This is a genomic window from Kitasatospora aureofaciens (genome assembly GCF_001188955.3).
GTDB classification, from domain to species: Bacteria; Actinomycetota; Actinomycetes; order Streptomycetales; family Streptomycetaceae; genus Kitasatospora; species Kitasatospora aureofaciens.
The window spans coordinates 224565-455250 of record NZ_JPRF03000001.1 but is presented as its reverse complement, the minus strand read 5'-3'; the positions used below and the strand labels follow the sequence as shown (position 1 = coordinate 455250).

At 72.4% G+C, this 230686-nt stretch carries 195 protein-coding genes, 11 pseudogenes and 1 riboswitch (2 of these 207 only partly in view); of the genes and pseudogenes, 116 read left to right on the top strand and 90 right to left on the bottom strand.

Features of this window, described 5'->3' with window-relative positions:
- The 4 genes from HS99_RS01990 to HS99_RS01975 form a co-directional block, all read right to left on the bottom strand.
- Positions 1-20433, bottom strand: the 5' portion of a protein-coding gene (locus HS99_RS01990) for a non-ribosomal peptide synthase/polyketide synthase (protein WP_050367038.1). Its footprint begins 3546 nt before the window's first position; only the first 20433 of its 23979 coding nucleotides appear in the window; it begins with the start codon at positions 20431-20433; its stop codon lies off the left edge, out of view.
- A gap of 104 nt (positions 20434-20537) precedes the next feature.
- Positions 20538-22790, bottom strand: a complete 2253-nt coding sequence (locus tag HS99_RS01985; RefSeq protein ID WP_232790703.1) for an ABC transporter ATP-binding protein/permease — start codon at positions 22788-22790, stop codon at positions 20538-20540.
- Positions 22791-23036: 246 nt separating this feature from the next.
- Entirely contained in the window at positions 23037-23408 is a 372-nt protein-coding gene (locus HS99_RS01980; protein ID WP_030285863.1) for a DUF5132 domain-containing protein, read from the bottom strand.
- A gap of 302 nt (positions 23409-23710) precedes the next feature.
- A complete protein-coding gene (locus tag HS99_RS01975; RefSeq protein ID WP_050367037.1) occupies positions 23711-25399 on the bottom strand; it encodes a DUF885 domain-containing protein in 1689 nt (562 codons plus the stop codon).
- Positions 25400-25610: 211 nt separating this feature from the next.
- Between HS99_RS01975 and HS99_RS01970 the strand changes: the two genes are divergently transcribed.
- Genes HS99_RS01970 through HS99_RS01950 form a run of 5 tightly spaced genes read left to right on the top strand, consistent with a single transcriptional unit; the run spans position 25611 to position 32170 of the window.
- The gene (locus HS99_RS01970; RefSeq protein ID WP_030556269.1) at positions 25611-27191 is read left to right on the top strand and encodes an ABC transporter substrate-binding protein; all 1581 of its coding nucleotides are present in this window, start codon (positions 25611-25613) and stop codon (positions 27189-27191) included.
- Between the two features lie 14 nt (positions 27192-27205).
- Positions 27206-28174, top strand: coding sequence for an ABC transporter permease (locus tag HS99_RS01965; RefSeq protein WP_030285868.1), 969 nt, complete (start codon positions 27206-27208; stop codon positions 28172-28174).
- A 2-nt stretch (positions 28175-28176) separates the two neighbouring features.
- The gene (locus HS99_RS01960; RefSeq protein WP_030556272.1) at positions 28177-30069 is read left to right on the top strand and encodes a dipeptide/oligopeptide/nickel ABC transporter permease/ATP-binding protein; all 1893 of its coding nucleotides are present in this window, start codon (positions 28177-28179) and stop codon (positions 30067-30069) included.
- The gene (locus HS99_RS01955) at positions 30066-30869 is read left to right on the top strand and encodes an ABC transporter ATP-binding protein (RefSeq protein WP_030556274.1); all 804 of its coding nucleotides are present in this window, start codon (positions 30066-30068) and stop codon (positions 30867-30869) included. Before HS99_RS01960 ends, HS99_RS01955 begins: the two co-directional genes overlap by 4 nt.
- Complete coding sequence (locus HS99_RS01950; RefSeq protein ID WP_030285875.1) at positions 30866-32170, top strand: NAD(P)/FAD-dependent oxidoreductase; 1305 nt, start codon at positions 30866-30868, stop codon at positions 32168-32170. Before HS99_RS01955 ends, HS99_RS01950 begins: the two co-directional genes overlap by 4 nt.
- Here HS99_RS01950 and HS99_RS01945 read toward each other — a convergent pair.
- Both HS99_RS01945 and HS99_RS01940 read right to left on the bottom strand, forming a co-directional pair.
- Positions 32160-33242 carry an alpha/beta fold hydrolase gene (locus HS99_RS01945; RefSeq protein ID WP_050367035.1) on the bottom strand — a complete coding sequence of 361 codons (1083 nt, stop codon included), beginning with the start codon at positions 33240-33242 and terminating at the stop codon, positions 32160-32162. The genes HS99_RS01950 and HS99_RS01945 overlap by 11 nt on opposite strands.
- A gap of 184 nt (positions 33243-33426) precedes the next feature.
- Entirely contained in the window at positions 33427-35610 is a 2184-nt protein-coding gene (locus HS99_RS01940; protein WP_050367034.1) for a pyridoxal phosphate-dependent decarboxylase family protein, read from the bottom strand.
- 277 nt (positions 35611-35887) lie between these two features.
- Here HS99_RS01940 and HS99_RS01935 point away from each other — a divergent pair, with 277 nt between their 5' ends.
- Positions 35888-37228, top strand: a complete 1341-nt coding sequence (locus HS99_RS01935) for a type I glutamate--ammonia ligase (RefSeq protein ID WP_030556278.1) — start codon at positions 35888-35890, stop codon at positions 37226-37228.
- Positions 37229-37338: 110 nt separating this feature from the next.
- Positions 37339-37584, top strand: a pseudogene (locus tag HS99_RS01930) (IS110 family transposase); the annotation flags it as partial.
- A gap of 557 nt (positions 37585-38141) precedes the next feature.
- On the opposite strand, the gene HS99_RS01925 reads toward HS99_RS01930, so the two are convergent.
- From HS99_RS01925 to HS99_RS01880, 11 genes are all read right to left on the bottom strand, one after another.
- A complete protein-coding gene (locus HS99_RS01925; protein WP_030285885.1) occupies positions 38142-38519 on the bottom strand; it encodes a hypothetical protein in 378 nt (125 codons plus the stop codon).
- A gap of 250 nt (positions 38520-38769) precedes the next feature.
- On the bottom strand, positions 38770-39219 hold the full coding sequence (locus HS99_RS01920) for an SRPBCC family protein (RefSeq protein ID WP_030285887.1): 450 nt from the start codon (positions 39217-39219) through the stop codon (positions 38770-38772).
- A 306-nt stretch (positions 39220-39525) separates the two neighbouring features.
- Positions 39526-39699, bottom strand: a complete 174-nt coding sequence (locus HS99_RS40500) for a CsbD family protein (RefSeq protein ID WP_072655938.1) — start codon at positions 39697-39699, stop codon at positions 39526-39528.
- 510 nt (positions 39700-40209) lie between these two features.
- Positions 40210-40620: a gas vesicle protein K gene (locus HS99_RS01915; RefSeq protein ID WP_030285889.1), complete on the bottom strand. Its 411-nt coding sequence runs from the start codon at positions 40618-40620 to the stop codon at positions 40210-40212.
- Entirely contained in the window at positions 40617-40865 is a 249-nt protein-coding gene (locus HS99_RS01910) for a gas vesicle protein (RefSeq protein WP_030285891.1), read from the bottom strand. The genes HS99_RS01915 and HS99_RS01910 overlap by 4 nt, the downstream gene beginning before the upstream one ends.
- Positions 40862-41680 (bottom strand): GvpL/GvpF family gas vesicle protein, encoded by an 819-nt coding sequence (locus HS99_RS01905; protein ID WP_030285893.1) that lies wholly within the window; start codon positions 41678-41680, stop codon positions 40862-40864. Before HS99_RS01905 ends, HS99_RS01910 begins: the two co-directional genes overlap by 4 nt.
- Positions 41677-42114: a gas vesicle protein gene (locus HS99_RS01900; RefSeq protein ID WP_167395850.1), complete on the bottom strand. Its 438-nt coding sequence runs from the start codon at positions 42112-42114 to the stop codon at positions 41677-41679. The genes HS99_RS01905 and HS99_RS01900 overlap by 4 nt, the downstream gene beginning before the upstream one ends.
- Positions 42115-42150: 36 nt before the next feature.
- On the bottom strand, positions 42151-42402 hold the full coding sequence (locus HS99_RS01895) for a gas vesicle protein GvpG (RefSeq protein ID WP_030285895.1): 252 nt from the start codon (positions 42400-42402) through the stop codon (positions 42151-42153).
- Between the two features lie 13 nt (positions 42403-42415).
- Positions 42416-43129: a GvpL/GvpF family gas vesicle protein gene (locus tag HS99_RS01890; protein WP_030285896.1), complete on the bottom strand. Its 714-nt coding sequence runs from the start codon at positions 43127-43129 to the stop codon at positions 42416-42418.
- A 1-nt stretch (position 43130) separates the two neighbouring features.
- Positions 43131-43574, bottom strand: a complete 444-nt coding sequence (locus tag HS99_RS01885) for a gas vesicle structural protein GvpA (protein WP_030285897.1) — start codon at positions 43572-43574, stop codon at positions 43131-43133.
- A gap of 72 nt (positions 43575-43646) precedes the next feature.
- Entirely contained in the window at positions 43647-43997 is a 351-nt protein-coding gene (locus tag HS99_RS01880) for a gas vesicle protein GvpO (protein ID WP_046386381.1), read from the bottom strand.
- Positions 43998-44438: 441 nt separating this feature from the next.
- Here HS99_RS01880 and HS99_RS44480 point away from each other — a divergent pair, with 441 nt between their 5' ends.
- Together HS99_RS44480 and HS99_RS01870 are read left to right on the top strand one after the other, a co-directional pair.
- Complete coding sequence (locus HS99_RS44480; RefSeq protein ID WP_030285899.1) at positions 44439-45272, top strand: hypothetical protein; 834 nt, start codon at positions 44439-44441, stop codon at positions 45270-45272.
- Positions 45273-45275: 3 nt separating this feature from the next.
- Entirely contained in the window at positions 45276-46310 is a 1035-nt protein-coding gene (locus tag HS99_RS01870; RefSeq protein ID WP_030556283.1) for an SRPBCC family protein, read from the top strand.
- A 479-nt stretch (positions 46311-46789) separates the two neighbouring features.
- Here the strand turns inward: HS99_RS01870 and HS99_RS01865 are convergent, their stop codons facing one another.
- A complete protein-coding gene (locus HS99_RS01865) occupies positions 46790-47788 on the bottom strand; it encodes a YihY/virulence factor BrkB family protein (RefSeq protein WP_046386379.1) in 999 nt (332 codons plus the stop codon).
- 635 nt (positions 47789-48423) lie between these two features.
- Here HS99_RS01865 and HS99_RS40490 point away from each other — a divergent pair.
- Positions 48424-48733: pseudogene (locus HS99_RS40490) on the top strand (DDE-type integrase/transposase/recombinase); the annotation flags it as partial.
- A 64-nt stretch (positions 48734-48797) separates the two neighbouring features.
- Positions 48798-49990 (top strand): annotated as a pseudogene (locus HS99_RS01860) (RICIN domain-containing protein); the annotation flags it as partial.
- Positions 49991-50216: 226 nt separating this feature from the next.
- Here the strand turns inward: HS99_RS01860 and HS99_RS01855 are convergent.
- Genes HS99_RS01855 through HS99_RS01835 form a run of 5 tightly spaced genes read right to left on the bottom strand, consistent with a single transcriptional unit; the run spans position 50217 to position 57919 of the window.
- Positions 50217-51575, bottom strand: a complete 1359-nt coding sequence (locus tag HS99_RS01855; protein ID WP_030556287.1) for a nitrate/nitrite transporter — start codon at positions 51573-51575, stop codon at positions 50217-50219.
- On the bottom strand, positions 51572-51940 hold the full coding sequence (nirD, locus tag HS99_RS01850) for a nitrite reductase small subunit NirD (protein ID WP_030285904.1): 369 nt from the start codon (positions 51938-51940) through the stop codon (positions 51572-51574). The genes HS99_RS01855 and nirD overlap by 4 nt, the downstream gene beginning before the upstream one ends.
- Positions 51941-51990: 50 nt before the next feature.
- Positions 51991-54594 carry a nitrite reductase large subunit NirB gene (gene nirB, locus HS99_RS01845; RefSeq protein WP_030556289.1) on the bottom strand — a complete coding sequence of 868 codons (2604 nt, stop codon included), beginning with the start codon at positions 54592-54594 and terminating at the stop codon, positions 51991-51993.
- Positions 54594-55802 (bottom strand): NAD(P)/FAD-dependent oxidoreductase, encoded by a 1209-nt coding sequence (locus HS99_RS01840; RefSeq protein WP_030556291.1) that lies wholly within the window; start codon positions 55800-55802, stop codon positions 54594-54596. Before HS99_RS01840 ends, nirB begins: the two co-directional genes overlap by 1 nt.
- Complete coding sequence (locus tag HS99_RS01835; RefSeq protein WP_046387100.1) at positions 55799-57919, bottom strand: molybdopterin oxidoreductase family protein; 2121 nt, start codon at positions 57917-57919, stop codon at positions 55799-55801. Before HS99_RS01835 ends, HS99_RS01840 begins: the two co-directional genes overlap by 4 nt.
- A gap of 193 nt (positions 57920-58112) precedes the next feature.
- On the opposite strand from HS99_RS01835, the gene HS99_RS01830 reads away from it, so the two are divergent.
- The 5 genes and pseudogenes from HS99_RS01830 (at position 58113) to HS99_RS01815 (ending at position 63545) form a co-directional block, all read left to right on the top strand.
- Positions 58113-59237 carry a uroporphyrinogen-III synthase gene (locus HS99_RS01830; RefSeq protein WP_030556295.1) on the top strand — a complete coding sequence of 375 codons (1125 nt, stop codon included), beginning with the start codon at positions 58113-58115 and terminating at the stop codon, positions 59235-59237.
- Between the two features lie 11 nt (positions 59238-59248).
- A complete protein-coding gene (locus tag HS99_RS01825) occupies positions 59249-59950 on the top strand; it encodes a sirohydrochlorin chelatase (protein WP_158876569.1) in 702 nt (233 codons plus the stop codon).
- A gap of 291 nt (positions 59951-60241) precedes the next feature.
- Positions 60242-60565: pseudogene (locus tag HS99_RS48285) on the top strand (thiopeptide-type bacteriocin biosynthesis protein); the annotation flags it as partial.
- 172 nt (positions 60566-60737) lie between these two features.
- Positions 60738-61166: a 6-carboxytetrahydropterin synthase gene (locus HS99_RS46110; RefSeq protein WP_305953092.1), complete on the top strand. Its 429-nt coding sequence runs from the start codon at positions 60738-60740 to the stop codon at positions 61164-61166.
- Positions 61167-61208: 42 nt separating this feature from the next.
- Complete coding sequence (locus HS99_RS01815) at positions 61209-63545, top strand: heavy metal translocating P-type ATPase (RefSeq protein WP_094743034.1); 2337 nt, start codon at positions 61209-61211, stop codon at positions 63543-63545.
- Between the two features lie 106 nt (positions 63546-63651).
- Here the strand turns inward: HS99_RS01815 and HS99_RS01810 are convergent, their stop codons facing one another.
- Both HS99_RS01810 and HS99_RS01805 read right to left on the bottom strand, forming a co-directional pair.
- A complete protein-coding gene (locus tag HS99_RS01810) occupies positions 63652-64614 on the bottom strand; it encodes a ferritin family protein (protein ID WP_191093631.1) in 963 nt (320 codons plus the stop codon).
- A gap of 309 nt (positions 64615-64923) precedes the next feature.
- A complete protein-coding gene (locus HS99_RS01805; RefSeq protein ID WP_030556306.1) occupies positions 64924-65475 on the bottom strand; it encodes a sulfocyanin-like copper-binding protein in 552 nt (183 codons plus the stop codon).
- An 11-nt stretch (positions 65476-65486) separates the two neighbouring features.
- Between HS99_RS01805 and HS99_RS01800 the strand changes: the two genes are divergently transcribed.
- Positions 65487-65699 carry a hypothetical protein gene (locus HS99_RS01800; protein ID WP_030556308.1) on the top strand — a complete coding sequence of 71 codons (213 nt, stop codon included), beginning with the start codon at positions 65487-65489 and terminating at the stop codon, positions 65697-65699.
- A 284-nt stretch (positions 65700-65983) separates the two neighbouring features.
- Here the strand turns inward: HS99_RS01800 and HS99_RS01795 are convergent, their stop codons facing one another.
- The 4 genes from HS99_RS01795 to HS99_RS42180 all read right to left on the bottom strand — a co-directional run bounded on the left by HS99_RS01795 (position 65984) and on the right by HS99_RS42180 (position 68775).
- Positions 65984-66424, bottom strand: a complete 441-nt coding sequence (locus HS99_RS01795) for a DUF7144 family membrane protein (RefSeq protein ID WP_141763638.1) — start codon at positions 66422-66424, stop codon at positions 65984-65986.
- 119 nt (positions 66425-66543) lie between these two features.
- A complete protein-coding gene (locus HS99_RS01790) occupies positions 66544-66996 on the bottom strand; it encodes a hypothetical protein (protein ID WP_141763637.1) in 453 nt (150 codons plus the stop codon).
- A gap of 772 nt (positions 66997-67768) precedes the next feature.
- Positions 67769-68332 carry an Rv1733c family protein gene (locus HS99_RS01785; RefSeq protein ID WP_043482100.1) on the bottom strand — a complete coding sequence of 188 codons (564 nt, stop codon included), beginning with the start codon at positions 68330-68332 and terminating at the stop codon, positions 67769-67771.
- 209 nt (positions 68333-68541) lie between these two features.
- Positions 68542-68775 (bottom strand): universal stress protein, encoded by a 234-nt coding sequence (locus HS99_RS42180; RefSeq protein WP_030285925.1) that lies wholly within the window; start codon positions 68773-68775, stop codon positions 68542-68544.
- A gap of 599 nt (positions 68776-69374) precedes the next feature.
- Here HS99_RS42180 and HS99_RS46105 point away from each other — a divergent pair.
- The 7 genes and pseudogenes from HS99_RS46105 to HS99_RS01740 form a co-directional block, all read left to right on the top strand.
- Positions 69375-69737 (top strand): annotated as a pseudogene (locus HS99_RS46105) (NAD(P)-dependent oxidoreductase); the annotation flags it as partial.
- Between the two features lie 107 nt (positions 69738-69844).
- Positions 69845-70078: a DUF1918 domain-containing protein gene (locus HS99_RS01765; protein ID WP_030558311.1), complete on the top strand. Its 234-nt coding sequence runs from the start codon at positions 69845-69847 to the stop codon at positions 70076-70078.
- Between the two features lie 12 nt (positions 70079-70090).
- Positions 70091-71005, top strand: a pseudogene (locus HS99_RS46100) (HAD-IC family P-type ATPase); the annotation flags it as partial.
- 299 nt (positions 71006-71304) lie between these two features.
- Positions 71305-71793: a cation transporting ATPase C-terminal domain-containing protein gene (locus tag HS99_RS46095; protein WP_305953096.1), complete on the top strand. Its 489-nt coding sequence runs from the start codon at positions 71305-71307 to the stop codon at positions 71791-71793.
- A 3-nt stretch (positions 71794-71796) separates the two neighbouring features.
- On the top strand, positions 71797-73200 hold the full coding sequence (locus tag HS99_RS01750) for a nicotinate phosphoribosyltransferase (protein WP_046386127.1): 1404 nt from the start codon (positions 71797-71799) through the stop codon (positions 73198-73200).
- Positions 73201-73427: 227 nt separating this feature from the next.
- Positions 73428-74306, top strand: a complete 879-nt coding sequence (locus HS99_RS01745; protein ID WP_030285934.1) for a universal stress protein — start codon at positions 73428-73430, stop codon at positions 74304-74306.
- A gap of 181 nt (positions 74307-74487) precedes the next feature.
- Positions 74488-75021: a flavodoxin family protein gene (locus HS99_RS01740; protein ID WP_030285936.1), complete on the top strand. Its 534-nt coding sequence runs from the start codon at positions 74488-74490 to the stop codon at positions 75019-75021.
- 153 nt (positions 75022-75174) lie between these two features.
- On the opposite strand, the gene HS99_RS01735 is transcribed toward HS99_RS01740, so the two are convergent.
- Positions 75175-76035: a universal stress protein gene (locus tag HS99_RS01735; protein ID WP_030285938.1), complete on the bottom strand. Its 861-nt coding sequence runs from the start codon at positions 76033-76035 to the stop codon at positions 75175-75177.
- A gap of 268 nt (positions 76036-76303) precedes the next feature.
- Here HS99_RS01735 and HS99_RS47575 point away from each other — a divergent pair, with 268 nt between their 5' ends.
- Positions 76304-76657, top strand: a complete 354-nt coding sequence (locus tag HS99_RS47575; RefSeq protein ID WP_267885606.1) for a hypothetical protein — start codon at positions 76304-76306, stop codon at positions 76655-76657.
- Between the two features lie 43 nt (positions 76658-76700).
- The gene (locus HS99_RS01725; protein WP_063737761.1) at positions 76701-77792 is read left to right on the top strand and encodes an IS630 family transposase; all 1092 of its coding nucleotides are present in this window, start codon (positions 76701-76703) and stop codon (positions 77790-77792) included.
- A gap of 4 nt (positions 77793-77796) precedes the next feature.
- Here the strand turns inward: HS99_RS01725 and HS99_RS01720 are convergent, their stop codons facing one another.
- From HS99_RS01720 to HS99_RS01710, 3 genes are all read right to left on the bottom strand, one after another.
- Positions 77797-78945, bottom strand: coding sequence for a chromate transporter (locus tag HS99_RS01720; RefSeq protein ID WP_234344561.1), 1149 nt, complete (start codon positions 78943-78945; stop codon positions 77797-77799).
- A 49-nt stretch (positions 78946-78994) separates the two neighbouring features.
- Positions 78995-79981 (bottom strand): Acg family FMN-binding oxidoreductase, encoded by a 987-nt coding sequence (locus HS99_RS01715; protein WP_043481573.1) that lies wholly within the window; start codon positions 79979-79981, stop codon positions 78995-78997.
- A gap of 131 nt (positions 79982-80112) precedes the next feature.
- Complete coding sequence (locus HS99_RS01710) at positions 80113-80310, bottom strand: hypothetical protein (RefSeq protein WP_030285944.1); 198 nt, start codon at positions 80308-80310, stop codon at positions 80113-80115.
- A 266-nt stretch (positions 80311-80576) separates the two neighbouring features.
- Here HS99_RS01710 and HS99_RS40460 point away from each other — a divergent pair, with 266 nt between their 5' ends.
- The 6 genes from HS99_RS40460 (at position 80577) to HS99_RS01680 (ending at position 84483) form a co-directional block, all read left to right on the top strand.
- Positions 80577-81239 (top strand): OsmC family protein, encoded by a 663-nt coding sequence (locus tag HS99_RS40460; protein WP_232790748.1) that lies wholly within the window; start codon positions 80577-80579, stop codon positions 81237-81239.
- The gene (locus tag HS99_RS01700; RefSeq protein WP_030285948.1) at positions 81236-81661 is read left to right on the top strand and encodes a CBS domain-containing protein; all 426 of its coding nucleotides are present in this window, start codon (positions 81236-81238) and stop codon (positions 81659-81661) included. The genes HS99_RS40460 and HS99_RS01700 overlap by 4 nt, the downstream gene beginning before the upstream one ends.
- A 149-nt stretch (positions 81662-81810) precedes the next feature.
- Positions 81811-82131 (top strand): Hsp20/alpha crystallin family protein, encoded by a 321-nt coding sequence (locus HS99_RS01695; protein WP_046387015.1) that lies wholly within the window; start codon positions 81811-81813, stop codon positions 82129-82131.
- A gap of 267 nt (positions 82132-82398) precedes the next feature.
- Entirely contained in the window at positions 82399-82926 is a 528-nt protein-coding gene (locus HS99_RS43885) for a hypothetical protein (RefSeq protein WP_157881899.1), read from the top strand.
- A gap of 448 nt (positions 82927-83374) precedes the next feature.
- Positions 83375-83956 (top strand): DUF4913 domain-containing protein, encoded by a 582-nt coding sequence (locus HS99_RS01685; protein WP_030557689.1) that lies wholly within the window; start codon positions 83375-83377, stop codon positions 83954-83956.
- On the top strand, positions 83953-84483 hold the full coding sequence (locus HS99_RS01680; RefSeq protein ID WP_030557688.1) for a hypothetical protein: 531 nt from the start codon (positions 83953-83955) through the stop codon (positions 84481-84483). Before HS99_RS01685 ends, HS99_RS01680 begins: the two co-directional genes overlap by 4 nt.
- Positions 84484-84828: 345 nt before the next feature.
- Here the strand turns inward: HS99_RS01680 and HS99_RS01675 are convergent, their stop codons facing one another.
- On the bottom strand, positions 84829-85797 hold the full coding sequence (locus HS99_RS01675; protein ID WP_043481575.1) for a 1-phosphofructokinase family hexose kinase: 969 nt from the start codon (positions 85795-85797) through the stop codon (positions 84829-84831).
- Positions 85798-85867: 70 nt separating this feature from the next.
- Complete coding sequence (locus tag HS99_RS44465; RefSeq protein ID WP_030557685.1) at positions 85868-86098, bottom strand: hypothetical protein; 231 nt, start codon at positions 86096-86098, stop codon at positions 85868-85870.
- A gap of 462 nt (positions 86099-86560) precedes the next feature.
- Between HS99_RS44465 and HS99_RS01665 the strand changes: the two genes are divergently transcribed.
- The 7 genes from HS99_RS01665 to HS99_RS44460 all read left to right on the top strand — a co-directional run bounded on the left by HS99_RS01665 (position 86561) and on the right by HS99_RS44460 (position 91948).
- The gene (locus HS99_RS01665; protein ID WP_030285954.1) at positions 86561-87712 is read left to right on the top strand and encodes a 4Fe-4S dicluster domain-containing protein; all 1152 of its coding nucleotides are present in this window, start codon (positions 86561-86563) and stop codon (positions 87710-87712) included.
- Positions 87709-88164: a Crp/Fnr family transcriptional regulator gene (locus HS99_RS01660; protein ID WP_030285956.1), complete on the top strand. Its 456-nt coding sequence runs from the start codon at positions 87709-87711 to the stop codon at positions 88162-88164. The genes HS99_RS01665 and HS99_RS01660 overlap by 4 nt, the downstream gene beginning before the upstream one ends.
- Entirely contained in the window at positions 88161-88967 is an 807-nt protein-coding gene (locus HS99_RS01655) for an FAD/NAD(P)-binding protein (RefSeq protein WP_030285958.1), read from the top strand. The genes HS99_RS01660 and HS99_RS01655 overlap by 4 nt, the downstream gene beginning before the upstream one ends.
- Before the next feature lies 1 nt (position 88968).
- Positions 88969-89814 (top strand): NADH-quinone oxidoreductase subunit B family protein, encoded by an 846-nt coding sequence (locus HS99_RS01650; protein ID WP_050367026.1) that lies wholly within the window; start codon positions 88969-88971, stop codon positions 89812-89814.
- 64 nt (positions 89815-89878) lie between these two features.
- Positions 89879-91240, top strand: coding sequence for a Ni/Fe hydrogenase subunit alpha (locus HS99_RS01645; protein ID WP_030557684.1), 1362 nt, complete (start codon positions 89879-89881; stop codon positions 91238-91240).
- Positions 91237-91755: a hydrogenase maturation protease gene (locus HS99_RS01640; RefSeq protein ID WP_046387080.1), complete on the top strand. Its 519-nt coding sequence runs from the start codon at positions 91237-91239 to the stop codon at positions 91753-91755. The genes HS99_RS01645 and HS99_RS01640 overlap by 4 nt, the downstream gene beginning before the upstream one ends.
- Before the next feature lie 43 nt (positions 91756-91798).
- Positions 91799-91948, top strand: a complete 150-nt coding sequence (locus tag HS99_RS44460) for a hypothetical protein (RefSeq protein ID WP_157881910.1) — start codon at positions 91799-91801, stop codon at positions 91946-91948.
- 224 nt (positions 91949-92172) lie between these two features.
- On the opposite strand, the gene HS99_RS01635 is transcribed toward HS99_RS44460, so the two are convergent.
- Positions 92173-93474 carry an MFS transporter gene (locus HS99_RS01635; RefSeq protein WP_050367025.1) on the bottom strand — a complete coding sequence of 434 codons (1302 nt, stop codon included), beginning with the start codon at positions 93472-93474 and terminating at the stop codon, positions 92173-92175.
- A 344-nt stretch (positions 93475-93818) separates the two neighbouring features.
- On the opposite strand from HS99_RS01635, the gene HS99_RS01630 reads away from it, so the two are divergent.
- The 6 genes from HS99_RS01630 (at position 93819) to HS99_RS01605 (ending at position 102822) form a co-directional block, all read left to right on the top strand.
- Positions 93819-94376, top strand: a complete 558-nt coding sequence (locus HS99_RS01630; RefSeq protein WP_050367024.1) for a TetR/AcrR family transcriptional regulator — start codon at positions 93819-93821, stop codon at positions 94374-94376.
- On the top strand, positions 94373-95266 hold the full coding sequence (locus HS99_RS01625; protein ID WP_030557682.1) for an aldo/keto reductase: 894 nt from the start codon (positions 94373-94375) through the stop codon (positions 95264-95266). Before HS99_RS01630 ends, HS99_RS01625 begins: the two co-directional genes overlap by 4 nt.
- A 106-nt stretch (positions 95267-95372) precedes the next feature.
- Positions 95373-96392 (top strand): NADPH:quinone reductase, encoded by a 1020-nt coding sequence (locus HS99_RS01620; protein WP_030557681.1) that lies wholly within the window; start codon positions 95373-95375, stop codon positions 96390-96392.
- Positions 96393-96775: 383 nt separating this feature from the next.
- Complete coding sequence (locus HS99_RS43880) at positions 96776-97708, top strand: hypothetical protein (RefSeq protein WP_141763635.1); 933 nt, start codon at positions 96776-96778, stop codon at positions 97706-97708.
- Between the two features lie 330 nt (positions 97709-98038).
- Positions 98039-98338, top strand: a complete 300-nt coding sequence (locus tag HS99_RS01610; protein WP_030285975.1) for a hypothetical protein — start codon at positions 98039-98041, stop codon at positions 98336-98338.
- The gene (locus tag HS99_RS01605; protein WP_141763634.1) at positions 98335-102822 is read left to right on the top strand and encodes a hypothetical protein; all 4488 of its coding nucleotides are present in this window, start codon (positions 98335-98337) and stop codon (positions 102820-102822) included. The genes HS99_RS01610 and HS99_RS01605 overlap by 4 nt, the downstream gene beginning before the upstream one ends.
- Before the next feature lie 688 nt (positions 102823-103510).
- Here the strand turns inward: HS99_RS01605 and HS99_RS01600 are convergent.
- The 5 genes from HS99_RS01600 to HS99_RS01580 are packed head-to-tail and all read right to left on the bottom strand — an operon-like array spanning position 103511 to position 107751.
- On the bottom strand, positions 103511-104161 hold the full coding sequence (locus HS99_RS01600; RefSeq protein ID WP_030285979.1) for a vWA domain-containing protein: 651 nt from the start codon (positions 104159-104161) through the stop codon (positions 103511-103513).
- Positions 104162-104176: 15 nt separating this feature from the next.
- Complete coding sequence (locus HS99_RS01595) at positions 104177-105367, bottom strand: protein kinase family protein (RefSeq protein ID WP_030557676.1); 1191 nt, start codon at positions 105365-105367, stop codon at positions 104177-104179.
- A complete protein-coding gene (locus tag HS99_RS01590; RefSeq protein ID WP_094743066.1) occupies positions 105364-106566 on the bottom strand; it encodes a protein phosphatase 2C domain-containing protein in 1203 nt (400 codons plus the stop codon). The genes HS99_RS01595 and HS99_RS01590 overlap by 4 nt, the downstream gene beginning before the upstream one ends.
- Entirely contained in the window at positions 106563-106979 is a 417-nt protein-coding gene (locus HS99_RS01585; RefSeq protein WP_030285985.1) for a hypothetical protein, read from the bottom strand. The genes HS99_RS01590 and HS99_RS01585 overlap by 4 nt, the downstream gene beginning before the upstream one ends.
- A 7-nt stretch (positions 106980-106986) precedes the next feature.
- Positions 106987-107751 (bottom strand): hypothetical protein, encoded by a 765-nt coding sequence (locus tag HS99_RS01580; RefSeq protein WP_030285987.1) that lies wholly within the window; start codon positions 107749-107751, stop codon positions 106987-106989.
- A 181-nt stretch (positions 107752-107932) separates the two neighbouring features.
- Between HS99_RS01580 and HS99_RS01575 the strand changes: the two genes are divergently transcribed.
- From HS99_RS01575 to HS99_RS01565, 3 genes are all read left to right on the top strand, one after another.
- Positions 107933-108694 carry a Crp/Fnr family transcriptional regulator gene (locus HS99_RS01575; RefSeq protein ID WP_030557675.1) on the top strand — a complete coding sequence of 254 codons (762 nt, stop codon included), beginning with the start codon at positions 107933-107935 and terminating at the stop codon, positions 108692-108694.
- Positions 108695-108775: 81 nt separating this feature from the next.
- On the top strand, positions 108776-111283 hold the full coding sequence (locus tag HS99_RS01570; RefSeq protein ID WP_050367022.1) for a hypothetical protein: 2508 nt from the start codon (positions 108776-108778) through the stop codon (positions 111281-111283).
- Positions 111284-111321: 38 nt separating this feature from the next.
- Entirely contained in the window at positions 111322-111561 is a 240-nt protein-coding gene (locus HS99_RS01565; RefSeq protein ID WP_030558130.1) for a hypothetical protein, read from the top strand.
- A gap of 55 nt (positions 111562-111616) precedes the next feature.
- Here HS99_RS01565 and HS99_RS01560 read toward each other — a convergent pair whose 3' ends face one another.
- Positions 111617-112411, bottom strand: coding sequence for an FHA domain-containing protein (locus HS99_RS01560; protein ID WP_030285996.1), 795 nt, complete (start codon positions 112409-112411; stop codon positions 111617-111619).
- Between the two features lie 144 nt (positions 112412-112555).
- Between HS99_RS01560 and HS99_RS40455 the strand changes: the two genes are divergently transcribed.
- Together HS99_RS40455 and HS99_RS45685 are read left to right on the top strand one after the other, a co-directional pair.
- Positions 112556-114085 carry a serine/threonine-protein kinase gene (locus HS99_RS40455; protein WP_199821474.1) on the top strand — a complete coding sequence of 510 codons (1530 nt, stop codon included), beginning with the start codon at positions 112556-112558 and terminating at the stop codon, positions 114083-114085.
- Positions 114067-114285, top strand: a complete 219-nt coding sequence (locus tag HS99_RS45685) for a hypothetical protein (RefSeq protein ID WP_030558135.1) — start codon at positions 114067-114069, stop codon at positions 114283-114285. Before HS99_RS40455 ends, HS99_RS45685 begins: the two co-directional genes overlap by 19 nt.
- Before the next feature lie 215 nt (positions 114286-114500).
- On the opposite strand, the gene HS99_RS01540 is transcribed toward HS99_RS45685, so the two are convergent.
- Complete coding sequence (locus tag HS99_RS01540) at positions 114501-114950, bottom strand: DUF1931 family protein (protein ID WP_030558136.1); 450 nt, start codon at positions 114948-114950, stop codon at positions 114501-114503.
- A gap of 431 nt (positions 114951-115381) precedes the next feature.
- On the opposite strand from HS99_RS01540, the pseudogene HS99_RS48670 reads away from it, so the two are divergent.
- Positions 115382-115894, top strand: a pseudogene (locus tag HS99_RS48670) (aldehyde dehydrogenase family protein); the annotation flags it as partial.
- Between the two features lie 208 nt (positions 115895-116102).
- Here the strand turns inward: HS99_RS48670 and HS99_RS01535 are convergent.
- A complete protein-coding gene (locus HS99_RS01535; RefSeq protein ID WP_030558138.1) occupies positions 116103-117884 on the bottom strand; it encodes a helix-turn-helix domain-containing protein in 1782 nt (593 codons plus the stop codon).
- Positions 117885-118519: 635 nt separating this feature from the next.
- Between HS99_RS01535 and dnaK the strand changes: the two genes are divergently transcribed.
- From dnaK to HS99_RS01490, 8 genes are read left to right on the top strand one after another with little or no spacing between them, the layout of a single operon-like run.
- A complete protein-coding gene (gene dnaK / locus HS99_RS01525; RefSeq protein WP_030286009.1) occupies positions 118520-120424 on the top strand; it encodes a molecular chaperone DnaK in 1905 nt (634 codons plus the stop codon).
- Positions 120425-120434: 10 nt separating this feature from the next.
- Positions 120435-121019, top strand: a complete 585-nt coding sequence (locus HS99_RS01520; RefSeq protein WP_030286012.1) for a nucleotide exchange factor GrpE — start codon at positions 120435-120437, stop codon at positions 121017-121019.
- 6 nt (positions 121020-121025) lie between these two features.
- Entirely contained in the window at positions 121026-121964 is a 939-nt protein-coding gene (locus HS99_RS01515) for a DnaJ C-terminal domain-containing protein (protein WP_030286014.1), read from the top strand.
- Complete coding sequence (locus HS99_RS01510; protein ID WP_030286016.1) at positions 121961-122335, top strand: chaperone modulator CbpM; 375 nt, start codon at positions 121961-121963, stop codon at positions 122333-122335. Before HS99_RS01515 ends, HS99_RS01510 begins: the two co-directional genes overlap by 4 nt.
- The gene (clpB, locus tag HS99_RS01505) at positions 122326-124965 is read left to right on the top strand and encodes an ATP-dependent chaperone ClpB (RefSeq protein WP_030286017.1); all 2640 of its coding nucleotides are present in this window, start codon (positions 122326-122328) and stop codon (positions 124963-124965) included. The genes HS99_RS01510 and clpB overlap by 10 nt, the downstream gene beginning before the upstream one ends.
- Positions 124962-125408, top strand: coding sequence for a thioredoxin (trxA, locus tag HS99_RS01500; RefSeq protein WP_030558140.1), 447 nt, complete (start codon positions 124962-124964; stop codon positions 125406-125408). Before clpB ends, trxA begins: the two co-directional genes overlap by 4 nt.
- Positions 125409-125413: 5 nt before the next feature.
- Positions 125414-125677 carry a UBP-type zinc finger domain-containing protein gene (locus HS99_RS01495; RefSeq protein ID WP_030286021.1) on the top strand — a complete coding sequence of 88 codons (264 nt, stop codon included), beginning with the start codon at positions 125414-125416 and terminating at the stop codon, positions 125675-125677.
- The gene (locus tag HS99_RS01490) at positions 125677-127491 is read left to right on the top strand and encodes an FAD-dependent oxidoreductase (RefSeq protein WP_030558142.1); all 1815 of its coding nucleotides are present in this window, start codon (positions 125677-125679) and stop codon (positions 127489-127491) included. Before HS99_RS01495 ends, HS99_RS01490 begins: the two co-directional genes overlap by 1 nt.
- A 432-nt stretch (positions 127492-127923) precedes the next feature.
- On the opposite strand, the gene HS99_RS01485 is transcribed toward HS99_RS01490, so the two are convergent.
- The 3 genes from HS99_RS01485 to HS99_RS01480 form a co-directional block, all read right to left on the bottom strand.
- Positions 127924-128787: a helix-turn-helix domain-containing protein gene (locus HS99_RS01485; RefSeq protein ID WP_079151509.1), complete on the bottom strand. Its 864-nt coding sequence runs from the start codon at positions 128785-128787 to the stop codon at positions 127924-127926.
- A 111-nt stretch (positions 128788-128898) separates the two neighbouring features.
- Positions 128899-129045 carry an alpha/beta fold hydrolase gene (locus HS99_RS46080; protein WP_223886176.1) on the bottom strand — a complete coding sequence of 49 codons (147 nt, stop codon included), beginning with the start codon at positions 129043-129045 and terminating at the stop codon, positions 128899-128901.
- A 337-nt stretch (positions 129046-129382) separates the two neighbouring features.
- Positions 129383-130705, bottom strand: coding sequence for a PucR family transcriptional regulator (locus tag HS99_RS01480; RefSeq protein WP_063737759.1), 1323 nt, complete (start codon positions 130703-130705; stop codon positions 129383-129385).
- Positions 130706-131200: 495 nt separating this feature from the next.
- Between HS99_RS01480 and HS99_RS01475 the strand changes: the two genes are divergently transcribed.
- Positions 131201-131659 (top strand): SsgA family sporulation/cell division regulator, encoded by a 459-nt coding sequence (locus HS99_RS01475; protein ID WP_050367019.1) that lies wholly within the window; start codon positions 131201-131203, stop codon positions 131657-131659.
- Positions 131660-131957: 298 nt separating this feature from the next.
- Here the strand turns inward: HS99_RS01475 and HS99_RS01470 are convergent, their stop codons facing one another.
- Together HS99_RS01470 and HS99_RS01465 are read right to left on the bottom strand one after the other, a co-directional pair.
- On the bottom strand, positions 131958-132938 hold the full coding sequence (locus HS99_RS01470; RefSeq protein WP_030558299.1) for a zinc-binding dehydrogenase: 981 nt from the start codon (positions 132936-132938) through the stop codon (positions 131958-131960).
- A 92-nt stretch (positions 132939-133030) separates the two neighbouring features.
- Positions 133031-133615: a TetR/AcrR family transcriptional regulator gene (locus HS99_RS01465; RefSeq protein ID WP_030286034.1), complete on the bottom strand. Its 585-nt coding sequence runs from the start codon at positions 133613-133615 to the stop codon at positions 133031-133033.
- Positions 133616-133697: 82 nt separating this feature from the next.
- Here HS99_RS01465 and HS99_RS01460 point away from each other — a divergent pair, with 82 nt between their 5' ends.
- Entirely contained in the window at positions 133698-134000 is a 303-nt protein-coding gene (locus HS99_RS01460) for an RICIN domain-containing protein (protein WP_030558301.1), read from the top strand.
- A gap of 255 nt (positions 134001-134255) precedes the next feature.
- Here HS99_RS01460 and HS99_RS01455 read toward each other — a convergent pair whose 3' ends face one another.
- The 3 genes from HS99_RS01455 to HS99_RS01445 form a co-directional block, all read right to left on the bottom strand.
- A complete protein-coding gene (locus HS99_RS01455) occupies positions 134256-135551 on the bottom strand; it encodes a sugar ABC transporter permease (protein WP_030558302.1) in 1296 nt (431 codons plus the stop codon).
- A complete protein-coding gene (locus tag HS99_RS01450) occupies positions 135548-136336 on the bottom strand; it encodes an ATP-binding cassette domain-containing protein (RefSeq protein ID WP_072655908.1) in 789 nt (262 codons plus the stop codon). The genes HS99_RS01455 and HS99_RS01450 overlap by 4 nt, the downstream gene beginning before the upstream one ends.
- Positions 136337-136472: 136 nt before the next feature.
- On the bottom strand, positions 136473-137567 hold the full coding sequence (locus tag HS99_RS01445) for a sugar ABC transporter substrate-binding protein (RefSeq protein WP_050367018.1): 1095 nt from the start codon (positions 137565-137567) through the stop codon (positions 136473-136475).
- Between the two features lie 923 nt (positions 137568-138490).
- Between HS99_RS01445 and HS99_RS01440 the strand changes: the two genes are divergently transcribed.
- The 5 genes from HS99_RS01440 to HS99_RS01420 all read left to right on the top strand — a co-directional run bounded on the left by HS99_RS01440 (position 138491) and on the right by HS99_RS01420 (position 144747).
- Positions 138491-139216, top strand: a complete 726-nt coding sequence (locus HS99_RS01440; RefSeq protein WP_030556056.1) for a YcnI family copper-binding membrane protein — start codon at positions 138491-138493, stop codon at positions 139214-139216.
- A gap of 240 nt (positions 139217-139456) precedes the next feature.
- A complete protein-coding gene (locus HS99_RS01435; RefSeq protein WP_232790745.1) occupies positions 139457-140467 on the top strand; it encodes a DUF8832 domain-containing protein in 1011 nt (336 codons plus the stop codon).
- A 234-nt stretch (positions 140468-140701) separates the two neighbouring features.
- Positions 140702-140933: riboswitch (cobalamin riboswitch) on the top strand.
- Between the two features lie 135 nt (positions 140934-141068).
- Positions 141069-143405, top strand: a complete 2337-nt coding sequence (gene metE, locus HS99_RS01430) for a 5-methyltetrahydropteroyltriglutamate--homocysteine S-methyltransferase (protein ID WP_030556055.1) — start codon at positions 141069-141071, stop codon at positions 143403-143405.
- A complete protein-coding gene (locus HS99_RS01425; RefSeq protein WP_078867580.1) occupies positions 143402-143884 on the top strand; it encodes an acyl-CoA thioesterase in 483 nt (160 codons plus the stop codon). The genes metE and HS99_RS01425 overlap by 4 nt, the downstream gene beginning before the upstream one ends.
- 509 nt (positions 143885-144393) lie before the next feature.
- Entirely contained in the window at positions 144394-144747 is a 354-nt protein-coding gene (locus HS99_RS01420; protein ID WP_170066657.1) for a hypothetical protein, read from the top strand.
- 355 nt (positions 144748-145102) lie between these two features.
- On the opposite strand, the gene HS99_RS01415 is transcribed toward HS99_RS01420, so the two are convergent.
- Positions 145103-145822, bottom strand: a complete 720-nt coding sequence (locus tag HS99_RS01415) for a hypothetical protein (protein ID WP_030556052.1) — start codon at positions 145820-145822, stop codon at positions 145103-145105.
- 452 nt (positions 145823-146274) lie between these two features.
- On the opposite strand from HS99_RS01415, the gene HS99_RS01410 reads away from it, so the two are divergent.
- Both HS99_RS01410 and HS99_RS44455 read left to right on the top strand, forming a co-directional pair.
- Positions 146275-146676: a hypothetical protein gene (locus tag HS99_RS01410; RefSeq protein ID WP_030288795.1), complete on the top strand. Its 402-nt coding sequence runs from the start codon at positions 146275-146277 to the stop codon at positions 146674-146676.
- A 65-nt stretch (positions 146677-146741) separates the two neighbouring features.
- A complete protein-coding gene (locus HS99_RS44455) occupies positions 146742-146912 on the top strand; it encodes a hypothetical protein (protein WP_157881799.1) in 171 nt (56 codons plus the stop codon).
- A gap of 84 nt (positions 146913-146996) precedes the next feature.
- Here HS99_RS44455 and HS99_RS01405 read toward each other — a convergent pair whose 3' ends face one another.
- The gene (locus HS99_RS01405) at positions 146997-147977 is read right to left on the bottom strand and encodes a LysR family transcriptional regulator (RefSeq protein ID WP_046385872.1); all 981 of its coding nucleotides are present in this window, start codon (positions 147975-147977) and stop codon (positions 146997-146999) included.
- Between the two features lie 138 nt (positions 147978-148115).
- Here HS99_RS01405 and HS99_RS01400 point away from each other — a divergent pair, with 138 nt between their 5' ends.
- The 3 genes from HS99_RS01400 to HS99_RS01390 all read left to right on the top strand — a co-directional run bounded on the left by HS99_RS01400 (position 148116) and on the right by HS99_RS01390 (position 150628).
- Positions 148116-148841 carry an SDR family oxidoreductase gene (locus tag HS99_RS01400; RefSeq protein WP_030288799.1) on the top strand — a complete coding sequence of 242 codons (726 nt, stop codon included), beginning with the start codon at positions 148116-148118 and terminating at the stop codon, positions 148839-148841.
- A gap of 74 nt (positions 148842-148915) precedes the next feature.
- On the top strand, positions 148916-149545 hold the full coding sequence (locus HS99_RS01395; protein WP_030288801.1) for an ester cyclase: 630 nt from the start codon (positions 148916-148918) through the stop codon (positions 149543-149545).
- A 114-nt stretch (positions 149546-149659) separates the two neighbouring features.
- On the top strand, positions 149660-150628 hold the full coding sequence (locus HS99_RS01390) for an NAD-dependent epimerase/dehydratase family protein (protein WP_030288803.1): 969 nt from the start codon (positions 149660-149662) through the stop codon (positions 150626-150628).
- Positions 150629-150687: 59 nt separating this feature from the next.
- On the opposite strand, the gene HS99_RS01385 is transcribed toward HS99_RS01390, so the two are convergent.
- Positions 150688-151089: an ArsR/SmtB family transcription factor gene (locus HS99_RS01385; protein ID WP_078938649.1), complete on the bottom strand. Its 402-nt coding sequence runs from the start codon at positions 151087-151089 to the stop codon at positions 150688-150690.
- Positions 151090-151187: 98 nt separating this feature from the next.
- On the opposite strand from HS99_RS01385, the gene HS99_RS01380 reads away from it, so the two are divergent.
- Positions 151188-153245 carry a heavy metal translocating P-type ATPase gene (locus HS99_RS01380; RefSeq protein WP_030556046.1) on the top strand — a complete coding sequence of 686 codons (2058 nt, stop codon included), beginning with the start codon at positions 151188-151190 and terminating at the stop codon, positions 153243-153245.
- A gap of 293 nt (positions 153246-153538) precedes the next feature.
- Here the strand turns inward: HS99_RS01380 and HS99_RS01375 are convergent, their stop codons facing one another.
- Positions 153539-154282 (bottom strand): G1 family glutamic endopeptidase, encoded by a 744-nt coding sequence (locus HS99_RS01375; protein WP_030288808.1) that lies wholly within the window; start codon positions 154280-154282, stop codon positions 153539-153541.
- Between the two features lie 413 nt (positions 154283-154695).
- Between HS99_RS01375 and HS99_RS01370 the strand changes: the two genes are divergently transcribed.
- From HS99_RS01370 to HS99_RS01355, 4 genes are all read left to right on the top strand, one after another.
- The gene (locus tag HS99_RS01370; RefSeq protein ID WP_030288810.1) at positions 154696-155394 is read left to right on the top strand and encodes an SDR family oxidoreductase; all 699 of its coding nucleotides are present in this window, start codon (positions 154696-154698) and stop codon (positions 155392-155394) included.
- A gap of 644 nt (positions 155395-156038) precedes the next feature.
- Positions 156039-156362 carry a phage holin family protein gene (locus HS99_RS01365; RefSeq protein WP_078938650.1) on the top strand — a complete coding sequence of 108 codons (324 nt, stop codon included), beginning with the start codon at positions 156039-156041 and terminating at the stop codon, positions 156360-156362.
- Positions 156359-156823: a DUF3618 domain-containing protein gene (locus tag HS99_RS01360; protein WP_046385874.1), complete on the top strand. Its 465-nt coding sequence runs from the start codon at positions 156359-156361 to the stop codon at positions 156821-156823. The genes HS99_RS01365 and HS99_RS01360 overlap by 4 nt, the downstream gene beginning before the upstream one ends.
- Positions 156824-156828: 5 nt before the next feature.
- Entirely contained in the window at positions 156829-157095 is a 267-nt protein-coding gene (locus HS99_RS01355; protein WP_030556041.1) for a DUF4235 domain-containing protein, read from the top strand.
- Positions 157096-157569: 474 nt separating this feature from the next.
- Here HS99_RS01355 and HS99_RS44450 read toward each other — a convergent pair whose 3' ends face one another.
- Positions 157570-157782 carry a hypothetical protein gene (locus HS99_RS44450; RefSeq protein ID WP_030556038.1) on the bottom strand — a complete coding sequence of 71 codons (213 nt, stop codon included), beginning with the start codon at positions 157780-157782 and terminating at the stop codon, positions 157570-157572.
- Between the two features lie 29 nt (positions 157783-157811).
- Positions 157812-158822: a hypothetical protein gene (locus tag HS99_RS48085; protein ID WP_305953091.1), complete on the bottom strand. Its 1011-nt coding sequence runs from the start codon at positions 158820-158822 to the stop codon at positions 157812-157814.
- 303 nt (positions 158823-159125) lie between these two features.
- Here HS99_RS48085 and HS99_RS01340 point away from each other — a divergent pair, with 303 nt between their 5' ends.
- Positions 159126-159767, top strand: a complete 642-nt coding sequence (locus tag HS99_RS01340) for a carbonic anhydrase (RefSeq protein WP_030288823.1) — start codon at positions 159126-159128, stop codon at positions 159765-159767.
- A gap of 145 nt (positions 159768-159912) precedes the next feature.
- Here the strand turns inward: HS99_RS01340 and HS99_RS01335 are convergent, their stop codons facing one another.
- Entirely contained in the window at positions 159913-161370 is a 1458-nt protein-coding gene (locus HS99_RS01335; protein ID WP_030556033.1) for a PTS transporter subunit EIIC, read from the bottom strand.
- A gap of 178 nt (positions 161371-161548) precedes the next feature.
- Here HS99_RS01335 and HS99_RS01330 point away from each other — a divergent pair, with 178 nt between their 5' ends.
- The 7 genes from HS99_RS01330 (at position 161549) to HS99_RS40425 (ending at position 171047) form a co-directional block, all read left to right on the top strand.
- A complete protein-coding gene (locus tag HS99_RS01330; RefSeq protein ID WP_078938652.1) occupies positions 161549-163441 on the top strand; it encodes an MFS transporter in 1893 nt (630 codons plus the stop codon).
- Entirely contained in the window at positions 163438-163908 is a 471-nt protein-coding gene (locus tag HS99_RS01325) for a MarR family winged helix-turn-helix transcriptional regulator (protein WP_030556030.1), read from the top strand. The genes HS99_RS01330 and HS99_RS01325 overlap by 4 nt, the downstream gene beginning before the upstream one ends.
- Before the next feature lie 124 nt (positions 163909-164032).
- Positions 164033-167275 carry an amidohydrolase family protein gene (locus HS99_RS01320; protein ID WP_078938653.1) on the top strand — a complete coding sequence of 1081 codons (3243 nt, stop codon included), beginning with the start codon at positions 164033-164035 and terminating at the stop codon, positions 167273-167275.
- Between the two features lie 231 nt (positions 167276-167506).
- Positions 167507-169333, top strand: coding sequence for a putative Ig domain-containing protein (locus HS99_RS48665; protein ID WP_078938909.1), 1827 nt, complete (start codon positions 167507-167509; stop codon positions 169331-169333).
- Positions 169334-169516: 183 nt separating this feature from the next.
- Positions 169517-169954 (top strand): universal stress protein, encoded by a 438-nt coding sequence (locus tag HS99_RS01310; RefSeq protein ID WP_030556024.1) that lies wholly within the window; start codon positions 169517-169519, stop codon positions 169952-169954.
- 156 nt (positions 169955-170110) lie between these two features.
- Positions 170111-170767: a HemK2/MTQ2 family protein methyltransferase gene (locus HS99_RS01305; RefSeq protein WP_030288836.1), complete on the top strand. Its 657-nt coding sequence runs from the start codon at positions 170111-170113 to the stop codon at positions 170765-170767.
- Positions 170768-170804: 37 nt separating this feature from the next.
- The gene (locus tag HS99_RS40425) at positions 170805-171047 is read left to right on the top strand and encodes a CDGSH iron-sulfur domain-containing protein (protein ID WP_078938910.1); all 243 of its coding nucleotides are present in this window, start codon (positions 170805-170807) and stop codon (positions 171045-171047) included.
- Here the strand turns inward: HS99_RS40425 and HS99_RS01300 are convergent.
- Positions 171000-172040 (bottom strand): iron-containing redox enzyme family protein, encoded by a 1041-nt coding sequence (locus tag HS99_RS01300; protein ID WP_030556022.1) that lies wholly within the window; start codon positions 172038-172040, stop codon positions 171000-171002. The two genes, HS99_RS40425 and HS99_RS01300, sit on opposite strands and share 48 nt — an antisense overlap.
- A 261-nt stretch (positions 172041-172301) precedes the next feature.
- Between HS99_RS01300 and HS99_RS01295 the strand changes: the two genes are divergently transcribed.
- From HS99_RS01295 to HS99_RS01290, 4 genes and pseudogenes are all read left to right on the top strand, one after another.
- Positions 172302-175562 carry a GDSL-type esterase/lipase family protein gene (locus tag HS99_RS01295; RefSeq protein ID WP_141763633.1) on the top strand — a complete coding sequence of 1087 codons (3261 nt, stop codon included), beginning with the start codon at positions 172302-172304 and terminating at the stop codon, positions 175560-175562.
- 172 nt (positions 175563-175734) lie between these two features.
- A complete protein-coding gene (locus HS99_RS44445; protein ID WP_157881866.1) occupies positions 175735-175911 on the top strand; it encodes a hypothetical protein in 177 nt (58 codons plus the stop codon).
- A gap of 218 nt (positions 175912-176129) precedes the next feature.
- Positions 176130-176234, top strand: a pseudogene (locus tag HS99_RS48270) (non-homologous end joining protein Ku); the annotation flags it as partial.
- An 8-nt stretch (positions 176235-176242) separates the two neighbouring features.
- Positions 176243-176590, top strand: coding sequence for a hypothetical protein (locus HS99_RS01290; protein ID WP_030556019.1), 348 nt, complete (start codon positions 176243-176245; stop codon positions 176588-176590).
- A gap of 78 nt (positions 176591-176668) precedes the next feature.
- Here the strand turns inward: HS99_RS01290 and HS99_RS01285 are convergent, their stop codons facing one another.
- Together HS99_RS01285 and HS99_RS01280 are read right to left on the bottom strand one after the other, a co-directional pair.
- Positions 176669-176929 carry a GlsB/YeaQ/YmgE family stress response membrane protein gene (locus tag HS99_RS01285; RefSeq protein WP_030288841.1) on the bottom strand — a complete coding sequence of 87 codons (261 nt, stop codon included), beginning with the start codon at positions 176927-176929 and terminating at the stop codon, positions 176669-176671.
- Between the two features lie 261 nt (positions 176930-177190).
- Positions 177191-179005, bottom strand: coding sequence for an alkaline phosphatase family protein (locus HS99_RS01280; RefSeq protein ID WP_030288842.1), 1815 nt, complete (start codon positions 179003-179005; stop codon positions 177191-177193).
- Between the two features lie 304 nt (positions 179006-179309).
- Here HS99_RS01280 and HS99_RS01275 point away from each other — a divergent pair, with 304 nt between their 5' ends.
- Positions 179310-179534, top strand: a complete 225-nt coding sequence (locus HS99_RS01275; protein WP_030556016.1) for a hypothetical protein — start codon at positions 179310-179312, stop codon at positions 179532-179534.
- Positions 179535-179586: 52 nt separating this feature from the next.
- Here the strand turns inward: HS99_RS01275 and HS99_RS01270 are convergent, their stop codons facing one another.
- Complete coding sequence (locus HS99_RS01270; RefSeq protein ID WP_030288844.1) at positions 179587-179946, bottom strand: nuclear transport factor 2 family protein; 360 nt, start codon at positions 179944-179946, stop codon at positions 179587-179589.
- A gap of 194 nt (positions 179947-180140) precedes the next feature.
- Here HS99_RS01270 and HS99_RS01265 point away from each other — a divergent pair, with 194 nt between their 5' ends.
- Positions 180141-180839 carry a DUF1444 domain-containing protein gene (locus tag HS99_RS01265; RefSeq protein WP_030556014.1) on the top strand — a complete coding sequence of 233 codons (699 nt, stop codon included), beginning with the start codon at positions 180141-180143 and terminating at the stop codon, positions 180837-180839.
- 155 nt (positions 180840-180994) lie between these two features.
- Here HS99_RS01265 and HS99_RS01260 read toward each other — a convergent pair whose 3' ends face one another.
- Complete coding sequence (locus HS99_RS01260; protein WP_030288848.1) at positions 180995-181399, bottom strand: cupin domain-containing protein; 405 nt, start codon at positions 181397-181399, stop codon at positions 180995-180997.
- Positions 181396-182847: an MFS transporter gene (locus tag HS99_RS01255; RefSeq protein WP_030556013.1), complete on the bottom strand. Its 1452-nt coding sequence runs from the start codon at positions 182845-182847 to the stop codon at positions 181396-181398. Before HS99_RS01255 ends, HS99_RS01260 begins: the two co-directional genes overlap by 4 nt.
- 98 nt (positions 182848-182945) lie before the next feature.
- On the opposite strand from HS99_RS01255, the gene HS99_RS01250 reads away from it, so the two are divergent.
- Positions 182946-183617, top strand: a complete 672-nt coding sequence (locus HS99_RS01250) for a TetR/AcrR family transcriptional regulator (RefSeq protein WP_030556012.1) — start codon at positions 182946-182948, stop codon at positions 183615-183617.
- A gap of 52 nt (positions 183618-183669) precedes the next feature.
- Here the strand turns inward: HS99_RS01250 and HS99_RS01245 are convergent, their stop codons facing one another.
- Complete coding sequence (locus HS99_RS01245; RefSeq protein WP_030288856.1) at positions 183670-183930, bottom strand: hypothetical protein; 261 nt, start codon at positions 183928-183930, stop codon at positions 183670-183672.
- Positions 183905-184571: pseudogene (locus tag HS99_RS01240) on the bottom strand (type III effector protein). Before HS99_RS01240 ends, HS99_RS01245 begins: the two are co-directional and overlap by 26 nt.
- Before the next feature lie 109 nt (positions 184572-184680).
- On the opposite strand from HS99_RS01240, the gene HS99_RS01235 reads away from it, so the two are divergent.
- The 4 genes from HS99_RS01235 to HS99_RS01220 all read left to right on the top strand — a co-directional run bounded on the left by HS99_RS01235 (position 184681) and on the right by HS99_RS01220 (position 186481).
- Complete coding sequence (locus tag HS99_RS01235; RefSeq protein WP_030288862.1) at positions 184681-185115, top strand: Hsp20/alpha crystallin family protein; 435 nt, start codon at positions 184681-184683, stop codon at positions 185113-185115.
- A 119-nt stretch (positions 185116-185234) separates the two neighbouring features.
- Positions 185235-185582: an STAS domain-containing protein gene (locus HS99_RS01230; protein ID WP_046386895.1), complete on the top strand. Its 348-nt coding sequence runs from the start codon at positions 185235-185237 to the stop codon at positions 185580-185582.
- A complete protein-coding gene (locus tag HS99_RS01225; RefSeq protein ID WP_030288866.1) occupies positions 185579-185983 on the top strand; it encodes a DUF2267 domain-containing protein in 405 nt (134 codons plus the stop codon). The genes HS99_RS01230 and HS99_RS01225 overlap by 4 nt, the downstream gene beginning before the upstream one ends.
- Positions 185984-186079: 96 nt before the next feature.
- A complete protein-coding gene (locus HS99_RS01220; RefSeq protein ID WP_030556011.1) occupies positions 186080-186481 on the top strand; it encodes a DUF2267 domain-containing protein in 402 nt (133 codons plus the stop codon).
- A 66-nt stretch (positions 186482-186547) separates the two neighbouring features.
- Here HS99_RS01220 and HS99_RS01215 read toward each other — a convergent pair.
- Positions 186548-187042, bottom strand: a pseudogene (locus tag HS99_RS01215) (alpha/beta hydrolase fold domain-containing protein); the annotation flags it as partial.
- On the opposite strand from HS99_RS01215, the pseudogene HS99_RS01210 reads away from it, so the two are divergent.
- Positions 187038-187400: pseudogene (locus tag HS99_RS01210) on the top strand (TetR/AcrR family transcriptional regulator); the annotation flags it as partial. The pseudogenes HS99_RS01215 and HS99_RS01210 sit on opposite strands and share 5 nt — an antisense overlap.
- Before the next feature lie 59 nt (positions 187401-187459).
- Here the strand turns inward: HS99_RS01210 and HS99_RS01205 are convergent.
- A complete protein-coding gene (locus tag HS99_RS01205; RefSeq protein ID WP_046386896.1) occupies positions 187460-187921 on the bottom strand; it encodes a carboxymuconolactone decarboxylase family protein in 462 nt (153 codons plus the stop codon).
- A 310-nt stretch (positions 187922-188231) separates the two neighbouring features.
- Between HS99_RS01205 and HS99_RS01200 the strand changes: the two genes are divergently transcribed.
- Complete coding sequence (locus HS99_RS01200; RefSeq protein ID WP_050367016.1) at positions 188232-189122, top strand: universal stress protein; 891 nt, start codon at positions 188232-188234, stop codon at positions 189120-189122.
- Positions 189123-189302: 180 nt separating this feature from the next.
- Positions 189303-189854, top strand: coding sequence for a hemerythrin domain-containing protein (locus HS99_RS01195; RefSeq protein ID WP_030288878.1), 552 nt, complete (start codon positions 189303-189305; stop codon positions 189852-189854).
- Between the two features lie 139 nt (positions 189855-189993).
- Here HS99_RS01195 and HS99_RS01190 read toward each other — a convergent pair whose 3' ends face one another.
- Positions 189994-190917: a hypothetical protein gene (locus HS99_RS01190; RefSeq protein WP_232790743.1), complete on the bottom strand. Its 924-nt coding sequence runs from the start codon at positions 190915-190917 to the stop codon at positions 189994-189996.
- 117 nt (positions 190918-191034) lie between these two features.
- Here HS99_RS01190 and HS99_RS01185 point away from each other — a divergent pair, with 117 nt between their 5' ends.
- A complete protein-coding gene (locus tag HS99_RS01185; protein ID WP_030288882.1) occupies positions 191035-191538 on the top strand; it encodes a hypothetical protein in 504 nt (167 codons plus the stop codon).
- A 328-nt stretch (positions 191539-191866) separates the two neighbouring features.
- Here HS99_RS01185 and HS99_RS44440 read toward each other — a convergent pair whose 3' ends face one another.
- From HS99_RS44440 to HS99_RS01175, 3 genes are all read right to left on the bottom strand, one after another.
- Positions 191867-192031, bottom strand: a complete 165-nt coding sequence (locus HS99_RS44440; RefSeq protein ID WP_167395845.1) for a hypothetical protein — start codon at positions 192029-192031, stop codon at positions 191867-191869.
- A 17-nt stretch (positions 192032-192048) separates the two neighbouring features.
- On the bottom strand, positions 192049-192252 hold the full coding sequence (locus HS99_RS01180; protein ID WP_030288884.1) for a CsbD family protein: 204 nt from the start codon (positions 192250-192252) through the stop codon (positions 192049-192051).
- A 137-nt stretch (positions 192253-192389) separates the two neighbouring features.
- Positions 192390-192683, bottom strand: coding sequence for a WhiB family transcriptional regulator (locus tag HS99_RS01175; protein ID WP_030288886.1), 294 nt, complete (start codon positions 192681-192683; stop codon positions 192390-192392).
- A 249-nt stretch (positions 192684-192932) separates the two neighbouring features.
- Between HS99_RS01175 and HS99_RS01170 the strand changes: the two genes are divergently transcribed.
- The 7 genes from HS99_RS01170 (at position 192933) to HS99_RS01140 (ending at position 198858) form a co-directional block, all read left to right on the top strand.
- Complete coding sequence (locus tag HS99_RS01170; protein WP_030288888.1) at positions 192933-193430, top strand: hypothetical protein; 498 nt, start codon at positions 192933-192935, stop codon at positions 193428-193430.
- Between the two features lie 128 nt (positions 193431-193558).
- Positions 193559-193930: a hypothetical protein gene (locus HS99_RS01165; protein ID WP_030556005.1), complete on the top strand. Its 372-nt coding sequence runs from the start codon at positions 193559-193561 to the stop codon at positions 193928-193930.
- A 275-nt stretch (positions 193931-194205) separates the two neighbouring features.
- Positions 194206-195732, top strand: coding sequence for an FMN-binding glutamate synthase family protein (locus tag HS99_RS01160; protein ID WP_030556003.1), 1527 nt, complete (start codon positions 194206-194208; stop codon positions 195730-195732).
- Positions 195733-196066: 334 nt separating this feature from the next.
- Positions 196067-196396: a type VII secretion target gene (locus HS99_RS01155; protein ID WP_030556001.1), complete on the top strand. Its 330-nt coding sequence runs from the start codon at positions 196067-196069 to the stop codon at positions 196394-196396.
- Positions 196393-197988: a peptidoglycan-binding protein gene (locus HS99_RS01150; protein WP_141763631.1), complete on the top strand. Its 1596-nt coding sequence runs from the start codon at positions 196393-196395 to the stop codon at positions 197986-197988. Before HS99_RS01155 ends, HS99_RS01150 begins: the two co-directional genes overlap by 4 nt.
- A 16-nt stretch (positions 197989-198004) precedes the next feature.
- Complete coding sequence (locus HS99_RS01145; RefSeq protein ID WP_223886172.1) at positions 198005-198409, top strand: nucleoside phosphorylase-I family protein; 405 nt, start codon at positions 198005-198007, stop codon at positions 198407-198409.
- Positions 198406-198858 carry a protease inhibitor I42 family protein gene (locus HS99_RS01140; RefSeq protein WP_030288898.1) on the top strand — a complete coding sequence of 151 codons (453 nt, stop codon included), beginning with the start codon at positions 198406-198408 and terminating at the stop codon, positions 198856-198858. The genes HS99_RS01145 and HS99_RS01140 overlap by 4 nt, the downstream gene beginning before the upstream one ends.
- Before the next feature lie 114 nt (positions 198859-198972).
- Here the strand turns inward: HS99_RS01140 and HS99_RS01135 are convergent, their stop codons facing one another.
- From HS99_RS01135 to HS99_RS01120, 4 genes are all read right to left on the bottom strand, one after another.
- A complete protein-coding gene (locus HS99_RS01135; protein ID WP_030555996.1) occupies positions 198973-200292 on the bottom strand; it encodes a cryptochrome/photolyase family protein in 1320 nt (439 codons plus the stop codon).
- The gene (locus HS99_RS01130; protein WP_046386443.1) at positions 200289-201836 is read right to left on the bottom strand and encodes an SDR family oxidoreductase; all 1548 of its coding nucleotides are present in this window, start codon (positions 201834-201836) and stop codon (positions 200289-200291) included. Before HS99_RS01130 ends, HS99_RS01135 begins: the two co-directional genes overlap by 4 nt.
- Positions 201837-201888: 52 nt before the next feature.
- Entirely contained in the window at positions 201889-202830 is a 942-nt protein-coding gene (locus tag HS99_RS01125; RefSeq protein ID WP_030555992.1) for a MerR family transcriptional regulator, read from the bottom strand.
- Positions 202831-203061: 231 nt separating this feature from the next.
- Entirely contained in the window at positions 203062-203550 is a 489-nt protein-coding gene (locus HS99_RS01120; protein ID WP_030555990.1) for a hypothetical protein, read from the bottom strand.
- A gap of 350 nt (positions 203551-203900) precedes the next feature.
- On the opposite strand from HS99_RS01120, the gene HS99_RS01115 reads away from it, so the two are divergent.
- From HS99_RS01115 to HS99_RS01105, 3 genes are all read left to right on the top strand, one after another.
- The gene (locus HS99_RS01115; RefSeq protein WP_046386444.1) at positions 203901-204374 is read left to right on the top strand and encodes a hypothetical protein; all 474 of its coding nucleotides are present in this window, start codon (positions 203901-203903) and stop codon (positions 204372-204374) included.
- 297 nt (positions 204375-204671) lie between these two features.
- On the top strand, positions 204672-206156 hold the full coding sequence (locus HS99_RS01110) for an MFS transporter (protein WP_030288905.1): 1485 nt from the start codon (positions 204672-204674) through the stop codon (positions 206154-206156).
- 3 nt (positions 206157-206159) lie between these two features.
- Complete coding sequence (locus tag HS99_RS01105) at positions 206160-206636, top strand: flavin reductase family protein (protein WP_030288906.1); 477 nt, start codon at positions 206160-206162, stop codon at positions 206634-206636.
- A 58-nt stretch (positions 206637-206694) separates the two neighbouring features.
- Here the strand turns inward: HS99_RS01105 and HS99_RS01100 are convergent, their stop codons facing one another.
- The gene (locus HS99_RS01100) at positions 206695-207171 is read right to left on the bottom strand and encodes a Dps family protein (RefSeq protein WP_030288908.1); all 477 of its coding nucleotides are present in this window, start codon (positions 207169-207171) and stop codon (positions 206695-206697) included.
- A gap of 420 nt (positions 207172-207591) precedes the next feature.
- On the opposite strand from HS99_RS01100, the gene HS99_RS01095 reads away from it, so the two are divergent.
- The 3 genes from HS99_RS01095 (at position 207592) to HS99_RS01085 (ending at position 209190) form a co-directional block, all read left to right on the top strand.
- Positions 207592-207846, top strand: a complete 255-nt coding sequence (locus HS99_RS01095) for a DUF6479 family protein (RefSeq protein ID WP_046386445.1) — start codon at positions 207592-207594, stop codon at positions 207844-207846.
- A 102-nt stretch (positions 207847-207948) separates the two neighbouring features.
- Positions 207949-208917, top strand: a complete 969-nt coding sequence (locus tag HS99_RS01090; RefSeq protein WP_030288913.1) for an LLM class F420-dependent oxidoreductase — start codon at positions 207949-207951, stop codon at positions 208915-208917.
- A gap of 102 nt (positions 208918-209019) precedes the next feature.
- A complete protein-coding gene (locus tag HS99_RS01085) occupies positions 209020-209190 on the top strand; it encodes a hypothetical protein (protein WP_030288914.1) in 171 nt (56 codons plus the stop codon).
- Positions 209191-209380: 190 nt separating this feature from the next.
- Here the strand turns inward: HS99_RS01085 and HS99_RS01080 are convergent, their stop codons facing one another.
- The 7 genes from HS99_RS01080 to HS99_RS01050 all read right to left on the bottom strand — a co-directional run bounded on the left by HS99_RS01080 (position 209381) and on the right by HS99_RS01050 (position 216122).
- Complete coding sequence (locus HS99_RS01080) at positions 209381-209827, bottom strand: MarR family winged helix-turn-helix transcriptional regulator (RefSeq protein ID WP_030288915.1); 447 nt, start codon at positions 209825-209827, stop codon at positions 209381-209383.
- Positions 209828-209965: 138 nt separating this feature from the next.
- Positions 209966-211513: an AMP-binding protein gene (locus HS99_RS01075; RefSeq protein ID WP_030555982.1), complete on the bottom strand. Its 1548-nt coding sequence runs from the start codon at positions 211511-211513 to the stop codon at positions 209966-209968.
- A 48-nt stretch (positions 211514-211561) separates the two neighbouring features.
- Entirely contained in the window at positions 211562-212848 is a 1287-nt protein-coding gene (locus HS99_RS01070; protein ID WP_050367012.1) for an acyl-CoA dehydrogenase family protein, read from the bottom strand.
- A 49-nt stretch (positions 212849-212897) separates the two neighbouring features.
- Complete coding sequence (locus HS99_RS01065) at positions 212898-213722, bottom strand: 2,3,4,5-tetrahydropyridine-2,6-dicarboxylate N-succinyltransferase (protein ID WP_198549626.1); 825 nt, start codon at positions 213720-213722, stop codon at positions 212898-212900.
- A gap of 369 nt (positions 213723-214091) precedes the next feature.
- The gene (locus HS99_RS01060; RefSeq protein WP_030288919.1) at positions 214092-214571 is read right to left on the bottom strand and encodes an ATP-binding protein; all 480 of its coding nucleotides are present in this window, start codon (positions 214569-214571) and stop codon (positions 214092-214094) included.
- 136 nt (positions 214572-214707) lie between these two features.
- Positions 214708-215106, bottom strand: coding sequence for an STAS domain-containing protein (locus HS99_RS01055; RefSeq protein ID WP_050367011.1), 399 nt, complete (start codon positions 215104-215106; stop codon positions 214708-214710).
- A 74-nt stretch (positions 215107-215180) separates the two neighbouring features.
- Positions 215181-216122: an RNA polymerase sigma factor SigF gene (locus tag HS99_RS01050; RefSeq protein WP_370863211.1), complete on the bottom strand. Its 942-nt coding sequence runs from the start codon at positions 216120-216122 to the stop codon at positions 215181-215183.
- A gap of 307 nt (positions 216123-216429) precedes the next feature.
- On the opposite strand from HS99_RS01050, the gene HS99_RS01045 reads away from it, so the two are divergent.
- Positions 216430-219885: a HAMP domain-containing hybrid sensor histidine kinase/response regulator gene (locus HS99_RS01045; RefSeq protein WP_050367010.1), complete on the top strand. Its 3456-nt coding sequence runs from the start codon at positions 216430-216432 to the stop codon at positions 219883-219885.
- Positions 219886-219927: 42 nt separating this feature from the next.
- The gene (locus tag HS99_RS01040) at positions 219928-222483 is read left to right on the top strand and encodes a SpoIIE family protein phosphatase (protein WP_094742841.1); all 2556 of its coding nucleotides are present in this window, start codon (positions 219928-219930) and stop codon (positions 222481-222483) included.
- Between the two features lie 202 nt (positions 222484-222685).
- On the opposite strand, the gene HS99_RS01035 is transcribed toward HS99_RS01040, so the two are convergent.
- The 5 genes from HS99_RS01035 to HS99_RS01015 all read right to left on the bottom strand — a co-directional run bounded on the left by HS99_RS01035 (position 222686) and on the right by HS99_RS01015 (position 228101).
- Positions 222686-222907, bottom strand: a complete 222-nt coding sequence (locus tag HS99_RS01035) for a DUF6458 family protein (protein WP_030284846.1) — start codon at positions 222905-222907, stop codon at positions 222686-222688.
- A 92-nt stretch (positions 222908-222999) separates the two neighbouring features.
- Positions 223000-224583, bottom strand: coding sequence for a PP2C family protein-serine/threonine phosphatase (locus tag HS99_RS01030; RefSeq protein WP_078867350.1), 1584 nt, complete (start codon positions 224581-224583; stop codon positions 223000-223002).
- Between the two features lie 184 nt (positions 224584-224767).
- Positions 224768-226732, bottom strand: a complete 1965-nt coding sequence (gene htpG / locus HS99_RS01025; protein ID WP_030550273.1) for a molecular chaperone HtpG — start codon at positions 226730-226732, stop codon at positions 224768-224770.
- A 14-nt stretch (positions 226733-226746) separates the two neighbouring features.
- Positions 226747-227445 carry a hypothetical protein gene (locus tag HS99_RS01020; RefSeq protein ID WP_030550271.1) on the bottom strand — a complete coding sequence of 233 codons (699 nt, stop codon included), beginning with the start codon at positions 227443-227445 and terminating at the stop codon, positions 226747-226749.
- A 98-nt stretch (positions 227446-227543) separates the two neighbouring features.
- Positions 227544-228101 carry a TetR-like C-terminal domain-containing protein gene (locus HS99_RS01015; RefSeq protein ID WP_037829811.1) on the bottom strand — a complete coding sequence of 186 codons (558 nt, stop codon included), beginning with the start codon at positions 228099-228101 and terminating at the stop codon, positions 227544-227546.
- A 191-nt stretch (positions 228102-228292) separates the two neighbouring features.
- Here HS99_RS01015 and HS99_RS01010 point away from each other — a divergent pair, with 191 nt between their 5' ends.
- Positions 228293-229507 carry an alpha/beta hydrolase family protein gene (locus HS99_RS01010; protein ID WP_030550269.1) on the top strand — a complete coding sequence of 405 codons (1215 nt, stop codon included), beginning with the start codon at positions 228293-228295 and terminating at the stop codon, positions 229505-229507.
- An 881-nt stretch (positions 229508-230388) separates the two neighbouring features.
- Positions 230389-230686 carry the 5' end (the start) of a substrate-binding domain-containing protein gene (locus HS99_RS01005; RefSeq protein ID WP_046387468.1) on the top strand. The gene runs 752 nt beyond the window's last position, so the window shows 298 of its 1050 coding nt (coding positions 1-298); it begins with the start codon at positions 230389-230391; its stop codon lies off the right edge, out of view.

Below are 230686 nucleotides of genomic sequence, written 5' to 3'. Positions count from 1 at the left end.
CAGCGCGTGCCGGCCTGGGGCGAGCGCGTACAGCTCCGCCCGGACCGGCGGTTCCACCGCCAGGTCGAAGCCGCGCTGGGCCGTCTCCGCCAGCCGCTCGGTCAGCTCGTTCTCGTCCGACTCGATCACCGGCAGCGCCGGGTACGCCTCCGAGGGGCTCAGCACGACCTGGTACGGCACGCCGTCGGTCTCTCGGAAGACCGTCCGCAGGCTCTCGTGCCGGGCCACCACGTCCGCGAGCGCGGCGTGCAGGGCCGAGCGGTCGAGCCGACCGGTCAGGCTCAGGGCAAGCGGCATGTTGTAGGTGGCGCTGGGCCCTTCCATCCGGTGCAGGAACCACAGTCGGCGCTGGGCGAAGGACAGCGGCACCTGTTCGGGCCGGGCCCGGGCCGTCAGCGCGGGACGCGCCGCTCCGGAGCCGTCCAGGCGGGCCGCCAGGGCAGCCACGGTCGGGGCCTCGAACAGCGTCCTGACCTCCAGCTCCGCGCCGAGGGCCGCCCGGGCCCGGGAGGCCAGGCGGGTCGCCAGCAGGGAGTGCCCGCCCAGATCGAAGAAACTGTCGTCGACACCGACCTGCGCCAGGCCCAGCACCTCGGCGAACAGCTCGGCGAGGAGCTGCTCCTGAGGGGTGCGCGGCGCCCGCCCCACCGCGAGCGGGCCGAGGTCGGGGGCGGGCAGAGCACGACGGTCGAGCTTGCCGTTGGCCGTCAGCGGCAGCGCCTCCAGCGCCACGAACGCCGAGGGGACGAGGTAGTCGGGCAGCCGGTGGCGTAGCCAGTCGCGGAGTTCACCGAGGAGGGCCCCGGTGCCCCGACTGCCGGTCGGACGGTTGGTCAGCGAGGACAGCGGCCTGCGGGGGGTTCCGGCCGGCCGGTACGCCTCGACCGGAGCGCCGCAGAGCGCCGACGGGTCGATGAAGACGACGTCAATGGCCTCGGCCGCGGTCGCCGACCAGGTGATGACCACCGAGCGGCCGAGTTCCGCGCCAAGGGCGTGGAAGTCCTCCGGGTCGGGGAGGTCGCCGACCTCCGGGGCGTGCAGCCGCTCCAGCAGCTCGGCGAGCGAGCCGTCGTCGTCCTGCACCGCCCGGGCCAGGGCTGCCTCCCGCGCCACGCGCCGGTTCGGCACCCCGGTGATCCGCAGCACCTCGGCGGCCGTCCGGGCGAGCAGCTCGCGCAGCTCGGCCGACCCGGCGACCTGCCGTCCCCACTCCAACTCGACGGCGCGCTCCGGAGCGGCCGGGGCGACCGGAGCCTTGTGCAGCGTCACGTCGTAGCGGTAGCGGGACAGCTCGTTGTGGTGGCGGCCGTTCTTGACCTCCACCGCCACCGCGCCGATCTCGGTGCCCTGCTCCCGCAGAGCGGTGAAGAAGTCCGGGTCGACCAGGAGCTCCTTCTCGACGCGGAGGGCCTGTTCCACGGCCCGGCGCACCGTTGCGAGGTCGGCGTCGGCCGTCCGGTGCAGTTGGACGGCGGTGGCCAGCGGGCGCAGCAGGCGCAGGTTGCGGACGTCGCCGACGAACAGGGCGCCACCGGGGGCGAGCAGCCGCGCCAGCTTCCCGATGACGTCCGCGAGGTAGTCGGCGGACGGGAAGTACTGCACCACCGAGTTGATGACGATGGTGTCGAACTCGCCGACCGGGAGCCCGTCGGTGTCGTGCGCCGGGCGGGTCTGCAGCACCACGCGCTCGGCCAGGTCCCGTTGCCCGGCCACCTGGGCGGCCAGGGCGTCGATCGCGGTGGCGGAGAAGTCGGTCGCCCAGTACGTCTCGCACTGCGGCGCGATCTGCGAGAGCAGCAGGCCGGTGCCGACGCCGACCTCCAGCACCCGGCGGGGGCGCAGGGCCAGGATGCGGTCGACGGTGGCGTCGCGCCACTCCCGCATCTGCTCGACGGGGATCGGGTCGCCGTCGTAACTGCTGTTCCAGCCCACGAAGTTATGGCCGAAGGCGGCTTCCCCGGGGGCGATGGGCAGGGCGTCGTAGATGTCCCGCCACTCGCCGACGTGGTCGGTTTCGAGGCCGTCGTCCCGGGCGATGTCCTGGCGCGGGACGACGTAGCCGATCAGCCGGTCGTCCTGGGCGAGGACGGCGGCACGGACGACGGCGGGGTGCTCGGCGAGCGCCGCCTCGACCTCACCGGGCTCGACCCGGAAGCCGCGCACCTTCACCTGGTCGTCCGCGCGGCCGACGTACTCCAACTGGCCGTCGGCGCGGAAGCGGACCACGTCGCCGGTGCGGTACATCCGGGCGCCCGAGGGGTCGAACGGGCAGGCGACGAAGCGTCCGGCGGTCAGGCCCGGCCGGTTCAGGTAGCCGCGGGCCAGGCCCGCGCCCGCGACGTACAGCTCACCCGGCACGCCGGGCGGCACCGGCCGCAGCCGCTCGTCCAGCACGTACACCCGGGCGTTGACGATCGGCCGGCCGATCGGCGGCACGCCCGAGCCGGGCGCGAGCGGGTCGCTCATGGTCGCGCACACCGTGGTCTCGGTGGGACCGTAGGCGTTGACCATCCGGCGCCCGGGCGCCCAGCGGGCCACCAGCTCCGGCGGGCACGCCTCCCCCGCCACGATCAGCTTCGGCACCGCCACCGAGCCCTCCGACAGGGCTGCGATGACGGACGGCGGCACGGTCACGTGGGTGACCGCGAGGTCCGGGTCCGTCAGCGCGGCGACCGGATCCCCGGCCGGGGGCAGCACCAGGGCCGCGCCGCGCAGCAGGGCGGTGTAGATCTCCGACACCGAGGCGTCGAAGCTCGGCGAGGCGAACTGGAGCACCCGGCTGTCGGGATCGATCGCGAACCCCTCGATCTGCCCGGCCACCAGGCTCGCCACACCGCCGTGGGCGACCACGACGCCCTTGGGGCGGCCGGTGGAGCCCGAGGTGTAGATCACATAGGCCGGGTGCCGGACGTCGAGCGTGACCTTCGGATCGGTGTCCGGCCAGTCTCCTTCGCTCACCGCCGCCGGGTCGTCGATCATCAGCGCCGGACGGGCGTCCGCCAGCATGAGGTCGATCCGCGACCGCGGATACGCCGGGTCCACCGGCAGGTACGCCGCCCCGGCCTTCAGCACGCCCAGGACGGCCACCACGGCTTCCACCGACCGCGGAAGCGCCACCGCGACCAACTGCTCCGGCCCCACGCCCCGGGCGATCAGCGCATGCGCGAACCGGTTCGCCCGCGCGTTCAGCTGGCGGTACGTCAATTCCACATCGCCACGGATGAGGGCAACCGCGTCCGGCGTCGCCGCCACCTGCCCCTCGAAGGCCTGCGGCACCGGGACGGCGCCCACCTCGCGGGCGGTCGCGTTGCCTTGTTCCAGCAGCCGGTGCCGCTCCTCGGCGTCGAGGAGGTCGATGCCGCCGATCGGCTGCTCCGGGTCGGCGGTGACGGCCTCCAGCAGGAGCGTCCAACGCCGGACCATGGCCTCGACCGTCGAGCGGTCGAACAGGTCGGTGGCGTACTCCGCCGCGCCGACGATCCCGGCCGGGCTGCCGTCCGGGCCAAACTGCTCGACCAGGCTCAGCCCGAGGTCGAACTTGGCGGTTCCGGTGGCCACCGCGTAGGTGGCGACCTCCAGGCCCGGCAGCGAGAACCGGCCCATCGGGGCGTTCTGCACGGCCAGGATGGTCTGGAAGAGCGGGTGGTGGGACAGCGACCGGGACGGGTTCAGCACCTCCACCAAGTGCTCGAACGGCACGTCCTGATGCGCGTACGCCGACAGCGCCGTCTCCCGCACCCGGCCCAACAGCTCCACGAAGCTCGGATCACCGCTCGTGTCCGTCCGCAGCACCAGCGTGTTCACGAAGAACCCGACCAGGTCGTCCAGCGCCTCGTCGGTCCGGCCCGCGATCGGCGAACCGATCGGAATGTCCGTCCCGGCACCCAGCCGGGTGTACAACGCCGCCAGCGCCGCCTGCAGCACCATGAACAGACTGGTGCCGGTGCGCCGCGCCAACTCGGCCAAGGCGGCGTGCAGCTCGGGGCCGAGTTCCAGGCCGACGTGGTCACCGTACCAGCCGGCGACGGCCGGGCGCGGCCGGTCGGCGGGCAGCTGGAGCAGCTCGGGAAGATCGGACAGCTGCCGCTTCCAGTAGTCGAGCTGCTCGGTGAACCGGCTCTTCGGGTCGGTGGCGTCGCCGAGCAGGTCGCGCTGCCAGAGCGTGTAGTCGGCGTACTGTACCGTCAGGTTCGACCAGCTGGGCGCGCTTCCCTCGCTCCGGGCGGCGTACGCCTCGGCGAGGTCGCGGGCCAGCGGGCCGGTGGACCACCCGTCACCGGCGATGTGGTGCATCACCAGCAACAGCACGTGCTCGTCCGGCGCGACCGCGAAAAGCTCCGCCCGCAGCGGCGTCTCCGCCGCTAGGTCGAAGGGCCGCCGGGCGGACTCGGCGAGCCGCTCGTGCAGGTCCGTCCGCAGCACCTCCACGAGCCGGGCCCGGGGCCGGGCCTCCGCCGGGTCCAGGACCCGCTGGCACGGCACGCCGCCCACCTCGGGGAACACCGTCCGCAGGCTCTCGTGCCGGGCCACGACATCGGCCAGCGCCTCGTCCAGCGCCGCCCGGTCGAGCGTCCCGGTCAGTTGCAGCGCCAGCGGGATGTGGTAGGTCGCCGCACTGCCGTCCATGCGGTGCAGGAACCAGAGCCGGCGCTGGGCGAAGGACAGCGGCACCGCCTCCGGCCGCTCCCGCGCGGTCAGCGCCGGGCGGGCGCTGCCGCCCGATGCCAGCACCCCGGCCAGACCCGCCACGGTGGGCGACTGGAAGAGGGCCCGCAATCCCAGCTCGACGCCGAGCACCGAGCGCACCCTGGCGGCCAGCCGGGTGGCGAGCAGGGAGTGTCCACCGAGATCGAAGAAGTCCTCGTCGACCCCGACCCGCCGGCGGCCCAGCACCTCGGCGAACAGCTCGCACAGGATCTGCTCCTGCGGCGTGCGCGGCACCCGGCCCGTCTCCGTGGCCGCGGCCTCGGGCGCGGGCAGCGCCGCCCGGTCCAGCTTCCCGTTCGGCGTCAGCGGCAACGCCTCCAGCAGCACGAACGCCGACGGCACCAGGTACTCCGGCAGGCGCCCGCGCAGGTACGCCGCCAGCTCCGCCGGGCGGACGGTCGTGTCCGGACGGGCCGTGACGTAGCCTACGAGCCGGTCGTCCCGGGTGAGAACCGCGCCCTGGGCGACGGTGGGGTGCTCGGCCAGCGCCGCCTCGATCTCACCGGGTTCGATCCGGAAGCCGCGGACCTTCACCTGCTGGTCGGCGCGGCCGAGGTACTCCAGCTCACCGTCACCGCGTCGGCGCACCAGGTCGCCGGTGCGGTACATCCGAGCGCCCTCAGGCCCGAACGGGCAGGCCAGGAACCGCCCCGCCGTCAGGCCCGGACGGTTCAGGTACCCGCGGGCCAGACCCGGACCGGCCACGTACAACTCCCCCGCAACCCCCGGAGGAACGATGCGCAGGCCCTCGTCCAGCACGTACACCCGGAAGCCCGCGACCGCGCGGCCGATCGGCGGCACTCCGGAGCCCGGGGACAGCGGGTCGCTCATGGTCGCGCACACCGTGGTCTCGGTCGGACCGTACGCGTTGATCATCCGCCGCCCCGGCGCCCACCGCTCCACCAGCTCTGACGGGCACGCCTCCCCCGCCACCACCAGGGTGGCGGCCGTGACACCGGCGCTGTCCACCGCCGCCAGGGCCGAGGGCGGCAGGGTCACGTGGGTGATGCCGAGCCGCCCGTCCGTCAGGGCGTCCAGAGGGGCGTCCGCTGGAGCCAGGACGAGGGCAGCACCGCTGAGCAGGGCGCTGCACAGGTCCCAGAAGGAGGCATCGAAGCTGGGCGAGGCGGCCTGCAGCACCCTGCTGCCCGGCACCAGGCCGAGCCGCTCGATCTGTGCCGCCGCCAGGCCCGAAACGCCGGAGTGGCTGACCACGACGCCCTTGGGGCGACCGGTCGAACCCGAGGTGTAGATCACGTAGGCCGGGTGCCGGACGTCGGGCACCGGATCGGGATCCGTGTCCGGCCGGTCCGCGTCGGTCACCGTCGCAGGATCGTCGACCACCAGCACCGGCCGGGCGTCCTCCAACATGAAGGCGATCCGCGCCGGCGGGTAGGCCGGGTCCACCGGCAGGTACGCGGCCCCGGCCTTCAGCACGCCGAGGACCGCCACCACCGACTCCACCGAGCGCGGCAATGCCACCGCCACCAGTTGCTCCGGCCCCACACCCCGCGCGATCAACGAGTGCGCGAACCGGTTCGCCCGGGCGTTCAGCTCGCGGTACGTCAACTCCGCACCGCCGCACACCAGCGCGACCGCGTCCGGCGTCGCCGCCGCCCGCGCCGCGAACAGCTCCGGCAGGCTCACCCCGGCCGTACCACCCTCGGCGTCGGGCAGCAGCTCGTGCCGCTCCTCGGCGGACAGCAGGTCGATCCCGCCGATCGGCTGGTCGGGCGCGGCGGCGACCGCGGCCAGCAGCCGGGTCCACCGGGCGACCAGGGCCTCGACCGTCGAACGGTCGAACAGCTCGGTGCTGTACTCGACCGCACCGCTGAGTCCGGCCGGCGCGCCGTCGGGCCCGTGCTCCTCCGCGAACCCGAAGGTCAGGTCGAGCCGAGCGGTCCCGGTGGGCACGGTCACCCCGGAGACCCGGAGCCCCGGCAGCTCGAAGTCACCGCCCGGCGCGTTCTGCACGACCAGCCCGGTCTGGAACAGCGGGTGGTGGGACAGCGACCGGGACGGGTTCAGCACCTCCACCAGGTGTTCGAACGGCACGTCCTGGTGCGCGTACGCCGACAGCGCCGTCTCCCGCACCCGGCCCAACAGCTCGACGAAGCTCGGATCACCGCTCGTGTCCGTCCGCAGCACCAGGGTGTTGATGAAGAAGCCGACCAGTTCGTCCAGGGCCTCGTCGGTCCGGCCCGCGATCGGCGAACCGATCGCGATGTCCGTTCCGGCACCCAGCCGGGTGTACAGCGCGGCGAGCGCCGCTTGAAGCACCATGAACAGGGTCGCACCCGAGCGACGCGCCAACGCCGCCAGTGCCGCGTGCAGTTCGGCGTCGATCCGGACTTCCAGCAGGTCGCCGCCGTACGACATGGCGGCCGGGCGGGGCCGGTCGACCGGCAGTCGCAGCTGCTCCGGCAACCCGGCCAGCTGCTCGCTCCAGTAGCCGACCTGCCGGGCGAACAGGCTGTCCCCGTCGTGCTCGTCGCCGAGGATCTCGTGCTGCCACAGCGTGTAGTCGCCGTACGTCACCGGCAACGGCGGCCAGGCGGGCGCACCGCCGCCCTGCCGAGCGGTGTAGGCGGTGGCCAGGTCGCGGGCCAGCGGGCCCATCGACCAGCCGTCCCCGACGATGTGGTGCATCACCAGCAGCAGCACGTGCTCGTCCGGTGCGACCGCCAGCAGCTCCGCCCGCAGCGGTACTTCCGAGGTCAGGTCGAAGCCGCGCACCGCGGCCTCGCGCAGCAGGGCGGGCACCTCGGCGTCGCCGGCCGCGCGGACTGTCAGCGGGACGGCGGCCTCGGTGGCGTCCAGCACCCGCTGGTACGGGATTCCGGCGGTGTGCGGGAAGACCGTGCGCAGGGTCTCGTGCCGGGCCACGACGTCCGCGAGCGCGGCGCTCAGCGCGGCCCGATCGAGGTCGCCGGACAACCGTAGGGCCAGCGGCATGTGGTAGGTGGCGCTCGGCGCCCCGAACTGCTGGAGGAACCAGAGCCGGCGCTGGGCGAACGAGAGCGGCATCGGTTCGCGGCGGGGCCTGGGCACCAGGGCCTGCCGCCCGGTGCGGGCGTCGTGCAGCCCGGCCGCCAGCGCGGCGGGCGTCAGGGCCCGGAACAGGGTGCGCAGCTCCAGCTCGACCCCGAGGGTGGCCCGGACCCGCGAGACCAGCCGGGTGGCGAGCAGGGAGTGCCCCCCGAGGTCGAAGAAGTCCTCGTCGACCCCGACCCGCGGACGGCCCAGCACCTCGGCGAACAGCTCGCACAGGATCTGCTCCTGCGGCGTGCGCGGCACCCGGCCCACCACCATGGTCGCGGCCTCGGGCGCGGGCAGCGCCGCCCGGTCCAGCTTCCCGTTCGGCGTCAGCGGCAACGCCTCCAGCAGCACGAACGCCGACGGCACCAGGTACTCCGGCAGGCGCCCGCGCAGGTACGCCGCCAGCTCCACCGCGGTCGCCCCGGAGCCGGCCACGGGAACGACGTAGGCGACGAGCCGGTCCTCGCGGGCGAGCACCGCGACCTGGGCGACGCCCGGGTGCGCGGTCAGTTCGGCCTCGATCTCGCCCGGCTCGACCCGGAACCCGCGGACCTTCACCTGGTGGTCGACCCGGCCGGCGAACTCCAGCTCGCCGTCGGCTCGCCAGCGCACGAGATCGCCGGTGCGGTACATCCGAGCGCCCGCCGCACCGTACGGGTTGGCGACGAAGCGGCCGGCGGTCAGTCCCGGCCGGTTCAGGTAGCCGCGGGCCAGCCCCTCACCGGCCAGGTAGAGCTCGCCCAGCACCCCGGGCGCGACCGGTCGCAGCGCCGCATCCAGCACGTACACCTGGCAGTTGGCGATCGGACGACCGATCGGCACCGGCACCGGGCAGTCCGCGGGGTCGACCGGCAGCGGGTAGGCGGTGATCACATGGGTCTCGGCGGGCCCGTAGTGGTTGTGCAGCACCCGGCCCGGCCCACGCGCCTGGAAGCGGCGCACCGCCGCGCCGAGGCGCATCGCCTCGCCGGCCTGGGCGACCAGCCGGAGGGCCGGCAGGTCCAGCCCGGCCTCCTCGGCGGCCTCGGCCAACGCCTCCACCACCAGGTTCGGCGCGAAGAGCTCGCCGACCCGGTGCCGGTCCAGCCAGTGGGCGAACAGCTCGGCGCTGCGGCGCTGCTCCTCGGTCGGCACCACCAGCGTCTTTCCGTACAGCAGCGCGGACAGCACCTCCTGCACCGAGACGTCGAAGCTGATCGCGGTGAACTGCGCGGTGCGCGTGCCGGGTCCGCCGCCGACGGCCCCGTGGTGCCACTCCAGCAGGTTGAGCAGTCCGGCGGCGGGCATCACCACGGCCTTGGGGCGGCCGGTGGAGCCGGAGGTGTAAATGACGTAGGCCGGGTGCCGCGCGTCCACCGGGACGGCCGGGTCGTGCACCGGCTGCTCGTCGGACGGCGTGACGGCCGCGAGGTCGTCGAGCACGAGGGCGGGCCGCGCGTCCTCCAGCATGGAGGCGATGCGGGCGGTCGGGTAGTCCGGGTCGACCGGCAGGTACGCCGCGCCGGTCTTGAGCACCGCGAGGACGGCGACCACCAGCTCGGCCGAGCGCGGCAGCCGCAGGGCGACGACCTGCTCCGGCCCGACACCGCGCGCGATCAGCGCGTGGGCCAGGCGGTTGGCCCGGCGGTTCAGCTCTCGGTAGGTCACCACGGTGTCCTCGAACACCACGGCCTCGGCCTCGGGGGTCGCCCGGACCCGCGCCTCGAACAGCGCGGGCAGCGTGGCAGCGGGCACCGGCCGGGCCGTGTCGTTGCGGGCGACCAGAAGCTCGCGCCGCTCTTCCGCGGTGAGGACGTCGATCCGGCTCAGCGGCCGGTTCGGCTCGGCGACCACCGCCGCCAGCAGCCGCAGCCACCGGCCGACCAGGTCCTCCACCGTGGCCCGGTTGAACAGATCGGTGCTGTACTCGACCCGCCCGACGATGCCCTCGGCCGGGCCGCCGGCACCGCCGCGCTCCAGCAGGTGGAAGCCGAGGTCGAACATCGCCGTGGGTGTCCGGACCAGAACGATCTCGGCGGTCACACCGTCCAGCGCGAACTCGGTGCGGGGCACGTTCTGCAGCGCCAGCAGCACCTGGAACAGCGGCTGCCGGGCGAGCGAGCGGGAGGGGTTGAGGGCCTCGACGACGTGTTCGAACGGCAGGTCCTGGTGCGCGTACGCGCCGAGCGCGCTCTCCCGAACCCGCTGCAACAGCTCGGCGAAGGTCGGGTCGCCGCTGGTGTCCGTGCGAAGCACCAGGGTGTTGACGAAGAAGCCGACGAGGTCGTCCAGGGAATGGTCGGTCCGCCCGGCGATCAGGCTGCCGACCGGGATGTCCGTGCCCGCGCCGAGCTTGTCCAACAGCGAGGCCAGGGCGGCCTGCAGCACCATGTACGGGCTGGCGCCGTGCTCCCGACCCAGCCGCACCAGCCCGGCGTGCAGCTCCGCGTCCACTTCGATAGCGAGATGGCCGCCGGCATAGGAGGGGTTGGCGGGGCGGTGGCGGTCGGCGGGGAGCCGGATCTGCTCGGGAAGGTCCGCCAGCGTCCGCGTCCAGTAGGCCGTCTGGCGGGCGAACAGGCTGTCCTGGTCGGCCGGATCGCCGAGAAGCCGGTCGTGCCACAGGGTGTAGTCGGCGTACTGCACGGGCAGCGGCGCCCACCGCGGTTCCTCGCCCTGGCGGCGTGCCGCGTACGCGGTGGCTAGGTCGGCGGCCAGCGGGGCCAGCGACCAGCCGTCACCGGCGATGTGGTGCATCACGAGGAGCAACACGTGCTCGGTCGCCGAGAGCGCGAACACCTCCGCACGCAGTGGCGGTTCGGCCGCGAGGTCGAATCCGCGCGCTGCGGCATCCGTCAGGAGTTCCGGCAAGGCCGTCTCGTCGGCCGGAGTGACCGTCAGTCCTGGGCGCGCCTCTCCGATGGCCAGCACCCTCTGGTACGGCGCCCCGTCGACCGGTGGGAAGACCGTCCGCAGGGTTTCGTGCCGGTCGACGAGGTCGCCCAGCGCCGCCTCCAGGGCAGCCAGGTCCAGCGGTCCCGAGAGCCGCCACGCGAGCGGCATGTTGTAGACGGATTCGGCACCCTCCAACTGGCGCAGGAACCACAGCCGCCGCTGAGCGGACGACAGCGGCACCAGCGCGGGCCGCTCCGCCGGCTCCAGGGCGAGCCGGGCCCGGTCCGCGCCACCCAGCCCGGCGGCCAGGCCGGCCACCGTCGGGTTGCGGAACAGGGTGTGCAGCGGCAGCTCCACGCCCAGCACCGACCGTGCCCGGGCGACCAGCCGGGTGGCCAGCAGGGAGTGCCCACCGAGGTCGAAGAAGTCGTCGTCGGCGCCGACCTCGGAGAGGCCCAGCACCTCGGCGAACAGCCCGGCCAGCACGTGCTCCTCAGGGGTGTGCGGTTCCCGGCCCGCAGGCGCAGCGGTGGAGGCCGGCTCGGGCAGGGCGCGTCGGTCCAGCTTGCCGCTGGTGTTGAGCGGAAGGGCGTCGAGGGCGACGTACGCGGTCGGCACCATGTAGTCGGGCAGCCGCTCGCGCAGGTGCGCCCGCAGGTCCTCCGGCCGAAGCTCCGCCCCGGTGACGGGCACCACGTAGGCGACCAGGCGCGGGTCCTCCGCCCGGTCCTGCCGGACGATCACGGCGGCCCGTACGACCTGCGAGTGCTCCGCCAGTGCCGCCTCGATCTCACCGAGTTCGATCCGGAATCCCCGGAGCTTGACCTGGTCGTCGGTGCGGCCGAGGAATTCCAGGTTCCCGTCCGGGTTCCAGCGCACCAGGTCTCCGGTGCGGTACATCCGCGAACCCCCCGGCCCGAACAGGTCAGCGATGAACCGTCCCGCCGTCAGCCCCGGCCGGTTCAGGTATCCGCGCGCCAGGCCGACGCCGGCGATGTACAGCTCGCCCGGCACACCGGCGGCCACCGGCTGCAGGGCGGCGTCGAGCACGTGCAGTCGGACGCCCCCGAGCGGTCGGCCGATCACCTGGTGCGGGCTCGACTCCATCGATGCGAAGACCGAGTCCACCGTGCACTCGGACGGCCCGTAGTAGTTCAGGGAGATCACTCCGTCGGCCGACCGCAAGCGCTCCCACAGCTGCTCGGGAACGCTCTCCCCGCCCATCGCGACCAGCAGCGGACGCCACTGCGGATGGTCCAACAGTCCGTGCGCCACGAGGACCTGCATGTACGACGGAGTGGCACCGACGGCATCCAGTCCGACCCGCGCGGCGTGGTCGAGGTAAGCGTCCGGGTCGGTCCAAGTCGCCTCGTCCAGAACGTGCAGCTCGTGGCCCGCGTAGAGGCACGACATCTGGTCGCAGGAGGCGTCGAACGACACGGACGTGGTCAGCCCCACCCGCAGCCGGTGCTTCGTCTGCTGGGGGTACATCAGGAGTCGCTGGTTGGCGAAGAGGTTCAACAGACCGCCGTGCGTGGACAGCACGCCCTTGGGCCGCCCGGTGGACCCTGAGGTGTAGATGACGTACGCCGGATGGCCCGGGTGGATCGCCACCGCCGGGTCCGTCGCCCGGCAGTCCGCAACCAGGGCGGCGGTCTCCGGATCGTCGACCACAAGCCACCCGGCGGAACCGGTCGTCGGCAGGCGGTCCCGGGTCCGGGCGTCGGTCACCACCAGGAGCGGTCGGGCGTCGTCGAACATGTACCCGATCCGCGCAGCCGGGTACTCCGGATCGATCGGGAGGTACGCCGCGCCGGTCTTCAGCACCGCAAGGATCGCCACCACCAGCTCGGCCGAGCGCGGCAGCGCCACCGCCACCAGACGCTCCGGCCCGGCTCCGCGCGCGATCAGCGCATTCGCCAGCCGATTCGTCCGGGCGTCCAACTCCGCGTACGTCAGCGAGGCTTCCGGTCCCACCACCGCGAGGGCGTGCGGAATCGCGCGCACCTGGGCCCGGAACAGCTCCGGCAAGCTCTCGGTGAAGGCCTGGGCCGCCGGGCCGGTGCCCAGCGCCGTCAGCTCCGCGCGCTCCTCGGCGGTGAGCAGGCCGAACCGGCTGAGCCGGCGCCGCGGATCGGCGACGGCGGCGCGGAGCAGCCGCTCCCACCGACCGATCATGGTCTCGACAGTGGCGGGGTCGTACAGGTCGCCGGTGTACTCGACGGACCCGTCGATCCCCTCCGGGGAACCGTCCTCCCCGAGCCGCTCGGACATGGTGAAGATCAGGTCGAGCTTGGCGGTCGTCGAGGTCGACGGCACGTCCTCGACGCGCAGTCCGGGCGGTGCGAAGTCGGCCCGGGGCGCGTTCTGCAACACCAGCATGACCTGGAAGAGCGGGTGGTGCGCCAGCGAGCGCACCGGGTTCAGCGCCTCGACCAGGTACTCGAACGGAAGGTCCTGGTGGGCGTACCCGGCCAGCGCGGTGTCCCGGACCCGTCCCAGCAGCTCGGCGAAGGTCGGGTCGCCCGAGGTGTCGGTACGGAACACCAGGGTGTTGACGAAGTAGCCGATCAGCTCGTCCTGTGCCTGGTCGGTCCGGCCGGCGACCGGGCTGCCGACCGGGATGTCGTCGCCCGCGCCGAGCTTGCTCAGCAGCGCCGCCAGCCCGGCCTGGAGCACCATGAACAGACTGGTGCCGTGCTGGCGGGCGAGTTCGCGCAGGCCTCGGTGCAGGTCAGCGTCGAACCCGGCGCGCACGGAACCGCCCCGGTGCGAGGCGACCACCGGGCGGGGCCGGTCGGTGGGCAGCTGGATGCGCTCCGGCAGACCGGCCAGCTGCCCGGTCCAGTAGTCCGCCTGGCGCGCGAACAGGCTGTCCGGGTCGGCGGCGTCGCCGAGCAGGTCGTGCTGCCAGAGGGTGTAGTCGGCGTACTGGACCGGCAGCTCCTCCCACTGGGGCGCCTCGCCGCGGCAGCGCGCCGCGTAGGCAGCGGTCAGGCCCTGCGCGAGTGGCCCCAGCGACCAGCCGTCGCCCGCGATGTGGTGGAGCACCAACTGGAACACGTGCTCGTCCGCTGCCAGCTCGAACAGAGCGACCCGTAGCGGCACGTCGACCGCCAGGTCGAAGCCGCGGTCCTTCGCCGCCGCCATGGCGGCGGGCAGCTCGGCCTCGGTGGTCCGGCTCACGAGCAACTGCGGACGAGCTGCCGCCGCGTCCAGCACCCGCTGGTCCGGAACCCCGTCCACCGTGGGGAAGACGGTGCGCAGGCTCTCGTGCCGGGCCACCACGTCCGCCACGGCGGCCTCCAGGGCCCGCCGGTCCAGATCCCCGGACAGCCGCCACGCCAGGGAGATGTGGTAGTTCGCAGCAGCGCCCTCCAACTGGTGCAGGAACCAGAGCCGCCGCTGCGCGAACGACAGCGGGACCCTCTCGGGGCGCTTACGCCGTGCCAGGGCGGTCTGCGCCGGCCCGGCCGCCACCAGGGCGGCCGCCAGGCCGGCCGGGGTCGGTGCCTCGAACAGGGTACGCAGCGGCATCTCCACACCGAGCGTGGCGCGGATCCGGGCGGCCAGGCGGGCGGCCAGCAGCGAGTGCCCGCCCAGGTCGAAGAAGCTGTCCTCGACACCGGCCGACGCCACGCCCAGGACCTCGGCGAACAGTTCGCAGAGGACCTGCTCCTGCGGGGTGCGGGGGGCACGGGTGGCAGCCGCCGGGGCGAGGTCGGGGGCGGGCAGGGCACGGCGGTCGAGCTTGCCGTTGGCGGTCAGCGGCAGCGCGTCCAGCGGCACGTACGCGGCCGGCACCATGTGCTCCGGCAGCAGCTCGCGCAGGTGCGCCCGAAGCGGGTCCGGCCGGAGTGCGTGCCCGGTGGCGGGCACCAGGTACGCGACCAGCCGGGTGTCGTCGGCCCGGTCCTGGCGAGCCAGGACGGCTGTCTGGGCGACGGCCGGGTGCGCGGCGAGCGCCGCCTCGATCTCGCCGAGTTCGATCCGGAAGCCGCGCACCTTCACCTGCTGGTCGGCCCGGCCGACGTAGCGCAGACCGCCTGCCGTGTCACGGCGCACCACGTCGCCGCTGCGGTACATCCGGGAGCCGGCCGGCCCGAAGGGGTCCGCCACGAACCGCCCAGCGGTCAGGCCTGGCCGGTTGAGGTAGCCGCGCGCCAGCCCGGGGCCCGCGACGTACAGCTCACCGGGCACGCCCGGAGCCACCGGCCGCAGACCGCCGTCGAGCACGTACGTTCGCAGGTCCGGCAGGGCCGTGCCGATCTGTCCGCCCGTCGTGCCGGACGCGCCGAGCGCCGCGTGGGTGACGTGCACGGTGGTCTCGGTGATGCCGTACATGTTGACCAGCCGCGGTGCGTTCTCCGGGTGCCGCCGGTACCAGTCCGCCAGTCGGGCGTGCTCCAGGGCCTCGCCGCCGAACACCACGGTCCGCAGGGCGAGTTCACGGCCCGCCCCGGCAGCCTCGGCGTCCGCCTGGATCAGCTGGTAGAAGGCGGAGGGCGTCTGGTTCAGAACGGTCACCCGCTCACGGGCGAGGAGTTCCAGGAACCGGCCGGGCGAGCGGCTGGTCTCGTGGTCCACGACGACCAGCCGGCCGCCGTGCAGCAGCGCGCCCCACAGCTCCCACACCGAGAAGTCGAAGGCGTAGGAGTGGAAGAGCGTCCAGACGTCCTCGGCGGTGAACCCGAACAGTTCCTCCGTGGTCCGGAACAGCCGCACCACGTTCCGGTGCGGGACCACGACGCCCTTCGGCTCGCCGGTGGAGCCGGAGGTGTGGATGACGTACGCCGCGTGAGCCGGGTCGACCGCGACCTGCGGGTCGGTGTCGGGCTGTCCGTCCAGGTCGGCGGTGTCCAGCAGCAGCCGGTCCACGCCGTCCACGCCGTCCGCTCCCGGCAGCTCGCCGGCCGTGCCGGTCGTGCCGGTCGTGCCGGTCGTCACCAGCAGCGCCGGCCGCCCGTCCCGGAGCAGGTAGCCGATCCGGGCGGCCGGGTACTGCGGGTCCACCGGGAGGTAGGCGCCGCCCGCCTTCAGCACGGCGAGCACCGCCACGACCAGCTCCGCCGAGCGCGGGATGGCCAGCGCCACCAGTTGCTCCGGTCCCACCCCCCGGTCGATCAGGGCGTGCGCGAGCCGGTTGGCACGTGCGTTCAACTCGCCGTAGCTCAGGGTGACTTCACCGTCGGTGAGGGCGACGGCGGCCGGATTCGCCCGAACCTGCCGCTCGAAGAGTACGGTGAGGCCAACGCCCGATGCGTCCTGCTCCCCCTCGGTGCCGGCCAGACCGGCCGGGAGAAGCGCGCGGAGTTCCTCGGCGGAGAGCACGTCCACCCGGCCGATCCGCCGGCCGGGATCGGCGGCCACGGCGCGCAGCAGCCGCAGCCACCGGTCGACGATCCCGGCCACAGTGGCCTCGTCGAACAGGTCCGTGCTGTATTCCACCACGCCCGAGAGACCGCCCCCACCGGGCTCTTCGCCCAGGATGAAGGTCAGGTCGCACTTGGCCGTCCCGGTGTGGACCAGCCCGGTCTCCACCCGCAGCCCCGGTAGGTCGAACGTGCCGAGCGGTGCGTTCTGCAGGGCGAGCATCGTCTGGAACAGGGGGTGGTGCGCCAGGGTCCGGGTCGGGTTCAGCGCTTCCACCAGGTGCTCGAACGGAACGTCCTGGTGCGCGTAGGCGGCCAGCGCGTCCGAGCGCACCCGGGCCAGCAGGTCGGTGAACGAGGGGTCGCCGGAGAGGTCGGTGCGCAGCACCAGGGTGTTGACGAAGAAGCCGACCAGGTCGTCCAGGGCCTCGTCGGTGCGTCCCGCGATCGGGGTGCCGATCGGGACGTCGGTGCCGGCGCCGAGCTTGCCCAGCAGGGCGGCCAGTCCGGCCTGGAGCACCATGAAGAGGCTGGCGCCGCCGTCGCGGGCCAGTTCGCGCAGGCTCTGGTGCAATTCGGCGTCGATCCGCACCGGCAGGTGGGCGCCCCGGTAGGACATCGCCGCCGGCCGGGGCCGGTCGAAGGGCAGCTCGATCTGCTCGGGCAGGTCCGCCAGTTGCTCGCGCCAGTATGCCAGCTGCTCGCTCAGCAGGCTGCCCGGGTCGGTGCCGTCGCCGAGCAGCGCCCGCTGCCAGAGGGCGTAGTCGGCGTACTGGACGGGCAGCGGCCTCCACTCGGGCTTCGCGCCCTCGCGACGGGCCGCGTAGGCCGCCGCCAGGTCCTGCGAGAGCGGCCGCGTCGACCAGCCGTCACCGGCGATGTGGTGCACCACCAGCAGCAGGACGTGCTCCTCCGGTCCGAGCCGGTACAGCTCGGCATGCAGTGGCGGCTCCTCCGCGAGCTCGAAGCCGTGCCGTGCCGCCTCCGCCAGCCGCTCCGGCAGGTCGTGCTCGCCGACCTCGGTCATCCGCAGCCGCGGCCTGGCCGCGTCGGGGTCCAGCACGTGCTGGCACGGCGCGCCGTCGACCACGGGGAAGGTGGTGCGCAGGCTCTCGTGCCGTTCGACCACATCGGCCAGGGCGGCCTCCAGGGCCCGCTGGTCGAGGTCGCCGGACAGCCTCAGAGTCAGCGGGATGTTGTACGTGGCGCCGGGGCCCTCCATCCGGTGCAGGAACCACAGCCGGCGCTGCGCGAAGGACAGCGGGACCGTCCCTGGCCGCTCACCCGCCGCGAGTGCGGGTCGGGCCCGGCCCGCGGTGTCCACCCTCGCCGCCAGTTCCGCCACCGTCGGCGCGTCGAACAGGTCACGCAGCCCCAGCTCCACACCCAACACGGACCGTGCCCGGGCGACCAGCCGGGTGGCCAGCAGCGAGTGGCCGCCCAGGTCGAAGAAGTCATCGTCCGCTCCGGCCTCCGGGACACCGAGCACCTCAGCGAACAACCCGGCGAGCAGGTGCTCGGTCGCGGTTCGCGGAGCGCGGCCGGTCGCCGTCGGCTGACGGTCGGGCGCCGGGAGGGCACGCCGGTCGAGTTTGCCGTTCGGTGTCAACGGCAGTGCGTCCAGCACAACGAAGTCGGCCGGCACCATGTGCTTGGGGAGCCGTTCCCGCAGGTGCTCGCGCAGCGCGGTGTCGGCCACCGCGGCGCCGGGCTCGGGGACGGCGTAGGCGACCAGCCGGGGCTCCTCCTCGGCGCGCACCACGACGGCGGCCCGGGCGACCTGCGGGTGCTCGACGAGGACGGCCTCGATCTCGCCGGGTTCCACCCGGAAGCCGCGGATCTTGACCTGGTCGTCGGTCCGGCCGAGGAACTCCAGGTTCCCGTCCGCGCCCCAGCGCACCAGGTCGCCGGTGCGGTACATCCGCGCTCCGGGCGGCCCGAACGGGTCCGCCACGAAGCGCCCGGCGGTCAGGCCCGCCCGGTTCAGGTAGCCGCGGGTGAGGCACTCTCCCGCGATGTACAGCTCACCCGGCGTTCCGGCCGGCAGTCGACGCAGGGCGCCGTCGAGCACGTACAGCCGCACGTTGGTGGCGGGCCGGCCGATGACGGGCAGCGGGGTCGATGCCACGGACGCGATCACGGGGTTGACGGTGCATTCGGACGGTCCGTAGAGGTTGAGGCAGGACACCCCCTCGGCCGCGCGCAGCTGTCCCCACAGCCGCTCCGGGACGGCCTCGCCGCCCGCCGCGACCAGCGCCGGACGCCGTCGCGGGCCGGTAAGGAGCCCGTGCTCGACCAGGAGGTGCAGGTAGGACGGGGTGGCTTCGACGTAGTCCAGCCCGCAGCGTGCGGCATGGTCGACGAAGGCGTCCGGGTCGGTCCAGGTCGCGTGGTCCAGGACGTGCAGCTCGTGGCCGGCGAACAGGGCGAGCAGTTGGTTCCACGACGCGTCGAACGACACCGATGTGCTCAGGGCCACCCGAAGCCGCTGCTGCCCCTTGAGCGCCTGTCGGAAGTGGACCTCCCTGAGGTCGGCGAGCAGGTTGAGCAGGCCGCCGTGGGTCGCTGCCACGCCCTTGGGACGTCCGGTGGAGCCGGAGGTGTAGATGACGTACGCCGGGTGGCGCGGGTCGACGGCCACCGTCGGGTCGGTCGCCGGGCGGCCGGCCATCAGGGCGGCAGCTTCCGGCGAGTCGAGCACCAGCCGCTCGAAGGAACCGGGCAGCCGACCCGCGCTGCGGGCGTCGGTCACCACCAGGGCCGGCCGGGCGTCGTCGAGCAGGTAGGAGATCCGCTCGGCGGGGTACTCGGGGTCGACCGGGACGTACGCCGCACCGGTCTTCAGCACCGCCAGGATCGCCACCACCAGCTCGGCCGAGCGCGGCAGCGCCACCGCCACCAGACGCTCCGGCCCCGCTCCCCTCGCGATCAGGGCGTGCGCCAGCCGGTTCGCCCGGGTGTCCAGCTCCGCGTACGTCAGCGAGACCTCGCCACACACCAGCGCGGTCAGGTCCGGGGTCGCCCGGACGTGTTCCCGGAACAGCTCCGGCAGGCTCGCGGCCGGGGCCGGCGCCACCGGCCCGGTGCCGAGTTCGGCCAGTTCGCGGCAGTCCTCGGCCGTGAGCAGGTCGATCCGGCCCACCGCCTCGTCCGGGTCGCAGTCCGCGACCGCGTCGAGCAGGCTGAGCAGCCTTTCCTGGTGCGCGGCGAGGTCGTCGTCGCCGTACGCCTCCGGCGCGCCGTGCAGCCGGAGGAGCGGAGGATTGCCGTCCCGGTAGTCGAACACCCAGACGGCGAGGTCGGTGGTCGACCCGGACACGAAGTGGTGCACCGAGGCGGGGTGCCCGGCGAAGGTCGGCCTGGCGTTGAAGGCCATGATGTTGACGATCAGCGGGAACGCCGTCCCGATGCTGCCGGGGGCGCCGAGGTCGCGCAGCAGGTCCTCGCTGCGGTAGCGCTCGTGTGCGACGGCCGACTCGACTTCCCGCGCCACCTGGGCGACGAGCTCGCGCCAGGGCATGTCCGGCCGCACGGTCAGCCGTAGCGGCACCACGTTGGACATCGTGCCGGGCACCGCCATCAGGTCGCGCCCGGAGCCCCTCCGGGCGGTGACGGGGAGGGCGAGCACCACGTCCTCCCCGCCGCTCAGCCGGTGGGCGTAGAGCGCAGCCGCCGCGACCACCAGGCGGGACCACCGGACCCCGGTCCTGCCCGCCGCCGCTCGCAGCGCGTCCGGGCTCCGCAGCTCCCGTTCCTCGGCCAGGCGCAGGGCGCGGTGCGGGTCGGTCGCGGCGCCGGCGGTGAGTCGGGTCGGCGCGGGAAGGTCGGCGAAGCGCGCGGTCCAGTAGGCACGGTCGGCGGTGAAGTCGTCGGACGCACGGTAGGCGGCGTCGCTGTCGACCAGGTCCCGTAGCGAGCCGAAGGGGCAGGGCGGCACGGCACCGCCCTCAACCAGCGCGGAATACACCTCGCCGACCCGCTGGCGGACCATGGAGCTGCTGATCGCGTCCAGCACCACGTGGTGGTAGTTCAGGTACCACAGGTACTCGGTCGCGGACAGCCGGACCAGAGCGTGCCCGAACAGCGGGTCCCGCGCGAGGTCCAGCGGGCGCATCAGGTCCCGCCGCATCCACTCCACGGCTGCTTCCCGGGGTACGGGCTCCCCGCTGAGGTCCAGGTGCGCCGGCGCCCAGTCCCAGGTCGCGCGGAGGATCTGGCACGGCCCGTCGCCCTCGTCCACGAAGGTGACGTGGAGAGCGTCGACCTCGTCGACCACCCGGTGCAACGCCCTCTCGAACAGCTCCGGATCGACGGGCCCGTGGATCTCCACGCACTCACCGACGCGGTAGCCGGGGATGGGCGTCCGGGAGCGCTGCTCGGCGAGCCAGATCTCGCGCTGGGCGGCTGTCAGGGGAAGGACGTCGCCGTCGCGACGAGACATGGGGGGTACCTCCGAGAGTGTGGGCGGGCGTACGCGCACGGCACGCCGGGCCGCGCCGACCGCGGGGGCGTCACGCGGTCGGCGGGCGGGGCGGCCTGCCGCGGTCAGGCGGCGAGTTCACCGGCCTGGAGCTGCCAGAGGGATGCGTAGAGTCCGTGCCGGGCGAGGAGTTCGTCGTGGGTGCCCTGTTCGGCGACGATGCCGCCCTTGTCCAGGACGTAGATCCGATCAGCGTGGCGGACCGTGGAGAGCCGGTGGGCGATGACGACCATCGTCCGGTCGGCCGCGAAGCCGCGCAGCGTGCGCTGGATGGCGGCCTCGGTCTCGTTGTCCACGGCGGAGGTGGCCTCGTCGAGGATGACGACCGGCGAGTCCTTGAGGATCGCGCGAGCCAGGGCGATCCGCTGCCGCTGGCCGCCGGAGAGCGCGGCGCCGCGTTCGCCGATCAGGGTGTCGTAGCCATCGGGCAGCGCGGCGATGAAGGTGTGCGCCTCGGCCATGGTGGCGGCCCGGACGACGGCCTGGTCGGAGGCCCCGAAGCTGCCGTAGCGGATGTTGTCGGCGATGCTGCCGTCGAAGAGGAACGGGTCCTGGGCCACGAAGCCGATGGCCTGGCGCAGGTCCCGCCGTGGCAGGTCCCGGACGTCCTGTCCGTCGAGCAGCACGCGGCCGCGCTCCGCGTCCTGGAAGCGCATCAGCAGTCTGGCGATCGTCGTCTTGCCGGAGCCGGTGGCGCCGACCAGGGCTGTGGTGCTCCCGGCCGGGATGGTCAGCGAGAGGTCCTCCAGCGCTGCCGGGCGGCCGGGGTAGGCGAAGGTGACCCCGTCGAGGACGATCTCCCCCCGCACCTCGGCGCGGTCGAGCGTCCCGTCGTTGCCGTCGGTCTCGACAGGCAGGGCGCGCAGCCGCTGGACCCGGTCGTAGGAGGCGATGGTGCGCTGGTACTGGTCGACGATGCCGCCGAGCCTGCTCATCCGCATCAACAGCATCTGGGGCAGTCCGATCAGCGGGCTGAACACCTCGAAGCGCAGGGTGCCGTTGAGCACCGAGCGGCCGCCGATCAGCAGGGTGCCGGCCATCGAGGCGGTGGTGCAGGCCCGGACGGTCTCGGCGTGGCGGATGGTGCTCCGGTCGGTCTGCCGGGTGCTCTCCTGAGCCGCCTCGCTCAATCCGTCGATGCGTTCGGCCTCGTAGTCCTCGGTGCAGAAGCTCTTGACGGTGGCGCCGGCCTCCAGCGAGTTGATCACCTGGCTGCCCAGCCTGGCCCGGCGCTCGCCGGTGACGGCGTAGTCGGCCGCGGCCCTGTCCTGGTGGCGCAGCGACAGCCAGGCGATGAGCGGGATCGGCAGGAAGGCGATCCAGGCGATCTGCGGTGCGAGCAGCAGGAACGCCGGAACCAGCAGGGCCAGGCTGGTGCCGAGTTGCAGCACGTCGTTGGCCGGGCCGGCGAAGAAGGCGCCCAGCTGGCCGACGTCGTCGGTGAGCGCGCCAGCCACCCGGGTGGTCCGCTCGCCCTCCAGCTGGCCGAGTTCGACGTGCTGGACGTGCCGGTAGGTGCGGCTTCGCCAGTCGCGCTCGATGTCCTGGCCGAGTCGGCGCCACTGGAGGTTGGAGGCGTAGGACAGGCCCGCCACGGCGGCGCAGGCGGCGGCCACCATCCCGGCCAGGCCCCACAGTTGGGCGGAGGCTGTGGTCAGGCCGAGGCTGACCAGCGGTGCCGCCTCGCCCTTGATGAGGACCAGTCCGGTCCAGCCGAGGAAAGTGGCGAGCGCCATCTCCGAGACCTGACAGGAGACCGAGAGCGCGACGGCCCGGTAGAGACGGCGGCGGTGCGGTCCGACGATCTCCAACAGGGGGTGTCGCGCGGTTCCGTCCGCGGCGGGGTCGCCGGCGGCATCGACCGTTCCGCGCCAGGCTTTCCGCATGACAGCCGCGGTCGCGGCCGCCACCCCGCCGAGGGCCACCAGTTGCCTGCTCAGCGCCGACCCCTTGATCAGCGCGATCCCGGCCGCGACGCCGCCCCCGACGGCGAGCACCGGTCGCACCACCAGGCCGTGGTCGGCCCGCTGGGCTGGTGCGGCGACGGGCTGGGCCGGTGCCGGGCGGGCCGTCCTCGTCGGACCCTCCGCGACCAGGGTGACGGCTCTGCGGACGATCCGGCCGACGTCCGTGGCGCGCACCCGCGCGTCGTGCCGGACGAGCACCCCGCCGGTGACCGGGTTGGCCCGGGCCTCGGTGATCCCGGGAACACGGCGCAACACGGCGGCGAGGACCTCTGCCGTCCGGGGCCGTCCGAGGACCAGCTTGACGTCCCAGCGCTGACGCCCCGGAATGACCGAGCGAGGGCTTGCGTCCAATTCCAGGGAGCGGAATCCGGCTGCGGCACCCAATAGCGATGGCATGTGTACGATCACCTGTTTGCGGAGGTCGCGGAGAACCGTCACGGGCACGACGGAGTACGGCGACGGAATGGGAATTCTAAGGGCGGATTTCTGCATCCGAACGGCCCGTGATGGGACGCCGCCCGGGCGCATCCGGTCGGAATCGATCGGAATTTGCGCCCGGCGGCGACCGCGGCTCCTCAGGGGCCGTCAGTGGATCTTTCAGTGGGTCTTTCCGGCGGTGGTGCCGGCTCCGGCGGTCGCGCGGATCTTGGGAGCCCTCGGGTCCCCCTCGGGGCGGGCTGCGGCTCCCTCCTCCTTGGCGCCGATCGGGGCTCCGTTCCCGGAGGTGCGCTGGCCGTCACCGGAACGGATCGCGGTGTCACTGCTGGTGGCCTGGGCGGCCACCATGTCGGCGGCCACCTCGGCGGCGAGGTCGTGGATGTTCTCCCCGGCCTCGTGGGCGGCCTTCTTCACCTCCATCGCGATGCCGACGGACGTCTTGACGACGCCGCGCACCAGTGGCTTGAGCAGACGCTTGGCCAGCGGGGCGACGATGAGGCCGACCAGGAAGGGCGGTACTACGGGCGGCATGATGCTCGATCCTCTCTACGCACACGTATGACAGGGAACCCGGGCACTGCGAACACCGGAGCAGCGCGCAGCCGGGCAGGCGGAAGCATTCCACCTCGCAATCCGGGATTCACGAACCTAACCGGATTCCCGGACACCGGGACACGCCGCCCGATCTCTTGACCACCGTAGTCGAACCATGTCCGCACTCACCAAACGGCTCCCGGCGGGTTCACTCATGCGAGTGCTCCTGAGACCTCTTCCGCAATCCGAATTGAGGAGCACCCTCAAACCCGTTAATCAGCTCATCCGATTCATATGGTTTACGAAGCGCCGAGTTCCCGCGCCACCCGCCTTCTGAGGCCGTCGAACGGCAACGCCCCGCCCCCCAGCACCGCCTCGTGGAACGCCCGAACGTCGAACCCGATCCCCAACCGCTCTTCGGCATCACCCCGCAGCCGCACGAGCTCCAGGAAGCCCGCGCGATAGGAGAGCGCCTGCCCGGGCAGATCCGTCGAGTAGCGCAGCAGGTCCGAGGCGATCTGGCCGTCCGACTCGGTGGAGTTGGCTCGCATGAAGTCCCGCGCCTGCTCCAGGTCCATCGTCCCGAGGTTGAGTCCGGTGTCGACCACCAGCCGCTGCGCGGTGAACCGCTCCTGGGCGAGCCGCCCGTAGGCGTCCCACGGGTCCTCGTAGAGGCCCGCCTCCCAGCCGAGGCCGGCCGCGTACTCGGCCCAGCCCTCGTTGAACGCGCCGAACTCGGTCACCTCGCGGCGCAGTTGGTGCAGTGTGTGGTCCTCCGCCTGGCGGGCCAGGTGGAAGTGGTGCCCCGGCGCCAGCTCGTGGTAGATCAGCGAGGCCGAACCGAGCAGGGACCTCCGCCCCAGGTCCGAACCGTTGTAGCGATAGCGCCCGACCGGATCGGCCGCGGTCGGCGCCTCGTAGTATCCGAAGGTCATCCCCGGCTCCAGCGCCGGGTCCAGCCGCGCCAACCCGTACGGCGCCCGCGGCAACACCGCGAACCAGCGCGGCAGCACCGGGACCAGCCGGTCGAGGTGGCCGCGGTAGCGGGCCTCGACCTCCTCCGGCGTCCGGGCGTACAGCCGCGGCTCGGTCCGCAGCCGCTCGTGGAACTCGGCCTCGGACCCGTGGAAGCCCAGCGTCGCGCGCACCTCCCTCATCCGCTCGGCCAGTTCGCGGCACTGCTCGCGGCCGAGCTCGTGCAGCCGCTCGGGCGCGGTGTCGCCCCCGGTCTGGGTCCGGACGAAGTCCCGGTACGCCTCCTCACCGCCCTCGTACCGCGCCCAGCCGACGTTCTGCGGCGCCGCGAGCAGGCAGGCCGGGTCGTCGAGGACGGCGAGCAGCCGGTCGAAGGCCGGTACCAACTCGTCCTCCACCAATCGCCGTACGCCGTCCAGGAGCTGCCCGTTCCCGCCCAGCCCCGGCGCGCCGAGCCGGTCCTCGGCCACCTCCACCCGACGGGGGACCGACTCCCGCAGGCCCGCGACGGCGGCACGCACTCCGGCCAGCGCCGGGGCCGGCACCCGGAAGCCTCGCACCGCCTGCCCCATCACCTTGTCGCAGATCGATCCGACCACCCCGGCCAGCTCCCGCACCAGTCCCAGGTACCGTTCGGCGTCCGCCCGTTCGGTGAAGCGGAACTGGCGCAGCACCGCGTCGGTGTACAACGACAACGGAAGCAGCCGGTACGGCGTGGCGACGGGCGTCAGCCAGTAGTGACGGTGCGCCCGCAGTTCCTGCTCGGCCAGTCCGGCCAGGAAGGCGGCGGCGTCGGCGTCGGCGCCGGGCAACTCCGAACCGTCGAGCGCCCGCACTTCGCCGAGCACCCCCTCGGCGAACCGCGCCCGCTCCTCCGCCTCGGCGAGTGAGGCCCTCGGCAGCGTCTCGACCGGGAGCCCCTGGCGGACCCTCAGCATCGGCTCGCGGGCCAGCAGGAACTGCCAGTAGCGGTCCACCAGACGGCCGATCCCTCGGCCCGGTTCGTTCGTCATGCCCCCATCCTGGCGACGACCGGGCGCTTGGCGGCCCGGTCCGGAACGCCCGGATCGTGACACCCCTCGAAAGGGTGAACCGTGATCGCCGTCCCCGGCCGCCGCCCCCGGCTCCCGGCCGGGCCGACAGGTCGGTCCCGGCGTTCGAACACGCCTATCCCACGGATGAGTTGACTCGCCGCGGCCAAAGCCCGAGTGGCACCATGACGCCATGCTCCGACGCACCCCGCCGGTCGCCCTGGCGGCCGCCCTGACTGCCTCGGCCGTCGCGCTGAGCAGCTGCGGCGGCACCGCGTCCTCGACGACCACCCCCCTGGTGGACCGCGGGACCGTCCGGATCGCGGCGGCCAGTGAGATCCCGAGCTTCGACCCGTACTCCACCTTCGGGGCCGCCCAGGCCCGCTACGCCTACGACTCGCTGGTCAATGCCGACACCGACGGCAGCCTGGTCACCGGCCTGGCCTCGTCCTGGCAGGCCACGGCCACCACAGCCACCTTCACCCTGCGCCCGGGCGTCACCTGCTCCGACGGCACCGCCCTCACCGCCTCGGCGGTGGCCAGAGCGCTCACCTACGCCGGGGACCCGGGCCACCAGCTCGCCGGCGCCCGGACCGTCCTCCCGAACGTCCCGTTCACCGCGAGCGCAGACGACGCGACCGGCACGGTGTCGGCGACCGCCGCCTCACCTTTCCCGTTCCTCATCCGCACCATCGGCCTGCTGCCGATCGTCTGCCCCGCCGGGCTCGACCGACCCCGATCGCTGGACCGCGCCACCCAGGGCACCGGCCCCTACGTGCTGACCCGCTACATCCCCGGCGGGCCCTACGAGTTCACCGTCCGCGACGGGTACTCCTGGGGCCCCGCCGGAGCCACCACCGCCGAACACGGCCTCCCCGCGCACATCGTCGTCTCGGTCGTCCCCCAGGCCTCTACTGCGGCGAACCTGCTGCTCACCGGGGGCATCGAGATCGCCGCCGTGAACGGGCCCGATCGCGCCCGGCTCACCGACCACGGCCTGGCCACCACCGACGCGGCGACCGTGGTCGGTCTGACCTTCTTCAACCAGGGCCCCGGCCGGGCCCTCGCCGACCCCGCCCTACGCCGCGCCCTGGTCGCCGCGCTGGACCGCCAGGGGCTCGCCAACGTCGCCGTGGGCGGCATCGGCAGGCCCGCCACCGACTTCAGTGCCGTGGGCGCCGTCTGCCACGCCGACCTCGCCGACGCCAACCTGCCCGGGAACGACGCCACCGAGGCCCTGCGGGCCGCCGGCTGGGTCCGCTCCGTCGGCGGCCCGCTGACCAAGGACGGCCGGCCGCTGCGGCTCCGTGTGATCACCAGCCCCGACATCGGCCCGACCCTGTCTTCCGTCGCCGAGTTGATGGCGCGGGACTGGACGGCGTTCGGCGCGCAGGTCAAGCTGGTCACCGAGAGCCTGCCCGCCCTCGTCAACGCCATGTACCAGAGCGCCGACTTCGACGTGGTGGTCGGCAGCACGCCAGGGTTCGCCCTGCCTGTCGGCTTCATCCCGTTCTTCTCCGGCCCCACCCCCGCCGAGGGCCTCAATTTCGCGGGCGTGACCAATCCTGAGTACGACGCCCTGGTCGCCCAGGCGCTCCGGGAGCCCGACACGACGGGCTGCGCCACCTGGAACCGGGCCGCCGCCGCGCTCTTCCGCTCGGCCGACGCCCTGCCGATCGCCGACGGCCGGAGCAGCGTGTACGGCTACCGCACCACCTTCGCCACCACCTTCGGCGGCCAGCTCGTCCCCACCAGCATCCGCCTCCACCAGTGACCCGGGGGCCCACCGTGTCCGTACCCCGACTGCCGCGGCACCCCTGGACGGTGTTCCTCGGCCGCCGCATCCTCCGGCTGTTCCTCTCCCTCGCGGTCGTGCTCACCGCGTCGTTCGCGATGATCCGCCTCATTCCCGGCGACCCGGTCCGGGCCGCGCTCGGCGTCGACGCCGCCCCCGACCTGGTGGCCGCCCGTCGGCACGCCCTCGGGCTCGACACACCCTTCCTCACCCAGTACCGGCACTATCTCGGCGGCCTCCTGCACGGCGACCTCGGCACCTCGCTGACCACCGGGACACCGGTCGCGGAGCTGGTCCGCACCCGGCTGCCGGCCACCCTGGAGATCGCCGGGCTGGCCTTCCTGGTCACCCTGGCCGTCGCCCTGCCCGGCGGGCTGCTCGTCGCTGTCCGCACCCGCGACGGCCGCCGCCCGCGCAGCGAGCTGGCGTTCACCGTGGTCACCGCCGGCCTGGCCGGGGTGCCGGACTTCGTCCTGGCCGCCGGGCTCACCGCGCTGCTGGCCGTCGGCCTCCAGCTCCTCCCGGTGGCCGGCGCGGCGGGCGTCGAGTCCTTCGTCCTCCCGGTCCTCGCGCTCTCCCTCGCCCCCGCCGCCGTCCTGCTGCGCATCGTCCGGATGGAGGCGCTGAGAGTACTGGGCGAGGACTACCTGCGCACGGCCCGGAGCAAACGGCTGTCCCCCGCTCGCCGATACCTGCGGCACGCGGCACCGAACACGGCGACCGCCGCGCTCACCGTGGCCGGGAGCCTGCTGCCCGCCCTGGTCGCCGGCACCGTACTGGTCGAGAAGGTTTTCGCCTGGCCCGGCATCGGGTCGGCCATGGCCCAGTCCGTGGTCGCCCAGGACTACCCGGTGGTCCAGGCGATGGTGCTGGTGCTGGGCACCACCGTGCTGCTCGCCGGCCTGTTGGTCGACGTGCTGCTGGCTGTGCTCGACCCCCGTTCGGCGATCCGGGAGATGTGAGCATGAGCCTTCCACCCGGTCTCCGGCGCACGCCCATGGCCTGGGCCGCCGCCGTCATGCTGGCCTCGCTCGTCGTGCTCGCGCTGGTCGGCCCGCTGGTCTGGGGCGCTTCGGCAGACCGTCCGGATGCCTCGGCCGTGCTCCAGGGCCCCTCCGTGGGACACCCGTTCGGCACCGACAACCTCGGCCGGGACGTGCTCGCCCGGGTCCTGACAGCCACCCGTCCCTCCCTACTGCTCGCGCTCGCGGCCGTCCTGCTCGGCGCGGGAGCGGGCATCCTCCTCGGGGCGTCCACCGCCGTGCTCGGCCGGCGCGCCCGGAGGCTGACCGCCGGGCTGATCAACCTGCTGCTCGCCTTCCCCGCGCTCCTGGTCGCGATGTTCCTCGCCGTCGTGTTCGGCGCGGGCGCCGCCGGGGCGATGCTGGCCCTCGCGGCCGCGGGCGTCCCCGGATTCGCACGGCTCACCCAAACCCTCGCCGCCGGTGTGGCGGGCACCGACCACCTGGCCGCGGCCCGGGTCCTCGGCCTGGGCCGCCTCCGCCTGCTGGGGCGGCACGTCCTGCCCAACATCGCCGAGCCGCTGCTCCTGAGCACCACCACGGCGGCGGGGACCTCCCTGGTCGCGCTCTCCGGGCTGAGCTTCCTCGGCCTGGGCGTCCAACCGCCCGGCTACGACTGGGGGCAGCTGCTCAACCAGGGGCTCGACCGCGTCTACGCCGAGCCCCTGCCCGCGCTCGCCCCCGGTCTGGCGATCCTCTACGCGGCCCTGGCCTTCCAACTGCTCGGCGAGGTGCTGGCCGGGAACGCCGCCCGGCGCGGCCCGGCGCCGCGCACGCCCGCGCCGACGCCCGCACCATGGGGGTCCCCCCGGCCGAAGGCTGGGGGAGGCCCCGCGGAGGAGGGCCTGGTGCTCCAGGTCGAGGACCTCCACGTCGAACTCCCCACCCCGGACGGACCGATCCGGCCGGTGCACGGAGTCAGCCTCGCCCTACGGCCGGGCGAGATCGTCGGGCTGGTCGGCGAGTCCGGCTCGGGCAAGTCGCTCACTGCGCTCGCCATCGCCGACCTGCTCCCGTACGGCGCCCGGGTGTCCCGGCGCACCCTGCGCCTGCTCGGCGCCGACCTGGCCGCCCTGGCGCCGAAGGAACGGGACCGGCACCTCGCGACCGGCCTGGCGATGATCTTCCAGAACCCGGCCTCCGCGCTCAACCCGGCTCTGCGGGTCGCCACCCAGCTCACCGAGGCGGTCCGGGCCCATCGCGGTGCGAGCCGTGCACAGGCCACCGCGGAGGCCGCCGAAGCCCTGCGCCGGGTCGCCCTCCCCCCGGCCGTGCTGCGCTCCCGCCCCCACCAGCTCTCCGGCGGTCAGCGCCAGCGCGTGATGATCGCCTCCGGGCTGATGGTCCGTCCGGGCCTGATCATCGCCGACGAGCCGACCACCGCGCTCGACGTCACCGTCCAGCGGGAGATCACCCGGCTGCTGTCCGAGATCCGGCGGGACACCTCCGCCGCGATCCTGTTCATCAGCCACGACGTCGCCCTCGTCGGCGAGTTCTGCGAAAGTATCCTGGTGATGTACGCGGGGACCATCGTCGAGACCCTGCCCGCCGACCGCCTCGCCGACGGCGCCCGGCACCCCTACACCCGGGCCCTGGTCGCCTCGGTACCAGACCTCACCGCGGACCGCGACCGGCCGCTACCGACGATCGACGGCGCACCGCCCGACCCGCTCACGCCCGCACCGGGGTGCCCGTTCGAACCCCGTTGCCCGCGCCGCCGGGGCCACTGCGCCGATCACACCCCGCCGTTGGAGGACCTCGCCGCCGACCACCGGGTCGCATGCTGGTACCCGGTCCCGGTGGCGGCCGACCCGGAGACGGTGGCCGCCTCATGACCGTCCTCCGGGTGACCGACCTCACCGTTCACCACCCCGGCCCACTCGGCCAGGTCACCGCCGTGGACGGCGTCTCGCTGGAGGTCCCCTCCGGCACGACGCTCGGGCTCGTGGGCGAGTCCGGCTCCGGAAAGTCCAGCCTGGCCCGCGCCATCGTCGGCCTCGTCCCCGTGCACACCGGCCGGATCATGCTCGACGGCCGGGAAATCCGTGCGCGCACCATCCGCGACCGCCGCCGGCTTGGCCGCCTCGTCCAGGTCGTCCTCCAGGACCCGGACACAGCGCTGGACCCCAGGATGACGGTGCGGCAGACCCTTGGCGAAGCGGCCACCGTCTTCCACCGGCTCGACCGGCCCGCCCGCGACAAGCGCGTCACCGAGCTGCTCGAACTCGTCGGCCTGGACCCACGGCTCGCAGGCCGCCTGCCGCGCCAGTTGTCCGGCGGGCAGCGCCAGCGGGTCGCGCTCGCCCGCGCCTTGGCCGTCGAACCCGGCCTGCTGATCGCCGACGAGGTCACCTCGGCGCTCGACGTCTCGGTGCAGGCCGCCGTCCTCAACACGATCCGCGAACTCCAGCGGCGGCTCGGCCTGTCCATGCTGTTCATCGGCCACAACCTGCCCGCCGTCTGCCACGTCTCAGACGCCGTGGCGGTCATGCGGCACGGCCGGATCGTCGAGACCGCCCCCACCGACGCCCTGCTGCGCGCCCCGCAGCACCCGTACACTCGGACACTGCTCGCCGCCGTGCCGAGCCTGCGCACGCCGCCGCCCGCGCCCGCCCCCGAGGAGCAGCCGCCATGACCGTCGGAGCACCGGACGTCGTGGTGGTCGGAGCCGGAGTGATCGGATCGGCCATCGCCCTCGAACTCGCGCGCGGCGGAAGGCAGGTGACCGTCGTGGACAAGGCGGGCGCCGTCGGCCACGGCTCAACCAGCGCCTCCAGCGCGGTCATCCGGTTCAACTACTCCACCTTCGCGGGCGTCGCCACCGCCTGGGAGGCGCAGCACCTCTGGACGTCCTGGGCCGCCCACCTGCGGCTCGCCGGCCACCGTCCCCTCGCCGCCTTCCGGCGCACCGGCGCCGTGCTGCTCGACTCCCCCACCGTCGCACCGTCCGCGACCGCCGCCCTGTTCGACCGAGCCGGCGTCCCGTACGAGCGGTGGGACGCCCCGACGCTGCGCCGCCGTCTTCCCGGCATCGACCCCGGGCGCTACTGGCCGCCGAAACCGGTGGACGACGACGCCTTCTTCGCCGACCCGTCCGGTGAGCTCGGCGCCCTGTTCACCCCGGACGCCGGGTACGTCGACGACCCGCAGTTGGCCGCCCAGAACCTCGCGGACGCGGCGGCCGAGCTGGGCGCCCGCTTCCTGTTCCACCACACCGTGGTGGCCGTCGACCGCTACGCGGACCGGGTGGCGGGCATCCGGCTCGCCGACGGGACGCGGATCGCCGCCCCAGTCGTGGTCAACGCCACCGGCCCCTGGTCGGGCGGCCTCAACCGGCTGGCGGGCGTCGGCGGCGACTTCACCATCGGCGTGCGCCCGCTGCGCGAGGAGGTCCACCAGGTCGCCGCCCCGGAGGGCCGGCCCGCCGAACCCTTCCCGCTGGTCGCCGACCTCGACCTCGGCACATACATCCGCGAGGCTCCCGGAGGCCACCTCCTGGTCGGCGGCACCGAGCCGGACTGCGACCCCCACGAGTGGATCGACGACCCGGACGGGGCCGACCCCCGCCCCACCGTCCGACGCTTCCGCACCCAGGTCACCCGGGCCGCACGCCGCTTCCCGGCCATCGGCGTCCCCAACCGGCCCCTCGGCGCAGCGGGGGTGTACGACGTCGCCGACGACTGGACCCCGATCTACGACCGCACCGGTCTCGACGGCTACTACGTCGCGATGGGCACCAGCGGCAACCAGTTCAAGAACGCCCCGCTGGTGGGCCGCTTCCTCGCGGCTCTGATCGACGCGGTCGAAGCCGGCCACGACCACGACGGCGACCCGGTCCGCCACCACGGCGAACACACCGGCAACGTCATCGACCTCGGCGCCTTCTCCCGCCGCCGCCCGATCCGTTCCGGCGCGGCCCGGACGGTCATGGGCTGACCGTCCGCAGCTCCCGCACCAGCTCCCCGACCACTCCGACCACGAACTCCGCCGCCTCGTGCGGGAAGTCGTGGCCCGTCCCCTCCGGCGTGTGCACCAGCCGGGACGCCGACGACGCCGCCAGGTACCGGACCCTGCTCCGGAGGTAGAAGCGGGCTAGCCGCTCGGCCTCGACTGCGTCCCGGGCACCGGCCAGCACCGCCTCCCCGCCGATGAGATCCCTGGGTATCACCAACACCAGCGGCAGGTCCCCGAGGTCCTCGTCATACACCACGGTCTCCCACCCCACCCTCGCCAGCCCGGACGGCGACAGCTCGGCGAAGACCGACGCGGCGGCGCAGCCCTGCCCGGTCCGGCACCCGGGGCCGCGGTGCGCGCCGAACAGTTGCCGCACCGCCGTCAGCAGAAAGCCACGACGCATCCCCGCGAGCTGCCGGTTGCGCGGCGCGAAGGCGATGACCTCCAGGGGCGTCGGATCGAGCAGTACGAGCCCGGCCACCAAGTCCGGCCGCCGCCTGGCCGCGTTGGCGACCAACAGGCCGCCGAACGAATGGCCGACGAACACGAACGGGGGCCGCTCCCCCGCCCCCTCCAGCGCTGTCAGCAGTTCCTCCGCCTCGGCCGCCGTCGTCCGCGGGAAGGGCCCGACATCGCTCCAGCCCGCCCCGAAGCGGTCAACCAGCACCGACCGCGTCCGGGCCGCCAGCATCGTGTGCAGTTCCCGGAAGTCCTCACCGGGAGCGTGCCCGCCGGGCATCCAGACCACGGTCGGTCCGCCCCCGGCCTCCCCCTCGGCGAGAACGTGCATTCGGTGGCCACCCACGTCCACCAGCCGCCCCGGCGGCGGATTCACCCGGGCCTCACGGGCGACCAGCACCAGGTGACGAACGGCTCCCGCCCCCAGCAGCACACCGACAGCCACCACGATGCCACCGAGCGCCACCGCCCATGCCGCCCCCTTCCCGACCAGGGCACCGCCCACACCCACCACCAGCACCGCGACCGGCACCCCCAGCCAGTCCCGGCTCAGCAGCGCGAGTAAGGAGTCCGCGACCCGTCCGTCCCGTCGCATCGGTCCCTCCGCAACGGCACTCGAAAGCCAATCCCTGCCAGTCTCCTTCCCGCATCCACCGGTCCTGATCCACCTGCCACGACGCCAGACCGTCCCCAGGACCGCCCGAGAACGCACCGCACGTGCTCAGAGGCTCGGAGTCACCGCATGGTCGAAGTCGAGGATGGCTTCGAGCTTCCAGTGGTCACCGGGCGGGCTCGGGGAACACCTCGCGGATCGCAGCCCGCGCTCCCTCGGCCAGCGCCTCCCGCAGGACGGGGATGAAGTCTCCCCGCTCGGTGTCGGTCAGCCAGGGGTCCAGCGTGCAGGAAACCAGATGCCTGATCGGGGTTCCGCTGGGATCTCCCTGGAGGCCCAGCCGGTCCGCCACCCGCCGCATGTACACCCCGCCGTACAGGTCCGGTTCCAGGGCCGATCCGCTGACGATCAGGTCGGGGCGCTGCGGGGACGCGGGGGTGTTCCTGGCCGCGGGGACTGTCGGCGCGACCCCGAGCTTCTCGGCGATCAGGCGGTTGATCCGGTTGGCCTTGGCCAGGTCCGGGTTCGGCTGGCCCTGGCGGACGGCGTTGAACGCGTAGGCGATGACGACCTGGTCCGAACCGAGCTCGGCGAGGAGCTCCCGGGCCTCCGGGTCGGTCCGGATCTCCTCGTTGCTCTTGCACACGATGCGGTCCAGGATGAACCGGAGCTGCTCACGAAGGGCGCGCGCGTCGCCCGGGCGTTCGCGTTCGACGGGCAGCCGCTGGAACGGGGCGACGAGCAGGTCGGGGTGGTCGAGGCCGAGGGTGACGAAGGCCGCGTACAGGCGCTTGCTGTTGAACAGCGCCTGCCCGAGGATCTTGCCGTAACCGTGCTGGTCGGTGGTGATGACGCGGTGGCTCAGGTACACGCCCGCCGCGGCGGCGCCCGGCTTGGAGCCCTCGACGCCGTACAGGCCCACACCCGAGTTGCCCAGGTCGAGGTAGGGCGCTGTGAAGGCCACCATGTTCTTCTGCGCGCCGTTGCGGTAGCAGAGTCCGCCCGCCGGGTAGGGCACGAAGCCGGCCTTGTGCGGGTCGATGGTGATCGAGTCGGCCCGGTCGAGGGAGTCGTACTGCCGGTTGACGTACTCGCTCATCACGAAGTCGGGCGTGTAGGTGACCTGGCCGTCGGCCTGCGTCGGGCGGGGACGCCTGACGGCGGCGAAGTAGCCGCCCCATGCCGCGTCCACGTGGATCGGGTAGGAGACGTTGCGCTCGTGGAACTCCTCACGCAGAGCCAGCATCTCGGCCAGCGGGTCGACCGAGCTCTGCTCGGTGCTGCCCAGCACGGCGACGTTGAGGATGACGGGGCGGCGACCTCGGATGCACTCCTCCACGCGGGTGCGCAGGCTCGCCACGGTGGCCCGCGCGTCCAGGTCCACCTCGACCGGGACCAGACCGCTCTGCCCGATGCCGAGCAGGGCCGCGGCCTTCGGCCATGAGTAGTGCATCGTTGCCGTCACCAGCACGGCCGGGTTGCCGACCTTGCCCTCCAGGAAGCGCCGACGGAACTCCTCGTAGCCGAGGTGCTGCAGCGTGTAGGCGTTGATCAGGCCGAGGTCCTCCGTCCTGACGCGGTGCTCCTCGACCATCCGGGTCGGCAGCCCCAACACCTCGTCCACCGGCAGGTTGACGCACTCCCACGCGTCCAGGTCGAGCAGCCGCAGCGCGTCCTTGCCGTTGGCCATGCGGACGGTGAGGTCCCGTGCGCCGCCGAGCGCGTGTGGGTGGCGCCGGATCGCCTCGGCCACCGCGATCGGGTAGTAGGTCAGGTTGCGCGCGGACCAGAGGGCTTCGAGGTTGGCGACCGTGCCGCCGGAGGTGATATGGCCCCACGGGGTCGGCAGGGCCAGCGGCTGGTATCCGAGCAGCCGGCACAGGTCCTTGCCGACCTCTTCCTCTAACCGGGTCGTCACCGGCGAGGACTCCAGGGCGACGTTGTTCGGGTTGTACAGCGTCGCCGCGAAGTAGCCCGCGAGCGCCGGGATCGTCTGGTCCCAGTTCATGTGGGCCTGGTAGCGGTAGCTGAAGAACGGCACCGAGCTGCCCAGGTAGTCCAGGAGCTTGGCGTGTTCCCTGCGCATGGTCGCGACGGACTGCTGGTACTCCGGCGACTGCTTGATCCCGTCGGTGACGTAGGGCGGATCGTCCCGGTAGAGGTTCCTGCGGGCCGCGCAGTGCGCCGCCAGGGCGTCGTTGATCAGATCGGCGAGCACCGTCTGGTTCTCGGCCATCGGTCCGAGGAACCAGGCGGCGAGCGAGTGGGTGCCGGGCGCATCGGCCAGCTGGAGCTCGGGGGCGACCGTCGGCGACGGCTCCCGTCGCTCACGGGCGATGTGGGGGGTCATCCAGGGCCTTTCGGCAGCGTGCCGCATCTTCGTCCGGACACGGATCTTCGAGAGTGGGAGCGTAATGGCCTGGAGACAGGTTCGGGGACGATCTTCGGCGGGCCGTCCCACCATCGGGTGACCGTTTCAGTGAGCACCCGTCCCAACCACCGGCCAGGGCAGACCGGTTCCCGCGCCTTGTCTCCTGCGTCACGTCTCAGCCCCGACCGTTCACGGACGAGTGAAATCCCGGCCGGCAATTCGCCCACCGGCTGCCGCGAACGCCAGCATGGGCAACATGACCACCACGCACCCCCGAGCCGAGCGGGCCGCCCGGGCCCGGGCGGCCGAATTCCAGCTCACCGCCGACGGAATCGACGGGGTGGTGTTCGGCTGGGTCGACAACGCCGGGCTCACCCGGGTGAAATCCGTCCCGCTCGCCCAGCTCGAACAGGCCGCCGAGTACGGTGTCGGCTCCGTACCCTGCTTCGACGTCACCCTGGTGGACGACTCCCTCACCACTGCGCCTTCGAGCACCGGCCCCGTGGGCGACCTGCGGCTCGTCCCCGACCTCGACCGGCTCACTCCGCTCGCCGCCCAGCCCGGCTGGGCCTGGGCCCCAGCCGACCGCTACACCCAGGACGGCAAGCCGCACCCCGGGTGCCAGCGCGCCTTCGCCCGTCAGGTCACCGAGGCCATCGAGCGGCGCGGGCTCTCGATCCGAGCCGGGATCGAGATCGAGTGGGTGGTGGCCGACGCCGCCGGGGCCCCCGCGACGGTCGCGCCCGCGTTCGGGATGACCCGCTTCGTCGAACACTCCGACTATCTGCGGGCCGTGCTGCGCGCCCTCACCACCCAGGGCCTGACCGTGCTCCAGCTCCACCCCGAGTACGCCGCCGGGCAGTTCGAGGTCTCGGTCGCCGCGGAGGGGCCGGTCGAGGCGGCCGACACCGCGATGCTGGTGCGCCACACCATCCGGGCCGTCTCCGCCCGGCACGGCCTGCGGGTCTCGTACGCGCCCGTCTTCTCCGAGGGCTCGATCGGCAACGGCGGCCACCTGCACCTCAGCCTCTGGCGAGAGGGCCGTAACCTCGGGCACGGCGGCCCCGGCCGCCACGGGCTGCACCCGGAGGCCGAGCAGTTCCTCGCGGGCGTCCTGGCCGAACTGCCCGCCCTGCTCGCCCTCGGCGCGCCCAGCGTCGCCTCCTACCTGCGACTGGTCCCCTCCCATTTCGCCGGTGCCTACCGCTGCTGGGGCCTGGAGAACCGTGAGGCGGCGCTGCGCCTGATCGCCGGCTCCGCCGCCGGGCAGGCCAACGCCGAGCTCAAGTGCTTCGACGCCACCGCCAACCCCTACCTGGCGATCGGCGGCGCGCTGGCCGCCGGACTCGCCGGCCTGGACGCCGGCCTTCCCCTCCCGCCCGAGACCCCGAGCGACCCCGCCACCCTCGGCGGCGCCGAACGCCTACCGGCGAGCCTGCCCGAGGCGATCGACGCGTACGAGAAGTCCGCCGTACTGCGGGAGGCACTCGGCCCCGAGCTGTTCGAGACCGTACTGGCCGTCCGGCGGGCGGAGGCGGAGCTGTTCGCGATGCACACAGGTGCGGAGGTCATCGAGGCGGTCCGCTGGCGCTACTGACGCGACACCAGTTCGCCATTCCCGGCCCGTGGGGCATATCCATCGCGATATGCAAGCCGGTGGGAAGTGCGCCCTCCGGCCAGAGGGGTGGCGAGGCGATGCGACGCGTGCCAGGACCACGGTCATCGAGGTGGATCGGCCGGACCGCAAAGCACGGCGGGACAATGGCAAATCCGACCGTCCTGGTCCGCATGAAATACGACCAGCGCACCCGGGACTACGTCGCCCGACGCACCGCCGAAGGCCTGGCCAAGAAGGACATCATCCGCTGCCTCAAACGATTCGTCGCCCGCGAGATCTACCCCCACCTACCCCACACGATCCAAACCACTGAATCGCTCCCCCAGACCGCTTGACGATCTATAGGAGCTTCCCAATGCTGGCTTTACCGACGTTCCGTCAGGCCTTTCTGGACGGTCCACATCGCGCACTCGCGGAGTTTGCGGAAGTCGCCACACGGCGCCCAGCCTGGATCGTCGATTCGGTGCCGACCGCACGGTCGCGACGGTGCCAGATCACCGGTGGGGTGCGGGCGGTATGGTGGCTGCCTCCGCCGGTATGCCCGGTCCGGGGTGGTGACCGTCCTTCGGCAACTGGCGAGGGGGCGTGCCGACCCATGGGAACCGACTACGAGCGTCTCGCCGCTCGCGACGAAGAGCTCGCCATCATGGTGCAGCGGAGGCGCCGAAGGATGGATCCCAATGCCGTTCCCGGTCGGCATCGAGGCCGTCGCGGCGCAAGCGAGAGCTTTCTAAAAGCGAAGTGGCTGTGCTGACTGGCGCCAGCGTCAAGTGGTACGGAAAGCTGGAGAACGGGGATGTTTCTCCGATCAATTCCTTGACCGCCTCGCATACGATCCCTGCCCCCAGCATGCGCTCTGCCGCTCAACGGGGCGGCTGGTTTCAGGGCTGGGTCAGACGATGCTCTCTTCGTAGAACAGTTCGAAGGTTCCTCCTCCGAAGGCCGGCAGGCCGGTGGTGGCCGCGGTGTCGAAGTGCGCCGGGCTGGGCGGGAACAGTCCGCTGTCGGGGAGGACGAGTTCGAACGGGGGTGGACCGCCGAAGGTCGGGATGTCGGTATACCGGCAGGCGTGGAAGGCGCCGTCATCCGTGACGATCCCCAACTCGATGTGAGTGGTGCCGACGATGGGTTCCGTAATGTCCATCCCCTTTACGGAGCCCTGTCCTTCCAAGGTGTCGTTGAACACCACATTGCCGTTCATCCGGACCTGAACGTGACGGTCTCCCGGACTGTTCTGGAAGATCGCGTCGAAGTGCACGGCTTGCTGCATAGTGACCACCTCGGAGGTCTACTTGGCTTCCCCCTTCCAGGAGACCACCGCGTCCGGCCGTGCGAGACTCCTACGGAGCAACTGAGAGCCCCGTCCTGTACGGCCCTGTCCCGGCTGGCCGGGACAGGGCCGGGTGCAGCGGCTGGTGAACTGCTCCCGGTCGGCCCAGCATCCCCACCCGCCCGACAAAGCCGGACGGCCCCGGCGGGCGGGATCTGCCGCCAGCCGGGGCCCTCACAATGCTGCCGGGTCAGAGCTTGCCGCGGTAACCGCCGGTCTCGCTGCCGCGCTTCTCGATGAAGTTCTTGAAGCGCTTCAGGTCGCCCCTCACCTGCCGGTCGAGCATGTTCACCATGTCGGCGGCCTTCTCCGCCAGCCCCTCGGGCTGGTAGTCCATCGTCATCACGATCCGGGTGTGGCCTGCGTCCAGAGGCTGGAAAGACACCATGCCGGACTGTTTCACCTCGCCCGTAACCGTGCGCCACGCCACGTGGTCGTCCGGGGCCTGGTCAACGATCTCGGTGTCGAACTCCCGGCTGACACCGGCGATCTTCGTCTTCCAGCGGTTGTGGCGGTCGTCGATCTGCGTGATCTCCTCGACGCCCTCCATGAACATCGGGAACTGCTCGAACTGCGTCCACTGGTTGTACGCGGTGCTGATCGGCACGTCGACGTCGATCGTCTCCTGGACCCTGCTCATAACCAACCACTCCTTACTCGTCAGTCTGCTGAACCGGACCCGCACACCAGCCCTCGGGCAGTCAGGCACGCGGGACCCTTCGGCCATCCCGCCCCACCCGCGGCGTGCCCGCAACCGGCAAAAACCCAGGACCGGCCAGCCGCAGCGGGCGGCGGACCAGTCTCCTGACGGCCACGGCCATGCGCCGCCCGGGCCGCGCCGTGTGGTCCGCACGGGTGAACGCCCGCGCACCCGCGAACACGGCCCGGATCGCTGGGCACCCCTTCTCCTGAGGTGTTCAGCCCTTCCCAGCAATGGGTGGCGCGGTCAGTCCTTGAAGGCGTCCTTGACCTTCTCGCCGGCCTGCTTCACGTCACCTTTGATTTGGTCGCCTTTGCCCTCGGCTTCCAGGCGTTCGTTGCCGACCGCCTTGCCTGCGGCCTCCTTGACCTTGCCCTTGACCTTGTCACCGAGGTTCGAGGCCTTGTCCGAGGCGCTCATTGCGATCTCCCTCCGTTTCCACAACGGCCTGTCCCCGGAGCGGCTGCCCGGATTGCCCGCAGGCATGCACCGGATGTGGTCCGGTGCGGTTGGTCGGGAGTCGCCGTGCTGACCGGTGCAGCCGGGCGGCGCCGCGATGATGCTGGACCTGCACGACGTGACCTTTCTGGCTCGGCGGGACTGAACGCGCTGCTGCTGGCCCGGAGCCAGGCCGCCCGCCAAGGCCGCCGTCGTCCAGCTCGCCCAGCCTTCCGACCAGGTGGCGCGGCTGCTGGAGATCACCGGATGCGACCGGGTCTCTCCCGTTGACCTGGACGTGCCTCGCTCGGCTCGTTGAACGTATCGGAGTCCGTCTGATCGAAGCCCGCGAGAAGGCGCCCCGCAGGCCCGAGACGCCCAGCGCGCTCAAGAAGGCTGCGGACGCGGTTCTGTCCTGACGGGACCGAGGGCACGGCCCGGTGTCCGGGCCTGCGCCGTCCACGGTCATCTGCACTGCGGCGCAGGACGGGACTACTGCGGTTCGTCCGGCGGGAGGAGGGGGCCGAGCGGTCCGAGGTCGAGGTTGAGGTCCTGCATGGTGAGCCCGTAGCGGGCACACAGGTCGTTCATGCGCTCGTGTAGCGCCATGAGGGTGGCTCCGAGGTTCTCCTCCTGCTCCTCGGTGAGGTCGCCGGCTTCGACTCGGTGCAGGGCCTGCCGTTCCATGAGCTGTCGGAGGAGTTCGACGAGGGTGAGGACGAGCTTCATCAGGTCCCGTTCGACGGTCTCGGGGCCGGTCGTGATCCTTCGGGGTGCATGGCGCGGGCGGCCCCGGCCTGTGGCTGTCTCGCTCGTAGTGGCTGGCAGGACGCGGAACGCGCGTGTGGCGGCCTGGGCGACCTCTTGGCGGCGGTCCGGACGGGGTGGCTCGTCGGTGGTCACGGCGTCCCCCGCTCCTCGGATGGGACATGTGCCGCCCAGGGGGCGGGCGTGCGCTCGCTGATCGACGTGATGAGGGCGCGCAGCGAGATCCGTACGAGGTCGATGTCGGCAACGGACAGGACGAGGTCACCGGTGATGACCACTCCGCCGCTGAGCAGGCGGTCCAGCAGGTCGATGAGGGCGACCTGCTGCTGCGACGGGGGCGCGCCGGTGGTCGCAGCCGGGGTGTTTCCTGGAGGGTTCACGGTGCACTCGCCGTGCCGGGTTCGGGAGGGGTGAGGGTGGCGAAGGAGTAGGGGGCCCACGGACCGGTGACGTCGACCCGCAGACCGGGGAGACCGTCGGTGGCGTGCATGGTCTCCTCGCGGAACGCGCGGACATGGTCCGCAGGCACGAGGTAGGCGTCGTTGACCACGTTCTGTCCGGGGCCGGTTGCCAGTTCGCCTTCCTGGACGCGGTGGCGTGCCCACTGCACCGCGTGGGCGCGGGCGATCACTGCGATCCGTTGTGCTGCCTCTTCGGCTGCCCGGTGGGCGTCGTGGCGGGCGTCCTGCTCCGTACGGCGGCGGCGCAGATAGGCGCGTCCTGGACTGAGTGCTGGATCAGGCGGGGCGTCCGTTGCGGCGGGGGGCCGCGGTTCGGCCTCGACGTAGAGCTTGACGCCCAGCTCCACATGGCCACGCAGGCGTTCCAGGCCGTCAAAGAACAGTTTCTGGTTGTCGTCGAGCATCGCGCGCACCCGGTCGTCGTCGAGGTAGACGGTGGCCAGGCGCAGTGGAAGGACGGTTGTGTGCGCTGCCAGCGCTTCGATGACGCCATGGTGGGCCCGGGCCAGGGCTTCGAGCCAGCCGAGGTCCTCCAGGTGCCGATGCAGGGCCGCTTCGTGGAAGTCCTCGGCGGGGACGTGACTGACGACGGCCACCGGGGTGGTGGTGCGGTCGGGAGTCAGGAGGCGGACGGGAGCTCCGGCGACGCCGGTGAGGGTTCCCGCCTCGGCGGCCAGGGCGGGGGTGCGGTCGCGGGCGACGGCGTAGGCGTAGGTGAGGGAGGCGTCGCTCATGTGTCACCTGGACCGGGTCGTGTGTGAGCGGTGGGCCGCTTGGCCGGGCGGCGGCGCGGCGTGGCTGCCTCCGGAGCGCTGACGGGCGGGAGGGCGGCGTCGGCGCGCAGGGCCTCGATCTGTTCGCGCAGGCGTTGGTTCTCCTCTTCGAGACGGGAAGTGGAGTGGTCCGCGCGGGAGGACAGCGAGGGGTCGTGTTCCCACCAGTCGATGCCCATCTCCTTGGCCTTGTCCACGGAGGCGATGAGCAGGCGCAGCTTGATGGTGAGCAGTTCGATGTCGAGGAGGTTGATCTGGATGTCGCCGGCGATGACGACGCCCTTGTCCAGCACCCGCTCCAGGATGTCGGCGAGACTGGCGGAGGAGGCCGGCTGGTAGGGCGGCGCGGCCCGGGAGGGCAGCGAGCCCATACGGTTGGCGAGAGAATCACTCACTGCTGTCCTCCGTCCGGCCGCGTGGCTGCTACACGGTCATGGTGCGCGGCGCTGGGTGTGGGCCCGGATTTCGTCGAGGCGGTCGAGGAGTTCGTCCTCACGCCGGTCGAAGGTCTCCTCGTCGATCTCTCCGGCCAGGAGTGCTCGCTCCAGTTCGGCAAGGTCGTTTTCGACGGGCGCAGGGTCGTAGTACTCGTCCTCGGCGGTTTCGACGACGCGTTCGAGCACCCAGACGGTGCCGCGCACCGGCGCGAGTGGGAGGGTGAGGATCTGGGTGATCAGACCCATGGCTTCACGTCCTTCAGACGAAGCTGTAGGCGGGCAGGGGGCCGTACAGCCGGACGTCGCAATCGGCGCCGAGTTCGTCGGCGAGGCCCTTTTCCGCAGTGAGGAAGAGCTCTCGGTGCTCTTGGTCAACGAGGAAGGAGATGTTCAGGAAGTCGTTCCCGGTGGGCTCGGAGGCCAGTTCCTCGCGCGTGTGGGGACGCAGTGCCTCGGTGATGCCGGCTGCCAGGGCCTGCTGGCGCGCGAGGACCTCCTGCGTGACGAGTTCCCCGAGGGCGAGCGGCAGCTCGGGGTTGCTGTTGCCCGCCTTGATGTCGTCGTTGAGCTGCCGGGCTCTGGGTGATTCCCGCAGGATCTGCCGCAGCAGGGCGTCCTCCTCGACGGCGGCCTTGATGTGGTACTCGGCGCAGCCCTCCAGGTGGCTCAGCCGCTGGAGGTACTCCTCGCGGTGCTGGTCGAGGGCGGCCCGGACGGCGTCGTCGTCGGGAGCGGTGAGGCCGAAGCGCAGCGGCAGCACCGCCCCGTCGGCGACGAGGCGTTCCTGAACGGCCTGGTGGGCCATCAGGTCTCGGCGTTTGGGCCGCAGTTCCGCAGGTGCGTCGCTGACGACGGCCGCCAGCGGCCCGGCCCGCAGGGAGCGCAGGGCTGCTGGGACGGGACCGACCGTGTCGAGGCCGGTCAGGTCGTGGGGATGACCGGCTGCGGTGATGGAGTAGACGTAGACGGCCATCTCATTCCTCCCGGCGTCTGGTGGGCCGACGGGCGGGCCGCGTGCGCCTCGGCGCGGGCTCCTCCTCCTCTTCCTCCTCCTCGTTGGCGTCTCCGAGGTGGAGGGCGTCGGTGACAGCGTCGACGGCGCCGCTCAGCGCGCCCTTGCTCTTGCCCCGGGCACCCCCTTCCGTGACCTCCCCCACGATGTCGGTGAGCTGAGCGGGCGCTTTGCGCCCGGATTCCAGGTCGAGGCGGTTGCACGCCTCGGCGAATCGAAGGTAAGTGTCGACGCTGGCGACGACGATGCGGATGTCGATCTTGAGGATCTCGATGCCGACCAGCGAGACCCGGACGAAGACGTCGATGACCAGGCCCCGGTCGAGGATCAGCTCAAGGACGTCATAGAGACTTCCGGTGTTCCCGCTGCGGGAAACGCCGGCTGCGCTTTGCGGCACCACAGTCATGGCGCCTCCCTTCGCGGCCCGCCCTCACGGTGAACGCGGGCGTTCTTGCAGGTCATCGCGCCGCGGGATTCGTCAGGTCGGGCGATCGACCTGTCCCCGGGTGTAGCGACGGATCCGCTCGTACGACTGCAGTTCGCCTTCTTCGTCGAGCCTTACCCGGTAGCTGGCCAGCACGCTGGTCGTGTCGGGGATGCGTTCCAGCTCCACCACCTCCACGTCGGCCTGCCAGCCGCCCTCGACGGGTTTCAGGGCCGACACCGACTCGGGGACACGTCCGAGGAGGTCTTGCAGTTGCTGAGCGGCGATACGCATGGCGTGTGGCGCGGATACACGCCGACGGGGCCGCGGCGTCCGGCCCGGCGACCGTGTGGGACGCGCGCCGGCCCTCCTCGGTTCCTCGTCGTGCTCGTTGCCAGTGGTCATGCCCTTCTCCGGATCGGGGAAAGCCTGCTCCAAAAGCATTCACATACCACGCATGCCCGATATGCACCAATATAGCCGTCGACTTGTGTCTCACGCCCCGGCCCCGCAGGCCTGCTCCGCGGGGGCGGGTCGGCGTGGGGCGTGGAGTACGGGGCCGTGCACTCGGCGCGACATCGGTTCCAGGTGCGGTAACACCGCGGCATGCCAGACTGGGAACTGGGTTCTTTTCTGCCGGGCTCGGCGCGGTCACGATCCCCGATTCTCCCAGCGCCGCTTCCGACGCGGGCTGCCGTGACCGACGTCGCAGCGACGGATCGTTGCCGCATGTCGGCGTCGCGCCGACCACAAGACCGGCCATCACGCGCGCGGAAAGACAAGGAACGGCCCCTTCGCTGGTGCCGATCACTCGCGAAGGGGCGATCGCCGGAAAGGGATGCCCCTATGAATGACACCACCAAGGTCGCCTTGGCGGCGGCTGTCGTGGGCGGTTACGTACTCGGGCGCGCGAAGAAGGGGCGTCTCGCGTTCGCGGCCGCCACCTACCTCGCCGGGCGCCGGTTTGGTCTGGATCCGCGCCAGCTCGCCACCGAAGGCATACGCAAGCTCGCCGAGGTCCCGCAGGTCGCCGAGCTGAACAAACAGGTCCGCGGCGAACTGCTGGAAACAGGCAAGAAAGCCGTCGCCGCAGCCGCCGACCGGCGCATCGGTGAGCTGGCCGACTCGCTCAGGGAGCGCACGCTCAACATCGGAAAACCGAAGCGGGACGAGGGGCAGGACGAGGAGGAACCGTACGAGGCCGAAGCCGGGGAGGAGGAATGGGACGAGGAGCCGGAGGAGGAGGAAGAGCCCGACCAGGCCGGAGAGGAGGACGAGTACGAGGAGGAGCCCGAGGAGGAGGAAGAGCCCGAGGAGGAGGAAGAGCCCGAGGAAACTCGTCCGGCGAAACCGGCCCGGCGACGCCGCACCGCCGAACCCGCCGGTGACCAGCCGCGCTCCTCCCGCACGGCGCCGAGCACCAGCGCGCCGAAGACCGCCGCCCGCCGGCCCGTCAGGAAGGCTGCACCGGCGGGGAAGAAGACCACGGCCAAGAGTCCGCCAGCGGCAAAGAAGTCGTCGGCCCGCGCCACGACGTCGAAGACCGCCGCATCCAAGCCCGCGCGCGAGAAAGCGCCGACGCCGGCGAAGAAGACCGCGGCGAAGAAGACCGCAGCGAAAAGGACCGCAGCGAGCAAAAGCACCGCCGCCAAGCCGTCGACGCGGACCCGGCGGAGGTGAGCCATGGCCGCCACGGGAGACAGGTCCACAGCCGGGTCGGGAGTCGACCAACTACGTGAAGAAGTCGTCAACTTCCTCGGCGCCCAGCTGGAGCACCTGGTAGAGAAGGCGGGTGAGAAGGTCTCCGACCTCACCGACACCCTTGGTGACGTCGCCCAGAACGGAGGCGTCCTGCCCAAGGTCGGTTCCCGTGTCCTGCAGGGTGACTCCCCGCTCAAGGCCTTCATAGCCGAGAAGGCTAAGAGCATCAAGGACAACGTCGTCGACAAGGCCAAGGAGACGTTCGGGGGAGGCGGCAAGCCCGGCCGCAAGGCCGGCAAGAAGACGATGAACATCGTGGAGGCGCTGGATGTCGGCGTCCCTGTGCGCACCGCCTACGACCACTGGACGCAGTACGAGGATTTCAGCGGCTTCGCGAAGGGTGTGCAGAGCGTTTCACAGGGCGATGAGGTCACCACCGATTGGAAGGTGAAAGTCGGGCCCTCCAAACGCAGCTTCAAGGCAACGGTCCAGGAGCAGATCCCGGACGAGCGCATCGTGTGGACCTCCGAAGGAGCCAAGGGCAGCACTCGGGGGGCCGTCAGCTTCCACGAGCTCACCCCGAACCTGACCCGCATCGTGCTCGTCGTCGAGTACTACCCCAGCGGCTTCTTCGAGAAGACCGGCAACATCTGGCGTGCCCAGGGCCGGCGCCTCCGCCTCGACTTCAAGAACTTCCAGCGGCACGTCTCCCTGTCCAACGACGAAGCCCAAGGCTGGCGCGGTGAGATCCGCGACGGCGAGGTGGTGCGCACGCACGAGGAGGCAATGGAAGACGAAGCCACCGAGGACGACCGGCTCGGAGAAGACGAATACGACGAAGAGGAGGGGCCTGAGGAGGAGTACGACGACGAGGAAGAAGAGCCCGAGGGCGAGTACGACGACGAGGAAGAGGAGCCCGAGGACGAGAACGACGACGAGTACGACGATCGCGACTACGGCGAAGAGGACGAACAACCGGAAGAGGAGGATGAGGAGTACCTGGAGGAAGCCCGCTGACCGGCCCCGGAGCAGCCCACCCGCACCGCGCACCGGCCCGACCCCGACTGCCGAGCTGGCGGCGGAGGCGAGCAGCCACCCGGCTTGCAGCTGGCAGCGAGGTGCCGTTGCTCCTGCCCCTGGCCATCCTCCAGCCGGGAAGCCGAAGGCGACGGCTTGCCAGGCCCACCAGGCGCAGACCGGCCGCCCGATCGCGTCAGGGACATGGCCGCCCAGGCCAGTCGCCGGCCTGGGCGCCGAAACCCAAGCATCGACCACATCCTGCACTGGCCCCAATGGCGCACCGTGAACGGGATATCGGCACGCCAGGCAACGACCGGCACCCCACCGGGGTACCGGTCGCATTCATTACCAGTTCATCCGAACTCGTCATGTGCGAAGGACCGGCCTAGATCAGGCGCCCGGAGTCTCGGACCCCGGTCAGTCAATGCTTTCGTAAGCACTTCGTTGGGGCCTACGACTCGTCCCGACCTTACGGGTCAGGTGTCGTCTTGGTGCGGCCGCCCGTCCTCGGGGGACGTGTTGTCATCGTCGAAGTCGACGTCGACGTGCTGCTCGGGGCGGCGTTCTTCCTGGTTCGCGATGGATTCCAGGACTTTCTCGTCTGCCTCGGTGAGCGGTGGCTGCAGAATGCTTCGCGGCCACAGTCGCCGGTGCAGAACCACGTTGGTCTCGGCTGCGTACACGGTGATCGTCGCGGCCAGAGCGAGCCAGGAGAGCAGGCCGATCACGGTTGCGAAGAACCCGTAGACAGCTGTGGCGTGGCGCAGCTGGTGGGCCACGAGGGCGGCACCGAAGGCCTGCAGGACGGTGAACAAAGGCCCGGCGATCGCACATCCGGGCAGCAGGGCGCGAGTGGAGATGATCTTGGGAGTCAGGATGCGAAAGCAGGCCAGGCACAGGCCCGTGTTGACCACGGCGGACAGGACGAGGGCGCCGATGTGGGCGGCCAGCCCGCCAAGAGTGGTGGCGACAAGGGTAGCGGCGGCCGTGGCGAGTAGCAGGCCCACGGCGAGGGTGCTGAACAGCAGCAGGCTGCGCGCCAGGCGCGGGAAGTAGCCGGGGCGGACCACTCCGGGCACGTTCCAGACCTCGGCCATGGCGTGCTGAAGGACCTGGGCGATGCCGAGCGCGCCGTATACCAGGCCGAGGAGGGCAACGACGAGGGCGAGGCCGCTGCCCTGGACGGAGTGGACGTTCTGGCGGAGCTGGTCGCCGATGATGGGAAAGTCGGCGAGCGCGGAGTTGACGATGGTCTTCTGGGCGCCGGGGTGTCCGTGGAGGATGAAGCTGAGAATGGTGCTGAGCAGGAGCAGCAGCGGGATCAGGGCCATGAACCCGTAGTAGGCGATCAGGGCTGTGAGCAGACTGCCGCGGTCATCTCCGTACTTCTTGATCACGCCGACGACCATTCCCGGGACCGTGTGGTGCTGTTGGGCGCGGTCGAGAGCGCGGAGGGTGCGTTCGACGGGGTTCATGCCTGGGCCTTCTTGTCATCCGGCTCCGCAACCTTTTACGGCGCGTCTACCCCGTGGGGCAGCAGGTTACCGGCCGACCCGGGCTGGGGGACAGTCGGCTGGGTATGGCGGCCGCAGCTGCCAGAGCCCCCAATGTCAGCCCAACCGTTGACCAGATCCGGAGGACGCCGCGCGGCTGGCTCCGGGACCGTGGTGCGGTCCGCGGATGCCCCCTCGCTCGACCCTCCGTGCACCGCGCGACCGAGTGGCCGGCGCGGACCAAGACGCGGGAGGTACGGCAGGCACCGTAGGTGCGGCGGAGTGTCCCACGCGGCACGTAGATGCCCCTGAACGCCTGAGAGGAGACGAACTCGAGGCCTGAGGTGGCGGGCGCGTCGCCGGTCTCCAGCAACTTCGGTCGAGACGCGACCAGGCGTTTGACACTGCTCACGCATCTCCGAACCCACTCACTCCCGCACTGGCAGCGGCACAGGAAGGGAATGGCGGTAGGTGCCGTGCCCGAATCGAACCACCGGCAGCGCCGCGAGGCCGACCAGCGCCCTGACTGGCTGCAGAGCCAGAAGACCACCCAGATATGCCCGGGGGCCGCTCAAGCGCATCAGTAGCCGCGCGCATGCCTCTACACCCACAAAGTGCGCGGCCGCGCGGGCAGCCCATCGCACTCAAGCGCGGGCTACAGCTACCTGCGCAACGCCGTCGACGACCACTCCCGCCTGGCCTACAGCGAGATCCTGCCCGACGAGCGCAAGGAGACCGCCACCGCGTTCTGGGCCCGGGCGAACGAGTTCTTCACCCGGGCCGGGATCACGGTCCAGCGGGTGCTGACCAGACAACGGCGCCTGCTACTGCTCACACATCTGGCGCGATGCCCTCGCCGCCGAGGGCATCGCCCACAAGCGCACCCGCCCCTACCGCCCGCAGACCAACGGCAAGGTCGAACGCTTCAAGTGCGCCACGAGGCGCTCTGTCGTATCCCCGGCATAGCCGGGAGGAAATCGAGCGGAGGTTCCTGGGCAAGAACGGCAACATGCTGCTCAACATCGCTCCGACGGCGGACGGGACGATCCCCCAGGGCCAGAAGGACGTCCTTCTGGGCATCGGCGACCACCTCCACCGATTCGGCGAGTCCCTGTACGCCACCCGGGCCTGGACGGTCTACGGGGAGGGGCCGACCAAGATGGGCGGCGGCTCCTTCACCACCCCCGTGGCGGGCACGAACACGGACTTCCGGTTCACTCGCAGCAAGGACAGCACCGTCCTGTACGCCACGGCCCTGGGCTGGCCCGGGAGTTCCACGACCATCAGCACCCTGGCGAGCGGCCGCATCGACCTCAGCTCCCTGACGTCGGTCCAGTTGCTGAATCCGACCGCGGGCACGTACACCAGCCTGCCCGCGCCTACCCAGGCGAGCGACGGCCTGCACATCACCCTGCCGTCGTCCTCGGCCCCGTTCAATGCCCTCGCCTACGTGCTGAAGTTCACCTTCTCCGGTCAGATCCCCGTCCTCCAGCCCGGGGGCACCGGCGTGGTCACCGCGTACAGCAACGTCTCGTACGCGGGCACGGCGGCCGGCCTGGTGCTGGGCGGCTACACGGCCGCCCAGTTGCAGAGTGCGGGTCTGGCGGCGCGGACCATCTCCTCCGTGCGGGTGCCGGCGGGCTACCAACTGGTCGGCTACTCCGGCGACAACTTCACCGGGACGGCGTGGACCTTCAGTGCGGACACCACAGACCTGCGCAACACCGGCAACAACGACGCCATCACGTCGCTGAAGGTGATCTTCAATCCGGCCACCTACTTCCGGATCAGCAACGTCACCGACGGCCTGGCCCTGGACAGCGGCGGCAACGTCGCCTCGGGCAGCAACCTCAAGCAGTGGACCTGGGACGGCAGCCCCAATCTCCAGTGGCAGGCCGTCGACCTCGGCAACGGCTACTACAAGCTGGTCAACCGCACCAACGGGATGGCAGTCGACGGCTGGGGCTCCACCTCCAACGGGGCACCCGCGCAGCAAGCTCCCTGGAACGGCGGCACCAACCAGCAGTGGCAGATCACAAACCGTGGCAACGGCCTGTGCAGCATCGCCAACCGCACCACGGGCCTGGTCCTGGACGGCGGCGGCCAGGTCGCCGCCGCTCCGTCACCAAGCAGTGGGGCTGGAACGGCAGCCCCAACCTGCAGTGGTCCTTCATCGCACAGTAGGCCGCCGACCGGGCGGTTCACGACGCACTGCCCGAACCCCTGCAATACCGTCAACGACCACAGACGGCCCTGCCAGACCGGTGAGGGCCGTCAGGATGATCCACCGCTGCACTGCCCAACCTCCCGGGGCTAGGACGAGCTGCGGCCGACGCTAATCGCCCGTCCCCGGCCCCGTGCGCCGGGCGACCCAAACGGCTCACGCCGCCCCGCGCACGGGAGACCGGCCTCACGTCGCCTGCCGCACCAGCCCCGCCCGCGCGCCCGGCCGCAGCCAGACGAGCCAGGTGAGCGCCGAGCACGCCAGGTACGCCGCCAGGAAGCCGAGGTAGGCGGCGTCCCCGTTGTGGCTGGCCTGGAAGGACTGCCGGAAGGCGAGGTTGACGATCACCCCGCCGAACGCCCCGATCGCGCCCGCGAGCCCGATCAGCGCGGCGGAGCGGCGCCGGGAGTCGGCCTCCGCCGCGTCCGTCTCGGCGCCCGCGGCGACGGCGGCGCGGGCCCGGCCCTGGTAGTGCGCGGGGATCATCTTGTACGTCGAGCCGTTGCCGATCCCGCTGAGCACGAACAGCGCGATGAACCCGGCCAGGAAGAGCGGCAGCGAGCCGGCCCGGGAGGCGACGAGCACGACGGCCGTCCCGGCGCCCATGGCCGCGAAGGTCGCGAGCGTGACCTTCGCACCGCCCCAGCGGTCGGCGAGCCGTCCGCCGACGGGCCGCAGCAGCGAGCCGAGCAGCGGCCCGAGGAAGGTGAGCGCGGCGGCCTTGACCGGGGTGTCGAAGCGGTCGTGGAACTGCACCTGGAGTACCTGTCCGAAGGCGAAGCCGAAGCCGATGAACGAGCCGAAGGTGCCGATGTACAGGGTGGACACGGCCCAGCCGTACGGGTCACGGGCCACCTCGCGCAGCGCCCGTCCCTCGCCCTTCGACGACACCGCCAGGTTGTCCATCCGCCACCAGGCCCCCGCCGCCGCCAGCACGATCAGCGGCAGGTAGAGCAGCGGCAGCAGCCGCGGGTGGGCCGCGCCCGCCGTGGCGAGGACGAGCAGCCCGAGCAGTTGCACGGCCGGCACGCCGAGGTTGCCGCCGCCCGCGTTGACGCCGAGCGCCCAGCCCTTGAGCCGGTGCGGGTAGAAGGCGTTGATGTTGGCCATGGACGAGGCGAAGTTGCCGCCACCGACGCCGGCCACGCAGGCCACCGCGAGCAGCGTCCCGTACGACACGCCGGGCCTCAGGACGAGGGCGGCGAGCGCGGTCGGCAGGAGCAGCAGGAGGGCGCTGATCACCGTCCAGTTCCGTCCGCCGAACCGGGCGACGGCGAAGGTGTACGGCAGGCGCAGCAGCGCGCCGAGCGCGGTGGGGAGCGCGGTGAGCGTGAACTTGCCGGCCGTGTCGATGTGGTACTGGGGCCCGAGGAACAGCACGAGCACCGACCACAGGCTCCACACCGAGAAGCCGATGTGTTCGGAGAGGACGGAGAAGACGAGGTTGCGCCGGGCGATGCGGGCGCCCGCGCGCTGCCAGAACTCCTCGTCCTCCGGGTCCCAGCCGCGCAGGTCGGCCGGTCTGGCGTCGACAGCTGTCGTCACTTCGCACCTCCGGCGACGGAGCCGGCGAGCCGGACCGGCCAGATCTTCAGGACGGCCGGGCTGCCGTCGGGGGCGGTTTCGTCGTCGAGGCAGCGTCCGTCGGTGAGGTCGAAGACCTGCTTGTACATCGGTGAGGCGAGCGTCGGGCGGTCGCCTCGGCTGCCGAGCAGACCGCGGGAGAGCACCTGGGCGCCGCTGAACGGGTCGAGGTTGTCGACGGCGTACAGCGTCCCGGCGCGATCGACGAAGACCGCTACCTGCCGCGCGTCCTCCAGGAGGACGGCCCTGCCGCGGCCCGGCTGCAGGTCGTCGAGGGTGCAGACGGCGTGCCAGCGGGTGCCGTCGTGGATCTGGACGTCGTGAATCCCGACGTCGCGGACGTCACGGACGTCGTGGACGTCGCGGGTCTGAACGGTCACGGAGTGAGCACCTCCAGTCGGGCTCCGGCGATCAGGACCGGGGCGTTGGGTCCGGTGAGGGCGGTGAGGGACCGCCCGGCCTCGCCCGGGCGGGCGGGGCGGATCTGGCCGCGTTCGGGGACGAAGGTCACGGCCGGGTCGGGGGTTCCGGGGGCGTTGACGAAGGAGGAGAAGCGGCGCATCCGGTCGGGGTCGGCCAGGGTCTCGGCCCATTCGTCCTGGTAGCCGCCGATGTGGCGGGCCATCAGGTCGTCGAGCTCGGCGGCGATGCCGAGCGAGTCGTCGAGGACGACGGCCCGCAGGTGGTCGAGGCCGCCCTCCAGCCGCTCCAGCCAGACCGAGGTGCGTTCGAGGCGGTCGGCGGTGCGGATGTAGAACATCAGGAAGCGGTCGATGGTGCGGATGAGCGTCTCGCGGTCGAGGTCGGCGGCGAGCAGGTCGGCGTGCCGGGGCGTCATGCCGCCGTTGCCGCCGACGTAGAGGTTCCAGCCGGCCGAGGTGGCGATGATGCCGAAGTCCTTGCTCTGCGCCTCCGCGCACTCGCGGGCGCAGCCGGAGACGGCGGACTTGAGCTTGTGCGGGGAGCGCAACCCCCGGTAGCGGAGCTCCAGTTCGATGGCGAGCGTGGTGGAGTCCTGGACGCCGTAGCGGCACCAGGTCTCGCCGACGCAGGACTTCACGGTGCGCAGCGACTTGCCGTAGGCGTGGCCGGACTCGAAGCCGGCGTCGACCAGCTTGCGCCAGATCACCGGGAGTTCGTCGACGGTGGCGCCGAACATGTCGATCCGCTGGCCGCCGGTGAGCTTGGTGTAGAGGCCGTGATCGCGGGCGATCTCGCCAATCGCGATGAGGCCCTCGGGAGTGATCTCGCCGCCGGGCACGCGCGGGACGACCGAGTAGGAGCCGTTGCGCTGAAGGTTGGCGAGGAAGTGGTCGTTGGAGTCCTGGAGGGCGCCCTGTTCGCCGTCGAGGATGTGGCCGTTGCCGAGGCTGGCCAGGATGGAGGCGACGGTGGGCTTGCAGACCTCGCAGCCCTCGCCGCTGCCGTGCCGGTCGAGCAGGTCGGAGAAGCTGTCGATCCCCGTCACCCGGACGATCTCGTACAACTCGGCGCGGGTGTGGGCGAAGTGCTCGCACAGGCCCTTGTCGGTGCTGACACCGGCCGCCTCCAGCTCCTCGGTGACGACGGTGCCGAGCATCTTGACGCAGCTCCCGCAGCCGGTCCCGGCCCGGGTGCACTTCCTGACGGCGGCGACGCTGTCGCAGCCCTGGTCGCGGACGGCGGCGCGGACGGCGCCCTGCGTCACGTTGTGGCAGGAGCAGAGCACCGCGCCGTCGGGCAGCGCGACCGGCCCGGCGTTCGCGAACCCGGCGGGCAGCACGAGCTGTTCGGCCGGGACGGTGAGCGGCTTGCCGGCCACTGCGAGCGGACGCAGCGTGCCGTAGGCGTCGGTGTCGCCGACCAGGACGCCGCCGAGCAGGGCGCCGTCCGGGCCGATGACGAGCTTGCGGTAGACGCCGCCCCGGCTGTCGCTGTAGAGCACGTCGAGCGCGCCCTCGGCGGTGCCGTGCGGGTCGCCGAAGCTGGCGACGTCGACGCCGAGGAGCTTGAGCCTGGTGGAGGTGTCGGCGCCGGTGAAGCCCTCTCCGGGCAGCTCGGCCAAGGTCCGTGCCGCCGTCTCGGCCATCTGGTAGCCGGGGGCGACGAGGCCGTAGACACGGCCGTCGGCGGCCTGGGCGCACTCGCCGATCGCGAGGACCGCCGGGTCGGCGGTGCGGCAGTGCTCGTCGACGACGACGCCGCCGTGCGCGCCGACCGGCAGGTCGCAGTCCCGGGCGAGCTGGTCGCGGGCGCGTACGCCGGCCGAGAACACCACGAGGTCGGCGGCGAGTTCGCGGCCGTCGGAGAGCGCGAGCCCGGTGACCTGGCCGTCCTCGCCGGTGACGACGCCGCTCGCGCCGGCGCTGGTGTGCACCGTCACGCCGAGGTCCTCGATCTTGCGGCGGAGCACGGCGCCGCCGCCGTCGTCGACCTGGACGGCCATCAGGCGGGGCGCGAACTCGACGACGTGGGTGGTGAGTCCGCCGGCCCGCAGCGCGCCGGCGGCCTCCAGGCCGAGCAGGCCGCCGCCGACGACGACGCCGGTGCGGGCCTCCTCCGCTCCCGCGCGGATCGCGTCGACGTCCTCGATGGTGCGGTAGACGTGGCAGCCGGGCGCGTCCTTACCGGGCACCGGCGGGACGAACGGGACCGAGCCGGTGGCCAGCACGAGGGCGTCGTAGCGGAGTTCGGCACCGGACCGAGTGGTGACGGTCCGCCCGGCCCGGTCGATCGCGGTAACAGGGTCGCCGAGGCGCAGGTCGATGCCGTGCTCGGCGAGGAAGCCGGGCGGGCACAGCGAGAGGTCCTCGGCGGTGCGGCCGTCGAACAGGGCGCTCAGGTGGACCCGGTCGTACGCGGGCCAGGGCTCCTCGGCGAGCACGGTGATCCGCCAGCCGCGGGCTGCGGGCTGCGCGGTGAAGGCCGCCAGGAAGCGCTGGCCGACCATGCCGTGGCCGACCAGGACGAGGTCGCGGAGAGCGCGGTGGTCAGGTGTCATCAGGATTCTCCTCGGGTGAGCAGGTGCAGGGGGTGGCCGCCGAGCGGTTCTTTGCTCTCGAAGGCGCCGGCCAGCGCGTCCACGGTGGCCAGGTCGCCGAGCAGGATCGCGCCGACCAGGCGGGTCCCGCGCAGGACGAGCTTCTTGTAGCTGCCGCGGGTGGCGTCGGCGATCCGCAGGACGTCGAGTCCGGGGTCGAGGGTCTCGTCCACGGCGCCGAAGGCCGCGTACTCCAGGTCGCCGGTGCTGAGCCGGGCGCGCTGGAGGCTGCCGGTGTAGCGGGCGTCCGGGTCGGCGCCGGACAGCCGCCGGGCGAGCGCGTCGGCCTGCTCCCAGGCGGGGCCGGCCAGGCCGTGGACGGTGCCGCGGTGCTCGGCGCAGTCGCCGATCGCGGACACGTGCGGGCCGGCGGTGGCGAGCCGGTCGTCGACCAGGATCCCGGTACCGACCGGCAGCCCGGCGCCGTACGCGAGGGCGGTGCGGGGGCGGGTGCCGCAGGCGAGCACGACCAGGTCGCAGTCGAGCCGATAGCCGTTGGCCAGCTCCACCGCGTCGGCCCTGTCCCCGCCGTGGACGGCGCGGGCGCGGTTGCGGGCGTACGTCTCGACGCCGAGCGCGAGCAGCCGCTCCCGCAGCACCTCGGCCGCCTCGCCGTCGAGTTGACGCTCAATCAGATGCGTGCCCTGGTGGACGATTTCGGTGCGGACGCCGAGCGCGGCGAGCGCCCGGGCGGCACTCACGCCGAGCACCCCGCCGCCGATCACCACCGCCCGCTTCGCGGTGACGGCCTCCTCGGCGAGCCGCCCGCAGTCCTCCAGCGTGCGCAGGGTGTGCACGCCCTCGGCGAGACCCGGCCCGTCCGGGCGGCGCAGCCCGCGCACCGGCGGCAGCACCGGGTTGGAGCCGGTCGCGAGGACGAGCTCGTCCCACGGCTCGACGGTGCCGTCGGCCAGGGCCAGCGTGCGGGCGGCCGGGTCTAGGGCCATCACCTCGCAGCCTGGCCTCGCCTCGGCGCCGCCGAGCGGCAGCGCGATCGACTCGGCGTCGTAGCGCCCGGTCAGGACGTCCGCGAGCAGCACGCGGTTGTAGGGCGCGCGCGGCTCGGCGCCGTAGACGGTGACTGTGCCGGGCCCGCCGAGCGCGCCGTAGCGCTCGGCGAAGCGGGCGCCGGCCATGCCGCCGCCGACGACGGCGATCCTCGGGGTCACGGGGCCACCTCCTGTTCGGCGCGCTCCACCCGGACCGCGCACACCTTGAACTCCGGCATCCGCGACACCGGGTCGAGCGCCGGATTGGTCAGGCTGTTGGCCCGGCCCGCGCCCGGCCAGTGGAAGGGCATGAACACGGTGTCCGCCCGGATCGCGCCGGTGATCCGCGCCGGGGCCACCGCCCGTCCGCGCCTGCTGGTCACCGCCACCGGCTCGCCGTCGGCCACCCCGAGCCGTTCGGCGAGCCGCGGGTGCAGCTCGACGAACGGGCCGGGCGCGGCCTCGGTGAGCTCGGCCACCCGGCGGGTCTGCGCGCCGCTCTGGTACTGGGCGAGCACCCGCCCGGTGGTCAGGTACAGCGGGTACGCCTCGTCCGGCTCCTCGCCGGCCGGGCGGTGGGTGACGGCCGCGAAGCGGGCCCGCCCGTCCGGCGTCGCGTACCGGTCCAGGAAGAGCCGCCTGGTGCCCGGGTGGTCCTCGGCCGGGCAGGGCCAGAACACGCCGTCCTCCGCCGCGATCCGCCGGTAGCTGATGCCCGCGTAGTCGGCGTCGCCGCCGGCCGAGGCGCGGCGCAGCTCGTCGAAGGCCTCCTCGGCGTCGACCGGGAAGCCCGTGGCGACACCAAGCCGGGCGGCCAGTTCGCGCAGCACCCACAGCTCGCTGCGGACGCCCTCCGGCGGGTCGAAGGCGCGGCGGCGCAGGATGACCCGGCCCTCCAGGTTGGTGGTGGTGCCGTCCTCCTCCGCCCACTGCGTCACGGGCAGGACGACGTCCGCGAGGCGGGCCGTCTCGGACAGCACCAGGTCGGCGACGACCAGAAGGTCCAGTGCGCGCAGGCGCTCGGTGACGTGGCCCGCGTTCGGCGCGGACACCGCCGGGTTGGAGCCGGCGAGCAGCAGCGCCCGGACGCCGTCCGGCCGGCCGAGGTCGTCCAGCAGTTCGTACGCCGACTTGCCCGGCCCCGGGATGCTCTCGGCCTGCACTCCCCACACCCCGGCGACGTGCGCCCGGGCGGCCGGGTCCTCGATCGAGCGGTAGCCGGGCAGCTGGTCGGCCTTCTGGCCGTGTTCGCGTCCGCCCTGCCCGTTGCCCTGGCCGGTCAGGCAGCCGTAACCGGCGTACGGGCGGCCGGAGTTGCCCGTCGCCAGGCACAGGTCGATCCACGCGCCGACGGTGTCGGTGCCCTTGCTCTGCTGCTCCGGGCCGCGTGCGGTGAGCACCATGCCGGTCGCGGCGGTGCCGAACAGCCGGGCGGCCTCGCGCAGTTGGTGGGCGGGCACGCCGGTGATCCGCTCGACGCGGTCCGGCCAGTGCGCCATCGCCGCCTCGCGGGCGGCCTCGAAGCCGGTCGTCCGCTCGGCGACGAAGTCCTTGTCCACCAAGCCGTCGGCGATCACCAGGTGCAGCAGGCCGAGCGCGAGCGCCAGGTCGCCGCCGGGGCGGGGCTGCAGGTGCAGGTCGGCCAGCTCGGCGGTGCGGGTGCGGCGCGGGTCGACGACGATCAACCTGCCGCCGTTCTCCCGCAGTTCGCGGAAGTAGCGCACGGCCGGCGGCATCGTCTCGGCCGGGTTGCCGCCCACCAGGATCAGGCAGCCGGTGCGCGGGATGTCGTCGAGCGGGAACGGTAGGCCGCGGTCCAGGCCGAAGGCCTTGCGGTGCGCGGCCGCCGCCGAGGACATGCAGAACCGGCCGTTGTAGTCGATGTTCGCAGTGCGCAGCACCACCCGGGCGAACTTGCCCAGCAGGTACGCCTTCTCGTTGGTCAGCCCGCCGCCGCCGAACACGCCGACGGCGTCCGGACCGTGCTGCTCCCGTGTCTGGGCGAGTCCGTCGGCCACACGGTCCAGCGCCTCCGGCCAGCCCGCCGCCCGCAGCGGCCCGCCGGGGCGGTCGCGCAGGAGCGGGCCGGTGAGGCGGACGTCGCGGGCGAGCAGGGCCGGCGCCGAGCGGCCCTTGCCGCACAGCGCGCCCCGGTTCACCGGGAAGTCCGGCCGCTCCAGCACCTCGGCTTTGGTGCCCTCACCGACGCCCAGCCGCATGCCGCACTGCAGCGAGCAGTACGGGCAGTGGGTGTCGGTGGGCGGGGCGGGGGCCGCCGTCGGGCTGGTCAGCGTCATGCCGAGGAATGTCGTCGTCCGCTGTTTCGCGATCGCGTCACCCGTGTTGCGGGCGAGGTACGCCTCCCTCACGGCCGCCCGGCCCCTGAGTGCGCTCCAGGAACACCGGCCGTAACCGGAGCGGCCCGCTCGCTTACCCGGGGGTGACGGCCGGGCAACGCCCCCGTAACGTGCGCACTCCACGCTGACCGGCATGGCAACCCCCACCACCTCGCCCGGACCCCTCACCGGCTTCACCGTCGGGGTCACCGCCGCGCGCCGCCGCGAGGAACTCGTCGCCCTCCTCACCCGGCGCGGTGCCCAGGTGGTCGAGGCGCCCGTGCTGCGCATCATGCCGCTCGCCGACGACCTCGCCCTGCGCCAGGCCACCGAGCGGTGCCTGACCGCCCCGCTCGACTACGTCGTCGCCACCACCGGCGTCGGCTGGCGCGGCTGGATGAGCGCCGCCGAGGGATGGGGCGGCGGTACCGCCCTCGCCGAGGCCTGCCGGGGCGCGGTCGTCCTCAGCCGCGGGCCCAAGGCCACCGGGGCCGTACGGGCCAGCGGCCTCGGCGAGGGCTTCTCCCCCGGCTCGGAGGCCACCGACGAGCTCCTCACCTGGCTGCTCGCCCGCCCCCTCGACGGCTGCCGGATCGCCATCCAGGAGCACGGCGTGCGGCTCGACGCCTTCGCGGCGGCGCTGCGCGAGCGCGGCGCCGAGGTGATCTCCGTCCCCGTCTACCAGTGGGCCCCGCCGGACGACATGGCCCCGGTGCGACGGCTCGTCGACCAGACCGTGCGGCGCCAGGTGCACGCGCTCACCTTCACCAGCGCACCCGCCGTCGCCGCCTTCCTCGCCACGGCGGAGGCCGAGGGCCTGCGCGAACCCGTCCTCGACGCCCTGCGCGGGGACGTCCTGCCCGTGTGCGTCGGCGCCCTGTGCGCCCGCCCGCTCGCGGACCTCGGCCTGCCGACGGTCCACCCGGAACGCGGCCGGCTCGGCTCGCTCGTCCGCCTGCTCGCGGAGACCCTGCCCACCCTCGGCAGACGCGAGATCCCGCTGTCCGACGCGGTGCTGACCCTTCAGGGCAACGCGGCCCTGGTCGACGGCGAGAGCCACCTCCTCAGCCCCCGCGGCGCCGCCGTCCTCCGCGCCCTCGCCGAACGCCCGGGCCGCGTGCTGAGCCGCGCCGAACTCCTGCGCGTGGCCTGGCCGGACGCGAGCGCCGACGAACACGCGGTGGAGGCGGCCGTCGGGCGGCTGCGGGCGGCGCTCGGACCACACGCGGGGATCATCCGGACAGTGCCCAAGCGGGGCTACCGGTTGGCGGCCGACTGATGCTGCTGGCCGTGGCACACGGGAGCCGGGACGCTTCGTCCTCCGTCACAATTCACACCCTGCTGCGTCGTGTTCGCTCGCTCCGCCCCGAACTACTCGTCCAATACGCCTTCCTGGATCTGAACCGTCCATCTCTCCGTGACGCCCTATACCAACTGCGCAGCGAGCGGCCGATCCTGGTCCCGCTGCTCCTGAGCACCGGCTACCACGTGCGCGTCGACATTCCGGCCGCAGTGGCCGCCGCCGGCCTCCCCACGTCCCAGGTCGCCCGCGCACTCGGCCCGCACCCGCTGCTCGCCGAAGCCCTCGCAGCGAGGCTGGCCGAGACCGGCGCCACCCCCGAAGCCCCGGTGGTCCTGGCCGGCGCGGGCTCCTCCGACCCGACCGCCATCGCCGACACGACCCGGATGGCGCACCTCCTGGCACGCCGCCTGGGCCGCCCGGTCACCCCCGCCCACCTCTCCGCCGTGGGTCCCACCCCGCACGAGGCAGTAGCCGCCCTACGCGCGGCCGGCCACCACGACGTCGCCGTAGCCACCTACCTCCTGGCCCCCGGCTTCTTCGCCCGCCGAGCCGCCACGACGGAAGCCAGGTGGACAAGCCCCCCACTGGCAGCCCACGACGCCATAGCCCGCCTGATCCTCCACCGCTACGACGAGGCCCGCACCGCGACGGCACTGCCCCTGGCGCCTGAGAAAGTGTTGGGTAAGTGATCAACTCCGGGGTGTGATGCATTTGCGGTGATCTTCGCCGTCGGGTTTCCGCGAAGATCACCGCCATGTGTGCCTGTTCGTGCAAGCCTTCGTATGACTCGTCGTTGACGGAGGCTCAGTGGGCGGTGATCGAGCCGTTGCTGCCGGAGCGGGATCCGCGCCGGGGCGGCCGTTCGCTGAAGTTCCCGCGTCGGCTGGTCGTGGACACCGTGCTGTACGTGCTGGTCATCCGCCACCACCCTGCTGCCACCCGGGAAGGGGCTGCGACTGCGCTACCGGGCCGCCGCCCCCGTGCCTGTCCTCACCTCCCTGCTGGACACCCTCGCCGAGGAGGGTCTCCTCGCGGGCTGGGCCACCGTGATCTACGAACCCGAGTCCAAGGCGTTCGGAGGCCCGCAGGCCATGGAGATCGCCCACCGCCTCTTCCATGCCGACAGCCGCCACCTGCTGGCCCGCGCCGCCGAGCCGAACCCGCCCGCCCTCGGCCGCACCGCGACCGTCGTCGTCCTCATCTCCGCCATGCTCCGCGCGGCCGGACTCGACTGGTACGAACAGGGCGACGTCTGGGCCCAGTTCGCGATGCTCCGCGACGCCCCGAAGCCCGTGGCACCCGACCGTGCTGCCACCCTGACCGCCGCGATGCGCCACCTGCTGCGCCTCGACACCTGGGCCCTCACCCGCGACACCACCCCGCTCGCGCGCTTGACCTGCTGCAGCCACGGGGTGGGCACCCAGCGCTTCCCGCTGGTCGCGAGGATCCGGCCCGCGTGCCTGCCCCTGAACGCCCGTGTCGGCCGGCTCTGCGAGCTGGCCGACACGGGAGTCCGATCGACAGCTGGCGCGAGGCCGAACCGCCGACGACCTGGTGCCGCCCGGTTTCGTCACGGACTTCGGCGATCTCGCCCCGGTGAAGAAGCTGATCGACAGCACGCTCGACCACCGGGTGCTGAACGACGTCCTACCGGTCGTGCCGACGTCGGAGAATCGGGGGCCGCCTGGCTGGCCGGCTGGTTCGTGCATGACCACAGATCCGCCCCCTGCTCCTCCTGTGCCCACCAGCGGGGCTGTGATGCTCGCAGCCGCTGCCAGCGGGCGTTCTGCTTGTGGACGTCATGCTGCCGGGGGCAACTCGCGGATCGGTATGCCCGGCCAGCACGCGCCCGGACGGCCCGTTGAGCTGGGCCTGAAGGCCCCTGGCCGGAGCGCCGGGCGGTGAGGTCTCCTGGGGGGAGGACACGCGGAACAAGCGGAGCGCACGGTGGACCAGCGGCAGGCAGGACGGCAAGGAGAGCGAGCGACACCGGCCCCTGCCCGGCAGTGGCTGGCGCCGGTGCTGCTCGGCTTTACCGCCGCCGCCCTGGTCGCGGGCGGTGCCGCGTGGCTGGCCGGCGCACGGATCCTGGCGGACGCGTGCTGGGCCGTTGGCACGGTCGCGGCGATCGTGCCGTCCGTAACCTGGGTGGTCGCTGCGCTGCGACGCGGCAAGGCCGGAGTCGACCTGATCGCGGTCCTCGCCCTGGCGGGCACGCTGGCCACAGGCGAGTATCTGGCCGGTGCGTTGATCGCGCTCATGCTCGCCACCGGCCGCTGGCTGGACGCCGCGGCCGAACGCCGCGCCTCCCACGACTTGCGCCACCTGCTGGAACACGCTCCACGCACGGCCCGCCGCCGCATCGGAGACCAGGTGAACATCATCGACCTGGCCGAGGTTCGGGTGGGTGACCTGCTGGTGGTCGGGCCGGGCGAGGTCGCCCCTGTCGACGGGCGCATCGAGGGCCGTGCCGCGGTCCTGGACGAGTCCGTTCTGACCGGCGAGTCGGCGCAGGTCGAACGTGCCGCGGGCGAGCGGGTGCGCAGTGGCGGGGTCAATGCGGGCGCCGCCTTCGAGTTGCGGGCCGAGGCGAGCGCGCGGGACAGCACCTACGCGGAGATCGTACGCCTGGCCGAGCAGGCCGGTGCCGAGGCCGCCCCGGTGGTTCGGCTGGCCGACCGGTACGCCGCGTGGTTCCTGCCCTTGTCGCTGGTGGTGGCCGGCTTGGCGTGGCTGGTCAGCGGCTCGGCGGTGCGGGCTGTGGCGGTGCTGGTGGTCGCCACCCCGTGCCCGCTGTTGCTGGCCGTGCCGGTCGCGATCGTCTCCGGTCTGTCGCGCGCCGCCCGGCAGGGCGTGGTGGTCCGCGACGGTGCCGCCCTGGAGACTCTTGGCCGGGCCCGCACCCTGGTCCTGGACAAGACCGGCACCCTCACCGCCGGCCGCCCTCGCCTCATCGACATCGCCGCCGCCCCCGGCCACAGCGTGACCGAGGTCCTCACCCTGGCCGCCTCCGTCGATCAGTTCTCTCCGCACGTCCTCGCCCAGGCCATCACCGACGAGGCCCGCGCCCGCGGCCTGACCCTCCGACCGGTCCGCGACGTCGCGGAGGTGCCCGGCCGCGGCGCCACGGGACGCCTCGACGGCACCGTTCTGAGCGTCGGCCGACGCGGGCACGACGTCACACCGCTGCCCGGCTGGGCGCGTGCGGCCGACAACCGGGCCACCCTGGACGGCGCCGCCGTCGCCTGGCTCACCGTCGACGCCGAGCTCACCGGAGCGATCCTGCTGCGCGACCCGCTGCGCCACGACGCCCCACGTACCCTGCGCCGGCTGCGCGAGGCCGGCATCACCCGCCTGCTGATGCTCACTGGCGACCGCGCCGAGCCGGCCCGGGAGATCGCCGCCGTCCTCGGTCTCGACGACGTCCACGCCCAGCAGACCCCGGCCGACAAGGTCGCGGCGGTGCGCGTCGAACGTGGGCGCGCGGTTACCGTCATGGTCGGCGACGGCGTCAACGACGCCCCCGCCCTGGCCGCCGCCGACGTGGGCGTGGCCATGGGCGCCCGCGGCTCCAGTGCCTCCTCCGAGGCCGCCGACATCGTGCTCACCACCGACCGCGTCGACCGCCTCGCTGACGCCGCCGTCATCGCGGTGCGCGCCCGGCGTATCGCCGTGCAGAGCGCGCTCGGTGGCATGCTGCTCTCTCTCGCAGCGATGGCCGCCGCCGCCTTCGGGCTGCTGCCGCCCGCCGCCGGCGCCCTGCTTCAGGAGGCCATCGACGTCGCCGTCATCATCAACGCCCTGCGCGCTCTCCGCTTGGACCGGACCGCCCTGCCCACCATCGAACCGGCCACCGAACAGCTCATCCGGCACTTCGCCGCCGAACACGACGATCTGCGCGAGGTCATCGAAGCCGTCCGCGAAGCCGCCGACCACCTGACCGACGCCGCCGACCCGCGCGCCCTGGACACCGTCCGCCACGTCGACCGGCTTCTCACCGACCGGCTCCTGCCCCACGAACTAGCCGAGGAGCACCAGCTCTACCCGGCCCTCGCTCCCGCCCTCGGCGGGCCGGAGGCCACCGCCACCATGAGCCGCGCCCACACCGAGATCCACCGCCTCGCCCGCCGGATCGCCGCCCACCTGCAACTCGCCGACGCCAACCACGGCCGCCTGCGCGACGAACAGCTCGACGACCTGAGGGCCTGCCTCTACGGCCTCCACAGCGTGCTGCGCCTGCACTTCGCCCAGGAGGAGGAGAACTACTTCTCCCTCGCACGCTGACCGAACGGAGAAGTCGGGGGCGGTCGACTCGACCACCCCCGACTTCTCCGAACCGTCCGGGTGGGCTCCGGTGGGGAGCCGTCCGAAAACGGCGGGTCACCGTTGGTCAGCCGAGGCTCTTGCGGGCGGTCTGGAACGCCTGGGCGTGGTCGGCCTCGTCGGTGGCGTTGTGCTGGAAGAGGGTGGCGGCGGCGGTGTCGCCGGCCGTCTTGGCCTGCTGGGCGAAGGTCGGGTACATGGTCTTGGACTCGTAGGTCTCGCCGGCGATGGCCGTGGCCAGGTTGTGGCTCGTGGTACCGACCGATCCGGCCAGCGCCGCCTCGCCGGAAAAGTGCTCCTGCAGCTCCACGTCGGAGACGGCGGTGAACAGGCGCGCCAGGGCGGCGTTGCCGCTCTGCTGGGCACGCTGGGCGTAGAGGGTGTACTTGGCGTGCGCCAGGGCCTCTCCGTGCATGGCGGTGTCGAGGTTGGCCCTGGTCTGCGCCGAGGTGACCTTGGGCTGCCCGGCTGTCACCGTGACGGGGGTGATGGCCGGGGGTGCCGGGATGGCGCCCTTGCCGCTGCGGAGCGCGGTGAGTGCGGCCTTGTACGCGGCCTGGTGAGCTGCCTCGTCCTTGGCGATCTCGGTGAAGAGGTCGGCGGCGGCGGTGTCGCCGGCCGCCCTGGCCTGGCGGGCGAAGGTCGGGTACATGGTGGTGGACTCGTACCCCTCGCCGCTGATGGCGTCGGTGAGATTGGCCTCGTTGCCGCCCACGAGGCCGCTCGGCGCGGCTTCCTGGGTGAAGTGCTCACCGAGCTCCACGGCGGCCGCCTTCCGGAAGAGGTCGGCAACGGCCGGCCGGCCCTCGCGTTGCGCCTGGGCCGCGAAGAGGGTGTAGGAGACGTTGGCGAACGCCTCGCCCCGCATGGCCTGCGCGAGGTTGGTGCGTGTCTGCTGCTGCAGAGCCGGGATCGCGGTCCCGGTGACGGCCGGGCTTGCGGCAGCCGGTGCGGCGGTGACGCCGGCGCACAGCGCGACGCTCACGGCCAACGTACTGGTGACGAGAGCACGTATCGGGTAGGCGGTCATCTCAACCTCCTTGACGGGTGCCTCGTCGGGCACCCTCGCCCATCACAGCAAGACGCTCCGGACGCGGCCATCCGGGATTACCCATTCAGGTGATTACACGAAATGACGGACGCGCTGACGCCCCCTGGCTTTGTTCACCAGAACCGAGAATCGACAGCACCCCGCTTCCGGCTTCCGGACTGACGTCGTCTCTCCGTCAGCAGGCACTTCATCGCCGCACCAGGCTCCGCGGCCCTCTTGGACTGCGAGACAGACGACGAGGAGCCCGACGATGGAGTCGGCTCGGTGAGATCGATCTTGGGCCTGTGGCTACGGCGTGACGTCCAGCTCGGTGTACATCCCAGCCGTGTAGTGGCCGGGGAAGTTGCACACCAACTCGTAGCGGCCAGGCTGCAGCGTCACCGTGGTCCATCCCGTCGCGCCGGAAGTGATGCCGTCCCCGGCACCGGCGGCGCAGCTGCGCGAGACCTCGCCCAGGCTGCCGGCCTCATCGACCCGCCCACTGGGACCGGCAGGACGCTCTCCTGCGCTCTGGCCCGCCGACAAGGGCAGCACGACGACCTCGTGTGTGAGAGCTCCCGTGTTGAACACCCGCAGCGACACCACCCCGGCCGCGACCGTATCCGGGTGGCCCGCCAGACGCATCAGGCGCATGCCGTACCAACCAGGGCCGCCGCTCATCGGGGTGCGTGCGTTGGGGCCAGCCATCACGCCAGGCCCCATGTCGACCGTGGTCACATCGACCACCTGGCCCGGCAGTGCCGGCGCACCACACCGCGCACCCGGTGCCCGCCACGTCGCTGGTGCTGTACTGCGGAAGGCGCCGGTGGCGAGCAGCACTGTCGTGGCGATGCCGAGCACAAGTGCCCCTTATGAGGCCGTCCGACACGGGCTGGCAGCACCTCGCCTCCGCCGGTCACCCCGTACCCGCCGCACCGGAGGAAGCACCGTACTGCGCCGACCTGGCAGACGGGACCGTCCTGGCCCTCACCGGCAGCCGCCTCACCGAGCCGGACGCGCACCTCCTGCGGCGTTCGTCACGGAACTGCGCCAGGAGAACGAGCGAGGCCACCTGCGCCGGCTGACAGCCTGACGCGAGCCGAGCCCGGCGCCTGTGAGGACCTGACCAGATCTACATCTCAGCGCTGACGTCAGCCCGGGCGTCGAGCAATGAAGATCACCAAGCTGAGCTGACGGATCGTCGGAAACTAACCAGTCGGCAGGATGGGCCAGAGGGCGGCCAGCACGAGGTGGTGCGGGACGAGGGCAGCCACTTGACCAGCCGCAGCCGGCGCGGCAGCGGCTCGTCGAGCACCGCCTCGACCCGCTTCGCCCCGTTCTCCGCCGTGGTCGTCGCCCTTGGGGCCGATTACCGCGTCGCCTCCTCGTGCTCATGCGTGCCCCAGTGCACACAGAGCGCGTAGATCGCCAGGATGTCCAGCACGATGATCAGCACCGACCAGAGCGGGTAGCTGGCCACCACCCACATGTGCGAGAAGGCGTTGAGCGACAGCACGGCCACGCCGACCCAGCGCGCCAGCTGGCTGCCGGCCAGGATGCCGGCCGCGATCAGGGCCAGCAGGATCCCGAGGATCAGCAGGGTCCAGCCCCAGGCCCGCAGATCGCCCACCACGATGTGGGCGCCCGCGACGAAGACGTGCGACCGGCTGATCGCGGCGATGCCGTTCAGGCCGTTGAAGAGCGCCAGGATGAACACCAGTACACCGGCGAAGGTCACCATGCCGCTCGGGCAGCAGTGGTGCGTTGCGGGCTTCCCGCCCGCGCCGGTCGCCGAGGAAGAGGAAGCCATGAGACACCTCCAGCGCGGTCTCGCCCGTCCCTCGGTTGTTGGGCGACGGGTACTTCCGCCGAGTGGCTCCTACCGACCAGCCTAGGGCCGCACCACGCGGGGGGCGCGGCGTACCCAGCTCAGCCGGCTGCCATCGCCTGCGGGGCGCCGAAGGAGGAGCGGAGGATCTGGCCGCTCACCGCCAACACCCAGGCGGGGAAGGCCGGCTCCGACCAGGGAAGGCTGGTGACCACGAAGAGCGGCACCAGCGCCACCAAGCAGCCGAGCCGGCCGAGCGAACGCGGAAAGAGGGCGAGGCCGCACCTGACCGTCGTAGCGGAACGGGTGAAGACCAACGCCATCCGCATCGCCTGGCTCACCACCAGGACGGTGAGGGCGAGGTGCCGGTCGAACCCCCACAGCTGCGGCTGTGTCCCACCGGGTGCGCCCACCAGGCGCTCGGCCATGGCCGCGAGGACGAACGGCATCGCGGCGGACAGCAGCCCGCCGCCCAGGAAGAGCGTGGCGAAGAGCCTGTCCGCCCGGTGGCCGACGTAGTCCCGTACCGCGCCCATGAACCACAGGAGGAACAAGCACCGGCGATCGGCGTCAGGGCCAGCGCCATCCATAGCGCGTCCCGGCTGGTGGGATCGACACCGGCGGTCCCGACGGAGGATGGTGGGCGCGGCGGCGTCCGCCGGACAGCAACCCGTCACCGAACACCGGTTGCTGCGCGGCGGAGTGGTCCCCGGTGGCACTGTCCTGCGTAGTCTGCCCGACCATGCCGCTCTTCAACTCGCCCGCCCTGCCCGACACGATCGTTCCGGACTTCCGGCTCACAACATGCGCTTCAACCTCTCCTGCTCGGACAACGACCTCTGACCGCCAACGTCCTAGGGTGGTGATGCCGGGCCTGCGTGCCGGACGGGAGCCACGGTCATGGGCGAGTCGGCCGAGAGCCCCGTGTGCCCCGGGCGACCCCTGGGTGACCGTGGCCGCGGCGGTGGGGCTGGTCGCATCCGTTGCTTACAGTTCGTTCCCGCTGCAATGGGTGGTGGGCTCGCGGCTGAGCGTGATCCGGTCGTACGTCAGCGAGCTGTCCGTGGCGGGCCAGCCCGGGGCGTGGTGTTCCGCGTGGGCGACACGATCGGCGGGGCGGGCCTGGTCGTCCCTCGCAGCGGACCTCACGGCCTCGTGCGGGGCCCGCTCGTCCGCCCGCCTCACGCTGTCGGAAGGTGCTCTGGCCTGTCGCAGTCGGACACGTTGTCCCCCAAGCGGGCAGTGGCTGAACGCCCCGCCTCCGCGGGCCGGTCGGCCCGATCCGACCGGAAAGCGACGGTCCGATCCTCGGCCACGCCGCCTCGCTCAGCTGGGAAGCCGCTTGGACCAGCGCGGCTCGACCTGGCTCCACTCCGCGTCCCACTGGGCGTAGCGGTGGTGGTCCAGCACGCAGACCGAGCCCTTCCAGGCGGCCAGGCACAGGAGTGAGAGGGTTCCGGCGGTCATGGCGGCGGTCGTCCAGGCGGCCGCGGCGGCCTGGCCGCGGGTGAGGGGCGCGGAGGTGACCGTGTCCTGGTGGTTGACCCACAGCGGGACGGGGGTACCGGCCCGTTCTCCGGGCCACATCCGGACGGTGGCGGTATGAGTAGTGCCGTCGGCTGCCGTCCAGGCGGCGGTTGCCGGGACCCGGCTGTAGTCGTTGTTCGACGGGACGGGCGCGGCGGCGGTCAGGTGCGCGGTGACGGTGTGCCGGGCCGAGGACTCGACGTGCCCGGTGTGCATCTGGGCTCGGTAGGTCAGAAGGCCGGCACTGACCGCGGCGGCGGGAAGGCCGATGACCATGACGGCGAGCAGGACGCGGGCGAGCCACCACTGGATGCGGTCCGAGGTCCGCCGTACCGGGTTGCGCCGGCTCGGATGCGTGGACATGGCGTCCGCCTCCCACCGTTCCTGAGGCATCGGCTGAGCTGTCTTCCATCCTTGAACCCCGGACCCGTGCCGGTCATGGTCCAGGTGGCCCATATCGGCCCGAAGACCGGCCCTGAACGGACAGGGCCGACTATGCGAACAAGACCTTGTCACGCGCTGACAGGGCCGGTGGTCCCTATCAGCGTGGCAGTCCGTCTGACGACGGGGGCTTAAACGTCCGGGTAGTGCCCGCGCAGCTCGCTCTCCGCGCCCCGGAGAATGCGCTGCCCCACGGCTGTCCGAACCTCCCCGCTCGGGAGGTGCGGCGCCGCGACAGGGCTGAGCAGCCACAAGTGCACCAGCCGTACGGGCAGTCCCCGCAGTTGGGCCTCCCGCGCTGGCCACCGGGCGGCCGACAGGCTTTCGGCCGAGCCGTCAAGGCCCACGGTGATCTCCAACCGCATGCGAATTCGCCTCCTACGAGTTGCCCGAGCCGACGAGGCAGTTGCGACGGGCGGCCGGACCGACCACCTCTTCGTACCGACCGAGACGTCAGCCGGCCTGCTTCTCATCGTGGCCCCGCGGATCCCCCTCGGCATGGGCCGGTGAGCCCATACCCGGACGATGATGGACCTTGCCCGGGTCGGGTCCGAGCCGGCGAGCTCGCCCGGCCCGGGTGGCCCGCCCCATGGTCACCGACACACCGGTTCAAGCTGGCGGCTCGCCCGGCACGACGACGGGCAGGTGGGCGTGATGGACGATCTCCGTGCTCGTCGAGCCGAGCGCGAGACGGCCCCAGAGGCCGGTTGCCACGGGATCCGACCACGAGCAGGCTCGCGTCCAGCAGAACCTGCGCAGGGCGGCCGCGCTCGCGGTGGACCTCGACCGTCCCCGGCGCCCGGGGTCCTTCCTGGAGTCGGCGGACGGCGGAGCGTCGACTCGGTCGCTCGCGCGCGTCCGGTGGCAGCGGCGCCAGACGGCCTCGTCGGCGGTCCAGCGGGCGGCGGCGAGGCGCTCCGGCGAGCCGTCCACAGCAGCGAGAACGACCACGTTGAAGCGCCCCGTCCTTCGCGCACTCGCAGACGGCGGAACCCTGATGATCTCCCAGCGTTCCACCTGCTGCAACGACATCGACCTGCACACGGCCGTGGAGCTGGCCCTGACGGTGGCCCGGGTGTCGTCGTACCCCCCGTATTCCGTCGCCGAGTTCGCGTGGGCGCTCGCCCTCGCCGTGAACCGCCGCATCGTTCGCGCCACCGTCCGAGCCCACGAGTTCGACTTCCGTCTCAACGGGTTGCTGGGCCGCGACTTCCACGGACGCACGGTCGGCGTGCTCGGCACCGGCAAGATCGGTACCGTCTTCGCACGCATCGCCACCGTACTCCCCAGCACACCGCCCGGCGGGCACCTGGCGAAGGGGCCGGCAGGCCCGAAGCCCGGGACCGTCCGGCCCGTGCCCCGCCCGGCCTTCGGTGGTCCCATGGGGATACGGCCGGGCGTGCCGCGGCCCGGCACCGACCCAGGGAGGACGGCATGAAAGCCGCCGTGGGAGACCGCATCATCGTCCAGGGCACCCGGCCGGGTGCGGCCCGCAGGGACGGCGAGATCGTCGGCCTGCACCACCCGGACGGCAGCCCGCCGTACGACGTGCGCTGGTCGGACGACAACCGGGTGACCGAGTACTTCCCCGGCCCGGACGCCCGGATCCACCACTTCGACCACGAGCACGCGGCGGACCCGCCCCATCCGCACCTCTTCGCCGACTGACCGGCCGCCGCCATGACCGTCGCCGCCTGCGCCCCCGCGCACGGGCTGACCGCCACCGAGGCCGCCCGGCGGCTCGCCGAGCACGGCCCGAACGAGGTCACCGCCGACCACCGGGTGCCGCTGTGGGCCCGGATCGCCGCCCAGCTGCGCGACCCCCTGATCACCGTGCTGCTCTCAGCCGTCGCCCTGACGCTGGCCATCGGCGACCACCCGGACGCGGTGGTCATCGCACTGGTGATCGTGGTCAACACGACCGTGGGCGTGGTCCAGGAGGTCCGGGCGGAAAGCGCCGTCGCCGCCCTGTCCCGGCTCTCCGCCCCCGCCGCGCGGGTACTGCGCGACGGCGAGCATCGGAAGGTCCCCTCGGCCGGGATCGTCCCCGGTGACGTGGTGGCCCTCGCCGAGGGCGACATCGTCCCGGCCGACGCCCGGCTGGTCGAGTCGGCCGCCCTGCTGGTCGACGAATCGATGCTGACCGGCGAGTCCCTGCCGGTGACCAAGGCCGTCGAAGCCGCGGCGCCGGGAGACGAAACGGTCCGGGCGGGGACGATCGTGCTACGGGGCAGGGCGCTCGCTGTGGTCACCGCCACCGGGGCGGAGAGCGCGCTCGGCCGGATTGCCGCGCTGCTGCGGCCCTGGCCCGAACCCACCCCGCTCCAGCGGAGGTTGGCCGGGCTCGGGCGGGTGCTGGCCGCCGTGGCGGTGGGGCTGTGCGCGGTGGTCTTCGTCCTCGGACTGCTGCGGCACCAGCCGCCGGGCGAAATGGGTGTCACGGTGATCAGCCTGGCGGTCGCCGCCGTGCCGGAGTCGCTGCCCGCGGTCGTCACGCTCGCGCTGGCGATGGGCGCGCGCCGGATGGCGGCCCGGCATGCCGTCGTCCGGCGGCTGCCGGCCGTGGAGACGCTCGGCTCGGTCTCCGTGCTGGCGACGGACAAGACCGGCACGCTCACCGAGGGCCGGATGGTGGTCGAGCGGCTCTGGACGCCGCACTCGACGGCCGTCGTGACCGGCCTCGGGTACGGACCGGCAGGCGGGATCAGGCTCGACGGAACGGCCGACGACGAGGTGAAAGGTCTGCTCACCACCGCCGCGCTGTGCAACGACGCGGCACTGCGGCCGCCGACGGGCGGGGACGGCGAGTGGGGAGCGCTCGCCGATCCCACCGAAGCCGCCCTGCTGACGGCCGCCGGTAAGGCGGGCCTGGACCACGAACGGCTCCGGGGCCGCTGCGGGCGGGCCAGATCCTTTGGATCAACCTGCTCACCCACGGCCTCACCGGCGTCGCCATGGGCGCCGAGCCGCTCTCCCCCGGCGCAATGGCCCGGCCCCCGCGACCGCCGCGCCAGCACATCCTGGGCGCCGGGGTCTGGCAGCGGGTGCTGCTGCTCGGCCTCGTCGTCGCGTCCGCCTCGCTCGGCGCTGCTCTCTGGGCCCGCGGCGGCGAAGGCCGTTGGCAGAGCGTGCTGTTCGTCGCCCTGCTGGCCGCCCAGCTCGGTGTCGTGCTGGGCCTGCGCGAACGTCTGCTGACCCGCGCGAACCCGTTCCTGCCGGTGGCCGTGCTCGCCTCGGCCGCGCTCGGGGCCGCCGCCCTCTATCTGCCGTTCCTGCGCGACGTGCTGGAGACCGTTCCACTGTCCTGGGGCGACCACGCCGCGCCCGCCGTCGCCGGGCTCCTCGGGTTCACGACGGCCCGGCTGCGCAAGCAAGGGATCTGACGCATGTCGAACGCCCTGATCACTGATCTGTACGAGGTGACGATGGCCCTGTCCTACCTGCGGGAGGGCATGACGGCCCCGGCCACGTTCAGCCTCTTCGTACGGAAGCCGCCGCCCGAGCGCGGCTTCCTCGTCGCGGCCGGGCTGGAGCCCGCGCTCGACCACCTCGCCGGGCTGCGGGTGGACGAGTCGGACGTCGCCGCCTTCGCCGAGGCGCTCGACCGCCCGTACGCCGACCTGGAGCCGCTGCTGGGGCTGCGGTTCACCGGGGAACTGCGGGCCGTACCGGAGGGGCGAATCGTGCTGCCCGGGGAGCCGCTGCTGGAGGTCACCGCTCCGTTGCCGGAGGCGCAGTTCGTGGAGTCGTACCTGCTCAATCAGGTCTGCCATCAGAGCGCGGTCGCATCGAAGGCCGCCCGCTGCATGCTGGCCGCGGACGGACGGCCAGTGGTGGACTTCTCGCTGCGGCGCACCCACGGTGTCCCGGCGGCCGCGCAGGCGGCACGGCTGGGCGCGCTGGTCGGGTTCGCCGGGACGAGCAACGTGGTGGCGGCCCACGCGTACGGGCTGCGGGCAGTCGGCACGATGGCGCACTCGTACATCGAGGCCTTCGACGACGAGGCGGCGGCGTTCCGCGCCTTCGCCCGGGCCCACCCCGGGCCGGTGACGTTCCTGGTCGACACGTACGACACCGCTGCCGGAGTCGCCGTAGCCGCCGACGTGCTGCGGGAGTCGGGACTGCACGAGGGCTGCGCGGTGCGGCTCGACAGCGGGGATCTGGGCGCGCTGGCGGCCACCGCGCGGCGGATCCTGGACGGGGCCGGGCTGCCCGGTGTCCGGATCACCGCCAGTGGCGGGCTGGACGAGTACGGGATCGACCAGTTGGTTCGGTCGGGGGCGCCGATCGACGTGTTCGCCGTCGGAACGCTGGTCGGAGTCTCGGCGGACGCGCCGTACCTGGACGCCGCGTACAAGCTGGTCGAGTACGACGGGCGGCCGATGATGAAGCTCTCGACGGGGAAGGTCACCGCGCCGGGCGCCAAGCAGGTGCACCGGGGGCCGGGGCTCACCGACACCATCGCGCTCCGGGACGAGCCCGCCCCGCCGGGGACCGAGCCCCTGCTGCGGACGGTCGTGGTGGGCGGCAAGCGCACGAGCCCGCCGAGCACCCTCGCGGACGCCCGTGCCGCGTTCGAGGCCGATCTCGCCCAGCTCCCGTCCGCCGCACGGCGGATCCGCTCCCCGCAGCTGCCGTCTGCCGCCGTGTCCGAGCGGCTGTCCCGCCTGACCGCCGACGTCCGTCAGCGGATCGAGGACCGGGTAGCGGCCCTCAGTAGGGCAACGGGCGGCCGGACGGAGTCCGCAGGTCCTGTGGCGGGGGCTCGTGGGGGCGGGTCGGCCGGGTGACGACCCTGATCCGGGTCATCGTGGCCACCTCCTCGTTCCGATCCCCTCCACTCTGCCGTCGCCTGCCTCGGGGCCCCAGGGCCCCGAGGGCCGACCCGGGCCGCCGGTCGGGAGCGTCCGGGGTGGGACCGCCGGACTCGGGCCCCGGGGCCGGTCGGCCCTCGTGCCGACCGCTGGGCCCCGGCCAGCATGGAAACAGGGTCCGGAGCCGGACCGGAGGAGGAGCCATGACATCCGCGAGTCCCGACGGCCCCCGCCGTCCCGTCGTCCTCGGCGTCGACGCGCTCGACACTGGCCTGATGACCGCCACCTGGGCCGCCGACGAGGCCGACCACCGCGGGCTGCCGCTGCGGCTGGTGCACGCCGTGCCGTCCCTGTTCAGCGAGTTCCGCGCGTTCGACCACGGCCGCTACCACAAGGCCCTGCGCGAGCGCGGCGACCAGGCACTGGACCGGGCGGCCGCCGCAGCCCGCGAGCGGCACCCCGGTCTGGAGCTCGTCACCGCCGTCGATGAGGACCTTCCGGCGCTGGTGCTGTACCGGGAGTCCGCGCACGCCGAGCTGATCGTGCTCGGCTCCCGCCGCCTGAGCCGCGCGCAGGAGGTGCTGAACGCCTTCTCGGTGACAGTCCCGGTGGGCGCCCAGTCCCACTGCCCGGTCGTCGTCGTGCGCGGCCCCGAGCACGTCACCCAGGCCCCGCCCTACGTCGTGGTCGGCGTGGACGGCAGCCCGTCCTCGGCCGCCGCCGTCGACTTCGCCTTCCGGCTCGCGGACGAACGCCGGGCCGCGCTGCGCGTCCTCTGGGTGTGGCAGCGCCCACCGATCGGCAACCTCGACGAGGCGACCGCCGAACAGACCTTCCGCGAGCTGCTGTTCGAGTCCACCGCCGGCCGGCACGAGCGCTACCCCGACGTGGCCGTGACCCACGAACTGGTGCACGGCCATCCCGTCGAGGAGTTGGGAGCCGCCGCCGAGCACGCCCTCGCCGTGGTCGTCGGCCGCCGCGGCCAGGGCGGTTTCACCGGTATGCGGCTCGGCTCCGTCCCGCACGGCCTGCTGCACCACGCGTACTGCCCGGTCGTGATCGTGCCCGCTCCCCGGCACTGAGCCGGACCGATGCCGGGAGACGCCGCACAAGCCGACTGCCGCCCGGCGCCTCCCGGCCCGGTGTCCCGTGCCACGCCCCCACGACCGACCCGGGACCGTCCGGCGGCCCTATCCAGGCCGAACGGCCCGTATCCGGACGGCGCTCCCGGCGCGAGCCTGGGGGCGACGAAAGGTGGAGACCATGCACACCGTGATCGTGTACGAAAGCATGTACGGGAACACTCGCGAGGTCGCCGAGGCCATCGCCGACGGCGTCCACCGGGCCGACCCCTCCGGAACCATCGACTGTCTCGCGCTCAACGAGGCCGGAAGCGACGTGACCCGCACGGCCGATCTCCTGGTGGTCGGCGGCCCGACCCACATGCACGGTATGTCCTCCGGGCTCAGCCGCCATCTGGCCGCCTACACCGAGTCCCGGAAGGAAGGCCACGAGACCGCCGCGAAGGAGGCCCGGGAGACCGCCGAGAGCCAGGGCCTGCGTTCCTGGTTCCAGGACCTCCCGAGGACCGAACCGGGCACCTACGCCGCCGCCTTCGACACCCGGGTCGACACGCCCCGGGCCGGCGGCGCCGCCAGGGGCATCGCCAGTCGCCTGTCCCGCCACTCCTACGACCTGGTCGCCGAACCCGAGGGCTTCATCGTCGAAGGCACCGACGGCCCGCTGCGCGCCGGCGAGCTCGACCGCGCCCGCGACTGGGGCGCCCAGCTGGTCTGAGCAACCCGGCTCCGCCCGGGAGGAACGACCATGCAGCACCGCACCGTCCGCGACGTGATGACCCTGGACGTGGTCTTCGCCCACCGCGAGACCATCTGAACAGCATCGAGCCGGGCCGGACCCTGCGGGACCGGCCCGGCTCGATGCTGTGGCTCAGGCCTTGCCAGGAGACTTCGACCGAATCACTGCCACCGGGCACGACGCGTCCTGCAGCAGGGCGTGGCTGACGGACCCGACGGCGAGTCCGTGGAAGCCGCCCTTGCCCCGCGACCCGACCACCGCGAGGTCGGCGCGTCCCGAGGCGCGGATCAGCGCGTCGCTCGGCCGTGAACGGACCAGCTCCACCTGCACGTTGATGTCCGGGTACCGGGCCCGCAGCACGGCCAGCCCCCGTTCGCACTCCTGCCGGTAGTCCTCGGCGATCTGCTCGGGGTCAGGGACGGTGCTGTCGTCGGGCGGCGTCGGCAGCCCCCAGGCTCGCAGGACGTGCAGCGCGGCCCTGCGCAGAGAGGCTTCCTCGAAAGCGTAGGCGAGCGCCGCCGAGGAGGACTCGGAGCCGTCGGTGCCGACGAGGATGCGGTCGTTCCCGCCACTGACGTACCCGACCACGACGACCGGTGCCTCCGCGTGACCGGAGACCTGCAGGCTCACCGAGCCCAGCAGGACGTTGCTCAGCCCGCCCTCGCCCCGGGCACCGAGCACGACCGCGCTCGCCTGCTTGGACAAGTCGACAAAGACGGCCGCCGGATGCCCGACCATCAGCTCGGCCGACACGTCGAGGCCAGGCCGGCTCTCCTTCGCGATCGTCGCGGCCTCGGTCAGGATGTCGACACCGTGGTCCCGGACGCTGAGCCACATGCCGGGCGGGTGGAACGGGATGTCGTGCTCCCAGGTGGGCAGCACGTGGACGACGCGCAGCGCTGCGTTGTGCAGGGCCGCCTCGTGGGTGGCCCACATCAGGGCGCGCAGGCTCCGCCCGGAGCCGTCCACACCGACGATGACTGGTTCGGTCATGACTGGGCCTCCAAAGGTCAGGCGGTAGCTGTGTTCGCGACACGCTCGTGCCGCCTGCCGTGCCCGCCAGGTCTCACCACGCACTCCGCGTGCCTCCCCTCACGGCCAGGCTCGCTCGCCCACGGGGCCGCCCATAGGGCCGGGTGGCCCCGCTCAGTGGAGGCGACCGGACCTTGGACGGCTCGACTCCGGACGGGCACGGTGGTGTGGTGGGAACGGGAGCAGGATCGGTCGCCGTGGTCCGCTCAACGCCCTCGGGCAGCCGTTCGTGTTCTACGCCGACGAGTTCACCGGCCGGGGCAGCGTCCTCTACCACCGCTACGACGGCCACTACGGCCCGATCACCCCGCCGGATAGCCAGACCCCCTTCAAAAGGAGCTCCACCGTGAAAACCGACAGGTCCGCCAAGCCACCGGACGTAGCGCTCCACCCAGCCGGCCGGGACGTCGAGAGCGCCGTCGAGCGTGTCGAACTGCTGGAAGCCCAGGTCCAGGCCCTCGGTCAGGCCATCCGCGCCCTCATCCAGGGCATGGAGGAGATCCCCGACCAGGAGCCCGACGCCGAACGCCCCGCCCGCGCCGCCCGCCTCGCCCACGAACTCCTGCTCTCCCAGGGTCTCTAGTGTCCTGAGTCTGGAATTTCATTCATAAATATAGACTGGGGCTGTGGCGCGGACGGGTCGGCCGAAGGTCGAGTTGGTGTTGTCGGAGGATGAGCGGGCTGCCCTGGAGGGGTGGGTGCGTCGCCGGTCGACGCCGCAGGCCTGGGCTTTGCGGTGCCGGATCATCCTGGAGTGCGCGAGCGGCGCGTCCAACAAGGACGTCGCGGAGCGGCTGGGATCGACGCCGCATGCGGTCGGCCGGTGGCGGGCCAGGTTCGTCGAGCACCGGATCGCCGGTCTGGGCGACATGCCCAGGCCGGGAGGTCCCCGCACGGTGACCGACGAGCAGGTGGCCGAGCTGGTCGCCAAGACCCTGGAGCGCACCCCGAAGGACGCTACGCACTGGTCGACCCGGTCGATGGCCAGGGAGACCGGTCTGTCCCAGTCCACCGTGTCACGGGTCTGGCGCGCGTTCGGACTGCAGCCGCATCGCGCTGAGACCTTCAAGCTGTCCACCGACCCGTACTTCGTGGACAAGGTCCATGACGTGGTCGGCCTCTACCTCGACCCGCCCGAGCGTGCCCTGGTGTTCTGCGTGGACGAGAAATCCCAGATTCAGGCGCTCGACCGGTCCCAGCCGGTGCTGCCGATGATGCCGGGCGTGCCGCAGCGGATGACCGCCGATTACGTCCGCCACGGCACCACCACCCTGTTCGCCGCACTCGAGGTCGCCACTGGCAAGGTCATCGGCTCGCTTCACCGCCGCCACCGGGCCGAGGAGTTCAAGAAGTTCCTGCTCCGGCTGGACAAGGAGGTCCCCGAGGGGCTGGATGTTCACCTCGTGCTGGACAACTACGCCACCCACAAGACGCCGGCGATCAAGACCTGGCTGCTCTCCCACCCTCGCTTCCACCTGCACTTCACCCCGACCGGCTCGTCATGGCTCAACCTGGTCGAGCGCTGGTTCGCCGAACTGACGAACAAGCAGATACGGCGAGGCGTCCACAAGTCCGTCCAGGCCCTCGAAGCCGATATCCGTGACTGGATCGCCACCTGGAACACCGACCCGAAGCCCTACGTCTGGACCAAGACCGCCGACGAGATCCTCAACCGCCTAGCCGGATATCTGAAGCGAATTCCTGACTCAGAACACTAGGCACTCAGGGATAGATCACGATGGCACACCAGCTCTTCGAGCGCCTGCTGCTCGCCGCAGGAGGCGCAGGCACATGTTCCTGCGTGAACGGCACGACCCGCCCTCCCTTCCCAGGCAATACCGACCGGTCCCGCACGCGCCTCGGCCGGAGGGCGCGACCTCCACGGCTGAACGGCCCCCCTTGCGGTGGGTGAACGATGTGGGGAACGGTCGTGCCGAGGCCCCGGAAGATGCGCTGTGGCTGCTCAGCCCGCCGGCCAGCCGACGGCCGTCGAGAGGACACCGAGCGCGCCGGCACCGAGGAGGGCGCCGACGACGCCGCGCCGCGCGGCAAGCAGTCAGAGGGCAGCCACCGCGGGACCCCGTACTTCCAGGCGTGCTGCAGTGCCACGGCCAGCGGGACCGCGGAACCGGCGACCGCGCCGATGACCGCAGGGCTGGCGCCACCGAAGAACGCCTGGACCCGCGGGTCGGCGCGCAGCGCGTCGAAGTGCCGGCCGCCGAAGATCACGAACAGGAACGACGGGGCGAGGCCACCGCGGCGGCGAGCAGTCCGCCGGGAATGCCGGCCGCCGCGTAGCCGACGACGGCGACGGTCTGGACCGACCGGGCCGGGGGTGATCTGGCCGAGGGCGACGGCGTTGAGGAACTGGCCGTCGGTCATCCAGTGGTACTGGTGGACGGCGTCGGTCTGCATCAAGGGGATGATGACGAATCCGCGGCCGTAGGACAGTGCGCCGACCTTGAACGCCACCCACGCGAGGGCGAGCAACCCGCCGCCGGCCGGGGCCGCGAGGGCCAGCGGGAGAGGCCGCGCGCTCCGCCGTCGCGGCCTCGGGGCGGCCTCGCGGCGGGTGTGCACGGCGACCTCCGGCAGAGGGGCGGCGACGAGCACCAGGACCATCCATGGGCCGATCAGCAAGGCCGCCGCACCGCCGGCCAGCACGTAGCCGGTCCAGCGGGCCTGCGCGGGCCTCTGCCCGCCGACCCGCTTCCAGCTCGCCGGCACGAGTGAGGTGGCGGCCTGCACGGCGACCGCCGCCACGGCCGCCCCCGCCCCGGCCGCGGCTCCGCTCACCCACAGCGGCGGGCTACACCACCGATTACGGGACAGAGCCGGATCACTGACACCACCCTGCGTGTGCTCCAGCACGACCTGGACCTGGAGGAAGCCGCCCGCGGCGACACGTGAAACCCTGCCGCTACCCCTCCGGCAGGTCCAGGACCTCCGTCAGCGGGCAGCGCGGGCTGGCAACGCCGGGCGGGCCGTATCCGAGGCGCAGCACCAGCTGGACGTGGGCGGGGCCCTCGGCCGGGTCGCGCAGGCGCCAGCGGGTGTCGGGGATCTCGATGGCCTGGTGCAGGACGGAGGCGCGCAGGCCGTGGACGGTGGCGAGCAGCCAGACCCGTTCCATCGCCTGACCGGTGCGCAGCCAGTCCGCCTGCTTGTCGAAGTGAGTGCTGAGGATGGCGATTTGGGGCAGGGCCTCGAAGCGTGCGGCTGGGGTGGCATGGCGCGGCGGGTGGCCGGTGAAGCCGCGCATCGGGATGCGGGCGTCGCGGTCGTGTGAGCCGAGGGCGGCGAGCGGGATGCCGTCGCAGGAGGGTTCGAGGCGCAGCCAGGAGTGAGTCTCGGCCTCGCGGGTGGCGTCGGCGGCGATCCGGGCCTCGGCCTCGGAGGTGAGGGCGAGCACCCGGCGTACGCCATCCTCCTCCAGCATGGTGAGGGTGACGCCTTCCTCCCGGGCGGCTGTGATGAGGTCGGCGACGAGCGCTTCGGGGACGTCCCGATTGGCGAACGGGTGGCGGCTGGAGTGGCGCCCCGCGATGGCCGGGTAGAGGTCGGCGCCGAAGGGCTGCGATGAGCGGGCCCGCGCAGAGAGATCGAGCACGGCGCACGGCTGCGCCCCCTCGCCCTCGGGCAGCAACCGGAGGGAGGCCTCGCGGCCTAGGCGGGCGGCGGCCACGCGCAGGTTGAAGACCGCAGCCCCGATCGAGATGTGCATCGCCCTGCCGTCCGGGTCGGTGACCGGGACCGCCCGGGCCAGGTCGGCGTGGACTTCCAGGCCGCTGCGGTCGGGGGTAGGACGGAAGTGCCAGGGCTGGCTGTTGTGCAGCGACGGGGCCAGGCCGCCGGCTTCGGCGAGCAGACGCAGGTCGGCGGCGGTGAGGGCGGTTCGAGTGGTCATGGCGGGTTCACTCCCTGCTGCCGGCGGGGAGCGCCGGTGATTCGATGGTCCGCCGCGCCGGGGTGTCCGGTGAGGGCCCAACGGCCCTGGTCTCACCGGCCGAGCGGCCTGATGTGACGCCTGCACGGGTGTCATCGGCCGGCCGGGGCCAGGAGTTCGATGTGGCCGTTGCGCAGGTGGTTGCGGTGACCGTCCGGAAACTCCAGCCTCAGGCTGTGGTCCGCCGGGGCGTCCACGACGACGGCGCTCTCGACCGTGCCGTAAAACGATTCGCGGTAGATGCAGACGCGGTCGCCGACGTGGAATAGCACCGTCTCCGAGATGATCATCGGGCTCACCTTCCGGTCCCCGTTGGGATGCCCCCACCATGACGTACGGGCGCGAGGGCCGCCGAGAGTCAGACGGCCCCGGCTGCGGCCCTCCCCCGCCCTGCTTCGCCTGGGCCGTCAGCCCTCCCCCGCCGGCCCGGCCTCCATCCACGGCAAGGGCCCAGTGGCGGGCCGAACGGCCCTGCCGACCCGCCCCCGGCAGCACGTCTCCTGGGTGGTGGAGGCCCAGCCCACCCAGCCGGGCCCTGAGCACCGGAGGCACGGCCGTGCTGACCGACGACTCTCGCACCACCACCCAGCTGCTGCTGCACACCGCCACTGGGCGAACCATCGCGGTCTCCCACTACATCCCAGCGGTCCTGTCCGACACCGGCCGCATCATCCTCGACACAACCCTCGACCCGTACGACCCCGACCAGGTCTGGATCTCGCTCACCCGGGGCGAGGCCCGGCAGCTCGCCGGGATGCTGCTGCGCCAAGCCGCCGCCGTCGACCGGCCCCTGGCCCCGCGGGCCGGACGGATCGAGATCGACCCGGTGGCCGGAGACCTGTACGCGGTCGGCGTCCGCTCGCACGCCCTGGCCGTCGGCCAGCCGCTCGACGCGGGCGGCGCCGACACCGCGCCGACGCCCGTCGAGCTGTGCGCCTCCACCCTGGCCTCCTGCACCGCTCACTACACCGGCGGCTACCTCGACCGGCACGGCTTCAGCCGCGACGGCCTACACGTCACCGCCGGCTTCACCGTGTCCCAGGACCGACCGGCCCGGATCGCCTCGGTGTCCGTCGAGATCACCGCCCTCGGTCTGCCGCCGGACCGGGAGGCGGGCTTGCTCGCCGTCGTCCGCCACTGCACCGTGAAGAACACCCTCGACCACCCGCCGGCCGTCAGGGTCTCACTGAACGGCAGCCCGAAGGCGAGCGCGTCATGAAGGCCGAAGACTTGATGACCGCGCCACCGGTCACCGTTCGCCCCGCCACGACGGCCTTCGAGGCCGCGCTGGTCATGGAGCGGGAGGCGGTCGGCTGCGTGCTCGTCACCGACCACGGCCGATTGTGCGGCATCCTCACGGACCGCGACCTCACCGTCCGCGTGCTCGCCCACGGCCCGCACCCCGCGCAGCCGGTCGCGGAGCTGATGACCACCCCGGTCGTCACCGTGGCCGGCGATGCCGACCTCGACACCGCGTACCGATCCTTCCGCAACACCGGCGTGCGCCGCCTGCCCGTCCTCGACGGCGACCGTCCGGTCGGCATGCTGACCGTCGACGACCTGCTGCGCGACGTCGTCGAGCGGCTCCTCGACCTCCTGATCCCGGTCTCCCGCAGCGCTCTGCGCGAGAGCGCGGCCTGACCACACCACGAAATACCGCCCCCTTTCGCACTGGAGCACACCATGACCGGCGACCTGCTCAGAAGGTTCCCCTTCACCTACCAGTGGCCGTCCTTGCCGGACCTCTTCGAGGACTTCCCCCCGACCTACGGATGCCGGCCGGCGAGCACATGATCCGCATCGAGGAGTCCGAGGCGGACGGCGTCTACCAGCTCAAGGCCGAACTACCGGGCGTCGACCCCGACAAGGACGTCACCATCAGCCTCGACGACGGCGTCCTGACCGTCCGCGCCGAGCGCAGCGAGGAGAAGAAGGACAAGCAGCGCTCCGAGTTCCGCTACGGCTCCTTCACCCGCAGCGTCCGGCTCCCTGCCGGCGTCCGCGAGGAGGACGTCACCGCCGCCTACGCCCAGGGTGTCCTGACCGTCCGCGCGCCGATCGGTGAAACCGAGAAGCCCGCCCGCAAGATCGAGATCACCCACGGCAGTTGACCCGACCGGTCGGGCGGCCCACACCCGCCCGACCCCGGGAGGAGCGAATCATGACCACCTGCACCGCGACCCCGTTGCGCACCAAGCCCTGGACCCTGCGCCTGGACTTCTTCGAGGAGGGCGACACCACCAAGGTCCACGCCGTCCTCGACACCGGCGACACCGCCCTGGAGACCCGAGCTCCCGGGCGGTGCCAAGTTCCAGTACCGCAAGCTGGAGGAGCGTCTGGAGGCCGCCGAAGAGCGGGCCCAGGAGGTGCGGCAGGCCGTGAACGGCGCGGGCCGCCAGGCACGAGTCGCGCTGGTGGCCTCCGGTACAGAAAGTCTCCGCGGGGAGAGCGCGGAGGAGGTGGTCAGACGGCTCCAGGACGAGTTCACCGACCTGCGACGCAGGATGCCTTCTGGCCCGGAACGGACCTATCGTCAGGAGTTGATCCTCGCCGCGCTGGTCAGGCTCACGCCGCAGCTGGAGGAGTTCGACATCGCTGCCGCGCTCGTCTCGGCCGACGGCGGTACTCGGCTGACCGCCTACGCCCGCCTGTACGCATGCCCGGAGGGTGAGTTCCTGCCCGCTCTGGTGGAGGCGGCAGCCGAGGAGGTTCTCCCGTTCGCCCAGTTCTGGGCATTGCACGCGATCGCTGCGGTGATCGACGCTGTCGGTCCGGACAGCGTCCAGCTGGCGACGGTGCGCCGCTTGCGCGCGTGCCTCGCACGGATCCCGCAGACTGCGGTGGACCGGATCCAATCGCTCCGTGCAATCCTCGGACGCTTGGAGGACGCGGTTGGCGGCCTTTGACCAAGCAGCATCGGATCAGCGAGGGAGCGAAGGCGTCGACTCTTGAGGACCCTCCCCGACACGCGCGCTGAGGTAGGGGCTCCAGTCGCGTTGGGCATGGCGGGCCCACTTCAGCGCCGTGTGGATGTGAAGGTCGAGGAGGTCCGCCAGGACTGGTGCGGGCAGTTCGGTGGCGAGGGCGATGAGGGCTGCGGTGCGGGTTCACAACCGGCTGGCCGCCGCCGGCCACCCGCTCACCGACACCCTCACCGACGCCGTCGTCCTCGGCCTGCGCCTCGCTGCCTCCCGGCGTGCTCACCCCGCCTTCGTCTAGCACGAGTTGGCGGCCGCACCAAACCGCCGTTCCAGCGGATCCTCTCCCTCACCCGCACCACCGGAGACCAGCCGTGCCCTGCCGAAGAAGACCCACCGCCCCGTCCCCTGCCCGTCCGAACCCCCTGAATGTGCCATGTCCGACCCGCTGCCGGGCGCCTCCGAGCCCGGGCCGATCCGCATCCCCGACGAGGACCTCGACGACCTCGTCAGCGCGCTCAACCGCACCATGGCCGAGGTCCGCCAGCACGGCGTGCTCCTGGACCGCCTCGGCTCCGAAGCCGACACCGAGCCCGACGCCGGGCCCGGCTCCGAGCAACCGAGCCCCGCCACCGAGGGCGAACCCGAGGCAGCCCCGCCCCTGTTCATCCTGGCGATGGGCGGCGCGCAGTACGCCGCCGAGCTGGCCGGGCTGGCGAACTGGGTCACCCACCTCCTGCTGCCCGCCTACGGCCGGGAGATCAGCTCCAACCGCCCCTGGTGCGCGCGCTGGTACGAGCACCCCGAGGCCGTTGCCCGCCTGCACGCCCTGTGGCTCGCGTGGCAGCAACTGACCGCCACCGAGGCCGGCCACACCGGGCCCTCCACGTGGCACAGCGACCACGCCCTCCTCCAACTCCGTTCCCCCGACGGACCGTTCGCCGCGTGCACCACCAGCCCGGCCCGGCCCGCCCATCGCCTCCTGTCCACCCCCGACCAGCTGGGACTCGCCGCATGAACACCGATCTCGACTTCGACGTCGACGGCCTGTCCCCCGCCGACGACCACTCCGACCACCTGTGGCGGTACACCTGGGAGAGCGACTACGACCTCCTGGCCCGGCACGACGTCGGCGAGCGCAGCTTCTTCCTCACCTTCGACACCGCCGCCACGTGGGACGTCAAGCGAGACCTGCCGAACATCGCCACGTTCGATGTCCAACGCGAACGGTCCCCGGGCACATTCGCGTTGGACAGCTTCACGCACGCCAACGTCGCGTTCGCGCGCAAGCGGCTCGCCGACCGCGGCTGCCCGCCCGAGGCGATGGAGCTGCGCACGCCCTACGGCCCGACCGACGAACTCACCACCCGGATCGAGGACCAGATCCACCGTTCCGGCGAGCGCTACGACCTCATCGAGGTCAAAGCGGCCGATGAGGACCCGGCCCGGTCACGTCCCCGCCCTTCTACGACCTCGACCGGATCACCGAATCGGCGAGCGCCCTGCGCACCGCCTACGCAGAGGGCAACACCGCCCTCCAGATGATCCGCCACGTCGTCGATGCCCGCGAACTCGCTGTCAAGGCCAAAGACGGACCCGACGCCGAGCGAGTACGGGCCGCCACCGCCCACACCTCGCAGGCACCCCGCCCCCTGGGGCTGCCCCGCAGACCAGCCCGCCCCACCGGCCGCCGCCTCTGCGGCCCAGCACGTGGCGAACCGGCGCTAGCCGCCGGTCAGTTCGCCTCCCGGTCGTGGTGGGCGCCCGGGTCGGACGGCGCCCACCACGCGGGCCAGTTCCTCCAGGGTCGGCTCCATCCGCTGACCGACCGCCAGTCGCGCTTCGACCACCTCGCCCTGCTCGGAACGGGTCCTGGCAGGCAGGGGGTCTTCAGCTTGCAAGCCGGCTGATCCGAACGGCGGGACAGAGGGACTCGGCTACCTCCCGATCGAACGGTTCGGTGCCGGGGGTGAGCATCGATGCGGCAGCTGCGGCTACCCCGAGCGCGCAGGCGTCGACCGGGTCGTCGCCTTCGGCCAGCCGGGTGACGATTGCGGCGATCATGCCGTCCCCGGCGCCGGCGTCGCTGAGCGGCTCTCCGGGTAGTGGCGGCGCGTGCAGTTCCATGTGCCCCTGACCGGTCGAGCACAGCGCGCCGAGTTCCCCGAGGGTGGTGATGGCGACCTCGGCTGCTCCGGCGGCGAGCAGCTGCTCGTTGACGGCGCGGGCGTCGTCGAAGCTCTGCACGGCCCGGCCGACGAGGTAGCTGGCTTCGCTGCGGTTGCATCTGCGCAGGTACACGGCCTCGTGCAGTGACTCGGGCAGAGCCGGTCCTGAGGTGTCCAGCAGCAGTCTGGACCCGGTTCCCCTGATCCGGCGGGCGACGGCCGTGTAGAAGTCGTCGAGCAGACCCTCGGGCAGGCTGCCGCTGGCCACAACGTACGGGTGAGTGCCGGCTGCCCGCTCGATCAGGTCCAGACAGCGCCGCCCCTCGTCGTCGTCGAGTCGCGGGCCGCGCGGCACGATGTGATAGCTGCGGTGTGACTCGGTTTCGAACAGCACGAACGCTTCGCGGGTTTCACCCGCGATCCCGAGGGCGAGGTGGTCGATGCCCTCCTCGTCCAGCAGCCGGTTCAGGCGCTGGCCGATCTCCTGGCCGGCGGTGTGGACGGCAGTCGCCCGTCCCCCGAACCGCGCCACGCCGCGGGCGACGTTGATCCCTCCGCCGCCGGCGGCCACATACCTGACCCGCGCGCGGGTCTTGCCGATGTCCACCAGGTGGTCGACGTCGCAGCAGATGTCAACCGTAGGGTTCATCGTGAGGGTGAGGACCGGGGGTGTGGTACTCAGGCCGGACATGCTGTCCATACTGGCGTGCGAGCCGGGATCGCGCGATCCGGAGTGCGCTCCCGTCGGCGGCGTGCTCTATTCACAGATCGCGTCCGCCCATGCCGCCGGTGTCCCGGTCGGGCTGTGCGGTCAACGCCCGAGCGATGATCCGGACCTCGCCCGCTTTCCGGTCGAGGCCGGAGATCGACTCGATCCCGGTGGCCCCGGACAGCTTCGCCGCCGTGAAACAGAACGTGGCCGTGGCCGAGCAGACCCGCACCACTCCATCGACACCGGTCTCCAGGCCCTCGCCCGGCTCGCCTTGGACCACGCCGACCTGTCGCTCGACGAGTTCGTTCGGAGGCGGCCGACCACCATCCCAGCGACGGCCACGACGACATGCCCGTCCTCGCCCTCCGCACCCCGTTCCACGAGCCGCCGAACCGGGAAGGGAACGCATCTCGAGCACCGGCTCCGCCAAGGCCGTACACGGTGGGCCGCCGGCGCCGCGTCCACCACGCGCCCTGTCCGGTGGTCCTCGTGCGTGGTGAGAGCGGCTGACAGTGAAGGTGGTCGAAAGACCCGCCCCCGATGCCCCAACCGGCCCTGTCGGCGCCGTGTCGGGGCGGAAATCCTGCTCTTATGGGACGTGTGTGACAGATGGGCCTGCGGGTGTGGGCGGAGTGCTGGACGTGGCCGGTCGGGCGAGGAGGTGCGGCAGGATGGTGCGGGTCGACACCCGCTCCGGCAGCCAGGGCCGTCCGTCCCTGGTCGGTGACGGAGGTGTGGTGCTGTGAGTACGACGACGACTCCCGCGGCCGAAGGCGCCGTGATCGGCAAGGACGGCCTGGCCACCCTGGTCGATCTGCTGCGGGCGCGCGGGTTCACGGTGGTCGGCCCGACCGTACGGGACGGCGCGATCGTGCTGGCCGAGTTGGAGTCCGCCGACCAGCTGCCCTACGGGTGGGGCGTCGAGCTCGAAGCCGGGCACTACCGGCTGCGCGAGCGGGAGGACGGCGCGGCCTTCGCCCATGCGGCCGGTCCGCAGTCGTGGAAGACGTTCCTGCACCCCGCCCGGGTACGCCAGTGGCGGGCCGAGCGCAGCGACGGACAGCTGGTGATCGAGGAGGACGACACCCCGCCGCCGCGCTTCGCTTTCCTCGGGGTCCGCCCGTGCGATCTGCGGGCCATCGCCGTTCAGGACCGGGTGCTGACCGGCGGGCGGCACCGTGACCCGGTGTACCAGGGGCGCCGGTCCGGGGCGTTCCTGGTGGCGGTCGAGTGCACCGAACCCGGCGCCACCTGCTTCTGTGCCTCGATGGGTACCGGGCCGGCGGCCGGACCCGGGTACGACCTGGCACTGACCGAGCTGGTCGACGCCGACGGCCACCGGTTCTGGATCCGCAGCGGCAGCCCGGAGGGCGCCGACATCCTCGCCGCACTCCCCACCAGCGCGGCCTCCGAAGCCGTCTGCGAGACCGCGCGCCAGGCTGTCGCCTCCGCCGCGGACCGAATGGGGCGCACCATGCCCGACACCGACCTGCGCCGGCTGATGGCCGGGACGCTGGACGCCCCCCGCTGGGACGACGTCGCCTCCCGCTGCCTGACCTGCGGCAACTGCACCATGGTGTGCCCCACCTGCTACTGCACCACCACCGAGGACGTCACCGACCTGACCGGGGACCACGCCGAGCGCTGGCGGGTCTGGGACGTCTGCTTCGACCTGGACTTCTCCCAGCTGCACGGTGGACCGGTCCGCCCTTCGGCGCGCAGCCGCTACCGGCAGTGGCTCACCCACAAACTCGGCACCTGGTACGACCAGTTCGGCTCCTCCGGGTGCGTCGGCTGCGGCCGCTGCATCGTGTGGTGCCCGGTCGCCATCGACATCACCGAGGAGGCCGCCGCTCTGCACGACTGGGCCGACCGCCCGGACGGCGAACCATGACCACCCTGCCACCGCTGCTCGACGCCCTCCCGGAGGCCCACCGGGACCGGCTGCTCGCGCTCGCCCACGACCGGGACTTCCCCGACGGCAGCAGGCTCTTCGATGAAGGCGGCCCGGCCGACCGCTTCTGGCTGGTCCGCTCCGGCGAGGTCGCCCTCGACGTCTACGTCCCGGGCCGTCCCGCGCCGGTGGTGGAGACCCTGGGAGCGGGGCAGCAGCTCGGCTGGTCGTGGATCTTCCCGCCGTACCGCTGGCACCTGGGGGCCCGGGCCGTCGGGCCGGTGCGGGCCTGGGAGCTCCCCGCCGCAGAGGTGCGCCAACTGTGCGCGGATGACCCGGAGTTCGGGTACACGCTGATGCGACACTGCGTCGAGGTGATCGCCGACCGCCTGCAGGCCACCCGGATCCGGCTGCTCGACCTCTACGCGCCGGTCGGAGGCGGCCCGCCATGACCACCACCGTGCCCGTGCCGTACCGGGTCACCGCCGCCACACCGGAGACCGCGGACACCGTCTCGCTCGAACTCGAGCCGATCGAGCGGGCCCTGCCGGCCTTCTCGCCCGGCCGGTTCGCCATGGTGTACGCCTTCGGCATCGGCGAGGTTCCGATCTCGGTCAGCGCCCTCCGGGGCCGTCTGGTGCTCACCGTCCGCGCGGTCGGCGCGGTCACCGGCGCGCTGTGCCAACTCCGGCCCGGTGACGCCGTGGGCCTGCGCGGCCCGTACGGCACCGGCTGGGACCTGGACGCGGCGGCCGACTCCGACCTGCTGGTGGTGGCCGGCGGCCTCGGCCTCGCCCCGCTGCGGCCAGTCGTGCACCAGGCGCTCGACCGCCCCGGCCGCTTCGGCTCACTGGCCGTGCTGGTCGGCGCCCGCAGCCCGGGCGAGCTGCTGTACCGCGCGGAACTGCCGCAGTGGCGGACCTCCGTCCAGGTCGAGGTGACCGTCGACCAGCCCGACCCGACCTGGCGGGGTACGGTCGGCGTCGTCACCGCGCTGCTGGACCGCATCGACCTGCGCCTCGACCGGACCCGCGCGTTGGTCTGCGGCCCCGAGGCGATGATCCGCCACACCGCGCGAGCACTACTCGCCCGAGGTCTGCCGGCGCGCCGCCTCCAGACGTCGCTGGAGCGGAACATGCGCTGCGGCACCGGCCACTGTGGCCACTGCCAGCTCGGGCCGCTGCTGCTCTGCCTGGACGGCCCGGTGATCGGCTACGAGCGCGCCGAGCCCCTGCTCGCCGTCAGGGAGTTGTGACATGCACGCCGACACCCGGCCCACCCTGGCGGTGTGGAAGTTCGCCTCCTGCGATGGCTGCCAGCTGACCCTGCTGGACTGCGAGGACGAACTGCTTGGCCTGGCCGACCAGGTGCGGATCTCACACTTCCTGGAAATGTCCGGTGCGGAGGACGGGCGTGAGCCGGCCACCCTGAACGGGATCGGGCCGTACGACCTCTCCCTGGTGGAGGGGTCGGTCACCACCGAGGAGGACGTACGGCGGATCCACCACATCCGGCGGATCTCCCGCCGCCTGGTGACCATCGGCGCCTGCGCGACCGCCGGCGGCGTCCAGGCGCTGCGCAACTTCGCGGACGTCGAGCAGTTCCGGGCCACCGTCTACGCCAGCCCCCAGTACATCGCCACCCTGGCCACCTCCACCCCGATCTCGGCCCATGTGCCGGTCGACTTCGAGCTGCGCGGCTGCCCGATCGACCGGCGCCAACTACTCGAAGTGATCACCGCGTTCCTGGCCGGACGAAAGCCGAACATCCCGGACCACAGCGTGTGCTTCGAGTGCAAGCGGCGCGGCAACACCTGCGTCACCGTCGCCCACGGGACCCCCTGCCTCGGGCCGGTCACCCACGCCGGATGCGGTGCCCTCTGCCCGACGTACGGCCGCGGCTGCTACGGCTGCTTCGGCCCGGTCGCCAACCCCAACCTGGTGGCGATGGTGCGCCAGCTGCGACAGGACGGCATGACCGGCCGGGACATCGTGAGGATCTTCCGCACCTTCAACGCGGCCTCTCCCGAGTACGCGCCGGTAGCCGAACTCGCCACCCAGGAGCCCCCAGAAGACCCCCACCCCCCGGAGACACCTCAGTGAACGAGCGAACCACCGGAAGGTGCGCGTTCGGCGAAGGCACCGGCGAGCGCGGCGAGGAGGGCGCATGAGCCATCGCGGACCGCGCGTCCTGCGGCTGGACGCGCTCGCCAGGGTGGAGGGTGAAGGCGCGCTGCGCCTGACCGTGAACGACGGTACGGTCGCCGAGGCGCGGCTGAAGATCTACGAGCCGCCGCGCTTCTTCGAAGCGTTCCTGGTCGGCCGCGGGCACTACGAACCCCCGGACATCACCTCCCGGATCTGCGGAATCTGCCCGGTCGCCTACCAGATGACCGCCTGCCAGGCGATCGAACGGGCCTGCGGGGTCACCATCGACGACCAACTGGCCGAGCTGCGCCGCCTGCTCTACTACGGCGAGTGGATCGAGAGCCAGTCCCTTCACATCCACCTCCTGCACGCCCCCGACTTCTTCGGATGCCCCAGCGCGGTCGAACTCGCCCGCGAGCAGCGGGAAGCCGTGGAGCGCGGCCTGCGGATCAAGCAGGCCGGCAACGCCGTCATGGAGCAGCTCGGCGGCCGGGCCATCCATCCGGTCAACGTCCGCATCGGCGGCTTCCACCGGGTGCCGGCCAGAGCCGAGCTCGCCCCGCTGGCCGAGCGGCTGCGCCGGATCCAGGAGGACGCCGTGGAGACCGTGCGCTGGGTGGCCGGCTTCGACTTCCCCGAAGCTTCCTGCGACTACGACCTGCTGGCGTTGCAGGACCCGGGCCGGTACGCCATCGACTCCGGCACCCCTGCCGCCATGGCCGCACCCGACTCCCCGGGTTCGGACCGAGCCGGACCGGTACGGCGCTTCGCGGTCGACGAGTTCGAGCAGCACGTGGTGGAACGCCAGGTCCCGCACTCCACCGCCCTGCAGTCCGAACTGGACGGCCGCCGCTACCTCACCGGGTCGCTGGCCCGGTACGCGATCGGCGGGCGCTGGCTGCACCCTCTGGCCGCCGAGGCCGCCCGAGCGGCGGGACTGGGCGACCCGGCCGCCGGTGCGGTCGTCCGCAACCCGTTCCGCAGCATCGTCGTCCGCGCCGTCGAGGTGGCGCACGCGGTGGCCGAGGCGCTGCGGATCATCGATGACTACGAGCCGCCGCCTCGCCCGTACGTCGAGCTGCCGCCACGCCCGGCGGCCGGCTGCGCCGCCACCGAGGCACCGCGCGGGCTGCTCTACCACCGCTACGCGATGGACGCGGACGGCGCGCTCACCCAGGCCCGGATCGTGCCGCCCACCGCCCAGAACCAGGCAGCCATCGAGGAGGACCTGCGCCGCGTGGTGCAGACCCGGCTGGACCGCCCGGGCGCGGCGGCGACCGACGAGGAGCTGACCGCGCTGTGCGAGCGGGCCATCCGCAACCACGACCCGTGCATCTCCTGCTCCGCCCACTTCCTCGACCTCACGGTGGAGCGGGCATGACCGGCCGGGTGGTGGTGATCGGCATGGGCAACCCGTTCCGCCGGGACGACGGCGTCGGCCCGGCCGTCATCGAGGCAGTGCGCACCCAGGTGCCCGCAGACACGGTGCTGACCGTCAGCGACGGCGAGCCCGTCCGGATACTCGACCTGTGGCACCGTCACGACCAAGTCGTGGTGGTCGAGGCGGTGCATGCGCACCCCGGGCAGCCCGGTCGACTGCTCACCTTGCGCGCCGATCAGGCCGAGCGGGCCGCGGTCGGCTCGGCCAGCACCCACGCGCTCGGCCTCGGCGAGACCTTCGCCCTGGCCGCCGCTCTCGACCGGATGCCCCGCGCCCTGGTGGTGCACGCGGTCGAGGGAGCCGACTTCACCCTGGGGGTCGGGCTCAGCCCCGCGGTCCGGACCGCACTGCCCGAACTGACCCGCCGGGTGGCCGACAGCATCCGCAAGGCGCATCGCACCCTCGGCCGTGCGGGCGGGGACACAGCCGACGGGGGACCGCACAAGCCGCCCTGACGACCTCGTCGACACCGTCGACGGGACGGCTCCGGGGCGCCGTATGAGCGAGTCGACGCCGGCCCGCCCGGACAGGGCTGCCGCCACGCCTCCGGCCGCCGGACCGATCGGCTACCTCGTCGCCGCGGCGTGCTTCGCGGTGGTCCTCGCCGCGATCGGGTGGGGTGTGTCCGTCATCGTCAGCCACCGCTGACCCGCGCCGGCGTCGTCCCCGAGCCGCGAAGGGCACCTCGCGCGGCCCTGACCCGCACCGCTTCGGCCGACGGTCCCCGCAGCGCGCCGACCGCCGCCCGCCCGGTCGGGCCGTCCGGTCCGTCCTCGGACGCGTGGCGGGGGCCACGCGGACCGGACGGGGTCCGCGCCGTGAGCGAGCCGCCGGGGGCCGGGGCACGTGCCGCCCGCGGTCGGAACCGGCTGCTACGGCGTGGGCCGGACCCTGCGGGGCATCAGGAAGTACGCGGCCACGGCCAGGGCGAGCGGCAGGAGGCTCGTGACCAGCATGGTGAGCCGCAGGCCGTCGGTGAAGTCCAGCCCGAGGTCCAGCCCGGCCTGCCGGAGCAGGTTCGGGTCGTACCCGACGGTGGCCGGACTCTGCGCCATCGCGCTTCGGGTCGCGTCCACGGCTTGGGCGGCCTGGGTCTCCGACAGGCCGCGCGCGTCGGCGTCGTTGAGCCACTGCCGTCGGAAGAAGAGGTTGAACAGCAGGAGGTAGACGGCGGGGCCGAGGGCGTAGCCGGTCATTCCGAACGCCGGCTGGACGGAGGCGACGGCACCGGACCGACCGGGCGGGGCGTGGGAGAGGATGGTCTCGGCCACCGAGGCCGAGGCCACCAGTGAGCCCAGGTTGGTGAGCCAGGTGGCCAGGACCAGGATCCACAGCGCCATCGTGGGCCCGGCGGTGACCGCCATCAGCAGCCCGCCCGCGACCAGCACCAGCATGCCGGTGATGAGGACCGGCCGGGGGGTGTACCTCCCGATCAGGCGCCCGGCGAGGACGACGGCGCCCGCCACCAGCAGCGCGCCGGGCAGATACAGCAGGCCGATCGTGCGTGGGGACAGCGTGAGGACCACACTGCCGAACTGCCCCAGGGCGAAGCTGAACCCCGCGGCGATGAAGTTCAGCGTCAGGCTGGCCAGCGCGGCCACGGTGAACGCGCTGCTGTGGAACAGCGACGGCTCCAGAACCGGCTCGGTGGCGCGCCGCTCGTGGAGTACGAACAGCACGCCGGCGATCGCACTGATCACCAGGGGCAGCCAGGCCTGGAGCCGGGTGATGCCGTTCTCCGCCTCGGCGATGCCGTGGACGAGGGTCAGCAGGCCCCACTGCACCGGGGGTGCGCCGGTCAGCGGGCGGTAGGCGACGTCAGGGCGGGGGTGGTAGCGGCGGGCCTGGGCACCGAGCGGGAATGCGCCCCAGCCGGCGCCTACCAGGGTCAGGATCTCGTTCAGCGTGCCGCCGGTCGGGCCGGGCGGGATCGGCATACCGGCCGGTGTCCGCGTCGGGTTGCGGTCGGTGCGGAAGGACTTCGTTACGGCGGGCGGCAGTTGGACGAGCGGCAGCTCGGCCAGGTGCTCCGCAGTGACGGCCTCGGCCTGCGCGAGCGGGTGGCCGGCGGGCAGGGTACGGCGAGATGTGGGCCAGGTCTTCGGGGCGATGAGGCGGCCTCCCTCCTGGAGCCGGCGGACGATCTTGGCTTTGCCCGGGGATTTGTGGAACATGACGGCGTTCTCTGAGTCACTGATCGACCGGCTTGCCCTCGCCGACGTGTATGGACAGCACCACGTGGCAGAAGCGGCAGTGCCCTCTCTTCAGCGGCATCCCGTCCCGGCCACACCGGGTGCAGCGCCCGGCGGGCAGCTCGTGATGACGGTCCTCGATCGAAAATTCCCGGTGCCGCTCTCGTTCCCCAATGGGTTGGGCCGTTCAACGGTCTGAGGCACCGGCGGCTTCTTCCTCGTCCAGGGCCTGGTCGCGATGGCACGCGCCTCCCCGTATACAGAACACTGGTTCTGCTAGAGTCTGCTGCAAGCAGAACGATGACTCTTTTTGTGAGGGGTGGGATGTGCCTCGGCTCACCGACGCGCGAAAAGAACTCCGGCGCACCCAGATCACCGACGCCGCCGTCCGCTGCTTCAGCCGCAACGGTCTGGAGCGGACCTCGATCGCCGACATCACCGCCGAGTCCGGCCTGTCGACCGGCTCGATCTACGCGCACTACCGCAACAAGGCCGACCTGGTCCGCGCCGCCGCCCGCGAGATGCTCCATCGACGCGCCGACACCATCGGCGAGTACGCCGCGGCCGACGTCCCGCCCGACCCCGACGAACTGCTCTCCCGGCTGACCGCCGCGATCGACCCCGTCCAGGCCCGGGTCGGCGTGCAGACCTGGAGCGAAGCGACCACCGACCCGGCCGTCCACGACATCGTCGTCGACGCGACCGACCGGATGCGCGCGATGCTGCACGACTGCGTCACGGCCTGGCTCGTCAAGGTCGAGCACCACGAACCGGACCCGGCCCGGGAGCGCGCCACCCCGATCGCCCACCGGATCATGGCGCTCTACCAGGCCGAACTGCTCTACACCGCCCTGCGAACACCGCATGAGGAGACCGCGCCGTGACCACCCCGACCGCTCCGTTAGGAGCCCGCCCCGTCTGCCGGATCGGCTACGGCGCACTACAGCTCGAGCGCCTGCACGACCGCCGCGACGAGGCCGTCGTCCTGCTGCGCCGCGCAGTCGAGCTGGGCGTCGACCACGTGGACACCGCCGAGTTCTACGGCTTCGGATTCGCCAACGACGTGATCCGCGAGGCTCTGCGCCCCGAGGACGACGTCTTGGTCGTCACGAAGGTTGGGGCCGACCCCAACCCCGGCGGGCACCTGCCGCTGCGTCTGGCGCAGCGTCCCGAGCAGCTGCGCGCCAGCGTCGAGGACAACCTGCGGAGCCTCGGCGTCGACCGGCTTGCCGTCGTCAACCTGCGCCGCCTGGACACTGGCCCCGGGCTACGCCCCGAGGGGGACCAGATCATCGACCTCGACGACCAGCTCGCGGTGATGACCGCCCTGCGCGACGAGGGCAAGATCGGCGAGATCGGCTTGAGCAGCGTCACCCTCGACGGCCTGCGCCGCGCCCTGCCCGCCGGCGTCGTCTGCGTGCAGAACGCCTACAGCCTCGTCTCCCGCGACGACGAGGACCTGTTGCGGCTGTGCGCGGCCGAGGGCATCGCCTGGGTTCCGTTCTTCCCCCTCGGCGGGGCCTTCCCCGGCCTGCCCAAAGCGACCGACGAGCCAGCGGTGCACGCCGTGGCCGAGTCCCTGGACGTCACGCCCTCCCAGGTCGGGCTCGCCTGGCTGCTGCACCACTCCCCGAACGTGCTGCTCATCCCCGGCACCGCCGACCTCGCCCACCTGGAGGCGAACGTCGCGGTCGGCGAGATCACCCTCGACGCCGCGACCCTCGCCACCCTCGACGGCATCCGGTCCCGCTCCAACGACGTCCCCATCGGCTGACCGGAACCGACGCGGCCCAGGCGGCGACTACGCCCTTCGCTGGCCGCCTTGACCAACCGACGGGCCACGACAGGAATCCCCCTCCATCAGGCACCAAGGACGGATCATGAAGGCCATCATCTATCGCGACACCGGTACCCCCGACGTCCTCCGGTTCGTCGACCGCGACCTCCCCGAGCCCGGCCCCGGCGAGGTCCGCGTACGGGTCGCCGTGTCCGGTGTCAATCCGACCGACTGGCAAGCGCGTTCCGGTGCCGGCCACCCCAAGCACTTCCCCGAGATCACCCCGCACCTCGACGGCGCCGGCACGATCGACGCCGTCGGTGCGGGTGTCGACCAGAGCCGGGTCGGTCAGCGGGTCTGGCTGTTCATGGCCGCCGCCGGGCGGCCCACCGGCACCGCCGCCGAATTCACCGTCGTGCCGGCCGAACAGGCCGTTCCGCTGCCCGACGAGGCCGGCTTCGACGTCGGCGCCTCACTCGGCGTCCCCGCGCTGACCGCGCACCGCGCGCTCACAGTCGCCGAGGACGGGCCGCGCCGGCTGCGGCCCGGGGCACTCGACGGGAAGGTGGTGCTCGCCGCGGGCGGGGCCGGAGCAGTCGGACACGCGGTGATCCAGCTCTCCCGATGGGCCGGCGCCACCGTGATCAGCACGGTCAGCAGCGCGGAGAAAGCCCGGCTGGCCGCCGCCACCGGAGCCCACCACGTGATCAACTACCGCGAGGGCGACCCGGCCGCCGAGATCCGCAGGATAGCCGCGGACGGCGTCGACATCATTGCCGAGGTCGCGCTCGGCGCGAACCTCGCACTGGACCTGGCCGTGCTGCGAACACGCGGCACGATCTCGACCTACGCCAACGACGGCGGCAAGCCGGTCGAACTGGACGTACTGCAGAACATGGTGCTCAACGCACGCTTCCAGTTCCTGGTCCTCTACTTGGCCGGTCCGGAAGCACGCGCCGCGGCCGCCCAGGACGTCGCCGCGGCAGTGCGCGACGGCGCGCTGCCGGTCGGAGAGGAGCACGGCCTGCCGCTGATCCGCTTTCCCCTCGACCGCACCGCCGACGCGCACCGCACGGTTGAGAGCCGCTCGGTCGGCAAAGTCCTGGTGGACATCGCTTCTTGACCCTCAGTGCCGGCCGGATGCAGGTCAGGGCTGCAACGCGCCTTGCGTGTTGTTGCACGTTACACCGGCCGGTCCCTGACGTTGCGTCAGCGGTTGGTGACCTGTGACAGCGAGGCGGACGGCATGCCACTCAAGTTGGACCGAACGCAAGCGTGACAGCGAAATTGGATCACGACTGGGCAGGGGGCCCAACGCCATTTGTCTCAACGAAGTTGATCGTTCTCCCTCGAAGTTGACCGGCGCTGGTGACGGCCGACTGGTGACTGCTACAGAACGGAAACAGTGGTCCGGTATGCCTGCACAGGCGAGGTGCCGTTGGGCATTCTTCAGGACGACGCTCTGACCGTTCACCGCTGCCGCACCGAGCCTCTAGGAGTTCGCCGATGCACGACCAACAGGACGGCCCGCCCGCCGAGCCGCCGCAGAGCGTGCCCCCGCCGCCGGCCTTTCCCCCGCCTTCCCCGGGTGATGTGTCGCCGCAGCCCGTTCATGCCCGGGCTGAGGGCTATCCGCAGCCGGACCCGGGGCAGTGGTATCCGCAGGAGCCCGGCCCCGGCTCACCGGCCATCCCGCGAAGCTCCCGTCGCATCAGCCTGTGGGTCGCGCTCGGCGTGGTCGGAGCACTCCTCCTGGGCGGCGGAGCCTACGCGCTGACATCTTCCGGTGACAGTGCCCGGCCCGCGGCTGTACCGGGCGCACTTGCCATGCCGGGTGGCTCGGCGGGCAGTGCCGGCACGGGTTCGTCGGCGACCGCCGGGAGTCTGGGCGGGCAGCCGCCCGTCGCTGGGAACCAGCCCTCGTCGCAGCTCCACCTACCGGACTCGTTCATGGGAATGGCCCGCAACGACCACAGCAACATGGCAAAGCTGATACGGCAAGAGAGTCAGGCGCTGGCGGCCCGATACCCGGATGTGCACTCCACCACCACGGCGTACGTGGGCGGCACGTTCGACGAGAACTACGTCACCGTGATGGCGTTTGAGAAGGACAGCGCCATCTCCGACCAGGGACGCAGCCAGATCCTGGCGGGTATCTGGCGTCCGGCCAACGCGCCGGGCATGACCGTGGTTCACGGACAGGTCAGCAACGTCGATCCCGGCTCGCTCGGTGGGACATTGCAGTGCGCCGAGACGTACACCAAGACAGCAACCACGGACGCTTTCGGCAACAGCGTGTACAGCACCACCCAGTGCGCGTGGGTAGACGTCAACACCGTTGCAGTGATCGGCATTTCGGATGCAGTTTCCGGGCAGGATGTCACCAAGGGCGCGGAGATCGCCCGGGAGTTCCGCGCCGCGGCCGAGTCCCGGCGATAGCCCGCGTTCCAGCCCTGCGGCACTGTGTCCGACGGCAGCGGTCCGTTCCTCCGCGGCCAGATCAGGCGATGTGACCAAGGCCCGAGACATCATCGGGCGGCAACCCAGCGGTCCAACATCGGCGAGACAACCGCCGGCCAGTCAAACTCCGCTGAGACCGGTGAAGCTTCGCTGCGACGGGTCCTTCACCGCCGGCACGCTGTCCAACCTCGGGCGACAGGTGCGCAACCCAAGCGCGTTGCTCCGAAACTCGGGTGATTCAACTTCGCTGTCACGCAGCACCGCCGCCCCGAGGACACGACCGACCAAGACTTCCACATCCAGGACCACGTGGACTGGCCGGTGGCGCAGCGGTGCGAGGAACTCTTCGGCCTGCTCCTCGCCGGGCGCCTGGACCAGAAGGTGCCCGCGATCGTCTACGACCCGCGGGTGCTGCTCATGCTGAGCCAGGCGTACGGGCCCGAGTGTTCAGTCGTGCTGGCGGTGGAGCACCGGCTCGCCCTGCACATCCATGCCGACCCGGACGCCGTCCGCCGCCGGGAGTCGGGTCCGAGAGCACGACGGGATGGAACGACGGCTCGTCGCAGTACTAGGCTGACCGGGTGTCGGCCAGCTCCCAGCGTGAAGTGAGACGAGCAAGCCCGTACTCCACGGGTGGTGGCGGGACCGTACTGGAACACCGTTACGGCGCCCTGCTGTTGAGCCATCTGCTGACTGGCGATCCGCTCACCGAGCTCGGAGACGACGTCACGCTGCACGAGGTCGCCTTCCAGGCGAGCGCTGTCAGCGCGGTGGACGACTTCGTGGTGACCGGCTTCGCGCCGGACGGTAGCAAGCGCACGGTGTCGATCGGCGTGCGGCGCGATCCCTCCTTCGTCCCCAGTGACACCGCCTCGGTCGAGCTGATCGGGTCCTACCTCCGTGTCCTGCGCGACCAGGCGCCCCAGGTGGCCTCGGGGCGGTGGCAACTCGGTCTGACCGTCTCCGGTTCCAACGCTCATGTGAAGGAGATCGCGGAACTGGCGACTATCGCCCGGGACGTCGCGGACGAACGGGCCTTCCGTTCGGCAGTGGCGTTCCCGGGACGGACCAACCAGGCCAATCGGCGCCGACTTGAGTACCTTGACGAGGTCGTCGCCGCCGCTGCACGCGCTGTCGGCATTGACACCGCGTCAGGGGCCGGGGCCGCCGGGCTGACCTGGCGTTTCCTCAGTGCGCTCAGAGTGCGGGAGCTCCGCATGGAAGGCGTCGACCAGAGCGACCGTACGCATGCCGTCGCTCGGCTCCGGCACGTCACGTCAGCCGGCACGGCGGAGGCAGCGGACGCCCTGTTCAGCCGCTTGGCCGAGTTGGCGGGCCGCTACGCTCCTGCGGCCGCCAGCAAGGACGCGGCTTCGCTGCGCCGTGACCTGGTCGGCGTACCCCTGGCCCGAATTCCCGGCCCGGCCGGACTTTCCAGCCCGGCCCGAAATCCCCGGCCGCGCAACGGCCGGAAGGAGATCCCGAGCGGACCGGCGCCGACAGCAGCCCCGGAACCCTCCGCCGGCGGCCCCCTCGTACACGCCGGTCCCGTCGTACGGTCGGACTATCTCGCTCAGGTCCGGCGCATCGCCCCGGCAGAGCTGCGCGGCCGCGAGCAGGAACTGGCAGACATGGTCGAGTTCTGCACGAGTCAGGACGCGGCACAGGCGGCACGGTCATACCTGTGGTGGCGGGCCGAGGCATGGGCCGGAAAGTCCGCCCTGCTGTCCTCCTTCGTCCTCGCACCTCCGGCGGGTGTCCGGGTGGTGTCGTTCTTCATCACCGCCCGCCTGGCCGGCCAGGGCGACCGGATCGCCTTCGCCGATGTCGTCCTCGAACAGCTGCTGGAAATCCTCGGTGCTCCCATGCCGACCCTGCTGACCGACGCCACTCGCGACGCGCACCTGCTGGGTGCCCTTGAACGGGCAGCCGACCTGTGTCGCGCGAGGGGCGAACGGCTCGTCCTCGTGGTGGACGGGCTGGACGAGGACCAGGGAGTGACCGCAGGCCCCGACGCGCACAGCATCGCGGCGATGCTCCCGGCCCGACCACCGGCCGGAATGCGCGTGATCGTGGCAGGACGACCCAACCCGCCGATACCCACCGACGTCCCCGACGACCACCCGCTGCGACGCAGCGACATCGCCCGGCGCCTGAGGGTGTCACCGCATGCCGCGGTGGTCCGCCAGGACGCCGAGCGCGAGCTCAAGCGGCTGCTGAGGGGGAGCCCGACGGAACAGGACCTGCTGGGCCTGCTCACCGCGAGCGGCGGCGGTCTCTCCGGGGCCGACCTGGCGGACCTTACCGGACTGGCGGCCTGGGAGGTCGAGGAGTGCCTGGGGGCGGTGTCCGGCCGGACCTTCGCGCCCCGCGCCGCGCGGTGGCAACGCGGGACCGTCGTCTACGTCCTCGGCCACGAAGAACTGCAGCAACAGGCGGCAGGGCTGCTCGGCGCCGCCAGGCTGGGCGCGTACCGGGACCGTCTGCACGCCTGGGCGGACGGGTACCGCCGTCGACGGTGGCCGGTTGACACTCCCGAGTACCTGCTGCGCGGGTACTTCCGGTTGCTGCTCAGCACCGGCGACCTCACCCGGACCCTGGCGTGTGCGACGGACCCGGGCCGCCATGACCGAATGCTCGACATCATCGGCGGTGACACGGTCGCCCTGGCCGAGATCACCGCAGCCCAGGAGGCCGTGGCCGGACACGCGGTTCCCGACCTGCTGTCACTGAGCCGACTCGCCGTCCACCGGACCGTGCTCACCGACCGCAACGTCGACATTCCCGCCAACCTCCCGGGCGTCTGGGCGCAGCTCGGTCAGCACAGCCGAGCCGAGGCCCTGGCGCGCTCAATCACCGATCCGGCCCGGCGGGTCCAGGCGCTCGCCGCCGTGGCGCGAGAGGCGGCCGGAAGCGGAGACCTCCGAGGAGCCGGCATCCTCACCGACCACGCCGAACAGCTCGTCGCAGCGATCACCGACCCCCACCGGCAGGCGGTGGCCGTCGCCGCGGTCGCACGTGCGGCCGCCGCGTCCGGCGACCGGCACCGCGCTCTCCTGCTGGCCTCCCGCGCCGAGGCGACGGCCCGGTCGACGGCCGACGAGACCCGGCACGCCCACACGCTCGTCGCGGCTGCCCGCGCATTCGCTGCCGCCGGCGACGACCGTACGGCCCAGCGGGTCGCGACATCCGTCACCACCTGGTCCGAGCGGGCCCAGGCACTCGGCGTGGTCGCCGTGGAGGTTGCCAACTCCGGGCAGTGGCAACGCGGCCGGGGGCTGGCCCGCTCCGTCGCCAGCCGATCCGAGCGGGCCCAGGTGCTCACCACCATCGCCAGGGCGGCGAGCGCCACGGGCCACCACCGGGCGGCACGGCAGCTCATCACCGAAGCCGAGGCGATCGCCCACGCGATCCGCAACCCGGCGCGGAAGGCGTGGATTCTCATCGGTGTCGCCCATGCCCTGTCCGCCTGCCGCGAGCGTGACAGGGCACTGGACCTGCTGGACCTCGCGGAACGGCTCGCCCGGCCGCTGACCCGGTCATCCGACCGGGACGCGACACTGTCGGCCCTCGCCCGGGTCCTGGCCACGGTCGGTGACCCGGACCGGGCGATGGCTCTCGCGCGCTCCGTCGCGAACCCCGCACGGCAGGCCAGGGCCCTCGCCGACGTCGCCTCCGGGCTGGTGGCCGATGGTCAGGACGGGCACGCCACGGCGGTGGCGCGCGAGGCCGAGGGCGTCGCCCGGTCGCACAGCCGCCCGGTCCGCCGCAGCAGCGACCTTTCCGCCCTGTCGAAGGCGGCAGCCACCGATGGCGGCTTCGACCAGGCAGCAGCCCTCGCGTACGCCATCCCCGAACCGCCACAGCGCGACCGTGCCCTGACGGTGATCACCCAGGCCCTGGCGACCACGGGGGACCTGGACCGGGCCGTGGCCGTTGCCGACACGATCAGTGATCCGACCCAGCAGGACAAGGCGCTGCTGCTCGTCGTGCGTGCGGCCGTCGCAGCTGCCGACCTCGCCCGAGCCGTACGGATCGCGGATGCCATCCGGGGGACCGAGGAGCGCGAGAAGGCCTTGGGCGCCATCCCGACGGTTCCGGTCGACAACCGGAGCACGGGGCACGCGACTTCGGCCACTGCCCCGGACGGCAGCACATCCCTGCCTGCGCAGGAGGCCACGCCTGCCGACCCGGTGGACGACGGCGCCGAACCGATCCGGGCCGGAACGATCCGGGCCGAACTGATCCAGGCTGAACAGAGCGCCCGGGAGATCAGCCACCCCTACCAGCAGGCCAAGGCCCTGATCGCCGTGGCGCGCAGGGCGGAGGCGGCAGCCGAACCCGAGCAGGCCGAACGCAGCATCGGCGCGATCACCCATCCACAACTGCGTGCCGGCGGCTTCGCGGCACTCGCCGTGACGGTAGCCGGCAACGGCGATGCCGCACGGAGCAGGAGGCTCCTCGGACAGGCCGAGCTGGCAGCCGACTCGATCACCAAGACCCCCTACCGGGAGCAGGCCATCAGCGAGATCGCCCGTACCTGCGCGCAGGTGGGCGACCTGCCGCGGGCCGAGGAACTCGCCCGGTCCATCACTACCGAGCCGCTGCGGGCGACCGCCCTGGCCGACGTCGCGTCGGTGATCTCCGCAGCCGGCGCGCCCGACCGAGCCGCGTCGATCATCCACACCATCGACCAACCGCGGACGAGAGCCAGGGCGCTCGCCGAGACCGTCCGGACCTGCCTCGACCTGGGCGACCCGGAGCAGGCTGAGCACCTGGCCCGGCTCATCCTCGAACCCCGCCCCCAAGCCGAGGCGCTGGCAGCCATCGCCCATCACCTCGCCAAGGCAGGCGAACCGGGTCGCGCCGAGCAGCTTGCGCGGTCGATCGCGGACCCGTCCGAGCAGGCCCGCACACTCGCCGCCATGGCCCCCGACCTCCCACCCGCCGACGGCCGCCGCGTCCTGGCCCACGCCCTGATCATCGGGCACTGGCAGCTGTGCCTGCCGACGCTGCTCCGCCTCGAACCCGGTGCGCTCGGAGTCCTCTCCGAGGAACTGCTGGACTCCACCGACCGGACCGACCCGGCGTGAACGCCCGCCGACCGGACGTCGAGGTGAGCACCGGGCCGGGGCGTTCGACCGGCGTACGAGGGCGTGGCCTGGGGGCCGGTGGCGCTGTCGGTAGGATCCCCGGAACCGGAGCTGAGTGCAGTCCGTGAGGCCCGCTCACCGAGCGGCCGGGGAATCGTGACCGACCCAGTGGAGGACGACGGCTACCCGGATCGGGTTCAAGCTCCCGACCCGGGCCGCGGGTGCGTTCCTTTCCGGGTGTTGACGGTCCGCCGGGGCGGGTGGCCGGCGCCTACCGACCGTGTTGCTCGGCACCTCGGCGAACCAGGCAGCTATTCAGCAGTGCTATCCGGTGCAGGAACCGTCGTCTTGGCGGTCTCGTGCTTGGAGCCTTTCTTCGGAGGACGCTCCGGGGAGGGCGATGGTGTGGTGGCGGTCGGCAAGGGCTCGGGCAGTTGGGTGGGTGAGGCCGAGGGCGGGCAACTCGGCGACGGCGCTGCGGGGGAAGAGGAGATGTCAGGGGTCGGCCGTACCGGCGCCGGCGCCGTCGGGTGCGAGCCGCCTCTGTCCCCGCTCGTCGACGGGCCGAGAAGATTGCCCGCTGCCTCGACCGCGCCGCCGCAGGCGAGCAGCACCGCAGCCAGTACGGACAGCCCGACAGAGGCACGCAGTGCCCGGGGCACGGGGGTACTCGGGTCGGAGGCCATGCTCAGTCGACGTATTCCTGGGCGACCTGGACGTACTCGAAGCCCTTGACATCGGTGGCGATCTGCATCTGACCTGTCTGCGACGAGGCGATCAGGGTGTTGAGCAGGCCGGAGATCGCCCCGCTCAGTGCCGACTCGGTGTCCGTGCCGTCGGCGATGAACAGCGCCTTGGTCGCCACCACCTGCAGCACACCCCGCTCGGCACCGCCGAAGCCGTATGCGATCACGTGTGGGTAGCGGGGCCGGTTCCGGTCCACCAGCTCGCGGAAGGACTTCCGCCAGTTCGCGTCGGTCGGACCGCCGTCGGTCAGGAAGAAGACCGTGGGCCGCAGCACGCTGTAGTGCTGCGCCCGCAGGCTGCTGACGTCCTGCTCGATGCACTCCCGCAACCGGTCGAAGGTCTTGCCGTAGTCCGTGCGCCCGCCGCAGATCACTTCAGGCATGTTCGGCACCTGTTCCATGTCCGACATCGGGATCACCACGTGCACGTCGGTGGAGAAGGCGATGACGCTGACCCGGGCGAACTCCGAGACACGCGGATTCGTCGCCAGGTTGTAGTGCAAGCGCGAGAGGGTCGCGTTGAGCACCGCCTCATGCGGCTTCATCGACGAGGACGCGTCGATCACCACGTAGGTGGGCAGGCAGAGTGACATGGGTGCACCTCTGAGCTAGTGGTTGGAGGCGATGCTGATGACGATGAGCAGGATCACGGCGAAGGCGAACGCCCAGATCCACCGGGCGTTCCAGGTGGTCGCAGGATCCTTCTTCTTCTCGGTGGTGCGCGTGACGACGGTGCCCTCGGCCACGGTGCCCGACTTGGCGGTGCCCGTGTCCGCGGTGCCCGTCTCCGCGGCGCCCGTGCCGGCGGGGGGCTGCGGTACCGTCTGCGACGCGGGCAGCGGGGGCAGCGGGGGCAGTGCGCTGCGGGTGGGGCGTGGCACGGTCCTGAGGTAGGGGCCGTTGTTCAGTGCCTGGTTCAACTGGACAGCTGTGGGCCGTCGTTCACGCTCGGTCGCGAACAGCATGTCCAGCAGCACCTCGGAGAGGGCAGGCTGCTCCGGCCAGGGCGAGAGGGAGACGCTGTGGAAGGCGCGCGCATCGCGCTGGCCGGTCAGGCACTTGGCGACGAGCAGGCCGAGCCGGTAGCGGTCGGTGCAGTGGTCCGCGTCGGAGCCCGGCGGCGTGAGCGGGTCGGCCCAGTTCGGCTGGTGAATGTCGGGCATCTTCTGCGGCTGACAGCCGTCCACGTCGATGAGGTAGACGGAACGCCGGTCAGGACTCCAGAAGGCGTTGGAGAACGACCAGTCCGAGTAGACCAGGCCCAGAGCCTCCAGGATCGCGGCGAGCTCGGTCAGCCGGCGGCAGGCCTCCAGTCGGTCCCCGAAGGCGGGGCGCGGCAGGCCGACGCCCCGGATCGACTCGTCGGACTTCGCCAGCCAGTCGATCTCGAGGAACCGGCGCTCGCTGAACTTTCCGCGCCGCAGCTCGGCACGGTAGTGCTCGGGCGCCATCGGGATCACGCATCCGACGGCCGGATTGCCGGGCCCGTGGATCCGGGCCGCTGGCCAGCACGTTCCGGCGTACAGGGTCGCCCGCTCCGACTCCGGCAGGGTGTCCGGGGCCGAGATCAACAGGTCGATGCGCTGGGCGTCCTCCGGGTGCGGGTCCGGCCGGTAGAGCTTGGCGAGCCAGCCCGGATGGTCCGTCAACGGCCGTACGGCGACGGCCTGACCGTTGTGCTCGGAGATCGGCTCGGCGAGCGGTCCGAGATCGCCGAGGCCCACGGCCCGCGGCAATGGCCAGCCCCGCGGATCGACCGCCGGGACGCTGCCGTCGGCGACGGGATTGAGATCGGTCATGCCCCCCTGCCGTTCCACACCACGACGGCGGTGCGATCGTCGAGGCACTGCGGTGCGTCGAAGCCGACGTCGGCGGTGAACCGGGTGGCAGGGACAGGAGAGCGCCAGGCGTTCGCGAAGTACTCGTTGACGTTGCCCGCCGGGTCCGCCCACGCGTCGCCGATCCCGTCCGTCACCAGCGCCAGGGCTGCACCGGGGGCCAGCGTGACGTAGCCGTCCAGGGCCAGGTGCGGCGTGTCCGGCAGGCGGCCGGCGACCTCGTTCGAGACCACCGGGCCCTCACGGTCCTTGGCCTGGCCCGCGGAGAACTGCCACCGCGGGACGCGCGGGTCGAGTGTCCAGGCCGAACTGTCACCGAGCCACCCGACCCACGCCCGGGCGGTGCCGCTCGCGTCCGGCTCGGCGATCACCGCGGTGATCAGCACGGTGGCCAGGTGCGCGGTGCCGACGCCGCGTCCGGCCGCCTGCCCGGCGATCGATTCCGCGACCCGCCCGTACAACTCCTTGACGTCGAGCCGGTCGAAGTCACCTGCCTCGATCTGCTCGCGCAGCAGGGTGACTGCCTGGCTCGAGGCCGTGGTGGCCCCGGTGTCGGACCACGCGGCACTGGACAGGCCGTCGGCCACGGCCACGATCGCGTACCGGCTGTCCCGGGTGCGCCCGATCCGGTAGGAATCCTGTCGTGGCCCGGCGGGCTGGTCACAGCGGTGGCCGGGCCCGACCACGGAGGCCGCGCGGATGGTGAGGGCTCCGACCGTGGCTTCGTCCGCGGCGATCCCGTTCTGCACCGTGCGCTCGGGCAGCAGCCAGGGGAAGCCCTGGGCCCGCGCACCGTCACCGAAGCGGGGAACGATCGGGTCGGTGGGCCGCTCGCGCAGGAACGGCCGGGGCTTCGCCGGCTGGGCCGTCGGCGCGGATGGTCCTGCGACGTAGCGGCAGGCCGGCACCGTTGCATCGGGCCCGGGCTCCCGGTCGAGCCGGTTCCGCTGCCCGGCCGGCACCGCGGCGAGCTCGGACCCCAGCGCGGCCGCCGCACCGACGACACCCACCGCCGCGAGCGCGAACACGTCCACCAGCCAGCCGTAGTGCCGGTGTGGCGAGCCGACCTCGACGAAGGCCCCGACGGTCACGGCGACGAGCAACCCCGCCCGCACCCAGCCGTCCATCAGGCTGTCCGGCCGACTGTCGCCCCCGCTCATCGGCCGTCCCCGGAATCGCGGGACCTCGGCCCGCCGGCGAAGTGCTGGTTGCCGTGCTGCACCGCGAACACCTCACCCGAACCGGTGGCGGAGTTGACCTGGACCGCGACATCCGGCTGTCGTGGTATCCGCAGCGACGCCAGGGCCATGACGTCCTGGGCGAGGCCCGGGTTCCGGTGGAGCAACTGGACCAGGGCGTCGGTCCAGTAGCTCACGGCCTCGCCGTCGACCACTCCCCTCGTGGTGGTCGACGGCAGCTCCAACGCGGCGGACAGTTCCCTGCGGCGGCCTCCGTGGGCCCGGGCGACGACGCCGCTCATCAGCCGTTTGGCCTCCGTCCAGAGGTCGGTGCCCATCGCGGCGACCAGAGCGGTGGCTCCGCTCGCGGCCAGCTCGGCGAGTTCCTCGTTCATCGACGCTTCAGCCCCGTTCGTTGTATCGGATGTGCTGGTCACCGCGGCCGACGGCGAACACCGTGCCGTTCCCGGTGGCCCGGACGAGTTGCTCCACGGTCCGAGGCCCGGCTTCCGTCGGCCGTTTCCCGGCTTCAGCGGGCCGCCCGCCGGAGCCGGGTTCCCGGCCGGAGCCGCCGTACGGCCCCACCGGGCTGCCCGGGTACCAGAGCCAGGCCCGCGCGGAGTACTCCTTGACCACGACCTCGGCCGCGGTGAAGGCACCGGTTTCGAGCCCCTCGTAGCCGTGCCCGACCGTCTCCTCGTAGTAGTGCTGCGAAAGAATCGCCGCCAGCGGGGCGCCGTCCGGACCGGCCACGGCCGCACGCCGCAGCGGGGTCGAATCCAGCAGCCGGGCGAGCGCCTCGAACGGAGTGCCGGAGACGGTGCCGTCCGGATCGAACCGGACCTCCCCCGCGTGCACGGCCGCCCGTACCCGCAACCGAGTGTCCGGGCCGGCCTGCCGGTTGTGCTCGCGGATCCGCGCACTCAACTCCGGCAGCAGCGGGACCAGCAGTCCGGCCTTGGGCAGCCCGGCCGGAGCGACCAGCCGGCAGCCGTCGCCGGTGTCCACGTACGAGACGTCCCGCCGGTCCAACTCCGCGAGGTCGAGGGCACCGGACAGCGCGGATCGCAGCGCACTGCGGATCTCCTGCAGCCGCTGCTGCCCGCGGCCTGCGGAACCCGCGATGTCGCACGCCAGCAGGGCTCGGTATTCGTACTTCGGATTCACGTTCCCTCCGCTTCCCTCCGCGATCACGACGGGGCCGGCACTTCGGCGATCGAGGTGCCGCCGGCACCGACTAGCGGCGCAGACAAGATGGTTGACGAGATCGTAGGGGAGGGGTCCTCGGGTAGAACGGCTACAAATACGGCTTGTCCGGCTTCGGCCGGACGAGGAGGAGGAGTGACCGATGAGCAACGCACGGGTGCGCAGGGCCGAGGCCTACTGGCCGCCGAGCGGGCTGCTCGGCCGGGTCGACGAGGCCGACCGCCGGGTCCTGCTGGGGCTCGGCCACGGCGTGGTCTACCCGGCCGGGCAGATCACCATCCACGAGGCCGACACCTCGGACTTCGCGCTGCTCCTGGTCGGCGGCACGGTGAAGGTCACCGCGCATGCGCAGGACGGCCGGGAGGCGCTGGTGGCCGTACGAATGGCCGGGGACCTGGTAGGGGAGCTCGCCGGGATCGACGGCCAGCCGCGCAGCGGCACCGTGACCACCTGCGGCCGGGTGCTGGCCCGCTACATCCTGTCCTCCGAACTGCTGGAGTGCACGAAGCAGCACCCCGCCATCGGGCTCGCGCTCAGCGCGAGCGTGGTGGCCAAGCTGCGCACGGCGACCGGCCGGATCGTCGACTTCACCGGTTGCGACGTACTCGGGCGGCTGGCCAGGATCCTGCACCACCTGGCCGTCACCTATGGGCGCCCAGGCCGGAACGAAGCCCAACTACCGCTGTCGCAGCCGGAGATGGCCACGCTGGTCGGCGCGGCGGAGTCGTCGATCCACAAGGCCCTGCGGGCACTGCGGGAGTCGGGCGCGGTCATCACGGGCTACCGCAGGATCACGATCCTCGACCTGGATCACCTCGCCCGGATCGCCGTCACGGCCGAAGAAGCCGGAGCATCTGTCGCATCCGGAGCGGCGGATTCGCGGGCGATCCCACCAAACAGCTAAAAGCGCCGGGTTCCCACGACGGCTCGGCGCCAGCATGACCGAGAGCCAGGAGCCGAGCGTTGGAGAGGATCGGGGAAGCGGATGCCAGAGAACAACGGTGCTCCGGGCGGTTCCGAGCGGATCCGGGCGGGCGACGTGTCCGGGACGATGATCGTCGGCAACCGGAACACCGTGACCAACCTGAACATCACCGCCGAGTACGGTTCAGCCGTCACCCTGCACGCCGGACCACTGCCGGATCCGGTCAGGCGCCAGCGGATCTCCCATCTGCCGCGGACCGTCGCCGATCCGCTGATCGGCCGGGAGCGGGACCTCCGGCTGGTGCAAGAGGCGCTCGGGAAACGTCAGTTGGTGCAGGTCTGGGGCGCTTCCGGCGTCGGCAAGAGTGCACTGCTGCGCCACCTCGCCCGCACCCTGCCGGGCGGGCCCGACGGCGCGGCCTACGTCGAAGCCGGTGGGCGGACGGCCGACGACCTGGCGCAGGCGATCTTCGACATCGGCTTCGAGGCGCCGAACTACAAGCCGTCGCTGGAGGTGCTCAAGGAGCACCTGAAGACCCTGCGACTGCGGATCTACCTGGACGACGCCGGACTCGACGAGAAGGACCTGCGCCGGCTCTTCGACATGGCCGAGCAGTCCGCGTTCGTCTTCACCTCGCAGCACCGGTCGGCGCTCGACGGCGTCCACCCGATCCACCTCGACGGGCTGACGGCCCCGGCAGGCGTGAACCTGGTGCAGACGGTCCTGGCCCGCGGGCTGCTACCGGACGAAGCACGGACCGTGCAGGCACTGTGCGACGCCCTGCACGGCAATCCGCTCCGGCTGCGGCGCATCGCCCTCTCGGCCGCGACCGGCAAGCGCCTGCCGAGCATCGCCGATCTCCCCGAACTGCTGCCTGCACTGCTCAATCGGCTCCGGCCACCGGAGCGCGACCTGCTGCACCTGCTCGGCTCGCTGTCCGGCGCCGAGTTGGCCGCCCCGCAGCTCAGCTCCCTGCTCGGCCGGCCGGACGCCGAAGCGCTCGCCGAAGGCCTGGTGCGACACGGTCTGCTGCTCGCCTCCGAGACCGGCTACCGGTGTCCACCGGACGTCGCCGAGTGCGTACTGAAGAGCCGGATGACGCAGTTCCCCGCCGAGCCCCTCTGCCGGGCGCTCACCGCGTGGGTCGAGTCGCGGCAGACCACCCCGGACCAGGTGGCAGCCCACTTCCAGGCCCTTGACGTCGCGGTGCTGCGGGCGGAGCGGAGCGGACAGGCGCCGCTCGGCATGGCATTGGCCCGTGCCGCCTCGCCGAAGCTGGCGCTGTCCCGGCAGTTCGACGCGTGGGGCAGCCTGCTCGGAGCCGGCTGGGCCGCCGCGAGGAGCGCGGGCGACAGCGCGGGTGAGGAGTTCTTCCTACGCGAGGCACGCGCCCGCCGCAGGGCGATCGGCCGGGCGGCGCAAACGGCGACACTGGTGCTCGAGGCGGGAGTGCTCTGGCAGGAACTCACCGCCCTGCACGCACAGTCGGCGGCCCACCAGGTAGCCACCACGGTGGCGACCAGCGCCGTCGCGCCGATCGCCCCGGCAACGCCGATAGCACCGATCACGCCGGTAGCACCGGTAACACCGGTACCCCCGGTAACCCCGGTAACCCCGGCAACCACCGTGGTCAGCCCGCCGGTGGTCACCCAACCTGTGGTCAGCCCGGCGCCCGTCACGCACCCTGTCGTCAGCCCGACACCCGTACAACCACCGACCAAACCGATCGTGATCGACCTGTCCCAATCCACCCAACAGCCTCTGCCACCGACCCACATGACCGGCGCTCATTCCACCTCACAGGCGACGTCGCCGAAGATCGACCTCTCGGGAGCGCACAGCTCTGCCGCCCAGCCGACGCAGGCCGCAGGCACCGCCGCGACCGGCCCGAGCCACACGGCCGTCGGCGCCGCCGGCGCGGCGACCGCCAAGGGCGGCACAGCCCTTGCCGTCGCCTGCGCAGTCGGCTTCACCACCGTCCTCGGCGTGGGTGCCGTGGTCTACGCCGCCAAACAGTCGGACCAGGCTCCGACAGCCCACGCCACCTACCCGTCGGCCCCGCCCCCGAAGGTCTACACCCCCCACCCGCCGGTCCCTGCCCCCGCCCCGCCGGTCTACACCCACGCCCCGCCGGCCCCATCTCCGGTCGTCACGCCGCGCCTCGTCGATCCCGTGTGCGCGACGGTGATACCGGCCGTAGAACGAGATTCCCGGCAGTTCAAAACCGACAAGGCCACCGAGTCCCGCGCTCTGGAGTCGTACAACAACGCCGTAGACGCGTACAACTCACGGCGGACCTCCACCATTCCCGACGACAGCACGCTGAAATCCGCGCTCGATACCGTCATCAAAGACCTGCGCGCTTCCGAGTCCACGTTGCGGCAAGCCATATCGCAGGCGCGGGACAGATCGGTGGCATCCGACCTCAACAGCATGCTGACCGCTCATCAGCAGGAGGAGAGCCAATACCGCTCGTTCCGGAACCATCCGTCCGGCTCCAGGGTCGACACGACGAACCAGGCTTCGGCATACAACTCGGCCTGGTTCGACCTGGTGTTCCGCTGCTGAATCCGACCACCCACAGAACCGACCGGGAAAGGCCGACCATGCCTGCAGAATCCACACCGGGCGACATCCACACCAGGGACGTCTCCGGGACCTTCATCGTGGGCGACAACAATCACGTGACGAACACGACGGACCGCCCCGAGCAGTCGCAATCCCAACCGCGCCAACAGAACTCGGCCGAGGGCCAGGCGGCCGTCTTCTCGGTGGAACGCGGCACCATGCACGTCACCTACCACGCCCAGGCCGAACCCGCGCCCGTTCCCGAGACCGAGCACTGAGAACGCTGCGCGCCCCGGTCGAACCATCGACCGAGGCGCGCATCCCGTCCTTCGCTCAACTCCGCTCGGCCAGCAACTCCAGGTCCTGGGCGTTCAGCGTCGCCGTTCTCAGCAGTTCCCTGATCAGATTGACACTGAGCATCGACCCGACCGGCTCACCGACCTCATCGCGCGTCAGCCCGCGCACGCCCCGTCGCCGCAGCCGCTCGCGCACGTCCTCGGCCGTGTTGGCGACCGACTTGTAGGTCCAGGACTTGGTCGCGTAGGGCGAGGCGTTGACCAGCCGGGCGGTGTCCTCCCAGGACAGCGGGAGCGGGAACGCGTCCTGACCCTCCAGGTACCGCCGGGCGAGCGCGGTGAGCACCAGCCGCTCCTGCGGGGAGAGCGCGTACACCGTCTCGGGGGCCGCGGTGTCGGCGCTGCTCGTGGAACGGGGGTGCAGGTCGTCCCCGTCCACGACGCGCACCTCCACCAGGTGGGAGCGCCGCTTGGACGAGTTGATCACCAGCGGGGTGTACCCGGGCCCGACGATCCGCTTGTGGCCGGTGAGCATCAGCACGCCGTCGGGCAGTTCGATCGGCAGGTTGCCGGTGTTGACCAGCCACCAGTCGCCGCCCGTGGCGGCACAGGTGAAGACGCCGTGCCGACGGCTGACGGTCGGGTCGTCGACGCCGACCGGTACGTGCACGTCCTCGCGGTCGCGCCCGAACAGCAAGGTGTACCGGCGCGGTGGCACGGCGTACCCGCCCTGCGGGCCGATCACGAAGATCGTTCCGGGTGGCGCCGGGGGCACCCGGTCGGAGGGACTGCCCGGCGGCAGCATCTGGGGCGGGAAGTTTCCGTACGACATCTCACACACCTCCGCGTCGGCTCGCGCCAGTGAGTGTACGAGCGCACCGGGGGGACCAGTCCTCCCGGCGGCATGCCTGCCTCGGACTTGCGGAACTGTCAACTCTGCTTGTCCCGAATGAACTTGCTCGGTAGCCTGCCCGCCGTGAGCACGATCAGCCGGCGAGCTGCTGCGATCGACAGCATGGTCGCCGAACCACTCGGCCCGGGCGATCCGCAGGAGATCGGCAGCTTCGGCGTCATCGGCCTGCTCGGCACCGGCGGCATGGGCGAGGTCTACCTCGGGGTCTCGGACCGGGGCTACGCCGCCGTCAAGCTCGTCCGTCCGCGGCTGGTATCCAGCGAGCGCTTCGAACGGGAGGTCGGAATCCTCTACCGCGTGCCGTTCGGGGTCGCACCGCGGGTGCTGGCGAGCGACGGCACGCCGGAGCGCCCGTGGTTCGCCACCGAGTACGTCCCCGGGCTCACGGTGGACGAGGCGGTCCGGCTGCACGGCCCGCTGCCAGCCGAGGCGCTGTGGCTGCTGCTGGCCGAGACGGCCGCCCACCTGCGAGCCGTGCACGCGTCCGGCATCGCGCACCGCGACATCAAGCCCGCCAACGTCATGCTGGTGCGCGACGGCGTGAAGCTGATCGACTTCGGCATCGCGCGCGCCGCGGACCAGGCCAGGCTCACCAGGAGCGGTGACGGTTACGGGACGCACGGCTTCGCGGCACCGGAACAGCAGGCCGGGGACGAGGACGTGGCAGCACCCGCGGACGTCTACGCGCTCGCGGCGCTCCTGCTCTACGCCGCCTCGGCTCGCACGCCCGGCGCCGTCCCCGACCTGGAGCGGCTGCGCGCCGTGGAGGCCGACCTCGCTGCCGTCCTGGCGCCCTGCCTCGACACCGACCCCGGAGCACGCCCCACCGCCGACCGACTCGTCCAGGCGACCCGCCCACACCTGCTCGCTCCTCCTCCGTCCTGGCCGTCCGAGCTCATGGCACGCATCGACTCGCGACATGCCTTCGCCGAAACGCCGGTCGGCAAGCTGGAGACCCTCCCGCCACCGGACACGAGCACAGCCCCCGACCCCGGGACCCCACCCCCCACATCACCGCGCCGCCCACACAGGCACCGTCTCCTGTTGCCGATCGCCGCGGTGATCGCCCTCGGGGCGGTCACCGTGTTCGCCCTCAGTCCGTCCACCTCCCCGGAGCACCCCACCTCGCAGGGCTCCGTCGACACGCCGGTCACCGTTCAGCCGCTCGCCGGGGCGACGCCCGGGCCTTCCACCAGCCCGAGCGCCTCGCCCTCCCCCACCGCCGGCGCCTCGCCCTCCCCCACCGCCGGCTCCCCATCCCCGCCCTCGACCACCCAGCCGGCCCTACCCGAACCCCCTCCCAGGGCCTGCGGCCCTCGACGGTCTCCACCGCCAGATCCGCCGACCAGCCCCCGACCACCCTGTCCAATGCGGCCCCCGCCACCCCGTCCAATGCGGCCCCCGCCACCACCTCGGCAGCCGCCCGCAGCCTCACATCGTCATCGATCAGCGGCATCAACGGCAGCGACGACCCCGCACAGGTCAAGGGCTCCGAGGCGGACACCAGTTGGTTCGGAAACGACGCCGCCTGCTCCGCCTGGCTGGACGACAACGGCTCCGGCTCACTCGCAGGCGTGCTCAACACCTCGCTGAACCAGACCTGCGTTGCCGAGCTCTCACGCAGCGACGGCCTCACCTACACGTTCCGCGCCTCCTGGGGCGCCGCGAAAACGACCTTCCTCCCGGACACCGGCTACACCATGTGGATCTGTGTCTGGAACGCGAACAACCGATCCGCCGAACAATGCTCCGCCCGCTTCGCCATGAACGGCACCACCCCAACCCGCCAGTGAACCGCTTGCGACAAGGGCTCCGAAAGGCCCCTACACGAGGAATGCCATGGAACTTCCTTTGGAACTACCTGCCCGAGAGCGGCACTCGCCGCATGCCAGGCCGCCGCAGTGCATCTCCAGTCACCGAGTGAGGACGATTTTCGTTGGAGACGATCCGGGGCGGCTTGCCTTCCCGGCCTGAGACGGGTCGGGTCACATGCGCCTGGGCGCGACTGCTACAGCAGCCGGTCGAACACTGCGGTCACGCCCTCCCAGTGGCTGGTCTGCGGGTTCTTGATGTCCGGATACATGATTTTGAACGTCTCGGCGAGGGCGACGCTGAGACCGCCGATGATCTCGGGGTAGCGCTCTTCGGTCTCCTGGGTGGGTGTCCTGTCGAGCGGAGGGTGCACGGCGAGCTGTTCCAGGATCGGCTTCAGCTCGACCTCCTCGTCGAGCCGCCGGAACCGGTGGACGCTCTCCTGGAGGCCCTTGGTGATCGGTAGGTCCCACGGTTCGACGGTGTCACGGCCGTTGGCCTTGGCCGATGCCTGGCCGACGACCAGGAGGTCGTAGAGCTTGGCGTCGACGAAGTCGCCGTACCGCTTCAGCTCGTTCTTGTCCACGTCGAGGCCTGCGGCGGCGCGGAAGAACCTCTCGAACTTCGACACACCCATCACGGTCATGCCTCTCGCCTCCTCACCGGGAACCGGACGGCGTCCTACGCTCCCGCCGGCGTCGCCCATCGGCTGTCACCGGTCGAGATTCGCAGAGACCGCCCGCTGAGCGCCTCCGCACCCCAGGCCGAAAAGGAACACCCCCTCCTGCCCTGGCAGGGCAGCATGAAATGCGTGGGCATTCCCCGGCCAGCCGTAAGGCGTCCCTCTGCCTCCGTGCACCGTGGCGTGCAGGGCCTCGTCAGCCGGAAGGCCGTCGTATTGCACTCATTCACAGCGCCCCCCATGATGGCGGTGAGGGGCCGGAATGATGGCGGTGAGGGGCCGGACGAGGGTTGCCGCCTCGGTGAGGTCATCAGTTCCGCCGCAGGAGACGAATCAGCAGGTGTGAGCGGGTCCCGGCGTGGAAACCCGAGGTGCCCCGACTCCAGGGAGGCGTCATGGACGCCCACGTCACTGCCCAGGGAAGCCCCATCGCCACGGTCAATCCGTACACCGGTGAAGGGGTTCGTGGGTTCCCGGCGCTGAGCGCGGAGGAGGTGGGGCGCGCGATCGACGCGGCCCACCGTAGCTTTCCGAACTGGCTTGCCCGGTCGACGGCCGACCGGGGGGCCGTCGTGCAACGCGCCGGCCGGCTCATGAGGGAGCGCAAGGAGGAACTGGCGCATCTCCTGACGCTTGAGGTCGGCAAGCTGATCAACTCGAGCCGTGCAGAGGTCGACCTCGCGTCCGACATCCTCACCTACTACGGCGAGCACGGCCTCGAGCTGCTGGAAGAGCGACCCCTGCCGGTGCCCGAGGGCACGGCTGTGCTGGTGAACGAGCCGCTCGGCGTCCTTCTCGGTGTGATGCCGTGGAACTTCCCGCTGTACCAGGTGGTCCGATTCGCGGCTCCCAACCTCGTCCTCGGCAACACGATCCTGCTCAAGCACGCGAGCTGCCCTTCGGCGGCACCAAGCGCTCCGGCTACGGACGCGAACTCGGCGACGCGGGCATCATGGAATTCGCGAACCGCAAGCTCGTGCGCTACGTGGACGCCGACGCCCCGATCGGAGAAGTGCTGGACTGCACCACGAGCCAGCCGACCGCGACCTCGCGGCGAGCTGGTGTTCGGGAGCGGGACAGGCTGGCCTTCGAGCGGCCTCGTGGCCTTCCAGGGCGTCAGCCGGTCCCGCCCAGCACGATCTTCCACACTCGGGTCGCCACCTGGAGGTTCAGCCGGTCCTCGACGTTCGCGAGGTCATTGCCGCTGATGTCGCGGATGCGCTGGAGCCGGTAGCGCAGCGTGCTGCGGTGGATGGCGAGGGAGTCGGCGGTCTCGTCGTAGTTGCCGCCGCAGTCGAAGTACCGGGACAGGGTCTCCACCAAGGTCGCGTGGTGCCGGGAGTCGTAGTCGATGAGCTGCCCGAGCCACTCCTGGACGAAGGTCTCCAGTTCCCGGTAGTCGCTGCCAGGCCCCAGGATGCGGTAGAGGCCGAGCTCGTCGAAGAACGACGTGCCGTAGTGCTCGCGGCAGTGGCGGCGCACCTCCAGGGCGCGCTGCGCCTCCTCGTAGCGGCGGGGGATGTCATTCACGGAGTCGCAAGGGGTGCTCACTCCGATCGTCCCGGACCGTGTCCCGGTCTCGTGGGCGAGCGCCTCGTACAACGCGCGGGCGTGCGGCCTGTCGTCGGCGATGAGAACGACGTGGTCGGAACGTCGGGTCAGCAGCGAGCGCATGCCCACGGCAGAGGCCGCCCGGCTCACGGTCTGCGCGAAGGGCTCGTCCGCAGCCCGGTTCGCCCACTGCACGACGACGATGTAGTGGGTGCGGTGCAGGTCGTGTCCGACTGCCTCGGACCGCGCGTAGGCGCTCGTCTCGTCCGTCCCCGCCAGGAGGTCGTCGGCCAGCACGCGGTGCAGCCTCAGCTCCACTTCGGCCAGATTGCGCAGGTGCGTCAGCTCCAGGGCGAGCGACGCGGCGGCGTGTCCAAGCGCGAGTACGGTGTGCTCGTCGGCCTCGTGCCGGCCATCGACCAGCGCCAGCACGCCCAGGATCTCGCCGTGCGGGCGGATCAGGGTGATCAGCCGGTCCCTTATCCGTACCGGCCCGGCCGCTTTGGCGACGGCATGCAGCATTTCGTCCTGGCGCACGGGGTCCGGTTCGGGATAGGGGACGGGGCGATCGGGACCGGTCCAGGACCTCAGCCGACCGAAGCGGTCCTCGAGCAGCGCGGGAAGTCCGGTGAGCCCGTGCAGTGCGCGGGTGACAGCTTCTTCGCCGCCACCCGAGGCAGCGACGCCGGCCATGAGCGAGTGAACGGCTCGCTCGTAGCCCAGCTCAGCCACCACGGAGATCAGCTGCCGCTGGAGGGCTGTGTGTTCCTCCCGCAGCCGGCGCAGCTCCAGCGCGTCCTCGCGTTGGCGGCGGTGTGCGAAGGTGACTGACAGTGCGGCAGCGGTGTGCCGGACGAGCATGGCGAGCAGGGATCGCTCGGCCTCGGTGGGCCGGGAGCGGGACGTGACCACGAGGTAGCCGTGGAGTCCCGCAGATCCGCGTAGCCCCAGGGCCCGGCCCCAGCGCCTGCCAGGTACGGCCACGTTGCCGTCCTGCCCGGCCAGCTCCCGCACCCTCCGGCCAATGGCCGAGGCATGCGTCTGTCCGGTCCTGGGGCTGGGGACCAGGTCGCCGCCCACCTCGAGGTATCCGGCCTCGGCGCTGTACGACCCCGCAGCGGTGATGTGGTCCATGGCCAGGCGCAGGATCTCTACTTCGTCCGGAGCATCGAACAGGGCTCGGGAGAGCGCGACCAGATCGTGGAGGGCATGGTCGGCCGGGGCGCGCGCGGGCGGGCGGGGCTCTCCGCGCGCGACCGTGAGGCGCCGTCCGGCGCTGCCCCGCGGGATGCTGCCCTTCCGGTGGGAGGAGTGGTGGTACAGGCTGTGCGCCCGGCTGCCGGCCATGGGATCACTCCCTCCCTCGGCGCCTTCGGAGAACCGAGCGGCATGTCGCCTACCCGCTCGCGGTACGGCTCACCCGAGATATGTGGATCCTTTCCTCTCATGGCTCGTGGGGCGACCGGTGGTGGACGCTGTCAACGAGTGTCCACACGCGACCGCTCACGCCGGGCTGCGGGACTTCCGCGGCAGGTCGGGGCCCGCGGATGCCGTAAAGCCGGCGCACTCGCGCACCGCGCTGGTGCGCGAGACCACCGGGCCGGAGCGGTGCAGCGACCGGCCCGACCACGGGGCCGTTCGCCGGCTTCCGCGGTTGCACCTCGGCCTCGGTTCCACGGTGGTGCCCCGGGTGCTGCCCGCCTCCTGAGCGTCGAAGCAAGGAGAGAGTCCCTTGCGGTCGACCATGCAATCAACCCGGTTCCCTCTGGGCTTCCAAGAACCACGTCCCTGAGGCACCCCGCCGCGAACCCGAATCGCCGTCCCGCCTCCTGTCCTCGCAGACCGACCGACGGTGTCACTTTTCGACCCGCCGGGCGCAGGCGGGGTGACCGGGCGAACAGCCACTCTGGTGGCTGTCGGGACCGCTCGGCGGTCCATGAACGGTCGCCGACGGACGTCGACCGCCGCGGAAGGAGTTCCTCATGGCCAAGGCAGTGGGCATCGACCTGGGCACCACCAACTCGGTGATCGCCGTGTGGGAGGGCGGCGAGGCGTCCGTCGTGCCCAACAGCGAGGGCAACCGCACGACACCGTCCGTGGTGGCCTTCACCGACACCGGGGAACGTCTGGTGGGGCAGCTGGCCCGGCGCCAGGCGATCCTCAACCCCAAAGGCACCATCTACTCGGCCAAGCGGTTCATCGGCCGGCACTTCGACGAGATCCCCGACGAGGCCAGGGCCGTCGCCTATGACGTCGTACCGGGAGACAACGGCGAGGCCCGCTTCAAGGTGCGTGACAAGCTGTACGCGCCCGAGGAGATCAGCGCCCTGGTGCTGCGCAAGCTCGCCGACGACGCCTCCAAGCAGCTGGGGGAACGGGTCACGGAGGCGGTCATCACGGTGCCCGCCTACTTCAACGACGCCCAGCGCACCGCGACCCGCGACGCCGGACGGATCGCGGGACTGGAAGTGCTGCGGATCATCAACGAGCCGACGGCGGCCGCCCTCGCGTACGGCATGGACAAGAAGCAGCACGAGACCGTCCTCGTCTTCGACCTGGGCGGCGGCACCTTCGACGTGAGCATCCTCGATGTCGGCGACGGCGTGGTCGAGGTGCGTTCCACAGCGGGTGACAGCCATTTGGGCGGCGACGACTTCGACCGGCGTCTGGTCGACTACCTCGCGGACGACTTCCAGAAGGAGAACGGCATCGACCTGCGCAAGGACCCGCAGGCCCTGCAACGCCTGTTCGAGGCGGCGGAGAAGGCGAAGACCGAGCTCAGCTCCGTCACCCAGACCCAGGTCAGCCTGCCGTTCATCACCGCCGACGCGTCCGGGCCCAAGCATCTCACCGGCTCGATCATGCGGTCCACGTTCGAGCAGATCACCGGAGATCTGGTGGAGCGCTGCCTCGGTCCGGTCCGGCAGGCCATGGACGACGCCAAGGTCAGCGACAACGACATCGACGAGGTCATCCTCGTCGGCGGCTCCACCCGCATCCCCGCTGTCCAGGCCCTCGTGCGTCGACTGACCGGCGGCAAGGAACCCAACATGAGCGTCAACCCCGATGAGGTGGTGGCGCTGGGCGCCGCCATCCAGGCCGGGGTGCTCAAGGGTGAGGTCAAGGACGTCCTGCTGCTCGACGTCACCCCGCTGTCGCTGGGAGTGGAGACGCGCGGCGGAGTGATGACGAAGATCATCGAGCGGAACACCACCATCCCGGTGCGCCGCAGCGAGACCTTCTCCACCGCCGAGGACAACCAGCCCGCCGTCGACATCGTCGTCCTCCAGGGCGAGCGCGAGCGGGCCGCCGACAACCGGGTCCTCGGCCGGTTCCAGCTCACCGACATCCGGCCGGCGCCGCGGGGCGGACCGCAGATCGAGGTCACCTTCGACATCGACGCCAACGGCATCCTCAACGTCAGCGCTCGCGACAAGGACACCGGCAAGGAACAGGGCATCACCATCAGCGAGAGCTCCAACCTGGACCGGAGCGAGGTCGAACGCATGGTCCAGGAGGCCGAAAGCAACCGGGGCCAGGACCAGGCACTCCGCGAGGCCGTCGACGCCCGCAACGAACTCGACGCGATCGCCTACCAGGTCGAGAAGCGTCTGAACGAACTGGCCGACGCCGCGCCCGCCCACGAAAAGGCGCGAGCCGAGATGCTGGTGGCAGAGGCCCGCGACGCGGTCAAAAACGAGGCCGGAGTGGACGAGGTCAGGCGTCTGACCTCCGAACTCCAGCAGGTCCACGCCGGGCTCGCCGCCCACCAGGCCGAAGCCGCGGCGGCGAGTGGTCCGTCGGACACCACCGGGCCGGACGGCTCCGGGCAGGGCGGTGCAGGCGCCGACGAAGACGTGATCGATGCCGAGTTCGACAAGGGCTGAGGTATCCGCCATGCCGATCCCTCCCCAGGACCGATCGTCCGACCCACCGCGCGAAGGCGCCGCACGACCGCCGCAGGGCCACCTGCCCGAGCCCGCGCCGCCGACCGCGGAGGCCGAACCGGGGCCCGACGCGGCCACCGGTCCGGCAGGGGACGAGGACGAGTACGCGGCCGCGCTGAAAGAGGTCGAGGACCGCTGGCGGCGTGCTCTCGCCGATCTGGACAACCTGCGCAAGCGACATGCCAGGGAACTGGACCGGGAGCGCGCGGTCGAACGCGCCCGCACGGCGGCGGCCTTCCTTCCGGTCATCGACAACCTCGAACTGGCCCTGAACCACGCGGGCTCCGACCCCGGGGCGATCGTCGAGGGGGTTCGCGCCGTGCGCGACCAGGCCGTGTCCATCCTCGAACGCCTCGGCTACGAGCGTCACGCCGAGACCGGCGTCCCGTTCGACCCCTCCCGGCACGAGGTCGTCGGCGTGGTCCAGGACCCCGACGCCGAACCGAACACCGTGGCGCAGGTGCTGCGCCCCGGCTACGGCGAGGCCGAGCGGCAGCTGAGGCCGGCCGCCGTGACCGTCGCCAAGCGGGAGTGAGCGGCCATGGCACGCGACTTCTACGAGGTTCTCGGGGTCCCGCGAGACGCCGACGAGGACGAGATCCAGCGGGCGTACCGCAAGCTGGCCCGCAAGTACCACCCCGACGTCAACAGGGACCCCGCGGCGGAGGAGCGGTTCAAGGAGATCAACGAGGCTTTCAGTGTCCTGTCCGACCCGAACCAGCGGGGCCGTTACGACCGCTTCGGCGAGGACTTCCGGAAGGTCCCCGAGGACTGGGAGGAGCGGGTCGGCGCCGGCGCGGGACCCGGCGGCGGCTTCCGCTGGTCCACCGGGGGCGGCCCCCGGGTCCGGTATGCCACCAGCGGCTTCGGCGCGGAGGGCGTCGACGTCGACGACCTGTTCGGCTCGATCTTCGGGGGCGCCGGACGGGTGCGTGTCCCCGGAGCCGACCAGGAGGCCGAACTGCCGCTCACCGTCGAGGAGGCCTACCGCGGTGGCCGCCGCACCGTCACCCTTGCCGGGCCCTCCGGGCAGCCGCGGCGGTACGAGGTCGACGTGCCCCCGGGTGTCACCGACGGGCAGCGTATCCGCCTGGCGGGCGAGGGCGGCCGGGGCAATGGTGACGCCCCCGCGGGGGACCTGTACCTGCGGGTGCGGATCCAGCCGCACCCCCAGTTCCGCCTCGAGGGCCGGGACGTGTACGTGCAGCTTCCGGTCACCCCCTGGGAGGCCGCGCTGGGTGCGACGGTTCCGGTGCCCACGCCGAGCGGGGCGACGGCGAAGGTCACGGTGCCCACGGGCTCGTCCAGCGGGCGGCGGCTGCGACTGCGCGGCGAGGGCATGCCGAACCCGCGGGGTGCGGACGGCAACCTCTACGCCGAGCTCCGGATCATGGTGCCGTCCAGGTTCAGCGACCGGGAGCGCGAACTGTTCGAGGAGCTCGCCGCCGTCTCCTCGTTCGACCCCAGGAGGACACGATGAGTGACCCACGCGCCGGGGCGCGCCAGGCGTCTCGGCTGGCAGCCGCCGCGCCGGCACGCGTCCGGTACGCGATCGTGCCGGTGCCCAGGCTCTCTCTGCAGACCGTGGCCCGCCTCTCCGGGGTCCATCCCGACCTCATCCGCCGGTTCGTCGCTCTCGGCCTGGTCGAGGCCGAGCGCGACGCCTCTGGAGAGCTGGCGTTCGAACCCACGGCACCGGCCGCCCTCGCCCGCGTCCAGCGGCTGCGCACCGGACTCTGCCTCAACTACGCATCCATCGGCCTGGTGCTGGACCTGCTGGACCGCATCAGCCTGCTCGAAGCCGCCCTGCGCCGCGCCGGTACGAGGAGTGGAACACCCCCATGGACATGAACCGTCTCACCCAGAAGTCCCAGGAAGCCCTGCAGGAGGCCCAGAGCGCGGCCGTCGGCATGGGGCAGACCGAGGTCGACGGGGAACACCTGCTGCTCGCGCTTCTCGATCAGGACGACGGTCTGATCCCACGGTTGCTGCAACAGGCCGGCACCGAGCCGAAGGAACTGCGCGCGGCCGTGCGCGAGGAGCTCTCCCGCCGCCCGAAGGTCACCGGTCCCGGCGCGGCACCCGGCCAGGTCTTCGTCACCCAGCGCCTGTCCCGCCTGCTCGATGCCGCCGAGCGGGAGGCCAAACGCCTCAAGGACGAGTACGTGTCCGTGGAGCACCTCCTGCTCGCCCTGGTCGAGGAAGGCTCGGCGACCGCCGCCGGACGCCTGCTCAAGGAGTACGGCGTGACCCGGGATTCGTTCCTGAGCGCGCTCACCCAGGTCCGTGGCAACCAGCGGGTCACCTCCGCCAACCCTGAAGTGGCCTACGAGGCTCTGGAGAAGTACGGCCGCGACCTCGTCGCCGAGGCCAGGGCCGGCAAACTCGACCCGGTCATCGGCCGCGACGCCGAGATCCGCCGCGTCACCCAGATCCTCAGCCGCAAGAGCAAGAACAACCCCGTCCTCATCGGCGACCCCGGCGTCGGCAAGACCGCCATCGTCGAGGGCCTCGCCCAGCGCATCGTCCGCGGCGACGTGCCCGAAGGACTCCGCGACAAGACGGTGTTCGCCCTCGACATGGGCTCCCTGGTCGCCGGCGCCAAGTACCGCGGCGAGTTCGAGGAACGCCTCAAGGCCGTGCTCGGCGAGGTCAAGGCCGCCCAAGGACGCATCCTGCTCTTCGTCGACGAACTGCACACCGTCGTCGGCGCGGGCGCCGCCGAAGGAGCCATGGACGCGGGCAACATGCTCAAGCCGATGCTCGCCCGCGGCGAACTCCACATGATCGGCGCCACCACCCTCGACGAGTACCGCAAGCACATCGAGAAGGACGCCGCTCTCGAACGCCGCTTCCAGCAGGTCCTGGTCGACGAGCCGAGCGTGGAGGACACCATCTCCATCCTGCGCGGGCTGCGCGAACGCCTGGAGGTCTTCCACGGCGTGAAGATCCAGGACACCGCGCTGGTCTCCGCGGCCACCCTCAGCCACCGCTACATCACCGACCGGTTCCTGCCCGACAAGGCCATCGACCTCGTCGACGAGGCGTGCGCCCGGCTGCGCACCGAGATCGACTCGATGCCCGCCGAACTCGACGAGATCACCCGCCGCGTCACCCGCCTGGAGATCGAGGAGGCGGCCCTCTCCAAGGAGACCGACCCCGCCAGCAAAACCCGCCTGGAGGAGCTGCGCAGGGAGTTGGCCGACCTGCGTGGCGAGGCCGACGCCAAACGCGCCCAGTGGGAGGCCGAACGGCAGGCGATCCGTCGCGTGCAGGAACTGCGCCAGGAACTGGAGCAGGTCCGCCTCGAAGCCGAGGAGGCGGAGCGCAACTACGACCTCAACCGGGCCGCCGAACTCCGCTACGGCAAACTCCGGGAACTGGAGCGCCGGCTGAAGGCCGAGGAGGAGCAACTGGCCGCCAAGCAGGGCCAGAACCGGCTGCTGCGGGAGGTCGTCACCGAGGAGGAGATCGCCGAGATCGTCGCCGCCTGGACCGGTATCCCCGTCGCCCGCCTCCAGGAGGGCGAACGTGAGAAACTGCTGCGCCTCGACGAGATCCTGCGCGAGCGGGTCATCGGCCAGGACGAGGCCGTCAAGCTCGTCGCCGACGCCATCATCCGCGCCCGCTCCGGCATCCGCGACCCACGCCGCCCCATCGGATCGTTCATCTTCCTCGGCCCCACCGGCGTCGGGAAGACCGAGCTGGCCAAGACCCTCGCCCGGGCCCTGTTCGACTCCGAGGAGAACATGGTCCGCCTCGACATGAGCGAGTACCAGGAGCGTCACACCGTCAGCCGACTCATGGGCGCACCGCCCGGATACGTCGGCTACGAGGAAGGCGGCCAGCTCACCGAGGCCGTACGCCGCAAGCCGTACTCGGTCGTGCTGTTCGACGAGATCGAGAAGGCGCACACCGACGTCTTCAACACCCTGCTGCAGATCCTCGATGACGGCCGCATCACCGATGCTCAGGGCCGCACCGTCGATTTCCGCAACACCGTGATCATCATGACGTCCAACATCGGCTCCGAGCACCTCCTCGACGGCGCCACCGCCGAGGGTGAGATCAAGCCCGACGCCCGCGCCCTGGTGATGGGCGAGCTGCGCGGGCACTTCCGCCCGGAGTTCCTCAACCGCGTCGACGACATCGTGCTGTTCAAGCCGCTCGGTGAGCGGCAGATCGAACGGATCGTGGAGCTGCAGTTCGACGAACTGCGCCGCCGCCTAGCCGAACGCCGCATCACCGTCGAACTCACCGACGCCGCAAGGGAGTTTATCGCCCACCAGGGCTACGACCCGGTCTACGGGGCCCGACCGCTGCGCCGCTACATCTCCCACGAGGTCGAAACCCTCGTCGGACGGTCCCTGTTGCGCGGAGACGTCCAGGACGGCGCGACGATCCGCGTCGACGCCGAACATGGAGAGATGGTGGTCACCTACGACCAGCCCGAGGACGTGAAGGGAGCGCGGGCGGCATGAGCACGATGCAGGCGACGACCGTCAGTTGTCCCCGCTGCGGGCGCACCAACCGGGTGCCCGTGGCCGCGGAGGGCCGTCCCAAGTGCGGCCACTGCAAGCAGCCCCTACCGTGGACGGTGGACGCGGGCGACGACGACTTCACCGAGGTCGCCGAGCGGGCCGACGTTCCCGTCGTGGTCGACCTGTGGGCCACCTGGTGCGGTCCCTGTCGCATGGTCAGCCCGGCCCTGGAACAGGTGGCCACCGACCTCGCCGGCCGAATCAAACTCGTCAAGGTCGACGTCGACAAGAACCCCCGACTGTCGCAGCGTTTCGAGGTCCAGGCCGTACCGACACTGCTGATCCTCGATCAGGGCGAGACGGTCGCCCGGCAGGCGGGGGCGGCGCCCGCCCCCGCTCTGCGCCAGTGGGTGGAACAGTCGATCGCGACCCGGAAAGGGTGATCCGGATGACCCTGCATGCAGACCCCCACCTCGCGCTCGTCCGGCCGGTCCAGCCGCTGACCCCAGAAGGGTGTCAGGAGTGCCTGATGCTCGGCTCCCCGTGGGTCCACCTGAGGCTCTGCCTGACCTGTGGGCACGTCGGCTGCTGCGACTCCTCGCCGAACAAGCACGCGCGCAGGCACGCAGCTGTCGTCGCCCATCCGATCGTGCAGTCGTTCCAGCCCGGCGAGGAATGGCGCTGGTGCTTCGTCCACGAGGCGTTCGTCTGATGTCCGGCGACCAGTCGCTGCCGGGCGAGAAGCCGGTGCTGGAGAAAGCGGACGAGGCTGCCTTCTGGGAGACCCCGGACACCTACGGCGCGTATCCGCGCCTCACGGAGGACCAGACAGCACGTCTGGCGGAGCACGGGCAACGCCGGACCATGGCTCCGAACGACGTGCTGATCCGGGAGGGGGAGCGCTGCGAGACGTTTTACGTCGTCCTCAGCGGTACCGTCGCCGTCGTCGAGGACTACGGCACTCCCGAGGAGCACGTGCTGCGCATGCACGGCCCCGGTCGCTTCATCGGCGAACTCGGCCTGCTGTACGGACAAGTGGCCTTCTACACCGCTGTCGCCAGGGGGCCGGGCGAGGTCCTTGTGGTCTCCTTGGACCAGTTGCGCCACCTGGTGGCCCAGGACTCCACCATCGGGGACATCGTGCTGCGCGCCTGTCTGTGCCGTCGCGCGCTGCTCGTCAGCCAGGGCGCCGGCTTCCGCATCATCGGCTCGCGCTACTCGCCCGACACCAGACGGCTACGCGAGTTCGCCGTCCGCAACCGGCTGCCGCACCGCTGGATCGACCTGGAGACCGACGTGGAGGCCGAGGAGCTGCTGCGCCGCTTCGGCGTCGGCCCGGCGGAGACACCACTCGTCATCTGGCGGGACACCACCCTGTTGCGCAACCCCAGCAATGCGGAACTGGCCCGGCTCATCGGCCTGCCGTCACTACCCGCCGGAAACCGGCACGGCGACGTCCTCATCGTCGGCTCCGGACCCGCCGGCCTCGCTGCCGCGGTGTACGCCGCCTCCGAGGGCCTGAGCACCACGGTGGTGGAGGCGATGGCCACCGGCGGCCAGGCCGGCACGTCGTCCCGCATCGAGAATCTGCTCGGCTTCCCATCCGGAATCTCCGGCGCCGAACTCACCGAACGCGCCGTGCTCCAGGCCGACAAGTTCGGCGCCAGGATCAGCATCCCGGCGGAGGCGACCGGTCTCCATCCCAAGGACGACGACCACTATGTCGTGGCGTTCGCCGACGGCAGCGAGCTCGCCGCCCGCGCCGTCGTCCTGGCCATGGGTGCCCGCTACCGCCGGCTCCAGGTGCCCGGTATCGAACGCCTGGAGGGAACGAGCGTGCACTACTCGGCGACCGTCTACGAGGCCCAGCAGTGCCTCACCGACCCGGTGGCCGTCGTCGGCGGAGGCAACTCGGCGGGCCAGGCGGTGCTGTTCCTCGCCGGGTACGCGCCGAAGGTGCACCTGCTGGTCCGCGGAGCCAGCCTCGAGGCCAACATGTCCCGCTACCTGGTCGACCAGGTCGCGCGCCATCCGCGGGTGGAAGTCATGCTGCACACCGAGGTCACCGAGGTCATCGGCCAGGAAGTGCTGGAGGAGCTCGACGTGGTCGACAACCGCACGGGCGGCCACCGCCGGCTCGCGGTACGGAGCCTGTTCATCTTCACCGGAGCCGACCCCCACACCGAGTGGCTCGCCGGCATCGTCGCCCTCGACTCCCGCGGCTTCGTCCTCACCGGGTCGGAGGCCCAGGAAGCCTGCGCCCACCCCGAGGTGTGGCACGGCCGCGGGCGCTCGTGCATGACCCTGGAGGCCAGCCTGCCCGGGGTCTTCGCGGTAGGGGACGTCCGTAGCGGCTCGGTGAAGCGGGTGGCCTCCGCGGCCGGTGAGGGCGCGATGGCCATCCACTTCGTGCACCGGCACCTGGGGCATTCGGCCGTACCCGGCACCACGGGCACGCCGGCTGTCGCGGGCCACTCGGACGTCTCCCCCCGCATACGTCACAAGGAGTCCGCATGGCTCGCGTGACGAACGGCACCCGTCCAACGCCACCGCGGCGGCGGCCACGGGCACGAGAGGCCGCCTGAGCTCCCACAGGGGCCGGGACGACGCCGGTGCGCGAGCTGGACGGCGGCGGCCATCCGGTTGATCAGGTCCGGTAGTGCCGCTCGGACCGGGGCGTTGAGTCCGGGGCCGAGGCACGAACCACTTCCGGCCCGCTCGGACGGGCGGCGCCCGGGAACCGCGTCCTGGACCGCGCCCGTGACGACCGTCTCGTCGTTCATCGGCTCCGGCCTCTTCGCCCGGAAGCTGCCTTCCCGGCCGGGTCCCGCCCGACCCTGGCGGTTTCGGCGATGACGCCGAACCAGCTGGTCGCGTCCGAACAGCCGTCGTGGACGAGCACGACGGTGGGCCTGGTGGGGGGCATGGCGGCCTTTCGGATGGCACCGGGTGGGGGGGTCAGGAGGCAGGGTTGTGGCCCTCGGTCCGGGTGGCGTAGGCCTGCCACTCGCGGGGCGAGACGCCGAAGGCCTCGCGGAACGCCCGGCTGAAGTGGGAGTGGCTGACGAAGCCCCAGCGGTGCGCGACGGCGGACACGCTGGCCTGCCGACGGGACGGGCGCTCCAGCTCCCGGCGGCAGGCGTCCAGCCGGCGTCGCCGCACCCACTGGCCCACGGTCGTCCCGTCCTGCTGGAAGAGCTTGTGGAGATAGCGCACCGAGATGTGCTGCGAGCGGGCGATCGATTCGGGCGAGAGGTCCGGGTCGGCGAGGTTCTCCTCGATGTGGGCGCGGATCCGGGACAGCAACTCGGCCGCGCCGGTGGGGTGTTCCGGGTCCTCCCGGTCGAGCAGCTCGGCCACCAGGACGGCGACGATGTCGGAGACGCTGCGCGCGAGGTGGTTGCCCGGCCGGGCCCGGTGGGCCCGCGCCTGGGCGGCGAGCGTGCGGAGGAACTGGGAGGCGAGCGAGCCGGTCCCCTCGTTCCCCCGCGCCACCAACCCGCCCGCGCGCCGGACATCGCTCTGCCGGACGCCCAGGTAGAAGCAGGGGACGCGGAAGAGGAGCATGCGGCACTCGGAGTCCTGCAGCAGGCCCGCCGGGTGCGGAGTGGCGCTGATCAGCAGGTCTCCGGGGGCCAGGACGGTGCTGGCCCCGCCGCGCCGGACGGAGGCCGCGCCGTGGACGTGCAGGGCGACGTGGAGGCAGTCCTCGGGATCGGTTCCGGGCGGCGGGGAGAGGATGTCGATGCATCCGTCGCCGCCCTCACGGGCGGCCTGGTCGAGCTGGTGCACTTCGGCTTCGGGCTCGGGGGTAACGGGCATGGGTGAGGGACCCGACTGGCTCACGGGAGGCTCCGACCGGTGATGAGTGGCTCTGTGCTGGTGCAGGGGCTCGCGGCGGTCAGTGGCGGCGTCGCCGCCGGCGAGGGGCGTTCAGGAGAGGAAGTCCTCCACGACGGCGTTGAACTCGCCGGGGTTCTCCAGGGCCGGGAAGTGCGAGCCGGCGATGCTCGCCGGGAACACGTGAAGGCGGGCACCGGGGATCCGCTCGGCGATGAAGCGCTGGGAGACGGGGTCCACGTGGCCGCCCTCGCAACCGAGCACCAGGGTCGGTACGTCGATGCGGTCGAGGACGTCGTGCCTCGTACTGGTGGCGGAACATGCCCTGCGTCTGCCCCCAGCCGTGGAGCAGCACCAGCGGGACTCCGTCGCCGCCGCTGTCGCGGTAGCTCAAGCGCACACCGCCGTTGGTGATCAGTTCGTGCATGGTGCTCGTCCTTGTCCGTTCGTATTGGCTCCTGGGGTCAGGAAGTCCGAAACCGGCAGGTCTTTGGCGAGTGGCAGCTCGTGGTGACGAGTCTGGCCGTGCACGGACCTCGTTGACGACCGCCCGACGTAGGGATTACCCGACGGGGCTTCATCCCTCTGTAGCAACGGGGCTTCCTCGCTCGGTAGCGCCGCGGCCCGGCCGCCCGGAGGCGGCTCGGACCGCTGGCGGGAGGGCGTCCCGGGAGGCTCGGAGCAGGTCCCACAGCCGCAGCCCCATGTGAAGGACGAGCCGGTTCGCGCCGTTGTCCAAGTCCAGGCCCGTGATCTCCTGGATCTGCCGCAGCCGGTAGTACAAGGAGGTGCGGTGGATCTCCAGGATTTCCGCAGTCCTCGGCACCGAACCGGCGTTCTCCAGGAAGCAGCGCAAGGTCTCCTCCAGCCGGGCGTTGCCGCCGCCCTTCAGCAGGCGCTTCAGCGGCTGCGGCACCAGCGAGTCGTTGAGCACGTCCTCGGGCAACTGGAGGAACACGGCGTACTCCCCGAGCCGCTCCCAGTCACCGATGCCTCCCAGCTGGGGCAGCCGGCGGGCCGCCCGGGCCGCCACCCGGGCCTGGTCGTACGAGGTCCATGCGCGGGAGAGCGCGGTCTGGCGCCCGCCCACGCCCACCACCGTGGCCGCCTCCCGCCCCAGGAAGGTCCTCAGCGAGCCGACCACGGCCCGGCACTGCTGGTCGAGCTCGTCCTCCGCGGGCTCCCGTTCGAAGACTTGCACCAGGACGGCCCGGTCCTGCTCGATCGCCAGCAGACCGCGGGCCGCCCGGGTCTGCCGGAACGGTTCCAGCGCCCCGCGCAGCGCCACGGCGACCTGGCCGGACGCCTCCCGCTGCCCCGGGACCGCCACGCTGGTGACCACGACGTAGGGGCCGGTCGGCAGCAGGTCGTCGTCCACCAGGCGCCGGTGCGCCTCGCAGCGCTGCGCGGAGTTCGTGCCGACGAGCTGGTTCACCAGCCGGCGGACCTGCTCCTCCTCGACGTTCGAGGCCAGCTGCTCCTCGTACAGTTCGGCCGCCACGGCGCTGGCCGTTACGTCGATGGCCTCGATCTCGGCCGCCGTGAGGGGCTCCCCGGCCGCCACGACCATGAGGATGCCCAGCATGTGCCCCCGCTCCCGGATCGGCACGCAGTAGCGGGGCTGCAGCCCCAGGTCGTCGCGCCCCGGAATCACCCCCGGGCGGGCCCACCCGGCGACGCCCTGCGACAGCACGTAGCGGATGGGCTCGTCGTCGGCGACGCCCTGCAGCAAGGTGCGGACGCGCACCCGGTCCTCGTCACCGAAGTGCCGGCTGGTGCAGATCATCCGCACCAGCGGGTCGTCGAGGACGACGGAACGACCCAGCACTTCCGCCAGGGCGTCCACCAACGACTGGACCGCCTCGCCTCCCGGACGAGCGCGCTGGATCCACTTCTTCATGATCAAAAGCCTCCCGGGCGCCATTCATACAAGGAGCGGAAGGAGGTGGACAAATATTCAACAAACCGTGGTTCCGATGGCTCCGTCCGGCCGGACGGTGCTCTTGCCGAGCAGGGCCCGCTCCGCGCGGGAGGCCGCGCCCGCACCCGCGGGCAAGGCGAAACGTCTTACTGTTCAAGGGAGTTCGAACCGTTGGGACGAGAACACGAGGACCGGTGTGGCACCGGGCCCACCGGCCCCCGGAGAACGGGAACGGCCTGAGCGGGCCCACCTTCCGCCCGGTGCGGCGGCCGAACGGTGCACGGACCGTCACGTCTTGGTGCACCACCGGAACATCCCCGGCGGCATCCCTTCCTAGCCTGGGTGCCGAATCCGCCTCTCCTGGTCCACGGCAGCTCCCAGGGCCCGGGGCGAGACCACCGCGCCGCGCCCACACGGCCCCGCCCTCCGTGCGCCGGCACCGACACCCGCCCCGACACCGCCCCAGGAGAGTCCATGCCCGCCCACCAGTCGCTGCCCAATTCCTCCCAGCCCCGTCCGGAGGTCACGAGCACCGAGATCCGCCTCGACGCCCGACTCGTCCTGGGGGAACACGAGTCGCTCGGCGTCCCCGTGCACCTGGGCTACCGCAGCGACGACCCGTTCGTCGTCGCGCTCGAGTTCCTCGGGCAGGCCACCGAAGGAGGTGTCTGGGAGTTCTCCCGCGACCTCCTCTGGGAGGGGCTGCAGCGGCCCGCCGGTCTCGGCGACGTCCGGATCTGGCCCCCTTGCACCTGCCACGGCCGGACGGCCCTGCGCGTCATGCTCCGCAACCGCGACGACGCCGTCCTGGTCGACCTCCCGTCGCGTCAGGTGCGCCGCTGGCTCCGCCGGGAAGTCTTCGCCCTCGTCCCCCGGGGCACCGAAGCCGACGCAATCGACTGGGACGCCGAACTGCCACGCCCCGCCGGCTGACGCCCGCCCCGCCACCACCTCCGGTGAAGCGGCCGACCACCCACGGCGTACCCTCTGGAGCCGGGAACAGTGACGCGGACGGGACCCGGCCTCGGCGTCGTCGAGTCGGCAACCGGTCGGCTGCCGACGTGCTCGTGGTGTCCCCGCACACCGTCAGCACCCATAGGAACGGAACGTGCCGGAACCGGGGAGACGAGGGCTTACGGACCCGAACGCCCTCCGTGCCGCGGGTGTGGCCTCCGCCCGGCCGGCCGGCGACCCGCGGGCCGGCCGGGAACCACGGGTCCGGCGAAGAGGGTCAGTCCAGGGTGACGACCATCTTCCCCAGGGCCCGGCCGGACTCCATCACCCGGTGGGCTTCGACGATCTCTTCGAATCGGAAGACCCTGGTGGGGCGGGCCCGAAGGTAGCCCGCCTCGACCTGGGCGTAGATCTCGTCCAGCGGGACGTCCGAGAGGGGGAAGGCCGGGGTTCCCAGCACGAACGCGCTGCCGAAGAAGCTGAGCCGGACGCCACTGGGCAGGTCGGCGATCGGGTCGAAGTCCTTCACCGGCTCGAATCCGCCGAGGAAACCGACCTGGCAGACCCGCCCGCGCGGCCCGACCGCGGCCAGGGAGTCGCGAAGCACCGTGTTGCCGACGATGTCGAGCAGCGCGTCGACGGCGAGGCTCCGGCGTTCGACCTGCTCAGCAAGGCGTCCGTCGTCGACGAGCACGTCAGAGGCCCCGAGTTCCTTGAGCAGGGGCGCGTGTGCCGAGTGGCGGGTGGTGGCGAGCACCGTCGCACCGTGGTGGGCGGCCAGGTTGACGGCGGCCTGTCCGAGGGAGGACGTCGCACCCCGGACCAGCAACGTCTCCCCGACCCCGAGGGCCAGGTTGCCGTGCAGGGCGCTGTACGCCGTGGCGTACACCTCCGGCACCGCCGCCAGGTCGGACCAGGGCAGCGGCGAGTTCACGGCCACCACGTTCGCTGCAGGGACGCTCACCAGTTCCGCGTAGCTGCCGTTGCGGGTCCTGCCCATGCCGCCGAGGATCGCCACCACCTTCGTTCCGACCGGGAGTTCGCCCGAGGGGTCGGCCTCGACGAGGCCGGCGCACTCGATCCCGGGGACGGCTGCCACCGGTCCCCAGGCGCCGCTGCGCATGTAGGCCTCGGCGTGGTTGAGGCCGAAGGCCTTGACCCTGACGAGGACCTCGCCGGTGGCGGCCACCGGGTCGGGCAATTCGGTGACCGTGAGTACCTCGGGCCCGCCGTGGGCGGATATGACGATGGCCTTCATGTCCGAACCTCATTCTTTAGTAGTCATTCAACTATCGGGCCGACGAAAGGGCCACCGCGCACGGTGGCCCGAACTCCTTCGATCCTGCGCCGTCAGGAGAGTGCGGCGAAGGCGTTGTCGACGATGGCCCGCAGAACCGCCTCGTCGGGATTGGCCTTGCCGACGACCATGAGCCCCTGGCAGGTGGCGACCAGCAGCTTGGCACTGCCACTCGCGTCAAGCGAAGCCCTGACCTCGCCCCGGCGGACGGCGTTCTCCAGGGCACGGGTCATGCAGCGCTCCAGGCGCGCCAGGTGACCCCGCACGACGGCAGCCGCCTCGTCGTCCTCGGCGGCCTTCTCGATCGCCGTGTTGACCAGCAGGCATCCCTGCCGCCCTTCGGGGCTGAGCAGGTCACGCACCAGCCCGTCGAAGTAGCCGCGGACCTCCGCCACCGACGCGCCCGGCGCCTCCAGCTCCCCGAGCTTCCGGGGCACGACCAGCTTCGAGTAGCGCTCCAGCGACTTCACGAACAGGGCGTGCTTGCCCCCGGGAAACGCGCTGTAGATGCTGCCCGGCTTCACGCCCGTGGCCTTCACCAGATCCTCGATGGACGTGGCCCGGTACCCGCGCTCCCAGAACCGCAGCATCGCCTGGTTCAGGACGGTCTCGGGGTCGAACTCGCGTGGTCTGGGCATGGGGTAAACATACATGAGCGACCATTCAAGAACAACCGGTCGCACACCCGCCGCAGCCGCCGTCCCCTCCGAGTAGAGCGCGGTGCAGCTCTGGGACTGCAACGGCGGTGCCGCGCAGACCTGGACCCGCACCAACGGCACCCTCACCCACGGCGGCAAGTGCCTCGACGTCACCGGCGGCGCCACCGCCAACGGCACCCCGGTCGAGCTCTGGGACTGCAACGGCGGTGCCAACCAGCAGTGGACGCCCCAGCCCGACGGCACCCTGAAGAGCGCCCAGTCCGGCCGCTGCCTCGACGACCCCGCCTTCGCCACCGCCAACGGCACCCGGCTGGAGATCTGGGACTGCAACGGCGGCAGCAACCAGCAGTGGCAGCTGCCGTAGGACGAACAGCCCCCGGGAGCGGCTCCCCCAGCCGCTCCCGGGGTCCCGCCCAGCGGCCCCGCTCCACCAGCCGCGGTGCCGCCGCCCGCGGCGAGCTTGCCCCCGCCGGTGTTCTTGGCCCGCGTCGCCGCCGAGGACGTCGCCGTCGTGCATCGACTCATGGGCGACGCTCCGGGCTTCCGGAAGACCAACACGCCGGCCCGGTGCCCGTGGGGACGGGTACCGGGCCGGCGGGAGACAGCAGACGACGGAACGTCAGCGCGCAGCGGTCTTGCGGGTGCGGCGGGAGACCGAGTCCAGGACGACGGCGGCGAGCAGGACGGCGCCGGTGATCATGTACTGGATGGCCTGGTTGACGTGGACCATGTCGAGGCCGGTGGTGATGCTCTGGATGACCAGGATGCCCAGCAGAGCGGACCAGGTCTTGCCGCGTCCGCCGAAGAGGCTGGTGCCGCCGATGACGGCCGCCGCGATGGAGTTCATCAGGACGTTCCCGCCGCCGAGGATCTTGTCGGCAGAGCCCTGCTGGGAGGCGTAGAAGAGGCCGCCGAGGGCGGCCATGCCGGCGGAGATCATGAAGACCGAGATCCGCACCCAGGAGACGTTGATGCCCGCACGCCGGGCCGCCTCCACACCGCCGCCGACGGCGAAGATCTGCCGGCCGTAGCTCGTGCGGCGCAGGACGAAGTCGGTGACGACCACGACGGTCAGGAAGACCAGCACGGGCAGCGGCAGGCCGCGGTCCTGGTTGAGCATGTAGGCGGCGGCCAGCGCGACGACGGCGAGCACGCCGGTGCGCAGCGCGATCTCGCTGACGGGCCGCGCGGTGAGGCCGGCGGCGGTGCGGCGGCGGGCGTCGAGGAACTGTCCGGCGGCGAAGAGCGCGACGGCGACGACGGCGAGGCCCCAGGCGTAGACGATGTCACCGTCGCCGAGGAAGTAGTTGTCCAGGTTGGCCAGGACGCCGTCGTGGACGACGTTGACGGTGCCCTTGTCGCCGAGGACGTACTCCTGCAGGCCGCTCCAGGCGAGCAGGCCGGCGAGGGTGACGACGAAGGCCGGAACGCCGATCTTGGCGAAGAAGAAGCCCTGGAGGGCGCCGATGGCGAGGGCGGCGGCGACGGCGATGAGGCAGGAGAGCCACTCGCTGTAGCCGGAGCGTGCGGACAGGACGGCGGCGATCGCGGCGGAGGCGCCGGCGACGGATCCGAGGGAGAGGTCGATCTCGCCGAGCAGGAGTACGAAGACGATGCCGACGGCGATCAGTCCGGGGCCGGCGATCCACTGGGTGATGTGGGTGAGGTTGTCGGGGTTGAGGAAGTTCCCGGTGATGCCCTGGAAGATGGCGCCGATGAGGATCAGGCCGAGGACGACGGGTACGGAGCCGAGGTCGCCGTTCTTCATCTTCTGCTTGAACTCGGCGAGGTAGCCGGCGAGGCCGGACTCGCGGACGAGCAGGCGGGGGTCGACCGCGGGCGTGGACGCAGTGGGCTCGGCCGGGGCGGGAGTGGCCGCTGCGGGCTCGTCCGGGGTGGTCTGTTCGGTGGTCACTTCGCTTCCTCCGCGAGTCGGGCCTGGCGTCGGGTGACGGCGTTCTCGGTGGCGCCGGTGATGGCGGAGATGATCTCCTCGTGCGAGGTGCCGGCCACCTCGAAGACGCCGTTGTTGCGACCCAGACGCAGGACGGCGACGGTGTCGGCGACGGCCTTGACGTCGGCCATGTTGTGGCTGATCAGGATGACGCCGAGGCCGCGGCCGCGCAGGCGCTCGACGAGGTCGAGGACCTGGGCGGTCTGCTCGACGCCGAGGGCGGCGGTGGGCTCGTCCAGGATGACGATCTTGGGATCGCCGACGAGGGCGCGGGCGATGGCGACCACCTGGCGCTGGCCGCCGGAGAGGGCGGCGATGGGGATGCGCACGCTCGGGATGCGGATGGAGAGGGTGTCGAGCAGTTCGCGCGCCCGCTTCTCCATGGCGACCTCGTCGAGCGTGCCGAAACGCTTCAGCTCGCGGCCGAGGAACAGGTTGCCGACCACGTCGAGGTTGTCGCAGAGCGCGAGGTCCTGGTACACGGTGGCGACGCCGAGGGCCTGGGCGTCGTGCGGGCGGGCGATGGAGACCGCCTCGCCCTCCCACTCGATCGTTCCCTCGTCGATGGGGTGCACACCTGCGATGGTCTTCACCAGCGTGGATTTTCCGGCGCCGTTGTCGCCCACCAGGGCCACGACCTCGCCTGCGTGTACCTCCAGATGCACGTCGGTCAGTGCCTGGACGGCGCCGAAGCGCTTGGAGACTCCGCGCAACGCCAGTACGGGTGCGCCTGTCACGTGAACCATCTCCTTCTTCCCGTACGCGCCGTGATGGTGGTCGGCGGCCGGGCTGGCCCGCGCGTCGCCGCGCGGGTGAACGTCGAAAAAGGGCGTGCGGACGGTGCTCCCTCCGGGGGAGACGGGGTGCACCGCCCGGGCGGTGTTACTTCAGGCCGGCGGCGGCGCAGGCGGCGGCGTAGTCCGCGGTGCAGATGTCGGAGACCTTGTAGAGGCCGTCGGCGATGACGGTGTCCTTGATGTTGGCCTTGGTGACGACCTTGGGGTCGAGCAGCTTGGCCGGGATGCCCTTGTCGGTGGAGCTGTCGACGGTGGTGGTGGCCACGGTCTTGACGTCCTTGCCCTGGAGCAGGTCGACGGCCAGTTCGGCGGCGCTGTCGGCGAGCGGCTTGTAGGCCTTGTAGATGGTGTAGGCCTGGTCGCCGTTGACGATGCGCTGGACGGCGTCCAGACCGGCGTCCTGACCGCCGACGGGGACCTTGATGCCAGCGCCCTGGAGCTGGGTGATGATGGCGCCGGCCATGCCGTCGTTGGCGGAGTAGACGCCCTGGAAACCGTCCTTGCCGAGCTGGGTGATCGCGGCGCCGATCTTCTGGCCGGCGACGGTGGGCTTCCACTCGCCCGACTGCTCGTAGACGACCTTCTTCACCTTGCCGTCGAGGATCTTGTGGGCACCGGCCTTGAACTGGCCGGCGTTCGGGTCCGCGTCATCGCCGTTGATCATGACGATGTTGTCGTCGGCGGCCTGGGGGCCGAGGGCGTCGAGCAGGGCCTGGCCCTGGAGTTCGCCGACCTTCTCGTTGTCGAAGGAGGCGTAGGCGGCGACCGGGCCGGTGGCCAGGCGGTCGTAGGCGACGACCTTGACGCCCTTGGCGGCGGCCTCCTTGACCCAGCTCTCGGTCGAGGTGGCGTCGAAGGCGTCCAGGACGATCACCTTGACGCCCTGGGCGATCAGGGTGTCGAACTGCTGCTTCTGCTTGGCGGCGCTGCCCTCGGCGTTGTTGTAGAGCACCTTGCAGTCCGCACACAGGGACTTGACCTTGGCCTCGATGAAGGGCTTGTCGAATGACTCGTAGCGCACCGAGGAGGCGTTCTCGGGCAGCAGCAGGCCGATGGACTTGTTGTCGCCGGAGGCGGCGGAATCCTTCTTGTCGCCGCCGGCCTTGCCACAGGCGGCCATGGAAAGGGCCATCGAGACGGCTGCGGTGGCGATGACGGCGCGACGCATCGTTGCGTTCATGTGAGGAGCCTCCCTGACGTCGCCGCAACGGTGCGGCGGAGTTGGGGGGAGTCAACCCCCCTTCGTCAGCGGACGTCAAGAAGTAAATCCAAGACGAGACCATCGCGTGCCTTTTCGTTATCTTCCTGAACGCATCCGGCCGACAGGACCGCAGATCGACGGCCCGGCCGACAGCACACCGACCCGCCCGGCAAGGCTGCCCGCGGATAAACGGTGTCGTGTACACGCGTATACGCAGGTTGAACCCTCGGTAACGGCGACCGGGCGAAAGCGGGAGCGGATCGGCCCGGACAACGGGCCACGGACCATGAACACCACCTGGCCGCTTGCGGGATCACTGACTCCAAGGCTTGATGACTGAGGGCTCCTCGCACGCCGGACACGGACACCTCGAGCTGGCTAGCGCGGCGACCCGACTCCCTTGCCGGGTCGAAGTTCTGGCTCTACGTCAGTACCCGGGCACGGTCCCGAGCCATGCTGCCCGTGCGGAGATCGTTTCTCGCCAGGCGCGCATTGCTCGTGCGAACCTCTCCGCCCGCGCCCGTGTGCTGCTCTCCGCCCCAGGAGATGCCCGCCAGGCATTGGAGGGGGTGACGACCGGTGCGCTGCTGCCGGCGTGACGGGCATCGTGTGATGTCCGGACAGGCGCCGACGGAAGCACCGACGCCCCCCACGGCATGGAGACCGGCACTGAGAAGACCGAACCGCACGAGGGCGTCCACATCCTGGTGGCGGCGCATTTCGGCGACCCGGAAGCCCGCCACCCAGTAGGCGCCGCGCCCTCCCCCAACGCAGGTGCACCCGGTGCGACAGGACGGTGCCGGGGTGCGGGACGCCGCTCGACCCGGGCGATCTGAACGAGCAGTGCCGCGCCTTCGCCGAGGCCTTGCGAAGTCTGTTCGCGGGTCGCCGCCGCCTGCACGCTGGGTGCCACGACCGTCCTCGGCGCGGCCGTACCGGCGTCCGCGCACGTCATCGTGCAGCCGTCCAGCGTGCCGAAGAACGCGACGGACCAGACCTTCGCGTTCCGCGTGCCCAACGAGGACGACAAGAACAGCAAGGTGAAGGTCGAGATCGACTTCCCCACCGACCACCCGATCCCGTCCGTCAAGGTCGCGCCGGTGCCGGGCTGGACCGACAGCATCCGGACCACCAAGCTCGCCACCCCGGTCCACACCGACGACGGCGACATCACCGACGCCGTCTCGCAGGTCGTGTGGACCGGCGGCCAGATCACCCCCGGCCACTTCCAGGACTTCACCGTCGACCTCGGCGCGCTGCCCGGCGGCACCGACAAGGTGGTCTTCAAGGCCCTGCAGACCTCCGGTGACGGCACCGTGGTGCGCTGGATCGAGGAGCCCCCGGCCGGCCAGCCGGAGCCGAAGAACCCGGCGCCGGTGCTCAAGCTGACCGCCGCCACCGCCGGTGACTCCGATGCTCCCGCCCCTGGCGCCGCGGCGGGCGCCAAGGCCGACCCGACGCCGGCGAACACGACGAGCACTGACACCGCGAAGGCGAGCGGCAGCGACTCCACCGCCCGCGCCCTGGGCGTCGCGGGCATCGTGGTCGGCGTCCTCGGCACGGCGGCCGGCTTCGTACTCGGCCGTCGCGGCCGTGGCCGTGGCACCGGCGCGGACGCCTCGGCGTGAGCACACCCCGCGCGTGAGCAGGCCGCGACCGGTGCGGGATGCTTCCCGCGCCCGCCGCGTGCCCAGCCGCTGCCCTCGCCACGGAATCCCCCGTGGCGAGGGCGGCCGCACGCACGGGCCTCGTCCGCCGCCCCGCGCGGAAACGTGCCCGCGCCCGCGTCTTTCCGTTATCGCCACCGGCCGCTCGGATCTCCTGAGTAGCACGGCCCGACCGGCCGAACCAGAGGAGAGCGGGCAAGAATGAACACCGGCACCGAACACCAGAAGTCGCCGTCCACAGAGCAGGGGGATTCCTCTGCGGCCAGCCGCTGGGCGGGGCACCGCGTCCTCCATGCCTGCTCACTCGCCCTGGCGGTCGCCGCGATCGTCCTGTTCACACTGCCCGCGCGCGGATCGTCGACGCACTCGGCACCTGCCGGCCCGCCCGGCATGGACCACGGCATGACCGCGCCGCCCAGTGCGACGACGCCCGGGATGGCGGGGATGCCGGGCATGGCGGGGATGCCCGGGATGGCGGGGATGCCGGCCACGGCGACCGGGGAGGGGCTCGCCGCCGAACGCGACGGCTACCGCCTCGACTCCGCGGCCACCAGCCTCCCCGCCGGCCGAGCAGTGACCTACCCGTTCACCGTCATCGGCCCGGACGGACGCCCGGTCACCGACTTCGCCGACGTCCAGACCAAGCGGCTGCACTTCTACGCGATCCGCTCGGACCTCACCGGCTACCAGCACCTCCACCCCACTATGGCCCCCGACGGCACCTGGACCGCCGAGCTCACCGCCCTCGAACCGGGCACCTGGCGCCTGTACGCCTCGTTCACACCGAACACCGGCCCCCGCAAGGGCAGCGAATTCGTCCTCAGCCGCACCGTGACCGTGCCCGGCCAGGCCACCGCCGCGCCGCTGCCCGCCGCGACCGACAGCACCACGGCCGACGGCTACGCCATCGCCGTCCAAGGAGAATTGACGGCAGGAACGCCCGCCCCACTCATCGTGACCATCAGCAAGGACGGTCAGCCGGTCACCGACCTCCAGCCGTACCTCGACAGCTACGCCCACCTCAGCATCGTCCACGAGGGTGACCAGGCCCTGGCCCACCTCCACCCCACCACCCCGGTCCACGCGGACCACGGCGGGCCGACGCTGGCCCTCTACGCCTTGCTCGGCGAACCCGGCAACTGGCGGGCCTACCTGCAGTTCCGGACCGCCGGCCAACTCCACACCGCGGCACTCACACTCCACGTCGCCTGACGCCGGCTGCCGCAGAACCACTCCGCCGCGGACGAACGGCCGTCCAGCGGCCGCTCGCACCTCCTCGTCAGCGGCTCCCCGGACCGGGCCGGGTCCGCCGTCAACCACTGCTCGTGCCAGACCCGCTGGCCGCGATCCGAACGGCCGACGCCGGTCTGCTCGGCCGCAGACCCGGCCACGGCTTCCACCGGTACTCCGGCTGCTGAACCGGTCGCCGCGGGGCCGCGAGTGCGGCTAGGGTGGGCGTGCAGCTGGTTCGCCCCCGTCCGCCAGGCGGGAGGCGTCGCAAGAGGGAATCCGGTGCGAATCCGGAACTGCCCCGCAGCGGTGAGTGGGAACGAAAGCCGTCAACCAAGCACTGGACAGACGCTCTTGTCCGGGAAGCGACGGCCGGTAGGAGCCGGTACGGCCACCATGGCCCGGCACGCCCGCGAGTCCGAAGACCTGCCACTGCCCGTGCGCCGCAGCGGCGCACGGTCTTCACCGGGACCTCGCGGGAAGGTCGGCGGCGGCACGGGCAGGGGCTCTCGTCCCCCATCGGCCCGCTCCTTCGCGCACCCCTGTCCGGCGGGGTCCATGCGAACTCGCGAAGGAGAGTTCCGTGAACCGCACCACCCACCGCCCCAGCGCGACCGTCCACGGCTACCCCCGCCAGGGACCGGACCGCGAACTCAAGCGTGCCGTCGAGGACTTCTGGGCCGGCCGCAGCAGCGCCGACCAGCTCCTGACCACCGCCGCCGACCTGCGCCGCAAGGTGTTCCAGCAGCTCGCGGACGCCGGGCTCGGCGAGATCCCCAGCAACCACTTCTCCCTCTACGACCACGTCCTCGACGCCGCATGGATGCTCGGAGCCGTCCCGCCGCGCCACCTCGCCGCCGCCCAGGACGCCCGCCCCGGCACGCCGGAGCACACCCTGGCCGTCTACTTCGCCATGGCGCGCGGCACCGAGCAGGCCGAACCGCTGGAGATGACCAAGTGGTTCGACACCAACTACCACTACCTGGTGCCCGAGCTCGGCCCCGACACCGCCTTCCGCGCCGACCCCGGCAAGCCGCTCACCGAGCTCGCCGAGGCCAAACTCCTCGGCCTCACCACCCGCCCGGTCCTGCTCGGCCCGATCAGCTTCCTGCTCCTCGCCAAACCTGCTCCCGACGCGCCCGCGGACTTCCAGCCGCTCACCCTCCTCGACCGGCTACTGCCCGTCTACGCCGAGATCCTGGACGCCCTGCACACGGTCGGAGCCGAATGGGTCCAGCTGGACGAGCCCGTACTCGTCCAGGACCAGCCGCCCGCCGTCCTGTCCGCCACCGCCCGCGCCTACCGCGACCTCACCTCCGCCACCCGTCGGCCGAAGCTGCTGGTCGCCTCCTACTTCGACGCCCTCGGCGACGCCCTGCCCGTCCTCGCCCGCACCCGGGTCGAGGGCCTCGCACTCGACTTCACCGGCCCCGCGGCCGCCAACCTGCCCGCTCTCGCAGCCATCGGAGGCGTCCCCGACAAGCGCCTGGTCGCCGGTGTGATCGACGGCCGCAACATCTGGACCACCGACCTCGAACAGAGCCTGGCCACCCTGGCCACCCTGCTCGGGCTGGCCGGGCAGGTGGACGTCGCCCCGTCCTGCTCCCTGCTGCACGTGCCGCTCGACACCGGCCGCGAACACGACCTCGACCCGCAGGTGCTGCGCTGGCTCGCCTTCGCCCGGCAGAAGGTCGACGAGACCGTCACCCTCGCCCGGGCCCTGTCCGACGGCCGTGACACCGTCGCCGCCCAGCTCGCCGCCAACCGGGCCGCCCGCGCCTCCCGTTCGGCCTCCGCCCTGACCTTCGACCGCGAAGTCCGCGCCCGCGCAGCCACCGTCACCGCTCAGGACACCCACCGCCCCCAGCCGTACCCCGAGCGGGCCGCCGCCCAGCAGGCCCGGCTCAACCTCCCACCGCTGCCCACCACCACCATCGGCTCCTTCCCCCAGACCGACGCCCTGCGCTCCGCCCGGGCAGGACTGCGCACCGGCCGGATCGACCACGCCGCCTACCGCACGCGCATCGAGGCCGAGATCAGCGAGGTCATCGCCTTCCAGGAGAAGGCCGGACTCGACGTCCTCGTCCACGGCGAGCCCGAACGCAACGACATGGTCCAGTACTTCGCCGAACAGCTCACCGGATACCTCGCCACCAGGCACGGCTGGGTCCAGTCCTACGGCACCCGCTACGTCCGGCCCCCGATCCTGGCCGGTGACGTCTCCCGCCCCGCATCGATGACCACCCACTGGTACCGCTACGCCGCCGATCTGACGCACCGTCCGGTGAAGGGCATGCTCACCGGGCCGGTCACCATGCTCGCCTGGTCCTTCGTCCGCGACGACCAGCCACTCGCCGACACCGCCCGCCAGGTCGCGCTCGCCCTGCGCGACGAGGTCGCCGACCTGGAGGCCGCGGGCGCCGCCGTCATCCAGGTCGACGAACCCGCCCTGCGCGAGACACTGCCCCTGCGCCGCGACGCCCACCCCGACCACCTCGCCTGGGCCACCGAAGCCTTCCGCCTCACCACCAGCGGCGTGCGCGCCGACACCCAGATCCACACCCACATGTGCTACGCCGAGTTCGGCGACATCCTCCCCGCCATCGACGACCTCGACGCCGACGTCATCTCCCTCGAAGCCACCCGCTCCCGGATGGCCGTCGCCACCGAACTCGCCGCCGCCCGCTACCCCCGCGCCGCCGGGCCCGGGGTCTACGACATCCACGCGCCCCGCGTCCCCGGCACGTCGGAGGTCACCGACCTCCTGCGCGCCGCGCTCGACCACCTCCCCGCCGACCGCCTGTGGGTCAACCCCGACTGCGGCCTCAAGACCCGCCACTGGGCCGAAGTACGGCCCGCCCTCGAACACCTCGTGACCGCCGCCCGCGACCTGCGCACCACCCTGGACGGCCGCCGATGACCGCCCCTGCCGACATCACCTCCCGCACCCCGGCCGACTCCGCCGTCACCCTCGCCCACATCATGAGCGAGCACGACACCAACCTCTACGGCACCGTCCACGGCGGCGTCGTCATGAAGCTCATCGACGACGCCGCAGCCGCAGCGGCCGGCCGACACGCCGGAGTCCCCGCCGTCACCGTCTCCGTCGAGGAGATGACCTTCCTCGCCCCGGTCCGCGCCGGCGACCTGCTCACCGTCCGCGCCCAGGTCGACCACGCCGGCCGCACCTCCATGGATGTCACCGTGGCCGTCACCGCCGAACGCTGGAACCTCACCGGCCCCGTCACCCGCGCCGCGACCGCCCACCTCGTCTTCGTCGCCGTCGACGCCGACGGCCAGCCCCACCGCGTCCCCGCCCTCCACCCGGCCACCCCGGCCGACCGCCGCCGCCAGGCCCGCGCACGGCGCCACCGCCGCACCACCGAAACCCGCAGCTAGACCGGAGTGCCGTGGGGCCGCGCCGAAAACGGCGAGCCCCACGGCACTCCGGTCGGTGGCTCGACCGACCCATGAGGCGCACAGACCAAGAAGCGGGTCCGGCCGACGCTGCGGCTCCGCCCCGGGACGGCCACCGGCGTGTCGGTGCCACGGTCTACGCTCCCCGGAACCTACGACTTCGGGAAGTGATCGAATGTCCTACGAGGACGACGAGTTCGAGTACGAGTACGAGTTCATGCCCGCGCTGAGCGCGGCCCTGGCCGATCCGTCCGAGGGTGTTCTGACCCGCGACGGCTGGCGGATCGAGCGGCTCGGTCTGATCCGGGGGGGCCGCGGGCCACGGCACGATTTACGACCCGCTGGGACCGGAGGGCGGGGGCTTCCCGATGCGGCCCGGCGGCACGCCTGTCTACCTGATCGCCCGCGAGAACGCACCCGGGGTCCCGGTGGCGGTCCTGGTACACCCTGGCGAGACCGTCCCGGTCCGGACCCAGGACTGCGGCGACCGCGTGGCGACCCCGTCCGGTCTGGCCGTGGTGCACGCGAACCCCAGCAGGACCTGGATCGAGCCGGGCACCGGGATGCTCAAGCGTGCCTGGGCCACCTTGCACGCACGCGCCGCCGAGGGCGACAGCTGGAGGCTGGAGAACCTCCGCGAGTCGCTTCAACTCGCCTCGGTGGAACCGGCCGACTGGCCGGTGGAGCCGATCGACGGCGACTTCGCGAACGACTGGCTGATGATCCCGGACGAGGACGGCACCGGCACCGTGCTGGGCGTCCTGGCCAACCCGGACGGCTCCAACACGACCGAGTGCCTGGACGCCGAGGGCAACACGGTGGCGCTCCTGCTCACCCTCGACTGAGGGCCGCCCGGCGTACTCGTCGCGGAGGGCGTAGGCCTTCCCCTGGTACAGCCACTCGTAGCGGCCCCGGGGCCGCGCGAGGACCGCCTCGAACCAGTCGGCCGCCCGGTGCGCCGCCTCCGTGGGGGCCGGCAGCGGTGAGGGCTGGCCGGCCCCGCACCACCCGGATGTCCTGGACGAAGGTGTGCACGCGGGCGAAGCGGACGTCGCTGGAGTGGGCGCGGGCGGCGCGATGGCGACAGGGCCTCCGGACGGCCGGGAGGAGTGGTGCTCCCGAGCCGCCGAGAGGCCCTGTCGTCAGGCTTCCTCGCGCCTCACCGGCCCGGGCCGCCGCGCAGTGCCGGCAGCTGGCGGGTCAGGCCTTGCGGATGGAGTAGGCGACGCCGCTGCCGTAGCAGTTGCTGCTCGGGTAGTAGCTGCTGACCACCCAGCCCGCCGGGAGGGGCGAGAAGGAGCACACGACGGCGGAGGTCTGAGTGGTGATCTTGAAGAGGGTGTAGGCGACGCCGGTGCCGACGCAGTTGCTGCTGCTGTACGAGCTGGTGACGACCCACCCCGCCGGGATCGGGGACATGGAGCACACACCGGCGCTGGTGTCGTTCGCGACGTTGTGGAGCGAGTAGGCGACGCCGGTACCCGCGCAGTTGCTGCTGCTGTACGAGCTGGTGATCACCCACCCTGCCGGGATCGGGGACATGGAGCACACACCGACGTTGGTGTCGTTGGCCACGTTGTGGAAGCCGTAGGCGACGCCGCTGCCCGCGCAGTTGCTGCTGCTGTACGAGCTGGTCACCACCCACCCGGCAGGCTTGGGCGAGAACGAGCAGATGGTGAGGTTGGTCTGCCCGGCCGTGTCGGTGATCGTGTACGAGACTCCGGTGCCGGGGCAGCCCCAGCTGCTGTACGAGCTCGTGACCACCCACCCTGCCGGTATCGGGGAGTTGGAACAGATGGTGGTGCTCGCTGCGAGCCGCTGCGGGGCCGCCTGCGCCTGCGCGGTCGCGGCGGTCGTCACGCCCAGGAGCATCAGCACGACCGTCAGTACGTGCGAGGTGCGGGTCCGTAAGGTCTTCATGGCAGGCCTCAGATCTTCTCGACGACGCTCTACGACTGCTCTTGTGCGGGTGGAGTGAACGACGGACACACGAATCGTTCACGTCGGCTGAGATGGTGTCAGAGATCGCCCAGCTGCGCCAGGGTACGGCTCGCGGCTCGCCACCACGCGTCCGCAAAGGCTCCGCTCCCGGGGCGTGTTAGGTAAAGGGCCGGCCTGTGGGGCTTCATCGAGGGGCGGTGATCGTGGGCACGCAGCACGGGAAGTCCGGTGCGGCGAGACCTCGCCACCGATCTCCTCGCCACCCCGCGGCCTATCCGACGATCACCGCCGCCACGGCCGGGGCCCGGAGGGCCCGACGCCGCGCCGCGGCGGGCCGCGCCTGACCCGACCACCCCCGCGGCCACGGATAATGACCTGACCGTCGGACGGCCGCGCCCGCGGCACCGAACGATCTGAGAGGCAGAGGACGGATGACCCTGGAGGAAGGACGACGCGTCAGGCTGACGGCGGACCTCGGGATCGGTGAGGCCTTCACCCGCGAGCCCGGCGAGCCCGGCAACCCCGGTGGGCCCGGGACCGTCGTCGGGTTCCTCTCCCTGGGCGTCGGGGCGGAGGGCACCGTCGAGCGGGTGGACGGCGAACTCCCGGAGAGCGAGGAGGTCCGCGAGTACCAGCGGCTCAAGGCGCTCTTCGACGACTACGGGCACACCATGCCGGAGGCCAGCCGGGAGCGGCTGGAGGCGCAGATCGCCGCGCTGGAACCGGAGTGGGCCACGCACCGGGCGCACGGAAGCCGGGTGACGGTCCGGATCCGCCTGGACAACGGCTTCGTCCTCGACGGTGTACACCAGGACGTTCTTGCCGCACTGTGAGAGGGCGTCAACGTGCTTTGCCGGCAACGGGTAGCACGATGCCGAATTGGACGGGAGGCAAACCGATGCCCGATTGGAGCGGAGGCAAGCCGCTGCCCGAGGTGACAGGTGGGAGCGCCGACCGCGACGCGGCGGCCCCCGGCGGGACGAGCCCCGTCGAGGCGGACACTGCGGCGTCCGAGGCTCCGGCCGCCGCCCCGCAGGAAGAGGAAGCCGGAAGCGCGCCGACCGACTGAGGCGCGGCTGACCTGCGGCGGCCGGGCCCCGGCCGCCGCGGTGTTGCGTCCGCGGCGTCCGCGCCCGCTGCCGGATCCGGGGCCTCAGCCGTGGTCGGCCGGCTGCTCGGCGGCCGCTGGGTTGATCCGGGCGCGCTCGGCGAGGAGTTCGGCGAAGGCCACGGTGAGCGGGTCGGGCCGGGTGCGGGTGTAGGCGGTGAGGGTGCGGCGGATCGGCGGGTCGGGGCGGAGCAGGAGCCCGTCGAACTGCGGCGGGATGATGTCGGCCGGCACGAGGGCCGGTCCGAGACCCGCCGCGGCGAGCAGCGGTGCGGCGGAGGTCTGTTCGGCGCGGACCGCCGCCCGGGGGTGGAAGCCCGCGCGGGCACAGGCCTGGTCGAGCAGGTCGGCGAGGCCGTTGTCGGGGGCGTAGTGGACCCAGGCGCGGTCCGCGAGGGCGCCGAGTGCGACGGATCCGGCGGTACGGCCCTCGGACCGGCCCTCGCGCAGCCCGTCGTCGGCCCGGGAGTCGTCGGCCAGGGGGTCGTCGGCCAGGGGGTCGTCGGCGGCCAGGACGACCGTGAACTCCTCGACGCCGAGCTCCCGGATCGGCCCCTCCCAGCCCTCCGGCGCAGGTCCGATGGCGAGGTCGGCCCGGCCCTCGGCCATGGCCTCCTGGAGCCGGTCGGCGTGCGCGTACTCGCGCAGCCGGATCCGCACGCCGGGGTGCTGGCGATGCCAGGCCCGGAGGACCGGCGGCAGGATGCCGAGGCTGATCGAGTAGACCGCGGCGACCTCCAACTCCCCTTCCTCCAGCCCGGTGGCCCGCCGGGCCACCGCCTGCAGCCGGTCGGCCCCGGCCAGCGCGGCGCGGGCGTGCGGCAGCACCGCCCGGCCCGTCGGGGTGAGCCGCACCGAGCGCGGCAGCCGTTCCAGCAGCGGGCCGCCGAGCGCCGTCTCCAGGGCCCTGATCTGGTGGGACAGCGCGGGCTGGGTGACGTGCAGTTGCTCTGCGGCGCGGGTGAACGAGCCGGTGTCGGCCACGGCGGCCAGGTATTCGAGCTGTCGGAGTGTCGGGGTTGCCATGAAGGAATTTTATGGCAGCTGTCGAAAAGATGCCTTGGACTCATCACCCCACGTCGGGAGAGGCTCGTGGTGCGGCCGCCGCAGGGAACAGCGGGTGGCCGGAATCCCCTGATGACCCGAACTCGAAGGAGTACTCCCATGTCCGACGGCACGCCTCTGCAGGGACAGCGACTGGTCGTGGTGGGCGCCGGTTCGCGCACCGGACGTGCCCTGGCCAGGGCCGCTTCGGCGGCCGGCGCCGCGGTGGTGCTGGCCGGTCCCGACCCGCGCAAGCTGGAGTGGACGGCCGGCGAGCTGACCGGGCCGTCCGAGGTGATCGCGCTCGACCTCACCGACGAACACTCGATCGCCGGGTTCGCCCGGCGGGCCGGCCGGTTCGACCACCTGGTCTCGACCGCCGCGATGCCCGCCAACGGCCCGCTGAAGGACCTCGAACTCGCCGACGTGCAGCGGGCGTTCGCCGCGAAGGTGATCGGCCCGATGCTGCTGGCCAAGCATCTGGCCGGGCAGGTGTCCGAGCGCGGCTCGTTCACCTTCTTCTCCGGGGTAGCGGCCTGGCGCCCGGCGCCCGCCCGCACGGTGATGGCCACCACCAACGGCGCGCTGGCCTTCCTGGTGCAGGCGCTGGCGGTGGAGATCGCCCCGGTCCGGGTCAACGCGGTCTCCCCCGGCATCGTCGACACCGGTTCCTGGGACGGCCTGGGCGCCGACAAGGAGGCGTTCCTGCGCGGGGTGGCCGAGCGCAACCCGGCCCGCCGCGTCGGCAGCCCGGAGGACCTGGTCAAGGCCGTGTTCTACGCCATCGACAACCCGTACGTCACGGGCACCGTGCTGCACGTCGACGGCGGCGGCCGGCTCGCCTGACCGTCCGTCCGGCCGTCCGGCCACGCCCGTCCGCGAAAATCCACCCCCCGATTCGATCCGAGGAGCAACTCCCCATGTCCTGGCGCACCTTGACCCGCACCGCCGCCGTCGCCGCGACCGTCGCGGCCCTGGCGGCCGGCACCGCCGCCGCTGCCCCCGTCCCCGCCCCTTCCTCCGCCCGCCACGACGGCAACCCCGAGCCCGCCTCGCACTCCTGGCCGCAGCGCCTGCTCGACCGGTCGCCCGACCTGGTGCAGCCGAAGTCGCTCACCGTGGACCGCTCGATCGGCGCCCGGCGTGCGGCCCAGGAGGTCCGACTGGCGCAGCAGTTGTACACCTTCTGGAACACCGGCCGGCAGCGGTACCTGGACGCGGCCATCAGCCCGCAGTTCCGGGACAACACCCTGCCGCCCGGCCGCCCCCAGGGCCCCGCCGGGCCGCTCGCCGCCTCGAAGACCTTCCGCGCCGCCGTGCCGGACCTGACCTGCGAGCTGTCCGACGTGCTGGTCACCGGCGACAGGATCACCGCCCGGCTGGTCTTCCGCGGCCACTTCACCGGCACCTTCAACGGCGTCCGGGGCGAGGGCCAGAGCGTCGAGTTCAACGCCATCGACATCCAGCACGTCGGCACCGACCGGATCGTGGAGGACTGGCACATCGAGGACAACCAGACGCTGCTGACCCAGCTGGGCATCCACGGCTGACGGCTCCGGAGCACGCCCCGAACACGCCCCCGAACGCGCCCCCGAACCCACGCGGGCCGGGCCAGGACCGCATCGGCCCTGGCCCGGCCCGCGCCGGGCTGCCACCATGGCCTGATGCGCATTCTGATCATGGGCGGCACCAGGTTCGTCGGTTACCACTTCGCCCGGGCGGCCCTCGCCGCCGGGCACGACGTCACGGTGCTGCACCGGGGCAGGTCCGGTGCCCATCTGCTCCCGGACGCCACCCACCTCATCGCCGACCGCGACGCCGACCTGTCCGTCCTGCGCGGCCTCGCCTGGGACGCCACCGTGGACGTCAGCGCCTACTTCCCGCGCCAGATCCGCCAGTTGGCCGCCGCACTCGACCCCGGCGCCGCCGGGCGCTATCTCCTGGTGTCCTCCATGGCCGTCTACGACACGCCCACCGCCCCGGGGTTCACCGAGCGCTCCCCACTGCTCCCCGCCGATGGGCCCGAGGCCGAGGCGATCACCGCCGCCACTTACGGCGTCCTCAAGGTCCAGTGCGAGCGGGAGGCCCGGGAGTCCTTCGGCCCGGACGTGCTGCTGGTGCGTCCGACCTATGTGATCGGTCCCGAGGACTACACCCACCGCTTCGACCACTGGGTGCAGCGGCTCGCCCGGGGCGGCGAGGTACTGGCCCCGGGCCGGCCCGAGACCCCGATCCAGGTCATCGACGCCCGCGACCTCGCGGACTGGATGCTCGGCCTGCTCGACCAGGGCGCCTCGGGCCCCTTCCACGCCGCGACGCCCCCGCCCTTCAGCATGGGCGACCTACTCGACGCGGTCGCCTCGGCGGTCGCCCCGCCCGGCACCACGCTCACCTGGGTGGACGAGGACTTCCTCGGTGCGGCCGGCGTCCAGGACCAGGCGCTGCCGCTGTGGAGCACCAACCCGCTGATCCGGGCCACCGGCACCGCCGATCCGTCCGCCGCCCTCGCCACCGGCCTCAAGGTCCGCCCGGTGGCCGACTCGGCCCGTGACATCCGGCCGTTCGACCCGCTGCCGCAGACCCTGACCCCGGACCAGGAGGCCGAGCTCCTCACCGCCTGGCACCAGCGCTGAGCAGTCGGCTCCCCGTCGGGACGGAGCCTTCGGGCCGACCCGACGGGGAGTCAACCGAGTCAGTCGAGCGCGGTGTCCGTGCCCGTGTCCGCGTCCGTGTCCGTGTCCGTGTCCGTGTCGGTGAGACCGAGGCGCAGGTGCTCGATGTGGTAGACGGCCTGGTCGAGCAGGGCGGCGACGTGGTTGTCGTAGAGGGCGTAGACGACCGAACGGCCCTGCCGCCGCCCGACCACCAAGCCGAGGTTTCGCAGTAGGCGCAGCTGGTGGGAGCAGGCGGACTGCTCCAGGCCGACCTCGGCGGCGAGTTCGGTCGCCGCGCAGGGGCCCTCGCGCAGACGGGAGAGGATCAGCAGGCGCGAGGGGGTGGCCAGGGCCTGGAGGGTGGTGGCCACCCGGGCAGCGCTGGCTTCGTCCAGGCGGGTGTGCGGGACGGCGGTTGCGGGGGCGGCTCCATGACCCATGCGGGCAATAGTACAACTCATACATGAAGAGGGGTTCATATGTTCATGTATCGTGGATGAGTCACTGGCCCCGCCCTGCCCCGAAGGGTCCCGCCCGCATGCCCACCACTCTGATCGAGCGACCCGCGCCCTCCGCCGCACCGCGTCCCGACACCGCCCCGCGCCGCCGAACCCGGGTGTTCGCCCTCCCCGAGGCCCGCTGGGCCGCCGCCGCGACCGTGCTGTTCCTGATCGCGCTCCCGCTCCAGCTCACCGGCGCCCCCGCCTGGGCCTGGGGTCCGCTGTACGCCCTCACGTACGCCACCGGCGGCTGGGAGCCCACCTGGGCCGGCCTCCGGGCACTGCGCGAGAAGACCCTCGACGTCGACCTGCTGATGATCGTCGCCGCCCTCGGCGCCGCCGCCGTCGGCCAGGTCATGGACGGCGCGCTGCTGATCGTCATCTTCGCCACCTCCGGCGCGCTGGAGGCCCTGGCCACCGCCCGTACCGCCGACTCGGTGCGCGGACTGCTCGACCTCGCCCCGACCACCGCCACCCGGCTGCTGGACGACGGCCGTGAGGAGAACGTGCCGACCGAGCGGCTGGCGGTCGGCGACACCGTCCTGGTGCGGCCCGGCGAGCGGATCGGCGCCGACGGGCGGGTGCTGGACGGCGCGAGCGAGGTCGACCAGGCCACCATCACCGGCGAGCCGCTGCCCGTGGCGAAGGAGGTCGGCGACGAGGTGTTCGCCGGCACCCTGAACGGCACCGGTGCGCTGCGGGTGAAGGTCGAGCGCGACGCCTCCGACTCGGTGATCGCCCGGATCGTCGCCATGGTCGAGGAGGCCTCCGAGACCAAGGCGCCGACCCAGCTGTTCATCGAGAAGGTCGAACAGCGCTACTCGATCGGCATGGTGATCGCCACCCTCGCGGTCTTCGCGGTGCCCCTCGCCTTCGGCGCGGCCGTCACCAGCTCGCTGCTGCGGGCGATGACCTTCATGATCGTCGCCTCCCCGTGCGCCGTGGTGCTCGCCACCATGCCGCCGCTACTGTCGGCGATCGCCAACGCCGGACGGCACGGTGTGCTGGTGAAGTCCGCCGTGGTCATGGAGCGGCTCGGCCAGGTCGACGGCGTGGCCCTCGACAAGACCGGCACCCTGACCGAGGGCACGCCCCGGGTCACCGACCTGCGCCCGCTCACCGGCTTCGGCCCGACCGACGACGGCCTCACCGGCTCCGGTATCGCCGGCTCCGGCCTCACCACCGACGGCCTCACCACCGACGGCCTCACCGCCGACGGCCTGCTCGCCCTGGCCGCAGCCGCCGAGCACCCGAGCGAGCACCCGCTCGCCCGCGCGATCGTGGACGCGGCCCGCACCCGGGGCCTGGCCCTCGCCACCGCCGAGAACTTCGCATCCGCCCCCGGCATCGGCGTCACCGCCACCGTCGACGGCCGCACCGTCGCGGTCGGCGCCCCGGCCCGGCTGCTGAACCGCACCGGGGGCGCCGTCGCCGCCCGCGCCGCCGCGGTCGCCGCCGAACTGGAGACCGGCGGCCGCACCGCCGTCCTGGTCGAGGTCGACGGCGTCCCGGTCGGCGTGCTCGGCATCGCCGACCGCCTGCGCCCGGACGCCGCCGCCACCGTCACCGCGCTCACCGCCCTCACCGGCACGGCGCCGGTGCTGCTCACCGGCGACAACCCGCGCGCCGCCGCCCGACTGGCCGCCGAGGTCGGGATCACCGACGTCCGCGCCGGGCTGCTCCCGCAGGACAAGGTCACCGCCGTCCAGGAGCAGGAGAGGGCCGGCCGCAAGGTCCTGGTGCTCGGCGACGGCGTCAACGACGCGCCCGCCCTGGCCGCCGCCCATACCGGCGTCGCCATGGGCCGGGCCGGCTCCGACCTCGCGCTGGAGACCGCCGACGCCGTCATCGTGCGCGACGAACTCGCCACGGTCCCCGTCGTGGTGGCCCTCTCCCGGCGGGCCCGCTCCTTCGTCGTGCAGAACCTGGTGATCGCCTCGGTGTTCATCTCCGCACTGGTGGTCTGGGACCTGGTCGCCACGCTCCCGCTGCCGCTGGGCGTCCTCGGCCACGAGGGCTCGACCGTCATCGTCGGCCTCAACGGCCTGCGGCTGCTGCGCGAGGCCGCCTGGGCCAGGGCCCGCGCCGAAGGCTGAGCCGTCACCACGGAAAGGCCGTCGCTCCCGGGCCGGGGGCGACGGCCTTCCGCTCGCTCGCGGCCCGGCGCTGAGCGTCACTCGCTCGATATCAGCCGGAAGTCAGGTGTGACCTTCCTCGCCCCGGTCCGGATCACCGGTCTGTGGGCGGCCTGGTGCAGATGCTGATGGGCGCGTACGCGTTCCGGCTGGGCAGGGAGAAGCTCGGGCCGCTGCGGAGCCTGCCGCTCCAGCAGTTCGTGGATGCCGGGTGGACGGGGCCGCACCCGCGGCGCGGCCCCGTCCACCGTCCGTCAGCTGTGCTTCCAGGTCACCGAGAAGGAACTGCCGCCGCTCAGCCCGGAGGTGGTGGCCTTGGTGGTACCGCCCGAGGCCATGGTGATGGCGTCCGGGCTGAAGCCGCCCAGCGCCTGGCCGTTGACGGTGGAGCCGCTGAAGGCGACCGAGCCGAAGTTCGAGAGCGGCAGCACCCCGCTGGAGCTGGAGGGCGCCTCCGCGATCACCTCGGCGGAGGCCAGGGCCGCGCTCTTGAGGGACTTGTTGACGGTGCGGCTCCAACCGGCCGTGGTGTCGGACAGGGTGAGGGTGAAGGACCCGCTGCCGCTGGTGGTGACGCTCGCGGTGAAGTGGTCGCCCGGCCGTACGGTGTTGCTGTAGTTGACCGGGTAGGCCGGGTACATCTCGTACCAGGCCGAGTACACCGGGGAGCCGCTGGAGCAGTCGGCCTCGGTGCCGGTCTGCTCGACCGAGTTGCTGCCGTCGCCGTCGAGGCCGACCCAGAAGCTGGACCAGGTGTCGGTGCCGTTGCAGGACACGGCCGGCTGGACCCAGCTGGCCTTGACGCTGGTGAACCGGCCACCGGTGGCGGCGTATCCGGCCCAGTTGCCGCTGGTGCTGTGCAACAGGCCGCCGCCGTGGTGGGCGAGCGGGGCCTGCACGAGGGTGGGGGCGGTGGCGGCGACGGCCGGTGCCGCGGTGCCCAGGAGGGTCAGCAGGGCGGTGGACACGGCGAGGGTACGCCGACGGACTTCGGGCATGGCTACTCCCTTGTGAGGGTGTGGAGTTGGCCGAGCGTCGACAAAGGTAGACCCGCCGGATCAGGTGCGGATGTTACGGGGACATAACGAAACGCCACTCTGTGAGCTGCTCCATCGGCTCGGCGTCGCCGCCGGTCCCCGGTCCGTCGTGGAGTTCGTACTGCAGCCGCAGTCACGGGGGTCGATGGCCGCGGCGTAGTAGCATCGGGGCCGACGACAGAAGTTGATCACCGGTGGTGTGGCCGAGGCGTACTCGGACCGCCCGCGTCGCCGGCTCATCGGATCGTCGACTGTCACGACATCGGGGGAGCGGCAGCGACTCGCAACGGCCGGGCATCACACGTCGGTTGGCGTTCTCCGGCGCCTGGATCCCGGCGGGTCGCCGGTACCGCCGTCAAGGAGGAGGTCATCCCATGGAACCTGTCACGTTGATCACCGGCGGTTCGAGCGGAATCGGCGCGGCCACCGCCCGCGGCCTGCTCAAGCAGGGCCACCGCGTGGCGATCACCGGCCGCGACGCCGACAGGCTGGCCGCGTTCGCCACCTCCACCGGCGCGGGGGAACGACTGCTGACCATCAGCGGGGACGCCGCCGACGAGCACCATGTCGCCGCCACCGTGCGGCAAGTCGTGGACTCCTGGGGCCGGTTGGACACGGTGATCGCCAACGCCGGGTTCTCCCTGCCCGGCACCCTGGAGAACCACGACGCCCAGGCCATGCGCACCATGGTCCTCACCAACGTCCTCGGCCCGGCCCTGCTGGTGCAGCAGACGCTGCCTCACCTGCGGCAGTCCAAGGGGCGGATCGTGGTCGTCGGTTCGGTCGCGGGCATCAGGAACACGCCCGGCAACATGTACTCGGTCACCAAGTGGGCCGCACACGCCCTGGTCGAGAACGTCCGGCTGCTGGTGGCCGAGGACGGCATCGGCGTGACCCTCGTCGCCCCGGGGATCGTGGACACCCCGTTCTGGGACGAGCGCGGCGGCTGCCCCGACGCGGCACCGGCCCTGACCGCCGAGCAGGTCGCCGAGACGATCCTGTTCGCCGTCAACCAGCCCGAAGGCGTCGACGTCAGCCACCTCGTGGTGCGGCCCGCCGGCCAGGTCAACTGACCCAGCCCGGGCTCGGGTTGAGCGGCGTCGGCACCGTGGACGTGTTCGACCAGCGCGAGGGCGAGGCCGATGCCCGCGCCGATGCCCGTGCTGGTGTGGTAGCGCCAGTCGCTGACGTGCAAGGCGTCGGGTTCGACGTGCACGCGCGGGTGGCGGCGCGTGTGCGTCCGTGTCGCCAGTGGGTGGTTTGGCGCGGCGACCGCCCGGCAGGCCGAGCGCGGCGAGGACGAAGGCGCCGCTGCACACCGAGGCGACTGGCAGCGCCCGTTCGGCGCGGCGGCGAGCGGCGGCGAGCGGCGGCGAGCGGCGGCGAGCGGCGGTCCATCCGGGCCCTCGGCGGCGAAGTGGTCGGCACCTGCGGCCATCAGGGTGGGTCGGGGAGGTCGGGAGGACAGGCGAATTCAGGCCGGGCAGACGATCCAGTCGTCTGCCCGGCCTGAATTCACCTGCTCCGGGTACTCGCGTCCTCATCGGATGGTCGGACGCGCGACGCGGTCCGGCCGGCAGGAGTTCAGAGGTACAGGAGGCGACCGTCGTGTCGAGCACCCAGCCGCACGGTGCCGGGTCCGCCCGAGCGTGGACCGTTTCGGCCATGAGCCGGTGGGCGAGCTGGTGCAGCGGGCCTCGTGCAGCTGACCTAGCCGGTGCGAGACGAACTGTGCCTGGCGCAGGCGGAGAATGAAGGAGAAGGGCAAGCGCTACGGCAAGGGCGGCGTCCTGTTCGGCGGCGCCGCGTGGTCGGATTCCTGACGGCGCAGGCGCTGGTCGCGACCGTGACCGCCGCACTGGCGGTGGCGCTGCCGGTACGGGCAGCCGGGCCGATCGTCACAGCGGCGCTGGGCGTGATCACCGCGACGCCGGTCATGAGTGAGAAACAGGTCGACCGGGCCGGGCCGCCCGCGCCCGAGCGGACCGTCGAGAACGTGAAGGCCGACATGGCCGAGATGAAGGGGAGTGCACACCGATGACCCAGCCGCCTCACGACGAACCCACCGCCTCCAGCCCCGAGGAACTCCGCGCACAGGTCGAGCGGACCCGGGCCGAGCTCGGAGAGACGGTCCAGGCACTCACGGCGAAGGCCGAGGAGAAGGCCGCCGAGGTCAAGGCGCAGACTGCGGCGAAGGCCGGCGAGCTGAAGGAACAGGCCACCCTCAAGGCCGCGGAACTGAAGGCCAGGGCCGCCGACGTGGCCCACCAGGCGCAGGACCGGCTGCCCGATCCGGTCAGGGACAAGGCCGCCCAGGCCGCCGGGCAGGCCCGGGCCAAGGCCGCCGAGGTCGGTCATCTGTGGGAGGAGAAGGCGCCCGAGCCGGTGCGGGAGAAGACCGCCCGGGGGGCGCAGCTGGCGCGGGACAACCGCAAGGTACTGGTGGCCGCAGCGTGTGTGGCTGTCGTGCTGTGGCTGGCCTGCCGCCGCCGGAAGGGGTGAACCGGGTGAAAGCATCGAAGATCGCCTACAGGCCGGTCGCCCTCGTGCTCGGCGCCGTCAGCGGCATGGCCGCGGGAGCGCTGTTCAAGCAGACGTGGAAGGCGCTCGGTCACGGCGAGGACGCTCCGGACGCCACCGACGAAGATCGTTCCTGGCGCGAGGTGCTGCTCACGGCCACGCTCCAGGGCGCGATCTTCGCCGGGGTCAAGGCGGCCGTCGACCGCGTCGGGGCCACCACCGTCCGCCGTTTGACCGGAACCTGGCCCAGCTGACCCGGAAAGGAGGCCGGAGGGCCGGTGGGACACGGACACCGGTCCTCTGCCGAGCATCCGGCCGTCCCCGGTGACCAGCGGTACTGCCGCCCCGGGCGGGCGTAGTACCCGGGTACCGCCCCGCCGACGAGGTTCCCTCCGGGGTACCGCGGTCTGCCGTTGCGCCGCCGGTAGCGTGAAAGACAGGACAACCGGTCGGCTACGGAGCCGACGGTCCCATCGAGACCGCGGCCCGTTTTCCGGAGCCCCGGACCGTCCCTGCTCGCGACCGGCATCACCGTCAACGGCATTCGGAGGGTGGCATGAACACTGCGACCTGTCTGACCACAAGCGGCCAGCGGCTTGCCCGGACCATCCGGACACCCGGCCCCGCCGTCATCCTCGCAGAGTGGGCCAGAGACGACACCCAGCCGCACCCGACGACACCGCAAACGGCGTGGCACACCCCGGGCGCGCCGGCGGCCACCTGGACCCTCAGGAGTCCGGCGTCACCACGGTACGCATGCCCGTGCTCGTGGGCGGCCGGAGCGTCGGCCCCGCGGCCGGCCCCTTCGGCCTTCTCACCGTGGTGATGACCCGCACCACGTCGTACGGCGCCTTCCCGGCGGGTCCGCCCGCCGGCGCCACGACCGCGACCACGACCACGACCACGACCACGACCACGACCACGACCACGACCACGACCACGACGCCAACTCCCCGAGCCCTCCCCGGGGTTACGGGGAGTCGGCGGTCGCCGGACCGGGCCTCTCGAAAGTCGACCGGATCCGCCGCTCCCGCCACTGCTCCAAGGTCTGCTGCTGACTCCGGGCCCGCTCCAGCAGGTCGTCGAGGAGCCGCGCGTCCAGCGCGTCGTGGTCGGGGGCCAGCCGGCGCAGGGTCTGCCACCCGGCGGCCTTGCCCTCCACCGCCATGCGCAGCATCTCCAGTTCGAAGAAGGTCGTCAGCGGGGAGCGCCGCACCAGGCGGCCGTTGGTCTTCAGTCGTCCGGCGCGCTCGGCAATCCAGGCCGCGCCGACCTTGTAGCGGCGCACCGGCACGCCCAGGTTCCGCATGATGGCGAGCAGTGTCTTGCGGTCCTCGGCGATCTCGGCCGCGAGTGGGCCGATCTCACGGCCGAGCGGCGATCCGGCGGTCGCCCGGGCCAGGTAGCGCACGCGTTCCGTGCCGCTCGTGGCTCCGGCCAGGTGATCGTTCAGGTAGATGCCCAACAGGTCCGGATCGATCGTGCGCGCGCTGTGGTCCGTCGCCGTGCCGGGGTGGGTTCTGGTCATTGTCGCGTCGTCCTTCAGTCCGCTGTCGGCCGGCGACGGCACCGCCGCTGACCGCTGTGCTGGCCGGTTTCGGTGTACCGGCACGCCGCCGGCACGTTCGTTCGCGTTCCCCGGAGTCAGCCGGCCGCACGCTGCCCGGGCGGCGAGCCATCCGGCCTGCACGGCGGCGTCCAGGAGGTAGGTGGGCCGGAGCCGGCCCAGGGGCACGTGGATCAGGTCGACGGACACCAGGGTCGCCGCCGATCCCACGCCCGCCCGGCGGCTCCGGACCGCTTCCGCGCCGCCGTCCGGCGTCCAGCCGGTGGTGGCCAGCAGGCCGCCGGAGGTGTACCGCAGCCACCGGTCGGTCCTGGGGCCGAAGACCCGCTCGAAGCTGCGCAGGTGCAGGAGGAGCCAGGCGCCGCCGACGAGGTTGAACAGGCCTTGCACGCGTGCGACGGTCCGCGGGATCATCGTTCCTCCTCTGCCCCCGCGCGCGACGGGCGCGGTCGCTCGCGCCACCCGCTGCTCCGGCTCGTACGAAGCCACGGCCCGCTTCTGCCCGACGCCCCAGGCACGAAACGGTTGCCCGCCGACACCGGCAGTCGCTCCGGCCGATCACGAGCGAGCGTGATCCGCCACTTCCCCTCCCCGCTGACCGGCAGCTGACCTTGCCCCTGCCGCGCGTGAGTCCGCGGTGACGGTCGGCCCAGGTGGTCGCACTCGGAAGGGTGCCAGTTCCGGGCGGTGACCGGGTGGGGACAGTAGCCTGCGGCCATGACTCTGACGCAGCCCCCCACGCCCCAGGAAGCCTTCGAGATACTGCTGGCCGGTAACCAGCGATTCATCACCGGCACCGTCGAGCATCCGAACCAGGACGCCGCCCGCCGCAGTGAGATCGCGCCCGCGCAGGCGCCGTTCGCGGTGCTGTTCGGCTGCTCGGACTCCCGCCTCGCCGCGGAGATCATCTTCGACCGCGGGCTGGGCGACCTGTTCGTGGTCCGCAACGCCGGTCACGTGGTCGGCCCGGAGACGCTGGGCAGCATCGAGTACGGGATCAGTGTCCTCGGCTGCCCTCTGGTGGTGGTGCTGGGCCACGATGCCTGCGGGGCGGTGGCCGCAGCCAGGGCCGCTGTCTCGGACGGCACCACGGTGCGCGGGTACGTGCGCGACGTGGTCGAGCGGGTCACGCCCAGCGTGCTGGCTGCCCGTGCGGCCGGGCGCGTCGAGGACGCGGACTTCATCGCGGAGCACGTCCGGCACACGGTCAACCTGCTGATGGAGCGCTCGCGCGCCCTGGCCCACGCCGTCGAAGCGGGCAGTGCCGCCGTGGTGGGCCTGTCCTACCAGCTGGCGGACGGAGCCGTGCACCTGGTCACCGCCCGCGGCGTGGAGATGGCGGCCGACGCCGTGGTCTGACGTCAGCGCTCCCGCAGCCCCGGGGGCCGCCCTCGCGTTGTCGCGCTGCGCCGATCACGCTGCGCCGATCACACCGGGGCACACCCGAACGACCCACTGCGCACCGGCGACGACGCCACCGGCACCGCCGGCCCGGCGCGTTGGGCTACTCGGCCGCGAGGGCGGGGGCGGGCTCCGCGGCGGCGGCGTTGTACTCCGCGAGCGTCTCCCGGGTGAAGCCGAAGAAGTAGGTGCCCAGGAAGCCCACCGCGTACCCGGTCAGCAGGCCTCCGCCGTAGACGGCGGCGCCGGCGGCCATCCCGTGCGGGCCGGCCAGCAGCGGGAACAGGGCCCAGCCGGACGGGCCGACGGCCGTCGAGCCGACGGCGCCGCCGAGTTGGCCGGCCGCCCCCACGAAGGCACCCCCGGCGGCACCGCCCACGCAGGCCGTGACGAACGGGCGGCCAAGCGGCAGGGTGACCCCGTAGACCAGCGGCTCGCCGATCCCGAGCAGTCCGGCCGGCAGTGCGGACCTGATCGTCGCCCGGACGGAGGTGTTGTGCCGCAGCCGCAGGTAGACGGCCGCGGCACAGCCGACCTGCCCGGCCCCCGCCATCGCGAGGATCGGCAGCAGGACGGTGGAGCCCTGCTGCTGGATCAGGGTGGTGTGGATCGGGATCAGCGCCTGGTGCAGTCCGAGCATGACCAGCGGCAGGAAGAGGCCACCGAGCACCAGCCCGGCGAGCAGCCCGCCGTGGGCGAGCAGCCAGGTGGCGGCGTGGCCGATCGCGGTGGAGACCTCCCCGGCGACGAACATCAGGCCGAACAGCGCGGCCAGCCCGCCGAACAGGACGGTGACGGTGGGAGTGACCAGGACGTCCAGCGCCTCGGGCACGACCCGCCGGGTCCACTGCTCCAACCGGACGGCCAGCAGCGCGGCGAGCAGCGCCCCGACCACCCCGCCCTGCCCGGGGGTGAGGTGGTGGCCGAACGCCTCCACCTTGGCGACCCCCGCGTAGACGGTCACACTGGCGACGGCCCCGCCCAGCACCGGCGTGCCGCCGAACTCCTTCGCCGTGTTGTAGCCGACGAAGACGGCGATCAGCGACATGAACCCGGAGGAGACCGGCCCGAGGGCGGTGACCAGGCCCGGGGCCCACTCGAGGTTGGCGAGCGCCCCGGCGAGGGCGGCGACGATCCCGCAGCCGATCAGGGCGGGGATCAGCGGGACGAAGACGTTGGCGATCCGGCGCAGCATCCGCTTCACCGGCGTCGCGTTGCGCACCCGGGCCTCGGCCCGGATCCGGGCGCCGCGCCCGGCGAGGTCCTCGGCGCCGGGGGCGGCCGCCGCGGGGGCGGGATCACCGCCGGAGTCCAGCAGCCGGCGCAGCTGCGCGGTGACCCCGGCTACGGCACCGGGACCGAGGACGATCTGGTAGGTGTCGTCCTCGACCGTGCCCAGGACGGCCGGCAGCGCCCCGAGCGCCTCGCGGTCGACCAGCGAACGGTCCGCCAGGCCGAGCCGGAGCCGGGTCATGCAGTGGGCGACCGAGCGGATGTTGGCGGCGCCGCCGACCAGCGGGAGGATCGCCTCGGCCACGGCGCGGTGCTTCTCGTCGGACATGCCAGGGGACGTACCCGGTTGGTCAGGGCGCTCAACCGGTGGTCCGCCGGGGCCTGTCGCCCGAACGGGTGCCGGGACTATCGTTAGTTGGCGGAAGCTATCGACATTTCCACTCCGATCCGCGGCGGGCCTCGGGAGACGCTTCCCCGGGCCCGTCCCGGGACAGCGGGAGGCAGCGGTGGCGACACGACTCTCCGGCGGCGGCAGGACCGGGCGCCGGCGACCGGCCCGTACGGGTGTGGAAGCGGACCACCCCCGGTACAAGTGGGTGGCGCTGTCCAACACCACTCTGGGCACCCTGGTCGCCACCATCAACGCCTCGATCGTGCTGATCTCGCTGCCCGCGATCTTCAACGGCATCGGCCTGGACCCGCTGCAGCCCGGCAACGTCGGCTACCTGCTGTGGATGCTGATGGGCTACATGCTGGTCACCGCCGTCCTGGTGGTGACCCTCGGCCGGCTGGGCGACATCCACGGCCGGGTGCGGATCTACAACGCGGGCTTCCTGATCTTCACCCTCACCTCGGTGGCCCTGTCCCTCGACCCGCTGCACGGCGGGCCGGGGGCGCTGTGGCTGATCGGCTGGCGGGTGGTGCAGGCGGTCGGCGGCTCGATGCTGATGGCCAACTCGGCGGCGATCATCACCGACGCCTTTCCGGCCCGGCAGCGCGGCACGGCGCTCGGGGTCAACATCGTCGCGGGCATCGCCGGGTCCTTCATCGGCCTGGTCCTGGGCGGGCTGCTGGCCGAGTGGAACTGGCGCTCGATCTTCTGGGTCAACGTGCCGATCGGCGTCCTCGGCACCGTGTGGGCCTACCGCTCACTGCGCGAGACCGGGGTGCGCAAGCCCGCCCGGATCGACTGGTGGGGCAACATCACCTTCGGGGTCGGCCTGACCGCCCTGCTCGCCGCGATCACCTACGGCATACAGCCCTACGGCGGCCACACCATGGGCTGGACCAACCCCTGGGTGCTGGCCGGGCTGTTCGGCGGGGTCGCGCTGCTGGCGGTGTTCTGCCTGGTCGAGGCCAGGACCGCCGAGCCGATGTTCCCGCTCTCGCTCTTCCGCGACCCGGTCTTCACCGGCGGGAACGCGGCGACCCTGCTGGGCTCGATCGCCCGCGGCGGGCTTCAGTTCATGCTGATCATCTGGCTCCAGGGCATCTGGCTGCCGCTGCACGGCTACGACTACGCCGACACCCCGCTGTGGGCGGGCATCTACCTCGTCCCGCTGACCGTCGGCTTCCTGGCCGCCGGGCCGATCTCGGGCTACCTGTCGGACCGCGCCGGGGCCCGGCTGTTCGCCGCGGGCGGGCTGGTGGTGATGGCCGCCTCCTTCGCCGGGCTGCTCCTGCTGCCCACCGACTTCGGCTACCCCTGGTTCGCGCTCCTGGTCTTCCTCAACGGTCTGGGCGGCGGCCTGTTCGCCGCCCCCAACACCTCGCTGATCATGTCGAGCGTGCCGGCCGCGGCCCGCGGCGCCGCCTCCGGCATGCGGGCCACCTTCCAGAACGCCGGGATGGTGCTGTCGATCGGGGTCTTCTTCTCCCTGATGGTCGCCGGGCTGGCCGGCTCGCTGCCGCACACCCTCACCGCCGGGCTGACCGCGCAGGGCGTGCCCGCCGCCGACGCGCGCACCATCGCCTCGCTGCCTCCGGTGGGCACCCTGTTCGCCGCGTTCCTCGGCTACAACCCCGTCCAGCAGTTGCTGGGTCCGCAGGTGCTCGGCGGGCTGCCGCCGGACCACGCCCGGACGCTGACCGGCCGGGAGTTCTTCCCCCAGCTGATCTCGGGGCCCTTCCACGACGGCCTGGTCGTGGTGTTCTGGCTGGCGATCGCGATGTCCCTGGTCGCCGCGGCCGCCTCAATGGTCCACGGCCGGCCCCGGACCGCCGCCGAAGCCTCCCCGACCACGGCGGCCGAGGCCGGCCCGCCGGCAGCCGACCGTCCGGCCGCCGACCGGTCCACGACCACCCACCGGTCCGCACCCACTGGCCGGTCCACGTCCACTGGCCGGTCCGCGGCCGCGGCGGACCCGGGCGCCCCGCGTGCGACGGAGCAGGGGCCGTGAGCGCGGACGGCGGCGGGCTCTCCGCCGAGGCGGTGGTCCGGCTCCGGCTGGCGATCGGCCGGCTCAACCGCCAGCTGGTCCGCGCCTCCGGCGACCAGGACCTCACCTCCGCCCAACTCTCCGCCCTGGCCCGGGTCGAGCAGCACGGTCCGCTGCGGCTCGGCGAACTCGCCGCGCGCGAGGGTGTGGCCGTCCCGTCCATGGTCCGTACGGTCGCCCCGCTCGTCGCCGACGGCCTGATCGCCAAGACCCCCGACCCGCAGGACGGCCGCTCCCAGCTGCTCGCCCCCACCGGGCACGGCCGGGACACCCTCGCCCGGATCCGCCGCGAGCGCACCGCCCTGCTGGCCAGGCGCAGCACCCGCCTCAGCCCCGAGCAGTGCCGCGCGCTGGAGGCGGCCCTGCCCTTGCTGGAACTCCTCCTCGACGAGTCCGACACACCCGCCCGGCAGCGGCCGATCGCCTGAATTCCCTTCACCAGTAGGCAGCTTGACGGCGCGAAGATTGAAATGCGCCGCTCCCCCTCCCCCTTCCCGACGACAATGGACATGTCGAGAACCACGGGTCCATGGTGACGGGAAGGGAGCGGGTGTGTCGTTTCTCCGGGACGGGCACGAGCGGGAGTCCAGCGGACAGGGATTCAGCGCAAGGGAGTTGAGCCGGCGCGGGTTCATCGGGGCGGCCGCGCTCGCGGGCGCCGGAGCGGCACTCGGACCGGCCGCCACGACGGCAACGGCAGCGGCAGCGTCCGCGGACGCCCCGGCCGCACGGCCGTCGAGGGTGCTGGAGTTCACGGCCGGCACCAACGCGGCCGTGACCCTCTCCCCCGGCGGCGAGCGGATGATCATCGAGGTCCAGGGCGTCCTGTGGGGCCTGTCGCGCCACGGCGGAACCGCGACCGCGCTGACCGCTCCCGGGCTGGAGCCGACCCGCCCGGTATGGTCGCCGGACGGGTCGACCGTGGCCTTCTGCGCCTACCAGGACGGCGGCTTCCACCTCTGGGCCATGGCGCCCGACGGGTCGAACCTGCGCCAGGTGACCAGCGGCTCGTGGGACGACCGCGGGGTGTCCTGGTCCCCGGACGGGCGCCGCCTCGCCTTCTCCTCCGAGCGCGCGGGTGACGCGGTGTCCGGCAGCTCGTACGACGTGTGGACGGTGGAGCTCGCCACCGGCCGGCTGACCCGGCTGACCGACCAACCGGGCGTCGAGGACTACGACCCCTCCTGGCACCCGGACGGCGAACGGGTCCTCTTCGTCCGCTCGGACGCCTCCGGCGCCCGGACCATCGCCTCCGTACCGGCCGCCGGCGGGCCGGTACGGGTCGAACGCACCGTGGACAGCGGCACGGTGACCTGTCCGGTGGTCGCCCGGGACGGCCGGCTGGCGTACGTGTGGATCGGCGACTCCTCCGCCGCCACCTCCTACCTGGCGGCGAGCGCCTCCCTGGCCGTCGACGGCACCGTGGTCTCGGGCGACGAGGACGTCTCACCGCTGCCGCCCTGCTGGACCCCCGACGGCGGGCTCGTCTACTTCGCGAACGGCCGGATCACCGACCGCTCCCCCGACCTGGCCACCGCCAAAGAAGTCCCGTTCACCGCCCGGCAGGAGGCGCCCCGGCTCCAATACCGGCGCAAGGTGCGGGACTTCGACTCCACCGCCGAGCGGGACGTGCGCGGCATCCACCTGCCCGCGCTCTCGCCGGACGGGCGCTCGGTGGTCTTCTGCGCGCTCAACGCCCTGTGGCTGCTGCCGATCGGCGGCCGGCCGCGCAAGCTGTTCCAGGCCTCCCCCGCCCACTACGTGCAGATGCCGTCCTGGAGCCGGGACGGCCGCAGCGTGCTGTACGTCCACGACGGGGACACCGGCGGAGACACCGGCGGGGACACCGACGGCGACGGCCTGGGCGCCGTGCACCGACTGACGCTGGACGACGGCACCGACACCGTCCTCGCCCGCGGAGGCCGGTTCAACCCGGCGCTCTCCCCGGACGGCACCCGGCTGGCCTGCCAGGACGTCCTGGGCAACCTCCTCCTGGTCGACCCCGCCACCGGCGCCGAGCACCGCCTCGTGACGCCCCTCGGCGGCAACGGCCTTCCCGGCAGGCCAAGTTGGTCCCCCGACGGCCGCTACCTCGCGCTCTGCGACCGCAACCGCCTCAACCACCGCTTCCGCGAGGGCTACAACGTCATCCGGGTGATCGACACCCGGGACGGCTCCTCGAAGTCCTTCCTGCCGCTGCCGGACACCTCGGTCGCCGACCGCTGCGACAGCGGCCCGGTCTGGTCGCCCGACGGCCGCTGGCTGGCGCTGGTCGTGGAGTCCGCGCTGTGGGTGCTGCCGGTCGCCCCGGACGGCACGCCCACGGGCGAACCCCGGCGGCTCACCGACGAGGCCGCCGACCACCCGTCCTGGTCGGGTGACTCCGCCCGGCTACTCCATCTCACCGACGGGAAGCTGCAGTTGATCGGCCGCGACGGGGCCGACCGGCGCACCGTGGCCGTTCCGCTGCGCACCGCCCGCGCCCTGCCGCCGCGCTCGGACGTCACCCGGATCCACGCCGCCAGGCTGTGGGACGGCACCGGCGAGAACGTCCGCGAGGACGTCGACATCGTCGTCACCGGCAATCGCGTCACCGCGGTCGAACCGCACCGCTCGGGCGCGCGCCGGGCCGGGGAGCGGCTGGTCGACGCCACCGGCTGCACCGTCCTGCCGGGCCTGTGGGACTCCCACACCCACCCGTACCAGAACACCTACGGCGGTCGCGAGTCCCGCCTGCTGCTCGCCTACGGGATCACCGGCACCGCCTCACTGGGCGGTTTCGCCTACGAGCAGGCGCGCATCCGCGAGTCGGTCGACGCCGGGGTGATGGACGGCCCGCGCTTCCTGACCACCGGCGAACTGCTGGACGGCAGCCGGGTGGCGTACAGCATGGGCCGCGCCCACCGCACCGCCGACGGGGTGCGGCGCAGCCTGGAGCGCGCCGAGGCGCTGGACTACGACTTCGTCAAGACCTATGTGCGCGCGCCCGCCTGGATCATGGCGCAGGCAGCCAGGACCGCGCACGAGCGCCTCGGAGTGCCCGCGGGCAGCCACCTCCTGACGCCCGGGGTGCAGGTCGGGCAGGACCTCACCACCCATCTGTCGGCCACCCAGCGGCAGGAGTACAGCCGGGTGGTCTCGCCGACCGGGCGCGCCTACCAGGACGTCCACGAGATCTACCGCGGCGGGTCGTTCGCGATCGTCATCACCCCGTTCTCCGCGTTCTACCTGCTCGGCGACGACCCGTCGCTGGCCGAGGACTCCCGGGTAACAGCGCTGATGCCGCCCTGGGACGCCGCCGGTGTGCAGCACCAGGCGCAGACGGCCGCCACCCCGGGCCAGCGCCGCGCCGTCCGGACGGAGATGGACGTCTACCGGAGGATCATCGCGGACGGCGGTGCCCTTGCCCTGGGAACGGACTCCCCGCTGACCCCCGTCGGCCTCCAGGTCCACCTGGGGCTGCGCGCCCTGGTCCGGTACGCGGACCTGTCCCCTGCCCAGGCGCTGCGCACGGCCACGGTGACGCCCACCCGACTGTTCGGACTGGCCGACGACCTCGGCACGGTGGAGGAGGGCAAGCTCGCGGACCTGACGGTGGTGGACGGGGATCCGTTCCACGACTTCGCGGACCTGGCCCGCACCTCCTGGGTGATGCGGGACGGCATCGTGCACCGACGCGCGGACCTGGTCGGCAACGGGCCCCGGGCTCCGCACCCAGCCCGGCCGTCGGTCTCCGGAGAGGACTGGCACGCCGTCGGTCAGGCCCTGCGCCGCGACGGCTGCTGCGCCCTCTAGCGGCCACCACCCGCCCACGGCGTTCGTCCACGACCGCCCGCCCTCCAGCCCCCGCGCCGCACCGCCCGCAACGGCCGAGGCCCCCACCGGCCTCGGCCGTTCCGTGTGCGAGGTGAACCGCCGCTCAGCGGAGGCGGCGGCGGTACGGCGCCAGTGGCGACATCCCGCCCGGTCAAGCCTCGGTCATGGCCCGGACATCGGCCTTGTGCCAAGCCGACCGACCGTCACCAGATGGCCTGCGACGCCCTGCAGCGCACCGACGTCGTCCAGCCGCACGCCTTCTCGCTCAACGCCGTCTCGCCGGACGCGACGCCGTCCGGCTTCGGCCCTGGCGACCTGCAGGGCGCCTACCGCCTGCCTGCCAACGGCGGCGCCGGGCAGACCGTCGCCATCGTCGACGCGATGGACGACCCCAACGCCGAGTCCGACCTGGCGACCTACCGCACGCAGTACGGGCAGCCGGCGTGCACCACGGCCAACGGGTGCTTCAAGAAGATCGACCAGAACGGCGGCAGCGGCTACCCGGCCTCCGACACCGGCTGGGCGGGCGAGATCTCCCTCGACCTCGACATGGTCTCCGCCATCGCCCCGAACGCCCACATCCTGCTGGTCGAGGCCAACTCCGCGACCATGGCCGACCTCGGCGCCTCGGCCAACCAGGCCGTCGCCCAGGGCGCCAAGTTCGTCTCCAACAGCTACGGCGGCGCCGAGGACTCCACCGACACCTCCTCGGACAGCCAGTACTTCAACCACCCCGGCGTGGCGATCACCGCCTCCTCGGGAGACTCCGGCTACGGCGCGCAGTACCCGGCCGGCTCCCAGTACGTCATCGCGGTCGGCGGCACCTCGCTGACCCGCGACTCCAGCGCCCGTGGCTGGAGCGAGAGCGTCTGGGGCTCCAGCTCCGGCGGCCAGGGCGCCGGCTCCGGCTGCTCCGCCTACGACCCCAAGCCCAGCTGGCAGACCGACAGCGGCTGCGCCAACCGCACCATCGCGGACGTGTCGGCGGTCGCCGACCCGGCCACCGGCGTCGCCGTCTACCAGACCTACGGCGGCTCCGGCTGGGCCGTCTACGGCGGCACCAGCGCCTCCTCCCCGATCATCGCCGCCGTCTACGCCGACGCCGGCACCCCGGGCGCGGGCGACGTCCCCGCCAAGTGCCCGTACCAGCACGCCAGTTCGCTGAACGACGTGACCAGCGGTGCCAACGGCAGCTGCTCCCCGAGCTACCTGTGCACCGCCGGCGCCGGCTACGACGGCCCGACCGGCCTCGGCACCCCGAACGGCCTGACCGCCTTCACGGCGGGCGGCAGCAGCGGCGGCAACACCGTCACGGTCACCGGCCCCGGTAACCAGAGCGGCACCGTCGGCACCGCCACCAGCCTGCAGATCCACGCCAGTGACTCGGCCTCCGGCCAGAGCCTGACCTACTCGGCCACCGGTCTGCCCGCCGGACTGTCGATCAACTCCTCGTCCGGCCTGATCTCCGGCACCCCGACCACCGCGGGCAGCAGCAACGTCACGGTCACCGCCAAGGACACCACCGGCGCCTCCGGCTCCGCCTCCTTCACCTGGAGCATCGCCGGCTCCGGCGGCGGCACCTGCACCGGCGGCGGCCAACTGCTCGGCAACCCCGGCTTCGAGACCGGCACCGCCTCGCCGTGGACCGCGAGCAACGGCGTCATCGACAACTCCTCCAGCGAGGCCGCCCACTCCGGCAGCTGGAAGGCCTGGCTCGACGGCTACGGCACCACCCACACCGACACCCTGAGCCAGACCGTCACCGTCCCGGCCGGCTGCAAGGCCGGCTTCTCCTTCTCGCTGCACGTCGACACGGCGGAGACCGGCAGCACGGCCTACGACAAGCTCACCGTCCAGGCCAACTCCACCACCCTGGCCACCTTCTCCAACGTGAACGCGGCCAACGGCTACACCCTGCACACCTACGACCTGTCGGCCTTCGCCGGCCAGTCGGTGACCATCAAGTTCACCGGCACCGAGGACTCCTCCCTGCAGACCAGCTTCGTCCTCGACGACACCGCCCTCAACGCCTCCTGACGACCCCGGATCCCCGACGGGGCCGCAGCCCGGCTGCGGCCCCATCGGCCTGCCCCGGGGGGCCGGTACCGACCACCTGCACCTGGCTGTGGTCACCCGGGTGCCGGGCCGTACTGGCGGTGACGGCGGGCGGTCCGCACCGTGGTGGGGAGGAGCGATGGCCACCACCCCAGGACGGTACCGATGAACGCGAACGACTCCCTGCCCCGTGTCGTGGTCGGCGTCGACGGCTCCCAGCCGTCGCGCGCCGCGCTGCGCTGGGCGGTCCGGCACGCCGCGATGCTCGGCGGGGTGGTGGACGCGGTCGGGGCGTGGGAGCCGCCGAGCCACTTCGGGTGGTCGGCGCCGGTGGTCGACGCCACCTTCGACCAGGAACTCGCCGAGCGGAAGTTCGCCGATGAGCTGGGCGAGGTGCTCGGTACGGACTGCCCGGTGCAGGTCCGCCGGACCATGGTCATGGGCGACGCCTCCGACGTCCTGCTGGACGCGGCCAAGGGCGCCGAACTGCTGGTGGTGGGCAGCCACGGGCGCGGCGGCTTCACCCGGGCGCTGCTCGGCTCGGTAAGCACCCGCTGTGCGCAGCACGCGACCTGCCCGGTGGTCATCGTTCGCGCCCAGTGAGCCGGGGCGCCGTCGTGTACGCGCAGTGACCGAGGCGCTGCGGTGCGGACGGAAGCGTATCCGGGCCCTACCGGCGGACCGGCGCGGGCATCCGGGCGACACGGAACCGGGGGCCGGGGCGGGTGTGGACGGCGGCTTCCGGGGAAGCCGCTCCCCATGCTCTTGATCCGACCGCCGGGTGTCTATCCGCCCCAGGGCGACACCGCGCTCCTTGCCGACTGCGTGCGCCGGGAATCCCTCGACGACTCCAGCCGGGTGCTCGACCTGTGCACCGGAACGGGCGCCGTCGCGCTGGTGGCGGCGCGCAGCGGCGCCCGGGTCACGGCGGTGGACCTGTCCGCCCGCGCGGTCGTCACCGCCTGGTGCAACACCCGGCTGCACCGCCGGCGGATCAGGCTGCGGCGCGGCGACCTGCTGGTCCCGGTGACCGGCCGGCGCTTCGACCTGGTCACCGCCAATCCCCCGTACGTCCCCACCGCCTCCGGCATCCGCTCCCCCGGACGCGGCGCGGCCCTGGCCTGGGACGCCGGAGCGGACGGGCGGCTGGTCCTGGACCGGATCTGCCGTACGGCCCCCCGCGTGCTGGCCTCGGGCGGTGTGCTGCTGGTGGTGCAGTCCGCGCTCGCGGACGTCCCGGCCACGCTGGCGGCCATGCGCCGCGCGGGACTGCGCGCGGGCGTGGCGGCGCGGCGGCGGCAGCCCTTCGGGCCGGTGCTGACGGCCCGCGCCGCCCTGTTCGAGCAGCTGGGGCTGATCCGGCCGGGCGAGCGCGAGGAGGAGCTGGTGGTGGTGCGCGGTGTCCGGGAGCACTGACCGCACCACCCGGGTGACGGTCGTGCCGGGCGGCCCGATGCTGGTCGAGGGACCGGTGGAGGTCGTCCTGCCGGACGGCTCGCGCCGGGTGTCCGAGCGCCCTGTGGTGGCGCTGTGCGCCTGTCGGCGAAGCCGGACGTATCCGTTCTGCGACACCAGCCACCGGCGGCACGGCGGGCCCCGGCGGGGGGCGCCGAAACCTGCCGGTTCAGAGCGGGTTGAACCTGCCGGTTCAGAGCGGGTTGCCGACGGGGAGGAACCCGTCGCCGGGGAGGGGTGAGCGCAGGGACGTCCGTCCCTGCTGCCAGGACTCCACCAGGTGGTCCCCGAGGCGCCGGTCCAGGGCATCGGCGGCGGCGATCCCGAAGGCGATGTCCGGTGCCGCCCCGGGCTCGGCGTCCACCAGTTCGCCGATCACGCCGCGGCGCACCAGCTGCTCGTGGACGGCGTCCGCCTCGACGTGTTCGCGGTAGAACAGCACGCCGTCCGGGCCGCCGCCCAGCCGCTCCAGGGCGGTGGCCAGCCGGGCCGAGCCGGGCGAGGAGGTGATCTCGACGGCGGCGAAGTGCCCGACCGCCGCGTACCGCAGTGCCCGGTGCAGGCCGAACAGCATCATCAGGTTGACCATCGCCAGCGCCGGTGCGGGGATCAGGTCGAGGTAGTGCCCGTAGCGGGGATCGAGGCCGAAGGCGGCCATCATCCGGGCGAACAGCGCGGCGTGGGCCCGTTCCGGGCGCCCGGCGCCGTACTCGTCGTAGGCGATCGACATCAGCACCGCCTGTGCGGGCCCGTGCACCCTGGGCAGCGCCCACAGCTGCGGGTCCGCCTCCTTGAGGTGGTAGACCGACCGGTGCACCAGGTACTCCCGGGCGTGGCGGCGCTCGCCCTGCCCCAGCAGGAAGTACGACGGCCCGGTGCCCTCGACCGGCTCGGTCAGCAGCTGTTCCTGCACCTCGGACAGCGACGGCACCGGCTCGACCTCGGCGCGCACCGCCGCGAGGAACGGGCGCTCCAACTCCCGCCGCAGGGCCAGCAGTTCGGGTTCCCACTCCCAGCCGGGGTGGACGCCGGGCAGGCCCCGGTCGTGCAGCTCGTAGCACAGGTACAGCGCCAGCTGGTGGTCCTCACCCCACGGGTCGGAGAGCGGGGCGACCGGCGCGAGCAGCCGCCCCGCACCGGGCGGCCCGGCGGTCACCAGCCCGAGCACCGCCGCCGACAGCGGTCCCCGGGGACTCGGCAGGCCGCCCGTCGCGCGTTCGTCGCGCCCCTCCATGCCGCCTCCTCCTCACCGCGAAACCCTCCTGGTCCGCCCAGGGCGGGTTCCCGGAGTGCGCGGTTCCTAACGTTCCGAGCGAGTCTCGTCCACCATTCGTGTGGAAACCGCCTCTCACGGCCCTGACTCCCGGGGGGTGTCGTGACTGGAGGAACTCGAGCGGCGAGAGGCTGCCGCGCGGGAGAAGGTCGATGAACTGCGCTCTCGGAACGAAGAGTTGATTCGTACCACATAGATGTATAGTCCATTAACCTTGCTGTGGTGAACGTATTAAAGGAACACCTCACCCGTGCACTGGCCCGGCTGCGTCTGGTGACCAGATCCAGGGCGGCACTGGTAACGCTGTCGATTCTGGGTACGGCACTCGTCGTGGCACCAGGGGCTTCCCCCGCCGCCGCGGCGCCGTTACGGGAGACGTCGATCATCACCAACAACATCCAGGGCGAGGGCGACGGGACGGCCAGCAAGTGGTCCTCGCAGGTTCAGGGCTACGCCAGGTCCGCCGAGATCGTCCTGATCCAGGAAGCCGGGCCCCAGGGCCCGAGCCACGCCACCCAACAGCCGGACGTCACCACCGCGGACGGTGACACCGTCCGGCACTCGACCTGGCAACCGCTCACTAGCCGGCTGCAGCCCAGCCCGTACCACGTCTTCTTCATCCAGACCGACGACAACGGCGGCCGGGGCCAAGGCGGCCGGGTGAACCTGGCGACCATCACCCATGACCAGCCCGACGAGGTACGCGTCGTCACCAACCCGCTAGAGCGGGGCCGGGCCGCGCTGGGCGTCCGGTTCGGAGACGACTGGTACTTCAACGTGCACGGCCTGTCGGGCGGCGGCGGTGACTCCAACACCCTGCTGACGGCGATCCGCGACTCCGTCCGCTCCTGGGGCGCGCAGTACCGCTGGACGGCCGGCGGCGATTTCAACGTCGACCCGCGGACGCTGCAACGCCGCGGCACCTTCCCGATCGGCGCCCGCGTCTACAACTCCGGACTTCCCACCCACGAGCGCAATGAACTGGACTACTTCGTCAGTTCCGACGGGAACGCCGGCGACGCCACCGCGAGCCGTATGAACGCAGGCAGCAGCGACCACTACCCCGTGTGGTGGAACGGCATGCGCGCGGCGGCGGAACCGCCGGAGCTGAAGGTGATGCCGCTGGGCGACTCGACCATCGGCACCGCCGAGAAGATCGGCTACGGCGCCACCCTGGCCGGCTCGCTCTTGGCCCTGATCTCGATCGTCTCCAAGAAGCGGGACGTACCGGTGGACTTCGTCGGCTCCGGCTCGACGGGGCAGAAGGGGGACCCCTCCTACGAGGGCGCTCCCGGCGAGCAGATCAGCGCCATCGCCAAGCGGTCCACGACCGCCCTGCCGAAGTACCGGCCCAACATCGTGACGCTGCAGGCCGGCACGTACGACATGCGGGACGGCAAGCAGGACGGCGCCGCGCAGCGGCTGAAGGACCTGGTCGACCAGATCGAGAAGGACAACCCGGGCACGGTCGTGGCACTCGCCACCCTGGGTCCCGCCACCGACCCCGCCGTCCAGGACCGGATCACCGCCTACAACGCCGAGATCCGCAAGATGGTCGACGCCTGGCAGAGCGCAGGCCGGCACGTCGTCCTGGCCGACACCGACGCCATGACCACCGAGGACCTGTCCGGTGACGGCCTGACGCCGAACGACTCCGGCAACAAGAAGATCGCCGAGGCGTTCCAGGACGCCATCCGCTGGGCCCTCGTCATGGACTGGGTCCCCGAACCACGAGCCGGCGACGGGAAGGCGCCACTGAAGGTGATGGTGGTGGGCGATTCGATGAGCCAGGGCTACGAAGGTGACTGGACCTGGCGCTACCGCCTTTGGGAATGGTTCAAGAAGGAGCACATCGACGTCGAGTTCGTCGGTCCGTACCAGGGAACCCGTCCTCAGGAATCCCCCAAGCCCCCGCCCGTGCCGCCGTTGCAGGGGGAAGCCCCGCCACCGGCTCAGAGCGCTCCCGTCACCTCGGGCGCGTATGCCCCCGGGGTCGCGAAGGACTTCGACTCCCACCACTTCTCGGTCTGGGGCCGGCAGGCGGCGCAGGACAAGACGCTGATCGCCGAGCAGGTGGCGAAGTACCAGCCCGACCTGCTCCTGGTCGGGCTCGGCTTCAACGACATGGGCTGGTTCGTCAGCGGCCCGGAAGGCACGCTGGACAGTATGCGGACGCTGGTCGACCAGGCCCGCGCCGCCAAACCGGACCTCAACTTCGCCCTGGCCAACGTTCCCCAGCGGACGTCCATCGGCGGCCGGGACGACCTGCCCGTCAACACCACCAAGTACAACAGCATGCTCGCGGCCGCGATCCCGTCGTGGAACAACGACAAGTCCCGCGTTGCCCTGGTCGACTGGGCCGGCAACTACAGCTGCGACACGCATGACTGCCCTGCCGGCTACGACGGGCTGCACCCCAACGCCCTGGGCGAGTACCAGATCGCCCAGGCGTTCGTGCGCACCTTGCACAACAGCTACGGCCTCGGCAGCGAGCTCATCGACATCCCCACCCACATCCCGAACCGGCCGACGCCCGCGCCGGACCCGGTCGAGATCGGCACCGGCCCGAGCGGCATCACCCTGACCTGGGAGCCGGTCTTCGGCGCCCACGGATACACCGTCCGGCACCGGATCAAGGGCTCCGGCACCTGGGACGAGACACCGGTCAAAGCGGCCCGCTTCGACACCACCTGGACCCTCGACGGCTGGGAGTGGGAATACCAGGTCCGTACCGACAACGGTGAGGACGGGAAGTCCGAGTGGTCCCACACGGTCGGTGGTGTCGCGCACCCGAAAACCGCCGCGGCCCCCAAGGGAATCGTCACCCGGGCCACCGCCACCGGCGTCGACGTGTCCTGGGACGCGGCGACCGGCCCGTACACCGACACGATCGACCGGTACGAGATCACCACCTGGGACAGGGACACCCCCGGCGCGTTCCTCAACAGCACTGCGGTCAGGGGAAATTCGGTGCATATCGACGGGCTGAAGCCGGCCCACCATTACCTCGTCGCGGTCGCCACCTGGAACGCCGCCGGTGGCGGCATGCCGGGCGTCGCCCGATCCGTCACCGTCGGGGCCGGCACACCTCCGGCACCCACCGGTCTGAAGGTCACCTCCACCGACGCCACTACCGTCCAGCTGTCATGGAACGGGTCCCTGTGGGCCGCCGGTTACCGCGTCTGGATCCGTAACGTCAACGACGACAGCGGGTCCAAGCACGACGGCAGCGGGTTCAAGGCCGACGAGTACATCACCAACGAGACCAGCCGGGGCATCGCCTTCCTCGTCCCCGGCGTCTGGAACTACGAATTCTGCGTCACCGCCATCAACGGCGAAGCGGAATCCGGCAAGTCCAACTGCGTGATCGCACCAAAGCCGTCGGCCACAGCCCAGACGCCGGCCCCGACGGACCCGAAGAAGGGCGCACCGCCCTCCGCCCTGATCCAGGCCCCGCGCGCGCTGGTCGGGGCGGCCGGGTAACAGGGGCCGCACTCCAGTGAGGAGGCGGTGGGTGAACGCCTCACCGCCTCCTCACTCAGCACACGTCCGAGACACCCTGGGACTTCGCGTCCCGGCAGCTCGAATCGCCGTGAGACGGAGCTCAGGTCTTGTCGAACCACGGCCGGGGTTCGGCATTGGTGACGACGTTGCGATGGGCATCGAGATCGATCCGGGCAAGACGTGCGTAGTGGTGGCCGCCGCCCGCATCCTGGCGGCCCCCGGCCGGGTGATCGACGAACACGACGGAGCGCCCGGGAGGGAGGCGGCCGATCGGCTACGGCAGCTGGAGGCGAGCGGTCACGGCGGCCGCAGCGGCCCGGCCGGCTGACGCGCACACCTCCTCGCCAGGACTTGCGGGGTTTGGGCGGGTCCACGGCTGGCCAAGCGCCCGGTAGGGCGTCGTCGCTTCGCCTCCGAGCGGGGCCCAGCAGGGCGGCGGCGCCCGTCGGCCCAACACCGCGTGCGCGGAGCCGGGCACCCGGCGACGCTGGCCATGACCAGCCCGCGCACCGGCCGGCGGGCGCGGCAGGGCGAAGGGAGCCCGTCATGGCCCGACCCATGTGGACCGGAGTGCCCACCTTCGGCCTGGTCACCGTGCCGGTCGCGCTGTACACCGCGACGCAGTCCCACGACGTGCACTTCCACCAGTTGCCGACCTGATGGACGCGCTGCGCCGCAGCCTGGAAACCGCCCGCAAGGGAGAACCGGCCGACGCGCCCGAGAAGGGGCGGCGCGCCGACCGGTCCCAGGCCGCCCGCGCCGGCCGCTCCCCCAAGCCGACCGGCGGCAAGAAGAGCACCGCCGCCAAGGGCGGCACGGCCAGGAGCAGCAAGCGGGCCGGCGCCACCGGCGGCGCCACCGGCAAGCCGCAGCTGTCCGGGCTCACCAAGGCCGAGCGCTACCAGCGGGCCACCGACCTCGACATCCCGCACCGCTCCACCATGACGCGCGACGAGCTCCAGGAGGCCCTGGAGCACGCGGGACGGTCGCGCCGCAAGGCGTCCTGACCCGCCGCCCGACAGCGGCCGCGGCGGTGGCCGGACGCTCGCGACCACCCGCGGGCTCCCCGGAAGCCGTACGGCGACTCAGCGGCGCCGGCCCGCGTAGGCAGGCGACACCAGGGCGATCAGCACCGCCGCCACGCCGACCTGCATCAGGTGCCGGATCCAGTCGATCCCGGCGGTGTGCCGCACACCGAAGTAGGAGGCCGCGGCATTGCCGAGCACCGCTCCGGCCACGCCGACGAGGACGGTCAGCCACAGCGGCACGGGCTGACGGCCGGGCAGGACGAGCTTCGCCAGCACGCCCACCACCAGTCCCGCGATCAGGGCCCACAGAATCGTCACGTCTTTCCTCCCGCTCGTTCTCGACCTTCCGCAACGCCCCTCGTGTGCCCCGCCGTTGGGCGTTCATGCCCGGCACCGCAGCGGTCCGGCCCCCCGGCCCGGCGAAGGATCCCGCCGCGGTAGGCGGAGGGGCGGCCTCCGGGGTGGCCGGATCCCGGGGTGGGAGCTGCCGGTGGCCGGGATGCGCGAGTTGGGGCTGTGACCTCCTCGGGACCGCGCCCCCGGGCGGGGCCCGCACGGCGCGGGCCCCGCCCGCCGCCGTCAGCCGACGGTCACGGTGAACGGTCCGGCCAGTACGGAGTAGCCGTCGTTGGCCAGGTAGTACGCGTCGTAGCGGCCCGCGCCGCTGAGCTTTCCGGTGGCGAAGGTGACGGCGCCGCTCTGGTTGGGTGTGTAGGACCAGGTGAGCGCGGACCGGGATCCGGGGGTGACGCCCGCCGGGTAGAGGCCGATCCAGTTCTTCGGGCCGGCCTGGGAGGCGTTCGGGAGGCCGTAGCGCAGGGTGACGTTGCCGCCGTTGGCCACCGCGCTCAGGTCGCCGGTCAGCGTCGGACCGGTCGCGGTGGACGGCGCGAAGGCGGCGTTCAGCGGCGTCGCGTAGGTGTCGTTGGCGGTGAGGCCGGGCAGGCCGAGGGCCGACTCGATGGTGCGGCCGATGCCGTAGTGGTCGTAGTGCAGCGGGCTGCTGGTCCCGGCCGGGACGGTGCCCTGGGAGCCGACGACGACGGTGGCGAGGTGGTTGTAGCCCTCGTTCTGGCTCTCGTCCCAGGTCAGGAGCAGCAGCGAGCGCTGCTGGGTCCAGGCCGGGGAGGACAGCACCGGGGCGAGGGTCTGCTGCAGCCAGCCGTCCTGGGTCCTCAGGCTGGTGGCGCTGCCGTTGCCGGAGGCTTCGCCGTCGTAGTAGTCGTCGGCGGCGATCCAGGAGAAGTTCGGCGTGGTGGCGGCCGACTTGAGGTCGGTGGTCAGCTGGGTGGTGTCGAACAGGTGGGCCGCGCAGCGGGACGGATTGCCGCTGATGTCGGTGTAGTTGATGAAGGGCGCGTCGTCGGGCATGTAGTAGCTGTCGTTGTTCTTGTTGGTGTTGCAGGGCGTGCCCATGCCCTGCTCGTAGGCCTTCCAGGTCTTGCCCGCGTCCTCGACGGTGTCGCCGAGGTTGCGCTGCGGGGAGTTGATGTTGGGCCAGTAGGTGGCGCCCTTGGTGTAGGTGTCGCCGCCCGCGACGGCGAGGTAGTTCTCGTCGCTGGGGTGGTAGACGCCGTGGGCGTCGGTGAGGGTGGCGCCCTGGGACATCAGGCTGTGGATGTACGGGGTGTCCGCCGGGTCGTTCATGATCTGGGAGTAGTCGGTGTTCTCCATCATGACGGTGAACACGTGGTCGTAGCCCGGCACCTGGGAGGCGGGCGGGGTGAGCGGCGCGGGCGCGGCGACCGGCGTGTCGAGGGTGAGCGAGAGGTTGTCCAGGTAGCCGGTCTCGTTCGTGGAGGACAGGAACTGCACCTCGACCTGGATCGACCTGGTCCCGGCCGGGACGGCGCCGGTGGCGGTGCGGGAGAGGAACTCGGTGCTCAGGCCGCGGTCGGTCGCGGAGACGGTCGGCAGCTTGGCGGTCGGGCCGAGCGGCCTGCCGTTGGCGTCCTGGAAGTGCAGGGCGACCGCGACGTAGCCGCCGTAGGTGGTCCAACCGCCCAGCCAGCCGGCGAGGTTGTAGTGCACGCCGGCGCCGTCGATCGCGGTAGCCGCGGAGGAGACGTCGACCGTCTGGGTCATCGAGCCGTCGCCGAAGTTGCCCGGCCCGAAGAAGGCCTTGCCGGGCGTGTTGCCGTCCTTCGGCAGGCCGAAGGAGCCGACCGAGGAGCACATGACGTCGACGCCGCCGGCCTCGGTCGTCCAGCCGGGGACGGTGGTGGCGGCGCTCCAGTCGTTGGTGCAGTAACCGCCGGCCTCGGCGTCGCCGTTGACGATCAGGTTGCCGCTGCCGACCGCCGCCCGTGCGGTGGTCGGTGCACCGACGACCAGGGCGCCGACGAGCGGGAGGGTGGCGAGCAGCCCGCCGAGGGGGCTCCAGCGCAGTCGCATGAGGGGGTACCTCGTCCCGTTGGTTGCGTGAGGGTGGTTGCCGTGGTGTGCACCACGGCGGGACACAGATACCGGTTCGGCGTGGCCCGGGGAAGGGCGCGCGGGCGAACAGCGATCGAACTTGGTCAGACAACTTCACGCAGCGCTCTGCCGTTTCCGGCGCGGAGCTGTGCCGTGACGATGCGTCGAGGTCGCCCCTCGTGCGGGCGGCGCGGCGCCGGTTCCGGCGGGGCCGTCACGCGGGCGGGCGTCCGGGGAGGTGACCGACGGTGACCGGGGCCGGCGCAGCCTCGTTGGATCGGACATGACCGTTACCCAACGCCTCACCACCGTGGCCGTCCTGGCCGCTGCCGCGTTCGCGCTGGGCGGCGTCCCGGCCTTCGCCATCGAGCACGTCCGGCACCTCGACCCGCCCGTCACCGCCCTGCAGTGCGAGGAGGGCCGCGGCTTCGTGGCCGCCGACATCCGCACCCGTCGCGAGTTCTGCGTCGGCGGGGAGTTCAACGACCACTTCGTCGCCTGGGAGTGACCGTGCGCGGAGCGCCCCGGAGCGGTGTCGCCCCGGGGCGCTCCGCCGCGCCTCAGATCTGCGGCCCGTAGGCGCCGAAGCCGCGGCAGACCAGGCCGTCACGGAAGGTGAGCACCTCGGCGACGGCCCGACCGCGCTCGTTGCGGTAGTTGATGACGAGCGTGTCGACGGAGACCAGGACGTCCTCGACGGTGAAGTGCAGATCGGGCAGGTGCCGCAGGCCCTTGGCCCAGTAGACGCGCAGGGCCTCCTTGCCGCGCACCTCACCCGTCGGGTCGCCGACCAGCTCGACGATCCGGGGCGAGGCGAAGACGACGTCCTCGGTGTAGTGGGCGAGGATCCGCTCCAGGTCGTGGGAGTTCCAGGCGGCGGCCCAGTCCTGGGCGAAGCGGGTGGCGAAGTCGTGATCCATGGCCCAGGACGGTACGACAACCACCCGGTGGCCGCCGGTGTTTCCACCATCCGGTCACCTCTGGTCGACCAGTGGCCCCTTCACCTGGTTGAACGCGTAGTACTACGAAAATCACGTGATCGCCGGGACGGCGGCGAACTCCGGTGGGATGCTGTGACCTTGACCCGTCCACCGCACCGACCCGGGGGCCCTCCATGCCGCTGTTCGGCAACCGCAAGAACCTTCCCAAACCGCTGTGCGACGAGCACGGTCCGTGCAGGGCCCTGGCGGGGATCTCGGTCTTCGAGGCCCGGGACCGCCTGCGGCTCCTGATCACCCCGACCCGCGGCCTGGGTCCCGACCCCATGGCCCGGCAGATCGACGACGAGCTGTCGGTCGTGATGTGCGTCAACGGCGGGAAGCGGGGCGGGACCACCGAGGCGCTGTCGATAGCCGAGCACGCCGCCGACCAGTGGAGCATCAGCCGGGCCGAGCTCTGGGAGCGGGCCTTCGCCAACCTGGCCACCGAGCAGCTCAACCGGCAGTCCTTCAACGCCACCAACGGTGACGTCCTGTACGCCGTCAACGGAACGGGAGCGTGGCCCGGCGCCGCGCAGGCCCTGCGCCTGGAGAACGCCCTGGGCGGGACGGAGTTGCCCCACGGCGCCCTGGTCACCCTGCCGACGAGCAACGCGTTCTGCGCGGCGCCGATCCGCAGCGCCTCGTCGCTGAACGCGATCCGCTTCATGATCGACTTGTCGAAGCAGCTCCAGATCAAGGACCCGGCCCCGCTGACCTCGTCGATCTTCTGGTACCGGAACGGCTGGCTGGAGAACCTGAACGTCGGCGACAACGGCATGATGCGGCCGTCCGCCGAATTCCGGGAGATGGCCAACAGCCTCCCCGCCGCCTGACCCGCCCCGCCGTCCGACCCGGCCGGCCGTCTGCTCCGCCGGCGCCGGAGCGCCGGTGGGGGCCACTCGGTCCCACGTGTTCGGTGGCCGCCGAGCGGTACGCCCGAAGGACCAGGGGTCCTCCGGGTGTACTGCTCTGCCCGCGACAGGCGGCGTCAGTGTTCCTCGGGGCGGCGCTCCAGGCGGGTTCCGTGGCGCAGGGTGATCGACATCAGGTCGCTGGGGGCGTCGAGTTCCAGTCGGTGCCAGCGGCCGCGCGGGACGACCACGGCGGTGCCGGCCGGCAGCCGCACCATCTCCTCGGCGGCGCCGGGCTCGACCGGGCGGAAGTGGACGCGGACGCCACCGGCCAGGCAGCAGACCGCTTCCTCCGCCGCAGGGTGCATCTCCCAGTGGTCGGCGTGGACGTCGGCATCGGTCTCCACGTGGAAGGTCGCGATCTGCCAGGCGTCGGCGTCGCCGCCGGTCATCCGGCGCTCGGTGGCCCGGACGTCGCCGTCGGGGTGGATGTGCAGCGCCGAGGCGAAGAGGTCGACGGCGGCGATCGGGGTCGTGATCATGAGCGGGTTCCTTCCAGCGGCTTCTCGGAGCGGATGGTGACCGGCCGGGATTCCGGCACGGCCGGACGGCGGCGGGGCAGCACGGTGGCCGCGACCACCGCCGCCAGGGCGAAGAGGACGGCGCCGGCGGCCAGGCCCAGGGCGTAGCCGTGGCTGAGGGCGCCCGGGTCGGTGGCCGTGCCGGTGGCGTGGGCGGCGACAGTGGCCAGCACCGCCAGGCCGACGCAGCCGCCGAGTTGACGCGAGCTGTTGAGCAGCCCGGAGGCCGCACCGGCCTCCCGGGGCGCGATGCCGGTGGTCGCGGCCGCGGCGACCGGGGCCAGGACGAGCCCGGCGCCGATGCTGGTGACCACGGACGGGCCGAGCACATCGCTGAGGAAGCCGCCGTCGGGGCTGATCAGGGCGAACCAGCCGAGACCCGCCGCGGCCAGGACGGCTCCCGGCACGAGCGCGGCCCGTGGGCCGCGGCGCGCGGTGATCCGCGTCGCCACGACGGTGCCCGCGACCAGCCCGGCGGAGAAGGGCAGGAAGGCGGCGCCGGTGGCAGCGGCGCCCAGACCGAGCACCTGCTGCAGGTAGAGCGAGACGAAGTAGAAGGCCGCGAACTGCCCGGCCGCGGCCAGGAACACCAGCACGTTGGCCCCGGCGACCCAGCGGCTGCGAAGCAGGCCCAGTCGCAACAGCGGTGCGGCGGAACGGACTTCGACGAGCACGAAGGCGGCCAGCAGGGCGACCGCGACGGCGAGCGTGCCCAGGGTGGCCGGGGATCCCCAACCCCGGGCGTCGGTGCGCACGACGCCGAACACCAGCAGCCCGACTCCCCCGGTCGCCAGCACGGCTCCGATCACGTCCAGCCGTTCCCGCCGTACGGGCTGCGCCCCGTCCGCCGTGCCCGTGGGGAGCAGCACCAGCGCCGCCGCGACGATCGGCAGATTGACCAGCATCACCCAGCGCCAGCTCGCGTACTCGGTCAGCAGTCCGCCGACCAGGACGCCCAGCGCTCCCCCGGCCGCGTTCGCCGCGCTCCACACGCCGAGGGCGCGGACCCGCCGGGGGCCCTCGGTGAAGGTGGTTGTGAGCATCGCGAGCGCGGCCGGGGCGGCCGCCGCGGCGCCGATGCCCTGCCCGGCACGGGCGGCGACCAGCTGCCAGGGCTGCTGAGCCAGGCCGCCCGCGAGCGAGCACAGTCCGAAGACGGCCAGGCCGAGTCGGAACAACCACCGCCGGCCGTACAGGTCGCCGGCCCGGCCGCCGAGCAGCAGGAGCCCGCCGAAGGTGAGGGCGTAGACGTGGACGACCCAGGAGAGGTCGAGCGGCGCGAATCCCAGCGCGCCGCGGATCGCGGGCAGGGCGACGTTGACCACCGACATGTCCAGGGCGAAGACGAATTGCGCGACGGTGACCGCCGCGAGCACCAGGCCGGGGCGGCCTCGCGAGTTTTTATACATGTAAGGAAAGTAGCCCGGGAGTCCCTGCCCTGTCGAGGCCCGGAAGAGACGGAGACACGCGGGAGAGGCCCGGAAAGGGCACGGGAGATGATGGGCTCATGCAGCAGCCCTCCCCCGCCCCGCGCAAGGCCACCGGCCGACCTCCCCGCATCTCCCGGGAGGAGGTCGTCGACACGGCCCGCCGGATCGTGACCGAGGAGGGCGTCGAGCGGCTCACCATGCGCCGCCTGGCCTCCGAGGTCGGCAGCACGCCGATGGCGCTCTACCACCACGTCCGCAACAAGGAGGAGTTGCTCGTCCTGCTGCTGGACGACCACGCCGCCCGGACGCTGCGCCCGACCGAGCTGCCGTCCGAGCCGCGCGAACGGGTCGTCGCCGCGGCCGCGGCGATCCACGAGGCGCTCTGCGCCTGCCCATGGATCGTCGAGGTGCTGACCGCCGACGACCTGATGTCCACCCACGCCCTGTGGTTCGTCGAGCAGCTCGTCGACGGACTGGTCGACTGCGGCCTGTCGTTGGAGCGCGCCGTGCAGGGCTACCGCGCGATCTGGTACTACACCGCCGGGGAGATCGTGGTCCGCACCACGGCGGCCCGCCGCCGCGCCGGGAACGACCGGCCGACGTACCGCGAGCAGGTCTTCGCCGGCCTCGACGCCGACGAGTACCCGCGCCTGGCGCAGGTCGCGGACCGCTGGGAGCCGTTGACCGCCCAGGACACCTACCGGGACGGGCTCCGCGCCCTGGTGGCGGGCCTGCTCGCCGCGCACTGAACGGAACCGGCCCGCCGAGCGAAGGGCTCGGCGGGCCGGGGGGGTTGACACCCTAGTCGGGCCTGTTGCGGGCGGGTCCGCCCGGGGGTTCGGGGCTCGTCGGGGGCCAGGGCTGAGTGGCGAGATCGTGGCGGAGGGCGTCGATCCGGGCCAGACAGGCGTCGATCGCGGTCAGGGCCGCGCCGCCGTGCTCCCGGATCCGGCGTTCCAGGGCGGAGAGCCGTTCTTCGATGTGCTGCCAGCGGTCCTGGCCCGCGGCCGGGGGCTCAGGACCCGTCCGGCGGATCTCAGGCGCGTCGTTGATCGCTGTCATGGCGGAGGCGGTCGGTCTCGCGGGTCAGGTCGTCCAGGCGGGTGGCGAGGTCGGGGTGGGCGGCGGCGAGGTGCGGCCGCATGTCGGCCAGGGGCGCTATCAGGTCGGCCGGGTCGGCGGCGCCGAGCGCGGTGGTGAGCGCCTCAGCCGCGGGCCCCGCGGCCGGGCGTGGCCCGGGCGGTGATCTGGGCGGCCAGCACGCGCAGGCCCGCGGCGTGGTCGCGGGCCCAGGCGCTCACGGCGCGGTCGGCGGCCCGGCGGTCGCGCACGGCCTTGAGCCGCTCCGCTCCGGTCTCCCCGGCGGCGGGCGCGCCGGTAGGGCGCAGGCGCAGGTAACGGTTCTCGGCGGCCTGGCGGCTCGCGACGCCCATCGGGCGGGCGAGGTCGGCCCAGGTCGCGCCGCCGGCCCGGGCCGCCTCGACCAGCGGGGCCTCCCAGTCCGCGAGCCGGGCGCGCAACTCGCGCAGCAGCACCAGGGCGGCCAGCGCCTGCCCGGCGCCGTCCTCCTGGGTGTCCTCGGGTACGGGAGAGGCCGCACGGGCTGTGCGGACCGCGTCGTCGATGGCGGCGAGCGCCGACGCGGCGGCGAGGAAGGAGACCGGCTCGGAGCCGGGCGCGGGCTTCGACGGCTTCGTACTCATGACGTCATTCTATCGACGACATCCAGCGTTTGTCATCGAAAGGACGACGTGCTACAACGGTGTCAGGTGAAGCGCACTGGCACCCATCGATCAGTGGAGGTGTTTCGCGATGCTGATGCGCACTGACCCGTTCCGCGAGCTGGACCGGCTGACCCAGCAGTTCCTCAACACGACCGGCACCTGGTCGCGGCCGACCCCGATGCCGCTGGACGCGTACCGCACCGGCGACGAGTACGTGATCTGCTTCGACCTGCCCGGGGTGGACCCGCAGGCGATCGACATCGACGTCGAACGGAACATGCTGACCGTCAAGGCCGAGCGCCGTCCGCGCCAGGAGGGCGAGGGCGTGAAGTGGGAGCTGTCCGAGCGCCCGCTCGGGGTCTTCTCCCGCCAGGTCATGCTCTCCGACACCCTCGACCCGGAGGGGATCACCGCCGACTACGACTCCGGCGTGCTGACCCTGAGGATCCCGGTGGCCGAGAAGGCCAAGCCCCGCAAGATCGCCATCGGCCACAGCGACAGCCGTAAGCAGATCCAGGCCTGACCCCTTCCCGAGGCCGTCCCGTGCCGCCCGGATCCCCCCGGCGGAGCGGCACGGGACCCCCGGCCCCCGGCACCACCCCCTGCCCGCGACGGCGGGCCGGACGGACAGCGAGCAGTCCCATGACCACCCAGGTGACCCCGTTCGTGGTGACGGCGTGCGGCGAGATCGACTTCGACACCGCCCCACACCTGCAGCGAGAGCTGTCCCGCGCGCTGGTGGAGCACCAGGAGGTGGTGCTCGACCTCTCGGAGGTGACGTTCATGGACTGCTCGGGCCTGGGTGTCCTGGTCAGAGCCCGGAACCAGGCCGACCGCAGCGGCCGGCGCCTCGTCCTGCGTGGCATCGGCCGCCCCGTGGACCGAATCCTCAAGCTCACCGGCCTCGGCCGCCGGCTGGCCCCCGCGACCCGGCCGACGACGAACCGGAACCCGTTCGTCCCCGATCCCGAAGGAGGGAGAGCACGGTGACGATCCGTTGGGAAGCGTTCCTCGACCAGGTCCGGGAACGCGGCGAGTACAGCACACCCGAGGAGGCCGAGCGCTGCGCCCGCGTGGTCCTGGCCCTGCTCGGCGCTCACCTGGTCGGCGACGTGCGCACCCGCCTCGCCGCCCGGTTGCCCGAAACCCTCGCCCTGGTCCTGCTCAACCCCCTCCAGGCCGCCGAACCGCTCAGTCCCGAACGGTTCGTGCGCGCCACCGCCGCCTGGATAGAAGGCGCCACCGAGGCCACCGCCCTGTGGGACATCGGCGCCGTCCTGTCCACGGTCGCCGACGCGGCCGACGACCAGCTCATGGAGCAGGTCCTGCTCCAGCTGCCGCCCGGCTACGACGTCCTGTTCGGCCGGCCCGACGCCGTCCGACGCTCCTGAACCGCCCCCCTTCCGCCCGCCCTTCGACCGCCGTCCCCTGACCGCCGTTACGGGCCGCCGCGCTCGCGGCGGCCCGCGCCCCGGAAGGCCATCGCCATGACCCGGCACCGCCGCCTGATCCAGCAGGTCCGCACCCTCGGCCGCTACCCCGGTGAAGAGGAGGCCGAGCGCGTCCTCGACGCGGTCCTGGCCCTGCTCGGCTCACAGCTCACCGGCGACGAACGCTGTGAACTCGCCTCCGTGCTCCCCGAGCGGGCCCGCGCCGTCTTCTCCTCCCAGATCCCCCTCCCGGCGCCGGTCGGCGCGCCCGCGTTCGTCGAAGCCCTCGCCGACGTCCTGGGCACCAGCCTCACCGCGGCCCGGTGGGACGCCTCCTCCGTCCTCGCTGCCCTCTCCGACCTGGCCGGCGACCGTCTCACCGACCGCGTCCTCGCCCAGCTCCCCCACGGCTGGGCCCTGCTCTTCGGCCGCGCCGACCTGACCCCGGTGCCGGCCTGAGCCGTCACCGCAGCCCCCGTCGGCACCGAGCCGCCGGATCCCCTGGCGGGGTGCACCGCTCCCCCGTCACTCCGCCAGGGCCGTACGGAGGAACCGGAGGATCTCGGCCCGGGCGGCGTGGGCCTGGGGTTCCACCCCCGGGAGGCTGAGGAACGCGTGCCTCGCCCCCCGGTACTCGGAGAGCGTCACGGGCGTCCCGGCCGCACGCAGCCGCTCGGCGTAACGGCGACCGTGATCGGCGAGCGCGTCCTGGGTGGGCACCACCACGAGCGCCGGGGCCAGCCCGCTCAGGTCGTCCGCGTACAGCGGCGAGAGCGCACGGGCGTCGCCTCCCTGCGGAACGGCGAGGCGCCGCAGGAGCCGCAGTTGCGGCAGGGCCCGGGTCGGGTGGTACGCGTACTCGGCGATCGAGGGGTGGTCGTCCATCGTGGCGGTCACGTCGGCCAGCGGGTTGACCAGCACCTGCGCCTTGAGTTCCGGGCCCGCCCCTCGGGCCCGGATCGCCGTCAGGGCGCTGATCAGCGCGCCGCAGCTCTCGCCGAAGACGGCCACGCGCGCCGGGATCTGGGGGCGGTACGGGTCCGGGGGCACCGGATCCCGGTTGGTCATGGAGGAGCTGCTGCAGGCCATGCGCGCGTCCGGACTGCCCGACCGGGACGTCCCGGCGCGCTACCACCGCATCGTGGTCCTGCTCGCCGCGCTGATCTCCTCGGAGGCCGGAATGAGCACCGTCACCCCCGAGGAGTACGAACAAGGGATGGAGCAGTTCCGCGTCGCCGTGCTGGGCGCCGACCCCGAACGCTTCCCCGCCCTGGCCCGCTTCGCCCGCGACGTCCGCCCGCTCGGCGCGGACCGGCGGGCCGCGTTCGAGGAGCTCCTCGCCGCCCAACTCGCCCACATCGAGGCCCGGATCCCCTGACGGCCCTGGCCCGCCGAGCGAGGCACCGCTCGGCGGGCCAGGGCGACACCACGGGTTGGTCAGGCCCAGGGCTCGCTGAAGGAACGGCCGGGGACGGGCTTGGCGATCAGCGCGATCGCCACGAAGAAGTTGACCTGGCCGATGGCCGTCATCAGGGTGGCGAGCGCCTTCTCGTCGTAGTGCTCGGCGGCCAGCGCGTACAGCTCGTCCGAAACGCGCTCACCGTGCGGGTTGGGCTGGAGCACGGCCTCGACCAGGGCGAGGGCCGCGCGCTCGGGGGCGGTCAGGTACGGAGAGTCCTGCCAGCCGGCCACCGAGGTGATCCGCTCCTCGGACTCCCCCGCCTTGCGCAGGAATGCGGTGTGCAGGACGGTCAGGTAGGTACTGCCGACGATCTGTCCGGCCCGCAGCTGGACCAGGCCGATGGTGGTCCGGGGAATCGAGCGGTTGCCGACGACCTTGAACAGTGCGGCCGAGACCTCGGCGAGTTCGGGGATCAGCTGCGCCGGGTCCTGGGCCATCCGGGGGCGCAGCGGGATCTCGGCGGTGATCGGGCGGGTGGTGATCGGGCGGTTGATCGGCTGGGCGGTCGGCTGGGTGGTCAACGTCGTGTTCCTCTCGGACTGTTCGGTGCTTTCACTGACCCGACGGACCGCGGGGCGGGAGTGTGACAGCCCGGCGCGAAATCTTTTTCGGCCCCTGCGTCGCGTCCGCCGTCGGAGCCCCGAGAGGTGGCGGACGCGGCCACCGCCGATACTGGGGTCGCAACCCGAGGCGGCCCCGGCGGGCCGGCTACGGCCTCGCCGCGCCGCGGAACCTGAGGAGCGCGCCGTGACCGATCCCGCCCCGACCGGACCGTCCGTGCCCGGGACCTCCACCGGGCCCGTCGTCGTCGGCTTCGACGGTTCGCCCGAGAGCCTCACCGCCACCGAGTGGGCCGCCCGCGAGGCAGAGCGCCGCGACCGCCCGCTCGAGGTCCTGGAGGCCTGGCCCTGGCCGAAACGGGACGTGGTCGGCAGCGACCAGACGTACCACCGCGCCCTCGCCCACCTCGCAGACCGCGAGTCCGCACTGTCCGCCCTGGTGCCCGGGGTGCCGGTCTCCACCGCCCCCGTGTCCGCCGACCCCGTGGAGGCCCTGGAGGAAGCCTCGCACCGCGCCGCCGTGCTGGTGCTCGGCTCCCGCGGGCTGGGCACGCTGCGCGGCTTCCTGGTCGGCTCGGTCAGCCAGGAGGTGCTGCGCCGCTCCGCCTGCCCGGTGGTGCTGGTCCGTGCCCGGGAGGACGAGCCGGACGGCTCCGTGACGGCCGGCATCGACCTGGTCCACCCCGCCGGGCACGTGCTGGCCTTCGCCTTCCAGGCCGCCGCCCTCCGCTCCGCTCCGCTGCGGGTCATCCACGTCTGGTCCCCGCCGGCCGGCAGCGAGTACATGTCCTACGGCGCCATCGGCGGGCTGGAGGGCGAGCTCTCATCCGTGGAGTGGAGCGGCCTCGCCGAGGCCCTGGAACCCCTGCGGGCCCGGTACCCGGAGGTGGAGGTGACCGCCGACCTGGTCCGCGGCAAACCCGCCGTCGAACTCGTCGACGCGGCGGCCTCGGCTCGGCTCCTGGTCCTGGGCCGCCGCCTGCGCCACCTGCCGTTCCGGCACCACCACCTCGGCCCGGTCGCCCACGCCGCGATCCACCACGTCCACTGCCCGGTCGCCGTCGTCCCCTACGGCTGAACCGCGCGCCCGACGGGCAGCGGATCGGGTTCGGCAACGACCTCCACGGGTGGTCTCCCCGCACGACGCGCATGCCTCGCCGGATCCCGGGGATACGACAGGCCCAGGGCGGCCCGTCCTCGGGCGGACCCCGAGCCTTGCACTCACCATCACGCCATCACGACGAGAAGGAGCGAAGACATGGGCCACGGCGGCAACGTGATCCACGAGCTGATGACGGACCACCGGGAGGTGGAGGAGATGTTCGCCCGGATCCAGGCGCTGCCCGCGGGCGACGAGCGGCGCCGCGAGGTGGCGGACGACTTCACCATCGAGCTGGTGCGCCACTCGGTGGCCGAGGAGCAGTACCTGTACCCGGCGGTGCGCGAGCACGTGCCCGGCGGTGGGGATCTCGCGGACAAGGAGATCGCCGACCACGCGACCGTCGAGAAGCTCCTCAAGGAGATCGAGGGCGTGGACTGCGGCGACGCCCGCTTCGGCGTCCTGGTCGACCGGATCATCTCCGAGGTCTCGGCGCACATCCGGGACGAGGAGCAGAACCTGTTCCCCGCCCTGGCCGAGGTCTGCTCGCCCGAGCAGCTGAACGAACTCGGTGAGCGGGTCCGGCGGGCGAAGAAGCTCGCACCCACCCGTCCCCACCCGAACGCGCCCGACAACAAGCTGCTCGCGGCCGGCACCGGTCTGGTCGACCGCGTCCGCGACCTCGCCACCGGGCGCGGCAAGTCCTCGTGACACCGGAGATCGTCGTGGGCCGGCCCGCCGTTCTTCGCGGCGGGCCGGCCCACGACTGCGTTTCGTAGCCCGTCGCCGGACGCCGGGAGCCAGGCGCCCGGTGCCTGAAGCCCGGAGCCGGTTGCGGGGTGCCCGGCGGTCAGCCCCGGCCGGCTGCGGTCCAGTAGCCCCTGTCCGCCGGCAGGCGCCCGCGCAGGTCGCCGCGGACCTGCTCGGCCACCCGCCGGGTGTCGCGCCGGTTGACCGTCGCGCCGATGCCCGCGCCGAGGAACAGCGGGGCCATCGACGGCAGTCGGCGCATCCAGCTGCGGGTGAGCCGGCGGCGCACCTGCTGGCGCACCTCCGACCCGAGGGCGAGCGCCGCCAGGCCCGCCGGGCGGATCAGCAGGTTGGCGTCGATCCCCCGGCGGTTGGCCCAGGCGGCCAGGTAGGCCGCGGTCCGCTGGGGGCCGCTGCCCCGTACCGGGACACCGTAGACCTCGTGCAGCTCGGCGATCAGCTTGATCTCCACGGCCGCCACGGCGAGCGTCTCGGCCGCGATCTCCACCAGCATGGCCGGCGGCACGGGCAGCATCGCCATCGCCCCGACGCCCGCGCCGAGCGCACCGGAGGCCCGGGTGGCGCCGGCGGCCAGCAGGTCGGCCAGGCGTTCGGGGTCGTCGACGCCGGGATGCTGGGCGCGCAGGGTGGCGAGGTCGCGGATCGGGATCCGCGGGGCTGCGCGCATCAGCTGCTCGGTCAGGGCCTTGCCGCCGAGGACCGCGCCACGGCCGCCGCTGCTCAGCAGCCGCGCCACCTTCGCCGTCAGTGCCCGGGCGCGGCCACGCTCGACGTGCTGCTCGGCGGCCGGCCAGGCCCCGCCGGGCCGCTCGGCCCGCTCGACCAGCTCGGCGATGCTTTGGGCCAGGCCCGGGTCCGGGACGGCACCGTCGACCTCGGGAAGGGGAACAGGAGCGTGATCGGAGTTCGGGGTTCCGGGTGCGCTGGGGCTCGTCCCCGGAGTTCCGCGCTCCGAAGGCCGCGGTCGCCCGGAGCGGCCGCCCGGTCTGCGAAAGACTGCCATGGCTGTGCGGGTACCCGGCTGTCCGGGCGGCACGCCTGGGACGGCCCGCCGGGTGGGCGGCCGGTACTTCGGTTAGCGTCGGCCATGGGGACCGGACGGTGGTCGGAGGTCGGCGGCATGGCAACAGCGGCAATCGCACGGCTCGCGGAGGACTGGCGGCGGGCGGCGGACCAGCACCTGACGCCGACCAAGCGGTCACTGATGGTGATGTGGGCGGCGTTCGGCACCACCTTCGGCACGGTGCGCTTCATCACCCACGGGATCAGGGGCGGCTGGCTGCCCTGGGGCAACGTCTCGGCCGGCGGGAAGCACCTGCACCACTACAACATCGGCATCGCGGCGCTGGCCGGGGTCGGCCTGGTGGCCGTCCGCGGAGACGAACCGGCGGTCGGCCACCCGGCGGTGGCCGCCGTCTACGGCGCGGGCGCGGCCCTGATCACCGACGAGTTCGCACTGCTGCTGGACCTGCAGGACGTCTACTGGGCGAAGCAGGGCCGGGTGAGCGTCGACGTCTCGTTCGGCGTGCTCGCCGCTCTCGGCGGTTACCTGTCGGCCGCGCCGTTCTGGCACGAGCTCGTCCGGAGAACCCACCGCCGGCTCACGGCCGGGAGCGCGGGGTAGCGCCCGCCCGCCCGCTCGATTCGTTCGCCTTCTCTGGTCCGATCAGCCCGTTTGGCGGCCCCGTTTCGGGTGACAAGAAGACCGGGTGGGGCAGAACGCGGTGCGGGCGGAGGCTCCTCCCCTCGGGCCTCCGTCCGCACCGGTCCCTCCGCCGCTCAGAGCCCGGCCACCGTGACGACCACACCCGGCGGCCGGGCGGCCCTCGCCAGGAACGACACGAGCACCTCATCGCCTTGGCCCGGCTGTCGCACCGGCCGGGCCAAGGCGATGAGGTGGGAGCACGTCGACGGCCTGCCGGACCTCCCGTCCGGCAGGCCGTCCCGTCTCGCTATCTGCGCGTTCCCCGGCGGCGACCCAGGCGCATGCCGGCGAGGACCAGGCTGGCGATGAAGAGCACGACGCCGATGACGAGCAGCCACAGCAGGCCCTTCACGAGCACGCCGACGAACCCGAACACAACGGCGACCAGCAGAATGAACAGGAACAGCGCCATGGCGATCTCCTCGCTCGTCAGTCGTCGCGCTTCAGAGCGCCCTTGACCCGGTCGGCGACGCCGGTCATGGCGTCCCTGACGTCGGCCGCGGCCTGCTTGACCTTCGCCCCACCCCGGTCGGCCCGGCCCTCACCCTTGAGCCTCTCGTTGCCCGTCAGGTCGCCGGCCTTCTCCTTCACCTTGCCGGCCAGCTCCTGGGCCTTGTTCGACAGGTCACCCATCGGATCCTCCGATCGTCGAATCAGTGGCACCACGCCGCCGATGCGTCGCATTTGCCCCAAATCTAACTTTTCATACCCCGGAATCGATCACCACCCGCGCCGAACCCGACGCCGGCGGCCCGCTCCGGGGCCCACGGTCAGGCCGCCGACCGACGGTGGGCAGGACTGAGCAGCAGAGACCGCTCCTCCTCGCTCAACCCGCCCCACACCCCGTACGGTTCGCGCGTTTCGAGCGCGTGGCGCCGGCACTCCATTTGGACCGGACACCTGGCGCAGACCGCCTTCGCCGCTTCCTCCCGAGCCTTGTGCGCGGCGCCCCGCTCACCGGCGGGATGGAAGAAGAGGCTGTTCTCCACCCGGCGGCAGGCAGCCTCCAACTGCCACTCCCAGTAGTGGTCGTAAGCTCCGGGCAAACGCGATATGTCCGCCATCAGAAGCGACCTTCCTTCGATCGGCCGGAAACATGTCGCTGATCCGTGTAGCCGGATTCCGGGATCCCATTCACGCCCGTGCCCGTCAAGCCCGACCACGGTGCCCGACTGCGCGCACGCACCGCGGTGGCGCACGCCGACTACCGTGATCGGCGACCACGGCGGTGCCCTTTTTGTTAGCAACCGGCCCGTTCCGGGCAGGCGGGCAGACACGTCAACGACACGGACTGGGGATGGAGGAGGTGACCGGTGGTGCCGTGGCTGTTCCTCGTCACGCTCACAGCGTACGGAGTCGTCGCCGGGCTGACCGCTCGAACGGTCTTCGCGCGATCACGGGCCGGATTCGTCGCCAGCAGAGGAGGAGGGCCCACCGAGTGGGTCCAGGAGCGGTTCGAGCAGCAGGAGCGGGCACAGGCCGAGGCGGTGGCCCTGATGTCGGGGCTGTGCTGGGTCGTCGCCATACCGGCCCTGGTACTCAGGCGGGTCGTGGCCGGGCTGGTGCTCTGCCGGCCCGCTGTGTCGCAAACTCCCGCGATGCCGGCGCCCACGGTGGCCGACCGGATCGAGGAGCTCGAAAGGGCCCTGGGGCTGGGGGCGCCCTCGCCGATCCCCCTGCTCGGTGACTCGCCGGAGCCGCGAGGTGCGGGAGACGGAGGAACGAAGGCCGCGCACGCGCCAGCCGAGGACGCGACAGCCGTGCACGCGGAAGCCGTGCACGCGGTGACCGAAGGCGCGAGAGCCGACTGAGCAACGGCGACCCGGTCCTCCCGAGCGGTGTGCGCTCCCACCGGCCGGGCAGACGCTCCGCGACAACGGTCCAGCTCCGGCCGCGTCGGCTCGGCCCGACCCGGCTGGTGAACCGGCGGGAGACGATCATGACACTTCGGCATCCGGCTCGGAAGCGTGACGACGGGCGCCGCGGCCGGTTCGAGCAGACGGCCGAACTGGCGTCGAACCTGACCAGTTCCCCCCTCTTCGCCGCGTTCTGTCTGGCACTGGTCGCCGCGTTCGTCGCCGTACACGTGGCCGGTGAGTCCCTGGCGGTGCAACTGCTGGTCGGAGACGCGATGGCAGCGGTGACCCTGCTCCTGCTGGCCCTGCTGAAGAACTCGGAACGCCGGGCCGAGCACGCCGTCCAGCGCAAGCTCGACGCGATCGCCTCCGCGTTGCTGGAGCAGCAGGAGGGCGAGCCGGGCGAGGCGCACCAGCGGCTGAAGGACGCGATCCGGCTGGAAGAACGACTCTGACCGGCGAACGGAGGCCGCGGTGGCTCGGCACGCCCAGCAACCGGTGCGGGCGGTGGCCACGTAGGCGTCCTCCCGCGGAGCCCTTCCCCGGCGTCCCCCGCAGGCCCCCCTGACCGCAGAGCGGTCAGGGGGGCCTCTTACGATCAGTGCGCGTTCTCCGACGGACCCGAAGCCCGACCGGCCGGGTGCCCGCTGCTCAACGTCCTGCACCACCCGACGCACGACACGACGACTCCGCCGACGGCGATGGGGTCGCCCACCGAGGAGGAACCTCCATGCAAGCCCGGAAGATCGGCGCGGCCGCCGCGACAGCGGTGGCGCTTCTGGCTGCCCGCGACCTCGTCCAGAAGAAGCACGCGCTGCTCCGGAACTTCCCGGTGCTCGGACACGCCCGCTACCTGCTGGAGACGATCGGGCCGGAACTGCGGCAGTACATCGTCACCTCCAACGAGGAGGAGCGCCCCTTCAGCCGCGACCAGCGCACCTGGATCTACGCATCGGCCAAGGAGGAGAACAACTACTTCGGGTTCGGCACCGAGGTCGACGTCGAGCACGTCCAGGGGCACGCCTACGTCAAGCAGCGCACCTTCGCCGGCGCCCTGCCCGACATCCACGACCCGCAGGCCCCGCTGCCCTCCGCCAAGGTCCTGGGCGGGCCGCGCGGGCGCGCCGAGGCGTTCCGGCCGGCGAGCGTGGTGAACATCTCCGCGATGAGCTTCGGCTCGCTCTCCGGCGCGGCCATCACGGCGCTCAACAAGGGCGCGGCGGAGGCCGGCGCCATGCACAACACCGGCGAGGGCGGCCTCTCCCCGCACCACCGCCAGGGCGGCGACCTCGTCCTCCAACTCGGCACCGCGTACTTCGGCTGCCGCAACGAGGACGGCAGCTTCAACCTCGACAAGCTCAAGGAGGTCGTCGCCGGCGCGCCGGTCAGGGCGATCGAGATCAAGCTCTCCCAGGGCGCCAAGCCCGGGCTCGGCGGAATGCTGCCGGGGGCGAAGGTCACCCCGGAGATCGCCGCCATCCGCGGCATCCCGGTCGGCCAGGACTGCGCCTCCCCGTCGCGGCACACCGCCTTCGGCGACGTCGACTCGATGCTCGACTTCGTCGAACTGCTCGCCACCGAGACCGGTCTGCCGGTCGGCGTCAAGAGCGCGGTCGGCGACATGGGATTCTGGCAGGAACTGGCCGCGCTGATGGAACGCCGCGACCGGGGCGTCGACTTCGTGACGATCGACGGCGGCGAGGGCGGCACCGGCGCGGCGCCCCGGATGTTCGCCGACTCGGTGTCACTTCCCTTCCGGATGGGCTTCTCCCGGGTCTACGGCACCTTCGCCGAGCGCGGGCTGACCGACGACCTGACCTTCATCGGGTCCGGCAAGCTCGGCCTGCCCGAGAACGCCGCGGTCGCCTTCGCCCTGGGCGTCGACATGATCAACGTGGCCCGCGAGGCCATGCTGTCGATCGGCTGCATCCAGGCCCAGAAGTGCCACACGGACAAGTGCCCCACCGGCATCGCCACCCAGAACCCCTGGCTGGCCCGCGGCCTCGACCCGGCCTCCAAGTCCACCCGCGCCGCCGTCTACCTCCGCACCCTCCGCAAGGAACTCCTCAAGGTCTCCTCCGCCGTCGGCGTCGCCCACCCGGGCCTCATCACCGCCAACGACATCGAGATCATGAACGGCGACTACGAGGCCCGCACCCTCGCCGGCGTCTACGGCTACAAGGAGGGCTGGGGCGAACTCGGCCCCCGGCTCGCCAAGGAGATCACCGCCCTCCTCACCCCCGGCCCGGCCGCCTGAGCCCAGGTGGAACCCCTCGGGGACCGGCGCGCCGCCGGCCCCGGGGGGACGGAATCCCACGTCAGTCGCGCCGCGAGCCGCCTGCCGTGCGGAGGAATACGGGCACAGGCGGTCCCCGACCACGGCGGACGGTACCGACGGAACACGCGGAGCGGACGGGGCGAACGTCGCCCGAGGCGGCTCTGGTCGCGTCGTGTGATCGTTCCGCGCAGATCGGGCGGGTTGTGCGAGCACCTGTCGAAACCGGTGCTCAGGGCCGGAGCGGGCGGCAGAACTGCCCCTAGACTGACCGCCGCCCCACGGAGGGGGCGACCGGGACATCGGGGGGAGACACGTGAGCGGCGGCGACAACGGCGGGGTCGGGGTGGGGTTCAGCGCGCACCCGGAAAAGCTCGGGGACGCGGGTGATCAGCTGATAGCCGCGAGCACGGACGTGGGCTCGGTGAAGGACGCACTGGGCAAGCTCGGCATGTCCGGTGAGGACACGTTCGGCGAGTACGGCGCGAGCGACGCGGCCAAGGCGTTCTGGCAGGCCTGGCAGGACGAACTGGGCGTGAACGTGGACGCCCTGAACGACCTCGGCGGCAAGGTGCACACCACCGCGGCCAACTACACCAACACTGACCACGGCGTTGGCCAGCAGTACCAGCACCAGGGGGCGTGACGGTGCCCGACCACGGCATGGACCCGCTCAACCCGCTCGGTGTCGACCAGCGCTCCCAGCGGGAGAAGGTCGAGGGGCTGAAGAAGACCATCGACGAGTCCCACGGCATGTGGGGCGCCGGCGACCTCAAGTACGCGGTGCACGACGCCCTCCAGCTGCCCGCGCCCAAGGGCGACCCGGGCAAGCTCGGCGAGCTCGCCGCCGCGTACAACACCGCCGTCTCCCAACTGGACACGGTCCAGATGAAGGTGGCGCGAGTGGGTGCCCAGCACCTGCCCGACGCCTGGACCGGGCAGGTCGGGGAGAAGGCCGCCGAGGTGGTCAAGGCGTCCGCCGACGACCTCGGGCGCTGCCACGAGATCCTGGGCAAGGGCCGGGACCAGCTCAAGGCGCTGGCCTCCGCGCTCAGCGAGGCGCAGTCCCTGCACGGGCAGGGCCACGCGCCGCTGAGCGAGGCGCTGAAGCTGCTGCACGACATCACCTTCAGCGACGGGCCGGACCTGGTCCACTGGGACGACGACAAGATGCACAGCGCCCACGCCAAGGCGAAGGAGGGCATCAAGTCGGTCTACGACGCCGCGGTGAAGGCCGAGGAGGCCGGCCGGGCCGCCGCCCGGGAGCTGCACGCGCTGGCGGACAAGGCGCTGGCCGCCCGCTTCAAGAACAAGGGCCTGGGCGCCGCCGACAAGCTGGTCGTCGCGGACGCGGAGGTCGCCGGCAGCGACCAGTTCGGCACCATCCTCACGGCCAACGACGTGACCCGGGCCGGCCAGTTCATGGACAAGATGAGCGACGCCGACCGGGCCCGCTTCGACCAGCTGCTGGCCGGCAGCAAGTCCCCCGAGGAGCGCGCCTACCTGATGAAGGCGCTGGCCGCCGGGCACAGTTACGACGAGGTCAAGGCCTTCGACGACCAGATCCACGGGCACGGCGACGACCCGGCCTGGCTGGCCCAGCGCCTCTCACCGGTGCAGATCGACTCCGCCTCCACCAACCAGTCGGACACCGCCTACCAGGGCGTGGCGTGGAACCAGGGCGACAAGCCGACCTGCGTGGCCGCCTCGACCGTCACCGCCCGGGCGATGGTCGACCCGCTCTACTCGCTGCAGCTCACCACCGGCGGGCACCCCGGTGACCCGAAGTACGACAACGGCCAGGCGGCGTACGACCGTTGGCTCAAGGAAGCCGACCGCGTCTACGACACCAAGAACTGGTGGAACGAGTGGCAGGACGGGATGAGCGACGGCGAGTCCAAGGACGCCGCCAACGACGAGATCGGCAAGCACACCGGGGCGGGTTACCACACCGTCGACCTGGAGGGCCCGGAGCAGCGCCGGGACGTGCTGGCCCAGGTCGAGTCGGCGGTGGACCAGGGCAAGCCGGTGCCGATCGGGGTCAAGGAGGACACCTGGTTCCGTCCGGACGGCCACCAGATGATGATCATCGGACACCGCGGCGACCAGCTGGAGATCTACAATCCCTGGGGCTACACCGTCTGGGTGAGCGAGAACGACTTCGTCAACAACCACATGGAGGGCGCGGCGCAGGGCGGCAACATGCCGATCGCCGACCACGTCCAGATGCCCCAGTGAGGCTCTAGGTGAGCAAGTGAGCACTTCCCCCCGACCGACTCCGCAGTCGATGAGCGACGCCCGCCTGGCCGAGCTGGACGTCGAGGTCCTGCTGCGCTTCGGCCTGCCCGCCGCTGGGCCGCACCGCTCGACGCTGTTCGGCGACGGCGCGGTGGCCGCCGCGATCACCGTCGACCGGCTCGGCGTCATGCCGCGCGCCGTGGTCTTCCTCGGCGAGGTGGTCCGCTCCGGCGGCACCCGCTTCGCGGCCGGCCTGCCCGAGCCGCTGCCCGGCCCGGCTGCGGCGGTGGCGCGCGGCTGGCTGGAGGCGGCCGCGACGGTCGTCGGGGACGCCACCGGGGACCTCCTGGTCGCCCGCTGGCTCGACGCGGTCGCCGCCGTGCTGGCACTGCGGGTCGCCCACCGGGAGGCGAGCGCGTGAACTGGCGTCGGATCCTGGTCGGAGCGTTCGCGCTGCTGGCCGTCGCGGGCGTGGTGGGGGCGGTGGTGGTCCACCGGATGACCACCGGCAAGCTCGACCACGGCGCGGTGTTCACCGCAGACTCCGGTGAACTGGCCGTGAAACCGGGCGAGTTGTTCTCCGTCGAGGTCAGCGCCCACCGGGTGACCGGCCAGGTCTGGAGCGTGGCCGAGCCGGTTCCCGACCCGACGGCCGTCCAGACCGTGGGCGACGAGTACGTCAAGAACTTCGGCCTCAAGGACCTGGTCGGCGCCACCGGTTCGGCCGGCTCCGGCGGCCGCTACTACTTCGTCTTCCGGGCCGGCCCCAACCCCGGCCGGGCGACCATCACCCTGCGCAACCCCAACCACACCGGCGGCGCGGGCGGCTCTGACCAGGGCGAGCGGCACTACACCGTCGAGGTGCGCTGAACATCGGGGCCGCCACGGAGTGAAGCCGACTGCCGCCGCCTCCGCCGCGTACGGCCGGACGCAGCGCCCCCGCAGAGCGACGGGGCGGCACCGGCCGCGGTGCGGCGGGTGTCCTCAGTCCAGGCCGCGGGCCCGGCGCAGGCGGGCCGAGAGGGTGTCGGGGTCGATGAGCGGGTCCGGGTAGTCGGGGGCGAGCGGCCAGGGGCGGTGGACGGCGCGCCCGGGCAGGTGGGCGAGTTCCGGCAGCCAGCGGCGCACGTAGTTCCCGTCGGGGTCGTAGCGCTCGGCCTGGCGCAGCGGGTTGAGGACCCGGTTGGGGCGGGTGTCGGTGCCGGTGCCGGCGACCCATTGCCAGTTGAGCTGGTTGTTCGCGATGTCGCCGTCGACCAGCAGGGTGAGGAAGTGGGCGGCGCCGATCCGCCAGTCCAGGTAGAGGGACTTGGCGAGGAAGCTCGCCGTCAGCAGGCGGGCGCGGTTGTGCATCCAGCCCTCGTGGGCGAGCTGGCGCATCCCGGCGTCGACGATCGGGTAGCCGGTGCGGCCCTGCCGCCAGGCCTCGGCCTCGCGCTCGTCGTGGTGCCAGGGGTCGTTCCTGGTGCGGTAGTCGCGGTGGGCGGCGTCGGGGCGGGCGGCGAGGACCTGGTGGTGGAAGTCGCGCCAGGCCAGCTGCCGGACGAAGGCCTCCGCCCCGGCGCCGCCGTGCCGGAGGGCGCGGGCCACCAGCTCGGTGGGTGACAGGCAGCCGAAGTGCAGGTAGGGGGAGAGCCGGGAGGTCGAGTCGCCGGCCAGGTCGTCGTGCCCCTCGGCGTACCCGTCGAGGTCCCAGCGCCGCCAGCGCTCCCGGGCCGCGCTCTCCCCACCGCGGGGCAGGGCCGGGGAGAGCGGGCCCGTGGCCACGAGGCTCTCGCTGCCGATGCCGTCCGGCGTGCGGATCACCCGGGGCGCGCCCAGCACCGTGCGGTGGGGCGCCTGTTGCCAGACCCGGTGGTACGGCGTGAAGACCGCGTAGTGGTCGCGGCCCGCCGGGGCGATCCGCCCGGCGGGGACCACCGTCACGGAGGCGTCGTGGACGTGCAGCCGTCCGCCGAACAGGGCGAGCAGCGCCGCCTCGCGCCGACGGGCGAAGGCGCTGACGCCGGCCGCGACGTGCACGGTGGCGGCGCCGGTCTCGGCGGCGACCCGGGCCGTCTGCTCGGCGGTCGCGCCGCGGCGCACGATCAGGCGCGAGCCGGCGCCGCGCAGCCCGGCGTCCAGGTCGACGAGGCAGTCGGCCAGGAAGGCCATCCGGTTCGGGGCCGCGAAGCCGGCCGCCTCCACGGAGGGGTCGAGGACGAACAGCGGCACCACCTGGTCGGCGGCGTCGCGGGCGGCGTGCAGCACGGGGTTGTCGTGCAGGCGCAGGTCCTGGGTGAACAGGGCGATCGAGACGGTCATGGATGGGCCCTCGGAGCGGATGCGGTCGGGGTGTTCAGGGTGCTGCGGGGCACGGCGGCCGCTCGGGCGCGTTCCGTGATGTTGCGCGCCATCGCACCGAACACCAGGGAGTGGAACGGCGCCACCGACCACCAGTAGGCGTGGCCGGCCAGTCCGTGCGGGTGGAACAGCGCGCGCTGGCGGTAGCACGTCCCGCCGGCGCCGTCGGGGGCGACCCTCAGTTCCAGCCAGGCCAGGCCCGGCAGGCGCATCTCGGCCCGCAGCCGCAGCAGCCGCCCGGGCTCGATCTCCTCCACCCGCCAGAAGTCGAGGGCGTCGCCGACCCGGAGGTGGTCCCGGTCGCGTCGGCCGCGGCGCAGCCCGACGCCGCCGGCCAGCCGGTCGAGAGTGCCGCGCAGCGCCCAGGCGAACGGCAGGGAGTACCAGCCGTTCTCACCGCCGACGCCCTCGACGACCCGCCACACGGCGGCCGGGTCCGCCGCCACCCGCCGTTCCCGTAGGTCCTGGTAGAGGCTGCCGCCCGCCCAGTCCGGGTCGGTGGGCAGCGGGTCGCTGGGGGCGCCGGGGAGTGAGGCGGAGGACCAGCGGGTGGTGACCCTGGCTTCGCGGATGCGGCGCAGGGCGAGTTCGACGGCGCGGTCGAAGCCGGTCAGTCCCTGCGGCGGGTCCGGGATCCAGTGGGCGATGTCGTGCTCGCCGCAGACCACCTCGTGCCGCAGCGATTCCACCAGCGGGCGGGCGAGCGGACCGGGCACCGGGGTGACCAGGGCGACCCAGTAGCTGGACAGCGCCGGGGTCAGGACGGGCACCGGCACGATCAGCCGCCGGGGCAGGTCGGCCACCTTCGCGTAGCGCTGCATCATCAGCCGATAGGTCAGCACGTCCGGTCCGCCGATGTCGAAGGCCCGGTCGACCTCCGGCGGCAGCGAGGCGGCGGCGACCAGGTAGCGGAGCACGTCACGGACGGCGATCGGCTGGATCCGGGTGTTGACCCAGCGCGGGGTGACCATGGCGGGCAGGCGTTCGGTCAGGTAGCGGAGCATCTCGAAGGAGGCGGAGCCGGAGCCGATGATGACGGCGGCCCGCAGTTCGGCGGTCGGTACGCCGGCGGAGCGCAGGACCCGGCCGACCTCGGCGCGCGAGCGCAGGTGCGGCGAGAGCTCGGCCTCGGGCACCCCGGTGGGCAGCAGCCCGCTGAGGTAGACGATCCGGCGGACCCCGGCCCGGGCTGCCGCGCGGGCGAAGGCCCGGGCGGCGCGGCGGTCGGTGTCCTCGAAGTCCGGCCCGGTGCCGAGGGAGTGCACCAGGTAGTAGGCGACGTCGACGCCGTCGAAGGCGCCGTCCAGGGTCTCGGGCCGGGTGACGTCGCCGGTGGCGGCCGTCACCCGGCCGCGCCACGGCTGGTCGCGCAGCCGGCGCTGGTCCCGCACCAGGCAGCGCACCCGGTGCCCGGCGGAGAGCAGTTCGGGGACCAGCCGTCCTCCGATGTAGCCGGTGGCGCCGGTGACCAGGCAGAGTTTTCCGGTCCGGGTTCGCTCGTCCACGGTGTTCCGCTCCTTCCGGGGGTCGGGTGCCGAGGGCCTGCCCTGCGGCGGATCAGCGCAGCAGCCCCTCCAGCAGGTGGAGCGCGGTGGTGAGGTCCCGGGGGCGCAGGGTGCCGGGCGGGCGGCGGGAGCCGGCCCAGCCCGGTCCGGCGACCAGCACCACCGGTCGGGTGCGCGCGCCCTGCGGGCCCCAGGCGGTGCTGACGACCCGCTCGACCAGCGCCCGGTCGGCGGTCCTGGTGGCCTGCGACCAGAGCAGCACCGCGGGCGGGCCCGTCCGGCGGACGGCTTCGAGCAGGGCGTCGGGCGGCAGAGCCGCGCCGAACATCCGGAACGGGAGCCCGCGCTCGGTCAGGGCGGCGGCGAGCGCCTCCAGCGCCAGGCTGTGCAGTTCCGTCGGCATGCCGGCGAGCAACGCGGCCGGGCCGGTCTGCGGCCGCACCTGCTCGGCGGCCCGGCGCAGGGCGGCCGAGACGTGCCAGGACAGCAGGTGCTCCACCTCGACGTAGCGTTCGCCCTCGGTGGCCCACTTGCGCCCGACCGCCCGCAGCGCGGGGGTCATCACCTCCGTCCAGGCGGTGACCGGGCCGAGTTCGTCGACGTTTCGGCGCAGGATGAGGGCCATCTCGGGGGCGTCGAGCCGTACGGCGGCACGGGCCAGACCCCGGCACTCGGGCCGTACGGTGCCCACGCGCAGGGTGTTGCCGCCGGAGGCCGTTCCGGTCCGAACCGTCGGGAGGGTGGATCCGGCGCCCGCCAGGGCGACGCGCGCGGCTTCGGCGGGCGTGACTCCCCGCGCCATGAGCCGGCACATCTCCTCCAGGACGGCCACGTCGGCCGGCTCCCACCGCCGGTGCCGCCCGGGGTCGCGGTGGGCGGGGCCGATGCCGTAACGGCGCTCCCAGGACCGGATGGTGGTGGGCGAGACGCCGAGCCGCCGGCCGAGGGCTCCGGTGGTCAGTCCGGCCGGGGCGGGAGCGGGCGGGGCGGTCACGCCGGTGAGCCTACGACGGGTCGCCGGGGCGCGGTCGGCCGACGCGCGCGCGGCGGGAAGCGGTCCGCCGGGGGCGAGGGGCCTGGGGGCCGGCCGTTGGACGGGCGACCGCTCGGTGATTGCCTGCACGGTCCGACTCTCACGCAGCGGCGGGCGGTGTCGCGAGTCGCATCGTTTGCGCATCGTTCTTGCAGCGTTGTCGCGTCTTCGCCGCACCGAACGCGGGGCAGGTCAGCGCCGGGCGCGGCGGAGGGTGAGCAGGACGGCGGCAGTGGCGGCGCCGTAGGCGAGGTGCGGGACGATGTCGGCGGCCCAGTCGGCGGGCTCCCATTCCCTGGGGTCGCTGATGCCGAGCGCGGCCATCGGGGCGTCGGAGGCGGCCAGTGCCGCCGCCGCGGCGCCGAGGGCGACGATGCAGGCGCCGGCCCTGCCGGCGGGGGCCTTGACCGCGGCGGTCAGGACGCCGATGCCCAGGCCCACGGCCAGTCCGGTGCCCAGTCCGAGCAGCGGGCCCAGGCCCGCGATCCGGTTGTCGCGTTCGTCGTGGTCGCCCGGAACGGACACTCCCGCCCGGTCGGCCAGGGTCTCGACAGCCTCCTGCGGGGCCTCGCTGGCGGCCCTGCCGCGGACGGCCATGTCGAGGTAGGTGACGGCGTTGAGCGCGGTGGTGCCGACCGCTCCGGCGGCGAGGCCCTCCAGCGCGCGGGTGCGCACGGTCATGATGTCTCCTTCCCGCCCGGCCGTCCGGTGCGGACCGCTCCTGCGCGACGGTCGGTCGGCCGCCGCCCCGGCGTCTTACCGGATCGGGGCCGTCCATGCGCCGGTTTCCGTACGGGTGGCTTCCGCAGAACGGGCGGCTTCACACCCGGGCGGGGCGGCTGGTTTCGCTCAGCTGACTGCCCGGGGCCGGGTTTTTCGTCCCGGTCGCTGCGGGCGGGCGCCGCGGCCCCCCAGGCTGGAGCAACACTGCGTCCCCGTTGCCGTGTCCCAGAGCGCTGTTCTCCACCGGAAGGGACCGCATGACCTCGCACCCGAATCCACCCGCCCCGGCATCCGGCCCGTGTTCCCTGATGTGCACGCGAGTTGAGCGGCTCGCCGCCGAGGTAGAACTCCAACTCCTCGATGGTATATGGGAGTTCACAGCGCAGGACGTGGTGCTTGCCGGACGCGCCGCCGAGGGCATCGCGGATTCGGTCGGCGCCGCGCCCGCCCAGGAGCGGCTGCCGGTCCTCGACCGCCTGGAGCACCTCCGCGAGGTCCTGGCCGTCCTCGCCATCGGCATCGCCCGCACCCACGGACAGTTGGCGTGGTTGCTCGCGCGGGCGAGCACCGTCCTCGCGCCCGTCCTGCACTGGCGGTCCCTGCCCGCGGACCCGCGGCGGTCCTTCGGCACCACCGTGCCGACCCCCGGCGAACTGGCCGACGCCGAAGAGGCCTCGCGTCGGCTGCGCGCTCTCCTGGTCCATCTCGGGGCGGTCGCCGCCGGCCCACCGGCGGACGGGCCCCGCGGGGTGCCGGGCGCGGAAGCGGACACCGCCGCCTGATCCGCCGGGACGGAGCGTTCCAGGGCCGGTTCAGGAGCTCCTGGCGGACCAGGTTCGCGGTGGAACTCGGTGAGACTGCGCGCCGCGTCGCCCCCACCCTCTTCGGCGCCACCGTGCGTCGTCGTGTTCATTCTCGTCCTCCTCCACCCGGTCACGGACGGTGGCCCACGGCACCGACGCCTCGAGGCCCGCGCCTACCCGCCCCCGGCCTGCTCCAACGGCGCGCCGACCGGCTTGGGCTCCGCAGAACCGGGCAGACGCGCATCGATCACCGACCCGAGGACGAGGAGGTCCACCATGGCCGATCCGGCGAAGCCCGGAAGCACGCGGGAAGCGGAACCCGGCGTGATCAGCACCGATGTCCCCGCCCGCCTCGACCGGCTGCCCTGGTCACGCTGGCACTGGCGGATCGTCATCGGACTGGGCACCGTCTGGATCCTGGACGGCCTGGAGGTGACGATCGTCGGCAACATGGCGGGGCGCCTCGCCCAGCACGGCAGCGGCATCAGCATCAGCACCGCCCAGGTGACCACCGTCGCCGCAGCCGTCTACGTGGCGGGTGCGTGCAGCGGTGCGCTGTTCTTCGGCTGGCTGACCGACCGGCTCGGCCGCAAGAAGCTCTTCATGCTCACCCTCGCCGTGTACCTGGCCGCCACCGCCGTCACCTCGCTGTCCTGGACGGCCTGGTTCTTCTTCCTCTGCCGCTTCTTCACCGGATTCGGCATCGGCGGCGAGTACGCGGCGATCAACTCCGCCATCGACGAGCTGATCCCGGCCCGGGTGCGCGGCCGGATCGACCTGGTCATCAACGGCAGCTTCTGGGTCGGCGCCGCCTTCGGCGCCTTCGCGTCGATCGCCCTGCTCAACACCTCGCTCTTCGCCACCGCCGTGGGCTGGCGGCTCGCCTTCGGCATCGGTGTCGTCCTCGGCCTGGTCATCCTGCTGGTGCGCCGGCACGTCCCGGAGAGTCCCCGCTGGCTGTTCACCCACGGGCGGGCCGACGAGGCCGAGCAGATCGTGGCGGAGGCGGAGCGGACGGTGGAGCGGCAGACCGGGGCACCCCTGCCGCCCGTCGAGGAGGCGCCCATCCGGATCCGCGCGCGCGAACCGCTGGGGTTCGTCGCCATCGCCCGTACCGTGGTGTCCCGCTATCCGCGCCGCACCGCGCTGGGCTTCGCGCTGTTCGTCGGCCAGGCGTTCCTCTACAACGCGGTGACCTTCGGCTACGCCACCATCCTGACCACCTACTTCGCCGTGCCCGAGGGCCACACCGGCTACTACTTCGCGGTGATCGCGGTCGGCAACTTCCTCGGCCCGCTGCTGCTCGGCCACCTCTTCGACTCGCTCGGCCGCAAACCGATGATCGCCGGCACCTACATCGGCTCCGGCGTCCTGCTCTTCGCCACCGCCGCCCTCTTCCAGCACGGCTCGCTCTCCGCCGCCACCCTGACCGGCTGCTGGACGGCCGTGCTGTTCCTGGCCTCGGCGGGCGCCAGTTCGGCCTACCTGACGGTCAGCGAGATCTTCCCGCTGGAGACCCGCGCCCTGTGCATCGCCTTCTTCTACGCCGTCGGCACGGCGGTCGGCGGCATCAGCGGCCCGCTCCTGTTCAACGGCCTGGTCAGCAGCGGCAAGGTCTCCGACACCACCCTCGCCTTCTGCATCGGCGCCGGCCTCATGACCGTCGCCGGCCTGGTCGAGGCCGCCATCGGCGTCAAGGCCGAGCGGCGCAGCCTGGAGTCGCTGGCTGCGCCGCTGAGCGCGGTCCGGACGGAGGCCTGAGCGATGACCGGTTTCGACGCGTTCACGGGGATGCTGGACTATCCGGTGTACGTCGTGACCGCGGCCGCACCGGAGCCCGCCGGTTGCCTGGTGGGGTTCGCCGGGCAGTGCTCGATCGATCCGGCGCGGTTCACGGTCTGGCTGTCGAAGGCGAACCACACCCACGCCGTCGCGCTGCGCGCGCCCGCGCTCGGGGTCCATCTGCTGCCGCCCGACCACCGGCTGGCCGAGTTGTTCGGCGGCCGGACCGGCGACGAGTGCGACAAGTTCGCCGCCACGGCCTGGCGGCGAGGACCGGAGGGCGTGCCGGTCCTCGCCGCGGCGCCGGCCTGGTTCGTCGGCGGGGTGCTGGACCGGGTGGACTGGGGCGATCACACCGGCTTCCTGCTGGAGCCGCGCCACGTCCACGCCCCGGGGTCGGCCACGCCCGTACTGTCGTTCCGCGACGTGGCGGACATCGACGCCGGGCACCCGGCATGACCCGGCTGCCACGGCGCCGCTTCCCCGACGGGCCGGGCTGGTGCCCGGCCCGTCGGCGTCAGCCCCGGCTCTCCGCCTGGAACATCCAACTGTGCTTCTCCAGCGCGGCCGTGAGTCCGATCAGCAGGTCCTGGGTGACCGGGTCCGCCGATTCGGTCGCGTCGATCCGGTCCCGCATCCGCTCGATCACGGCCCCGAACGCCTTCACCAGGTGGTCGACCACCGCCGTGTCGGCCGTCCAGCCCTCGGGGAACTCGGGCAGGCAGCTGGAGGCGGCGACCGTGGCGGCCCGGCCGTCCGGACTGACTCCGATCGCGGCGGCGCGCTCGGCCACCTCGTCGGCGAAGTTGCGCGCGGTGGCGACCACTTCGTCGAGCTGCAGGTGGACGGAGCGGAACCGGGGTCCGTAGAGGTTCCAGTGCGCCTGCTTGGCCACCAGGGAGAGGTCCAGCAGGTCGACCAAGGCGCCCTGCAGCGCTTCCCCGGTCGTCCTGCGGTCGTTGTCCGGCAGAGGGCTGCTGATGACGATGCCCATCGCTGTGTTCCTTCCGGGTCGAGGAGCCGTCGTCCGGCATCCGTTGAGTGATGGCTGGCTACCCGCCGCCCGGCGGTTGGGCCTCGCCGGTAGCCGTGCCCGCACGGAGGCAGGCCGACGGAACCCCGAGGCGTCCGGGTCGAACACGAACGACCGGCCGGGCGGCGTACGGTTCGACGGCTTCCCCCTCTTCGGTCGCGGAAACCACCCGCCCCGCCGGCGGGCCGTTCGATCCCCCGGTGCGGCGCTCACGACGGGGGAACGCGCCCGACCCGAGCGGGAATGCGCCCGACACGGCGGGGTAGACGGACGCGGGCGGCGGTCCCGGCCCGGCTTGCCCCCTCTCCCCGGGACCGCCGCGCCGTGCCGCGCGTGCAACGGCTACGGCAACCGGACGAACCCAGGAAAGGAACGCGAACCTTGATCATGCACTCGCTCCCCACCACGGCGGCCGCCGGCCCCTCGGCGGCGGGCGTCCTGGTGCCCGCACTGGTCATCGCCGTGCTGCTCATCGGCGCCTTCGCCTGGGGCAGCCACCGCCTGCTGCGCCGTCGGCCGCCGAGGCCCGCCGAGGGCGCCGCCGCCGAGCGCGCCGACTCCTGGCGCACCCCCGACGGCGAGGGCCCCCGGGCGAACGAGGAGCCGCCCACCGGCCCCGGCCGTCCCGGCCGCTGAGCCGGAGGGGCCCCGGCTCCCCCGCGCCGCCCGGTGTTCGTGCGATCGAACGAAGACCGGTTCCGGGGGTGGACGACGCGCTCCGCGGGGCAGACGCCGGTCATGGTGAAGATCGGATACACGATGATGACCGAGCAGCGGGCCCCCCGGGACCTGGTCTGCGACGTGGTGCGCGCCGAACGGGCGGGCTTCGACTTCTCGGTGGTCTCCGACCACTACTTCCCGTGGCTGGACGAGCAGGGACACGCTCCGTACGCGTGGGCGGTGCTGGGGGCGGCCGCGCAGGCCACCTCCCGCATCCCGCTGATGACGTACGTGACGTGCCCGACCTTCCGCTACCACCCCGCGGTGGTGGCACAGAAGGCGGCGACGCTCCAGCTGCTGTCCGAGGGGCGCTTCCGGCTGGGACTCGGCAGCGGTGAGAACCTCAACGAGCACGTGGTGGGCCGGGGCTGGCCGGCGGCGTCGGTGCGGCTGGAGATGTTCGCCGAGGCCGTGGAGATCATCCGCGCGCTGTTCGAGGGCGGCTACGTGACCCGGCACGGAAAGCACTTCGACGTGGTCGGCGCCCGACTGTGGGACCTCCCGGACCAGCCGCCACCGATCGGGATGGCGGTGTCGGGCCCGGTCTCGTGCGCCCTGGCGGGGCGTCTCGCCGACCTGGCGATCGCCGTCGAGCCCGACCCGGGGCTGGTCTCGGGCTTCGCGGAGCACGGCGGCGCCGGCAAGCCCGCGGTGGGCCAGCTGCCGGTGTGCTGGGACCGCGACCGGGACGCGGCCGTGCGCCGCGCCCACGAGCAGTTCCGCTGGTTCGGCGGCGGTTGGAAGGTCAACGCCGAACTGCCGGGCACCGCGGGGTTCGCGGCGGCGAGCCGGTTCGTACGCCCCGAGGACGTCGCCGAGGCGATCCCGTGCGGCGACCGGGTCGAGGACTTCGTCGAGGCCGTACGGCCCTTCGTCGACGCCGGGTTCGGCGAGGTCGCCCTCGTGCAGGTGGGTGGGGACAGCCAGCCCGCCTTCCTGGACTGGGCCGAGGAGACCCTGCTGCCGGCGCTGCGCAAGGCCTTCTGACGGAACGCCAGGACGATCCCGACAAAGATCGTCGACCGGTACATGTCTCCACGCTTCCGGGGCACAAGGCGGGCACATCACCACGTCGAGGAGGTTCGATCCATGATCCCGCTCCTGCTTGTCCTTCTGCTCGCCCTGATCCTGTTCGGCGCCGGGTTCGCGCTGAAGGTGCTCTGGTGGGCAGCCGTCATCGTGCTCGTCGTATGGCTGCTCGGCTTCGTCGCACGTGGCACGACGTCCGCAGGCGGACGCGGCCGCTGGTACCGCTGGTAACCACTCCGACAACCCGCCGGCCCGGCCGGCACACGACAACGCGGTGGGGCCGCCCGGTTCGGGCGGCCCCACCGCGTTCTGTGCCGTCCAACTGTGGGAGGGTTCGGCATGATGGGCGTGCAAGACGAATTCCGCCGAGCCGCCTGGGGATCGAGGCCCCGGGCGTGTCCATCCGACGCCCTCGCCGCGGTCAGGCGTGGAAGGGGCCCTCGTCGACGAACACCCGGAGCAGCCGGGCGAAGGCCCGCGCGTCCGCCGCCGGCCAGGAGGCGAGCGAGTCCTCGATGCGGGCCGCCAGCCGCTCCCGGGTGGTCCGCACCACGCCCTGCCCGGCATCGGTCAGGACGAGCAGCGTCGCGCGCCGATCGCCGGGGTCGGCCTCGCGCCGCAGCAGGCCGGCCTCCTCCAGCCGGTCGGCGCGGCGGGTCACGGTGGTGCGGTCGAGCCCCACCTCACGCCCGAGGTCGGCGGCACTGCACGGACCGGTCCGCGCCAGGCCGCTGAGCACCGGGTAGGTGAGCTCGTCGACCGCCTCGCCCAGGCCCTCGGTCAGCTGGGCGTGGAGGCCGGCACGGGTGCTGCGTCGCAGCAGCAGCCCCAGGGCCTCGGCGATCTCATGTCCCGTCGGATTCGTCACCCCACCACTTTAGCGTGCGTCGGACACGCTTTTCCGGTACCGTTCTGTGCGTGCCCCAAGCACGCGTGCGCCGCACCGCCGTCGACGTCCCGTGACGAGAGCCGGTCGGCACCGGAGCGCTGAGCACCTCGGTTCGCGCTACCGGCCCGCCGCCTGGCGGCGCAGGAGCTTCTTGTCGGGCTTTCCCGCGTCGGTGAGCGGCAGTTCCGCGAGGAAGGCGATGTGGGCGGGCTCGTGCAGCGGGCCGCGGCGGGTGCGGACCAGGGTGCGCAGCTCCTCCGGGTCGGGGCGGGTGCCGGGGACGGGGACGACGACGGCGTGGACGCGTTCGACCTGGTTGGCGTCGGGGGCGCCGAAGACCGCGCTCTGGTGCACCGAGGGATGGGAGTTGAGCAGGTCCTCGACCTCGGAGGTGTAGACGTGCCCGGCGCCGGTGTTGATCAGGTCCTTCAGCCGGTCGACGATGTAGAGGTAGCCCTCGTCGTCCAGGTATCCGACGTCGCCGCTGTGCAGCCAGCCGTCCTCGAGGGTGGCTGCGGTCAGTTCCGGCTGCTTCCAGTAGCCCTGCATCAGGCTGTCCGAGGCGATGCACACCTCGCCGGGCCGGCCGGCGGGCAGGTCGCGGCCCTGCTCGTCGCGGATCGCGACCCGGTAGCCGGAGGCGATCCGGCCGACCGAGCGCAGCAGGTGCGGGCGGGCCGGATCGTGGTCGCCGGTGTCGAGGACGCTGACGATACCCGCCTCGTGCTGTCCGTAGAGCTGGACGAGGACCGGGCCGAAGCGGCGGAGCGCGTCGGTGAGACGGGCCGGTGAGGCCTGGCAGCCGCCGTAGGTGAGGCGGCGCAGGCTGGTGGTGTCGGTGTGCCCGGATCGCGGGTGGTCCAGCAGCTGGTAGAGCAGCGGGGGCATCAGGAACACGTCGGTGATGCGTTCCTGTTCGATGGCGGCCAGGACGGCGGCCGGGTCGAACCCGTCGAGGAGCACCGCGCTGCCGCCGGCCCGCAGCACCTTGTCGGTCATCTGGCCGGCGGCGTGGGCGATGGTGGTGCACACCAGCAGGCGCGGCGGGCCTGCCGGGTCGGCGGTGGGCAGGTCGGGGCCGAAACGGCGGACCTGGCCGTAGCTGATGCAGATGCCCTTGGAGTGACCGGTGGTGCCGCCGGAGTGGCGGATGGTGCGGACGTCGCCGGGCCGGGCCCGGCTGGTGAACGGGTCGGCGCTCTGGGCGGCGGCGAGGGTCAGCAGGTCGGTGGCCTCCGCGGTGGAGCCACCGGGCGCGGGGCCGAGGACGAGGACGGCCTCGATGTCCGTACGCGCGGCGATCTCGGCGGCGCGGGCGGCGTGTTCGGGGTCGACGATCAGGGTGTGCGTCTCGACGTCCCGGACCATGGCGGCCTGGGTGTCGGCCGGCAGCCTGGTGTAGAGCTGGTTGGTCCGGCAGCCGACCAGGTTGGCGGCGTAGCGCGCGGCGACGGCCTCGGGCCGGTTGCCGGTGAGCAGCGTGACCGTGTGGTGGCGGTCGACGCCGCGGGCGCGCAGGGCGCGGGCCAGTCGGTGGACGAGGTCCCGCAGTTCCCCGGCGGTGGTGGTGCATCCCCGGTGGACCAGGGCGGGACGGTCGGGATCGGCACCCAACTCGTCGAGGATGTCGACGACTTCGGTCCGGAAGGGCGAGGTGGGTGGCATGGGCGGTTCCTTGCGCCTCGGTTCGGTGGTGTGCTGGGCGGCGGGAAGTCAGCGCCGGGCCGCCAGGAGTCGCGCGTCTCCGGCCTGGTGGTCCCCGGCCTGGTGACCCTCGGCCAGCAGGGCGTGCGCCAGCACGCTGTAGAGCGTGTCGTTGGGTCCGTCGGCGATCCGCAGCCCACGGATGTCCCGCAGGCGCTTCTCCATCGGGGTGTGCTTGGTGTAGCCCTCGCTGCCGTGCAGTTGGAGGGCGAGGTCGACGGCGCGGTAGGCGGTGTCGGTGGCCAGGGCCTTGGCCGCGGAGCAGGCGGCGACGTCGGTCTCGCCCTGGTCGATGCGCTCCAGCAGCGCGAAGCACCAGGCGGTGGCGGCCTCGACCTCGGCGGCGGCGGTGCCCAGGCGGGCTGCGACGGACGGGATCGCGGCCAGCGGCATCCGGGCGACGGTGCGGGCGCGGGTACGGGCCGCGGACTCCTGGATCGCCGCGGCGGCCGCACCGAGGCAGACCAGCGACATCATCAGACGCCAGGCGGAGAAGTGCGTGTCGAAGATCCGACGGCCGTCGCCGGGTTCACCGAGCAGGAAGTCCTTGTCCAGGCGGGTGTCGACGAAGTGCAGGTGGCCGAAGCTCCAGCCGCGCATCCCCATCGGGTCGGTGGTCTCGGTGAGCACGCCGGCGGCGTCGGCCGGCACCCACACCGCGGACAGCGGCACGTCGCGCAGATCGGTGCGGCCGGCGTCGGCGCGGTCGACCAGCTTGCAGAAGACGACGAAGCCGTAGGCCTCCTCGACCCGGCTGATCAAACCCTTGGACCCGGAGAGGGTGAAGTGGTCACCGTGGTCGACCAGGACGGTGCGAAAGCCCCGCAGGTCCGAGCCGGAGTGCGGCTCGCTGGACGCGATACCCGCCAACTCCCCCGCGCCGACGACCTTTTCGCGGGTGTGGCGGACGAGCGCGGGCGAGCCGTAGCGCAGCGGCATCGCGGCGTGTCCGGTGCTGAAGATCTCCCGGGCGTCGCAGTCGCGCTGCCCGGCGAGGAACATGGCCATCCCCTGGGCCACGCGGCCGCGCGGTTCACCGGGCTCACCCTGCTCGGCAGAGAACTCGGCGGGGAGCTCGCCCTGGGAGCCGTCGCCGAACTCGTCGGGGAAGGTGACGTCGATGCCGGTGAGCCCGGCGGCCGCGGCCCGGGCGCGCAGGGCGAGCCAGTCGGGGCGGGGGCCGCCCTCACAGACGGGTTCGGGCAGGTGGGTGTCCAGAAAGGCCGTCAACTTGGCCGCGAGGCCGGATAGTTCGGGGCGACGGTCCAGGAGCGGGCTGATGCCGGTGGCGGGCATGGGGTGGTCTTTCCGTGAAGGGGCGTCGGGGAGGTGCGAGCCGGGTCCGTCAGAGGCTGAGCGTGGCGGGCGGCTGGGTGCGCACGGCGTCGTTGAGCTTGGCCTTGTCGTGGCGCTCGCCCTTCTTCAGGTGCTTGATGACCAGCAGGCAGGGCAGTCCGAAGGTGCCGCCGGCGAACTCGCGTGGGCGGCTGGCGGGGACGGCGACCGTCCACGGCGGCACCTCGCCGCGACTGAGCTCCTCGCCGGTGGCGGCGTCGATCACCGGGATCGTGTCGGTCAGCAGGGCTCCGGCGCCCAGCAGCGCGCCCTCACCGACCCGGGCGCCGCTGTAGACCATCGAGCGGGCGCCGATGAAGGCGTCGTCCTCGATCACCACCGGCCTGGCCATGGGGGGTTCGATCATGCCGCCGAGTCCGACTCCCCCGGACAGGTGGACGTTGCGACCGATCTGGGCGCAGGAGCCGATGCCCACCCAGGAGTCCACCAGGGTGCCCTCGCCGACGTACGAGCCGATGCCGATGTGGCTCGGCATCACCACGGCGCCGGGCTCCTGGTAGCTGCCCCGCCGGATGACCGCGCCCGGTGACACCTGGACGCCGTCGATCGCGCTCTTCAGCGGGATCTTGTCGGCGCACCGGAAGGGGCCGAACTGCGACGGCTGCGGCGAGGCCTGCTTGTAGAGCAGCAGGATCGCGTTCTTCAGCCACTCGTGCACCACGACCTCACCGTCCAGCAGTTCGGCCACCCGCACGCGCCCGGTGTCCAGCAGGCCGATCGCCGCGTCGACGGCGGCCACCGCCTCGGCGGACTGCAGCGGAACCTCGTCCCGTCGCTTCCAGAGGTCCTCGAGCTCGCTCTGCAAACTCGTCACATCGACACCATTGCCCATGGCGCTCCCCGCTTTCCAGGTCTTCCGGGCTTTCCCGGTCTTCCGGGCTTCCGGGTCGGAGGGCGGTCCGCACGCGATGCCCCCAGGTGCGGTCTCCGACCGTGTCGCGTGACGCCGGCGCTCCCCCTGGGCGTCCACGCGACAACGGCGCGCCGGGTTACCTGTCGGTAACGGCGCGCCGAAGGCAGCCTTCCACACCTGGGATTCGTAGATCAAATCGCAGCTAGGGCATTGATATTAGGGTTGAAAAGTAAATTTTTGGCACCATTAAAGGGGCGCTTGGAGTTCCAGAGACAGCGCGGCACGGTGCGAGACCGGCCGATGCCCCGGAGTCGTCAGCCCTGCGGCCGGTCACTCGCCCCGGAGGCGCCGGGTGTCGAACTCGGCCCAGATGGTCTTGCCCTGGGCGTGGGGCTGGGCGCCCCAGCGGTCCGCTATCCGCTGCACGATGAACAGGCCGTGGCCGCCGGGCAGCGCGGGGTGGTGCGGCTGCCGGGGCGCGGGCAGTTCCGAGCTGCGGTCGCTGACCTCGATCCGCAGGCGGGCCGGGGTGATGTCCAGGACCAGTTCCAGCGGACCGTCGCCGTGCAGCATGGCGTTGCCGACGAGTTCTGCGACCACCAGGACGACGTCCTCGGCGATCCCTTCGGCGGCACCGGGACCCAGGCCCGACGGACACCAGTCGCCGAGCGCACTGATGGTGTGGGCCCTGGCGCGGGCGACCGGCTTGGTCAGCCCGACCAGGGGCAACCGTCTGCGCTGACCCCCGACGGGCAGCACCAGCTCGCCCGGGCGTGGATCGCCGTCCAGGGTCCCCCGGCTCATCGACATCTAAGGGCACCCTTCCGTATCGACGACTGTCGCAGCTCGGTTTCCCGGCAGCTCCGGGATTATGCCTCCCGCCCGGCCCCGCCCGGAAGCCGGGCGCACCCGGGCGACGCCGGGCGACGCCCGGGCGGTCGGGCGGTCAGACGCTCAGGGCTTCCTCGACCGTCTCGTGGATCGTGAAAACCGTCCTGGCGCCGGTCAGTTCCAGCACCCGCAGCACCGTCGGCGCCACCGCCGCGAGCCGCAGGTGCAGCCCCTCCTTCTCGGCCGCGATGCGCGTCCTGAGCAGCAGGTTCAGCCCGGAGGAGTCGCAGAAGGCGACCTCCCGCAGGTCGACGACCAGTGCGGACGGGCGCTGTGCGACGAGCCCGGTGAGCGTCTCGGCGGCGGAGGCCAGCGTCTCTATGTCGAGGTCGCCCGCGAGCGCGCACACCACCGCCCCGGTCTCCGTGGCACGACTGCGCACTTCGAGGCCGGGCCGGGGTAGGGCGGTCACCAGGGTGGCCTCGCCCCGGCCGTTGTCGGATGGCATCATCATCGTCCCTCCATGTCCGTGCCTTCCGACCTTACGTAGACGGGACCGCTGCGCCAAACACGGCCCCCCGGCGCCGGTCAGTCGCTGTCCAGCCCTTCGCGCAGCTTCCGCAGCGTGCGGCTCAGCAGCCGGGAGACGTGCATCTGGGAGAGCCCGAGGCGGGCGCCGATCTGGGACTGCGTCATGTCCTCGCAGAAGCGCATGGAGAGGATCAGCCGCTCCCGCTCCGGCAGCGCGGCCACCAGCGGCTTGAGCGCCACCAGATCCTCGACCCGGGACAGGCGCTGGTCCTCCTCCCCGAGGCGGTCGGCCAGCGGGCCGGGGCCGTCCTCGTCCTCCGCGCCGCCGAGGTCCAGCGAGCCCGCGGTGTGCCCGTTGGCCGCGGTCAGCCCCTCGACGACCTCCTCGACGGGCAGCGAGAGGTGTTCGGCGAGTTCGGCCGGAGTGGGGGCGCGGTCGAGGTCGTGCGCGAGCTTCTCCTGCGCCCTGGCGAGGACGATGCGCAGTTCCTGGAGCCGGCGGGGCACGTGCACGGCCCAGGTGGTGTCGCGGAAGTGGCGCCGCAGTTCACCGAGGACGGTCGGCATGGCGAAGGTGGTGAACTCCACGCCGAGGTCCGGGTCGAAGCGGTCGATGGCCTTGACCAGGCCGACCGCACCGACCTGGAGGAGGTCCTCCTTCGGTTCGCGGTGCGAGTTGAAGCGGCGGATCGCGAACCTCACGAGTGAGAGGTTCATCTCCACCAGGGTGTTGCGGACGTACGAGTACTCCCTCGTGCCCTCCTCCAGCGTGCTGAGGCGGCGCAGCAGGACGCGGGTGAGTTCCCGTGCGTCGGCCGGGGCCATTTCCCGCAGGTCCGCGCCCTGGGGCAGATCGACTTCGGGCAGACCGACTTCAGGCAGACCGACTTCAGGCAGACCGACTTCGGGCAGACCGACTTCGGGCAGATCTGCCCGGGCCGGAGCGGCCTGGAGCGGCTCCCGTGTCCTCCCGCCCGGGGCGGTCGTGGGGGCGAGCATTTCACCGGTGGGCGTGGGCATCCGAGTCCTTTCCCTGACGGTACGACGGGTGCCCTGCTACCCCGGTGCGGCAGATCGATGCACCCGCAAACCGTGAAGATTTCGCGAAGTCCTCTCCGCACCGTACCCCGCCACCCGGAGCCTCTCCACGCTGGTGGCAGCCGTTTCCGGGTGGTGCGGACGCTGAGGTAGCCTCCGTGACGACACCCACCGCACCCGACCGACGACCGGACCCACCCGGCCGGGACCGGTGATGCCCACGACCGAAGGCGGGCCCCGGCCCCGCCTTCTACGGAGGCGACGTTCGATGGCTGGCCCGACCACGTCCAACGGCTCGCAGCACCGCCCGGCGATCGGGCCGGACGCAGCACTGGGCAACGAACCCGAACTACGGCAACTGCTGGCCGGTCTCACGGCCGTCCGGGACGGCGACTTCAGCACCAAACTGCCCGACGACGCACACGGGTTGCTGGGCGAGATCGCCTCGGTGTTCAACGGCATGGTCGACCAGCTGTCGCACTTCACCTCCGAGGTGACGCGCGTTGCACGGGAGGTCGGCACCGAGGGCCGGCTCGGCGGCCAGGCGCAGGTCCCCGGGGTCTCCGGCACCTGGGCGGACCTCACCGACTCGGTCAACGCGATGGCCGGCAACCTGACCTGGCAGGTGCGCGGAATCGCCCAGGTCACCACGGCGGTGGCGCGCGGCGACCTCACCCAGAAGATCGAGGTCGACGCCCGGGGCGAGATCCTGGAGCTCAAGAACACCGTCAACACGATGGTCGACCAGCTGTCCTCGTTCGCCGGGGAGGTGACCCGGGTGGCCCGCGAGGTCGGCACCGAGGGCATCCTCGGCGGCCAGGCACGCGTCGTCGGCGTCTCGGGGACCTGGCGCGACCTCACCGACTCGGTCAACTCGATGGCCGGCAACCTCACCGGCCAGGTCCGCGCGATCGCCCAGGTGGCCACCGCGGTCGCCGAGGGCGACCTGTCGCAGAAGATCACCGTCACCGCCCGGGGCGAGATCCTGGAACTGAAGGAGACCATCAACACGATGGTCGACCAGCTGTCCTCGTTCGCCGACGAGGTGACCCGGGTCGCCCGCGAGGTCGGCACCGAGGGCCGGCTCGGCGGCCAGGCCAAGGTCGAGGGCGTCTCCGGCACCTGGAAGCGGCTGACCGAGAACGTCAACGAGCTGGCCGGCAACCTGACCCGGCAGGTCCGGGCGATCGCCGAGGTCACCAGCGCCGTCGCGGCCGGCGACCTGACACGCTCGATCACCGTGGACGCCTCCGGCGAGGTCGCCGACCTCAAGGACAACGTCAACTTCATGGTGGAGTCGCTGCGCGAGACGACCCGCGCCAACGAGGAACAGGACTGGCTGAAGACCAACCTCGCCCGCTTCTCCGCACTGATGCAGGGCCGGCGCGACCTCGGAGTGGTCGCGGAGTCCGTCATGGACGAACTCGCCCCGCTGGTCGAAGCGCAGTGCGGCGCCTTCTACCTCGCCGAGGACAGCCCGGAAGGGACGGTGCTCCAACTCGTCGGCTCCTACGCGTTCCCCGACGGCGAGCGCCCCACCCGCTTCCGCCTGGGCGAGTCCTTCGTCGGCCAGGCCGCGCGCAGTCGCCGGACCATCGCCGTCGACGCCCTGCCGGCCGGCTACCTCCCCGCCTCCTCCGGTCTCGGCCGCACCGACTCGCTGTCGCTGCTGGTGCTGCCGATCGTCGTCGAGGACCAGGTCCTCGGCGTCATCGAACTGGCCTCCGTCCAGCCCTTCACCCAGGTCCACCGGGACTTCCTCAACCAGCTGATGGAGACCATCGGCGTCAACGTCAACACCATCATCGCCAACGCCCGCACCGACGAGCTGCTCGGCGAGTCCCAGCGGCTGGCCGCCGAACTCCAGGCCCGCTCCGAGGAGCTCCAGGCCCGGCAGGAGGAACTCCAGTTCTCCAACGCCGAGTTGGAGGACAAGGCGGAACTGCTCGCCGCGCAGAACCGCGACATCGAGACCAAGAACCTGGAGATCGAGCAGGCCCGCCAGGAACTGGAGGAGCGCGCCCACCAGCTGTCGCTGGCCTCGAAGTACAAGTCGGAGTTCCTGGCCAACATGAGCCACGAACTGCGCACGCCGCTCAACAGCCTGCTCATCCTGGCCCAGTTGCTCGCCCAGAACCCCACCAGGAACCTGACCGCCAAGCAGGTCGAGTACGCCGGCATCATCCACTCCGCCGGCTCCGACCTGCTCCAGCTCATCAACGACATCCTCGACCTGTCCAAGGTCGAGGCCGGCAAGATGGACCTGAACGTCGACGCGGTGCCGCTGCACGCCCTGCTCGACTACGTCGAAGCCACCTTCCGCCCGCTGACCGGACAGAAGAACCTCGCCTTCGCCGTACGGACGGCACCCGGGGTCCCCGGCGAACTCCTCACCGACGACTACCGCTTGCGCCAGGTGCTGCGCAACCTGCTGTCCAACGCCGTCAAGTTCACCGAGCACGGCAGGGTCGAGCTGCGCATCGAGCCCGCCACCGACGCGGAACTGCCCGACGGCGTACGGCGCGGCGGCCCGGTGCTCGCCTTCCGCGTGACCGACACCGGCATCGGGATCGCGCCCCAGCACCTGGAGACCGTCTTCGGCGCCTTCCAGCAGGCCGACGGCACCACCAGCCGCAAGTACGGCGGCACCGGCCTCGGGCTGTCCATCAGCCGTGAGATCGCCTTCCTGCTCGGCGGCGCCATCACGGTCGAGAGCACCCTCGGCCGGGGCACCGTCTTCACCCTCTACCTCCCCGTCGAGCACTCCGTGGTCGCCGGGAGCGAACTGCCGCCCGCGGCCGGGGCGCCGGCCGGCGCCGCCGCCGGGCCCGCCCCGGAGCAGCCCGTCGATCCCGCCGACCACCCCACCACCGAACGCCCCCGGCGGCTCCTCGTCGTCGAGGGCCGGCCCAACGGCCTGCTGACCCTCGTCGCGGAGAACGCCGTCGCCGACCTCGCCCGCTACTCCGCCGGGCACCGGCAGGTCGAGATCGTCACCGCCGTCGGCGCCCAGGATGCCGCCACCGCACTCGCCACCGCGCCGTGCCACTGCGTCGTCCTGGAACTCGACCTGCCGGACGGCACGGCCGGCGCGCTCCTGGCCGACATGGAGGGCGACCCGGCCCTGCACACCGTCCCCGTGCTGGCGCACAACAACCGGGGCGTCACCGGCGAGCGAGCGGGCTCCGTCTCCCGGCCGGGCGAACGGCCGCTGGAACTGATCGCCAGCCTCGACGAGTTGCGCGGGCGGATCGCCCTGCACATGAGCGCCGACCGCCCCGGCGGGGCGCTCCCACCGGGGCGCGGGGCGGACCTGGTGCCGTCCTGGAGCCCCGACGCCGAACCGGCGCTCGCCGGCCGCACGGCCCTCGTGGTCGACGACGACGACCGCAACCTGTACGCGATCACCAGCATCCTGGAGCTCCACGGCATGCGGGTCCTCCAGGCCGAGAACGGGCGCGCCGCGCTGGAGTCGCTCACCGTCCACCCCGGCATCGATGTCATCCTGATGGATGTGATGATGCCCGAGATGGACGGGTACACGGCCACTGCGGCCATCCGCGCGATGCCCGAGCACGCGGGTCTGCCGATCATCGCCGTGACCGCCAAGGCGATGATCGGCGACCGGGAGAAGAGCCTGGCCGCGGGCGCGAGCGACTACATCACCAAGCCGGTCGACGCCGACGAGGTGATCAGCCGGATCACGCACCACCTCACGCGGTAACCGCGGACCGGAGCAGCAGTCGAGACCTCAGGAGCCAGCACCGTGCAGCACCCCGACGAGCAACTCGCCAAGGGCCGTCCGTCCGCGGCCGGACCGGCCGTCGACGCCGCCAGGGTCGGGGCGCAGCGCGGCGCGGCCGGTCCGGAGGCGGCCGCCGCCCAGGAGCCGGACCGCACGGCCACGGCGGTGGGCCGGCTCGCCAGTACGGTGGAGCGCCTGCGCCGGGAGCTGGACCAGGCGCAGGCGGACTCGGCGGGGCGGGGCGTGCTGGAGATGGCCGTCGGCGTGCTGGTGGAGCGCCTGCGGTGCGGCCCCACCGAGGCCGCCCGGCAGTTGGAGGGCCTCGCCGCACAGGCGGGGGTGACGACACTGGCGCTGGCCGCCGACCTGCTCAACCAGGCCGCGGCGGACCAGATCTCGGCGCTCGCCCGGGAGTTCGTCGCCGGCGCTTCGGGCCGCTCCGATGAGGCGGCCCGGACCGACGGGGCGCCCCCGGCCGCCCGGCCGCGGGTGCGCGCCGGTGCGGCGGCCAGGAGCGCGGATCCGGTCCCGCTACGGCTGCGCAGCGCCGAAGCGGACACGATCGCGGGCGGCGACGCGGCGACGGCGGCCCGCTCCATGCTGGAGCACGCCCTGCGCCCGCTCGGCGTGGCCGCGGTGGCCATCTGGGCCGCCCACCCCGACCTCTCGCTGTCCCTCGCGGGCAGCGCCGGCTTCCAGCCGGCGGAGGCCCGGCGCTGGCGCCACGTCCCGCCCGGCGTGCCGACGCCGGCCCGCCGGGCCCTGGACGAACGTACGGCCGTCGGCTACCACGTGCTCGCCGACGCCTCGCTCCCCTCCATCGGCCAGCACGACGTCCCCGGCGGGCGGTTGGCCGTGCCGGCCGGCGTCGGCGGCCGGCTGATCGGCGTCCTGGAGATCTGCTGGCGCGAGGCGCTGCCCGAGCAGTCCCAGCCGCTGCAACGGCAGTTCGAGGCGCTCGCGGAGGTGGCGGCCGCCACCCTGGAGACCTGGGAGCCGCGGGAGCTCCCCGCGGCCGACTCGGCCGACGGCCAGTTCGACGAGCTGCGGCAGCTGGCGGACGGCCTCTTCGACCCCTGCCTGGTGCTCCGGGTCGCGCCGGAGGACGGCGAGGTGCCGCCGCGGTTCCTGGTGCGGCACGTGAACCCGTCCTTCGTCGACTTCGCCGGGCGGCCCACGGGCGCGATCGTGGGCACCCGGCTGCTGGAGGCGTACCCGCTCGCGGCCGAGCCGGGCGGCCTCGCCGAGAAGGTCGAGCACGTCTTCGCCACCGGAGAGCCGTTCCGGACCCCGGACATGCGGCTCGCCGCCCTGGTCGACGGGGTGCCGCTGACCACCCGGGCCCAGGTGAGCATCAGCCGGCACGGCCCCCACCTGGTCGTCGTCTGGCGGCTGGACAACGGCACGCCGCGGGTCGCCCGGCTGCTCCAGCACGCGCAGCGCCTCGGCCGGATCGGCGGCTTCGAGGAGAACCTGCGCACGCGCCAGATCGTCTGGAACGACAGCCTGTTCGAGCTGCACGGGCTGCCGCCCACCGCTCAGCCGATCTCCATCGACCAGCTGGCCGAGCACGCCCACCCGGACGACCTGCACACCATCGGCCGGTTCCTGCGCACCCTGCTGCACCACCGCCGGCCGGCCTCCACCGCCTTCCGGTTGCAGCGCCCCGACGGCGTCACCCGGCACATCCGCGTCGTGGCGGAGCCGGTGCGCGATCCGCACAGCGGGGTGCGCCTGGTGCGCGGCGCCTACCAGGACATCTCCGCCCAGCACTGGACGGAGGTCGCGCTGGCCGCCACCCGCGACCAGCTGGCCCAGAGCGAGCAGCAGGCCGCCGAGCGCAGCCGCCTCGCCCTCCAGCTCCAGCACGCCATCATGCCGCCCGCCCGGGGCCCGCTGGACCTGCACGACCTGCACGTGGCCGTGCGCTACCGCCCGGCCGAGAAGGACCACCTGGTGGGCGGTGACTGGTACGACGCGCTCGAGCTGCCCACCGGCGACGTCCTGCTGTGCGTCGGCGACGTCGCCGGACACGGCATCGAGGCCGCGACCGGCATGGTCGCGCTGCGCAACGCGCTGCGCGGCCTGGCCGCCACCGGCGCCGGACCGGGTCAACTGCTCAGCTGGCTCAACAGCGTCACCCACCACCTGACCGACAACGTCACGGCCACCGCGGTCTGCGGGCTGTACGAACCGGCGACCCGCCGGCTGCGCTGGGCCCGCGCGGGCCACCCGCCGCCGGTCCTGCTGCGCGACGGCCGGGCGAGCATCCTTCCGCAGGTGGGCGGCATCCTGCTCGGCGCGCTGGACCAGGCGGACTACGAGGAGGACGAGGTCGTCCTGGAGACCGGCGACACCCTGGTGATGTACACCGACGGCCTGATCGAACGCCGCGACGAGTCCCTCCAGGCCTCCCTGACCAATCTGACGGCGCTCGCCGAACGGGCCCACCGTGACGCGGCCGTCGGAGCCAACGGCCTCGAAGGGCACCTGGACCACCTGCTGCAGTACAGCAGCGCCGACACCGACGACGACACCTGCCTGGTCGGGGTGGCGGTCCGCCGGCCGGCCGACTGAGCCGGTGGCGCGCGGCAACGGCCCGGCGCGTCCGGACGGCGCTCATGCGTCGGTCCGGTTCGGGGCGTGACTTCCTCCGCGTGGGCCGACACCCCCACGCCGGGCCCGCGGACCCGGTCACCGACGTACGCTCGGGACCCACTCGACCGTGGGTCCCGACCGTACGCGGGCTCTGTCAGATGTCGTGGAGTCCGGCTGACTCCTACTCGTAGTAGCGGCGCTCCTCGACCGGTTCGTCGCTCTCGACGCTGCGGACCAGGCGTCGGCGGCGGAACACGTTCACATAGGTGATCAATCCCAGAAGCCCGGCGGCCATGAGGATCCAGCCCACCAGGTGCAGGTTGACCCCGTTCACGTGCCAGTCGGTCGCGAAGGCCATGATGGCGCCGAGGGCGAACAATACGATGCAGCCACCGATACCCATGCCGTCTCACTCCTCGTCGGTCGGTCTGCTCCTCGGGTTCCCGGAATCCGCATTTGAATGTCGGCGGCGGCGAAGTTCCCGGCCACGGGGTGTCAGCGGCGAACGTGCAGAGCGCAGATGTCGTCGCGGCGGCCGGCCGGTCCGACCAGCGCCCGGACGAGCCCGTCGAGGAACGGCAGCTCGCCCTGGTGCTCCGGCACGGCGGAAGCCAGTCGTGCCAGGGCAGTGTCGAGGGGCTCACCCGGGTTCTCGATCAAGCCGTCGGTGTAGAGGAGGAGTTCGTCGCCGGGCAGCAGGTCGACCGTTGACTCCTCGTAGCGGGGGGTGTCGGTCGCTCCGAGCAGGATGCCCGCCGGGGGCGGCAGATAGCGTGCCTCGCCCTGGCGGACGAGCAGCGGCGGGAGGTGGCCGGCCTGCACCCAGGTGAGCCGGGAGGTCTCGGGCCGGTAGCACGCCATGATCATGGTGGCGGTGCTGTACGGCCGGTCGGAGGCGTGCAGCAGCAGCGTGTTGAGGCGGTGGAGGATCTCCGGCAGGGGCGTGCCGGTGATGGCCATGCCCTTGGCCGTGAAGCGCAGCAGGGCCATCGTGGCCACCGCGTCGAGGCCGTGGCCCGCGACGTCGCCGACCACCAGCAGGACGCTGCCGTCCGGCAGTTCGACGGCGCTGTACCAGTCACCGCCGAGGTTCAGCCCTTCCTGAACGGGCTGGTAGGCGACATCGATGACGAGCCCGGCCAGGTGGAGCACCCGCTGTGACACGGGGAGGAGCGTGTTCTGGAGCCGGGCGGCGAGGTCCCGCTCGGCCGCCAGCAGGCCCTGGTGTGCGAGCACCGTCTCCTGGTGTTCCAGCAACTGCTGCTCGTACTGCTTGGCGGCGGTGAGGTCCTGGAACAGCACCTGGAGCTCGACCGGGTCGCCGTGCGCGTCGGTCTGCGCCTCGGCGACGACCCGCACGTGTCGGACCTCTCCTCCGGGAAGGACGATGCGAACGGTGCGGTCCATCCGCTCCCCCCGCCCGACCAGCTGGAGGAGCTCGCCCTCCAGCTGGTCGCGGTCGTCCGCCGGGGCCTGGACGAACAGGTCGTGCAGTGCCACCGGCCCCAGTGACCGGGCCCTGCCGAAGATCGCGTAGACCTCCTGCGACCAGGTGATCTCGTCGCGGACCAGGTCGTGGTCCATCCAACCGGTCTTGCCCAGTCGCTGGATCAGCGCCTGCCTGCGCTGCTTCCGCTCGTGGGTGTCGAGGCGGGCCCAGGAGACGACCAGCCCTTGCCGGGTGGGCACCGCCCGCACCTTGAAGCGGGACAGCCGCGGGATGCCGGCGGCGACCTCCTGGTAGTCCAGCTCGCCCTCGTAACGAACGCCGGTCGCGTACGCGCTGAGGTAGCCGTGCCAGAGCTCGCTTCCGGCTACGCCGGGATACGTCTCCAGGACGCTGCGCCCGAGCAGTTCCGCGCCGCAGCGCCCGGCGATGTCGACCGCGTGGGGCGAGACCGCGGCGAAGCGGAAGTCCACCACCTCGTCGTGCGCACCGAGGACCGGTTCGAGCAGGGCCATCGACCCCAGCGAGGCATCCAGAACGTCCTGGACCACGGGCTCCTGCGCAGTACCGGCTGCCGTCGAACCGCCGTCGGCGCTCGGCCCCGGCTTCACTGGTCGGTTGCGGTCAGTCATGCGAGGAGCATGCCACGTCGGGAGACCGGCGCTGACCATCGGGTCAGTGCCAGCAGGTCGGCAACCGGCCGCCCTTCGCCGGCCCCGGCCCCCGTACCCCTGAGGAGGCCCGGCCGCCTGCGGGACGTCCGCGGGTGCGGCCCGCCGGGCACTACCGGCTGCGTCGGGCCGCACCCGCGGGGGGTCACAGGGTGTGGGTGAGGCGGTCGGTCAGCAGGCGGGTGAAGCGGGCCGGGTCGGGCAGGTCGCCGCCCTCGGCCAACAGGGCGCTGCCGTGGACGAGTTCCGCGATGTCGGTGAGCGCCGGGGTCTCGGGCCCTGCCTTGTGGGCCTGGTGCAGGGCGGTGACGAGGGGGTGGGTGGGGTTGAGTTCGAGGATGCGCTTGACCGGGGGGAGTTCCTGGCCCATGGCCCGGTACATCTTCTCCAGGGTGGGGGTCAGGTCGTGGGCGTCGCCGACGAGGCAGGCGGCGGAGGTGGTCAGCCGGGTGGAGAGGCGGACCTCCTTGACGTGCTCGGCGAGGGTGCTCCGGAGCCAGCCGAGGAGGGCGGCGAAGTCCTCCTCGCGCTGGGCCTTCTCCGCCTTCGCCTCGTCGCTGCCGTCGCCGTCGGCGTGGTCGTCGAGGTCGACCTGGCCCTTGGCGATGGACTGGAAGCGGTGGCCGTCGAAGGCCGGGATCTGGTCGGTCCAGACCTCGTCGACGGGGTCGGTGAGGATCAGCACCTCGTAGCCCTTGGCGGTGAAGGCCTCCATGTGGGGGGAGTTCTCCACCATCTGGCGGTTCTCGCCGGTCAGGTAGTAGATGGTGTCCTGGCCGTCCTTCATCCGCTCGACGTACTCGCGCAGTGTGGTCGGCGCCTGCGCGTCGTGGGTGGAGGCGGCCGAGACCAGCTCCAGCAGGGTGTCGGCGTTGTCGCGGTCCTCGAGCAGGCCTTCCTTGAGGACCCGGCCGAACTGCTCCCACAGCTTGGCGTAGGCCTCGGCGTTCGAGGTCCGCAGGTCCTTGAGGGCGGCGAGGACCTTCTTGACGAGGCGTCGGCGCACGGCGGTGATCTGGCGGTCGTGCTGCAGAATCTCGCGGGAGACGTTGAGCGAGAGGTCGTGGGCGTCGACGACGCCCTTGACGAAGCGCAGGTAGTTCGGCATGAGCGCGTCGCAGTCGTCCATGATGAACACGCGCTTGACGTACAGCTGCACGCCCCGCTTGGTGTCGCGGGAGAACAGGTCGAACGGGGCGTGGGCGGGGATGAACAGCAGCGCCTCGTACTCGAAGGTGCCCTCGGCCCGCATGTGGATGGTCTCGGCGGGCTCCTGCCAGTCGTGGCTGATCTGCTGGTAGAACTCGTTGTACTCGGCCTGGGTCACCTCGCTGCGCGGGCGGGCCCACAGGGCCTTCATCGAGTTCAGCGTCTCCGGGGCGCTCGCGGCCGCGCCCTCGGCGCCTTCCTCGGCCCCGTCCTCGGCCCCGGACCCGGCGTCCGTGCCGACCGGCTCGGTGGCCATCCGGATGGGCCAGCGGATGAAGTCCGAGTACTGCTTGACGATCTGGCGGATCTTCCAGGTGGCCAGGTAGTCGCCGAGCCCGTCCTCGCCGTCCGCCGGCTTGAGGTGCAGCGTGACCGAGGTGCCCACCGGCAGGCCGTCGGCCTGCGCGATGGTGTAGGTGCCCTCGCCGTCGGACTCCCACGCGGTGCCCTGGTCCGTCCCGGCGCGGCGGGTACGCAGGGTGACCTTGTCGGCGACCATGAACGCCGAGTAGAAGCCGACGCCGAACTGGCCGATCAGGCTCTGCGCCACGTCCGCGTCCTTGGCCTCCTTGATCTTGGCCAGCAGGCTCGCGGTGCCGGACTTGGCGATGGTGCCGATCAGGTCGACGACGTCGTCGCGCGTCATGCCGATGCCGTTGTCCCGCACCGTCAGGGTGCGGGCCTCCCGGTCGACCTCCAGCATGATGTGCAGGTCGGAGGTGTCGACGGCGAGGTCGCTGTCGGTGAGGGATTCCAGACGGAGCTTGTCGAGGGCGTCGGAGGCGTTGGAGATCAGCTCGCGCAGGAAGATGTCCTTGTTCGAGTAGATCGAGTGGATCACCAGCTGCAGCAGCTGGCGGGTCTCCGCCTGGAACTCCAACGTCTCGGTGGGGCTGGCCACGGAACGGGTCTCCTTCAGTGGAAAGGGGTCGGGTCGGTACGGGTTGTCCGGCGCCGGTGGCTGCTGTCGGCGCGCAGCTGTTCGGCCCGGGCGGCGAGTTCGTCGAGACGGTCGACGATCGCCGGATGGTCCGCCGCCAGGAGCGGCCTGGTCTCGGCGAGCGGGCCGAGCAGCCTGACGGGGTCGTGGTGGCCGAGTGCGTCCAGCAGGCGTTGCAGGGCGGGGGCCGCCGAGGGGCCGAGGCCGTCCAGGGCGCCGATCTGCCCGGCGAGTCGGCGCAGGTCCGCGGCGTTGGCGCGGGCCCAGGTGGTGACCGCCCGGTCGCCGGCGCGCCGGTCGCGCGCGGCCCGGACGCGCTGTTCACCGGTACTGCCGGCCTCGGTGCCGGCGTCGCGGTCGGGGCGCAGCCGCAGGTACCGGCGTTCGGCGGCCTGGCGGCTCTGGACGCCCAGCGGTTCGGCGAGGTCACCCCAGGTGGCGCCGGCGCCGCGCGCGGTCTCGATCAGGCCGGTCTCCCAGCCGGCGAGTTCCTCGCGGAGGTGGCGCAGCATCAGGAGCGCGGACAGGGCCTGCTGCGGGTCGTTCTGGCCCGTGGTGTCCGGCGGTGCGTGGCGGGCGGTGCGGGTGGCGGCGTCCATCACGCCGAGCGCGGCGGCGGCGGCCAGGAACGAGACCGGCCCTGCCCCGGGCGTGCCGGTGTGCTGCTGATCCATTCCGTCACTCTTTCGCTGACTCGTTCTGCTGTCATCGAGGCGATGACAGACTACAACGATCCCGGGCGGGGCCGCCCGGGATTCGCCCGGACCGGGCGTCAGGCGCGGAAGGCCGCGACCAGTTTGTCGGCGAGGCGGTCGAGGTGGTCGGGGGCGGTCGGGGTGTGGACGACCGCGAGGCGCCAGTACAGCGGGCCGGCGAGCAGGTCGAGCGCGAGTTCGCGGTCGACGGCGGCGGGGAGTTCCCCCCGGTCGACCGCCCGGTCCAGGAGCCGGGTGGCCTTGCCGCGGCGGGTGTCGCGGACGGCGGTGAAGAGCGCCTCGGCCAGTTCGGGGGTGCGGCCGCCCTCGGCGATCAGGTCGGGGATGATCCGCGCGGCGAGCGGCTGGTTGAGCGCGTGGGCGACCTCCGCGAGGAAGGCGAGGACGTCGCCGCGCAGGCTTCCGGTGTCGGCGGGCCCGGAGGCGTCGACGGCGACGGCCGAGACCAGGTCGACGGTCATCTCCAGTTTGGAGGCCCAGCGGCGGTAGATGGCCGCCTTGCCCGCGCCGGCACGCTTGGCCACCGCTTCCAGGGACAGCCGCGCGTAGCCGGTCGCCGCCAGCTCCTCGAAGAACGCGGCGGCGATCGCCTCGGTCACCGAGTCCTGGAGCACGGGCCCGCCGGGGAGCCTGCGCCCAGGGGGGCGGCCGGGGGCGGGGGGTGGTGACTGGGGCGCGGGAGTAGCGGGCATGCCCCGAACCTACCCGAGGCGGAACGGTTGCGTCTCGACTGGGCGAGGTCTATCGTCTCCGACATAGACGAGACGGAACCGTTCCGTCTCGACAATCGATCCGGGGTGCACCCATGCGATTCCTGTACGAGGACGAGTCGTTCTCCTTCGAGGCACTGCGCGCGGCCGGTTTCGCCAACGACGGCGGCGCCGACCTGGGCGAGGTCCTCACCACCCTGCGCAACGTCGGCGAAGGCGACGAGGAGGCCTGGCTGCGCGAGTGGAAGAGGACCGCGCAGCGCGTCCACGCCATCGGCACCGCCGCCCTCGCCGCCGGCCACCGGGTCAGCGCCCGGGAGGCTCTGCTGCGCGCGTCGAACTACTACCGCACCGCCGAGTTCTACCGTCGCGACGACCCCGCCCACGACCCCGAGGCCAAGGCGCTCTCCGCGCTCTCCCGCGAGACCTTCGCGACCGCCGCGGGGCTCATGGACACGCCCGTCGAGGCGGTGCGCATCCCGTACCGGGACACCGCCCTGCCCGGGTACCTCTTCCTCGTCGACGACTCCGGCCTGCCCCGCCCGACCGTCGTCTTCACCGGCGGCTTCGACTCCACCCTGGAGGAGGCCTACTTCGCCATCGGCGCGGCCGCGCTGCGCCGCGGCTACAACGTGCTGGCCTACGACGGTCCCGGCCAGGGCGCCGTGCTGCGCGAGCAGGGACTCGTCTTCCGTCCCGACTGGGAGGCCGTGGTCAGCCCGGTGATCGACTACGCCCTCAGCCGCCCCGAGATCGCCCCCGGCCGGATCGCGCTGTTCGGCTACAGCCTCGGCGGCTACCTCGCCGCCCGAGCCGCCGCCCACGAGCACCGGCTGGCCGCCCTCGTCCTGGACAACGGCCTGTACGACTACCACGACGCCCACACCCGCGTCATGCCGCCGTTCCTGCGGGGCTGGATCGAGACCGGGCGCGACGACCTCGCCGACCCGGTGGCGGCCCTGCTGATGCAGGCGAGCACCCAGCTCCGCTGGGCCCTGCGCAACGGCGTGTGGGCCTTCGGCGCCGCCTCCTCCTCGGACTACATCCGCAGGACCGCCGCCTACACCCTCGACGGCGTCGCCCACCTCATCGAATGTCCCACCCTCGTCCTCGACGCCGAGGACGACCAGTTCTTCCGCGGCCAGCCCCAGCGGGTGCAGGCCGCCCTCACCTGCCCGAACACCCTGATCACCCTCCCCGAGTCCGAAGGCGCGGGCGAGCACTGCCACATGGGCGCCATGTCCCGCTTCCAGCAGGTCGCCTTCGACTGGCTCGACACCACCCTCGCCTCGCGCGCCTGCGCGGCCTGACCCGGCGGTGCGGTTGCGCTGTCGGTTCGTCGGTCACCGTGCACGGCACGCTGCCCGGCCGGACGCCGCCGGTCTCCACCCTCCTCATTCCGGAGGTGGGGACCGGGAAGCTCCACCCGCGCGCCTGTGACACGGCGCCAGGCCTGCCCGCGCCTGGGAGGGCATCACGTCGCGGCCCCGGCCGGGGCCTGCGCGGCCGCACCCCGAGGAGTGCGCAGCAGTGCGCGGAAGGGATGGGCGGCGACGGCCGCGACGGCGCTGCTGGCGCTGGCCCCCGCCGGAGCGGCCGAGGCCCACGGGGCGGAGATCCCGACCGCGGCCCGGAGGGTCTGAGCCCGGCTCCGGGGAGGCGGCCGCACGGTTGCAGTCGCCACGGCCCCGCGCCCGACCGTCTCGGACGGTCAGCCACACCTTCGATCCGGCAGGCACTCCCGCCGAAGAGGGCGACGCCACCGAGTGTTCCGGCCGGTCACGAGCCCAGCCGCGTCTTCCAACACCAATCAACACCCTGGAAGCCTCGGTCGACACAGCCCCGGGCCGTCGAAGCGGGCGGCTGCCGGGGCTATTGACGCTGTCTCGGCTTTGACCGAAGCTGTCCCGGGCGCCCGCCTACCGACAGGTAGGCAAGTGAGCCCGAGCGCTCCCCCGTTGAGCAGCCCTGACCAGGACGACCGTCAGGCGCCTCGACGGAGTGCGCAGCGCGCCCGCGTGGACCGGCGGGCATTACGAGACGGTTTCGAAACCGCCCCGGAGGCAAGGCTGAGCTTGACTCAGGCCTGAACGGGGCGTTTTCTTTTGCTCCATCGCGTTTGATTTCGATGTTTTCTGAGCGATTCTGTTGTTACGGGTTGATCGGCCCCCCACCCTTCAGGAGCCCCACCATGCACCTCTCCCCCCGTGGCCGCCTGGCCCCGCTCGCCGCGCTGAGCCTGGCCACCGCCTTCGGTCTGACGGCCTGTTCCACCGGGCAGACCTCCTCCTCCGGCGCCGACGCCTCGGTGGCCCCGGTCTCCGGCAAGGTCTCGATCACCTACCTGCAGAAGCAGGGCGACCAGCAGTACTTCGTGGACGAGGCCGCCGGCGCCAAGGCCAAGGCGGCCGAGCTGGGCGCCGACCTGAAGGTCGTCAACCTCGGCAACGACGCCAACAAGACGGTCGGCGAGGTCCAGGCCGCGATCG

Bases quoted from the DNA above. Each gene is read 5' to 3' on its own strand.
- HS99_RS01980 (WP_030285863.1), bottom strand. From the start codon at position 23,408: ATGCCGCCCGTAGTACCGCCCTTCCTGGTCGGCCTCATCGTCGCCCCG.
- HS99_RS01975 (WP_050367037.1), bottom strand. From the start codon at position 25,399: ATGACGAACGAACCGGGCCGAGGGATCGGCCGTCTGGTGGACCGCTAC.
- HS99_RS01970 (WP_030556269.1), top strand. From the start codon at position 25,611: ATGCTCCGACGCACCCCGCCGGTCGCCCTGGCGGCCGCCCTGACTGCC.
- HS99_RS01960 (WP_030556272.1), top strand. From the start codon at position 28,177: ATGAGCCTTCCACCCGGTCTCCGGCGCACGCCCATGGCCTGGGCCGCC.
- HS99_RS01955 (WP_030556274.1), top strand. From the start codon at position 30,066: ATGACCGTCCTCCGGGTGACCGACCTCACCGTTCACCACCCCGGCCCA.
- HS99_RS01950 (WP_030285875.1), top strand. From the start codon at position 30,866: ATGACCGTCGGAGCACCGGACGTCGTGGTGGTCGGAGCCGGAGTGATC.
- HS99_RS01945 (WP_050367035.1), bottom strand. From the start codon at position 33,242: ATGCGACGGGACGGACGGGTCGCGGACTCCTTACTCGCGCTGCTGAGC.
- HS99_RS01940 (WP_050367034.1), bottom strand. From the start codon at position 35,610: ATGACCCCCCACATCGCCCGTGAGCGACGGGAGCCGTCGCCGACGGTC.
- HS99_RS01935 (WP_030556278.1), top strand. From the start codon at position 35,888: ATGACCACCACGCACCCCCGAGCCGAGCGGGCCGCCCGGGCCCGGGCG.
- HS99_RS01925 (WP_030285885.1), bottom strand. From the start codon at position 38,519: ATGCAGCAAGCCGTGCACTTCGACGCGATCTTCCAGAACAGTCCGGGA.
- HS99_RS01920 (WP_030285887.1), bottom strand. From the start codon at position 39,219: ATGAGCAGGGTCCAGGAGACGATCGACGTCGACGTGCCGATCAGCACC.
- HS99_RS40500 (WP_072655938.1), bottom strand. From the start codon at position 39,699: ATGAGCGCCTCGGACAAGGCCTCGAACCTCGGTGACAAGGTCAAGGGC.
- HS99_RS01905 (WP_030285893.1), bottom strand. From the start codon at position 41,680: ATGAGCGACGCCTCCCTCACCTACGCCTACGCCGTCGCCCGCGACCGC.
- HS99_RS01895 (WP_030285895.1), bottom strand. From the start codon at position 42,402: ATGGGTCTGATCACCCAGATCCTCACCCTCCCACTCGCGCCGGTGCGC.
- HS99_RS01890 (WP_030285896.1), bottom strand. From the start codon at position 43,129: ATGGCCGTCTACGTCTACTCCATCACCGCAGCCGGTCATCCCCACGAC.
- HS99_RS01885 (WP_030285897.1), bottom strand. From the start codon at position 43,574: ATGACTGTGGTGCCGCAAAGCGCAGCCGGCGTTTCCCGCAGCGGGAAC.
- HS99_RS01880 (WP_046386381.1), bottom strand. From the start codon at position 43,997: ATGACCACTGGCAACGAGCACGACGAGGAACCGAGGAGGGCCGGCGCG.
- HS99_RS44480 (WP_030285899.1), top strand. From the start codon at position 44,439: ATGAATGACACCACCAAGGTCGCCTTGGCGGCGGCTGTCGTGGGCGGT.
- HS99_RS01870 (WP_030556283.1), top strand. From the start codon at position 45,276: ATGGCCGCCACGGGAGACAGGTCCACAGCCGGGTCGGGAGTCGACCAA.
- HS99_RS01865 (WP_046386379.1), bottom strand. From the start codon at position 47,788: ATGAACCCCGTCGAACGCACCCTCCGCGCTCTCGACCGCGCCCAACAG.
- nirB (WP_030556289.1), bottom strand. From the start codon at position 54,594: ATGACACCTGACCACCGCGCTCTCCGCGACCTCGTCCTGGTCGGCCAC.
- HS99_RS01835 (WP_046387100.1), bottom strand. From the start codon at position 57,919: ATGACGCTGACCAGCCCGACGGCGGCCCCCGCCCCGCCCACCGACACC.
- HS99_RS01830 (WP_030556295.1), top strand. From the start codon at position 58,113: ATGGCAACCCCCACCACCTCGCCCGGACCCCTCACCGGCTTCACCGTC.
- HS99_RS01810 (WP_191093631.1), bottom strand. From the start codon at position 64,614: ATGACCGCCTACCCGATACGTGCTCTCGTCACCAGTACGTTGGCCGTG.
- HS99_RS01800 (WP_030556308.1), top strand. From the start codon at position 65,487: ATGAGGCCGTCCGACACGGGCTGGCAGCACCTCGCCTCCGCCGGTCAC.
- HS99_RS01795 (WP_141763638.1), bottom strand. From the start codon at position 66,424: ATGGCTTCCTCTTCCTCGGCGACCGGCGCGGGCGGGAAGCCCGCAACG.
- HS99_RS01785 (WP_043482100.1), bottom strand. From the start codon at position 68,332: ATGTCCACGCATCCGAGCCGGCGCAACCCGGTACGGCGGACCTCGGAC.
- HS99_RS42180 (WP_030285925.1), bottom strand. From the start codon at position 68,775: ATGCGGTTGGAGATCACCGTGGGCCTTGACGGCTCGGCCGAAAGCCTG.
- HS99_RS01765 (WP_030558311.1), top strand. From the start codon at position 69,845: ATGAAAGCCGCCGTGGGAGACCGCATCATCGTCCAGGGCACCCGGCCG.
- HS99_RS01750 (WP_046386127.1), top strand. From the start codon at position 71,797: ATGTCGAACGCCCTGATCACTGATCTGTACGAGGTGACGATGGCCCTG.
- HS99_RS01745 (WP_030285934.1), top strand. From the start codon at position 73,428: ATGACATCCGCGAGTCCCGACGGCCCCCGCCGTCCCGTCGTCCTCGGC.
- HS99_RS01740 (WP_030285936.1), top strand. From the start codon at position 74,488: ATGCACACCGTGATCGTGTACGAAAGCATGTACGGGAACACTCGCGAG.
- HS99_RS01735 (WP_030285938.1), bottom strand. From the start codon at position 76,035: ATGACCGAACCAGTCATCGTCGGTGTGGACGGCTCCGGGCGGAGCCTG.
- HS99_RS01715 (WP_043481573.1), bottom strand. From the start codon at position 79,981: ATGACCACTCGAACCGCCCTCACCGCCGCCGACCTGCGTCTGCTCGCC.
- HS99_RS01710 (WP_030285944.1), bottom strand. From the start codon at position 80,310: ATGATCATCTCGGAGACGGTGCTATTCCACGTCGGCGACCGCGTCTGC.
- HS99_RS01700 (WP_030285948.1), top strand. From the start codon at position 81,236: ATGAAGGCCGAAGACTTGATGACCGCGCCACCGGTCACCGTTCGCCCC.
- HS99_RS01695 (WP_046387015.1), top strand. From the start codon at position 81,811: ATGATCCGCATCGAGGAGTCCGAGGCGGACGGCGTCTACCAGCTCAAG.
- HS99_RS01685 (WP_030557689.1), top strand. From the start codon at position 83,375: ATGTCCGACCCGCTGCCGGGCGCCTCCGAGCCCGGGCCGATCCGCATC.
- HS99_RS01680 (WP_030557688.1), top strand. From the start codon at position 83,953: ATGAACACCGATCTCGACTTCGACGTCGACGGCCTGTCCCCCGCCGAC.
- HS99_RS01675 (WP_043481575.1), bottom strand. From the start codon at position 85,797: ATGTCCGGCCTGAGTACCACACCCCCGGTCCTCACCCTCACGATGAAC.
- HS99_RS01660 (WP_030285956.1), top strand. From the start codon at position 87,709: ATGACCACCCTGCCACCGCTGCTCGACGCCCTCCCGGAGGCCCACCGG.
- HS99_RS01655 (WP_030285958.1), top strand. From the start codon at position 88,161: ATGACCACCACCGTGCCCGTGCCGTACCGGGTCACCGCCGCCACACCG.
- HS99_RS01650 (WP_050367026.1), top strand. From the start codon at position 88,969: ATGCACGCCGACACCCGGCCCACCCTGGCGGTGTGGAAGTTCGCCTCC.
- HS99_RS01645 (WP_030557684.1), top strand. From the start codon at position 89,879: ATGAGCCATCGCGGACCGCGCGTCCTGCGGCTGGACGCGCTCGCCAGG.
- HS99_RS01640 (WP_046387080.1), top strand. From the start codon at position 91,237: ATGACCGGCCGGGTGGTGGTGATCGGCATGGGCAACCCGTTCCGCCGG.
- HS99_RS44460 (WP_157881910.1), top strand. From the start codon at position 91,799: ATGAGCGAGTCGACGCCGGCCCGCCCGGACAGGGCTGCCGCCACGCCT.
- HS99_RS01635 (WP_050367025.1), bottom strand. From the start codon at position 93,474: ATGTTCCACAAATCCCCGGGCAAAGCCAAGATCGTCCGCCGGCTCCAG.
- HS99_RS01620 (WP_030557681.1), top strand. From the start codon at position 95,373: ATGAAGGCCATCATCTATCGCGACACCGGTACCCCCGACGTCCTCCGG.
- HS99_RS43880 (WP_141763635.1), top strand. From the start codon at position 96,776: ATGCACGACCAACAGGACGGCCCGCCCGCCGAGCCGCCGCAGAGCGTG.
- HS99_RS01600 (WP_030285979.1), bottom strand. From the start codon at position 104,161: ATGTCACTCTGCCTGCCCACCTACGTGGTGATCGACGCGTCCTCGTCG.
- HS99_RS01595 (WP_030557676.1), bottom strand. From the start codon at position 105,367: ATGACCGATCTCAATCCCGTCGCCGACGGCAGCGTCCCGGCGGTCGAT.
- HS99_RS01590 (WP_094743066.1), bottom strand. From the start codon at position 106,566: ATGAGCGGGGGCGACAGTCGGCCGGACAGCCTGATGGACGGCTGGGTG.
- HS99_RS01585 (WP_030285985.1), bottom strand. From the start codon at position 106,979: ATGAACGAGGAACTCGCCGAGCTGGCCGCGAGCGGAGCCACCGCTCTG.
- HS99_RS01575 (WP_030557675.1), top strand. From the start codon at position 107,933: ATGAGCAACGCACGGGTGCGCAGGGCCGAGGCCTACTGGCCGCCGAGC.
- HS99_RS01570 (WP_050367022.1), top strand. From the start codon at position 108,776: ATGCCAGAGAACAACGGTGCTCCGGGCGGTTCCGAGCGGATCCGGGCG.
- HS99_RS01565 (WP_030558130.1), top strand. From the start codon at position 111,322: ATGCCTGCAGAATCCACACCGGGCGACATCCACACCAGGGACGTCTCC.
- HS99_RS01560 (WP_030285996.1), bottom strand. From the start codon at position 112,411: ATGTCGTACGGAAACTTCCCGCCCCAGATGCTGCCGCCGGGCAGTCCC.
- HS99_RS01540 (WP_030558136.1), bottom strand. From the start codon at position 114,950: ATGACCGTGATGGGTGTGTCGAAGTTCGAGAGGTTCTTCCGCGCCGCC.
- HS99_RS01535 (WP_030558138.1), bottom strand. From the start codon at position 117,884: ATGGCCGGCAGCCGGGCGCACAGCCTGTACCACCACTCCTCCCACCGG.
- dnaK (WP_030286009.1), top strand. From the start codon at position 118,520: ATGGCCAAGGCAGTGGGCATCGACCTGGGCACCACCAACTCGGTGATC.
- HS99_RS01520 (WP_030286012.1), top strand. From the start codon at position 120,435: ATGCCGATCCCTCCCCAGGACCGATCGTCCGACCCACCGCGCGAAGGC.
- HS99_RS01515 (WP_030286014.1), top strand. From the start codon at position 121,026: ATGGCACGCGACTTCTACGAGGTTCTCGGGGTCCCGCGAGACGCCGAC.
- HS99_RS01510 (WP_030286016.1), top strand. From the start codon at position 121,961: ATGAGTGACCCACGCGCCGGGGCGCGCCAGGCGTCTCGGCTGGCAGCC.
- clpB (WP_030286017.1), top strand. From the start codon at position 122,326: ATGGACATGAACCGTCTCACCCAGAAGTCCCAGGAAGCCCTGCAGGAG.
- trxA (WP_030558140.1), top strand. From the start codon at position 124,962: ATGAGCACGATGCAGGCGACGACCGTCAGTTGTCCCCGCTGCGGGCGC.
- HS99_RS01495 (WP_030286021.1), top strand. From the start codon at position 125,414: ATGACCCTGCATGCAGACCCCCACCTCGCGCTCGTCCGGCCGGTCCAG.
- HS99_RS01490 (WP_030558142.1), top strand. From the start codon at position 125,677: ATGTCCGGCGACCAGTCGCTGCCGGGCGAGAAGCCGGTGCTGGAGAAA.
- HS99_RS01485 (WP_079151509.1), bottom strand. From the start codon at position 128,787: ATGCCCGTTACCCCCGAGCCCGAAGCCGAAGTGCACCAGCTCGACCAG.
- HS99_RS01480 (WP_063737759.1), bottom strand. From the start codon at position 130,705: ATGAAGAAGTGGATCCAGCGCGCTCGTCCGGGAGGCGAGGCGGTCCAG.
- HS99_RS01475 (WP_050367019.1), top strand. From the start codon at position 131,201: ATGCCCGCCCACCAGTCGCTGCCCAATTCCTCCCAGCCCCGTCCGGAG.
- HS99_RS01470 (WP_030558299.1), bottom strand. From the start codon at position 132,938: ATGAAGGCCATCGTCATATCCGCCCACGGCGGGCCCGAGGTACTCACG.
- HS99_RS01465 (WP_030286034.1), bottom strand. From the start codon at position 133,615: ATGCCCAGACCACGCGAGTTCGACCCCGAGACCGTCCTGAACCAGGCG.
- HS99_RS01450 (WP_072655908.1), bottom strand. From the start codon at position 136,336: ATGGTTCACGTGACAGGCGCACCCGTACTGGCGTTGCGCGGAGTCTCC.
- HS99_RS01445 (WP_050367018.1), bottom strand. From the start codon at position 137,567: ATGAACGCAACGATGCGTCGCGCCGTCATCGCCACCGCAGCCGTCTCG.
- HS99_RS01435 (WP_232790745.1), top strand. From the start codon at position 139,457: ATGAACACCGGCACCGAACACCAGAAGTCGCCGTCCACAGAGCAGGGG.
- HS99_RS01425 (WP_078867580.1), top strand. From the start codon at position 143,402: ATGACCGCCCCTGCCGACATCACCTCCCGCACCCCGGCCGACTCCGCC.
- HS99_RS01415 (WP_030556052.1), bottom strand. From the start codon at position 145,822: ATGAAGACCTTACGGACCCGCACCTCGCACGTACTGACGGTCGTGCTG.
- HS99_RS01410 (WP_030288795.1), top strand. From the start codon at position 146,275: ATGACCCTGGAGGAAGGACGACGCGTCAGGCTGACGGCGGACCTCGGG.
- HS99_RS44455 (WP_157881799.1), top strand. From the start codon at position 146,742: ATGCCCGATTGGAGCGGAGGCAAGCCGCTGCCCGAGGTGACAGGTGGG.
- HS99_RS01405 (WP_046385872.1), bottom strand. From the start codon at position 147,977: ATGGCAACCCCGACACTCCGACAGCTCGAATACCTGGCCGCCGTGGCC.
- HS99_RS01400 (WP_030288799.1), top strand. From the start codon at position 148,116: ATGTCCGACGGCACGCCTCTGCAGGGACAGCGACTGGTCGTGGTGGGC.
- HS99_RS01395 (WP_030288801.1), top strand. From the start codon at position 148,916: ATGTCCTGGCGCACCTTGACCCGCACCGCCGCCGTCGCCGCGACCGTC.
- HS99_RS01390 (WP_030288803.1), top strand. From the start codon at position 149,660: ATGCGCATTCTGATCATGGGCGGCACCAGGTTCGTCGGTTACCACTTC.
- HS99_RS01385 (WP_078938649.1), bottom strand. From the start codon at position 151,089: ATGGGTCATGGAGCCGCCCCCGCAACCGCCGTCCCGCACACCCGCCTG.
- HS99_RS01380 (WP_030556046.1), top strand. From the start codon at position 151,188: ATGCCCACCACTCTGATCGAGCGACCCGCGCCCTCCGCCGCACCGCGT.
- HS99_RS01375 (WP_030288808.1), bottom strand. From the start codon at position 154,282: ATGCCCGAAGTCCGTCGGCGTACCCTCGCCGTGTCCACCGCCCTGCTG.
- HS99_RS01370 (WP_030288810.1), top strand. From the start codon at position 154,696: ATGGAACCTGTCACGTTGATCACCGGCGGTTCGAGCGGAATCGGCGCG.
- HS99_RS01360 (WP_046385874.1), top strand. From the start codon at position 156,359: ATGACCCAGCCGCCTCACGACGAACCCACCGCCTCCAGCCCCGAGGAA.
- HS99_RS48085 (WP_305953091.1), bottom strand. From the start codon at position 158,822: ATGATCCCGCGGACCGTCGCACGCGTGCAAGGCCTGTTCAACCTCGTC.
- HS99_RS01340 (WP_030288823.1), top strand. From the start codon at position 159,126: ATGACTCTGACGCAGCCCCCCACGCCCCAGGAAGCCTTCGAGATACTG.
- HS99_RS01335 (WP_030556033.1), bottom strand. From the start codon at position 161,370: ATGTCCGACGAGAAGCACCGCGCCGTGGCCGAGGCGATCCTCCCGCTG.
- HS99_RS48665 (WP_078938909.1), top strand. From the start codon at position 167,507: ATGGCCTGCGACGCCCTGCAGCGCACCGACGTCGTCCAGCCGCACGCC.
- HS99_RS01310 (WP_030556024.1), top strand. From the start codon at position 169,517: ATGAACGCGAACGACTCCCTGCCCCGTGTCGTGGTCGGCGTCGACGGC.
- HS99_RS01305 (WP_030288836.1), top strand. From the start codon at position 170,111: ATGCTCTTGATCCGACCGCCGGGTGTCTATCCGCCCCAGGGCGACACC.
- HS99_RS40425 (WP_078938910.1), top strand. From the start codon at position 170,805: ATGCTGGTCGAGGGACCGGTGGAGGTCGTCCTGCCGGACGGCTCGCGC.
- HS99_RS01300 (WP_030556022.1), bottom strand. From the start codon at position 172,040: ATGGAGGGGCGCGACGAACGCGCGACGGGCGGCCTGCCGAGTCCCCGG.
- HS99_RS44445 (WP_157881866.1), top strand. From the start codon at position 175,735: ATGGGCATCGAGATCGATCCGGGCAAGACGTGCGTAGTGGTGGCCGCC.
- HS99_RS01290 (WP_030556019.1), top strand. From the start codon at position 176,243: ATGGACGCGCTGCGCCGCAGCCTGGAAACCGCCCGCAAGGGAGAACCG.
- HS99_RS01280 (WP_030288842.1), bottom strand. From the start codon at position 179,005: ATGCGACTGCGCTGGAGCCCCCTCGGCGGGCTGCTCGCCACCCTCCCG.
- HS99_RS01275 (WP_030556016.1), top strand. From the start codon at position 179,310: ATGACCGTTACCCAACGCCTCACCACCGTGGCCGTCCTGGCCGCTGCC.
- HS99_RS01270 (WP_030288844.1), bottom strand. From the start codon at position 179,946: ATGGATCACGACTTCGCCACCCGCTTCGCCCAGGACTGGGCCGCCGCC.
- HS99_RS01265 (WP_030556014.1), top strand. From the start codon at position 180,141: ATGCCGCTGTTCGGCAACCGCAAGAACCTTCCCAAACCGCTGTGCGAC.
- HS99_RS01260 (WP_030288848.1), bottom strand. From the start codon at position 181,399: ATGATCACGACCCCGATCGCCGCCGTCGACCTCTTCGCCTCGGCGCTG.
- HS99_RS01255 (WP_030556013.1), bottom strand. From the start codon at position 182,847: ATGTATAAAAACTCGCGAGGCCGCCCCGGCCTGGTGCTCGCGGCGGTC.
- HS99_RS01250 (WP_030556012.1), top strand. From the start codon at position 182,946: ATGCAGCAGCCCTCCCCCGCCCCGCGCAAGGCCACCGGCCGACCTCCC.
- HS99_RS01245 (WP_030288856.1), bottom strand. From the start codon at position 183,930: ATGACAGCGATCAACGACGCGCCTGAGATCCGCCGGACGGGTCCTGAG.
- HS99_RS01235 (WP_030288862.1), top strand. From the start codon at position 184,681: ATGCTGATGCGCACTGACCCGTTCCGCGAGCTGGACCGGCTGACCCAG.
- HS99_RS01230 (WP_046386895.1), top strand. From the start codon at position 185,235: ATGACCACCCAGGTGACCCCGTTCGTGGTGACGGCGTGCGGCGAGATC.
- HS99_RS01220 (WP_030556011.1), top strand. From the start codon at position 186,080: ATGACCCGGCACCGCCGCCTGATCCAGCAGGTCCGCACCCTCGGCCGC.
- HS99_RS01205 (WP_046386896.1), bottom strand. From the start codon at position 187,921: ATGGCCCAGGACCCGGCGCAGCTGATCCCCGAACTCGCCGAGGTCTCG.
- HS99_RS01195 (WP_030288878.1), top strand. From the start codon at position 189,303: ATGGGCCACGGCGGCAACGTGATCCACGAGCTGATGACGGACCACCGG.
- HS99_RS01190 (WP_232790743.1), bottom strand. From the start codon at position 190,917: ATGGCAGTCTTTCGCAGACCGGGCGGCCGCTCCGGGCGACCGCGGCCT.
- HS99_RS01185 (WP_030288882.1), top strand. From the start codon at position 191,035: ATGGCAACAGCGGCAATCGCACGGCTCGCGGAGGACTGGCGGCGGGCG.
- HS99_RS44440 (WP_167395845.1), bottom strand. From the start codon at position 192,031: ATGGCGCTGTTCCTGTTCATTCTGCTGGTCGCCGTTGTGTTCGGGTTC.
- HS99_RS01180 (WP_030288884.1), bottom strand. From the start codon at position 192,252: ATGGGTGACCTGTCGAACAAGGCCCAGGAGCTGGCCGGCAAGGTGAAG.
- HS99_RS01175 (WP_030288886.1), bottom strand. From the start codon at position 192,683: ATGGCGGACATATCGCGTTTGCCCGGAGCTTACGACCACTACTGGGAG.
- HS99_RS01165 (WP_030556005.1), top strand. From the start codon at position 193,559: ATGACACTTCGGCATCCGGCTCGGAAGCGTGACGACGGGCGCCGCGGC.
- HS99_RS01160 (WP_030556003.1), top strand. From the start codon at position 194,206: ATGCAAGCCCGGAAGATCGGCGCGGCCGCCGCGACAGCGGTGGCGCTT.
- HS99_RS01135 (WP_030555996.1), bottom strand. From the start codon at position 200,292: ATGACCGTCTCGATCGCCCTGTTCACCCAGGACCTGCGCCTGCACGAC.
- HS99_RS01120 (WP_030555990.1), bottom strand. From the start codon at position 203,550: ATGACCGTGCGCACCCGCGCGCTGGAGGGCCTCGCCGCCGGAGCGGTC.
- HS99_RS01115 (WP_046386444.1), top strand. From the start codon at position 203,901: ATGTGCACGCGAGTTGAGCGGCTCGCCGCCGAGGTAGAACTCCAACTC.
- HS99_RS01110 (WP_030288905.1), top strand. From the start codon at position 204,672: ATGGCCGATCCGGCGAAGCCCGGAAGCACGCGGGAAGCGGAACCCGGC.
- HS99_RS01105 (WP_030288906.1), top strand. From the start codon at position 206,160: ATGACCGGTTTCGACGCGTTCACGGGGATGCTGGACTATCCGGTGTAC.
- HS99_RS01100 (WP_030288908.1), bottom strand. From the start codon at position 207,171: ATGGGCATCGTCATCAGCAGCCCTCTGCCGGACAACGACCGCAGGACG.
- HS99_RS01090 (WP_030288913.1), top strand. From the start codon at position 207,949: ATGGTGAAGATCGGATACACGATGATGACCGAGCAGCGGGCCCCCCGG.
- HS99_RS01085 (WP_030288914.1), top strand. From the start codon at position 209,020: ATGATCCCGCTCCTGCTTGTCCTTCTGCTCGCCCTGATCCTGTTCGGC.
- HS99_RS01075 (WP_030555982.1), bottom strand. From the start codon at position 211,513: ATGCCACCCACCTCGCCCTTCCGGACCGAAGTCGTCGACATCCTCGAC.
- HS99_RS01070 (WP_050367012.1), bottom strand. From the start codon at position 212,848: ATGCCCGCCACCGGCATCAGCCCGCTCCTGGACCGTCGCCCCGAACTA.
- HS99_RS01060 (WP_030288919.1), bottom strand. From the start codon at position 214,571: ATGTCGATGAGCCGGGGGACCCTGGACGGCGATCCACGCCCGGGCGAG.
- HS99_RS01055 (WP_050367011.1), bottom strand. From the start codon at position 215,106: ATGATGATGCCATCCGACAACGGCCGGGGCGAGGCCACCCTGGTGACC.
- HS99_RS01050 (WP_370863211.1), bottom strand. From the start codon at position 216,122: ATGCTCGCCCCCACGACCGCCCCGGGCGGGAGGACACGGGAGCCGCTC.
- HS99_RS01045 (WP_050367010.1), top strand. From the start codon at position 216,430: ATGGCTGGCCCGACCACGTCCAACGGCTCGCAGCACCGCCCGGCGATC.
- HS99_RS01035 (WP_030284846.1), bottom strand. From the start codon at position 222,907: ATGGGTATCGGTGGCTGCATCGTATTGTTCGCCCTCGGCGCCATCATG.
- HS99_RS01030 (WP_078867350.1), bottom strand. From the start codon at position 224,583: ATGACTGACCGCAACCGACCAGTGAAGCCGGGGCCGAGCGCCGACGGC.
- HS99_RS01020 (WP_030550271.1), bottom strand. From the start codon at position 227,445: ATGGATCAGCAGCACACCGGCACGCCCGGGGCAGGGCCGGTCTCGTTC.
- HS99_RS01010 (WP_030550269.1), top strand. From the start codon at position 228,293: ATGCGATTCCTGTACGAGGACGAGTCGTTCTCCTTCGAGGCACTGCGC.